Origin of the sequence: Cyclobacterium xiamenense (assembly GCF_900109255.1) — a bacterium.
In the GTDB taxonomy this organism is placed as follows: domain Bacteria; phylum Bacteroidota; class Bacteroidia; order Cytophagales; family Cyclobacteriaceae; genus Cyclobacterium; species Cyclobacterium xiamenense.
Genome location: NZ_FNZH01000003.1, coordinates 115,343 through 346,028, shown reverse-complemented (window position 1 = coordinate 346,028; position 230,686 = coordinate 115,343). Strand labels below are relative to the sequence as shown.

The 230,686-nt window shown below is 48.1% G+C and carries 201 protein-coding genes and 2 tRNA genes (2 of these 203 cut by a window edge); 97 read left to right on the top strand and 106 right to left on the bottom strand.

What is annotated here, in order from left to right:
* The 5 genes from BMW71_RS11015 to BMW71_RS10995 all read right to left on the bottom strand — a co-directional run.
* Positions 1–590, bottom strand: the 5' portion of a protein-coding gene (locus BMW71_RS11015; RefSeq protein ID WP_092173619.1) for a nucleotide exchange factor GrpE. It extends 1 nt beyond the left edge of the window; the window shows 590 of its 591 coding nt (coding positions 1–590); it begins with the start codon at positions 588–590; the stop codon is cut by the window's left edge — 2 of its three bases fall inside, at positions 1–2.
* Between the two features lie 79 nt (positions 591–669).
* Complete coding sequence (obgE, locus tag BMW71_RS11010) at positions 670–1,659, bottom strand: GTPase ObgE (RefSeq protein ID WP_092173617.1); 990 nt, start codon at positions 1,657–1,659, stop codon at positions 670–672.
* Between the two features lie 121 nt (positions 1,660–1,780).
* Positions 1,781–2,353, bottom strand: a complete 573-nt coding sequence (locus tag BMW71_RS11005) for an adenylate kinase (protein WP_092173615.1) — start codon at positions 2,351–2,353, stop codon at positions 1,781–1,783.
* 3 nt (positions 2,354–2,356) lie between these two features.
* Positions 2,357–2,914, bottom strand: a complete 558-nt coding sequence (gene hpt / locus BMW71_RS11000) for a hypoxanthine phosphoribosyltransferase (protein ID WP_092174820.1) — start codon at positions 2,912–2,914, stop codon at positions 2,357–2,359.
* 74 nt (positions 2,915–2,988) lie between these two features.
* Positions 2,989–3,900: an aminopeptidase gene (locus BMW71_RS10995; protein ID WP_317041139.1), complete on the bottom strand. Its 912-nt coding sequence runs from the start codon at positions 3,898–3,900 to the stop codon at positions 2,989–2,991.
* 180 nt (positions 3,901–4,080) lie between these two features.
* Between BMW71_RS10995 and BMW71_RS10990 the strand changes: the two genes are divergently transcribed.
* The 4 genes from BMW71_RS10990 to BMW71_RS10975 all read left to right on the top strand — a co-directional run bounded on the left by BMW71_RS10990 (position 4,081) and on the right by BMW71_RS10975 (position 7,474).
* A complete protein-coding gene (locus BMW71_RS10990) occupies positions 4,081–5,355 on the top strand; it encodes an OmpA family protein (protein WP_092173610.1) in 1,275 nt (424 codons plus the stop codon).
* A 72-nt stretch (positions 5,356–5,427) separates the two neighbouring features.
* Positions 5,428–6,078, top strand: a complete 651-nt coding sequence (gene upp, locus BMW71_RS10985; protein ID WP_092173606.1) for a uracil phosphoribosyltransferase — start codon at positions 5,428–5,430, stop codon at positions 6,076–6,078.
* A gap of 14 nt (positions 6,079–6,092) precedes the next feature.
* A complete protein-coding gene (locus tag BMW71_RS10980; protein ID WP_092173603.1) occupies positions 6,093–7,019 on the top strand; it encodes a calcium/sodium antiporter in 927 nt (308 codons plus the stop codon).
* Entirely contained in the window at positions 7,016–7,474 is a 459-nt protein-coding gene (locus tag BMW71_RS10975) for a hypothetical protein (RefSeq protein WP_092173601.1), read from the top strand. The genes BMW71_RS10980 and BMW71_RS10975 overlap by 4 nt, the downstream gene beginning before the upstream one ends.
* Before the next feature lie 135 nt (positions 7,475–7,609).
* On the opposite strand, the gene BMW71_RS10970 is transcribed toward BMW71_RS10975, so the two are convergent.
* The 3 genes from BMW71_RS10970 to BMW71_RS10960 are packed head-to-tail and all read right to left on the bottom strand — an operon-like array spanning position 7,610 to position 10,456.
* Positions 7,610–8,569, bottom strand: a complete 960-nt coding sequence (locus BMW71_RS10970; protein WP_092173598.1) for an FKBP-type peptidyl-prolyl cis-trans isomerase — start codon at positions 8,567–8,569, stop codon at positions 7,610–7,612.
* A gap of 29 nt (positions 8,570–8,598) precedes the next feature.
* The gene (locus BMW71_RS10965; RefSeq protein ID WP_092173595.1) at positions 8,599–9,927 is read right to left on the bottom strand and encodes an outer membrane beta-barrel protein; all 1,329 of its coding nucleotides are present in this window, start codon (positions 9,925–9,927) and stop codon (positions 8,599–8,601) included.
* Entirely contained in the window at positions 9,908–10,456 is a 549-nt protein-coding gene (locus BMW71_RS10960; RefSeq protein ID WP_092174818.1) for an RNA polymerase sigma factor, read from the bottom strand. Before BMW71_RS10960 ends, BMW71_RS10965 begins: the two co-directional genes overlap by 20 nt.
* A 307-nt stretch (positions 10,457–10,763) precedes the next feature.
* On the opposite strand from BMW71_RS10960, the gene BMW71_RS10955 reads away from it, so the two are divergent.
* The 6 genes from BMW71_RS10955 to BMW71_RS10930 all read left to right on the top strand — a co-directional run bounded on the left by BMW71_RS10955 (position 10,764) and on the right by BMW71_RS10930 (position 17,228).
* Complete coding sequence (locus BMW71_RS10955; protein ID WP_241684824.1) at positions 10,764–11,486, top strand: hypothetical protein; 723 nt, start codon at positions 10,764–10,766, stop codon at positions 11,484–11,486.
* 64 nt (positions 11,487–11,550) lie between these two features.
* Entirely contained in the window at positions 11,551–12,429 is an 879-nt protein-coding gene (gene lipA, locus BMW71_RS10950) for a lipoyl synthase (RefSeq protein WP_092173590.1), read from the top strand.
* Positions 12,430–12,559: 130 nt separating this feature from the next.
* A complete protein-coding gene (locus BMW71_RS10945; protein ID WP_092173588.1) occupies positions 12,560–13,153 on the top strand; it encodes an SPOR domain-containing protein in 594 nt (197 codons plus the stop codon).
* Between the two features lie 107 nt (positions 13,154–13,260).
* A complete protein-coding gene (gene recJ, locus BMW71_RS10940) occupies positions 13,261–14,961 on the top strand; it encodes a single-stranded-DNA-specific exonuclease RecJ (RefSeq protein WP_092174815.1) in 1,701 nt (566 codons plus the stop codon).
* Positions 14,962–14,963: 2 nt separating this feature from the next.
* Positions 14,964–15,695, top strand: coding sequence for an LPS export ABC transporter ATP-binding protein (lptB, locus tag BMW71_RS10935; protein WP_092173585.1), 732 nt, complete (start codon positions 14,964–14,966; stop codon positions 15,693–15,695).
* Positions 15,696–15,710: 15 nt separating this feature from the next.
* A complete protein-coding gene (locus BMW71_RS10930; RefSeq protein ID WP_092173582.1) occupies positions 15,711–17,228 on the top strand; it encodes a GH3 auxin-responsive promoter family protein in 1,518 nt (505 codons plus the stop codon).
* A gap of 349 nt (positions 17,229–17,577) precedes the next feature.
* Here BMW71_RS10930 and mazG read toward each other — a convergent pair whose 3' ends face one another.
* On the bottom strand, positions 17,578–18,366 hold the full coding sequence (mazG, locus tag BMW71_RS10920; protein WP_092173577.1) for a nucleoside triphosphate pyrophosphohydrolase: 789 nt from the start codon (positions 18,364–18,366) through the stop codon (positions 17,578–17,580).
* 81 nt (positions 18,367–18,447) lie between these two features.
* Here mazG and BMW71_RS10915 point away from each other — a divergent pair, with 81 nt between their 5' ends.
* From BMW71_RS10915 to BMW71_RS10905, 3 genes are all read left to right on the top strand, one after another.
* Entirely contained in the window at positions 18,448–18,678 is a 231-nt protein-coding gene (locus BMW71_RS10915) for a hypothetical protein (protein ID WP_092173574.1), read from the top strand.
* A gap of 64 nt (positions 18,679–18,742) precedes the next feature.
* On the top strand, positions 18,743–20,134 hold the full coding sequence (gene glmM / locus BMW71_RS10910; RefSeq protein ID WP_092173572.1) for a phosphoglucosamine mutase: 1,392 nt from the start codon (positions 18,743–18,745) through the stop codon (positions 20,132–20,134).
* Positions 20,135–20,160: 26 nt separating this feature from the next.
* Positions 20,161–21,303, top strand: a complete 1,143-nt coding sequence (locus tag BMW71_RS10905; RefSeq protein ID WP_092174812.1) for a cysteine desulfurase family protein — start codon at positions 20,161–20,163, stop codon at positions 21,301–21,303.
* A gap of 21 nt (positions 21,304–21,324) precedes the next feature.
* Here BMW71_RS10905 and BMW71_RS10900 read toward each other — a convergent pair whose 3' ends face one another.
* Positions 21,325–22,281, bottom strand: a complete 957-nt coding sequence (locus BMW71_RS10900; RefSeq protein WP_092173569.1) for a pyridoxal-phosphate dependent enzyme — start codon at positions 22,279–22,281, stop codon at positions 21,325–21,327.
* 142 nt (positions 22,282–22,423) lie between these two features.
* Between BMW71_RS10900 and BMW71_RS10895 the strand changes: the two genes are divergently transcribed.
* The 4 genes from BMW71_RS10895 (at position 22,424) to BMW71_RS10880 (ending at position 25,901) form a co-directional block, all read left to right on the top strand.
* Positions 22,424–23,095: a peptidoglycan DD-metalloendopeptidase family protein gene (locus tag BMW71_RS10895; RefSeq protein ID WP_092173566.1), complete on the top strand. Its 672-nt coding sequence runs from the start codon at positions 22,424–22,426 to the stop codon at positions 23,093–23,095.
* Between the two features lie 27 nt (positions 23,096–23,122).
* Positions 23,123–24,256, top strand: a complete 1,134-nt coding sequence (locus BMW71_RS10890; RefSeq protein ID WP_092173564.1) for an amidohydrolase — start codon at positions 23,123–23,125, stop codon at positions 24,254–24,256.
* Positions 24,257–24,260: 4 nt separating this feature from the next.
* Positions 24,261–25,415 (top strand): alanine racemase, encoded by a 1,155-nt coding sequence (gene alr, locus BMW71_RS10885; RefSeq protein WP_092173562.1) that lies wholly within the window; start codon positions 24,261–24,263, stop codon positions 25,413–25,415.
* An 81-nt stretch (positions 25,416–25,496) separates the two neighbouring features.
* Positions 25,497–25,901, top strand: coding sequence for an META domain-containing protein (locus BMW71_RS10880; protein ID WP_092173559.1), 405 nt, complete (start codon positions 25,497–25,499; stop codon positions 25,899–25,901).
* A gap of 42 nt (positions 25,902–25,943) precedes the next feature.
* On the opposite strand, the gene purU is transcribed toward BMW71_RS10880, so the two are convergent.
* The 4 genes from purU to rbfA all read right to left on the bottom strand — a co-directional run bounded on the left by purU (position 25,944) and on the right by rbfA (position 31,507).
* Positions 25,944–26,798 (bottom strand): formyltetrahydrofolate deformylase, encoded by an 855-nt coding sequence (gene purU, locus BMW71_RS10875; RefSeq protein WP_092173557.1) that lies wholly within the window; start codon positions 26,796–26,798, stop codon positions 25,944–25,946.
* A gap of 44 nt (positions 26,799–26,842) precedes the next feature.
* Complete coding sequence (locus BMW71_RS10870) at positions 26,843–29,779, bottom strand: DEAD/DEAH box helicase (RefSeq protein ID WP_092173554.1); 2,937 nt, start codon at positions 29,777–29,779, stop codon at positions 26,843–26,845.
* A 109-nt stretch (positions 29,780–29,888) separates the two neighbouring features.
* Positions 29,889–31,112, bottom strand: a complete 1,224-nt coding sequence (locus BMW71_RS10865; RefSeq protein WP_092173552.1) for an FtsX-like permease family protein — start codon at positions 31,110–31,112, stop codon at positions 29,889–29,891.
* Between the two features lie 11 nt (positions 31,113–31,123).
* The gene (gene rbfA, locus BMW71_RS10860; protein WP_092173549.1) at positions 31,124–31,507 is read right to left on the bottom strand and encodes a 30S ribosome-binding factor RbfA; all 384 of its coding nucleotides are present in this window, start codon (positions 31,505–31,507) and stop codon (positions 31,124–31,126) included.
* A gap of 121 nt (positions 31,508–31,628) precedes the next feature.
* Here rbfA and BMW71_RS10855 point away from each other — a divergent pair, with 121 nt between their 5' ends.
* Complete coding sequence (locus BMW71_RS10855) at positions 31,629–32,990, top strand: hypothetical protein (protein WP_092173547.1); 1,362 nt, start codon at positions 31,629–31,631, stop codon at positions 32,988–32,990.
* 47 nt (positions 32,991–33,037) lie between these two features.
* Here BMW71_RS10855 and rpiB read toward each other — a convergent pair whose 3' ends face one another.
* The 5 genes from rpiB to BMW71_RS10830 form a co-directional block, all read right to left on the bottom strand.
* Positions 33,038–33,472 carry a ribose 5-phosphate isomerase B gene (gene rpiB, locus BMW71_RS10850; RefSeq protein WP_092173544.1) on the bottom strand — a complete coding sequence of 145 codons (435 nt, stop codon included), beginning with the start codon at positions 33,470–33,472 and terminating at the stop codon, positions 33,038–33,040.
* Between the two features lie 10 nt (positions 33,473–33,482).
* Positions 33,483–34,328 (bottom strand): twin-arginine translocase subunit TatC, encoded by an 846-nt coding sequence (tatC, locus tag BMW71_RS10845; RefSeq protein WP_092173541.1) that lies wholly within the window; start codon positions 34,326–34,328, stop codon positions 33,483–33,485.
* A 15-nt stretch (positions 34,329–34,343) separates the two neighbouring features.
* Positions 34,344–35,612, bottom strand: a complete 1,269-nt coding sequence (locus tag BMW71_RS10840) for a serine hydroxymethyltransferase (protein WP_092173539.1) — start codon at positions 35,610–35,612, stop codon at positions 34,344–34,346.
* A gap of 212 nt (positions 35,613–35,824) precedes the next feature.
* Entirely contained in the window at positions 35,825–38,092 is a 2,268-nt protein-coding gene (locus tag BMW71_RS10835; protein WP_092173536.1) for a TonB-dependent receptor, read from the bottom strand.
* Between the two features lie 89 nt (positions 38,093–38,181).
* Positions 38,182–38,541 (bottom strand): hypothetical protein, encoded by a 360-nt coding sequence (locus BMW71_RS10830; RefSeq protein ID WP_092173534.1) that lies wholly within the window; start codon positions 38,539–38,541, stop codon positions 38,182–38,184.
* 164 nt (positions 38,542–38,705) lie between these two features.
* On the opposite strand from BMW71_RS10830, the gene BMW71_RS10825 reads away from it, so the two are divergent.
* Positions 38,706–39,077: a UDP-glucuronosyltransferase gene (locus BMW71_RS10825; RefSeq protein WP_092173531.1), complete on the top strand. Its 372-nt coding sequence runs from the start codon at positions 38,706–38,708 to the stop codon at positions 39,075–39,077.
* Between the two features lie 61 nt (positions 39,078–39,138).
* Positions 39,139–40,062, top strand: a complete 924-nt coding sequence (locus tag BMW71_RS10820; protein WP_092173528.1) for an AEC family transporter — start codon at positions 39,139–39,141, stop codon at positions 40,060–40,062.
* Between the two features lie 2 nt (positions 40,063–40,064).
* On the opposite strand, the gene BMW71_RS10815 is transcribed toward BMW71_RS10820, so the two are convergent.
* From BMW71_RS10815 to BMW71_RS10755, 13 genes are all read right to left on the bottom strand, one after another.
* Positions 40,065–43,067: an AsmA family protein gene (locus tag BMW71_RS10815; protein ID WP_092173526.1), complete on the bottom strand. Its 3,003-nt coding sequence runs from the start codon at positions 43,065–43,067 to the stop codon at positions 40,065–40,067.
* Positions 43,068–43,224: 157 nt separating this feature from the next.
* On the bottom strand, positions 43,225–43,833 hold the full coding sequence (locus BMW71_RS10810) for an NADPH-dependent F420 reductase (RefSeq protein ID WP_092173523.1): 609 nt from the start codon (positions 43,831–43,833) through the stop codon (positions 43,225–43,227).
* Positions 43,834–44,062: 229 nt separating this feature from the next.
* The gene (locus BMW71_RS10805; protein ID WP_092173521.1) at positions 44,063–44,866 is read right to left on the bottom strand and encodes an inositol monophosphatase family protein; all 804 of its coding nucleotides are present in this window, start codon (positions 44,864–44,866) and stop codon (positions 44,063–44,065) included.
* Positions 44,866–45,549 carry a 16S rRNA (cytidine(1402)-2'-O)-methyltransferase gene (rsmI, locus tag BMW71_RS10800; RefSeq protein ID WP_092173518.1) on the bottom strand — a complete coding sequence of 228 codons (684 nt, stop codon included), beginning with the start codon at positions 45,547–45,549 and terminating at the stop codon, positions 44,866–44,868. The genes BMW71_RS10805 and rsmI overlap by 1 nt, the downstream gene beginning before the upstream one ends.
* Entirely contained in the window at positions 45,549–45,779 is a 231-nt protein-coding gene (locus BMW71_RS10795) for a 4a-hydroxytetrahydrobiopterin dehydratase (protein WP_092173515.1), read from the bottom strand. Before BMW71_RS10795 ends, rsmI begins: the two co-directional genes overlap by 1 nt.
* An 11-nt stretch (positions 45,780–45,790) precedes the next feature.
* Positions 45,791–46,057, bottom strand: a complete 267-nt coding sequence (locus BMW71_RS10790; protein WP_092173513.1) for a DUF493 family protein — start codon at positions 46,055–46,057, stop codon at positions 45,791–45,793.
* 99 nt (positions 46,058–46,156) lie between these two features.
* Entirely contained in the window at positions 46,157–48,271 is a 2,115-nt protein-coding gene (locus tag BMW71_RS10785) for a peptidylprolyl isomerase (protein WP_092173510.1), read from the bottom strand.
* 94 nt (positions 48,272–48,365) lie between these two features.
* Positions 48,366–49,628: a hemolysin family protein gene (locus BMW71_RS10780; RefSeq protein ID WP_092173508.1), complete on the bottom strand. Its 1,263-nt coding sequence runs from the start codon at positions 49,626–49,628 to the stop codon at positions 48,366–48,368.
* The gene (locus tag BMW71_RS10775) at positions 49,621–49,842 is read right to left on the bottom strand and encodes a hypothetical protein (protein WP_092173505.1); all 222 of its coding nucleotides are present in this window, start codon (positions 49,840–49,842) and stop codon (positions 49,621–49,623) included. The genes BMW71_RS10780 and BMW71_RS10775 overlap by 8 nt, the downstream gene beginning before the upstream one ends.
* Positions 49,843–49,851: 9 nt before the next feature.
* Complete coding sequence (gene lptC, locus BMW71_RS10770) at positions 49,852–50,397, bottom strand: LPS export ABC transporter periplasmic protein LptC (RefSeq protein ID WP_241684825.1); 546 nt, start codon at positions 50,395–50,397, stop codon at positions 49,852–49,854.
* A 267-nt stretch (positions 50,398–50,664) separates the two neighbouring features.
* Positions 50,665–51,969 (bottom strand): hypothetical protein, encoded by a 1,305-nt coding sequence (locus BMW71_RS10765; RefSeq protein WP_177179642.1) that lies wholly within the window; start codon positions 51,967–51,969, stop codon positions 50,665–50,667.
* An 11-nt stretch (positions 51,970–51,980) separates the two neighbouring features.
* Positions 51,981–53,270, bottom strand: a complete 1,290-nt coding sequence (locus BMW71_RS10760; protein WP_092173498.1) for a BamG family beta-barrel-assembly machinery protein — start codon at positions 53,268–53,270, stop codon at positions 51,981–51,983.
* A complete protein-coding gene (locus tag BMW71_RS10755) occupies positions 53,257–53,985 on the bottom strand; it encodes a type III pantothenate kinase (protein ID WP_092173495.1) in 729 nt (242 codons plus the stop codon). The genes BMW71_RS10760 and BMW71_RS10755 overlap by 14 nt, the downstream gene beginning before the upstream one ends.
* Positions 53,986–54,091: 106 nt before the next feature.
* On the opposite strand from BMW71_RS10755, the gene BMW71_RS10750 reads away from it, so the two are divergent.
* The 3 genes from BMW71_RS10750 to BMW71_RS10740 all read left to right on the top strand — a co-directional run bounded on the left by BMW71_RS10750 (position 54,092) and on the right by BMW71_RS10740 (position 58,132).
* Complete coding sequence (locus BMW71_RS10750) at positions 54,092–55,183, top strand: anhydro-N-acetylmuramic acid kinase (protein ID WP_092173493.1); 1,092 nt, start codon at positions 54,092–54,094, stop codon at positions 55,181–55,183.
* Between the two features lie 20 nt (positions 55,184–55,203).
* Positions 55,204–56,430, top strand: coding sequence for a Glu/Leu/Phe/Val dehydrogenase dimerization domain-containing protein (locus tag BMW71_RS10745; protein ID WP_092173490.1), 1,227 nt, complete (start codon positions 55,204–55,206; stop codon positions 56,428–56,430).
* A 178-nt stretch (positions 56,431–56,608) separates the two neighbouring features.
* Positions 56,609–58,132, top strand: coding sequence for a sodium:proton antiporter (locus BMW71_RS10740; RefSeq protein ID WP_092173487.1), 1,524 nt, complete (start codon positions 56,609–56,611; stop codon positions 58,130–58,132).
* A 180-nt stretch (positions 58,133–58,312) separates the two neighbouring features.
* On the opposite strand, the gene BMW71_RS10735 is transcribed toward BMW71_RS10740, so the two are convergent.
* Positions 58,313–58,885, bottom strand: coding sequence for a hypothetical protein (locus tag BMW71_RS10735; protein ID WP_092173485.1), 573 nt, complete (start codon positions 58,883–58,885; stop codon positions 58,313–58,315).
* On the bottom strand, positions 58,882–60,414 hold the full coding sequence (gene gpmI, locus BMW71_RS10730) for a 2,3-bisphosphoglycerate-independent phosphoglycerate mutase (protein WP_092173482.1): 1,533 nt from the start codon (positions 60,412–60,414) through the stop codon (positions 58,882–58,884). Before gpmI ends, BMW71_RS10735 begins: the two co-directional genes overlap by 4 nt.
* A gap of 247 nt (positions 60,415–60,661) precedes the next feature.
* Here gpmI and BMW71_RS10725 point away from each other — a divergent pair, with 247 nt between their 5' ends.
* Both BMW71_RS10725 and nadC read left to right on the top strand, forming a co-directional pair.
* Entirely contained in the window at positions 60,662–61,063 is a 402-nt protein-coding gene (locus tag BMW71_RS10725) for a DUF4783 domain-containing protein (protein ID WP_092173480.1), read from the top strand.
* Between the two features lie 44 nt (positions 61,064–61,107).
* Positions 61,108–61,986 carry a carboxylating nicotinate-nucleotide diphosphorylase gene (gene nadC, locus BMW71_RS10720; RefSeq protein ID WP_092173478.1) on the top strand — a complete coding sequence of 293 codons (879 nt, stop codon included), beginning with the start codon at positions 61,108–61,110 and terminating at the stop codon, positions 61,984–61,986.
* On the opposite strand, the gene BMW71_RS10715 is transcribed toward nadC, so the two are convergent.
* From BMW71_RS10715 to BMW71_RS10690, 6 genes are all read right to left on the bottom strand, one after another.
* On the bottom strand, positions 61,943–63,754 hold the full coding sequence (locus BMW71_RS10715; protein WP_092173476.1) for an ABC transporter ATP-binding protein: 1,812 nt from the start codon (positions 63,752–63,754) through the stop codon (positions 61,943–61,945). The two genes, nadC and BMW71_RS10715, sit on opposite strands and share 44 nt — an antisense overlap.
* 30 nt (positions 63,755–63,784) lie before the next feature.
* Positions 63,785–64,126 (bottom strand): DUF6787 family protein, encoded by a 342-nt coding sequence (locus tag BMW71_RS10710; protein ID WP_092173473.1) that lies wholly within the window; start codon positions 64,124–64,126, stop codon positions 63,785–63,787.
* Positions 64,127–65,452 carry an aspartate kinase gene (locus BMW71_RS10705; protein ID WP_092173471.1) on the bottom strand — a complete coding sequence of 442 codons (1,326 nt, stop codon included), beginning with the start codon at positions 65,450–65,452 and terminating at the stop codon, positions 64,127–64,129.
* A 43-nt stretch (positions 65,453–65,495) separates the two neighbouring features.
* A complete protein-coding gene (ribH, locus tag BMW71_RS10700) occupies positions 65,496–65,972 on the bottom strand; it encodes a 6,7-dimethyl-8-ribityllumazine synthase (RefSeq protein ID WP_092173467.1) in 477 nt (158 codons plus the stop codon).
* Between the two features lie 75 nt (positions 65,973–66,047).
* Positions 66,048–66,767 (bottom strand): tetratricopeptide repeat protein, encoded by a 720-nt coding sequence (locus tag BMW71_RS10695; protein WP_092174810.1) that lies wholly within the window; start codon positions 66,765–66,767, stop codon positions 66,048–66,050.
* A gap of 232 nt (positions 66,768–66,999) precedes the next feature.
* A complete protein-coding gene (locus tag BMW71_RS10690; protein WP_092173465.1) occupies positions 67,000–68,409 on the bottom strand; it encodes an alkaline phosphatase PhoX in 1,410 nt (469 codons plus the stop codon).
* A gap of 530 nt (positions 68,410–68,939) precedes the next feature.
* On the opposite strand from BMW71_RS10690, the gene BMW71_RS10685 reads away from it, so the two are divergent.
* Positions 68,940–69,221, top strand: a complete 282-nt coding sequence (locus tag BMW71_RS10685) for a hypothetical protein (protein WP_092173462.1) — start codon at positions 68,940–68,942, stop codon at positions 69,219–69,221.
* Positions 69,222–69,292: 71 nt separating this feature from the next.
* Positions 69,293–69,559 (top strand): hypothetical protein, encoded by a 267-nt coding sequence (locus BMW71_RS10680; RefSeq protein WP_092173459.1) that lies wholly within the window; start codon positions 69,293–69,295, stop codon positions 69,557–69,559.
* 350 nt (positions 69,560–69,909) lie between these two features.
* On the opposite strand, the gene BMW71_RS10670 is transcribed toward BMW71_RS10680, so the two are convergent.
* Both BMW71_RS10670 and BMW71_RS10665 read right to left on the bottom strand, forming a co-directional pair.
* Complete coding sequence (locus BMW71_RS10670) at positions 69,910–70,752, bottom strand: endonuclease/exonuclease/phosphatase family protein (protein ID WP_092173454.1); 843 nt, start codon at positions 70,750–70,752, stop codon at positions 69,910–69,912.
* A 377-nt stretch (positions 70,753–71,129) separates the two neighbouring features.
* Positions 71,130–71,558, bottom strand: coding sequence for a tyrosinase family protein (locus tag BMW71_RS10665; RefSeq protein ID WP_218145580.1), 429 nt, complete (start codon positions 71,556–71,558; stop codon positions 71,130–71,132).
* Positions 71,559–71,923: 365 nt separating this feature from the next.
* On the opposite strand from BMW71_RS10665, the gene BMW71_RS10660 reads away from it, so the two are divergent.
* Both BMW71_RS10660 and BMW71_RS10655 read left to right on the top strand, forming a co-directional pair.
* Positions 71,924–73,027 (top strand): hypothetical protein, encoded by a 1,104-nt coding sequence (locus tag BMW71_RS10660; protein ID WP_092173449.1) that lies wholly within the window; start codon positions 71,924–71,926, stop codon positions 73,025–73,027.
* A 72-nt stretch (positions 73,028–73,099) separates the two neighbouring features.
* The gene (locus tag BMW71_RS10655; RefSeq protein WP_092173446.1) at positions 73,100–74,026 is read left to right on the top strand and encodes an SGNH/GDSL hydrolase family protein; all 927 of its coding nucleotides are present in this window, start codon (positions 73,100–73,102) and stop codon (positions 74,024–74,026) included.
* On the opposite strand, the gene selD is transcribed toward BMW71_RS10655, so the two are convergent.
* The 11 genes from selD to BMW71_RS10595 form a co-directional block, all read right to left on the bottom strand.
* A complete protein-coding gene (selD, locus tag BMW71_RS10650; RefSeq protein WP_092173442.1) occupies positions 74,023–75,063 on the bottom strand; it encodes a selenide, water dikinase SelD in 1,041 nt (346 codons plus the stop codon). The genes BMW71_RS10655 and selD overlap by 4 nt on opposite strands.
* The gene (mnmH, locus tag BMW71_RS10645) at positions 75,044–76,066 is read right to left on the bottom strand and encodes a tRNA 2-selenouridine(34) synthase MnmH (RefSeq protein ID WP_092173438.1); all 1,023 of its coding nucleotides are present in this window, start codon (positions 76,064–76,066) and stop codon (positions 75,044–75,046) included. The genes selD and mnmH overlap by 20 nt, the downstream gene beginning before the upstream one ends.
* 198 nt (positions 76,067–76,264) lie before the next feature.
* On the bottom strand, positions 76,265–77,137 hold the full coding sequence (gene atpG / locus BMW71_RS10640) for an ATP synthase F1 subunit gamma (protein WP_092173435.1): 873 nt from the start codon (positions 77,135–77,137) through the stop codon (positions 76,265–76,267).
* 39 nt (positions 77,138–77,176) lie between these two features.
* Positions 77,177–78,757 carry a F0F1 ATP synthase subunit alpha gene (gene atpA / locus BMW71_RS10635; protein ID WP_092173432.1) on the bottom strand — a complete coding sequence of 527 codons (1,581 nt, stop codon included), beginning with the start codon at positions 78,755–78,757 and terminating at the stop codon, positions 77,177–77,179.
* A gap of 34 nt (positions 78,758–78,791) precedes the next feature.
* A complete protein-coding gene (atpH, locus tag BMW71_RS10630; RefSeq protein WP_092173429.1) occupies positions 78,792–79,352 on the bottom strand; it encodes an ATP synthase F1 subunit delta in 561 nt (186 codons plus the stop codon).
* Positions 79,353–79,362: 10 nt separating this feature from the next.
* Positions 79,363–79,857 carry a F0F1 ATP synthase subunit B gene (gene atpF / locus BMW71_RS10625; RefSeq protein WP_092173426.1) on the bottom strand — a complete coding sequence of 165 codons (495 nt, stop codon included), beginning with the start codon at positions 79,855–79,857 and terminating at the stop codon, positions 79,363–79,365.
* An 80-nt stretch (positions 79,858–79,937) separates the two neighbouring features.
* The gene (gene atpE / locus BMW71_RS10620) at positions 79,938–80,195 is read right to left on the bottom strand and encodes an ATP synthase F0 subunit C (protein WP_010854327.1); all 258 of its coding nucleotides are present in this window, start codon (positions 80,193–80,195) and stop codon (positions 79,938–79,940) included.
* Between the two features lie 43 nt (positions 80,196–80,238).
* Positions 80,239–81,261 carry a F0F1 ATP synthase subunit A gene (gene atpB, locus BMW71_RS10615; protein ID WP_092173423.1) on the bottom strand — a complete coding sequence of 341 codons (1,023 nt, stop codon included), beginning with the start codon at positions 81,259–81,261 and terminating at the stop codon, positions 80,239–80,241.
* A gap of 444 nt (positions 81,262–81,705) precedes the next feature.
* Entirely contained in the window at positions 81,706–81,936 is a 231-nt protein-coding gene (locus tag BMW71_RS10605; protein ID WP_092173417.1) for an AtpZ/AtpI family protein, read from the bottom strand.
* Complete coding sequence (locus tag BMW71_RS10600) at positions 81,902–82,321, bottom strand: bactofilin family protein (protein ID WP_092173414.1); 420 nt, start codon at positions 82,319–82,321, stop codon at positions 81,902–81,904. Before BMW71_RS10600 ends, BMW71_RS10605 begins: the two co-directional genes overlap by 35 nt.
* A gap of 2 nt (positions 82,322–82,323) precedes the next feature.
* Positions 82,324–83,199 (bottom strand): M23 family metallopeptidase, encoded by an 876-nt coding sequence (locus BMW71_RS10595; RefSeq protein WP_092173411.1) that lies wholly within the window; start codon positions 83,197–83,199, stop codon positions 82,324–82,326.
* A gap of 83 nt (positions 83,200–83,282) precedes the next feature.
* Between BMW71_RS10595 and porW the strand changes: the two genes are divergently transcribed.
* Genes porW through uvrC form a run of 3 tightly spaced genes read left to right on the top strand, consistent with a single transcriptional unit; the run spans position 83,283 to position 90,109 of the window.
* Positions 83,283–85,949: a type IX secretion system periplasmic lipoprotein PorW/SprE gene (porW, locus tag BMW71_RS10590; protein ID WP_244891149.1), complete on the top strand. Its 2,667-nt coding sequence runs from the start codon at positions 83,283–83,285 to the stop codon at positions 85,947–85,949.
* 8 nt (positions 85,950–85,957) lie between these two features.
* A complete protein-coding gene (locus BMW71_RS10585; protein ID WP_177179615.1) occupies positions 85,958–88,270 on the top strand; it encodes a penicillin-binding protein 1A in 2,313 nt (770 codons plus the stop codon).
* Between the two features lie 45 nt (positions 88,271–88,315).
* A complete protein-coding gene (gene uvrC / locus BMW71_RS10580) occupies positions 88,316–90,109 on the top strand; it encodes an excinuclease ABC subunit UvrC (protein WP_092174805.1) in 1,794 nt (597 codons plus the stop codon).
* Between the two features lie 60 nt (positions 90,110–90,169).
* Here the strand turns inward: uvrC and porN are convergent, their stop codons facing one another.
* The 9 genes from porN to BMW71_RS10535 form a co-directional block, all read right to left on the bottom strand.
* On the bottom strand, positions 90,170–90,994 hold the full coding sequence (gene porN / locus BMW71_RS10575; RefSeq protein WP_092173406.1) for a type IX secretion system ring subunit PorN/GldN: 825 nt from the start codon (positions 90,992–90,994) through the stop codon (positions 90,170–90,172).
* Between the two features lie 45 nt (positions 90,995–91,039).
* Entirely contained in the window at positions 91,040–92,641 is a 1,602-nt protein-coding gene (gene porM, locus BMW71_RS10570; protein WP_092173403.1) for a type IX secretion system motor protein PorM/GldM, read from the bottom strand.
* 56 nt (positions 92,642–92,697) lie between these two features.
* Positions 92,698–93,501: a type IX secretion system motor protein PorL/GldL gene (gene porL / locus BMW71_RS10565; protein WP_174238227.1), complete on the bottom strand. Its 804-nt coding sequence runs from the start codon at positions 93,499–93,501 to the stop codon at positions 92,698–92,700.
* A gap of 57 nt (positions 93,502–93,558) precedes the next feature.
* A complete protein-coding gene (porK, locus tag BMW71_RS10560) occupies positions 93,559–94,653 on the bottom strand; it encodes a T9SS ring complex lipoprotein PorK/GldK (RefSeq protein ID WP_092173400.1) in 1,095 nt (364 codons plus the stop codon).
* 111 nt (positions 94,654–94,764) lie between these two features.
* Positions 94,765–95,742, bottom strand: a complete 978-nt coding sequence (locus BMW71_RS10555; RefSeq protein ID WP_092173397.1) for a PorP/SprF family type IX secretion system membrane protein — start codon at positions 95,740–95,742, stop codon at positions 94,765–94,767.
* A gap of 77 nt (positions 95,743–95,819) precedes the next feature.
* On the bottom strand, positions 95,820–96,593 hold the full coding sequence (locus BMW71_RS10550) for a uroporphyrinogen-III synthase (RefSeq protein WP_092173395.1): 774 nt from the start codon (positions 96,591–96,593) through the stop codon (positions 95,820–95,822).
* A 16-nt stretch (positions 96,594–96,609) separates the two neighbouring features.
* Positions 96,610–97,719: a DUF4271 domain-containing protein gene (locus tag BMW71_RS10545; protein WP_092173393.1), complete on the bottom strand. Its 1,110-nt coding sequence runs from the start codon at positions 97,717–97,719 to the stop codon at positions 96,610–96,612.
* Positions 97,719–99,458 carry a BamA/TamA family outer membrane protein gene (locus BMW71_RS10540; protein WP_244891148.1) on the bottom strand — a complete coding sequence of 580 codons (1,740 nt, stop codon included), beginning with the start codon at positions 99,456–99,458 and terminating at the stop codon, positions 97,719–97,721. Before BMW71_RS10540 ends, BMW71_RS10545 begins: the two co-directional genes overlap by 1 nt.
* Positions 99,452–100,372 (bottom strand): SMP-30/gluconolactonase/LRE family protein, encoded by a 921-nt coding sequence (locus tag BMW71_RS10535; protein ID WP_092173387.1) that lies wholly within the window; start codon positions 100,370–100,372, stop codon positions 99,452–99,454. Before BMW71_RS10535 ends, BMW71_RS10540 begins: the two co-directional genes overlap by 7 nt.
* A gap of 193 nt (positions 100,373–100,565) precedes the next feature.
* Between BMW71_RS10535 and hemW the strand changes: the two genes are divergently transcribed.
* Complete coding sequence (gene hemW / locus BMW71_RS10530; protein ID WP_092174799.1) at positions 100,566–101,690, top strand: radical SAM family heme chaperone HemW; 1,125 nt, start codon at positions 100,566–100,568, stop codon at positions 101,688–101,690.
* Between the two features lie 23 nt (positions 101,691–101,713).
* A complete protein-coding gene (locus BMW71_RS10525) occupies positions 101,714–102,028 on the top strand; it encodes a DciA family protein (RefSeq protein WP_092173384.1) in 315 nt (104 codons plus the stop codon).
* A gap of 113 nt (positions 102,029–102,141) precedes the next feature.
* On the opposite strand, the gene BMW71_RS10520 is transcribed toward BMW71_RS10525, so the two are convergent.
* Positions 102,142–103,587 carry an aldehyde dehydrogenase (NADP(+)) gene (locus tag BMW71_RS10520; protein ID WP_092173381.1) on the bottom strand — a complete coding sequence of 482 codons (1,446 nt, stop codon included), beginning with the start codon at positions 103,585–103,587 and terminating at the stop codon, positions 102,142–102,144.
* Positions 103,588–103,843: 256 nt separating this feature from the next.
* On the opposite strand from BMW71_RS10520, the gene BMW71_RS10510 reads away from it, so the two are divergent.
* From BMW71_RS10510 to BMW71_RS10485, 6 genes are all read left to right on the top strand, one after another.
* The gene (locus tag BMW71_RS10510; protein ID WP_143057605.1) at positions 103,844–104,362 is read left to right on the top strand and encodes a GNAT family N-acetyltransferase; all 519 of its coding nucleotides are present in this window, start codon (positions 103,844–103,846) and stop codon (positions 104,360–104,362) included.
* A gap of 622 nt (positions 104,363–104,984) precedes the next feature.
* Positions 104,985–108,227 carry a SusC/RagA family TonB-linked outer membrane protein gene (locus BMW71_RS10505; protein WP_092173372.1) on the top strand — a complete coding sequence of 1,081 codons (3,243 nt, stop codon included), beginning with the start codon at positions 104,985–104,987 and terminating at the stop codon, positions 108,225–108,227.
* A gap of 45 nt (positions 108,228–108,272) precedes the next feature.
* Positions 108,273–110,294 carry a RagB/SusD family nutrient uptake outer membrane protein gene (locus BMW71_RS10500; RefSeq protein WP_092173369.1) on the top strand — a complete coding sequence of 674 codons (2,022 nt, stop codon included), beginning with the start codon at positions 108,273–108,275 and terminating at the stop codon, positions 110,292–110,294.
* A gap of 98 nt (positions 110,295–110,392) precedes the next feature.
* Positions 110,393–111,736, top strand: coding sequence for a Gfo/Idh/MocA family protein (locus BMW71_RS10495; protein WP_092173366.1), 1,344 nt, complete (start codon positions 110,393–110,395; stop codon positions 111,734–111,736).
* Positions 111,737–111,933: 197 nt separating this feature from the next.
* The gene (locus BMW71_RS10490) at positions 111,934–113,019 is read left to right on the top strand and encodes a DUF6807 domain-containing protein (protein ID WP_244891147.1); all 1,086 of its coding nucleotides are present in this window, start codon (positions 111,934–111,936) and stop codon (positions 113,017–113,019) included.
* A gap of 33 nt (positions 113,020–113,052) precedes the next feature.
* Positions 113,053–113,934: a sugar phosphate isomerase/epimerase family protein gene (locus BMW71_RS10485; RefSeq protein WP_092173360.1), complete on the top strand. Its 882-nt coding sequence runs from the start codon at positions 113,053–113,055 to the stop codon at positions 113,932–113,934.
* 100 nt (positions 113,935–114,034) lie between these two features.
* On the opposite strand, the gene BMW71_RS10480 is transcribed toward BMW71_RS10485, so the two are convergent.
* A complete protein-coding gene (locus tag BMW71_RS10480; RefSeq protein ID WP_092173357.1) occupies positions 114,035–115,291 on the bottom strand; it encodes a dipeptidase in 1,257 nt (418 codons plus the stop codon).
* 167 nt (positions 115,292–115,458) lie between these two features.
* Here BMW71_RS10480 and BMW71_RS10475 point away from each other — a divergent pair, with 167 nt between their 5' ends.
* The gene (locus BMW71_RS10475; protein ID WP_092173354.1) at positions 115,459–116,355 is read left to right on the top strand and encodes an ATP-binding protein; all 897 of its coding nucleotides are present in this window, start codon (positions 115,459–115,461) and stop codon (positions 116,353–116,355) included.
* A gap of 188 nt (positions 116,356–116,543) precedes the next feature.
* A complete protein-coding gene (locus BMW71_RS10470; protein ID WP_092173351.1) occupies positions 116,544–117,545 on the top strand; it encodes an acyl-ACP desaturase in 1,002 nt (333 codons plus the stop codon).
* A gap of 450 nt (positions 117,546–117,995) precedes the next feature.
* Here BMW71_RS10470 and recQ read toward each other — a convergent pair whose 3' ends face one another.
* From recQ to rho, 4 genes are all read right to left on the bottom strand, one after another.
* A complete protein-coding gene (gene recQ, locus BMW71_RS10465) occupies positions 117,996–120,131 on the bottom strand; it encodes a DNA helicase RecQ (protein WP_092173348.1) in 2,136 nt (711 codons plus the stop codon).
* 96 nt (positions 120,132–120,227) lie between these two features.
* Positions 120,228–121,694 carry a T9SS type A sorting domain-containing protein gene (locus BMW71_RS10460; RefSeq protein ID WP_092173345.1) on the bottom strand — a complete coding sequence of 489 codons (1,467 nt, stop codon included), beginning with the start codon at positions 121,692–121,694 and terminating at the stop codon, positions 120,228–120,230.
* Between the two features lie 282 nt (positions 121,695–121,976).
* A complete protein-coding gene (locus BMW71_RS10455) occupies positions 121,977–123,680 on the bottom strand; it encodes a fibronectin type III domain-containing protein (protein ID WP_092173342.1) in 1,704 nt (567 codons plus the stop codon).
* Between the two features lie 589 nt (positions 123,681–124,269).
* Positions 124,270–126,033, bottom strand: coding sequence for a transcription termination factor Rho (rho, locus tag BMW71_RS10445; protein ID WP_092173337.1), 1,764 nt, complete (start codon positions 126,031–126,033; stop codon positions 124,270–124,272).
* A gap of 276 nt (positions 126,034–126,309) precedes the next feature.
* Here rho and BMW71_RS10440 point away from each other — a divergent pair, with 276 nt between their 5' ends.
* Positions 126,310–127,404: an AI-2E family transporter gene (locus BMW71_RS10440; RefSeq protein ID WP_092173334.1), complete on the top strand. Its 1,095-nt coding sequence runs from the start codon at positions 126,310–126,312 to the stop codon at positions 127,402–127,404.
* 4 nt (positions 127,405–127,408) lie between these two features.
* Here BMW71_RS10440 and BMW71_RS10435 read toward each other — a convergent pair.
* Together BMW71_RS10435 and BMW71_RS10430 are read right to left on the bottom strand one after the other, a co-directional pair.
* A tRNA-Leu gene (locus BMW71_RS10435) sits at positions 127,409–127,490 on the bottom strand.
* Between the two features lie 278 nt (positions 127,491–127,768).
* Positions 127,769–128,731, bottom strand: a complete 963-nt coding sequence (locus tag BMW71_RS10430; protein WP_092173332.1) for a glycoside hydrolase family 43 protein — start codon at positions 128,729–128,731, stop codon at positions 127,769–127,771.
* A gap of 318 nt (positions 128,732–129,049) precedes the next feature.
* Here BMW71_RS10430 and BMW71_RS10420 point away from each other — a divergent pair, with 318 nt between their 5' ends.
* The 9 genes from BMW71_RS10420 (at position 129,050) to BMW71_RS10380 (ending at position 140,942) form a co-directional block, all read left to right on the top strand.
* Positions 129,050–132,151, top strand: a complete 3,102-nt coding sequence (locus tag BMW71_RS10420; protein ID WP_092173326.1) for a SusC/RagA family TonB-linked outer membrane protein — start codon at positions 129,050–129,052, stop codon at positions 132,149–132,151.
* A gap of 27 nt (positions 132,152–132,178) precedes the next feature.
* A complete protein-coding gene (locus tag BMW71_RS10415; RefSeq protein ID WP_092174797.1) occupies positions 132,179–133,684 on the top strand; it encodes a RagB/SusD family nutrient uptake outer membrane protein in 1,506 nt (501 codons plus the stop codon).
* Positions 133,685–133,843: 159 nt separating this feature from the next.
* Positions 133,844–134,884: a ThuA domain-containing protein gene (locus tag BMW71_RS10410; protein ID WP_092173323.1), complete on the top strand. Its 1,041-nt coding sequence runs from the start codon at positions 133,844–133,846 to the stop codon at positions 134,882–134,884.
* 47 nt (positions 134,885–134,931) lie between these two features.
* Positions 134,932–135,783: a sugar phosphate isomerase/epimerase family protein gene (locus BMW71_RS10405; protein WP_092173320.1), complete on the top strand. Its 852-nt coding sequence runs from the start codon at positions 134,932–134,934 to the stop codon at positions 135,781–135,783.
* A gap of 55 nt (positions 135,784–135,838) precedes the next feature.
* Positions 135,839–136,663, top strand: a complete 825-nt coding sequence (locus BMW71_RS10400; protein ID WP_092173317.1) for a sugar phosphate isomerase/epimerase family protein — start codon at positions 135,839–135,841, stop codon at positions 136,661–136,663.
* Between the two features lie 3 nt (positions 136,664–136,666).
* On the top strand, positions 136,667–137,470 hold the full coding sequence (locus BMW71_RS10395; RefSeq protein ID WP_092173315.1) for an alpha/beta fold hydrolase: 804 nt from the start codon (positions 136,667–136,669) through the stop codon (positions 137,468–137,470).
* Between the two features lie 49 nt (positions 137,471–137,519).
* On the top strand, positions 137,520–138,098 hold the full coding sequence (locus BMW71_RS10390) for a hypothetical protein (RefSeq protein WP_092173312.1): 579 nt from the start codon (positions 137,520–137,522) through the stop codon (positions 138,096–138,098).
* Between the two features lie 3 nt (positions 138,099–138,101).
* On the top strand, positions 138,102–139,232 hold the full coding sequence (locus BMW71_RS10385) for an FG-GAP repeat domain-containing protein (RefSeq protein WP_092173310.1): 1,131 nt from the start codon (positions 138,102–138,104) through the stop codon (positions 139,230–139,232).
* A gap of 132 nt (positions 139,233–139,364) precedes the next feature.
* Positions 139,365–140,942, top strand: coding sequence for a calcineurin-like phosphoesterase C-terminal domain-containing protein (locus BMW71_RS10380; protein ID WP_092173308.1), 1,578 nt, complete (start codon positions 139,365–139,367; stop codon positions 140,940–140,942).
* Between the two features lie 165 nt (positions 140,943–141,107).
* Here BMW71_RS10380 and BMW71_RS10375 read toward each other — a convergent pair whose 3' ends face one another.
* From BMW71_RS10375 to BMW71_RS10365, 3 genes are all read right to left on the bottom strand, one after another.
* Positions 141,108–142,238: a DUF922 domain-containing protein gene (locus BMW71_RS10375; protein ID WP_092173305.1), complete on the bottom strand. Its 1,131-nt coding sequence runs from the start codon at positions 142,236–142,238 to the stop codon at positions 141,108–141,110.
* 50 nt (positions 142,239–142,288) lie between these two features.
* Positions 142,289–143,377 carry an Ldh family oxidoreductase gene (locus BMW71_RS10370; RefSeq protein ID WP_092173303.1) on the bottom strand — a complete coding sequence of 363 codons (1,089 nt, stop codon included), beginning with the start codon at positions 143,375–143,377 and terminating at the stop codon, positions 142,289–142,291.
* A gap of 83 nt (positions 143,378–143,460) precedes the next feature.
* Positions 143,461–144,093: a 3-keto-disaccharide hydrolase gene (locus BMW71_RS10365; protein WP_092174794.1), complete on the bottom strand. Its 633-nt coding sequence runs from the start codon at positions 144,091–144,093 to the stop codon at positions 143,461–143,463.
* A 293-nt stretch (positions 144,094–144,386) separates the two neighbouring features.
* Between BMW71_RS10365 and BMW71_RS10360 the strand changes: the two genes are divergently transcribed.
* The 6 genes from BMW71_RS10360 to BMW71_RS10335 all read left to right on the top strand — a co-directional run bounded on the left by BMW71_RS10360 (position 144,387) and on the right by BMW71_RS10335 (position 148,534).
* Positions 144,387–144,770 (top strand): TraR/DksA family transcriptional regulator, encoded by a 384-nt coding sequence (locus BMW71_RS10360; RefSeq protein WP_092173300.1) that lies wholly within the window; start codon positions 144,387–144,389, stop codon positions 144,768–144,770.
* A 2-nt stretch (positions 144,771–144,772) separates the two neighbouring features.
* On the top strand, positions 144,773–145,333 hold the full coding sequence (scpB, locus tag BMW71_RS10355; RefSeq protein WP_092173297.1) for an SMC-Scp complex subunit ScpB: 561 nt from the start codon (positions 144,773–144,775) through the stop codon (positions 145,331–145,333).
* Positions 145,334–145,467: 134 nt separating this feature from the next.
* A complete protein-coding gene (locus tag BMW71_RS10350) occupies positions 145,468–146,529 on the top strand; it encodes a pseudouridine synthase (RefSeq protein ID WP_092173294.1) in 1,062 nt (353 codons plus the stop codon).
* Between the two features lie 60 nt (positions 146,530–146,589).
* Positions 146,590–146,871, top strand: coding sequence for a DUF427 domain-containing protein (locus BMW71_RS10345; RefSeq protein ID WP_092173291.1), 282 nt, complete (start codon positions 146,590–146,592; stop codon positions 146,869–146,871).
* 6 nt (positions 146,872–146,877) lie between these two features.
* Positions 146,878–148,272 carry a mercuric reductase gene (locus BMW71_RS10340; protein ID WP_092173288.1) on the top strand — a complete coding sequence of 465 codons (1,395 nt, stop codon included), beginning with the start codon at positions 146,878–146,880 and terminating at the stop codon, positions 148,270–148,272.
* A gap of 64 nt (positions 148,273–148,336) precedes the next feature.
* The gene (locus BMW71_RS10335) at positions 148,337–148,534 is read left to right on the top strand and encodes a YciI family protein (protein ID WP_143057603.1); all 198 of its coding nucleotides are present in this window, start codon (positions 148,337–148,339) and stop codon (positions 148,532–148,534) included.
* A 548-nt stretch (positions 148,535–149,082) separates the two neighbouring features.
* Here BMW71_RS10335 and BMW71_RS10330 read toward each other — a convergent pair.
* A complete protein-coding gene (locus BMW71_RS10330) occupies positions 149,083–150,234 on the bottom strand; it encodes a DUF4221 family protein (protein WP_092173282.1) in 1,152 nt (383 codons plus the stop codon).
* A gap of 201 nt (positions 150,235–150,435) precedes the next feature.
* Between BMW71_RS10330 and BMW71_RS10325 the strand changes: the two genes are divergently transcribed.
* Both BMW71_RS10325 and BMW71_RS10320 read left to right on the top strand, forming a co-directional pair.
* A complete protein-coding gene (locus tag BMW71_RS10325) occupies positions 150,436–150,645 on the top strand; it encodes a hypothetical protein (RefSeq protein WP_092173280.1) in 210 nt (69 codons plus the stop codon).
* Entirely contained in the window at positions 150,617–151,096 is a 480-nt protein-coding gene (locus tag BMW71_RS10320) for a hypothetical protein (RefSeq protein WP_092173277.1), read from the top strand. Before BMW71_RS10325 ends, BMW71_RS10320 begins: the two co-directional genes overlap by 29 nt.
* A 1-nt stretch (position 151,097) precedes the next feature.
* Here BMW71_RS10320 and BMW71_RS10315 read toward each other — a convergent pair whose 3' ends face one another.
* Positions 151,098–152,297, bottom strand: a complete 1,200-nt coding sequence (locus tag BMW71_RS10315) for a DUF4221 family protein (RefSeq protein ID WP_092173274.1) — start codon at positions 152,295–152,297, stop codon at positions 151,098–151,100.
* A gap of 166 nt (positions 152,298–152,463) precedes the next feature.
* Here BMW71_RS10315 and BMW71_RS10310 point away from each other — a divergent pair, with 166 nt between their 5' ends.
* Positions 152,464–154,908 carry a carboxylesterase family protein gene (locus tag BMW71_RS10310; protein ID WP_092173271.1) on the top strand — a complete coding sequence of 815 codons (2,445 nt, stop codon included), beginning with the start codon at positions 152,464–152,466 and terminating at the stop codon, positions 154,906–154,908.
* A gap of 226 nt (positions 154,909–155,134) precedes the next feature.
* On the opposite strand, the gene BMW71_RS10305 is transcribed toward BMW71_RS10310, so the two are convergent.
* From BMW71_RS10305 to BMW71_RS10250, 11 genes are all read right to left on the bottom strand, one after another.
* Positions 155,135–156,262 (bottom strand): ATP-binding protein, encoded by a 1,128-nt coding sequence (locus BMW71_RS10305; protein ID WP_092174792.1) that lies wholly within the window; start codon positions 156,260–156,262, stop codon positions 155,135–155,137.
* A gap of 795 nt (positions 156,263–157,057) precedes the next feature.
* Positions 157,058–157,660 carry a DUF6134 family protein gene (locus tag BMW71_RS10300; protein WP_143057602.1) on the bottom strand — a complete coding sequence of 201 codons (603 nt, stop codon included), beginning with the start codon at positions 157,658–157,660 and terminating at the stop codon, positions 157,058–157,060.
* Positions 157,661–157,903: 243 nt separating this feature from the next.
* The gene (vapC, locus tag BMW71_RS10295; RefSeq protein ID WP_177179614.1) at positions 157,904–158,290 is read right to left on the bottom strand and encodes a type II toxin-antitoxin system VapC family toxin; all 387 of its coding nucleotides are present in this window, start codon (positions 158,288–158,290) and stop codon (positions 157,904–157,906) included.
* A gap of 12 nt (positions 158,291–158,302) precedes the next feature.
* Positions 158,303–158,494 carry a type II toxin-antitoxin system VapB family antitoxin gene (locus BMW71_RS10290; protein ID WP_092173263.1) on the bottom strand — a complete coding sequence of 64 codons (192 nt, stop codon included), beginning with the start codon at positions 158,492–158,494 and terminating at the stop codon, positions 158,303–158,305.
* Between the two features lie 61 nt (positions 158,495–158,555).
* On the bottom strand, positions 158,556–159,692 hold the full coding sequence (locus BMW71_RS10285; protein ID WP_092173260.1) for a DUF4221 family protein: 1,137 nt from the start codon (positions 159,690–159,692) through the stop codon (positions 158,556–158,558).
* A 448-nt stretch (positions 159,693–160,140) separates the two neighbouring features.
* The gene (locus BMW71_RS10275; RefSeq protein ID WP_092173254.1) at positions 160,141–161,295 is read right to left on the bottom strand and encodes a DUF4221 family protein; all 1,155 of its coding nucleotides are present in this window, start codon (positions 161,293–161,295) and stop codon (positions 160,141–160,143) included.
* 562 nt (positions 161,296–161,857) lie between these two features.
* Entirely contained in the window at positions 161,858–162,346 is a 489-nt protein-coding gene (locus BMW71_RS10270; RefSeq protein WP_092173251.1) for a DUF4252 domain-containing protein, read from the bottom strand.
* 45 nt (positions 162,347–162,391) lie between these two features.
* Entirely contained in the window at positions 162,392–162,928 is a 537-nt protein-coding gene (locus tag BMW71_RS10265) for a DUF4252 domain-containing protein (RefSeq protein ID WP_092173248.1), read from the bottom strand.
* Entirely contained in the window at positions 162,921–163,385 is a 465-nt protein-coding gene (locus BMW71_RS10260; RefSeq protein ID WP_092173245.1) for a hypothetical protein, read from the bottom strand. The genes BMW71_RS10265 and BMW71_RS10260 overlap by 8 nt, the downstream gene beginning before the upstream one ends.
* Positions 163,375–163,818, bottom strand: a complete 444-nt coding sequence (locus BMW71_RS10255) for an RNA polymerase sigma factor (RefSeq protein ID WP_394333683.1) — start codon at positions 163,816–163,818, stop codon at positions 163,375–163,377. The genes BMW71_RS10260 and BMW71_RS10255 overlap by 11 nt, the downstream gene beginning before the upstream one ends.
* Positions 163,819–164,140: 322 nt before the next feature.
* A tRNA-Phe gene (locus tag BMW71_RS10250) sits at positions 164,141–164,213 on the bottom strand.
* 88 nt (positions 164,214–164,301) lie between these two features.
* On the opposite strand from BMW71_RS10250, the gene BMW71_RS10245 reads away from it, so the two are divergent.
* The 6 genes from BMW71_RS10245 to BMW71_RS10220 all read left to right on the top strand — a co-directional run bounded on the left by BMW71_RS10245 (position 164,302) and on the right by BMW71_RS10220 (position 171,659).
* Complete coding sequence (locus BMW71_RS10245; RefSeq protein ID WP_092173239.1) at positions 164,302–165,651, top strand: 4Fe-4S dicluster domain-containing protein; 1,350 nt, start codon at positions 164,302–164,304, stop codon at positions 165,649–165,651.
* Entirely contained in the window at positions 165,644–166,444 is an 801-nt protein-coding gene (locus tag BMW71_RS10240) for a (Fe-S)-binding protein (protein ID WP_174238244.1), read from the top strand. Before BMW71_RS10245 ends, BMW71_RS10240 begins: the two co-directional genes overlap by 8 nt.
* Before the next feature lie 179 nt (positions 166,445–166,623).
* Complete coding sequence (locus tag BMW71_RS10235) at positions 166,624–167,112, top strand: hypothetical protein (protein WP_092173236.1); 489 nt, start codon at positions 166,624–166,626, stop codon at positions 167,110–167,112.
* A gap of 23 nt (positions 167,113–167,135) precedes the next feature.
* Positions 167,136–169,085 carry a CHU_0125 family OmpA-like outer membrane integrity protein gene (locus tag BMW71_RS10230; RefSeq protein WP_092173233.1) on the top strand — a complete coding sequence of 650 codons (1,950 nt, stop codon included), beginning with the start codon at positions 167,136–167,138 and terminating at the stop codon, positions 169,083–169,085.
* 45 nt (positions 169,086–169,130) lie between these two features.
* Positions 169,131–170,300 (top strand): AIR synthase related protein, encoded by a 1,170-nt coding sequence (locus BMW71_RS10225; RefSeq protein ID WP_092173230.1) that lies wholly within the window; start codon positions 169,131–169,133, stop codon positions 170,298–170,300.
* Positions 170,301–170,345: 45 nt separating this feature from the next.
* Positions 170,346–171,659, top strand: coding sequence for an alkaline ceramidase (locus tag BMW71_RS10220; protein WP_244891146.1), 1,314 nt, complete (start codon positions 170,346–170,348; stop codon positions 171,657–171,659).
* Here BMW71_RS10220 and BMW71_RS10215 read toward each other — a convergent pair.
* Positions 171,608–172,279 (bottom strand): class I SAM-dependent methyltransferase, encoded by a 672-nt coding sequence (locus BMW71_RS10215; protein WP_177179613.1) that lies wholly within the window; start codon positions 172,277–172,279, stop codon positions 171,608–171,610. The two genes, BMW71_RS10220 and BMW71_RS10215, sit on opposite strands and share 52 nt — an antisense overlap.
* Before the next feature lie 5 nt (positions 172,280–172,284).
* The gene (locus BMW71_RS10210; RefSeq protein WP_092173222.1) at positions 172,285–173,127 is read right to left on the bottom strand and encodes a UbiA prenyltransferase family protein; all 843 of its coding nucleotides are present in this window, start codon (positions 173,125–173,127) and stop codon (positions 172,285–172,287) included.
* A 98-nt stretch (positions 173,128–173,225) separates the two neighbouring features.
* On the opposite strand from BMW71_RS10210, the gene BMW71_RS10205 reads away from it, so the two are divergent.
* From BMW71_RS10205 to BMW71_RS10185, 5 genes are all read left to right on the top strand, one after another.
* The gene (locus BMW71_RS10205) at positions 173,226–173,858 is read left to right on the top strand and encodes a GDSL-type esterase/lipase family protein (protein WP_092173219.1); all 633 of its coding nucleotides are present in this window, start codon (positions 173,226–173,228) and stop codon (positions 173,856–173,858) included.
* Between the two features lie 88 nt (positions 173,859–173,946).
* Complete coding sequence (locus tag BMW71_RS10200; RefSeq protein WP_092173216.1) at positions 173,947–175,836, top strand: CBS domain-containing protein; 1,890 nt, start codon at positions 173,947–173,949, stop codon at positions 175,834–175,836.
* Complete coding sequence (locus tag BMW71_RS10195) at positions 175,817–176,986, top strand: succinylglutamate desuccinylase/aspartoacylase domain-containing protein (protein ID WP_218145579.1); 1,170 nt, start codon at positions 175,817–175,819, stop codon at positions 176,984–176,986. The genes BMW71_RS10200 and BMW71_RS10195 overlap by 20 nt, the downstream gene beginning before the upstream one ends.
* 79 nt (positions 176,987–177,065) lie before the next feature.
* Positions 177,066–177,839: an alpha/beta fold hydrolase gene (locus BMW71_RS10190; RefSeq protein ID WP_092173210.1), complete on the top strand. Its 774-nt coding sequence runs from the start codon at positions 177,066–177,068 to the stop codon at positions 177,837–177,839.
* 1,409 nt (positions 177,840–179,248) lie between these two features.
* Positions 179,249–180,826 carry a calcineurin-like phosphoesterase family protein gene (locus BMW71_RS10185; protein ID WP_092173207.1) on the top strand — a complete coding sequence of 526 codons (1,578 nt, stop codon included), beginning with the start codon at positions 179,249–179,251 and terminating at the stop codon, positions 180,824–180,826.
* Between the two features lie 6 nt (positions 180,827–180,832).
* Here the strand turns inward: BMW71_RS10185 and BMW71_RS10180 are convergent, their stop codons facing one another.
* Both BMW71_RS10180 and BMW71_RS10175 read right to left on the bottom strand, forming a co-directional pair.
* The gene (locus BMW71_RS10180) at positions 180,833–181,567 is read right to left on the bottom strand and encodes a ZIP family metal transporter (protein WP_092173204.1); all 735 of its coding nucleotides are present in this window, start codon (positions 181,565–181,567) and stop codon (positions 180,833–180,835) included.
* Positions 181,568–181,581: 14 nt separating this feature from the next.
* The gene (locus tag BMW71_RS10175) at positions 181,582–182,649 is read right to left on the bottom strand and encodes an FAD:protein FMN transferase (protein WP_092173202.1); all 1,068 of its coding nucleotides are present in this window, start codon (positions 182,647–182,649) and stop codon (positions 181,582–181,584) included.
* A gap of 157 nt (positions 182,650–182,806) precedes the next feature.
* Here BMW71_RS10175 and ruvB point away from each other — a divergent pair, with 157 nt between their 5' ends.
* From ruvB to BMW71_RS10155, 4 genes are all read left to right on the top strand, one after another.
* A complete protein-coding gene (ruvB, locus tag BMW71_RS10170) occupies positions 182,807–183,844 on the top strand; it encodes a Holliday junction branch migration DNA helicase RuvB (RefSeq protein ID WP_092173199.1) in 1,038 nt (345 codons plus the stop codon).
* Positions 183,845–183,867: 23 nt separating this feature from the next.
* Entirely contained in the window at positions 183,868–184,800 is a 933-nt protein-coding gene (gene queG / locus BMW71_RS10165; RefSeq protein ID WP_092173196.1) for a tRNA epoxyqueuosine(34) reductase QueG, read from the top strand.
* A 314-nt stretch (positions 184,801–185,114) separates the two neighbouring features.
* Entirely contained in the window at positions 185,115–188,087 is a 2,973-nt protein-coding gene (locus BMW71_RS10160) for a SusC/RagA family TonB-linked outer membrane protein (protein ID WP_092173193.1), read from the top strand.
* A 19-nt stretch (positions 188,088–188,106) separates the two neighbouring features.
* Complete coding sequence (locus BMW71_RS10155) at positions 188,107–189,486, top strand: RagB/SusD family nutrient uptake outer membrane protein (protein ID WP_092173191.1); 1,380 nt, start codon at positions 188,107–188,109, stop codon at positions 189,484–189,486.
* Positions 189,487–189,687: 201 nt separating this feature from the next.
* Here the strand turns inward: BMW71_RS10155 and BMW71_RS10150 are convergent, their stop codons facing one another.
* The 3 genes from BMW71_RS10150 to gltX are packed head-to-tail and all read right to left on the bottom strand — an operon-like array spanning position 189,688 to position 192,138.
* On the bottom strand, positions 189,688–190,326 hold the full coding sequence (locus BMW71_RS10150; RefSeq protein ID WP_092173188.1) for an outer membrane beta-barrel protein: 639 nt from the start codon (positions 190,324–190,326) through the stop codon (positions 189,688–189,690).
* Between the two features lie 25 nt (positions 190,327–190,351).
* Positions 190,352–190,555: a hypothetical protein gene (locus BMW71_RS10145; protein WP_092173185.1), complete on the bottom strand. Its 204-nt coding sequence runs from the start codon at positions 190,553–190,555 to the stop codon at positions 190,352–190,354.
* Positions 190,556–190,602: 47 nt separating this feature from the next.
* On the bottom strand, positions 190,603–192,138 hold the full coding sequence (gene gltX / locus BMW71_RS10140) for a glutamate--tRNA ligase (RefSeq protein ID WP_092173182.1): 1,536 nt from the start codon (positions 192,136–192,138) through the stop codon (positions 190,603–190,605).
* 132 nt (positions 192,139–192,270) lie between these two features.
* Here gltX and BMW71_RS10135 point away from each other — a divergent pair, with 132 nt between their 5' ends.
* From BMW71_RS10135 to BMW71_RS10125, 3 genes are all read left to right on the top strand, one after another.
* Complete coding sequence (locus tag BMW71_RS10135) at positions 192,271–192,879, top strand: hypothetical protein (protein ID WP_092173179.1); 609 nt, start codon at positions 192,271–192,273, stop codon at positions 192,877–192,879.
* Positions 192,880–193,022: 143 nt separating this feature from the next.
* A complete protein-coding gene (locus BMW71_RS10130; RefSeq protein ID WP_143057601.1) occupies positions 193,023–193,478 on the top strand; it encodes a hypothetical protein in 456 nt (151 codons plus the stop codon).
* A gap of 56 nt (positions 193,479–193,534) precedes the next feature.
* Positions 193,535–193,984: a hypothetical protein gene (locus BMW71_RS10125; RefSeq protein ID WP_092173174.1), complete on the top strand. Its 450-nt coding sequence runs from the start codon at positions 193,535–193,537 to the stop codon at positions 193,982–193,984.
* A gap of 239 nt (positions 193,985–194,223) precedes the next feature.
* Here BMW71_RS10125 and BMW71_RS10120 read toward each other — a convergent pair whose 3' ends face one another.
* Complete coding sequence (locus BMW71_RS10120; RefSeq protein WP_092173171.1) at positions 194,224–194,532, bottom strand: hypothetical protein; 309 nt, start codon at positions 194,530–194,532, stop codon at positions 194,224–194,226.
* 445 nt (positions 194,533–194,977) lie between these two features.
* Here BMW71_RS10120 and polA point away from each other — a divergent pair, with 445 nt between their 5' ends.
* Both polA and radA read left to right on the top strand, forming a co-directional pair.
* Positions 194,978–197,785, top strand: a complete 2,808-nt coding sequence (gene polA, locus BMW71_RS10110; RefSeq protein ID WP_092174789.1) for a DNA polymerase I — start codon at positions 194,978–194,980, stop codon at positions 197,783–197,785.
* A 40-nt stretch (positions 197,786–197,825) separates the two neighbouring features.
* The gene (gene radA / locus BMW71_RS10105; RefSeq protein ID WP_092173165.1) at positions 197,826–199,202 is read left to right on the top strand and encodes a DNA repair protein RadA; all 1,377 of its coding nucleotides are present in this window, start codon (positions 197,826–197,828) and stop codon (positions 199,200–199,202) included.
* 5 nt (positions 199,203–199,207) lie between these two features.
* On the opposite strand, the gene BMW71_RS10100 is transcribed toward radA, so the two are convergent.
* The gene (locus tag BMW71_RS10100) at positions 199,208–199,939 is read right to left on the bottom strand and encodes a class I SAM-dependent methyltransferase (RefSeq protein ID WP_092173162.1); all 732 of its coding nucleotides are present in this window, start codon (positions 199,937–199,939) and stop codon (positions 199,208–199,210) included.
* A 132-nt stretch (positions 199,940–200,071) separates the two neighbouring features.
* On the bottom strand, positions 200,072–201,550 hold the full coding sequence (locus BMW71_RS10095; RefSeq protein ID WP_092173159.1) for a M14 family metallopeptidase: 1,479 nt from the start codon (positions 201,548–201,550) through the stop codon (positions 200,072–200,074).
* A 117-nt stretch (positions 201,551–201,667) separates the two neighbouring features.
* Here BMW71_RS10095 and BMW71_RS10090 point away from each other — a divergent pair, with 117 nt between their 5' ends.
* From BMW71_RS10090 to BMW71_RS10080, 3 genes are all read left to right on the top strand, one after another.
* Complete coding sequence (locus BMW71_RS10090) at positions 201,668–202,684, top strand: dipeptide epimerase (RefSeq protein WP_092173156.1); 1,017 nt, start codon at positions 201,668–201,670, stop codon at positions 202,682–202,684.
* Between the two features lie 14 nt (positions 202,685–202,698).
* A complete protein-coding gene (locus tag BMW71_RS10085; RefSeq protein WP_092173154.1) occupies positions 202,699–203,763 on the top strand; it encodes an aminotransferase class I/II-fold pyridoxal phosphate-dependent enzyme in 1,065 nt (354 codons plus the stop codon).
* Positions 203,764–203,962: 199 nt separating this feature from the next.
* Positions 203,963–204,709, top strand: a complete 747-nt coding sequence (locus BMW71_RS10080; protein ID WP_244891145.1) for a hypothetical protein — start codon at positions 203,963–203,965, stop codon at positions 204,707–204,709.
* Between the two features lie 15 nt (positions 204,710–204,724).
* Here BMW71_RS10080 and BMW71_RS10075 read toward each other — a convergent pair whose 3' ends face one another.
* Positions 204,725–206,518 (bottom strand): ABC transporter ATP-binding protein, encoded by a 1,794-nt coding sequence (locus BMW71_RS10075; RefSeq protein WP_092173148.1) that lies wholly within the window; start codon positions 206,516–206,518, stop codon positions 204,725–204,727.
* Positions 206,519–207,103: 585 nt separating this feature from the next.
* Here BMW71_RS10075 and nusB point away from each other — a divergent pair.
* The 6 genes from nusB to coaE are packed head-to-tail and all read left to right on the top strand — an operon-like array spanning position 207,104 to position 211,081.
* On the top strand, positions 207,104–208,288 hold the full coding sequence (gene nusB, locus BMW71_RS10070) for a transcription antitermination factor NusB (protein WP_092173145.1): 1,185 nt from the start codon (positions 207,104–207,106) through the stop codon (positions 208,286–208,288).
* A gap of 8 nt (positions 208,289–208,296) precedes the next feature.
* Positions 208,297–208,605 (top strand): YtxH domain-containing protein, encoded by a 309-nt coding sequence (locus tag BMW71_RS10065; RefSeq protein WP_092173142.1) that lies wholly within the window; start codon positions 208,297–208,299, stop codon positions 208,603–208,605.
* Positions 208,606–208,618: 13 nt separating this feature from the next.
* Entirely contained in the window at positions 208,619–209,167 is a 549-nt protein-coding gene (locus BMW71_RS10060) for a DUF1573 domain-containing protein (RefSeq protein ID WP_092173139.1), read from the top strand.
* 2 nt (positions 209,168–209,169) lie between these two features.
* Positions 209,170–209,490 carry a preprotein translocase subunit YajC gene (gene yajC / locus BMW71_RS10055; protein WP_092173136.1) on the top strand — a complete coding sequence of 107 codons (321 nt, stop codon included), beginning with the start codon at positions 209,170–209,172 and terminating at the stop codon, positions 209,488–209,490.
* Positions 209,491–209,502: 12 nt separating this feature from the next.
* Positions 209,503–210,468: a YbbR-like domain-containing protein gene (locus BMW71_RS10050; protein ID WP_092173133.1), complete on the top strand. Its 966-nt coding sequence runs from the start codon at positions 209,503–209,505 to the stop codon at positions 210,466–210,468.
* On the top strand, positions 210,461–211,081 hold the full coding sequence (gene coaE, locus BMW71_RS10045) for a dephospho-CoA kinase (RefSeq protein WP_092173130.1): 621 nt from the start codon (positions 210,461–210,463) through the stop codon (positions 211,079–211,081). The genes BMW71_RS10050 and coaE overlap by 8 nt, the downstream gene beginning before the upstream one ends.
* 1 nt (position 211,082) lies before the next feature.
* Here coaE and BMW71_RS10040 read toward each other — a convergent pair whose 3' ends face one another.
* Positions 211,083–211,328, bottom strand: a complete 246-nt coding sequence (locus BMW71_RS10040; RefSeq protein WP_092173127.1) for a hypothetical protein — start codon at positions 211,326–211,328, stop codon at positions 211,083–211,085.
* A 214-nt stretch (positions 211,329–211,542) separates the two neighbouring features.
* On the opposite strand from BMW71_RS10040, the gene BMW71_RS10035 reads away from it, so the two are divergent.
* From BMW71_RS10035 to atpC, 3 genes are all read left to right on the top strand, one after another.
* Complete coding sequence (locus BMW71_RS10035) at positions 211,543–212,025, top strand: C40 family peptidase (protein WP_092173124.1); 483 nt, start codon at positions 211,543–211,545, stop codon at positions 212,023–212,025.
* 183 nt (positions 212,026–212,208) lie between these two features.
* Entirely contained in the window at positions 212,209–213,711 is a 1,503-nt protein-coding gene (atpD, locus tag BMW71_RS10030; RefSeq protein WP_092173121.1) for a F0F1 ATP synthase subunit beta, read from the top strand.
* A gap of 54 nt (positions 213,712–213,765) precedes the next feature.
* A complete protein-coding gene (gene atpC / locus BMW71_RS10025) occupies positions 213,766–214,011 on the top strand; it encodes an ATP synthase F1 subunit epsilon (protein ID WP_092173118.1) in 246 nt (81 codons plus the stop codon).
* Between the two features lie 56 nt (positions 214,012–214,067).
* Here atpC and BMW71_RS10020 read toward each other — a convergent pair whose 3' ends face one another.
* From BMW71_RS10020 to BMW71_RS09995, 6 genes are all read right to left on the bottom strand, one after another.
* Positions 214,068–214,877 (bottom strand): N-acetylmuramic acid 6-phosphate etherase, encoded by an 810-nt coding sequence (locus BMW71_RS10020; protein ID WP_092173116.1) that lies wholly within the window; start codon positions 214,875–214,877, stop codon positions 214,068–214,070.
* Between the two features lie 129 nt (positions 214,878–215,006).
* Positions 215,007–217,232: a hypothetical protein gene (locus BMW71_RS10015; RefSeq protein WP_244891144.1), complete on the bottom strand. Its 2,226-nt coding sequence runs from the start codon at positions 217,230–217,232 to the stop codon at positions 215,007–215,009.
* Between the two features lie 697 nt (positions 217,233–217,929).
* The gene (locus BMW71_RS10010) at positions 217,930–219,117 is read right to left on the bottom strand and encodes a sialidase family protein (RefSeq protein WP_092173113.1); all 1,188 of its coding nucleotides are present in this window, start codon (positions 219,115–219,117) and stop codon (positions 217,930–217,932) included.
* Positions 219,114–220,166, bottom strand: coding sequence for a polysaccharide deacetylase family protein (locus tag BMW71_RS10005; RefSeq protein WP_394333682.1), 1,053 nt, complete (start codon positions 220,164–220,166; stop codon positions 219,114–219,116). Before BMW71_RS10005 ends, BMW71_RS10010 begins: the two co-directional genes overlap by 4 nt.
* Before the next feature lie 7 nt (positions 220,167–220,173).
* The gene (locus tag BMW71_RS10000) at positions 220,174–221,277 is read right to left on the bottom strand and encodes a sialidase family protein (protein WP_092173110.1); all 1,104 of its coding nucleotides are present in this window, start codon (positions 221,275–221,277) and stop codon (positions 220,174–220,176) included.
* A gap of 200 nt (positions 221,278–221,477) precedes the next feature.
* On the bottom strand, positions 221,478–222,848 hold the full coding sequence (locus BMW71_RS09995) for an alkaline phosphatase (RefSeq protein ID WP_244891143.1): 1,371 nt from the start codon (positions 222,846–222,848) through the stop codon (positions 221,478–221,480).
* 461 nt (positions 222,849–223,309) lie between these two features.
* On the opposite strand from BMW71_RS09995, the gene BMW71_RS09990 reads away from it, so the two are divergent.
* From BMW71_RS09990 to BMW71_RS09975, 4 genes are all read left to right on the top strand, one after another.
* Positions 223,310–224,167 (top strand): ROK family protein, encoded by an 858-nt coding sequence (locus tag BMW71_RS09990; protein WP_092173105.1) that lies wholly within the window; start codon positions 223,310–223,312, stop codon positions 224,165–224,167.
* A gap of 138 nt (positions 224,168–224,305) precedes the next feature.
* On the top strand, positions 224,306–225,553 hold the full coding sequence (locus BMW71_RS09985; RefSeq protein WP_092173102.1) for an MFS transporter: 1,248 nt from the start codon (positions 224,306–224,308) through the stop codon (positions 225,551–225,553).
* A gap of 3 nt (positions 225,554–225,556) precedes the next feature.
* Positions 225,557–226,720, top strand: coding sequence for a DNA-binding transcriptional regulator (locus BMW71_RS09980; protein WP_092173099.1), 1,164 nt, complete (start codon positions 225,557–225,559; stop codon positions 226,718–226,720).
* Positions 226,721–226,993: 273 nt separating this feature from the next.
* Positions 226,994–228,289, top strand: coding sequence for a hypothetical protein (locus BMW71_RS09975; protein WP_092173096.1), 1,296 nt, complete (start codon positions 226,994–226,996; stop codon positions 228,287–228,289).
* A 458-nt stretch (positions 228,290–228,747) separates the two neighbouring features.
* Here the strand turns inward: BMW71_RS09975 and BMW71_RS09970 are convergent, their stop codons facing one another.
* Positions 228,748–230,436, bottom strand: coding sequence for a SusD/RagB family nutrient-binding outer membrane lipoprotein (locus tag BMW71_RS09970; RefSeq protein WP_092173093.1), 1,689 nt, complete (start codon positions 230,434–230,436; stop codon positions 228,748–228,750).
* A 21-nt stretch (positions 230,437–230,457) separates the two neighbouring features.
* Positions 230,458–230,686, bottom strand: partial view of a SusC/RagA family TonB-linked outer membrane protein gene (locus BMW71_RS09965; RefSeq protein ID WP_244891142.1) — the final stretch only. Its footprint extends 3,146 nt past the window's final position; 229 of the gene's 3,375 nt are visible here — the last part of the coding sequence; its start codon lies off the right edge, out of view; it ends in the stop codon at positions 230,458–230,460.

Genomic DNA, 230,686 nt, shown 5'->3' with positions numbered 1-230,686 from the left:
TAGTTTCCAATGACCACTTTTGCAAACCGAACGACCTTGCCGGCCATGGTGTATCCTTTTTCGACCACATCGACGATTTTGCCTTTTAACTCCTCGGAAGGAGCAGGTATTTGGGTAATTGCCTCGTGATATTCCGCGTCAAAGTCCTTCCCAACCAGATCCTCCATCGGCTGCAAGCCCTTGGCGGTAAGTACCCGCAGTAATTTATTGTAGATTAACTTGCTTCCGGCCTGTTTTTGTTCCTCCTCCGGATCGGAGGCATTTTCGGCCTTAAAGGAACGTTCAAAATCATCCAGAATGGGTAGCACCTCCTGCATCAAGTCTTTGGAAGCCGTATTTACCAACTCCAAACGTTCCTTTGCAGTCCTTCTTCGGAAGTTTTCGAATTCTGAATACAGCCTGACATACTTGTCCTTCAGCTCCTGATTTTCCCTTGCCAATTTGTCCGACTCCGCACCTTCCGCTTGATCGGTTTCATTTGAAACGTTCGAAGCGGACTCTTTGTTTTCATCTCCTTCGTTTACAGGGTTTTCGACGGTTTCTGTCTGTTCAAGGCCTTGATCCTTATCTTCTTTTGCTCTATCTGTCATTTTTATATCTGTTTTTCAAAAATCCAATATAAGGAAACAATTAACTTGCCATCTTTCCCGAATATGCCATTCTGACACGCTAGTGCAAGGACTTCCAAATCAAGTCCTTTAGTTCGGAGAGATGGTATCCAGTCACCGCAGATATAAATACATGCGGTACCTCTATCGGTAGTTCGGATTCCAGGGCGTTCATGAGTTCGGCATCCAATAGATCCGCCTTGGAGATCGCCAGGATGCGCTTCTTGTCGAGTAGCTCCGGATTGTATTGGTTCAGTTCCGAAACCAAGATCCGGTACTGTTCTCCCAGGTGAGCCGCATCCGCCGGAATAACAAAAAGCAGGATGGAGTTCCGCTCAATGTGTCGCAGAAAACGCAAGCCCAGCCCCTTTCCTTCGGCAGCACCCTCGATTATCCCCGGAATGTCCGCCATCACAAAGGACCTGCCTTCCCGGTAATCGACCACACCCAGGTTCGGAACCAGGGTGGTAAACGCATAGTCTGCTATTTCGGGTTTGGCAGCCGATAGACAGGAAAGGAGTGTAGATTTTCCCGCATTCGGAAAACCGACCAGGCCCACATCCGCTAGTAGCTTTAATTCAAGGACCATCCATTCTTCCACGCCCTCTCCTCCCGGTTGGGCATAGTGGGGCGCCTGATTGGTGGCTGTTTTAAAATGATCGTTTCCCAAGCCCCCTCTGCCGCCCGGGGTGAGGATAAACTCCTGCCCGTCCTCGGTAATTTCGCACCGGACCTCGCCGGTTTCGGCTTCTTTGGCCACGGTACCGACGGGTACTTCCAGGACTACATCCTGCCCGTCAGATCCCTTTCGCCGGCCCCCTTCTCCATTGCTGCCCCGTTCGGCGATAACGTGTTTTTTGTACTTGAGGTGCAGCAAGGTCCATAGTTGGGCATTGCCTCTTAGGATCACGTGTCCACCACGGCCGCCATCGCCTCCATCGGGACCGCCCTTGGGCACGTGTTTTTCCCGGCGAAAATGGACCGAACCGTTGCCCCCGGCTCCCGAACGGGAGCAAAATTTTACGTAATCAATAAAATTGGAACTTGCCACGCTTGTATGAATCCTAGTTGGTTGCTCTTTAGTTTTTCCGGCAGGATGTCCTTCAACCTGCCGAAAAAGAAAATGGCCAAGCCCAGATGCTTAGCCAATCACCGAAACGCAAAGGTACGGATTAATACGCATCTATAACAGCGCATATCTTCTGGAAAATCTCATCAATGGCTCCTACGCCATGAATTTTTGCCAGTTTGCCTTGTTCCTCGTAGTAATTTGCCACCGGAAGGGTTTCTTCGTTGTAGACCTTGATGCGGTTATTGATTTTGTCCTCATCCTGATCGTCTGCCCTTCCCGAGGTTTTTCCTCGTTCCTTGATACGCTTTTTCAATTCCTCCTCGGGCACCTCCAGGGAGATCATGCCCGAAATACGCGTTCCTTTTTTCGTCAGCAACTCATCCAGCGCTTTAGCCTGCGCCACCGTGCGGGGAAAGCCGTCGAAAATGAACCCGGTCAGATCGGCGGTGGCATTGATCTTCTCATCCACCATACCAATGACGACCTCGTCAGGAACCAGGTTGCCCTCATCCATGTATTTTTGGGCCAGTTTTCCCAGTTCCGTACCTTCCCCCAGGTGTTTCCGGAAAAGATCTCCGGTGGAAATGTGGTCGATTTTATATTTTTCGATCAATTTTTCACTTTGGGTACCCTTTCCCGCACCGGGAGGGCCAAACAAAACAATATTCAACATAGGTTAATTTTTTTTATGATTAAATGATTGGATTTCTGTCTTCTGATAGAGCGCCCGGAGATTCCTACCCTGCCCCGAATAGTCCAGTCCATAGCCGACCACAAACAAATCCGGGATCTCGAAACCAAGGTACCGAATCCGTAGGTTTTCCTGAAGGGCCGTCGGTTTCAGCAACAAACTGGCAATTTCCACACTACGCGGATTTTCTCGCTCTAACAAGTCCAACAAGTAGGCCATGCTTTTTCCCGTATCTACAATATCTTCGATAATGATCACGTCTTTTCCGCTTAGGTCGCACTCCAATCCTAGCAAACTTCGGACCTTCCCGGTGCTTTGTGTCCCGGAATAGGAAGCGATTTTAACAAACGTGATGCCGATCGGCAGATCAATTGCCTTGCAAATATCCGACATAAACATGAAACTACCGTTCAATACGGCGACTAATACGGGAGATTTCCCGCGGTAGTCTTCGTTTATTTCGGCCCCCAATTCGTTTACCCGGCTTAAAAGTTGCGCTTCCGTAATAAATGGTGCAAAAAAGAGGTCTTTGATCTTGATCATCTTCGTTCCAGTTCCTGGGTTGGGCAGCCCTTCTACCAAAATGTATCACCGAATAAAAGACTTTTTCGAATCCATTACAAATTTTGCATCAAATATTGATACAATTTAATCATGCAATCCAAATCGAAAAAAGAGGCTTTTTCCGAAGGCGTATGGGGATTTTCCTCCCCGATTCCGATAAAACACCAATCGATCGGATAGGGACTCATTTGGATTTCCCGCCCATCGCTCCCGCCGGCTGCTTCCACTTCCAGCTGATAGGGAACTTCGCTCTCCTCCGCCAGGCGAATTATTTCGTTCAGAAACGTTTTCCGGGGAATAAAACTGTCCCGAAGGGATATCACTGCTCCCTGATGCAGGTGTACGCCGTCCGTAATCCAGGTAACATCCGCTATCAGTGCCTGTTTGATTGCCCAATTTTCGTAGATAAACCGGATTAGAAAGGGCATGGAACCACCTCCATGTTCTTCGTAGGTAGTAAATGCAACGATACCGTTCTCGAGGGTTTCACAGAGTTTGAGCAGGGCATACAGGCCTAACCGATTGTCCAGGTAGGCCGCCTCAATGGTTCCCGCTGCCATCCGAATGTCTTGCTCAAAAGACAAAAGCGTCCCGCGCTGAATAGCGCGCGGAAAGTCGTGGTATACATTCCCTTGCTGCTCCTGAATCCGGCAACGAATGGCACCTACGGCATCTTCTCCCTGAAGCCAGGTACCAGGAATCACTTCCGGTCCACCTACCGGCACCAGTTGGTTTTCGTACCTGCTCGTAAAGCCTACCGTATCCATGTGTGCAAATGCAGCCGTTTGGGGATTTCCAAAAACCAACAAAATATTTTCATGAAATTCATTTCCAAAAAAAATTTTTGGTGAAACATTCCATGAACTTCTTCGTTTCACAATGTGGTTGATTAAACAATCGGATATTCTGGATTCGTCGCCCGATACGCTATTTATTAGCAGAATTTCTTTCAATAAATCGTCCATTGGCATAGTTTATGTTAAAATATTTTATAAATTTCGGGTTCAGAATCCTTTTTATGGAAACAATTGAGATAGATGTTTAAAGTTCCCGTAAATTAATATACATTTGTAACACATACCGAGTAAAAACTAGTAGCAATCAAAATCAATTAAAACACTGAATGTTGTAAAAAATTTTTTATCATGAAAAAAATAATACTATCAACACTAATGGTTGGTGCTTTAGCGATAGGTGCTAATGCTCAAGACGACTTCAACAAATGGTCCATAGAAGTTAATGGAGGGTTCAATAAACCAATGGCGCCAATCACGCCGGGATATTTTTCTCCGACATTAAATCTAGGCCATGTAGATCTGGGAGCCAGATACATGTTTAACGAGAAATTTGGAACCAAACTTGATTTTGGTTTTGGTAGCTTCAACAATGCAAGCGATACACCGGATTTCTCTTCAAACTACTACCGGGTAAACCTTCAGGGTGTAGCCAATCTTGGACGTATCATGAATTGGGAAACCTTTTCTCAGACGTTCAATCTATTGGGACACTTCGGAGGTGGAATCGGAAGGTTGACACCCCAGGAGAATCAGTGGGCTGATTTTCAGGACAACCAATACAATATTATCACGGGAATGACTCTACAGGTCAGACTTAGTGACCGTATCGCCTTAAATGGAGATATCACCAATATTGTAGCCGGTCGTCAGGACGTAGCCTTCGATGGCGCTTCGTCCATCAACCCCGCTACTGATAACGGATACTATGGCGCGAACGCTGTGTGGTGGACCGGAACAGTTGGATTGACTTTCTATCTGGGCAGCAATGCGACACACGCAGACTGGTACCTGAGAGAAAGCAAGTATGCTACCAAAGAAGAATTGGCAACGCAAATCGGTGAAATCAAGGACATGCTGAAAGACTCCGATGGAGACGGTGTTCCGGATTACCTGGACAAAGAGCCAAACACTCCTGCCGGCGCCCGTGTAGATTCCCACGGTGTAACCATGGATTCCGACGGTGACGGTATTCCTGACCACGTGGATAAGTGTCCCTTCGTTCCTGGCCCTGCTTCCCTTGACGGATGTGCGCCTGACGATACCGAAGAGATCGATTACCTGGCGAAGGCTATAAATGACGGGTACGTGAACGTGTACTTTGCTTTTGACAGCGCAAAGCCACTTGGTTACTCTGCATCTGCAGCTCACTACGTTTCTAACTTCATGAAGCGCAATCTAGGTGTTCAAGTAGAGCTGAAAGGCTATGCTGACGAATTAGGTCCTGAGGACTACAACATCAAGCTCTCTGAGAGACGAGCTAAGTCTGTGTACGATCTCTTGATCGCCTCCGGAGTTTCCGAATCCAGACTTTCGTACAAAGGCTACGGTGAAGATACCAGCGTTGATAAGTCATCTGCTGATGCCCGTCAAATGGCCAGAAGGGTGAGCTTCGAGATCAAATAAAACGAGAAAAACATTGAAATAGTAAAACCCGATCTGTCTGGATCGGGTTTTTTTGTTTTACTTTGTTTTGTCATGTTCATACTAACACAAAAAAACTCCATAGCCAATCAATTTCTGGCAGAACTCCGGGACGTTTCGGTTCAGGGGGACCGCATGCGTTTTCGGAAAAATCTGGAACGCTTGGGAGAGATCATGGCCTATGAGATTTCAAAATCGCTTCCCTACACCCCCTCAGAACTATCTGGACCCTTTGGTAACGTACAAACCGAGATACCCGCAGAACAGCCCGTGATTGTCTCGGTACTTCGGGCAGCGGTCCCTTTTTACCAGGGGGTGCTCAATTTTTTTGATCGGGCCGACAGTGGATTTATTGGTGCATACCGCGTAGAAAACCACCCCAATGAAACGGAAATTTCAATCCGTCTGAATTACCTGGCTGCCCCTTCGTTGGAAAACAAAACGGTGCTTTTGGTCGATCCCATGTTAGCCACTGGAAAGTCCTTTGTGAAGAGCACTCAACACTTGATAAGCCACGGAAAACCGAAAAAGATTGAAATTGTAAGCGTAATAGCTGCACCGGAAGGAGTCGATTACATACAAAAAAACCTGAACATTCCTCACCGTTTTTGGACGGTGGCACTCGATGAAAAATTAAATGCACAATCCTACATCATTCCAGGGCTCGGGGATGCCGGTGATCTCGCTTTTGGGCCTAAACTTTAATTGATTCGTACTACATGAGTTACTTGTTGTTAGCAGTAGGACTGCTGGTATTGCTGTTTGGCGGAAAATTTCTGGTGGATGGAGCATCTTCCATCGCTTCCCGTCTTGGGTTAAGTCCTGGACTTATTGGTCTCACCATTGTGGCCTTTGGTACCTCTGCTCCGGAACTATTGGTGAGCGTGACGGCTGCCTTGAAAGGATCGAGCGATATTGCCATTGGAAACGTAGTAGGAAGTAACATATCGAACATTACGCTTGTTCTGGGCATCAGTGTGCTTATTTTTCCCATCTACATTGAAAAATCTACCCTTCGATTGGACTATCCGTTTACCCTGATCAGTTCCCTGCTTTTTTTCGTTTTCGCCTTCAATGGCCTCATTTCGTTCGTAGAAGGGATGGTTCTCTTGTTTTGTTTTGTCGCACTCAATTGGTACTTCTTCAAAACGATTGAGCGGGTAGAGTTTTCGGAAGCAGATGCCGAAGCCATGAAAAAACAACCAGTCTGGCTGGCAATCCTACAGCTGGCAGGAGGCGCAGCCGGTTTGTATTTCGGATCGGACCTGGTGGTGGAAAACGGGACCCAAATCGCACAGGCCCTGGGCATCAGCGAGCGAATCATTGGAGTGACCATTATTGCAATTGGCACCAGCCTCCCGGAACTGGTGACGTCGGTTCTTGCTGCCATAAAAAAAGAAACGGCATTGGCACTGGGAAACATCCTGGGAAGCAACATCATGAATGTTTTCTCCATCATCGGCTTTACGGCGGTGATCAAACCCATACCCGTTACTCCGGACTTTATTTATTCGGATTTTATCTGGATGCTTGGATTTACATTACTGCTATTTCCCTTTATGCGAATCAATTACGTGATCTCCCGTGTCAATGGGGCGGTATTGCTAGTAGGATATGGTATTTATTTATACCTATTGATCGCATGAGCGAGTACCTGGTTACTTTTTTGGGCATCTATTTCCTATGCCTGTTTAAATTCATCGCAGGCCCGCTCCTGGGCTCTGCAGCTGGTTTCGGACTAGGTGAAATTGTAGTCGTTACGGTGTCAGGTATGATGACTTCGGTTGTGTTGTTTTCTTTTTTGGGCGAGTGGTTTAGAAAAAACTGGGGTTTGATCCGACGAAAAAAACCCAAACGCTTTTCAAAAAAGACGCGCAATATCATCCATGTCTGGCACAGGTTTGGTATTTGGGGCATCGCATTTTTGACGCCGGTAGTGCTTACGCCAATCGGAGGTACGGTAGTACTCACCTCCTTTGGAATCGCCAAACGAAAAATCCTGTTCAGCATGCTGGTGAGTTCGCTTTTTTGGGCCATTACTTTTGGCCTCAGCATAGAGCGGCTGTTAGAAATCCCCTTCTTGAAAAATCTCTGGCTATAAATGGAGATTTATACCAGCAGCGGCATCGCTCAGGTTTTTGCCTTGCTACTCCTGACACCCCACACCGCTCCAACAAAAAAAGGCTGCCTTTATACGTTTAGACAGCCCCTTTTGTGAATCAGCTCCAGTGTCAATTTATTGCACCGCCAATATTTCTGCTTTGAACCAAACGGGAGTAAAGGGCCTCACCAGATCGATCTGCTCCCCCCTCTCTACCAAGTCCGCTCGGATCGCTTCGGGAAGAATTTGAATGGAATTTACGTAGGAGGCAAAAGAGGTGGCCAGCACTTCGATCTTTTCATCTGGCAAAACGCCCTTCAGGCCTTCGTTCAAAAAGGTCAATCCCGAACTGCCTATGGAAATGGTCGTGGGTTGATTGGAGGTGTAGGACTCGAAAGCAGGCGCTGCCGCTCCCAATTCGAACAACTCAAAATCAAACGAGACATTGCTCCCCAGTTTCGATTCGGTTTTGGTTTCGTCTCCTACTTCCACGCTCCGGAAATAAACCCCGTCGGCAACTTCTTCAAACCCCTCCAGTTCGTTTTCCTCGATGAAGTCTTGAATCAGTTGTTCCTCCCGTTGCTGAAGCTCTTCTTCTGTATATTTCTTGACAAATTTCAGCTGGATTACCAGGTTTGAAGCAGGTAGGATCAATTGCTCATACCCATAATTCCCAAAAGCCAGGTAGGATGGGGTATAAAGCATCATTTCTTCCCCTTCCCTTGCAAGACCTGCGGCGTAGGTGATGGCGATAGGCCACAAGCCATCCTGGCTATAGTTAAAATATTTCGGTTCCTTGGATTCATCCAGGTAGGAATCGATCAACTGACCGTCTATAGTTTTGATTTCATAGTAAATACCGATGTAGTCTGCATTGACAAACTGAGCGGCGTCCGGCTTTTCCTCCGTTTTTTCGTAATAAAACCCTGCTTGCGCCTTGGTTGCATTGATATTATTGGAGGAAATGTACTCCTCCATTATCAAATTGTCCCGGGTGATGGACTGATCCAGATCGGTTTCGGTTTCTTCTATGCAGGAGGTGAATAACATGGTGGAAAGCCCTAAAAGCCAGCCAAATCTGTTGGATAAAATCATGGTAAAATAGCTAATTTAATGGATATGGTTTATTTATTCTTTAGGTTGAAATTCATGCGAAGGTTTACTCCACCGATGGAAAACTGTTGGTTGGCAAAGGTAAGGTTGCTTAGCGGTAGTTTGTAAAACGGCTCCAGGGAAAAATAAAATTCGTTGTTTAGCTTGTATTCGTACCCAAAGGAAATGTTCAACAAACCCGCCAGGTCGGCGTTACTTTGGTCGGAAGCAGGTGTATTGATGGTACTGAATTGTTGCACATTTGGCGCGTATTCCAACGTACCACTCATGCTATTGGCGGTGAACAAGGACTGGGTTTGCACGGTTTCCACGGTGTTTTGCTCCAAATAAACCATGCTGGAAAGTCCGGTAATGAGGTAGATACCCGTCTGTTTTTTGTCGAATACCTTGTATTTCAGGTTAACGGGAATATCCAGTGATGCAAAATTCAATTGATAGTCGGTATCAATGATGTTGCTATTCGTGCGCGCATCAAAACTAGGGGATGCATGCTGCCGGAGCGGTTGGAAATTTTGCGGCGAAACACGTTGGCTTGCATAGGCCAGACCTACATCCAGTTTTAGTCTCTTGGTCAGCGATATTTCAGACATCAACCCTGCTCCCAGATTCATGCCTGATACCGGGTTGGAGTTGGCCTGAGGGCTTACCATCAGGCCAACTTTCACTGCACGAGATTCGGTGGGTACCTCGTTGGCCTCCGGTACTTCCTCGGCTGTTTTCCACCGGTCTACCATTTGTTGGGCCTCGGACTCGGAAATGCCTTCCTTCTGTTCGGTTTGCGGAATGGATTCAAAAAGAAAATCGGAAGCGACTTTTTCCGTCACTACCGCCTGAAAATCCGCCCATGCGTCTCCAAAGGCCATGGACCAAAAACCCGGATCTCCTGCATCAGTTTCGGGCACTGCTTCCACTTTTCGCTTGTCGTTCGATTCCGGGCTACCTTTTCGCGCTGGAATGGCTGTTGGAGCCAAGGCAAGGGCAGGGCCTTGTTGACCGTTTTCAGCTGGCTTCTCACTGGAGGAGGTGGGCGCGGTTGAATCAATGACAGCCTGACTATTTTCCTCAGAAAACAGCGGATCCTCTATCGAAATGGAGTCTGTCAAGGCCCGCACCTTCTCTTCAATAATTGCTTGTTCGGGGTAATACAGGAAGAAAAAGAGCAGACTGGCGGCAATTCCTGCCCCCAGAAAGGGCCATAAAACAAGCCAACGCCCGCTTTTTTTGGGCTTGAAATAGGCCTTCGAAAACTTTTCCCAAGCCTGTGGATCAAAGGGCTCTTCATGGCTACTGAAGGAGGCTTTGATCTTCTCCACAAGTTTCTTATCGAACTGCTCCTTCATTTTTTATTTGATTGATTGCAATAATTTTTTCGCGTAATTTTTCTTTGGCTCTTGCCAGGTACGTTCGGCAAGTACTAGCGGGCATTCCCAGTTTTTCTCCAATTTCATTGTGCTTGTACCCCTCAATTTCATACATGTTGAAGACCAGGCGCAAGGTTTCGGGAAGCTCTCCTAACGAGCGAAGGATGTCTTCTTTTGACAACGCATCTATGATGTCCGGATCGTAGGTCACGGCATTGGCCTTTTCGATATCCATCGCCGCGTAATGTTTTAAGTTTTTTCGGTAATAATCCACCGACGTATTGATAATGATCCGTCGAAACCAGGCCTTAAACGAATTGTCGATTGAAAACTGATCCAATTTATCGAACGCTTTCATAAAGCTGTCGTTGACGATTTCACAGGCCTCCTCCCTACTTCCGGAATACCGAAGCGCGACACTCATGGCATAGCCATAAAAGTGCCGGTAAAGCCTTTCCAACGAACTCCGGTCCCGTTTTTGCGCTTTTTGTATGAGGTCTTTCTCCAAAAGCCTTTCGTTAATACTAAGTAGGTTCATTATCCTGACGCAATCCCTGAAAGAAACGCTACAGGCAGACAAAAATTTTTCTCTCAGGTTCCATAAATCGGCGAAGCGGCTATTCATTTGGGGCGAAAAGCCTGGCTGAAGATGCTTACCTGCCAAACCGATAAATCAAGCCCATAATAACCGGATGCGTATTGTCCGCTCCAGTTGGCCTTTGTTTGTTAGCATAATCTGATTATTTTTAGACCTGCAACGGTAACAATGCGTACAAATTTAGCGTTTATTTTCCTGATCATCTATGAAGGTTAAAATGAAATACTTACTTATTCTGGCTCTGGCGTTGCTGGCCACGCATCCATTGCTGGCACAACGCGGTGAGGCGGGTGACTACGACTACGATCAGGAGGTACTGTTTGGAATCAATAAAAATACCAATGGAGGATTAATCGGCGGTGTCAGCTTCAAATTGGGCTCCCGTATCGGTGATAATTTGTTTCAATTTTTCAATCTGGAATTGGCAAACGTAAAAAACCCGAAAGAGGTCCGATACAATACCGTTTTGGGAAACAGCTACATCTTTGGTAAATCCAATTACCTGTATGCCATTCGCCCCCAATACGGTAGAGAGGTGCTTATTTTTAAGAAAGCCCCCCATCAAGGCGTCCAAATTTCCCTGTTGGGTGCCATTGGTCCATCCATCGGCCTGATTGCTCCGTATTTTATCGAATATTCGCTCAACCGCACCGAGACGGTACGCGAGCAATACGATCCTGCCGTGCACCAAAGTCGATTCAACGTGTTGGGCCCAGGCAGGCTTTTTGAGGGAATCGGGGATTCCGAGATTGCCTTTGGTGGAAATGCCAAGGCAGCCATGACCTTTGAATTCGGGTTTTTTAAATCGAACGTAACCGGGGTGGAACTGGGTTACCAATTAGAGGGTTTTACCAAAGAGATTCCTTTGATGCCCACTACGGAAAATCGGCAGGTTTTCCAATCCGTCTACTTTACCCTCTTTTACGGGTTTCGGCGGTAGCAAATCGGGTTCCTTTGGGATTCCTGCCTATTTCATTAATTTTGGACCGAATAAAACATTCGATATGATAGAACTGCCGGTAATAGCTGAAGCACAAACAAAAAAGAAAAAACCAGACTGGCTCCGGGTAAAGTTACCCATAGGCAAAGAATACGCAAAGGTGCGCAAACTGGTGGACGAACACAAACTGCACACCATTTGTGAAAGTGGAAACTGTCCCAACATGGGCGAATGCTGGGGCGCCGGAACGGCGACCTTTATGATACTTGGAAACGTTTGTACCCGCTCATGCTCCTTCTGCGCCGTGGCCACCGGAAGGCCTCCGGAATACGATGAGGACGAGCCGCGCCGGGTAGCCGAAGCCATCAAGCTCATGCAGGTAAAACATGCCGTCATCACCTCGGTAAACCGGGATGAGCTAAAAGACCGGGGAGCGGAAATTTGGTACCAAACCGTCACCGAAACCAAGAGACTTTCGCCAGAGACGACCATTGAAACCTTGATACCCGATGTAAAAAGCAACTGGGATGCCTTGTACCGCATGATTAGTGCAGGCCAGGAAGTAGTTTCCCACAACATGGAAACCGTCGAACGCCTGTACCGAAGGGTACGCCCCCAAGCCAAGTACGCGCGTTCCCTGGAGCAAATAAAGCTAACCAAAGAATACGGCAAACGAACCAAGACAGGTATCATGCTAGGATTGGGGGAAACCAAAGAGGAAGTGCATCAGGCCATGGATCATTTGGTCGCGCATGGATGCGATATCTTAACACTCGGTCAGTACCTGCAGCCTACCAGCCGCCACATTGAAGTGGCGGAATTCATCCACCCGGAACAGTTCGAAGCCTACCGGGAAGCCGGACTGGAAAGAGGACTCAAGTACGTAGAATCCGGACCATTGGTTCGATCCTCCTACCACGCAGAGAGACACGTCAATGTCTAGAAAAAAGCGGTTCTTTTTCACAGGAACCGCTTTTTTTTGGGATTTTGTCGGCTAAAAAGCAGATAATGGTTTATTTTTTGTAATTTAAGGATGTCCTTATTGACATACACGGTTTTAATTTGGCATCACAATGAATTTCAACAAACTATATACGTTGCTATTTCTGGGGTTATTGCTGATTTCCTGTTCACCTAAGACCATCGGGGGATTAAGCAAGGAGGAATACGCTTCCTGGAAACAGCAGAAAAAAGAGCTGACGCCGGAAGGGTACAAAAACCTGGTGGAAACTAACGAACAGCTCGCTGAGGAAAATCGCAGTTTCTCGGAAAAAGAGGCGAACCTGAATCAGGTCATTGAAGATAAGAACAATGAAATCAGCCGCTTAACGCAACAACTTTCCAGAATGGGAACGCAAGCGTCGGGAGACCGCCCGGTAGCGGACACAGAAACCAATCCCTGGGATCGTGGAGTGGTATTCAAGGTCCAACTGGCCGCATTTGATGACTATGACCTGCGAGAGCTTACCGAAAATGGCAGCGACCTCAAAATTATCGACCAGGACGGCTACATCAAATACGTGCTGGGCCAGTTTCGGGACTACGAGATGGCCGATGCATTCAAGAAAAAACTACGCAAAATCGGCGTAAAAGAAGCCTGGATCGTGCCGTACAAGGACGGTGAACGCGTCCCACTTAAGGAGGTACTTACCGAGGTGATTGAGTAATTTTAAGCGGCTAGCCTCCTGATGTTTGGGCATTGCTTTCGTTTTTTAGCGAAGATATGGGAATTTTTTGCCCTGTCCGGCCTGTTTGTTTTGTAATTTACCCCAGTATGGATTTTAGATGGAAACGTAAACACAAGGCGCTAGAAGAGACCGTCGAACGCCTGAGCAGCGATATCAACGTAAACCCTACCCTTGCGAACATGCTGGTAAATCGGGGTATAGCGGATTTTCAGCAAGCCAAAGATTTTTTTCGTCCGGACCTCGACAAACTACACGATCCCATGCGCATGAAGGACATGGATCTGGCTGTAAACCGACTCGTCAGGGCCATTGAAAACAACGAGCCCATTTTGGTATATGGCGATTACGACGTGGACGGGACCACCTCTGTCGCCATGTTTTACAGTTTTCTTACCTCGTTTTACCCACACGTGGCCTTTTATATCCCCGATCGGTACAAAGAAGGGTACGGTATTTCGGAAAAAGGCGTTCGGTATGCCGCAGAAAACAAGTTCAAGCTTCTGGTGTCCCTGGACTGTGGCATTAAAGCCCTGGACAAAATCGATTTGGCTAATGAATTGGGGGTGGATTGTATCATCTGTGATCACCACACCCCCGGCGAGCAGCTTCCCAAAGCCATCGCCGTTTTGGATCCCAAACGCGAGGATTGCTCCTATCCGTACAAAGAACTGAGTGGCTGTGGGGTGGGCTTTAAATTGGTTCAGGCCTTCTCGGAATTCACCGGGCGAAGTCAGGCAAACCTGTACTCCTACCTGGACCTGGTCGCCATCAGTATCGCTTCGGATATCGTCCCCATCACCGGGGAGAACCGTATTCTCGCCTACTACGGACTGGACCGGATCAACAATAACCCAAGGCCCGGAATCAAAGCGTTGATCCTTAAGGGCAAAGTCGAAAAGGACATCGACATCACCGACATTGTATTCAAAATCGGTCCGAGGATCAACGCCTCCGGTCGCCTGGAACATGCCAAAGCTTCTGTGGAATTACTCATTGCTTCCAGCCTTGACGAAGGCGTCCGAAGGGCCGAGCTGGTTGAAGATGTCAATGCTGCCCGAAAAAATTTCGATGAAAACATCACCCGGGAAGCGTTGGAAATGATCGATACCCAGGAACAAAATGGCAGCTCCAAAAGTACCGTGCTGTTTAAAGAAGATTGGCACAAGGGGGTTATCGGCATCGTGGCTTCCCGCTGCATCGAAAAATATTACCGGCCTACGATCATCCTCACCGAATCCAATAACAAGGCCACCGGCAGCGCACGCTCCGTTTTCGACTTTGATATTTACGAAGCCATCGCTGCTTGCAGCGATTTACTGGAGCAATTTGGCGGACATAAATACGCTGCCGGACTTACCTTATCCGTCGAAAACGTCCCCGCCTTTCAAAAGAAATTTGAATCCATTGTCAGCGAACGAGTCAGTGAGATTCACTTAAAACCCATTCTTGAGATCGACGAGGAACTGATTTTGGATCAAATTAACTACCGGTTTTACAACATTTTAAAGCAAATGGCTCCCTTTGGTCCGGGCAATCCGGAGCCTGTTTTTTGCGCAAATCAGGTACATGCCGAAAACGTGCGGGTTTTAAAAGACAAACACCTCCGGTTTGAAATCATTCAAGACGGACAAAATACCCGTCCCGTCTGTATTGGCTTCGGATTTGCTAAGTACTACGAGTTGCTAAACAGTAAAATGCGTTTTAATATCGCATTCGAAATTCGAGAAAATACCTTTCGCAACACCAGCAGCCTCCAATTGTACGTAAAGGATATCAAATTTGACTAACAATGATATTAAGGGCAGAACACCTGATCAAGATATACAAGAAAAAAAAGGTGGTGAATGACATCTCCGTCTCCGTAGAACAGGGAGAAATTGTCGGGCTATTGGGGCCCAACGGAGCCGGTAAGACTACGTCGTTCTACATGATCGTGGGCCTAATCAAGCCTAACGGCGGAAGGGTCTTCCTGGACGGAGATGACATCACCTCCCTCCCCATGTATAGGCGGGCAAAACTGGGAATCGGCTACCTGGCTCAGGAAGCTTCAGTTTTCCGGAAACTCACGGTAGAAGAGAATATCCTGGCGGTATTGGAAATGACCAGCTTACCTAAAAAGGAGCAAAAGGAAAAAGTGGATCAGCTTCTGGAGGAATTCAGCCTTACCCATGTACGGAAAAACCTCGGCATGGTGCTCTCCGGGGGAGAACGGCGACGAACCGAAATCGCCCGGGCACTATCGGTGGACCCCAAGTTTGTGCTTCTGGACGAACCCTTTGCCGGAGTAGACCCCATTGCGGTAGAAGAAATCCAATACATCGTTGCCAAACTTAAAGACAAAAACATCGGGATCCTGATCACCGACCACAATGTAAACGAGACACTTTCCATCACCGACCGTGCTTATTTAATGTTTGAAGGTCGGCTACTCAAAGCCGGTACTGCCGAGGAACTCGCTGCAGACGAGCAGGTCCGAAAGGTTTATCTGGGCAAAAACTTTGAGCTAAAAAGAAAAATTTAAACGGAAATCCCCCACATGGAAGTCATCAATACCTTTATGACCTGGATCTTTAAGAACCGGATTGGTCAGATTGAAAAATTCAAAAACAACCCCCTCGAAATCCAGCACGAGATTCTGTTTAAATTGATCTACACCGCCAGAGACACCGAGTTTGGTAAAAAGCATCATTTCAGGCAAATTTCCTCGTACAAAGATTTTAATCAGTGGGTGCCTATGCACGACTACGAAAGCATCATGCCTTATATCGAACAGACGATGAAAGGCCAGCAGAACGTGATATGGCCCACCCCCATCCATTGGTTTTCCAAGTCCTCCGGTACTACCTCCTCCCGCAGTAAATTCATACCGGTATCGCCGGAGAGTTTGGAAGAATGCCACTTCAAAGGAGGAAAAGACATGCTTTCCCTCTACGTAACCAACTATCCCAATACCAAACTTTTTACCGGAAAAAGCCTGTCTATTGGCGGCAGCCTGCAAACCAACCCGCTGGATTACAACAAAAGTAGTTCCTATGGCGACATCTCAGCGGTCATTATGCGCAACCTACCCAAATGGGCACAATTGGCCCGAACGCCCAGCCTGGAGGTCGCCCTCATGAGTGAGTGGGAGGAAAAAATCGAAAAAATGGCCGAGGAAACGATTGGCGAAAACGTAACCAGCCTAACTGGCGTGCCTACCTGGACGCTCGTTTTGATCGATAAAGTTCTCGAAAAGACCGGAAGCAGCAACATTCTGGATGTCTGGCCCAACCTGGAAGTGTTTTTTCATGGTGCAGTGGCCTTTGGTCCCTACCGAAACCTTTTTCAGAAACTCATCCCTTCGGAAGGAATGCATTACATGGAAACATACAATGCCTCCGAAGGTTTTTTTGGTATTCAAGACCAAATCGACAGTGACGAACTGCTGTTAATGCTCGATTATGGAATTTTTTACGAATTCATCCCTATGGAAGAACTGGAGCAGGAGCAGCCTACAGTCATTCCCCTGGATGAGGTAGAAGTGGGGAAAAACTATGCCTTGCTGATTACGACGAATGCCGGACTCTGGCGCTATAAAATTGGGGACACCGTGAAGTTTACCTCCATCCGGCCCTATCGTTTCAAAATTTCCGGACGTACCAAGCACTTTATCAACGCATTTGGCGAAGAACTCATCGTAGAAAACGCTGAAAAAGCCATCGAAAATACGTGCAAAATCACCGGAGCCAGCATTAGCAACTTTACCGCAGCACCCGTGTATTTTGGCGATAATCAGGAACAGGGTACACACGAGTGGATCATCGAGTTTGTGCATTTCCCAGAGGACCGCGAGACCTTTGTTCGAATCCTGGACGAAGAGCTGCGTGCAGCCAATTCAGATTACGATGCCAAACGCTACCGCGACATGGTACTCAAATTACCGATCGTCCACCTGGTCGAAGAGGGATTGTTTGAGAAATGGCTCAAATCCAAAGGGAAACTCGGAGGACAAAACAAAGTACCGCGGCTTTCAAATAACCGGGATTACCTGGATGAAATTGTCCGGCTATTGTAAGCCCGGTTACCGGGCAGCGAACAAAATTAAATTCTATTCCCGGCAATTAAATAAGGGAGCTGCGGGAGGCGTAACCAAAGAAACGGCGACAAAACCAACCGGCAAAAACCAGCTAATTACGCGGCATTCAGCGAATGAAAAAAGCAAGCTTTTTTTATCCACATTTTCTTCCAGTTATTCACATCGAGTGAATACCCTTATTTATTCTACTGTTTTTCAGGCATTTATATAGTTAAAAAAATCGTTACTTTGTGGATAAACTTGAAAAATTATAATTTTTTTGCATGATGGGTCAAACGAAAAGGTGGATAATCAGGCTTCCGAAATTTTATTTTCTTGCGCCATTTTTTCACTCCCGTTTTTTTGCTTCCTCCCAAAATACGTCCATTTCAGCCAGACTCATATCCGCAAGTGATTTTCCGGAATTTCTGGCTGCTTTTTCCAAAAATTGAAACCGGTGGATGAATTTTCGGTTGGTACGTTCCAGTGCCTCCTCCGGATTGATATCCAGGAATCGGGCATAATTGATCAGAGAAAAGAGCACATCTCCAAATTCGGCCGCCACTGCATCTCTGTCCCGCTCCCGCTGATCCATGGCCTCTTTGAATTCCTGTAGTTCTTCCTGTACTTTCTCCCAGACCTGCTCGTCGGCTTCCCAATCAAATCCTACCCCACGTGCTTTCTCTTGAATCCGCATGGCTTTGATCAAAGCAGGAAGCGACTTGGGTACGCCTCCCAGGACACTTTGGTTTCCCTTTTCCTTAAGCTTGATTTTCTCCCAGTTCTGTTTGACGGCCTCTTCGTCCTTCGCTTCCGTCTCCGCATAGATATGCGGATGCCGTCTGATCAGCTTCTCGTTTAGCTGCCGAATCACCGCCCCAATATCAAAAGCCCGCTGCTCATCACCCAGTCGCGCGTAAAAAACAATGTGAAGCAACAAATCCCCCAACTCCTTCTTAACTTCTTCCAGATCGCTATCGAGGATGGCATCCGATAACTCAAAGGTCTCTTCGATCGTCAGGTACCGGAGCGTCTCCATGGTCTGCTTTTTATCCCAGGGACATTGCTCCCGCAGTTCATCCATAATGGTCAACAATTGATCAAAAGCTGTCAGTTGGGATTTCCTCTTTTCGGACATAGGTATAAAATTGCTAGGAAACTTATACGTCGGTAGGAACGTTTTGAAAGTAATACGTAAATTTGCAGAAATAAATTTGATATGACAACTGTATATTTAACATTGGCATTCCTGGCGATTTTTTTCATTTTGATGTCTGTAAGGCTTATTTTCCTTAAAAACGGACAGTTCAAAGGAACCTGCGCCTCTCAAAACCCCTACCTAAACAAAGATGGGGGAACCTGCGGCTATTGCGGAAAAAAAGTGGATTCCGACGCTTCTTGCGGCAACCCCGACAACGAGGTGGACAAGGTAATGGCCCGGTTTAAATAAGAAGGATGCCCTGGCAGATGCAAATGGACCTACTTTTACACATTCTTTTATAAATTTCTTTTACGTGGCATTAATCAAATCAATCTCAGGTATACGGGGCACCATCGGTGGGAAACCCGGAGAAGGCCTGACTCCGCTGGATATTGTAAAATTTTCCGCCGCTTACGGCGCCTGGGTCCTGGAAAATTCCGATCAGAAAAAAATTGTTATCGGCAGGGATGCGCGCTTGTCCGGAGAAATGGTTGCGCAACTGGTAACCCAAACCCTGCTGGGGATGGGACTGGATGTGGTCGACCTGGGCCTAAGCACTACCCCAACCGTAGAATTGGCCGTTCCCAGAGAAAATGCCGGAGGGGGAATCATCGTGACCGCCAGTCACAATCCCATTCAATGGAATGCTTTAAAGCTTCTAAATAAGCAGGGCGAGTTCATTTCTGACAGCGAGGGTCAGGAAGTCTTGCGAAAAGCAGCAACGGATGACTTCCTATTTGCAGAAGTTCGCAAGCTGGGAACCTATAGCAAAAACGACGACTACCTCGACTACCACATCCAGCACGTACTTGACCTCGACCTGGTGGACCGGGAAGCAATCGCCGAGCGAAAATTTAAAATCATTGTTGACTGTGTGAATTCTACTGGAGGTTTAGCTGTGCCAAGGCTGCTAAAAGCCCTCGGCGTGGAACTGGTGGAAGAGCTGTTTTGTGAACCCAACGGGGAGTTTCCTCACAATCCTGAGCCCCTTCCCGAGCACCTGCGGGATATTTCACTAAAGCTGGAAAATGGAAATTATGACCTGGGCATCGTGGTCGACCCGGATGTGGATCGCCTTGCCTTTCTAAACGAAGACGGGAGCTTCTTCGGCGAAGAATATACGCTCGTGGCTGTGGCGGACTACGTACTCTCGCAAAAAACGGGCAACACCGTTTCCAACCTGAGCTCCACACGGGCCCTTCGGGACGTCACCGACAAGAGGGGCGGGCAGTACCAGGCCGCGGCTGTGGGCGAGGTGAATGTCGTTAATCAAATGAAAGCTACGGATGCCATCATTGGCGGTGAAGGAAATGGAGGGATCATTTATCCGGAATCTCATTATGGCCGAGACGCCTTGGTGGGCATTGGCTTATTCCTGACCCATCTGGCTAAGTTTGGAAAAACAACCAGTCGACTTAGGGCCAGCTACCCCAATTATTTCATCTCAAAAAACAAGATTGAACTCACGCCTACCATCAATGTGGACGGTATCCTTGATCGAATCAAATTGAAGTACCAGAAGTATCCGATCAACACCCTCGACGGTGTAAAGATCGAATTCGACAAGGAATGGGTGCACCTGAGAAAGTCCAATACCGAACCCATCATTCGTATCTACTCCGAATCGGAAACCTCCGCAACTGCCGACCACCTCGCCAACAAAATCATGTTGGATATCAAAGAAATCATTGCCGAGAAAAGCTAATTTCCGCCCCCCTACGCATGGCCAGTATGCCCTCGATCTATTTAGACAATGCCGCTACAACGCCCCTGGACGAACGGGTATTGGAGGCCATGATGCCGTTTTTTACGGGTAACTACGGAAACCCTTCCTCGGTACATGCCCACGGCAGAAATGCACGGGTGGAACTGGAAAAAGCCCGAAAAAAAATCGCTTCCCTGCTGTGCGTTAGTCCCGGGGAAATCGTTTTTACCTCCGGCGGTACGGAAGCCGATAACACGGCCCTCCTGGGAGCGATTTCTGCCTATGGAATTCAGCAAATTATTAGTTCCCCGTTGGAACACCACGCGGTTTTGCACGTGGTCGAGCAGGCCAGCAGGAGGCTTGGCATTACCCTATCTTTGCTAGACGTCGACGCAAACGGCTCGGTGAATCTGGAACAACTGGAGCAACTTCTCCAAAAAAATCCCCGCTCCCTGGTATCCCTCATGCACGGCAACAACGAAATTGGCAACCTCGCCGACCTGGCTGCCGTGTCGCAATACTGTCGGGAACACGGAGCCTATTTTCATTCGGACACGGTTCAAACCGTCGGCCACTACCCGCTTAATTTACAAGAGCTGTCCGTCGATGCCATTGTTGGATCGGCCCATAAATTTCACGGACCAAAAGGAGTGGGATTTCTATACATCAATAAAGCTAAAAAAATCCCTCCCCTAATCGAAGGGGGCTCTCAGGAACGGAATCGTAGAGGGGGTACCGAAAACATTGCCGCAATCGCCGGCATGGCCAAAGCCATGGAAATCGCCCAGGAAAACCAAGAACAACACCGGCAGCAGGTTTCCGCCCTGAAAGATTATTTCATACGGCAGCTTCAGCAAGCCATACCAGGAGTCACCTTTAATGGCTTGTCCGGGGATCCATCCCGGAGTCTGTACACCGTCCTTAACGTCGGTTTTCCTCCCAATGAAGCTACCCGTGGCATGCTCTTGTTTCACCTGGATCTCGCGGGCATTTCCGCATCCGGAGGATCGGCTTGCAGCAGTGGTGCCCGATTGGGTTCCCATGTCCTGCAAGCGCTGGGTGCGGATCCGGAAAGAGAAAACGTACGGTTTTCCTTCAGCCGCTTCACTACGCATGAGGAAGTGGATTACACCGTCACTCAGCTAAAAGGACTTTACCCGGGCCAATAGGTTAGGAAAAAAAGAACGGCCTCACCGAAAAGGCAGCCGAGCCAGGTCCACATTGCCTCCCGATAAGATAATTCCCACCTGCTGCCCCTGAAAACGGGATTTATTTCGCAATACCACGGCAAGAGGCACCGCGCAACTGGGCTCTACCACCAACTTCATTCGTTCATAGATCAATTTCATGGCAGCAATGATTTCATCATCACTGACCGTAAGGATGTCCGTGACGTAGCGGGATATGATAGCGAAATTTATTTCTCCCAATGAAGTCAACAATCCATCCGCGATGGAATTTGCCTGTTGCAATGGAATCCGTTTTCCGGCCAGGAAGGACTTTTGAGCATCGTCTGCACCTTCAGGTTCTGCGCCGATCACCTTCGTTTCGGGCGAAAAAAAATGGGTCGCAAGTGCCGTCCCGGAAAGTAGTCCTCCACCTCCAACCGGCGTCATCAATACATCGAGGGACAAGCCGGATTCAACGATTTCGTAAGCGCAGGTAGCTTGACCTTCTATTACATCCCAATGGTCATAGGGAGGGATAAAAACCGCTCCATAGGTGGACACAACGGACCGAAGACCTTCCTCCCGGGCCTGCAGGTTAGGCTCACATTCGAAAATCAGTCCTCCGTATTCTCTCACGGCCCGTTTTTTTATTTCCGGAGCAGTAGCGGGCATCACGATATAGGCCGGGATTCCAGCTGCGGAGGCAGCCCGTGCCAGGGCCGCAGCATGGTTACCGGAGGAGTGTGTAGCTACTCCTTTCTCCCGTTGGGAAGGCTGCAGCTTTAGTACCGCGTTTGCCGCTCCCCTGGCTTTGAAAGCGCCCACTTTCTGAAAATTCTCACACTTAAAAATCAACTCACATCCTGCAAGCTTGTTGATAGCGGATGAACGCATCAGCGGCGTCCAATGCACGAAGGCATCGATTCGCTCACGCGCTTCAACGATGCTGTGTGAATCAATTTCCAGCTTCTTTTTCATAGGCTAAAAATGCATAAAAATCCAAAAGCGGCAAAGACTTTGGTTGAATCTTTGCATCCAGAAATCCGTGGGATTCCCTTTTACCCGCTAACAAAATCCTTATATTGAGTCTGTTTTTAGAAATTGTTTTTGCATACCGCATATGGCCACACAAACAACCGATTTCTTCCCGCTAATGGGGGAAGCGCTCAACAGGGACAATACCCTCGGCCTGGACATGAGCGCCGCGAACAGGTCCTTATGCCAGATTGACTTGCAGGATACCCTGGCGTTTTCGGCCTTTATCTCAGGTCTGCTGGCAGACGGGCAAAAGAAATACGGTGTGGGCGGATATGCTGAAAAACGAGCAATTTACCAGCGAAGCCAGGTATTTGCACACCAACTGTGTACCTTCCGAAACATCCACCTGGGCGTGGATATCTGGGCTCCTTCCGGAACAGCTGTATTTTGCCCGCTGCCGGGAAAGGTGCACAGTTTTCAGGATAACGCCGGTTTTGGAAATTATGGGCCCACGATCATCCTGGAACATCACTGGCAGAAAGAAACAATCTTTAGCCTGTATGGCCACCTGAGTCGTAAAGACCTGAATCAGTTAAAACCCGGACAAACTTTTCTTAGCGGAGAAAAAATCGGACATTTGGGTCCGGCCGGAGAGAATGGAAACTGGCCTCCACACGTGCATTTTCAGATCATTCGTGATTTGGGCAATTGGTCGGGAGACTATCCAGGAGTTTGTACAGAGATGGAAACCGATCACTATTTATCCAATTGCCCGGACCCCTGTTCCTGGCTGGGTCTCCAGGCCTTTTGGTAGTAAACACAACAATTGACTTGCATTACAATGAATTCCCAAACAGTAAAAAAAATACGTGCTTTCAGAAAGGAGTTGCATCAGGAACCGGAAGTTTCCGGAAAAGAACAGCAAACCTCTTCAAAGATAAAAGCTTTTTTCGAGGCGCTACAGCCGGATGAAATCGTGGAAGACCTGGGGCCCTATGGGCTAGGGGTGGTTTTTAAAGGAAAAGAAAAAGGCCCAACCACGCTGATTCGGGCGGAGCTGGACGCACTACCAATTCCAGAAGTGGGGAATCACCGCCATAAAAGCAAAAATCAGGGTGTCTCCCACACCTGTGGCCATGACGGTCACATGGCCATCGTTTGCGGTGTAGGACTGGAACTGGCAGCGCAACGACCCGAGAAAGGAAAGGTGGTCTTGATCTTCCAGCCCTCTGAGGAAACCGGACTGGGGGCTACCCAGGTGATTGAATCAACAAATTTCGCGCAGATACAGCCAGATTTTGCTTTTGCCCTGCACAACCTGCCCGGTTACACCAAAAATGAAATTGTTCTAAAAAAAGGTGCATTTACCGCTGCTTCTAAAGGAATGACCATTTCCTTACATGGGAAAACAAGCCATGCCGCACATCCGGAAGACGGCTTGAGCCCGGCAGAAGCCATGTGCAAATTGATAATCGCTTTGGAAAAATTACCCGAAAGCATCCCGGACTTCTCGTTGGTAACCGTCATCCATGCCCAACTGGGAGAGATTGCCTTTGGGACCTCTCCCGGTGAAGCACAAGTGATGGCTACCCTACGTACCTTCGACAACAAGACCATGCAGGCCCTGACCAACCATGCAGAAAAACTAGCTGGCTTGATTGCCAGGGAGCAGGGCCTGGACTATAACATCAGCTATTGCGAGGAATTTGAGGCCGTTATCAACGACGTGGTACCCTGGGAACTGGTAAATGACGCCGCCAAAGAACTCGCCTTAAAGCGAAAACATATTCGGACTCCGTTTCGCTGGTCAGAGGATTTTGGCAAATTTGCCTCCCTGACCAACAGCTTTCTATTCGGCTTGGGCGCGGGCAAGCAACAACCCCAACTTCACGAGGGGCATTACGATTTTCCGGACGAAATCCTGGAGACGGGTGTCGCGCTTTTTACAGCCATCATCAAAAAACTAAACTATTAATTTTATGGTTCACACCTCCTACATCGAACTGAGCAAGAGCGCTTACAAAAATAACCTCAAATTTATTCGAAGTCAGGTAGGGTCGCACGTCACCATCTCTTCGGTCGTCAAAGGAAATGCCTACGGCCACGGGATAGAAAACACCGTGAAAATAGCAGAAAGCGCTGGAATTCGGCACTTCAGCACGTTCAGCACCGATGAGGCCATCCGGGTGGAAGCTTCCTCCACAAAAAACAGTGAAATCATGATCATGGGAATGGTGGACAACGAGAGTATCCCCTACCTGATCCAGCACGAAATCAGCTTCTATGTATTTGAGCTAGACCGATTGAGATGCGCCATCGAAACCAGCAAAACTCTCGGGAAAAAGGCAAAAATCCATGTAGAAGTCGAAACCGGGTTTCATCGGACGGGTTTTGAATGGGAGGAACGAACCGCCCTGGCGGAAGTACTGCTTTCAAACCGGGAAAACCTACAGTTGTGCGGTCTTTGCACCCATTACGCCGGAGCGGAAAGTGTCGGCAATTACGTTCGTATTCAAAATCAGATTAAAACCTACCTGGAATTCAAACAATGGTTTCAGGAAAAGGGCTTGTATTTTGATAAATACCACACTGCCTGCTCGGCCGCTTCCCTGAGCTACCCCGAGACCATCATGGATATGGTACGCATCGGAATCGCTCAGTACGGCTTCTGGCCCAGTCAGGAAACCTACATGTTTAAATTTAAACAGCTGGCTCCGAACATGAAAAATCCTTTGAAACGATTGATCAGTTGGAAAAGCCAGGTGATGAGTGTCAAAAAGGTGAAAATTGGTGATTTTGTGGGCTATGGCAACAGCTACATGGCGTCCCGCAACATGACCATTGCGCTGGTACCCATCGGGTACTGCCATGGATTCAGCCGGAACCTGAGCAATTTGGGAAAAGTGCTGATTCATGGGAAAATCCTTCCGGTAGTAGGGACCGTCACGATGAATGCCATATCCATCGATATCACCGATCTCCAAAAGGCCCGTAAGGGGGATGAGGTGGTGATCATCGGCCGCCAAAAAAGAAATGAGATCACGGTTGCCTCCTTTGGGGAATCCACCCAACAGGTCAATTACGAGCTATTGACCCGGTTGCCCCACGATATTCCCAGAAAAATTATCTCCTAATCGGTTTTTAGAATGGTATTTGCTTGACTTACTTACCAGGCACATCCTGGTATCCGATATTTCAAACGTAAAAACGATTCTATGAAATTCTTATTCACAACAGTTCTTACAGGTTTCCTGGCCATCGGTTTGGTTGCCTGCAATCCCGAACCCGTGGAGCTATCGGATCACGATTGGTTCGTAACGGATTTGGCGGGATCTTCGGCCGCAAAGGAGAAATTAGCCGATCTTTCGCTCGAATTTAAGGAGGAACAGGCAATTGGCGGATTTGCCGGGTGCAACGACTACCGGGGGGCTGCCACCTATAACCGGGAGCAAATTAAGTTTTCGACGCTGTATGCGGACACCGATTCCTGCGACGACATCAACCTGGAAAAACGGTTCCTTTCCAATCTGGAATCCAGTACCAGCTATACCTACCGTGCCGGAACATTGGTACTTTACGACGATGGCGGAAACATCCTGGTAGAAATGGAAAAAAATTAGGTCGAATGAAGAGACCGGACTTTCGTCAAAAAAGCATCCGGCTCAGCTAAAAATAATGGTGCGGTTGCCCACTACCTTAATTTTTTGGGCCAGGTGGTATTTGATGGCCCTGGAAAGCACTACTTTTTCGACGTCCTGCCCGATTTGCACCAGCTCATCGACGGTATTGTGGTGCCTTACGCGCGCCACATCCTGCTCGATGATGGGCCCTGCGTCCAGTTCTTCCGTCACGTAATGGGCTGTTGCACCAATTATTTTCACCCCTCTTTTGTAGGCAGCGTGGTAGGGTTTTGCGCCGACAAAGGCCGGTAAAAACGAATGGTGGATATTGATGATGCTGTTTGGAAAATGGGAGATAAAAACAGGGGACAAAATCTGCATGTACCGGGCTAGCACTACAAAATCGACACCATGCGCCTGAAGCAAGCGAATCTGTTCTGCTTCCTGGCTCGCTTTGTTTGCCTTCGTTACCGGCAGGTGATAGAAAGGAATCCCAAAGGCCTTGACCACCGGCTCAAGGTCCGGGTGATTGGAAATAACCAGGGGGATATCCACCTGAAACTGCCCGGAATAATACCGGCTGAGTATGTCAAACAAACAGTGTGACAATTTTGAAACGAACAGCGCCATTTTTGGCTTTGGGAAATTAAATGACAAGGTATAGTTCATGTCAAAAACCGCCGCTACCTGACTGCCAAATTGTTCGTGAATTTGGTCTTTGGCAATTCCAAAGGTATCAAGTTCCCACTCTGCTCGCATGAAAAAATCCCCGATCTCCTCGTCTATGTATTGATCAATGGCCAAAATATTTCCATTATTTTCGAACAAAAACCGGGAAACGGCGGCGACAATGCCTTTGTTGTCTTTGCATTGGATGATGAGTATGGCAGTATGCATGGGATAGGTTATTGAGTTATCGGCAGATGCTGTAGGGAAAAAGGTTAAGCAAGCAATGCGGAAATATCTTCCTGGCTAAGGCTTTTGATAAAACTCTCCTCGGTACTGATCAATTCGCCCGCAAGCGCCATTTTTCGTTCCTGAAGCGCCATGATCTTTTCCTCAACCGTATTTCGGGTAATGAACTTATAAATGATTACTTTATTTTGTTGACCGATGCGATGAGCTCGGTCAATGGCCTGCGACTCTACGGCAGGATTCCACCAGGGGTCCAACAAAAACACGTATTCCGCTTTGGTCAGATTTAGGCCCACTCCACCAGCTTTGAGCGAAATCAGGAATACCTGTATGTTGGGATCTTCCTGGAAGCGGGTTACTTGTGCCTGCCGGTCTTTCGTTGCGCCATCCAAATAGGCAAAGGGGATTTGTTCCTGGCATAAGAATTCTTTGACAATCGCCAGATGCCTGACAAATTGACTAAAAATCAATACTTTATGCCCTTCACTTACCGTGGATTTTACCATATAGGTCACGTCTTCCAGTTTACCTGAGTCGCCGGTGTATCCCTCGTCCACCATTTTTGGATGATTTGCCAGTTGGCGGAGCTGAGTCAACCCTCTCAGTAAGGTGAGCGATTTCTTGGAAACTCCGGGAATAGATAACTCATCAATGATCTTGTCCCGGTAATAGGCCTTGACATCCTCGTAGGCGCTTTCCTGTTCCGAGGTCATGGTAGAGTATTGTACATTGACCACTTTTTCCGGAAGGTCGGTGGCCACTTGAGATTTTAGCCTCCTAAGGATAAAAGGCTTGATCATCGCGTTGAGCTTTCCAATTTTGTCGGTGTCGTTCTTTTTTTCGATGGGCATCAAAAACTGTTTCTTAAACGCTGTTTGCCCACCCAACAGGCCCCGATTGATAAAGTTCATCTGCGACCACAGGTCCATGGTACCGTTTTCAACCGGAGTACCTGTCAAAATCAGTTTATGATTGCTCTTTAGTTGGATCACTGCTTTGGAAATGATGCTATCGGGGTTTTTGATCGCCTGAGATTCGTCCAGAATGATATAGTTAAAATAAAACTCCTTTAAAATTTCGATATCCAATCGGGCGATGCCGTACGAGGTCAGCACCAGATCGTACCGCCCAAACTGGCTGCAGTCCTTGATGCGCTGTGTCCCAGTATAAATTAGTATTCGCAGTTTAGGAGTGAATTTTTTGGCCTCCAGCTCCCAGTTGTATATCAGGGAGGTGGGCATGACGAGCAGCGAAGTAGTTCCCTCCGAACGTTCCTTTTCCATGGCCAGCAATGCCAGGGTTTGCACGGTTTTTCCCAGGCCCATATCGTCAGCCAGGCATCCACCAAAATTGTACTCGTTGAGAAACCGCATCCAATTATAACCCGCCTTCTGATACGGACGAAGTGTACCTTTGAAGTAATGGGACAAGGCGTAATCGTCAATGGAAGAAAAATCTTTCAATTTTTTCAGCCGCTCACTCAAAGACAGTTTGATTAGATTCCCTTTCTCGAGTTCTTGCGCCAATGCAATGTGATGCTTCTTTAATTTGAAGTTGCCCTGTTCGGCCTCCTTCTCTTCCATAAACGAAAAAATCTCTCCATAATTCACAAACCAGGATTTTGGAATAATGGCCACCTCGTCATTTGGAAGTTGGATTTCCGTTTTACCTTTCATGAGTAATTTCCTGAATTTCAGGAAGGATATTTCGTACTCTCCAAACGTAACGGTAGCTTCTACATCGAACCAATCGATTTTTTCGTGGATTTTCACATTGATCTTGGCCGAACCAATGAAATACTTCTTGCCTTTATCCTGAGAAGTCTGGTGAATTTTTATGCCCAACTCGTCCAAACCCGGTCGATGGTTAATGATCCAGTCGTAGGCTTCCCGCTTGGACATGGAAAACCGGCCATTCCTTACCGGCAACCCTTTCGACTTTAGGAAATCTCCATAGTAGGTTTCTCGGTCCAGATCCCGCACTACCTTATGAAAGGTATAATCATCTCCGTTTTTTTCCAATTCCACATTGGTAGGTTTGGCCTGATCTGCTCTAAAGGTATAGTCTCCGTACGTAAATCGAAGATCAAATACCATTTTCTCTTCTTCTTCGATACCGGTGTTTTTTCCAAACATATCCACGGTAGGGTTACCCGGCAAATCGCCTAAAAACAAGATCGGTTGGGGATCGGATCGCTCTACTTTGATTTCGAAGCCTTTCGCAAACACATCAAAGGAAGCCAGCAACTGGGTCACAAACTTTTGGTAATAGGATTCCTCAACTTTTTTGGGAATAACGATAAACTTTTTATTCAAAAAAGGAAGCAGCTTTTTCCCATCCACATCCTTTTCGAAGCTAAAAAGTCGAGAATCGACCACCAGCCAGGCCGGTTGGTGGCAAATAAGATAGCTTCCTTTGTACTGCCATTCCAGTTTTTCGCTTTTATACTTGATGGTTGGGAAATAATGCGTGTTTTCTTCGTTTCTCCGGAAATGAAAAAGCACAGATGCTTTCTCGGGCATGATTTCGATTTCCTTCCATACCGGATTTCCATCGTTTCCCATTTCAAACAAGCGCTTGTGTTTGATTTTTTCCAAAATTTTTGCCCGGGTAATTTCCAGCCTATCCTCGATTAGCTTTTGTATTTCCTTATTGGCCTGCGTTTGCTGCCCTTCCTCGAATACCTTCCGTAAAAATTCTTTGGGCTTGTTATTTTTTACATTAAACTTTTTTATGATCGCTTCCTGCTGCATGCTGTCCATCAGGCGTATCAGCTCCAGGTCGGTGTCATCGATGCCTCCCTCAAATTCACGCGCATTCTTGTAGGAAATATTCTGATACGCAAAAGACAACCTCCCTTTTTCGTCCAGCTGTACCGCAAAAGACTCAAAAAGAATACCAAGAAACTCATGACTAAAAAGAGAATATACGATTTCAAACGGCTTTTCGGAAGCTACTTTCATTGCAGGTGTTTTTGAACAAAAAGGAACGTATTGCTGTGTTTTTTAGATTTGGCAGTTTGCAAATTACAGAAATATTTAAAAAATTTAAAGAGATCATCCCTTTTATCGGCTATAAATGTCGGGTGGTAGAAACCTTCGAGGCAATCAAGGCCGGCCGGTAAGATGCCAACAGGGTAATGATGATCACACTCAGACTGGTATACAAAAAGTCCGTCCATTGCATCTTTACCGGGTAGGCATCCACAATGGAGGAGGTAACACCCAGTGAAACCAAACCGAACCTATCCTGAATCCAGCAAATCAAGAAACCAAGCAACAAACCTGCAACTGCCCCCGAAAAGGCGATAATGGCCCCTTCCTTCAAAAAAATGGCTCGGATAAACCGACGCGTTCCCCCCATGGATAGCAAAACCGCGATGTCTTTCTTTTTTTCTATGGCGAGCATGCTCAGTGAAAAAAATATATTGAACGACGCTACTGCTAAAATAAAGGTTAGGGTAAGGAAAACGAATAGTTTTTCCAGCCGGATGGTCATCAGTAAGCTTGCATGTTGCTCGTCACTGTCTTTTACCGAAAAATCTTCGCCCAGTAATTGCCGTAAATTGTCCTTCACCGCCTGAATGGAATAACCTTCCGCTACCTTGATTTCCAACGCGGTTCGCCGTTCGCCGTACTCCAATAAGCGGGCGGCAAAATCCAAGGGGACAATGAGGTATTCGTCGTCATATTGTTTTTCGATACTAAATATCCCTGCGGGACGGATCACTTCGCGATTGTACATACTAGAGGGATCAATGCTACCCGCCCGGGGCTCTTTGGGATAAAAAACCTGCATCAATTCAAATTCATCGTCCAGATCAAACAGAAGAAAATACGACAAGCCCCTACCGAGAATGGCCTCGGGCCTACCCTCCTCCCCCAAGCTCATTTCTCCCGTAAGGCGCCCTTTTTCAAAGCGGTTTTGTCCCAGAAAATTATCCGAAACACCTTTTAACGTAGCCACTACCTGATGATCCCCGTAGCGAACCAGGGCATTGTCCTCAATCACCTCTGTTAGAATGGCCACTCCCTCGCTATTTTCTATGGAAGCGAGAAAGTCCCCGTCCACTTCAAACGACTTCCCCATAACCGGCATCACCTTCAAATCCGCATCAAAGGACGCATATAGCCCCTTTATCAGATCTTCCAATCCATTAAATACGGACAATACGACCACCAGAGCCATGGTTCCGACGGCCACACCGATCATCGAAATCCTCGACAGGACCGTGATGAAATTTTTTTTGGCTTTACTCTTAAAGTACCTTGCCGCTATGAAATAGGAGAGGTTCAAGTGTGCATTGGTTAGTTTTCTTCTTCGTCTTCCGTTTCATCCGACGGGTCCGGAATCTCCAGTTTGGAAATCACCTCGTCCATGTGTTGGGCGTAAGCAGCGGACTCATCCAGGTAAAAGACCAATTCGGGAATCACCCGTACCGACTTCCCGATGCGGTTGCCCAGGAATTTCCGTAGCTGACCCTTATTTTCATTTATCCGCTTAAATAACGCCTGGTTATCGGCCAGTAAAAAACTCAAATTTACCTTCGCCACACCCAAGTCCGGACTCATCAGTACCCGAACTACGGTCACCATGGCTTTGCCTACCAACGGCTTCCCCTCCCGCTGAAAAATTTCTCCCAGCTCCTTTTGGATTAATTTCGAATATTTTTGTTGTCGCTTCGTTTCCATGCTGCCGTTTTTATTCGTAACAAATTTAGTGAAATATACGGGTAACCTTTAATTTCGTAAATTGAGTTTTAAACAAATATAAGCCTTGCTTGAATTTTTCAAAATTAACGACCCATTGCGAATGGTTGGAATCATTTTCCTACTGTTGCTTTTCCGGATTCCGTATTCGTTTATCGACATTCCCCTTACCCAACCGGAATTGCTTTGGCAAATGCTGGGCGAGCGAACGGCGGCAGGAAACCTGCCCTACGTTGATACGCTGGACGGTACGGGGCCGTTTTCAGTGGTAATTTATTGGTTCAATGAACTGCTGACAGGCAATTCCCTGCTTTCGTTTCGGATTATTGCTTTTGTTCTACTAATCTCCCAAATCTATTTTACCAACGAACTTTTTATCAAAATCAACGCCTACGAGGAGAATAACTACCTGCCCGCCTTGATCATGGCCATCACCTTTCAACTATCCTTCGATTTCATGACGCTTTCTCCGGCATTGATGGGCAGCCTTTTCCTAATGCTGGCAATGGGACATTTACTGAGCCAAACGACCATCAATGCCAATCCGGTACCTTCCGTTCTGTTGATGGGGTTTTGGGGCGGCGTGGCGTTTTGTTTTCATTTCCCTTACCTGGTCTTTCTCCCTTTCCTACTACTAACAGGCTTGTTTATCATTGGGATTTCCTTTCAGCAGTTGTGCCTGCTGCTTACCGCCTACTTGCTTCCAATGAGCCTTTGTATGGTCTACTATTTTCTACGGGATGGCCTAAGCGAATTCATTGAATTGTACCTGCTGCTGGGATTTAAGGTGCCCCCTGTTTACCACGTCAACACCAACTGGCTCTTGGTGATTTTTTCCCTACCCTTGTTTCTCGCCCTTATCGGTTATATCAATAATAGCCTGCAGCACCGCATGAATGTGACCCAACAAAAGCAAAATCAGTTGATGTTGGTATTTTTATTGGTAAACCTGGGGTCGTTTTTTCTTCTCGATCGGGTAAGTCCGTTCCAATTTGTCATGCTTATCCCCCCGCTGGTCTATTTTATCTCCCACTTGCTCAGCCTCGGTAAGAAAAGAAGCACCCAGCAAGGCATGACCTACGGGTACCTCTTACTAATACCGCTGATCGGCTATGGTTGGGTATTCTACCAAAGCCATACCCCCGCGTTTGACAGTTATGCGGCTAGGTCAATGGAAACTACCCAAACAGATGGGGATATAAAAGTCATGGTACTGGGAGAAAATCTGGACCGCTACTCCAGAACCGGACTGGGCAATCCTTATCTGAATTTCCGGCTAACCAGACAGTATTTTGAAGAAATGGATCCAATGGACAGGAAAATGAAGTTTTATAACGACCTACGGAAAGCCTCCCCCGACCTTATCATCGATGTGGACACAACCTATGCTTCGTGGGCAAGCGGTATTCCTGCTTTGGATCAGCTTTACCGCAGAAATGGACAGCTGCTCCAAAGAACCGAATAAAACGAAAGCGTTTGATTGCGAAAGCCAGGCCTTTACTCAATCACCGATTAGCAGGGTATCTTATTGACGCGTCTGGCATGCCTTCCTCCTTCAAATTCGGTAGTAAGAAACCGCAACACCATTTTTTCGGTAAGCTCGAAAGAAACAAACCGGGAAGGGATAGAGATTAGGTTGGCGTCGTTGTGCTGCCGAGCCAACTCCGCCAGCTCCTCATTCCAGCAAATAGCAGCCCGAATGGCTTGGTGCTTATTAGCCGTGATCGCCACTCCGTTTCCGCTTCCGCAGAGGATTACCCCCAGGCGAAATTCACCCGATTCCACCGCTTCGCACAAAGGGTGCACGTAATCCGGATAATCTACCGATGCATCGGTATAGGGACCAAAGTCCTTGACTTCGTAGCCTTTTTTTTCTAGCCGGTCGATCAGCTGCTGCTTGTAGGCAAAACCGGCATGATCGCCGCCGATGGCAATTTTCTCAGACATGTCTAATGGTTTAAAACCCGTTTTCCAATTCATCTTCCCTCCGCTTTTTCTCCAGCCGCTTGGCGATGATGATTCCGGCCTCATACAATACCAAAATAGGCATTGCTATCAGAATTTGGCTGATTACATCCGGAGGAGTAATCAGCGCAGACAAGACCAGGATCACCACGATAGCATGCCTTCGGTACGTCTTTAGCATCAAGGAAGATACCAAACCCGCCTGGGTTAGAAAATAAATCACGATGGGCAATTGAAACATCACCGCCGATGCAAGCACCAACATGGACAAGGTAGAAACATACGAAGTTATGTCAAATTCGTTGGCAATGGAGGGGTCTAACTGATAGTTAGACAGGAAGTTGATCGACAAAGGAGAAAGGATAAAATACCCAAAACTAGCCCCCATAAAAAACAGCAAACTCACGAAAAACACGGCTCCACGGGCTGCATTCTTTTCCTTGTCGTACAATCCGGGGCTGATAAATCGCCATACCTCCCAAAATACGTAGGGGAAGGAAGCGATCAAACCAACGACCAAACTAGAGGTAATGTGCATGGAAAACTGCCCGGTCATCTGTCTGCTCTGAATGATAAACGGGAGCTGCTCGATGCACAGCGCCGGCAATGAGAAAAAATCCGACAACTGGCACAGTACGCGGTACGTGATGAAGTCAATTTTGGACGGGCCTAATATCACCTGCCCGAAAACAAAGCTCTTCGAAAGAAAGGCCAGAACCATAAAAACCAAAATGGCAGATATTGATCGCAGCAAATGCCATCGCAGTTGCTCCAAATGGTCCAGAAAGGACATGCCGTTCTCTTCTTCCTCTTCTTCGTTGTATTGATCCAGTGCCACGTACGTTTCTATTTTTTAGTATAAGGGAAATTGAACCATCCACTCGTTTACTTCTACCTTGATCGATTCCAATTGACTTTCGTCTCCGTGGTGTATCAGGGAACGGTCGATCAAGTCCACAATTCGAACCATATCTGCTTCCTTCAGTCCCCGGGTCGTAACCGCTGCCGTGCCGATACGCATGCCGGAAGTTACGAAGGGCGACTTGGTATCAAAAGGAACCATGTTTTTATTGATGGTGATGTCTACTTTCCCCAGGGTTTCCTCCGCAATCTTACCAGTCAGCTCTTTATTTCGTAAATCGATCAGCATGAGGTGGTTGTCGGTACCACCGGATATCAATTGGTATCCCTTTTTGACGAAGGCATCGGCCATTACCGCCGCATTTTTCTTCACCTGCACCACGTAGTCCATGTATTCATCGGAAAGTGCTTCCTGAAAAGCGATGGCCTTCGCTGCGATAATGTGTTCCAGTGGTCCGCCCTGTGTACCTGGAAATACACCTGAATCAAGCAGGGCAGACATCTTGCGCAATTCACCTTTCGGATTTTTTATCCCAAAGGGGTTATCAAAATCCTCCCGCATCAAGATCAGCCCTCCTCGGGGGCCTCTCAATGTCTTGTGGGTGGTGGTCGTCACTACGTGACAAAACTCAAGCGGATCGTTTAGCAAACCACGTGCGATCAATCCCGAGGGATGGGAAATGTCCGCCAGCAAAATCGCCCCCACCTGATCGGCGATGTTGCGTAGCCGTTCGTAATCCCAGTCCCTGCTGTAAGCAGAAGCGCCGCAAATGAGCAACTTGGGTTTTACAGCGAGGGCTTTTTCTTCTACCTTGTCGTAATCAATGACTCCGGTAGCTTCCTCCACCCCGTAAAAATGGGGGTCGTATAACTTGCCGGAAAAGTTGACAGGAGAGCCATGGGTCAAATGTCCACCATGGGATAAATCAAACCCAAGGATAGCGTCACCGGCATTCAGACAAGCCAGAAAAACAGCGGCGTTGGCCTGTGCCCCGGAATGGGGTTGTACATTGGCCCAGGAAGCACCAAATAACTCTTTGGCCCGGTCTATGGCAATTTGCTCAATGTCGTCTACGATTTCACATCCACCATAATACCTTTTCTTTGGCAATCCTTCGGCGTATTTATTCGTAAGTACGCTACCAGCAGCCTCCATGACTTGTTTGCTGGTAAAGTTTTCTGAAGCAATCAGTTCTATTCCTCTTTTTTGCCGGTCCTCTTCCCTGCCAATCAGGTCAAATATCAATTGATCTCGTTTCATGTAGTAAGCCTGTCATTTTTGCCTTGCTTCCCTTATCCATCGAAGGAAAACGGGGAAGTTGCAATCCGTTTGATTTCAAATTCGAATGCCAAAATTACTCCTAAACTGCGTATAATCCAATTGTCTGTTCAAATTGATTGGGCAATCGTATAAGAAATATTATTCCTGGTTCGGGACCCTGCTGGCTACCTTATTGAACCAATCCTGGATGCTCAAAACCTGAATTGCAGGTTTAGGGAGATGTTTCTACCTGTTTGCGCCACACCGAATGGACGGTATAGGGACATGTGGTCCAGAAAGTAGGTATCGAGGATATTGTTTGCTGCCAGGGATACATCCAATTCCTGTTGCCAGAGGTTCAAACTAATCCCGGCATGCAGACCCAAAATATAATACCCGGGCGTGGATTCCTCCAGGGGAGCCGGTCGGTTTTGATCCAATACCAGACTCCCTGTCACGTTTACATAGGGCTGCTTGAAACTCCCGTAGTCACCGAACGTAAATCCAAGGTCTTGATTCCATCGAAAGGCCGGAATGTACGGCAAATAGGTTTGGTCCGATCTGCGCTTCCCAATCACCAGGCTATACGAGGTAGTCCCGGAAAGCCCTGGTAGGGCCGACGGATGAATAGCAAGCATTACCTCTCCTCCGTAGAGTCCCGCATTGTCCTGCTCAAATTTCCAGACAGTCAGGTCGCCTCTTCGTTCGTCTGAGGGGGCAAAATAAATGTAGTTGTTTACCCGGTTGTAAAAGACCTCCGCGGAAACGGAAAAATCGGCAACCTGGTACCGTATCCCGAAATCCGACTGAATGTTTTGCTCGCGGACGAAATCAGCGCTTCCTTGCTCAAACCGGGCCGTGCCCGGATGCGGACCGTTGGAATACAATTCGGCCAAATCCGGCGCCCTGAAACCAGAGGCCACATTCAAGCGGAAACGCCAGGACTCCGTGGGGCGAAACGTAGCTCCCGCACTGCCGGTGATTCCATCAAACGACCTGCTAAGTTTCCGATCGGCCGGCGAACCGGGAAGTTCAAAACCGTAGTTTAGAAAATTTGGTGCACTGGCGTCGGCTGTCACCTTGCGGTAATCGTACCGGAGCCCCCCCTGCACGACCCAGTGCGGATCGGAATAATTCAGCAAGGCGTACAGCGATCGGTCGTCTTTCACGGCATCCGGAATTAATATCTCCGCCGCATCTACGTAATTCACCGTACGCAGCAAAAAACCCTGAACCCCTACGATCGCTTCGATCTTCGGGCCAAGGGATTTGTAGTACTTGATGTCGTACATGAAATTGCGTTGCCGTAAGCCCAGGTCTACCCGGGCAAAATCATCCTCTGTTTCCTCCCGAAAATTCCAATGGTAGCCAAACGTGGCTTTTAGTTTGTCTTCTCCCAGAAAAACATTGGTCTCTGAGTTTAAAAAATGGTCCGAAACGTCTTGAAATGGCAACTGAAGGGCTCGGTCATTTCGCGTGGTTACCAGTGCCTCCTGATTATTCTCATCCAAAATCCCCAGCTTTTGCTTCAGGTAGGTATACCGGATTCGGGTGTCCCCCCAGTTTTTTCTAAGGCCCACCCCCGCTTTGATGCCTTGCGTTTGGAAGCGGGTGTTTCCAATGGTGGCACCCGATCCGTCCTGGTAGTCCGCATGGGATTCGGAGGCTCCCCTCAGGGACCAGAGAAAACCATCCTCCGACGCTCCTTTGATCCCGGCCTCCATTCGCCGGCCGAGGGAGTTGCTGTACACGCGGGCCTGCACGTCGCCGGTCACTTCTCCGGCGGCTGCATCGGGCGCTTCGATCAAATTTACCACCCCTGCCATGGCTCCAGAGCCGTAAATAATGGACGCAGGGCCCTTAATGATTTCAACACCCGAAAGGCCCGTTTCGGTAAGGCCAAGCCCGTGATCTGCCCCCCATTGTTGGTTTTCAAACCGCGCCCCCTGGTAAACGGACAAAACCCTGCTGAACGATAGGCCCCGAATCACGGGCTTGCTGATACCCGGCCCCAGGGAAACCTCGCTCACCCCGGGTGTTTTTGCTAACCCGGTCATCAAACTGGGGTAGGGATTTCGGAGAAGGGATTGCTTGTTAATTTTTTCGATAGAAATGGGGGAACGTTCCCTACTCATAATGTAGCCGGCAGAAACCACGACCTCGTCCACAGAGGCAGTCGCCGATTCGAGCTGAACGTCCAGCGTGGATTGGTTGGCAGCATTGACTTTTTTCAGGGCAGTGGCATATCCCACATAGGAAAACTGGATGGTAAGGTTTCGGGATGGCAGCCCATCGATCCGGTAAAGACCCGCTGCATTAGAGATGGCGCCTCTCCCAAGCTCTGGCACAAAAACCGTGACGCCAATGAGCGCCTCGGAAGTATCCCCGTCGCGCAAGGTTCCTGACAGTGCATGGGTTTGTGCCCAGGCAGCCGGGACTAAGGGCAGGAGGAAAATTCCCAGGGTAATTAGGTAATTCATAGCGATTGGATTAAATGAAAAAAGCCACGACCAGTGCCGGTAGGCCAAAGAAAAACTCCCCTGTTTCCACAAACGTTTGGAAAAAGAGGTCAGTGGTAGCGAATGGCCGGGGGCCCCCTCAAGGACAGGGTTTCCCGGAACTGAACACCGGGATGCTCCAAGGGCAAAAGCGGCCGGGGGACATCGTACACGTGAGTAGCTTCATAGACAAAACCCAATCGGTCAGGCAAAAAAAACTGCACATGCGTCAGCATGTCCAACAGTAAGATCTCATTTTCGGAATGCTCCCGGTTTTGCTCGTCCTCTTCGGAAAGAAAGGGATGGGCGTGACGGATTATTTCCCCCGACTCCAGCACGTGCTCGTGGTAAAAGATCACGTTATTGACCTGCATCATACCGAGTACAAGCAGCAATCCATACGTAACATTCGGCACTATTTTTCGAATCAATCTCAAAATTCAGCAGTCAATGAACAACAAACTTACGCATTAATTGGCAAGGCAGCAATGGAAACAAAAGATAAGTCTTATTTTTATTTTAGTCTTGTCTAACAATAAGCACCTAAGGAGTTCGGATTTCTATTTGGAAGTTTAATCGCTTATATTTGTGTGAGATGGATTTCGATTACAGACCCGCGACCTATTTCAATGGAACAGGAGCGAGCGCGCTGCTCGTAAAGCTCACCTATCCCGAAAGCCAATGGGGAGAGGAAATATGTATTTTCGCTACCGCTTTGGATGGCGAATTATTTTTTGAAATCGTGGACTTTTATGGCAACGAATACCAATCCAAGCCGGAAGTTTCCAAAAGACCCCTGAACCTTCAGGAGTTGATCTTATTGATCGAGTCGCTGGAAGTAGATCCGGAAGCAGAAATCGGAAACATCAACCAAACGCTGGCTGGTATTCCAATCGCCGAAAGCGAACTTTATCCGCAACTAAAAGACTATTTTGCCCAAAAACGGGTTCACTTCGGATACAGGTAATCGATCGCTTTTTACCTGCTATTTCTGAGAAATTACGTAGTTTTGCCCGCAAGTCTATCCCATGTCAAACATACTGCTTGTCCTTAGTTCCATACTGGTTGGCGTATTCCTCCAGAGAATTAAGGAATTTCCGACCGACGCTCCAAAAGCACTGAACGCCTACCTCATCTACGTAGTGTTACCGGCTGTTTCCTTGCTGTATATTTCCAAGTTGGAACTAAGCCCTTCCCTGCTATTGCCGATTTCTGTGGCGTGGATCATCTTTTCGCTCAGCTGGGTGCTGTTCGGCTATCTGGGAAAAAAACTCGGCTGGAAAAGAAATACCATTGGCTGTCTGATTATTTGCGGCGGACTCTCCAATACCGGTTTCGTCGGCTATCCGATCATCGAAGCAATCTACGGTGCCGAAGGCCTAAAAATCGCCGTATTGGTAGATCAGCCCGGTTCGTTTTTAGTAGTCAGTAGCCTGGCGATTATAGTTGCTTCCCTGTACGGTGTCGAAAAAATGCGGAAACGAGACATCTCTAAACGAATGCTGGTCTTTCCCCCGTTTCTATTTTTTCTGATGGCCTTGTTGTTGAACGTTTTTCAAGTAGAGATACGCGGGGTGGTGCAGGAAATTCTCGAAAGTTTTGCTGCCACGCTAACGCCCATTGCACTGATCGCGGTGGGTTTGCAAATCAAGATAAAACTCAACGATATCAAGGATAATTTCCTCTGGTACGGGCTGATTCACAAACTGCTGCTGGTACCGACCGTAATTTTCTTGGTGTATTTTTGGCTATTGCGACCGGAGGGAGAACAAAACCTGATATTCAAGGTAAGCGTAATGGAAGCCGCAATGGCTCCCATGATCACCTCTTCCATCATCGCTACCAATTACAACCTTCGACCGAAACTGGCTTCCCTGTTGGTGGGCATTGGCATCCCCCTGTCGTTCCTGACTTTAACGGGCTGGTATTACCTATTGGAGTACTTCCGGTAGTGTTATTCCGGGTCTGGATTTTCCTCTCCGGTAGTTTTTTTTCGGTTTGTAAATCCTCGTAAGAGATTTTTGACCTCGTTTGCCGCCTTTTCTTTGGTTTCTTCGACCAGCCTGGAGGCTTCCTGCTCCACGCTATCCCGCGCGACCGCTGCCTTTTCTTTTACCTCCTGCCGCAAACTGTCCTCCCGTGCTTTGAATTCAGCGGCGATGTTTTCTTCGGCAGTTGCCTTACCTCCTGATAGCTGCTGTTTTATTGCGTTCGAAACGTAGCTTTCCAGACTTTCCGAGGATGCCAAGGAAATTTCCGGCCGTCCATAGGTTCCCCCCAGGGTAATTGCCAGTGGAATGGTGGTTCCAGAAAGGTCGGTTCCCACTAACCCACCGACCAGACCGGTTACCTGTGGACCAAAGGTATCGGCCGGTATTGCTACCGTCACCAGGTAATTGATCCGGCCATCAAATCCGGTACTACCCTGAACGTTGGCCGCATAATTCCATAGCTGCAGCTCAAAGCGCGCTACATGTAGCATGCCATCGTTGATGTCAACGCGGATATCCAAGGGCTTCAACCGAAGCGCTGCTGCATCTTTCAATGGGGTGAGGTTTGCGATTCCTTTTATCAGCGGACTCTCGTTGACTGCGGTTTCGCTGACTGCGATTTGTCCATTCCCGTCCAGGCTAGACAAAACAGGCAGCATATCCTGTCCCAGAAGTCCGGAAAACGCAAATTTGGTTGCAAAGGTCCCAGCCACATGCTGCGCAATCGGCGCAAAGGTTTTTATGGTAGTAAATGACTGAAAGGCTTCCTGAATACCCATCCCGCCGATATCCAGTTCCATGGCAAACGAGGGATGGATCAGGTCCCGTGGGTCGTACGTGCCATCGAATGCAAGGGAGCCGCCCAGGGCACGGGTGGTAAATCCATCCAGGCGCAATACGCCGTCTGCCAACCGCAACGCTCCGCTGGCATCGGTAAGGGAAAGGTTATCGTACCGAATCCGATCTGCCTTCACGCGCATGGTGAAGTCTACATCTGTTGGCAACGGAACCACTTGTAGGCTACTGCTATCTTCTTCGGTATTTTCAGAAGCGGTCATCCATTCATTGACGTTGAAGCTACTGGAATAGAGATCCAGGTTGCCTTTGAGGGCCTGTCCCGCTGCACCAAACAGATAGCCCATGTAGTTCGCAAGGGCCCCCGTTGCCTCCAGGGGGCTTTCCCCGAAACGGGCGTCAAATTTGGTCAGACGGATACTTTCCGGGCTGAAATCACCAAGTGCTTCATTTATTCGTATCCCTTGGGGATACGTTTCATCCGCATAGTAAAAATCAAGCACCTGCAGCTCTCCGCTAGTCTCAAGTGCTGCAAAACGGTTGGCTTCTATTGCTTCGTAACTGCCCTTCGCATCAATCGCTGCCCGCACCTTTCCTTCCAGCAGGGTGTTTTCCAATGGAAAAACGGATGCCAATTTTGCCAGGTCCGCTGCCCCACGCAGGGAAAAATCGTACCTCATGGCTTCCAGGTCTTCCAGCATTAACCTTCCGCTTACGCTTTCGCCTTCCAATTCGAAACCGAACGTCGACACATTTACCAGCAGGTCCCGCATCCTCCCAGACGTGTTTTCTGCGTTTGCCCGAAAGTGGATACCTTCGATGGGAGCTGGGTAATTGTCACTCTTTACGTACCCTTCCTCAAAGGTGAAGTCGGCAGCTAGCTGTGGGATTTCCCCGGCAATGCTGTCGTACCTCCCCGCTGCTTTCACATCCAGAAAGAGTTTTCCTTTGAGCTCAAGCCCCTCCATCGGGAAGATGGAGGTCAACTCCGCCAAGTCCAGGTTCCCTTTGAGCCCGGCGTCCATTTCGTAACGAAGGAGGTCTTTTAACTGAAAGTGTCCCACGACTGGCTGGTTGCCAAACTCCAGGGAGAATCGGGAAAGGTCCACCGAGGTACGGTCCAGATCTCCGGTAGCATTGGCTACCTTCAAATCCAGGTTCACGTGTTGAACCGGCCGGGGAAGATCCGGATATTGAAACATCCCATCATTTACGGTCAACGCAAAATCAAATCCCGGAAAACTTGTTTCACTGTACACCCCGCGAACGGCTCCTTTAAAATCCATGGACCCAGAGGAGGTCAAATCGGAAAAGGAGTCGGAATAAATTCCAGGTACGAGCGACAAAATGCTCTTAAAATCGTTGTTTTGACCAGAAAAAACCATATCCATCTCGATCGACTCCTCGGGCATCGCCAGGAATCCATCGATCCCGAATCCAAATTCGTTTAGTTTTAACAAGGCATTTTCTGCGGAAAAGCGCATGTTTTCCAGATCCACGTTAATTTTTGAGTCGAGTGTGAGAAATTTGTCCGAAAGGTATTCCACTCCTTCATAGGTTACATTCACTACATCCATCGTACCCTTCAGCTGCAAATCGTAAACGTCCAGCGTCAGGTCTCCGCTACCCTGCAGATCAATGCCTGACAAGGCCATCAGGTAGTCCAGCGAACGGTCGTCGTAAATCAAATCTACATTCTTCACGTCTATCAGGTCTATTCCCATTTGAAAGGACGACGCTGCTGGAGCCGATTGCTCCACCGCATCCTCTTCCATGGCGATTAAATAATTTGCCTGCCCGTCCTCAAGAACCCTGATCGTAAGTTGCCCATCTTCCAGGTGCACACCTTTGAGTCGGGGGTTCTCCTCAAATAACACAGACCAAACGTCCACGTCTACGTGGAGAGAGCCTACCTGGATCAGGGTGTCGTTCTGAAACGGTGGGTTGCCTTTCACCCCAAAGTCTCCCATGCTTGCTATCAAATAGGGAAAGTTTTGAAACACAGTCAATCCGACTTCATTCCGGTCGTAGTACACCTGTGCGTTGACAGAAGCGGCCAATTCCCGATCCAGCATATCGAAAATCTTATCTTTAAAGAAAAAAGGAACAACGGCCAGTACCAGGAGTAAAATGGCGCCGACTGTCAGAAATGCGAAAATGAGTTTTTTCATGGTAGTTTCTGTCTAAAAATTTACACGTGCTATCCATTAGTTTATTACGTGATTTTGGGCACGAAGTATACAAATGAATATGCAAAAACAGTACCGTTACCTAACGGCAACAAAAATAATCTGAGGTAGGTCTAAAAATGGGGAGGGGCCACAAGGCCTATACGGACATCAACCGAAAATGGCAATCGCCTGATTTTGAATGAGAAATTTCCTTGCTTAGGTGGTACACTGCTTCTAGCAAACAGGCATTTTTAATCATTCCCGCGTCAATCGCCTTAAATCCGATAAGCTCGATAAGTTTTTTTAGCAAGATCCGATCGTCCCTGCTATCCCCACAAAAGTAGGTTTCCTTTATTAGCTCGAGCGGATCGGACTTGGGATAATCCAACCCCAGGTTATTGAATGCTTTAAACAAGCGTTCGTGACCAGTTTCCTTTCGGATATACGTGGTATTACAGTTTAGATTTTCGTCGTGTAGGCCATTGGTGCAGTCGATGTATAATTTTTCATCAGTCCCGTATTCCTTCAGGTAATTACAAACAACGGGTAAAAATTCATTCTCACAGCAAATCAGAACAATATCCGATGCAGTGATCGCGTCCGCATAATTCAGTACATAATGATTCTGCATTCTAAGAATTTTCCACTCCACCTTTCGGGTACTGAATCCCTCTCGGACCCCAAATACCACATCCATCCCTCTCGCGATAAACTTATTCCCCAAGTTGGTCGCAAGGTCGGTACCTCCTATAATTCCTATATTCATTTTATTTATGTTATGATGCATGTAAACTCCACTAATAAACCGTTTGTTTGAAAACCGCGGTAGGTACAAGCCTTGGGTGATTTGGTCACTACTTGGTGTTTCGTATTAAATGTTTGAAAGCTAATCAATTATAGCGAAAATACAAATTTATTTTTCAAACGCTTAAATATTTTTTTTGAAATATGTTTTTTGCAGTTAGTCACAAATTCCAAAGACCAATTATTTCTTACTAAAGTTCAAAATAAGTGGTGATTGCATCCAGTAGGTCTTGGTGGACCTTTCCATTGCTGGCCAGAATTTGTCCTCCAAACAAGTAATTTTCACCGCCACGAAAGTCAGTAACCTGACCCCCGGCTTGTTTTACGATCAACGTACCCGCAGCCACGTCGTAGGACTGCAGGTTATACTCCAGGTAACCCTCTACCCTTCCGCAGGCCACGTAACACAAATCTACCGCGGCAGAACCGAGCCGTCGGAGCCCGTGGGTGTTTTTTAGAAAATGGGCAAGCAAGTCAAGGTACTGGTCTGTTTTTCCTCCGGCATCGTACGGAAAGCCGGTCGCAACCAGGCTATTCCCCAGGTCCGCTGCAGTACTCACCCGAATGGGTTGGTCATTGCAGGTCGCTTCCGATCCCAGACTGGCCGCAAAACACTCGTCCAAATTGATTTCGTATACCACCCCGGAAAGGACTTCGTTTCCTCGGGCCAGGGCGATTGATACGGCATAGGTTGGAATTCCGTGAACAAAATTGGTGGTCCCATCGAGGGGATCGACAATCCAGGTGAGTTCCTGTTTGTCATCGGAACGGGTCCCCTCCTCCGTGATAAACCCCGCCTGCGGAAGCAATTCGGCCAATCCCTCGACGATGATCTTTTCCGCTCCTTTGTCCACGTACGAAACCAGGTCATTAAAGCCCTTTTGCTCCACTTTTTCGCGATTGAAGCTCTTCCCTTCCTCCCGAATGAATGCGCCGGCATGCCGGGCCAGCACGGCTACTTCCCGGGTGACCCTTTCCAATTCAAGTTTGTCCATTATTTTCCCGAAACCGTGATAACGATTTCTCCTTTATGTGTATGTTCATTATAGTAATCTAGAATTTCCATCAGGCTGCCGCGGATATTTTCCTCATGCATCTTGGTCATTTCCCGACTCACGCAGGCCTGCCTTTCCGGTCCAAAGGTCTCGGATAACTGTTGCAGGGTCTTTAGCAGCCGGTGTGGAGATTCGTAGAAAACCATGGTCCGTGTTTCGTCCTTCAGGGATTGTAGGCGGGTATTTCTTCCTTTTTTATGCGGCAAGAAGCCTTCAAATACGAATCGGTCGTTGGGCAGCCCGGAATTGACAAGAGCGGGTATGATGGCGGTGGCGCCAGGGAGGCTGCAAACCTCAAATCCTGCGCCAATGGCCTCCCGGACCAACAAAAAGCCAGGATCTGAAATCCCGGGGGTGCCGGCATCCGTTATCAAGGCGAAAACCATCCCTTCACCCATTCTTTTTAAAATCCGGGAAATACTTTGGTGTTCGTTATGAATGTGATAGCTTTCCAACGGCCGTCGAATGGCATGGTGTTTTAGCAACTTACCGGACGTTCGCGTATCTTCTGCTAAAATCACATCCACTTCCTGGAGCGTTTCCAGGGCCCTAAGTGTGATGTCCTTCAGGTTGCCTATTGGCGTGGGTACCAAAAATAGGCTCGTGGAAGCACTTTCCGCCATTAGAGTATCGCCGCTATGGCTTCTGCCAATTTTCTATCTTTTTCTGTAATGGTATTGCCCTGATCGTGGGTTGTCAGTTCTATCTGTACCTTGTTGTAGACATTGCTCCAGTTGGGATGATGCTCGTGAGCCTCGGCGAGAAAGGCTACACGCGTCATAAAGGCAAAAGCCTCCTGAAAGTCCTTAAACTCGAATGTTTGTGTCAACTTATTATCTTCTTCTTTCCACATATCTTGGTTGGTTATAGTGATACTACTCCTTCAATTTTTGCAGCCGCTTTGTACACCTCGATGATCGATTGGCTGTCTGGCATCATTGCCTTGATGGTGGCACTGGTATATTTTCCCTTCGATGAAACGCGTAATTTCATCTCATGGCCAGGCAATAAGGCAGCTACTTCTCCTTCTTTGCCGGTGGGCACAATAAACTTAAACATGTACAACGCAGGAAAACTGGTTTGATTTTCCAGTTTTTCCTTAAATGAATCGGTATCGAATTTACTGCTCATATACGTGTGCAACGATTTTTACAGCAAATTAAATCCCTAAAAACCAAAAAATCCCATCCTTCGAAAAGGATGGGATAAAATTTTTGCTTAATTCTGGTATTAAAAGAACTTATACCGATAATCCTTTACTTCTGCCAGCTCTTCCATAGCCATCATGATCATGTAGCCCGTTCGCTGGGAAGCATTTGCCGTCAATTCGTTTTGATAGCGGGTGTAGTCGGCTATTTCGGATGCGGGGATAATGTCGTTCAATTGGGCAACGATGACACCAATATCCTCTTGGATCGGATCGGTCATTTCCCCGGACTCGCGTAATCCAAAAATGGCGCCAACTGCCTTCGGCGCAAATCCTACACCAGGCAATACGCTGGCGTTCATACGTAAATCAGGTGTTGACCCGATGGATGCATCGGGGAAGACCTCTTTAATCGCCTCCAATGTTTCCAAACCGGATATTTTCTCCTTAATGTACGCTGCTTTCTTCTCGTTTTTCAGTTGGTTGGTCGCCTGAGCTTTTATCTCGGGATTGGCAATCGTTCCGTCACCCTCCTCTGTCTTGCCGGAAAGCAACGCCACCACGTAGGCATCATCGAGTTCGAAAACGTCAGAAACTGTACCCACTGAAGCGTCATTGAATGCCCATCGAACGATCTCCCGGGCACCGGTCATGTTATTTAACGAGCGAGCTGTGGGCCCCACACCAATGGCTGACACTACCTGGTAATCCTCCTTCTCGGCGTTTGCTTCGAAGGTGGTGGCATTGGTAGAATTTGCCGCAAAGTAATCGGCATTTCGGAATATGTCGTTTCGGGTATTGTCACTGGCAATCAACTCCAATTCCAAAACAGCCAATTTTTTGGTTTCTGTCTGCGGCATCTCTGTCACCTTGATGATGTGAAATCCGTATTCAGTTTCCACCAGTCGGTTGATTACCCCTTCGCTTCTTGCACTGAAAACGGCATCGGCAAACTCCGTGACAAAATCATCCCGGAAAAACCATCCCAGATCCCCGCCTCGCTGCGAGGTAGCGTCTTCGCCATACTGTGCGGCTGCAACCTCAAAGTTTCCGGTTTCATTGACTTCCTCCAACACTTCCTGGGCCCGGGCCCGAACTTGTTCTTTGGCTTCGCCTTCCAATCCTTCGGCATTCAACAATATGTGACTGGCCCTCATTCGCGGCGCGCCATCGTACCTATCGGAAATCTTATAGGCTACATAACTGGAATTATTGCTCAGAAAAGGACCATACACCACTCCTGTCTCGGGTTCTTCTACATTGTTGCTAAAGTTCACCGGAAGCGGATCTCCCGGGTTGATGGTTTGGAAAGGATTCTGCGCTTCAGAGTTCCGCACCACAAACGCAGAATCATTGGATGCCTCCCTCAGTTCGGCGACAAGGCCATTGATTTGTTCCAGCGTGGCAGCGGAATCTTCCGGGCTAGGATGAAGGGGAAACCGTACGTAACGCAGTCCCCTGCTTTCCGTAACTTTAAACTTTTCTTGGTTTTTGCTGATATACGATCGGACTTCGGAATCGGATACCTGTACCAGTGAATCGGAGACGGCATAATACGGAATCTGTATGTGCCGTACGTCGGCAATGGTATTCGCCATTTTATGCTGAAGCTGCCCCTCCGTCGTCGTGGCGTACTCTGAGGTGGCCAGAATATTATCGTATTTGATCCGTAAACGGGAATCGGCAAATAACTTTTCCTGTTGCGCCCAAAACATTTGCTGCTGAGGATCCGCCGTTTGAAGAGATTGAAGAAAGGTCACCAATTGATCCCGGTCGAATTCTCCGGTTTGGGGGTTGGTGAGCTGCCGGCGCAATTCGCCAATGATGTTTTTTCCCTGCACCATGTCGACCAGTTCCTCGTCCGAAACGACCAAGCCTAGTTCCTGGTATTGTTGGGAAAAGATCTTTTCCACGATCAACGCCTGCCAGGCCTGCTCCCGAATACTAGACAACTCGTTTTCATTGGGGTTTCTACCCGTATTTTGCTGAAAACTCATTTTGGTCTGTTCGATTTTCTGAACGTATTCGTCATAGGAGATGTCTTCTCCGGCTATTTCTCCGACTGTGGTCCGACTGGACCCCAGAATAGTGGAATTTGGGCCCAAAATGTCCCCGCCTACCAAAAAGAAAATCAGTCCCACCGCAATCACACCGATCGCAAGTCCCGTCCTTTGTCTAATTTGTTTTATTAATGCCATTATCCTGTTTTTTGCAGTGTCGCAAAATAATTACATCTGAAGGTAAATTCAAAATATTACCTCATCTATAAATCAGTTATTTCTGCGACACGAGTTATTCCTCTAATTTAATTTTTATGGTATCGATCCGGTGGTCCTGTTTGGAAACAACCGTAAAGGTAAATGGACCGTAAGTTACCGACTCTCCCTTTTGCGGAATGCTCTCCGTTAGCGACAGAATAAATCCAGCCAACGTCTCAAATTCCCCTTCGGGAAGGTTCCATTCGTATTTTTCATTGATGTAGTCAATCTCGTGCCGGGCACTTAATAGGTACTCCTGCTCGGAAATTTTTTGCTCGATCAGGTCATCGCTGTCGTACTCGTCCTCAATCTCCCCAAAAATCTCTTCGATGATATCTTCCATACTGACGATCCCGCTCGTTCCACCGAATTCATCCACTACCAGGGCAAGGCTTTTTCTCTCCTTAATAAACTGTACCAATAATTCGTTGGCCAGGGCGGACTCGGGTACAATGATGATTGGGGTCAATATGTCCTCAATGGACTTCGGTTTTTTAAACAATTCCAGGTGGTGACAGTACCCGATAACATCGTCGATCGTTTCCTTATAAATGATGATTTTGGAGTGCCCGCTTTCTACAAAAACACTTTTTAAATCGGCAATGGGATCTTCTACTTCCACAGCCACGATATCCGTCCGGGGCACCATGCACTCCCTGACTTTCACTTTCTTGAAATCGACCGCATTATCAAAGATCTTGGCATCGATGTCCACGTCCTCACCTTTGGTATCCAGGTAGTTTTGGATGAAGCTGTTTAAATCGGTAATGGTAAACGCCGGCCGGTCTTCGTTGTAATCCAGTTTCAGCACTTTAGTAATCGTAAATTTGGAGAGCCCCACCACTATCCAAACTACGGGGTACAAGAAGTAATAGATGAGTACAAAAGGGAAGGAAAAAACCGTCAACATACTGTTGGGGTTCAGAATAAAAATGCTTTTAGGGATGAATTCCGCCGTAATCAGTACCACAATGGTAGAAACGACGGTTTGAACTACCATCACTCCCGCCTGGGTATTGATCGCTTCGGGCAAAAGGTACCCCAAGGGTGGCCCCAACAAATACGCCATAAAAATACCATATAAGACCAGACTGATCGTGTTTCCCATCAGGGTGGTCCCGATAAACTGGCCGGGGTTTTGAATGAAATTGGACAAAATCCTGCCGGAAATTTTCCCTTGCTTGCTTTGAAGCTCAATGTGCAGGCGGTTTGCCGACACAAATGCAATCTCCATTCCCGAAAAAAGCGCGGAAAACAATAAACTTACCACGACCAGGAGAAAATACTGCTCATCCATTGGACTTACGTTTTTTTGATTTGTTGCCTTTTTGCTCCTTTTTTTTCTCTGCCTGTTCGTCCTTATTTCTGCGGTACATGTGCCAAAACAGCAACATCACCGCAAACATAAAAAACGGATACGATGCCACGATGCCTGTCTTCATGGTGAGGTGGGCGCCAATAACCACCATGGCAGCGGCTAAAGATAGTAAAATGGTACTCGTCAATTTCATTCGTACGACTTAAAGTGCATTTTCGATTTCCCCGCTCACATTTGTAAATGTATACTCGTTAAACCCCTCATCAGCCTCCATCCCGGTTCCTTTGATAATCTGATCCGGCTCTTCTACAGTAACGAACTTTTCCGTGTAAATTTTTTTCTTGCCCGGATCCCAAAATAACTCCTCGGAAGATAATTTTTGTTCCTTCTTTAAATTCTCTACCTGTACGTCCCCTTCGCCGCGGTACAAATTATTTTTACGGTCATAATATCCCCGATCGGCGCGAATCGTCGTGCTCAAGGTCCCATCTCTGTCAAAGAAGTGGATCACGATGCCTTCCGGAAACTCGGTATCCCGATTCAAATATTCAAGTTGTTTCGCTGCCATCAATTTGGTTCGTACCAACGCCGAATCGCTGTGTAAGAGCTCAATTTCGTGGCTGATGCGGTAGGGGCCCTCGTAATTCTCCAATTGGCTTTTATCCACGTCTTCCCGACAAGAAAACAACGCGCCGAAAAGGAGGATGCCCCACATCCATGCCTTCGGAAATACAACATGCCAATTCATTTCTGACAAGCCGCCAATCCCACAGCGATTTATTTTGAAACTCTTATGGTTCATATACCGGTGCAAAGATACGTACAATTTTCAGAGGAATATTCAATAGCGAGGAGTATTCCTATCCAGCTTGACGAAGCAATCCGGCATAGGGTTTTATTTTTTCCTCCCATAGAAATCAGTGAGCGTAAATGCAAAAAGGCGGTAGTGCTACCGCCTTTTTTTTGTTTATTGGCTAACTCGGACTACACAGAGAGAAAGGTAGTCCCGGACACATCAATCTCTGGTTGCGAGGGTAACCGTCTGGCCTACCCAACAGCCGGTACTAATCGTATCGCCTACCTGGAATCCTTCGGTAAAGAGTTCTTCCTTAGATGGGAACCTTGATTTTGCATTTGCCATTCCCTGGCTATCGCCCGCCCGTGCATAGGCGTTGTAGGCTGCAATGTATATGGAATAATCTTTCACCCGGCTCTGACCTCCTTTGCAATCGTTAGACGAGGACATGATCAAGCCTCCGATAAAGGAATGCGCGTCGGATTCTCTCTCTTCATTCAACTCCGCTGCTTTCAAGGCAGAGGAGCGGGCCTGACTTTTTCTTCCCAGGTTGGCATGAACTTTTGCCATATCCCAGTGAATTTCCGCTTTTTGCTCGTCGGTTTCGGCAAGCGTCAGTGCTTTTTCGAACAGCTCACCCGCTTTTGCGTATTCTGAATTTTGCATGTAACGCATGCCCCGCACCTGAGAGGTACTGAACGTAGGGCTGTCGTTATCGATGGTCTCAAGTGCCTTCAGGAAAATATCGCTGCTGGTACACTTCTCTTTGATCGAGTACTGAAATATCTGTTTCGCTAGCTTCAGGTTCGTGGGGTCCGCTGTCAACTTGGGGCCCATGTTGTTTTCGATAAACTCACAGTTGATAATATCCATCGCCGCCAACAGCTGCTCGAGCGTTCCCTTGGAGGTGGCTACGTTTTGACCGGCAGCTTCGTCTTCGTCAAGTTTGGTCATGATGAATTCGTACTTGCCGATCACTTCATCTGGGGTGTACGCCTTGTTAAAAGCGAAGTTTCGGTAGACCGCATCGAAATACGCAGCGTTCAATGACGATGGCTCCAGTTTCCCGTGGATTTCGATGGTTCGTTCAAACAGTTTCGTCGCAATGTCTACTTTGTCTTTGTTGCCTTTGTAAAACTTGTACGCGTAATATGCCTTGTTTGCGATCCATTGTGGTTCGTTGTCATATAACTCGTTTCGCAGGTCATATATCGTCAACACCGAATCCTGGAAGGAAGCGATCTCTGCTTCGTCCGTTGCCAGTTCAGCGGCACCTTCGTAGACTTTTACGCCGTTGATGTAAAGCGCCTCATTCAAATCCGGCGCGTTTGTCAATAACCAGTGCAGGGGACCTTTGGCTTTTAGGAACTCCTCTGCTTTCATGTAGTCATTGTAAGCCGCATTGTATTCCCGGGCCTTTGCTTCCATTGCCTGATCGGATGGCCAATTCCAGTTGTCTTGCGCCTGAACCAGTCCAACCATGAGGAAGGACAAACATCCCATAATTGCCGATTTAATTTTCATGTTTGTCAACATCATTCAAATACTTTTTTGTAAAACCAACTGTTGTCATTTATTGAAATTCCTAACGAAACTTTAAAATAATTTTCTCTTACCAACCCATCACTGACCGTTCCTCTGGTGCCTACCTTAACCGCCACATTTAATAAGGATAGGCTGTACACCGGTATGCTGGTACCAAAATTAATGCCAATATCATCAATTTGGTTCTGGTTCAGCAGGTAGGGAAGTCGCTCGTATTCCAGGCCAGCCCGGAACGTAGACCTGCTCAACATGCTCTCCATTGAAAAGGCATTCGGTATGTATTGCCCCCCCAGTGCCAGTTTAAACGCATTTTGCAGATTCCCCTCACTGGCATTAAAATCCCTAAAATCGGTAAAATCCTGAAACTGCGCTTCTACTCCTATAGCAAATTTATTAATTTTTTCATAAGTTACACCATAACCTATCTTATTAGGCAGGAAAATACTTCCCGAAATATTATCTGCCAGCACATCTCCGGGTGAATTGGGAATGCTAGCTTGGCCCGATTCTGCCATTTTTGCAAACTCTTTTCCATTAATATCTCCATACATGTGATAGATGGCGCCCAGATTCAGGTATTTTTCATCTCCCAGCGGCTGCGCATAAAAAATACTCGCCTTGAAGGTGACGTCGCTGAACGTCAGTCGTTCGTAATATTCCGAAGAAATACCGATTCCATTCATGGCCGTATCCAATAGATCCAATTGGTTGGTACGGATTGTCGATCCAAAGGTGTAAGCACCTTCCAAGCCCAGGCTTAGGCTCTTGTACACCTGAAAGCCGCCCTGCAGGTAGACCTGACTCAACCCTCCCCTGCCTTCGATAATGTTCTGCGCCACCAAATCCGTATTGGTAACTGGAGAATTGACTGTAATGTTATAATCAACCCCGGTTAACTGGTTCAATCCCAGACCCATGGTAAACTTTCGGGGGATCACGGGAAAAGACATGGCCACATAACTGAGGCCCCCGCCGTCCAATTGTTCGGAGCTAGATTCGGTGGCCGCAGACATTTGGTTGTAGTTCAATGCGGCCTGAAAACTATAGGCCGTGTTTTTTACCGAAATCGCGGGATTGACATGATTGACGCTGTAACTATTGCCAAAGCTAATTCCCATGCCCCCCATTCCCTGGTTTTGGGTCAGTCCGGAATTATTAAAAACCCCTACTCCCAGTGAACTGTAGGTAGAGGAGGAAAATTGTGCAAAACTGGTATGGTGAATGACCGCAAATCCCAGGAAAAATCCCAGGCTGGTCACAAGTAGTTTAGTTCTCGACATTGTATGTTAAAATTCTGTCCAATCCGTATAGAACCAAATTGGGGATTACAAATATGTGGTCTTTTGTTAAGCTTTCAAAGATTTCAGCATCTCCACCACAAATAAAGACCTTTACTTTGCCATAGCTCGCAGTAAACAGGCGAATGTACTCGTGTATTTCTCCCAGTACGCCGTGATAAATTCCGGACTTCATGCAAGTGCGTGTGTCCCTTCCTAAAAAGAAAGGAACCTCCTGTATCGGTTCCACCAGTGGAAGTCTCGCCGTAAATGCATGCATGGCCCTGGCCCGCAGTCCCATGCCGGGTGAAATCGCTCCCCCCTGGAAATTGTCGGAACCATCCATAAAGTCGTAGGTGATGCAGGTGCCAAGGTCTATGCACAAGACCGCTCCGTCTGCTACGAATGCCCGTGCACCAATCACCGCTGCCAGCCGATCCAGCCCCAAGGTGTTGGGCGAGCGGTAGTGGTTTTGTATAGGCAAGGGGGTCTCTTTGTCAAAAAACAAAAACGGAAAGTCAATTTTTTCCCTCAGGTCTTCCTCTGTCCAGTTTACGGACGCTATGAGTACCCTGTCACCTGCCGCAGGTTGCAACATGTCTGCCAGTGCTTCGTATCCGGTAACCGTAGCCGAATCTAGCAGTTGCCCCTGCATGAAGATCCCAGCTTTAATTCTGGTATTCCCGATATCTATCACCCAATTTCGTCTGTCTGGCATTGTCGCTTTCCAAAAACCCGTTCAAAATTAGTCATTTTACTTTGGAGGGGGATCGGCTACCTATTATTTTTATCTTTGGTAAGCGGTTTTTAACAAACTTTAACCCATGATCAACAACGACAGGTACAAGCTAATCGGGCTCATGTCCGGCACGTCGGGTGACGGGCTGGACCTGGCATTCTGCTCCTACGAAAAAAACAAGCAATGGGAGTTTGAGATCATACAAGCGGCCACCATCCCCTTTCCGGAGAAGCTGGGGCAATCGCTCCAATCCGCCCATTTGCTGGATGCAGAATCCCTGGAATTCCTTGATATCGCCTTTGGAACCTGGATGGGACAGGTAGTCAGGGATTTTTGCACGAGGAATGCCTTTCAACCTGATGCCATTGCCTCCCATGGCCATACGGTATTTCACCGGCCCGAGGGGGGCATGACGCGCCAAATCGGTAATGGACAGGCCCTATGCGAAGCCTCCGGGCTTCCCGTAATCAATGACTTTCGCATACTGGACGTGGTATTGGGTGGGCAGGGCGCTCCCCTCGTTCCTATTGGCGATGCCTTGCTTTTTCCGGACTTCGACTTTGCCTTAAACCTGGGAGGAATCGCCAATATATCGATGTATACGGGAGGCCAGCGGATTGCTTTTGATACCTGTCCCTTTAATTTGCTATTGAATCATTTTTCAAGGAAAGTAGGCAACACGTTTGACGCCGGTGGAAACCTGGCTCGTGAGGGAATGGTCATTCCAGAATTGCTCGCCGACCTGGGCCAACTTCCCTATTATTCTCTTTCGGGAGCGAAATCACTTGGGAGGGAGCATATTGAAGCAGATTTTATTCCCTTACTCGAAAAAGGTACCCATGCGATCCCGGATGTACTGGCTACGCTAATCGAACATTTCGCCGATAACATCGCCGGTGTCATCCAGCATCAGGAAAACCCGGGAACAAACAAAAAACAGCTACTGATCACGGGAGGAGGTGCGTATAACGTATTTTTTATCGAAAAACTTTCCGAAAAAATCGGGACATATGCAAACCTGACGCTTCCCGAAAACGAAATCATCGATTTTAAAGAGGCCTTGGTGTTCGGGTTTTTAGGCGTCTTACGGCTACGCGGCGAAACCAACTGCCTGGCATCCGTGACCGGTGCTTCCCGGGATTCCTGCGGTGGCACCGTTTTTGGGCTTTTCCCCTAAATTGAAATCAAACCAAAATAATGAGAGAACTACTAAAAAAATTTGAAAACCGTCAACCGGAAATAGTTTTTGAATGGAGCGACAGCGAAACGGAAGCAGAAGGGTGGCTGGTCATTGATTCGCTGAGAGGCGGAGCAGCCGGTGGGGATACCCGAATGAAAAAGGGGCTGGAAAAAAAAGATGTGATCCAGCTGGCCAAAAATACCGCTATCAAATATACCATCTCCGGACCTCCGATTGGGGGGGCGAAAGCAGGTATTAATTTTGATCCGGAGGACCCCCGAAAAGAAGGTGTACTCAAAAGGTGGTTTCACGTGGTCTCCCCCATTCTCAAAAGCTACTTTGGTACCGGGGCCGGTATCCACATCAGCGAAAGCAAGGAACTGATTCCCCTGACCGAAAATCACGGCCTTTGGCATCCACAAGAAGGGATTGTCACAGGCCATTTTACACCCGAAGGGCCAAAGAAAATCCGGAAAATCGGACAGCTTAGGCAGGGCTTGTCCAAAATCATCGAAAACCCGGACTATTTCCCCCCGGGTTCGGCCAAGTACCGGGTGAGCGATATGATCACCGGATTCGGACTGGCGGCTGCTGTCCTGCACTACTACCAGCTGTGGGGAGGATCCGCCACCGGAAAAAAAGCAATGATACAGGGCTGGGGCAATGTGGGGGCAGCGGCCGCCTATTTTCTAGCCAAAGAAGGCGTACAGGTGGTCGGTATTTTATCCCTGGAGGGTGCCATCATTGACCCGGATGGGTTGGATGAAGCAGCCATAACGAAATTGTTTTTGTCAAAAGAAAAAAACAAACTGGTGAGCACCAAACGAATCCCTTTCGAGGAAGGGAACGAAAAATTCTGGAATCTCTCCGCTGACATTTTCATTCCTGCCGCTAAATCCCGTCTGGTAGACAAAGCCAAATTAGAAAAATTGATGGCTGGAGGCCTGACCTTGATCGCTAGCGGGGCAAATTTTCCTTTTGCCGAAAACGACATTTTTATGGGACCTATCAGTACCCTCGCTGACGAAAAAATATCCCTCATCCCGGACTTTATCTCAAACGTGGGCATTTCCCGATTGGCGGCTTACCTCATGTCTGACCGCGTCCTACTTACCGATGAAGCCTTGTTTGGCGACGTCAGCAAAACCATTCACAAAGCCTTAAAACAATGCCATCAGGCACAGGCCAGTCCAAATAAAATCGCACAAACGGCTTTGGAAATAGCCCTTCAACAGCTTGGTTAAGGGTTTACCGGGATTTATGCGGTCAAAAATATCCACTATTTTTGACCGCTCCCATTAATTTATTTGGTTCCTACACCACAAAATAACTAGTTTAGGGGAATTTATTGCAACCGACCGATTTTCCAAGAGCCTTGGAAATGCTTTACTTAATCATTCTTTGACCAATAATTTGACGTGAATGAAGAACTATTTCGCTTCATGGTTCCTGCTATTTGGATTTCTTTTCCTGATTTCAAACCAAGTACAAGCCCGTTCTATTTCCCCATCTGAATCGATTGCATTGGCCGACCAACAAACCGAGGCGCTGCAATCTCCCATTACCGATTCGGTACATCCGGCCGAACCGGAACACGAAGCAGCGCATGGACATGCCCCGGCATGGTTGGTAATTCCCTTCGTAGCCCTGCTTCTCATGATTGCAACCGGACCCTTGTTTTACGAACATTTCTGGCACCATAATTATCCAAAAATTGCTGTCAGTCTGGCAGCCACCGTCGTCCTTTATTACCTCTTTGTCTTACACAACGTTCACAACCCGGTGCACGCCCTTGCTGAGTACGTGCAATTCATTGCATTGCTCGCTTCCTTGTTTATTGCCTCCGGAGGCATCCTCATCGAAGTTGATAAGAAATCAACGGCTTTGGCAAATGTCACCTTGCTGGTTGTTGGTGCAGTTATTTCCAACCTGATCGGTACCACTGGAGCCTCCATGTTGCTGATTCGTCCGTTCATACGCCTGAATAAAGACAACATCCAACCGTACCACATCATATTCTTTATATTTATGGTGAGTAATATTGGCGGGTCGCTCACACCAATCGGAGATCCACCGCTCTTCCTAGGTTTCCTGAAAGGGGTGCCTTTTTTCTGGACCCTGACCCATAATTGGCCCGCATGGGTACTCGCCCTTACCATTCTGGCAATTCTATTTTACCTGATTGACCGACGATTTGGTGGAACGAAAGGGACGGCTGAGCTCGATGAGGAAGTAAGTTATTCCAACAAAATATCGCTTTCAGGAACCAAAAATTTTCTGTGGCTATTGGTCATCATCATTTCGGTCTTCCTGGATCCAAACGTCTTGGATTGGGTGCCTGCGATTCATTACGACGGGCAAAAATTCAGTTTTATCAGGGAATCCATCATGTTTGCAGTGGCCTATTTTTCCTTTAGATTTGCGGACAAAAAAGCCTTGACCGGGAATGAGTTTAATTTTGAGCCCATACGGGAAGTGGCGTTTATCTTCATCGGTATCTTCGGGACGATGATGCCGGCGCTGGAACTGGTGGGTACCTTCGCGCAATCTGAGGAAGGAGCCGCCATGATTACCTACAATAGCCTGTATTGGGGCACCGGGCTGCTTTCCGGATTCCTGGATAATGCACCCACCTACCTGAATTTTCTTGCCGCGGCCATGGCCTCCCAGGGAGCCGATATCAACGTGATACAACAGGTAAAGGACTTTGCTTTAAATAACTACCTGGATTCGTCTTTTGAATTGATGGCCATCTCCATCGCATCGGTTTTCTTCGGCGCCATGACGTACATAGGCAATGGTCCCAATTTCATGGTCAAATCCATCGCTGAACAAAGCGGAATAAAAATGCCCTCCTTTTTTGGGTATATTTTGCGATTTTCCATTCCCATCTTGCTACCGATCTTATTTATCACCTGGCTGGTCTTTTTCGCCTTTGCCGGGTAACCTACGCGCCGAACACCAAGCAACGTAAAGACCTGTAAAACCTATGGGATACTTTTTCCCAATTGAATGGATCAGAGAGCTACCGAGCCCTATACGCTGCGATCTCCTCCATAAAACAAAACGGTGCGACCCCTACGTGAGGAGCTGCACCGTTTGTTCGCTGACAGTTCCGGGCGTTGCTTACTTGCTCACAGACGCACGTACTTCCAGACGGGTGGGTCCCATGAACCAGACCTTTTGGTTTCCCTTGAGCTGGTATTCGACCAGGTCTTCGTTATCATCCAAAAATAAGACGCCATTCACTTCCGATTGGTAAAATAGATTACTCGTCACTGTCTCTATGCGAATCGCTTCGATCCGCTCCCCGTGCTTTTGTACAAGGATTTGCTGTACGGTTCCTTTTTCTCCGGGCTTGAGGGCATGAATCAATCGTCCGTCTTCCTCGGTAGTTTCGTAAGACGTGGCCAGTGCCGCCTTGTTGATATCGGCCTGAAAAAAAAAGTCCAGTTCCTTTCGCCAGGCTTCCTCGTCCGGTTCAAACCGAGCTTCCTCGACTTCCTCGTTGAAGCGAATGGTCTTAGACACGGCGGCTCCCGCGCGTTGGGCGATCTTCTCTTCCAGGAAATCGGACACCGGAAAATACCGATCAATTTGCGTCGGATTGGCGAATGGTGCATCCGCATCCTCCTTGCACGAAAACAAGACCGGTGCCGCGAGTGCCAGTATCAAAAACCTGCGGAATAGGGGGTTCATGAATGGTCCTTCAGGAGAATGGTTCCGGTCATTTCCTGTGGCGGCTCCAACCCGATCAACTTCAAAATCGTGGGCGCCAGGTCTCCCAACTTACCATCTATTACTTCCAGACGGTCGTTTTTGTCTACCATGATGCAGGGAACCAAATTGGTGGTATGTGCCGTGTTTGGGGTTCCATCCGGGTTCACCATGCAATCGCTGTTGCCGTGATCGGCGATGACAATCACCGTGTAATCATTTTCCAGCGCCGTTTCAACGACCGAAGCGGCACATTCATCCACCGCCTCACAGGCTTTTACCGCCGCATCAAAAACACCGGTGTGCCCCACCATATCCGCGTTTGCAAAATTCAGGCAAATAAAATCCGCTTCCCTCTTTGGTAACTCTTGATTTATTTTCTTTGCAATTTCGTAGGCAGACATCTCTGGCTGCAAATCGTAGGTGGCTACTTTGGGTGAGTTGCAAAGAATCCTGCTTTCTCCTTCAAACGCCTTCTCTCTGCCTCCAGAAAAGAAAAAAGTCACATGGGGGTATTTTTCCGTTTCAGCGATGCGTATTTGTTTTTTGTGGTGCTGTTCCAATACCGCCCCCAAGGTATTACTCAAGTTGTCTTTTTCAAAAACCACCGGAATACCCTCAAAATTTTCATCATACAGGGTGAAGGTGATGTAATTCAACGCTAACTTTTTCATGTTGTAATCCGGGAAATCCTTCTGTGTAAGCACCTCGGTAATTTCCCTTCCCCGATCTGTTCGAAAATTAAAACAAATGACCGTATCTCCTTCCTCAATCGTCGCCAATGGCTTACCAGTTTCGTCTACCTGAATAATTGGGCGAATGAATTCGTCCGTGACACCATTGGCGTAGGATTTCCGGATGGCAGAAAGCATGTCTTTTGATTTTTCTCCCTCACCGTGCACCATGGCATCGTAGGCTAGTTTCACGCGCTCCCAACGTTTGTCCCGATCCATTGCATAATACCTCCCGACGATGGAAGCGATTTTACCCACCGATCCTTCGCAATGGATTTTGAGATCCTCCAAAAAACGAAGTCCACTCTTCGGGTCGGTATCCCGTCCATCGGTGAATGCATGGATAAAAACATCCTCCATGCCATTGTCCCGGGCCGCGTCACACAAGCCCTTCAAATGGAAAATGTGTGCGTGAACCCCTCCGTCTGACACCAGTCCAACCAAATGCACCTTTTTACCGTTGACTTTTGCATCGTCAAAAGCAGCCTTAAGCACGGGGTCCCTGGATAATGCCCCTTCCTGAACCGCTTTATTTATTTTTACCAGATCCTGGTACACGACCCTTCCGGCACCTATATTCATGTGACCCACTTCCGAGTTGCCCATTTGTCCCTCCGGTAGCCCTACGGCCAGGCCGGACGCATCTAGCCGCGAATGGGGATACTTCTCATACAAACTATCGATAAACGGGGTCTTGGCTTTATCAATCGCAGAAACTTCTGGGTTGGGAGCAATTCCCCACCCATCCAGGATCATTAATAAAACTTTCTTATTCATGTTTTTTTTTATTGGTTATACGCAAACAAAAATTCCGGAGGCTCCCAGAGCCCGTGACCCGGCTGTTCCTCCTGAAGGGATACATCTTGAGGCATCATTCACTGCCTCGCAAATATAAGATAATTAAAGATAGGGCTCAGCAAATTATCCAATAATCTCCCCTGCGTATCCCCAGGTCCTTGTAACTACCTTACCTGCTTCCGCCGCTACCCTAGATTTTGGCCTGGATTTTGTAGCGGGAAAAATCATGTTTTGTTTGATCCCCAAATTCATTGCGATTGGCTTTTTCGTTTGTTGGTTACCAATGCTTACCCTCGCTCAGGAGCAGGAAAATGACCTTGCATTTGCCATGCAACGGGGCTCCATCCAGGAAATCTCGAAATACCTGGACGATCGGGTGGAAATTAGCTTTGATAACAACAAACGCGACTTCTCCAGAAATCAGGCAGAGATTGTACTGAGAGACTTTTTTAAAAACCAACCCTCGGAGGGATTTGAGTTGCAGCAAAAAGGGCAAACCAGCACAAGCCTTTCTTACCTGATCGGCACGTATCGTTCCAGTAGGGGTGATTTTCGCGTGCTGATCCGCCACAAGAAAAGGGACGAGCATTCCTTCCTTATTTACAGCATGGATTTTATCCGGCACTAATTTAGCCCTGCCTGTTTCAAAATATTTCTTACTTTTGACGTACCATGCAGGAATACCTAACGAAAGAGCGATTAACCAGTTTCATACAGGCAGCATTTCAGGAGGATGTGGGCGAGGGAGATCACTCCACGCTAGCCGCAGTCCCGGCCGATCAGCCTGGCAAAGCCCAGTTACTTATCAAAGAACCGGGGGTCATCGCAGGTCTTGAACTGGCGAAAATGATCTTTCATTTTCACGATCCCGAATTACAGGTCGAAACCCAGGTAGCGGACGGACAAACAGTTGGGCCCGGACAAATCGGGTTTTGGGTAACTGGAAAGGCTGCTTCCATCCTCACCACCGAACGATTGGTTTTGAATTGCATGCAACGCATGAGTGGAATTGCAACCAAAACCAAAGCAATGCATGCCCTGATTCAGCATACCAACGCGCGGCTACTGGATACCCGGAAAACCACACCCAATTTTCGCATGTTGGAAAAATGGGCCGTTTCAATAGGAGGAGGAAAAAATCACCGATTTGCCCTGTACGACATGATCATGCTAAAGGATAACCACATCGACTTTGCGGGTGGCATATCCCGGGCGATAACTGCTGCGAAAACCTACCTGCAACGCGAGGAACTGGACCTAAAAATTGAAATCGAAACCCGCAGTCTCGACGAGGTCAGGGAAGTCATGCGCGTAGGAGGGGTGGACATCATCATGCTTGACAACATGGACGTCCCAACCATGAAAGAGGCGGTACGCATGATTGGTGGTCGCTACGAGACGGAAGCCTCGGGCGGTATCGATGAGCAACGTATCGTACCCATTGCCGAATCCGGCGTTGATTATATTTCGGTTGGAGCACTCACCCACCACGTGAAAAGCCTGGATATTAGTTTGAAGGCCGTACGGTCTCCGCAGCAAACTGCAGACTGACCAAATTGGCATAGTGCCCGCCTTCCCTGGCAGCGAGCTGTTCGTGGTTACCTTCTTCGATAATTTTTCCGTCTTTTAACACGTAAATCCGATCCACTTTGCGAATGGTGGCCAGTCGGTGGGCAATGATGATGGTGGTACGCCCCTGCATCAACTGGTCCAGCGCCTCCTGCACCAATGCCTCCGAAGCTGCATCCAACGAGGAAGTGGCTTCGTCCAAAATCAGAATGGCCGGGTCTTTCAGGATGGCCCTGGCAATAGCGATACGCTGGCGTTGGCCGCCGGATAACTTTATGCCGCGCTCACCCACCAAGGTATCCAACCCATCCGGAAAACTTTCAATGAACTCCCAGGCATTTGCCTGCCGGGCGGCCTGGACGAGTTCCTGCTCGCTTGCATCGGGTTTGGCGTACAGGATGTTTTCGCGAATGGTCCCTCCAAACAACAATACTTCCTGAGGTACAATCCCAATATTCTTTCGCAGCTGTTGCGGATCCCAATCCCGGATGGATTCACCATCCAGCAAAATATCCCCCGTCCCTACCGAGTAAAATTTGAGCAATAATTGGATTACGGTTGATTTGCCTGCCCCGCTATGCCCTGCCAGGGCCACTTTTTCCCCCGGAGCGATCTCCATGCTAAAGCCATCCAACACCCGGTATTCCGGGCGCGTTGGGTAATGAAAAACTACTTCCTCAAAGGAAATGGAACCCGAGAGAACGGTATCTTTTCTTACCGGGATCGCTACTTCCGCTGCCTCTTCGAGAATCTCCAGCACCCGCTCAGATGAGCCGATGGCCTTCTGAACCTGCCCGTAAATATCCCCCAAACCAGCGATGGAGCCCCCAATGAAGGTTGTGTACAAAACAAAGGAAACCAGGTCGCCAATACTCATTTCACCAGCGCTCACCAGTGTGGCCCCGTACCAGATGACGGCCACAATCCCGCCGAAAAGCGCAAAAATGATAAAGGAGATAAATGCGCCCCGAAACCCAGCCGCCTTTAGCGCGACGCCAACTACCCGATCCAGCCGGCTTCGGTAGCGGTTGGATTCGTAGACCTCTCCGGTAAAGGATTTTACGGTAACGATGGATTGCAACGTCTCTTCGACCACCACATTGGCTCCTGCCAATTCGTCCTGCGTCTTTTTCGAAAGCCTTCGAATGAACCTACCGAATACCATCGCAATGATCACCAGCACCGGAATAGTGGCCAGCATAAATAGGGTAAGCCTGGGAGTGGTATAGATTAGAAAGCCAATACCCACCAGTAAGGTGATCACCTGACGAAGCAATTCCGCCAGGGTGATGGAAAAGGTATCCTGTAGCATGCTTACATCGGCAGTGATCCGGCTAATCAACTCCCCGGTGCGGCGTTTGTCAAAAAAGGTCATGGGCAATCGAACCAGGCGGTCGTATAGTGCTACCCGTATGTCTCGCATGGATCGTTCACTTACTTGTGCAAACAACCAAACCCTGAAAAATGAGAAAATACTCTGCACCAACAAAATACCAAGCAATATGTAGGCAATACCATCGATATCGTTTACAATCCATTCCTTCCCCGAGGCAGCATCAATCAATTTACCCGCAACAAAGGGAAAGGTGAGAAGCATGAGACTGGAGAACAAAAGAAACAGCATCCCCAGCAAAAAAGGACCTTTGTACGGAAGAGCAAACCGGAAAATACCGGAGAGCTTTTCAAGGTTCTTCTTATTCAGTTTTCTTTTTTCGCTTTTATCTAATGGTAAACCTCGTTGCTTGGCCATTTATTCCGATTAATTCAAAATCCTTGCAAGTTAATTTTTTTTCCCTGTAAACAGTTTTCCTAACCTGCGGAGAAACTGCTTTTCTTTTTCCCAAAAGAAAGAAAATTGCCCAAAGATGAATCCATAAAAAAGCAAAAAAACCTGATACAACGGGAGTACCAGCAATAGATATAGCAGGGTTTTGTAGAAACCCCCACTGCTGGTATCCACACCAAGAAAAGAAAAAATGGGTTTTTTGACAAATAATATAGTAAATCCCGTACAGGCAAAAACAACCAATACCAAGACAACCTGCCACAAACTGGCGAGTTTCCATTTGGATTTAAGCCTTTCCAGGAAATTGGGCGATTTTCTGTGGGACCTTTCGCTCATCTAATCAAAATCAAAAAGCCCCTCGTTTAGACGTTTCAGGGCTTGTTCCTTGTGTTTTCCGTCTATGAGAATGGACACATTGTGCTTGCTTCCCCCGTAGGAAACCATGCGCAATGGAAACTGTTCCAAACTATCCATGATTTTTTGCAGCACACCGGTTTCTTCCATAATGGCATTGCCCACGATACAAATGATGGATAGGTGATGATCCACCTCCACTTTCCCCAGCTTTTGCAGCTCGGCGGTAATTTCCTTGAGATGGGATACATCATCCAAGGTCAGGGATATTGCCACTTCCGAGGTGGTAATCATGTCGATGGAGGTTCGGTATTTTTCGAAGATCTCAAACACTTTTCGAAGGAAACCATACGCAAGCAACATCCGACTGGATTTGATCTTTACAGCGGTAATGCCGTCTTTGGCAGCGATGGCTTTTACGCCCACGGTTCCTTCTCCCGTTCCCGTGATGCGTGTACCGGCAGCCTCGGGAGCCATGGTATTTAGCAGTTTTACCGGCACGTTGTGGAGCTGTGCCGGCCAAATAGAGGCAGGATGCAAGATTTTCGCCCCAAAATAAGCCAGCTCTGCCGCTTCGTCAAAGGAAAGGTGTGCGATCGGTCTGGTCTGCTCCACGATCCTGGGATCGTTGTTGTGCATACCATCGATATCCGTCCAAATCTCCACCGCCGTAGCGTCTACCGCCGCCCCGATCAAAGACGCCGAATAATCGCTGCCCCCTCGTTTCAGGTTATCCACTTCGTTTCGGTGGTTCTTGCAAATATACCCCTGCGTTACAAAAATACTGTCTTCCGGATACCTGGCCAAAATAGATGCCAGGCGTTCCCTAATCCGGGGCAATTCCGGCTCGTCGTTTTCATCGATACTCATAAATTCCAGCGCAGGTAAAAACACCGCCGGAATCTCCAGCTCCTGTAGCAAGGTATAAAACAATTTGGTGGACAATAGTTCGCCCTGGGCCAAAATGTCTTTGTTGATGGCCTCGTTGAAAGAAATTTTCAAGATGATCGTCAAAAATTCAAAATGTTCCTTAATGATCTGAACCGCCTTTGAACGCCCAGCCTTGGAGGTCAGCAGCTCCAAATAAAAATTCGTGTAATGCTCTTGAAGTTCGTCGATTTTTTGTTTTGCTTTGTCCTTTTTTCCGTCTGCCAACGCTTCACCTATACTAACCAGAGCATTGGTGGTACCGGACAAGGCCGACAAGACCACGATCTTTCTTTCCTCGTCCGAAGTAATCAAGTCTTTTACCTGGTGCATTCGTTCCGGCCTCCCCACAGAAGTACCGCCAAATTTCATGATTTTCATGCGTATTGCAGTTTATTAAATGAATGAATTGCCAGAAATGCCGCTAAAATCCGAGCATTTTTATAGCCGTTATGGCGGCTTCATCTCCCTTGTTACCGTGCTTGCCACCCGCCCGGTCCAGGGCCTGCTGCTGGGTATCCGGGGTCAATACCCCAAAAATCACCGGCTTATTAAAGGTCAAGCCCACCTGCGTTATGCCCTGTGCAACAGCATTGCAAATAAACTCAAAATGTCTGGTTTCTCCCTGAATCACACATCCCAGGCATATCACTGCGTCAATGTCTTCCTGTTTGGCCATCCACTGGGCTCCCAGGGGCAATTCGAATGATCCGGGGACGTTTTTTCGAACGATGTGCTCCCGCCTGGCGCCATGGCGAAGCAGTGTCTCCAAAGCCCCGCTATACAGGGATTCGGTTATTTCATCATTCCATTCGGAGACCAGTAGGGCAAATTTTTTATCCCGAATATCCCCGATATTTCCTTCAGAATGCTGACTGAGATTTTTTAACGATGTAGCCATGATTTCCAGTGTTTATATAAAAAAAGAGTAAAACCTTCCTGGCCTTACTCTCCCTGATGCTAGATAGATCGCCTATCAGTTAGAAGCCAGGCCCTCTAGCCTCGCTTTGTGTTTACGGGCCTCTGTATACTCGTATGCGTCACTATAGTTGTTTTCTATTTCGCCATAGGTTTCTATCGCCGCCTGAAGGTTCCCGTCTTCCTCGTAGGCAATAGCCAGTTTGGACAGGTACTTTGGCGTGAAAAATTTATTCTCCTTGTAGTTAGCGGCATTTTTATAATACCGTATCGCTTCCGAAATAGTGCCCAATTCCATGTAGGCATCGCCGATCAAGGAATAGGCATGGGCCTGTACCAGAAAATCATCCGAAGAGAATTTTTCCAAATGGTCGGCAGCCGACTCGTATTCACCCTGAGAAAGGTAGATGGATCCTACGTAAAAATGCGCCAGGTTAGAGGCTGCAGTTCCTCCGTATTCATCGATTATCTCCAAAAACCCGGGCTGCACCCCATCGCCGTTCAATGCGAAATCCACACTATCCTGCTCGAAATAATAGACAGCCTGGAACATTTCTCCCTGGGCTTTTTCGTTTTGATTGGCTTTATGAATCTGAAAACCAACAATACCAGCAATGATAAGAATCATCAGGCCGATAACGCCACCTACCAAACGGGTGTTTTGTTTTAAAAACGCTTCGCCTCTTCCAAGACGGGTAGCAATCGCTTCCGGGTTTTCCAGAAGCTCGTTGGATGTATCAGGTGCTGCCTTTCCCTTTTTGGTCTTTTGCTTCGCCATCATTTTAAATTTTGAGTGGCAAATATAGATGATGTTTTAATGAATAACAAAAGTATTCTGTTTTGTGCCCCAAAAAAGGATTTCCCTGTCACAACCAAACAGATAGTCAGTCTCTTGCTCTCCAAATTGCTTTTCCATAGCAATTATCCACCCAAAGGAAAGTGCGCAGAAGTAGCGCCCTTCTGGGTACCTCCGAACCCGCCCTGTTCGGGAGGTCCGGAGATACGGTGGTTCAGCTTTTCCAGGGACCGGTAATGGCCACGGTAATTCCAGGCCCTTGTATGTTGACAAAATAGGTCTTGCCCGAGGGAGAAAATACGCCGCCGGCGAGTTCGGATGCATACCCCACATTTTCTGCCAGGTGGTACAACGCTCCCTCCGGCGTGATCCCGACCAGAAAGGGATGCTTGTGGTCCTCACAAAGAATCACATCCCCCCAGGGGGCGACGGCCAGGTTGTCGCAGTTTTTCAGAATCTCCCGGTCGTTTGGCTCCGCAAACAGGCTGAGTTCGCCGGGGGCATTTTGCTCTTCCGGCCTACCTTCAAACTCGCTGGGGGTATACCGAAACACCTGTCCAGCACCAATTTTTCCCCCGTTGGTACAGGCAAAATATACTTCTTTATCGCCCCACCAGATGCCTTCGCCCCTGGCAAAAACGGCCGCTCCTTTTTCAAAACCCTGAAAACGCAGATCGTCATCCGGAGATGTAACATTCTCCAGGTCTATCCAACGCACTTTATGGCCCTTCATCATTGGAAATACCGGGCCTTCGCTGTCTTCCCAATTGCGGGTATCCCGGCTTTTCTCTCCCAGGATTGCCAGCGCCTGCAGCTTTCCGCCCTTGTGCAGATTCCCAGGGCTATTCGGAACGTAGCGGTAAAAAATCCCGTCACCACGATCTTCCGTCAGGTACACCACCCCCGAAGCCGGATCTACGGCCACCGCCTCGTGGTTAAACCTTCCCATGGCGGTAATGGGTTTCGGTACTGCTCGGTGAATGGTCTCCTGCGCTGGCACCTCGAAGACGTACCCGTGGTCTTTCTCCAGCTTGCCGTCGTATTCTCCTTTTCTAAGCGTACTCTCCTCACAGGTCAGCCAGGATCCCCAGGGAGTGATTCCGCCGGCACAATTTCGAATCGTCCCGGCAAGGCTCAGGTATTGGTGCTCCAATTCTCCACTATTTTCGTTGTAAACGAAGGTAGTGGTCCCACCCAATGAGGGCAGGATGCCTTTGCCAAAATCGTAAAATTCGGCCGCCGGCAGGGTTCCTATCAATTCGTTATTGGCACCAAAACCGGAATGCTCAAGGGAGTCCGGACTGATTTCGTGATTCCGAACCACGATGGTTCTGCCATTCTTTCCCTGAAAAGCACCCATGCCATCGGCAAGACCTGGCAAATAAAGCCCGTCTGCCATTTTGTCTCCTTTATTACTGATGATTTTGTAGGTAAAGCCCTCCGGCAAATTTAGAATCCCTGCAGGATCTTTTTTTAGGGGACCATAGCCCATCGCGGGCTTTAAACCCGGTTTCGCATGCGATAGTCCCGGATTCATAAACTGGTAGAGTCCCATAAAACCGAGGGTGGCCATTCCGGAGTTCCTGATAAATTTTCTTCTTGAATCGTTGATTGATGGTGTCATAAAAAAAGATTGTTTTTGCATGAAGGAAGTTTCATAGCCTCATTCCATTGAATACGGAAGGAATGTAACCGGCGTATAGGTGCAGTTTATCCAAATTCAAAGATAATTCCTAACTAAATATGCTGAGCGGCGATTACGAAATTGTGAAGCTTTTTAGTGGTGGCCCGGTAGCTAATCCGGCGGGTACCAGAACAGCTGCATTTTTCAAACGCATTGAGCCTTACCGGTATGAGGGAAGTAGGCAGGTGCAAAAATTTTTCAATTTTTTTTTAAAAAAAAATCGGCCAGAAACGGCCAAAAAAAGGTAAATTCGCCATTTTCACTTTTTAGACCCGTAAAAATGTATTTTAAATTATCAAAATTGTTTTTTGTTTTAAAAATTTTCTCTACCTTAGCATCATCAAACAGCAACAAAGTCACAAAGCGAGGGGACAAACGGACAGCAACTTATTTTCCTCCAGTTTTGAAAACCAGGTAACAGCGGGTAGGCTTTGGTAAAATAATATTCTTTAAAATAAAAAAACAGCGTCATGTTAAAGTACACATTCGAAACAGCAGAGCGGGAATTGAAAACATGGGTAGATCCTGAGAATGGTTCCCTTAACATCCAAATTGGAGACGAAACCGTCAACATTCCCCATCAAATCGGAGCGGAAATGATTGGGGTACTCCGCCAAAAACAAACCATCTTTCAGGAAGTCGAACGGAAGAAAAACAGTTCCTGGAGCAAGTTTATGGAGTCCTTGTCTGGCCAGAAAAGCGATCAGGGTAGGTACCATGCATTAAAAGACCAGAAGTACAAGGCCGCGTAACAGCCGCAGCCGGTACACCTTGGGTTACTAATTTCTTTTTTCAAACAATTTTTACTTAAAAAAACAGCGTCATGTTAAAGTACACCTTTGAAACCAATACCCAGGAGTTAAAAACATGGGTAGATCCGAACAACGGCAATCTCAACATTCAAATCGGCGATGAAGTCGTCAACATCCCCCACGAAACGGGAATGGAACTAATTGCCGTGATTCGTCAGAAGCAAGTGATGTTCCGGGAAGTAGACCGCAAACGCCTCAGCTCGTGGAGCAAGTTTATGGAAATGCTATCTGGAGACGATAAAAACAATATCTGGAGTTCTTCTTTGTCGGATAACTAATCCGGTTACAACAATATCTCTTCCCTGCGATTGATGAGGCGAAGGCATGGGGCGAAGCGTGAAGTGGGTACCTGGGTGCAGGAAGGAAGTTTTTTTACCTCGATTTTTGTGAGGATGTGGGAACGAAGCGATTCAATTTTTTGGTCAGGTAGGATATATTTTTTTAAAAAGGTCCAGGTCGGATCGGGCATACTTGCCTGATCCGGCCCGGGAAAAGTTTTTCAGGTAGCTTTTCTGACCACTCGTATTTTTTAAGGCTAATAAAAGCAAAACAGGCAGTGTCCGGTTGGATACTGCCTGTTTTGCTTTCCCATAGCCGAAATTTCCTTACCGCCTGGATATTTTATTCGTTACCAAGAGATTACTGCCATTACTGGAAAATGATCCGATGGATACCTGCCATGATAGGTATCAGTCAGTATTCCGTATTTTTTCACCGTGATGGTTTCGCTCACAAAGATATGATCGATGATTCGTTCGGTACTGGTACTGGTATCAAATCCATTGGTCGTTCCGTTGTTGGCATAAACCATGCCCGCGGCATCAAAGGTATCTTTCATTCCCGGTGCAGATTTCAGGAGTTGGTAGGCATCTGTCTCCTGACCCACGTTGAAATCCCCTGTTAGTAGTACGGGTATACCGTCCGGGTTAATTGCCTTGATTTTATCCAAAATCAATTGGGCGGATTGGTTTCTTGCCTCCACGCCCCTGTGATCAAAATGCGTATTGAATACGTAAAAGGTCTTTCCCGCCGCTTTATCTTCCATTTTTGCCCAGGTACAGATGCGGGGTAAGGCCGCATCCCACCCTTTATTTGGGTAACTGGTTTCGGGTGCCAGCCAGAAGGTTTCGCTCTGCAGTACACTAAATCGCTCCTTATCGTAAAAAATCGCCGAATATTCTCCCGCCTCTTTGCCATCATCTCTTCCCACACCTACAAAGTCATGGTTGGGCAAGAGACCGGTTAAGTCCATTACCTGACGATGGAGTCCTTCTTGTATTCCTACGATATCAAATTCGTGAAAGCGAATCAGGTTCGCCACCACGGCCCTTCGGTTTTCCCAAGTGTCAGGCGCATCTCCCGGATTGGCATACCGGATATTAAAGGTAGCAACGGTCGCGGGTTCCGCCTGGCCCCAGGAGCAGTTGCTCCAGAGAAGTGCCGCCATGCAGCACAAAACGATTCTTTTCATGTGGATAGGGATTATTTTGTCTTTTATTAGTTAAGCTGATTGAACGCCAAGTTAGGAAATAAACGAAAAAAGCCCCGGTTTTTTCCGGGGCGATTTGTTAGCACGAGCAAACGGGTATTAGCCGTTTTTCTTTTTTTCTGCCTGCTTTTGCTTTTTATCTGCCCTTTTCTCCATCATGTTCTTGGCGGGCTTTTTCTTATCCGTTTTTTTTTCTCCTTTGTCCTTGCTCATGGCTATTGAAAGTTTACGAAAATGTAGTCAGATTTATCGAGAATACCTATACCTATCGGTGAAATAATTTGTGGCCCCGACTTGCCTTACCAACCAGTATTTTCTACGCAACTCGCGGCGAAGTCTTTTCCTGCCTGGATTCTTCTCTAGCTGTCAGGCCACGAAAGCCTCGCATTGTTCCAGATGGGATGAAGACCCGCCGTGTCATTTTCGCCCATGTCGCCAATGGCTCCGGGGACCGGCGAGCGGTTGTAATTGGGAATATCGCAGCCTCCCACCGCACGGTGAATGCTATGGTGGGGAGATTCCAACGCCACCATCGGCTTCTCTCCTTGGTCAAGGTTTTCGTTCCATTCCTGTGCGGACGTGGTATTCGGAAACACCGTATAATTTGGCGTTTGCTGGCAATCTTTGTATTTCTGCACAACGTTAGTCGGTATAACTTGTCCATTTACCGTACTGGAGCTGTTCAGCCAATTCTTGATATTCTCGTTGAGGAGGCGGACGTTTTGTGATGTAGCTGGAAATTGTGCAGGGTGCTTTTCTGTGGCTGCCCGGTCCTCTGCCGCGTCCACCCGGCCGGATAGCGGGTACCGGACCGTTTCGTATCCCGCCCAGCAAAGAAACGCAATGGGGGTTCTCAGGGGACAATCATTTAATTCCTTTCCAGGCTCGTATCAATGCTTCCAGCGGAGCCTTGTTACCTTATTCGTATTTTTTTTTCCGGTTCCCGGAGCAAATGACGGATTTTTACTATTTTTTTCCTACCCGTAAAATTTTTTATTTTAATCCAGTATTCAAGTACCAATAGTATTCTTTGTGCAAAATTTTTATTTCTTTATGCATGGTTACCTACATCTATTTTGTTTAGCCACCGGGGAGGGAGGCCGGTTTTGGTCCCTTGCTGCAAGGGCGTATCTTTGCCTGTCAATAGGTAGTTATGAACCAACAGCAAAAAGACAGGAAAGCTTCGCTACTTGCAGCCATCGACCGCTGTGAAAATCCGTACGTTCTCGCCCAGGTAGCGACCCTTCTAAAGCGGGAGGGGATGCTCCAGCCAATTGGAGAACTAGCCACTGCTTTTCCCATGCTGCTACAGCTGGAATCGACTCGGGACTTATCCTTGCAGACCCGACTAAAAAGCGAAAACGTAACCCGCCTTTCCCGCTATCAGAATCTTACTGCTGCACCCTTGTTTCTGATCAGTTTGCTGATGCTGCTGATCACGGCCGCTATCCTGAATAATTTCTCTGTTGACGAAGCGGGTGTCCACCTGAACCCTTTCCTAAGCAAGTTGGCACAGGTATATGGGGTTATTTGGCTGCTGTATCTGGTCGACCTGCTGCTGGTTCTCTACCTTTCCTTCCGATTTAAAACCAAAATTGCAGGGGCGGCCTTTATTCCCAAACTGCTGAGTCTGGTGTTTCCCCCCTTGGGGATGAGCCTGCGGCACTATACAAAACCCGACAAGACCTGGTTGCCGGTGTATCATTGGTCCCTATGCAACGAGGGACTGTTGCAACACCTGAAAGAAAAGTTTTCCGTACCGATGATTGTCGTTGCCTTGTTGATCCTACCTGTGCTAATTATAGAGTGGCAATTTTACGAAGAGGTAGAAGCTTTTCTGAAAACCGACCTTTCCTTTGTTCTGGATATGGTGCAAGGCTTTATCTGGCTGGCATTCGCGCTAGAGTTTATGCTGCTCGTTTCCATTACCAATGATAAGTTTGGCTACGTTAAAAAAAATTGGATCGATTTGCTCATCATTGTGTTGCCGTTCATCTCTTTCGTGCGGACCTTGCGGATTTTTAAAGTAGCCCGGCTAACCCATCTGGCCAGGGGATACAAGCTACGAGCACTGGTAATGAAAGCAAGACAGGGGCTAATTGTCACCAGTTTCTTCTTTCGATTGCTGACTATTAAGCCGGATTTTCAACTGAAAAAACTAAAGAAAAAACTGGACCAAAACCAAGCAGAAAGGGAACGTATCGAAGAGGAACTGGTTCGGTTTGCGCGATGGATCAAGCAAAAAAATCAGCGGTAAGCATTTCTTTCCTAAAAAAACGATCCATTTTGGGTAACTTTGGTTGATTCGCGCCAAAACCACACGTTTCTCATGATCTCCAAAGCCATTCTTAGCATTGCCTGCTATTTCCTGTTGCTTCCACTAGGAGCACAGACGCCCTATTCCATTCCCTCATCGGCAAAAAAAATCCTATTTCTAGGCAATAGCATTACCTACGCTGGCCAATACCTAACCTATGCCGAAACCTACCTCCGATTGATGCATCCGGACAGAGACTGGGAGTTTTTCAACTTGGGTTTGCCCAGTGAAACGGTCGCTGGTTTGTCGGAAGAAGGGCATGCCGGTGGTGCGTTTCCCAGGCCGGATTTGCACCACCGCCTGGATGCCGTGCTGGAGGCGGTTGCACCGGACCTGATTTTCTCCTGTTACGGCATGAACGACGGCATATACCTGCCCTTTGACGAATCCCGTTTTGCAGCCTACAAAGCCGGCCAACAAAAGCTACAAGAAAAAGCCGAGGCGCTGGGAATTTCCATTATCCATCTGACACCCCCCGTCTTCGATCCCTCCAAGGATCCGGCCTATGCGGTGGTCCTGGACATCTATGCTTCCTGGATGGTAAGCCAGCGATACACGGCGGGCTGGAGCGTGATTGATTTGCATTGGCCGATGCGTAAATTTCTAGAAGACCGCAGAGAAGCCGACCCCGACTTTGCCCTGGCCAGGGATGCGATTCATCCCGCTGAACAGGGGCATTGGCTCATGGCCAAAAGCCTGTTGGAAGGAATCGGCGAATCCAGGTACCTGGAAGCGGAGCTGCCCGACAGCGCGTTTGCCGCAATTGCCCATGGCCAGGACTTGCTCCCACTGGTCCGTAAAAAGCAGGAGTTAGCCCGAGATGCATGGCTCACCCACACGGGGCATAAGCGACCCGGCTTACCTGAGGGTCTGCCTCTGGAACAAGCCCTGTCGGAAAGCGAAGCCTTATTGCAGACCATTTCCGACCTATTGGATTAGGTAAGATCGATGGTGAACGTTGTCTTTGGGAGGATTTCACCGAACGGGAACACCTCATAGCCCTCTTTCTTCATTTTTTCTTCGAAGGATTTTTTTGCCAGTGGATCCACCGCCATCAGCAAGCCGCCGCTGGTCTGCGGGTCGGCCACCAAGAGCTGATCTTCGTGCCGTTTAACCTGTATACCCTGTCCGTAGCTGTCCCAGTTTCGGTGCGTACCTCCGGGAATACAGCCAAGTTTGAGGTATTTGTCCACAAAAGGAAAGCGCGGCACCTGCTCCATTACCAACCTTGCGGAGAGGCCCGAGCCTTGACACATTTCGGTGAGGTGCCCGCCCAACCCAAATCCGGTCACGTCTGTCATGGCGTGAACTTCGGACCAGGAAGCCACCGTAGCCCCGATGGTGTTGAGCTGCAACATGGCATTTTTGGCCAGTACCAGGTCCGCCGCTTCCGCCAACCCTTTTTTCTCGGCAGTGGTCACCATGCCCACCCCCAGAGGCTTGGTCAGGTACAGGAGGTCCCCTACGTTGGCCCCGTTGTTACGTTTTACCTGGGAACTCGGAATTTTTCCGGTCACTGCCAATCCAAAAATCGGCTCCGGAGCGTCTATACTGTGCCCACCGGCAAGCGGAATCCCGGCGCGATGGCAAACAGCGCGTCCCCCCTCAAGCACCCGGCTTGCCACAGCAGCCGCCAACTTGTCGATGGGCCATCCCAAAATGGCAATGGCCATCAAGGGTTGGGCGCCCATGGCATAAATATCGCTTAGTGCATTGGTAGCAGCGATGGCACCAAAATCAAACGGGTCATCAACGATGGGCATGAAAAAATCGGTGGTACTTACGATGGCCGTTTGGCCATCCAAATCAAATACCGCCGCATCGTCGCTTTCTTCGTTGCCTACCAAGAGCCCGGGAAACTGAACACCGGATGGCTGTTCCTGGTGCAACATTTCGGCCAATACCGCCGGAGAGATCTTGCAACCGCATCCTGCTCCGTGACTGTATTGCGTTAATTTAATGGGCTCGTTTTCCATAGTTGATTAGTATTTGTGCGGTTTCTTCCAAATTTTCGCCGGTCAGGTAAAATTTTCCAACGACTTTATCCGATTTTTGTTGGATTCCTTTCCGATAGGCCCGGTCGTAATAGTTCAATACGATCGCCGCTGCTCTTCCTAGCTCGCCCGCCTCCACGCGTGCGATCGCCTCGCCGGTATTCGTAACTCCCAGCTTCCTGGCGATGCCCTGTATGGCCGTAATTAGCTTGTCTTCCGAAAGCTGACCGTAATCACGAAGCAGCACATCAATCCGTTTTTCGAGGGGAAGCTCCAAGTGGTAATGCGGCGCTAGCTGCATGTTGCGGTACAGCGGCTCTATCAAATGTACCCTCCCGATGGAAAACGACTCGTCTTCGATCCACACAGGCTTTTTGGGATCCAAGGCCAGAAAAGCCTCAAACAGGTCGTTTTGAAATTGCTCGGTGGTAGGTTGTCCCGTACTGAGTTGGTTTCCAAAACTGGATCCCTGATGATTCGCCAGGGCCTCCAAATCCACTACCTGCTCACCCGTCAGGCGAAGTTGCTTGAGCATGGCGGTTTTCATGGAGCCAGTAGCGCCTGTAAGTACCCGTAAGGGAGGTGGGTCTTCAAAATAGCTCAGCAAGGAGTTCCGGTACGCTTTGTATCCCCCTTTCATGATCCACACGGAAAATCCATACAATTCCAACAGCCAGGCAATGCTTTGGGAACGCATACCTCCCCGCCAACAATGCAGCAGAAAATGCTGCGCGTCAAAAGCTACAGCCCGTTCGATAAAATCCGCCATTTTCGGCCCGGTAATCCGTAATCCTTCGCTGATGGCCGCCTGTTTTCCCTTTTCCTTATACAGTTTTCCGATGGTTTCCCGCTCCGTGTTTTCAAAAAGTGGAAAACTGACTGCCCCAGGTACATGCCCCTGCTCGTACTCCGCCGGCGAACGGGTATCCAACACGGGAAATGCGTGCTTGTGCGCTAAAAATTCACGGGCTTCAATTTCTTTCATGGATTCGTAACTACCTCCTCGATGATTTGCTTGTGTGACTGCCGGCAGCAGTCAGTAAATCCATTCCGTGCGATATGCGGGTGTTTCCGCCCCAATCGCTACCCAATATAGGCATTATCAATCGGGCATTGGGATCGCTGGCGCAAAAAAAAACCGACTGAAGGATTCCAATCGGTTTTCATAGGCAGCCGGAATGGGTTAATTTCCCTCTAGCGCATTCGCGCCTGCCACAATTTCAAGAATTTCATTCGTAATGGCAGCCTGCCGGGTTCGGTTATACACCAGCTTCAACTCTTTGAGCAGTTCTGCAGCATTGTCTGTTGCCTTGCTCATGGCCGTCATTCTGGCTCCGTGCTCGGAGGCGTTGCTGTCCAAAATGGCTTTGTAAAACTGAATTTTTAGCGAATTGGGAACCAATTCCTCAATGATATACTCCCGCGAGGGTTCCACGATGTATTCCTGACTGGGCCGGGAATCTCCTTCTTGCCGCTCCAGTTTGCTTATGGGCAAAAACTGCTCCTTTACTACTGACTGAGTCGCTACGTTTTTAAACTCGTTGTACACAAGCAGCACCTTGTCAAATTTGCCCGCAACAAATGACTTCATCACGTATTCGGCCGCTTCCTTTACCGGATCAAAGGAGACATCTTCGAACAACTTTGCGTAATCGGCATTCATGGGGAACGACCTCTTTTTAAAATAATCCAAGGCCTTTTTGCCTACCGGCATCAGGGTGATCTCCTTGTCCTTATGCTCCTCTATAAGAGCCATGGAAGCTTTTAGGATATTGGAATTGAAGGCACCGCACAGGCCTTTATCAGAGGTTATAGCTACGATCAGAAGTTTTGAAACTTCCCGCTCTTCTGCGTACACAATGTCGGTACTCCCTTCGGTACCCGAGGAGATGTTATTCAGAATAGAGGTCAGTTTTTGGGAATAAGGCCTCATTTGAACAATTTTATCCTGAGCCCTCCTCAATTTGGCCGCCGCTACCATTTTCATCGCTTTGGTGATTTGCTGCGTAGAGCTTACCGAATTGATTCGTTCCTTTACTTCTTTGAGATTGGCCATAATTGCTTGCTATCCTTCTTTGTTACAGAATTCCGAAAATTACTTGGCTGCGTATTTTGGTGCCAACTCGTCAACCGCCTTTTTAAGCAATGTGCCCATGGTGTCCATATCGCCCTTGCTGATAGCCGTGAGTGCTTCTGGATATTGCGCCGTGATGAGGTTGTAGAAATCCTTTTCAAACGCTTTTACCTGATCGACCGGTACGGAATCGAGTAAGCCTTTGGTAGAAGCGAAAATAATGGCCACCTGCAACTCCACCTTTACCGGTGAATACTGACCTTGTTTCAAGATTTCCTGATTCCTTCGTCCCCGCTCAATGGTTCGCTTTGTGGTGGGATCCAGATCCGAACCGAATTTGGAAAATGCTTCCAACTCCCGGAATTGGGCCTGATCCAGTTTTAGCGTACCCGCTACCTTTTTCATCGATTTGATTTGAGCATTACCACCCACACGCGATACCGATATACCCACGTTGATCGCAGGTCGAATACCCGAGTTAAAAAGATTGGTCTCCAAAAATATCTGCCCATCGGTAATGGAAATCACGTTGGTAGGAATGTAGGCAGAAACGTCCCCCGCCTGTGTTTCGATGATAGGAAGGGCCGTCAACGATCCCCCTCCCTTGACGAGCGGTACCAGAGACGGCGGCAAGTCGTTCATTTGACTGGCAATTTTATCGGAGGCGTTGATTTTAGCCGCGCGTTCGAGCAATCTGGAGTGAAGGTAAAAAACGTCCCCAGGATAGGCTTCACGTCCCGGAGGCCGTCGCAACAACAAGGATACTTCCCGGTATGCCACTGCCTGCTTGGAAAGGTCATCGTATACCACCAGGGCAGGTCTGCCCGTATCCCGGAAAAACTCCCCAATAGCCGCCCCGGTGAAGGGTGCGAAAAACTGCATCGGAGCAGGGTCTGCAGCAGAGGCACTTACAACAACCGTGTAAGGCAAAGCGCCGCCTTTCTCGAGGGCCGCTACCACGTTTGCCACGGTAGAAGCTTTCTGTCCGATTGCCACGTAAATACAAAAAACAGGCTCCCCTTTTTCGTAGAATTCTTTTTGGTTCAGTATCGTGTCGATGGCGACGGCTGTTTTACCCGTCTGTCGGTCGCCAATGATCAACTCCCGCTGTCCCCTACCAATAGGAATCATGGCATCGATGGATTTGATACCGGTTTGAAGCGGTTCGTTTACGGGTTGCCGGTAGATTACCCCCGGGGCTTTACGCTCCAGCGGCATTTCGTACAACTCGCCTTCCAGGGGGCCTTTTCCGTCAATCGGCGTGCCCAAGGTATCGACCACGCGACCCAACATGCCTTCTCCTGCTTTGATGGATGCAATTCTTCTGGTTCGCTTGACGGTATCGCCCTCTCTGACAGACTTGGCGTCACCAAATAGTACCGCCCCCACATTGTCCTCTTCCAGGTTAAGCACCATGGCTTTCAAACCATTCTCAAATTCGATCAATTCCCCTGCTTGCGCTTTGGAAAGTCCGTAAATTCGGGCTACCCCGTCACCTACTTGGAGCACGGTCCCAACTTCTTCCAATTCCGCTTGGGTTTTGGCACCAGAAAGTTGTTCTTTCAAAATTGCCGAAACTTCATCAGGTCTTACATCTGCCATTATTGTATAGGATTAGTATTGATTACAGCTTTTATTAATATTTCTTCTCGTACAGGTTTTGGGTAAAACCCAATCGCAGTTGTTGCAGCTTGCTCTTTATCGATTCGTCAAGCTGCCTGTCTTCGATGTTTAAAACAAATCCACCGATCAGATTGGGATCGATTTTTTCTATCAACTCCACCCGGTCCTTACCGGAGTACTCTTTTACAATCGCAATAAAGGAATCCCGCAACGCCTGGTCCAACTGAATGGTAGCAACTACCTCGGCCGTTTGAATACCCATGTGCTGATTGTACAGGCGGTGAAATCCCCGGGCCATTTCGGGAAGCAGGCTTTCCCTGCCCTTCTTGCTCACTAACTCAAAAAATTTCAGTGTAAGGGGGGCGACGTTTTTACCAAAAAGCGCACGGATCACGGTCATTTTCTGATCGGAAGTGATGACTGGACTTTTTATAAGGTCAACCAGCTCCGGGCTTTGCCCGGTCGTATTGAGAACACCCTTCATGTCCTCGTGCACGCTTTCCAATACATTGGTCTCCACTGCCAGTTCCAACAATGATTTTGCGTATCGCGAAGCTACTCTGTATGCTGACATTCCGGAGGGTTTAATTTAATTTTATATCTTTTACAAATTCCTCGACCAACTTCTTCTGCGAAGGCTCGCTGGAAAGATTTTGCCTCATCAGCTTTTCGGCGATGAGGAGCGACATCTCCGCCACCTGAATCTTCACATCTGTCAACGCAGCTTGTTTTTCTGTCTCGATCACCGCCTTGGCCTCTTCGATCATTTTAGCGCCCGCACTGGCCGCTTCACCTTTCGCGTCCTCCATTAATTTTGCTGCATATTCGTTGGCTGATCGAAGAATTTCATCCCGCTCGATACGTGCCTCCTGAAGCAACTTCTCGTTTTCGGCTACCAAATTGGCCATTTCCATTTTGGCCTTTTGCGCCTCGTTGAGGGAGGCTTCTATGGCCCCGTCTCGTTCTTCCAAAGCGGAAAGTATGGGTTTCCAGGCAAACTTTGCCAACAGCAGAAACAGGATGGCAAAACCAATCGTTTGCCAGATAATCAATCCTAAATCGGGGCTAATCAGATCCATGGTAATTCGTGTTATGCGTGATATTGGGGTTGTTCAATTTTAAGTAAAGGACCGGCCTAATGCCGGTCCTTGTGCCTTTACTAGAAAGTTAGGTTACCATTAAGTGCAATCAGCAGACAAACTACTACCGCAAACAAGGAAACCACTTCAATAAGTGCAGCGATGATCAGCATTGCTGTCTGGATTTTTCCAGCTGCCTCTGGCTGTCGTGCAATGCCTTCCATGGCTTGTCCACCGATTCTACCAATACCCAGACCTGCGCCTATCGCAACAATTCCGGCACCGATACCAGCACCCATGAGTGCAAAACCGGCAGTCAATAATAATGAAGTCAACATACTCGTTTTTTATTTAAATTAAATTGAACAAAGAAATTTCGAATTAATGATCGTGTCCGTGGTCTGCAACGGCTGCTCCGATATACATGGCCGAGAACAAGGTAAATACATATGCCTGAATGGTTGCCACCAACAGCTCGATTACATTGATAAAGACCACCATCAAGGTAGAGGCAACGCCCACTGCATAGGATTCAAAGACAAATATCAATCCAATAAAACTCAATATCACGATGTGCCCCGCCGTAATGGCTACAAACAATCGGACAGTAAGTGCAAAGGGTTTGGTAAATAAACCGATAATTTCTACCGGTACGATGATGAGCAATAACGGAAGCGGAACGCCAGGCGTGGCCACTACGTGCTTCCAATAGGCCCGGTTTCCGTTTAAATTGGTGACGAAAAACGTAATCATCGCCAGGGTAACCGTGACGGCGATATTACCGGTGAGGTTTGCCGCTCCGGGAAGCAATCCCAGAAGGTTTCCTATCCAAATAAAGAAAAACAGTGATAGCAGGTAAGGCGTAAACTTTTTGTACCTGGGCCCGATGTTTGGTAGGGCGATTTCGTCCCGTACGAAAATCACAATGGGCTCCACAAAGGAGGCAACCCCTCTCGGAGGGCTGTTTGGGTGTTTTTTGTAATGACTGGATGCCCCGAGCATCAGGTACAGCGTAACCCCTATCACCAAAAATAGCATGGCTACGTTTTTAGTGATGCTCAGGTCGATGAAACTTCTGCTTTCATCAACTGCCTGCAACTTGTCGTGATCGTCGATGTAATAACCGGCGTGTTCGACACCAAAATGATGCGTGTCCGGGTCCACAAAGGAGGTGGAGGAAAAGAATTCGAAGCCCCTGTCGGCCGAGTAAACGATCACCGGCAACGGCAGGGTGACATGGGTATGACCGATGGTAGCAAAATGCCACTCATGGGAATCCTTGATGTGGTGCATGATGAAACCAGTCTTGTCTTCATCTTCACCGGAGGCCGCCACCGAGGAGCCAGAAAAAGCCAGTAAAACCACTGACACTAAGAAACTTAACCTGATAAATTTGCGGAACATCAAAATATTTTTTATCGCCTATTTCGAATGAAGGCGCAAATTAGTTATTAAGCCGTACATATCAAACAATAAGTACAACAAATAAATTATAAAGAAATCAATTACAAACCAAAGTATATTTTCATCCCCGGGCAATAAAATCAAAAAAACAAAGCCAATACTAAGGAGCAATCGAAGCACCGTGGTGCCCAGAATGACCGAGACTGAATGGAACATTTCGAGCCGCATCAACCGAAGCGCCAGCACCCCCGTAACGCCAGTTAACAGAGCAAAGAAGAGTAAAACGGTCCAGAAATGTCGGTGAAACCAAGGGCCTGGAAAAAAAGCCTGCCCGAGTCCACCAAGTAACCCGAGTAAAAGGGTGAAAACAGTAATTTTGAGGATCCATTGTATCGGGGCAATATGCATGGCTAGACGATCGGAGTGTGGGTTGACGAAGGGCCCTTAGGTATCATCGGATTTGAGGGATTTAAAAAGCTGGTAAAAGGCGATCGCAAGGGAAAGGAAACAACCAATAAGCAGGTACAGCGGAAAAACCATGTCCGTCTTGAGGTCTACCCTATACCCGAGGTAGGTGCCCAGTGCGATGATCGTTCCCATCTGAAAAGCGAGCCCTATGTATTTCAAAAAGCCTCGCGACTCAATTTGAGGAGGCTTGTTTTTTGGGGTTGACATGTTCCCGGTCAATTTTTAACTGATTATTGGTCCCCATGTTGCATTTCCCATTAAACTCAGCCCCGTTTTCAATGATGAGTTTCTTTGTATAGATGTCGCCGATTATCAATGCGGTCTTTTTTAAAAATAAGGATTCTTCGCAATGAATATCCCCATTGACCTGACCTGAAATTTCCACATCGGCCGCCTTAACGTCTCCGTTAACTTTTGCCGATTCGCCGATAATGATCTTTTGCTGGGAATCCAGGGATCCTTCTACGGTCCCCTCCACGCGGATATTTCCCTGTGAACCAATATTTCCGACGATCACCGTTCCGACGGCTACCAAATTGCTGGACGTCACCAGCTCGTTGGTATTTCTTCTATCATCCGTATTTTTTGCCATAATTAGTCAAATGTTATGAATTCCCTGGGATCCAGGGGATTACCCCTGTACCACAATTCCAGATGCAGGTGTTGTCCCGTGCTCTGCTCGCCGGTATTTCCAATGATGGATACGATCTCTCCTCCGCGGATCGGATCGCCTACGGCTTTCAATATTACAGAATTATGTTTGTAAATCGAAATCAATTCATTCGAATGCTGTATCCCAACTACATATCCGGTTTCAAGCGTCCATGTAGCGAGAATGACGGTCCCGTCTGCGATGGCCTTTACCGGCTCGTCTTCTCCAGCCACTACGTCTATTCCAAAATGGTTTCCCGAGGGAGAAAAGCCGTTGGTCACCACGCCTTTTACGGGGGGAAAGAAATAATTATCGGTAAATGTACTATTGTCTAACCTTCCAAAACCTCCCTCTTCTAGCGGAAGTGATTCAAACTCACGGATGATATCCCGGGTAGCCTCGCTACTTTTGTACAGGTCGATCCCGGATCTATCGGGCTGCTGTTCGCCTTGATTTTCCTCCGGGCTGACTTCTTCGGAAACAGGCTCCGTTTCTCCGGAAAGCACCATTTGGATGTTTCGCACGTACTGGTCCTTGGCCTCCACCTCCACGATCAACGAATCGATGGTCTCGGACAAGGTGTAAATTCTCACCATATTTTCTGTTTCCACGTACATGGGATCAAACCAACGGGCCAGTAGCGTCTTGGACAAAAACAAGGACAACACAAAACAGGTGAGAAATAACAAGGTGAACAATAATCCAACCCGTATCTTCGTAATAGTAAAGGAAGTAATGACCGAAAAGTCCTCCTCCTTCCTGATGACAATCAGAAACTTGGTTTCAATCCAGTCGTTTATTTTCTGTTTTACGCTCAATGGTATCCCTGTTTAATGCATTATCTTTTACAAAAATAGAATTTAATTCCTTTCGTTTAAATTTTTCTTTCAAAAGAACTAATTTGGACCATCAACCAACACGCGACAACTTGTACAACGCATTTATTTCCATACTGACTGCTTTCCTCCTACTTTCAGGTTTGCTGGCCTGTTCTTCTCAAAAGGATACCTTCACCAACCGCCTGTACCATAACACAACGGCCAGGTTCAATGCCTATTATTACGCCAAAGAAAAAATTAAGGAATTGGAGAATAAACTAGCGCAGGAATACCAGGAAGATTTTTCGCAGGTGTTGCCCGTATTTTATCCGATCGATAGCAGCATCATTGAAGCAAATGAGGAGTTGTTGGTCGAGGCCAGAGAAATGGCGTCCAAAGCGGTGGACTGGCATAAAATCAGCAAGTGGGTGGATCCTTCCTATTTATTGATCGGACGAGTAGATTATTACCAGGCAAAGTTTGACGAGGCACAAAATACCTTCAAGTACCTGAATGTAAACAGCGCGCAGGACGAGGTACGCCACGAATCGCTGATTCGCTTACTGAAATCGTTCATTGATCTCCGGCAGTTTGAAGACGCGAATTTTGTGGTAGACTACCTTTCCAAAGAACCTTCCATCAGCCGGGAGAACAAAAAGTTGTTGTACACCACGCTGGCCTACTACTACGAAGCCAGGGGCGAGACGGACATGATTGTGCCTTCACTATTTAAGGCCCTGGAGTTTACCGATGACAAAGCAGAGGCTTCCCGGATCAATTTCATTTTGGGGCAGATGTACCAACTTGCCGGCCTGGATGCCTTCGCCTACGAATACTACCAAAAATCGCTGTCCGGGAGTCCAACCTACGAACGAACCTTTTTTGCCCAATTGTATTCTCAGCAGGTGGCCGAGTTGGAAAAAAGCAAAGACCTGAAGCGTGTAGGGGATTATTACGATAACTTGTATGCAGACAACAAAAACGTCGAATTTCGGGACGTGATCTTATTCGAAAAGGGTCGCTTTGAAAAAAAACAGGGAAACCTGGACGAAGCCATACGCTTGTATTCAAAAGCGGCAAAACAACCTGGAGAAAATGACCGACAAAAGGGATACATCTATGAGGAATTGTCGGAGGTGTTTCTGAGGGAAAAAGAAGATTTTCTTAAAACCAAGTACTACCTGGACAGTGCCCTTGCAAAATTCAAAGAAACCGATCGAAATTACGCTTCCCTTGCATCACGGAAGGTGGTCTTCGATCAATATGCCGAAAACTACGAGCTGCTGACGAGAAATGACAGCCTTTTACGGCTAAGCCAACTTAGTGCAGCAGAGCAGGAGGCTTACGTGGATACGTACCTGGCCCAAGAAGAAGAACGCCTCATCCGGGAGGCCGAGGAGGCCAGCGAAAAGAAAACCACGGGAATTTTCGACAACCTGCTGGCATTTGGCGGAAGCGGCGGAGGAAGCACCTCAAGCTTTTACTGGGATAACCCGGCTGCGATCCAACGAGGCTCGCTTGAATTCAGCAGAACCTGGGGCAATCGACCGCTCTCGGATAATTGGCGGAGTAGTAACCGGGGCTTTCAGGACAATACCGATGAAACGAGCCCTTCCACCGCAGTAGAAGCCGAGGATCTTACGGAAACCTCTTCCGAGGCCTCGTTTGCCACACAACTTCCGGACAAAAGCAGCCTGCTTAGCCAAATCCCCAACGAACCGGAGACCCGGCAAAAAATGCTCGAAGAGACCGAAAATGCCTATTTTAATCTGGGTAAGCTGCTTTACTTCGACCTGAAGCGCCCTGAAACGGCCATCGCCAATCTCGAAAAATTGATCGACGAATTTCCCGAAACGCCAAAAAAGCCAGAAGCCTACTACACCTTGTACCTTGCCTCACGCGATTTGAACCGCAACCCGGAACGATACGCGCAGTTACTAAATACCGAATTTCCCAATTCCCAGTTTACGAAATCCGTTAACAATCCAGAAGAGGTATCCGGCTCCCAGGCAAATTTTGAATCGGCCCAAAACTACAAAAAAGCCTACGCGCATTATGGTGAGGGAGAATATGCCGCCGCCCGGGGCATCATTCGGGAAACACTAAACCGATACCCCCTGAGCAAACATACGGACCGATTATTGCTGCTGGATATTCTCGTTGCCGGAAAGCTGGAGTCGGTAGATCAATACAAGGAACGATTGGAAGGATTTCTGCAAAATGCCCAGGACGAAAAACTACTGGAATTTGCCGGGAATCTGCTGCAGGCAGTCAGTGAAGGAGACGCGTCCGATGTACCGGAAGAGCAAACTGCCCAAATGGGGGCTGAAGATGGGTCAGGCGAAGAGGCCGAGACAGCCCCCTCCACCCCTGGCGACCTGTCTCCGTACAGCGAAAACCCCAGTCAAACCCATATCTTCATTTTACCAATGGGCGAGGAGTTGGCGGAAAACGTTGGCAACCTAACCGCCGAATTGGAAAATTTCCATACGGCAAATTTCACCAATGAGCGCTTACGAACCGGAACCATTGCGCTCAACCGAGAGACCAAAATTTTAATCATCAGCCCCTTTCCAAATGCTGAAAAATCCCTGGAATACCTGGATACGTTTTTAAACAGTTTTAACAATGATTCCTTACCTGAGGAGATAAAAAATAGTAGTTTTGTGATTTCCATAGAAAATTTTCAGCAACTCAACAAACGAAAAGATCTGGAAGAATACCGGACCTTCTATGAGCAAGCTTACTGATAACCTATATGAATACGAATAAGAAAAGTAACCGCATGCCCCTGTACACGAAAATCATCCGGTACATGTGGCTGGTTTTTATTGTGGGTTTGGTAGGGATCGTTCTCTTCATCGCTGCAGTGAATGTCAACTTTCTGGGGCTTTTTGGAGACTTACCGGACTTTGAATCCCTGGAAAACCCAGAAAGCGAACTGGCATCGGAGCTCTATTCGGCAGACGGCGTTTTGCTGGGAAAATACTTCCGGGAAAACCGGACACCAGTCAGCTATAACGAACTCTCCCCCAACCTGATAAACGCCCTCATCGCCACGGAGGATGTTCGCTTTGAAGACCATTCCGGAATTGATCCCAGAGGTCTGTCACGGGTGTTGGTCAAAACCTTGCTACTCGGTCAACGGGGTGCCGGGGGAGGAAGTACGCTGAGTCAACAGACGGCAAAAAACTTGTTTAAAACCCGGACCAGGGAATCCCAGGGCCTTCTCAGCAATGTTCCCATTTTGCGCATGGTCATTATCAAAACCAAGGAATGGATCGTGGCTGCAAAACTGGAACGGGCCTATACCAAAGAAGAATTGCTTACCATGTACCTGAATACTTCCGACTTTGGTAGCAATGCCTTTGGGATCAAAACTGCCGCCGGCACGTTTTTTAACAAGGAGCCAAGGGATCTGAATATCCAGGAATCCGCCACCCTGGTCGGACTTTTCAAAGCGCCCTCCTATTACAGCCCCGTGTATAATCCCGAGAATTCCAACCGGAGACGAAATACGGTACTTTCTCAGATGAATAAGTACGGGTTCATCACGCAATCCCAATTCGATAGCCTGTCCAAGCTACCCATTGAGCTGGAATACCTGGTGGAAGGACACAATGAAGGCTTGGCTACCTACTTTCGGGAAGTAGTAAAGGCTGATCTGATCCAGTGGACAAAAGAAAACCTCAAGCCCGACGGAAGCAATTACGATCTCTTTGGTGATGGATTGCGCGTGTATACCACCATTGACAGCCGGCTTCAGAAATATGCCGAAGAGGCGGTAGCCGAACACATGCCAGAACTTCAGGCGAAATTTAGAGAAGAAATGGGTAACCGCGATCCCTGGATAGACAGCCAGGGCAGGGTAATTCCGGATTTTATTGAAAATGCAGTAAAACGAACACAGGCCTACCGAAACCTGAAATCCCGCTACGGAGATAACGAGGATAGCATTTCCGTCAAACTCAACGAAAAGAAAAAAATGACCGTATTCTCGTACGAAAAGGGCGAAATCGATACCCTCATGAGTACCATGGATTCTCTTCGGTATTACAAAAAATTTCTGCAAACCGGATTCGTTTCGATGGATCCACACAGTGGGCACATCAAAGCCTGGGTGGGAGGTACCAACCACAAGTATTTCAAGTACGACCATGTCAAGCAAGGCAAACGGCAGCCTGGGTCTACCTTCAAGCCCTTTGTGTATGCAGCGGCAATTGAAAATGGGTACGGCCCCTGCTATACGGTCATCGATCAGCCGGTTGAAATTAACCAACCCGACCAACCCACCTGGCGACCGAGCAATGCCAATAGGGAATTCACCTTCGAACGCATGACCATCCGTGCTGCCATGTCCCAGTCGGTAAATTCGGTCACCGCTTATATGATGAAAAAATTGAGTCCAGGCGTGGTGGTGGAGACGGCCCATCGAATTGGGATTACCAGTGAACTGGAAGAAGTACCTGCATTGGCCTTGGGCACCGTAGACGTCTCCATTATGGAAATGGTCGGATCATTTAGCACGTTCGTCAACAAGGGAGAACACATTACACCCATATACATCGACCGGATTGAAGACAAAAATGGCAACGTATTGCATCAGTTCATTCCGAGAAAACGCCCGGCCATGAGTGAGGAACATGCCTACATTATGGTCTACATGTTGCGGGGAGGTACAGAAGAAGAGGGTGGTACCAGTCAGGGATTGCCTCGTAACCTGCGGGACGAAGGGAACGAAATTGGCGGCAAAACAGGGACCACACAAAATGCCTCAGATGGCTGGTACATGGGCATCACCAAAGACCTGGTCAGTGGCGTTTGGGTGGGTGGAGACGACCGTGCCATCCACTTTCGCAGTTGGCTCAACGGGCAGGGTTCCCGCACCGCCCGACCTATCTGGGCAAACTTCATGACCAAAGTGTATGAAGACCCCAGCTTGGGTATAACCAAAGGCCCTTTCCCCAAACCGGAAAGACCCCTTAGCATCGAAATTGATTGCTCCAAATACGATCTGAATCAGGATGTCTACCAGGAGTTCGATTACGATGCAACCAGCACGGATTTTTAATCTGCGGAACAATCTGTTGGATTTTACGATTCTGTCTTTATGGACATGCTTTCCCCTTCTTATCTGCCTGCCGAACACCATCAACTTCCCGATCTTCCGGGGGTGTACCGGTATTACAACAAAGAAGGCAAACTCATCTATGTAGGAAAGGCAAAGAATCTCAAAAAACGGGTCGGTAGCTATTTCAATAAAAATTCGGGAATCAACCAAAAAACCCGCAGAATGGTGCGGGAAATACAGACGATTGAGATCACCATTGTCAATTCCGAATTTGATGCCTTGTTATTGGAAAACAACCTCATCAAAAAAGCCCAGCCCAGGTACAACGTCTTATTGAAGGACGATAAAACGTATCCCTACCTGGTGCTTACGAATGAGCATTTCCCCAGAATCTATCCTACCAGGCGCGTCATTCCCTCCAGAGGTACCTATTTTGGTCCCTTTGCCAGCGTCAAGGCTATGAACAATGTGCTGGACCTCATCCTCTCACTATTTACCATCCGAACCTGCAAGCTAGACCTCTCGCCAGAAAAGATTGCTGCCGATAAATTCAAGGTTTGCCTCGAATACCATCTGGGAAACTGCAAAGGTCCCTGTGAAGGGCACCAGGATGAAAAAAGCTACCGGTACGACATTGAGCAGGCAAAAAACATTCTCAAAGGAAACCTCGGCGTGGCCAAATCTTACTTTAAGGAAAACATGCAGGCTGCGGCAGCATCGTTAGACTACGAGCAGGCTCATCTCTTCAAAGAGAAACTGGATCTACTGGAAAAATACCAGGCCAAATCGCTGGTAATCAACCCCAATACCGATAGTCTCGATGTATTCGCCATTGTGAGCGACGAAAAATTTGCTTTCGTCAATTACCTCCGAATAAAAAATGGAGCCATCACACTGAGCAAAACCGTGGAACTCAAAAAACGTCTGGACGAATCCGATCAGGATTTGTTACTTACTGCAGTCGTTCACCTTCGCGACCAATTTCAGAGCGACGCAAAAGAAGTGCTAGTAAATAAGGACTGCGAGGATCTGCCAGAGGGGATGGTTTTCACCGTTCCAAAAATCGGAGACAAACGAAAACTGGTAGAACTGAGTCTAAAAAACGCCCTGTATTACAAAAAAGAAAAAGCACTCCTGGCCGGTGAGAATAAAAACAAAAAAAACCGGGTCTTGCTTCAATTGCAACAGGATCTCTCGCTCAGGGAACTACCGAAACATATCGAGTGCTTTGACAATTCAAACATTCAGGGGAGCCATCCTGTGGCGAGTATGGTCTGCTTTATGGACGGTAAGCCCGCTAAGAAAGAATACCGCCACTACCACATCAAAACGGTGACAGGACCGAATGACTTTGCCAGCATGGAAGAGGTAGTGCAACGACGGTACAAGCGAATCCTTGAGGAAGGTACTTCGCTTCCAAACCTGATCGTCATTGATGGGGGTAAAGGGCAATTGTCGTCTGCAGTAGCTGCCTTGCGTGATCTGGACTTGTATGGAAAAATCCCCATTATTGGAATCGCTAAGCGGCTGGAAGAAATCTATTTCCCAGGGGATCAATACCCCGTATTTATCGACAAAAAGTCTGAATCCCTTCGGCTAATTCAACGAATCCGCGATGAAGCCCACCGATTTGCCATAACCTTTCACCGAAACCTCCGAAGCAAAGGCGCGCTGGGTTCCCAATTAACCCACATCGAGGGAATCGGCGAGAGTACCGCTCAAAAGCTTCTGAAGCATTTCAAATCCTTCAAAAATATCGAAAGCGCAAGTAGGGAGTCGCTCGTAGAATTGGTAGGAAAAGACAAGGCGGAAAAAATTTTTTCGGCCATTCACCCATAAAAAAGGCGACTTCTTGAAGTCGCCTTTTTTATGCAAAAAACGGTTCAAATTCCGTTTTTTCTACCACTCCCACAAGTTGTTTTCCCATTCGAGCAAATCGTATTCAAATTCCAGGGAGTTCAGAAAAGCCTGCAACTGCGCATTGGGATTATTTGGATCAATCATGTCGACGATAAGTGCGTTATCCGGGTTGGTGTATTTCCGTACCACCGATCGGAACAACCGCAGATCAAAGGCCTGGCTGTATGGAAGGTGTTTGGATGTATTTTGGAAATTTAGCCACTGCCCCTTCTCCATATCATCAAAATACTCGTAAAAATCCTTGAATCGAATAAAAGCGATGGACTTTTGACCAGCTCCAGAATTGGTTTCGGAGGGCATGACCAACTCCAGGTATTTAATATCAAATTTTACCTCCGACCGGTGCTTGTCAAATACAAAGTCCTCACGAAAATCCAGGTAATAGATGTCCTTTACAAAGGTGCTATCTCCGTTTTCAGCCGTGAGAAAATTCGTTTGGAACTCACTAATAGAAAGCGGCTGTGTAAACTCTTCGTCCCCAAAAATTTCGAATGCATTTTCGTTTACGATGGCATTGTAGATGTTCATCATGATGCCATCCGATTTAAGTCCACCGGTTCCATAAAGGGGTAGGTTGAACTTTTCCCGGAGGTCAATCCTTCTCCATACTCCCACTTGATACATTTTATCGTCCTCTCGAATAGGAAGTACAGAAAAGACCGTGTCCATCTCAAACTCGGTATCGCCCAGATCCATATTCGGATTTTGGGTATTCGTGTTTTGAGAAAATGCCGGCAGAGCCAACAAGCTTAGCGCCAGGCAAAACAGCCAATTCGTCAGGGATGATTTTATCGATACAATCATGGTTTCTCTCTCATTTAATTCTACAACGCTCCAAACGAGGACTTATTACCTGATCGGAATGGAAAAGACTTCGTTAACGGTACTTGTAATTTTATTTCCTCTAAAGTTGGTTCGGGTTACTTCCCTGGCAATTATCACCAGTCGATCTCCACCCTGCGCCTGTGCCAGCAAATTCCTGACCGCTACATTTTGTCCAGTAATGTTTACGCTTTCTCTGGGCACATCGTTTCTAACCAATCGAACCTCCCCTGCAGTCACCTCAAAATTAGCATCTCTGGACATGGTCCGACCAAATGTTGGCTCCGGTATCGCTCGTATTTGCAAGTTGGTCAAGCCATTGGCAGGAGTGGGATTTTGTAAATCAATTTGGGTGTCCCCGTTAAACGGGCGGATCGTGGGTGCCGGTACCGGCTTGATATCGTACTCTACGGTACCGATGCGGTTGCCTCCACTGGAAACCGTAATGTTTACCGTCCCTGAAGCAGCCGGAATCACCGTCACGTCGGAAGGCCGGGAACCCTTGATGGCCTGACCGCCGGCGACCGAGAACTCCGGGGCATAGGAATTCCCAAGTGCAGGCACTTCGATCACCAAATCGTTGGCGCATTCTGCATACAGCTGGTTTACAACCTCCGAGCTAACTTTGATGACCGGCTGGGCCACAAAATAGTCGTAATCGATGGTAAACACACTGTCCTGCCCGCCAATGGGCACGACGATTTCCCCTCTAAGCGTCCGGGGTGCAAGACCCCGGTCATCGTAATTCGACGCAGGAGCTACTGGGAATGCAATTTTACCAAACCCGGCCTCTACGGGTATCTCACGGCCATCAGCCGTCATCTTTAATTCCGTAGAGGATGAAGAAGAAGCCAAAAACATTTCTGCTTCGAACGTGGTCCCTGCGGCCACCACATTGGAATTTGCGGCGACGCGCGCCTTTAAATTGTCAGCTTCAAAGATAAACGAGCCCAAAGAATTGGTGATTGCATTGAGCGCTTCGCTTTCTATATTGAGGACTTCGTTCTGATGCTGGCTAATAATGGCCAGGACCGCTCCTATGGGAGATTTTACGTAATTCAGATTTACATAGTCTTTGTAGTTAACGTCGACATCGTTTTTAAACAGGTCGATCTCATTGGCGTCCTTGGCGATCTTCTCAAAAGAAACCGGGATGTTCAGATCTGCCAGCATCTGAGTTAGATCCTCCGGGTATTCGTTGAGCTTTTCCTGCATTTCGTACCCCAGGCGGTTGTTATTAAAAATATTGCCTGGAATGTCTACGTTCTTCAGCGCCGAGGTCTTGAAATTCCCCTCATCGTCAATTGCGTTTGATTGCTCAATTAACGTTGCTTTGGCATCCTCCAGATATTGGTACAATTCCGAGCTCTTTTCCCGGATTTGCCGTGCTGCTTCCACTTTTGGGACATCCACCGGGTTGTTGCCCTGCTGTTCCACCGTAGAGGAGATAATATTTACAGAAAACTGATTTTTCTTGATGAAATTCGTCGATGTTCGCTCCAAACCATCATTGATCAGAATAAACTTCTGAAGGATTTGGTTACTTACCTGTAGTGCCAATAAAGCAGTAAGAACCAGGTACATCATCCCGATCATTTTCTGCCTTGGTGTTTCTTTACCACCCGCCATAAGCTATAGTATGTTTTCTAAGATTAAAATAAGTAAGAACTGCTCATTCAACGAAACTATCCTTTCATTGCTGAAAGCATACCGCCATACACCTTGTTTAGGGAGTTGACATTTTGGTTCAGTTTCGCCAGTTCGGTTTTAAAAGTTTCTGTTTCTTTGCCGGCCTCGGCAATGCCTTCCATGGCAGCAGTGACGTTTGAATAAAACTTGCTGATGGTCTTGGCATGCATGTTGGAATCTTTCAATTCCTCTTCGTACACGTTATTCAATGCCGAAAGACTGCGGGTTACGTTGAGAATTTGATCCCGGTAAGCTTTGGCATCTTCTGACGCAGAGGACATTTCTGCCAGTGCAGTAGCCGTCTTGCTGTAGGAGCTGTTGATATCAACCAACGACTTCGAGGCTTTTTTCACGTTTTCAGCGTATTCGTTGGTAGCCACCGTTGCGTCCGTAAGCGTGCCCAATTTTTCCGTTGTACTGGCCAGGTTTTGCATGCCCTTACCCAAGCTTTCGAGTAATTCCGGACCAATCTTCGCTTTTTCAAGCAGTTGATCCATTTTCTGAGCAGTTTGGTCGGAACTGACACGTGCAACCTTCGCAGCAGCTCCGCCAGTATCTTTACCGGCTAGTTCCGGATAAACTTTGGTCCAGTCCAATTCTTCGCTCTTTGGCTCGAAAGCAGATAAAAAGAAAATCAATGCTTCGGTAGTCAGGCCGACTCCAATCATGAGGGAGGCGAATGGCCAATCCAAGATCTTAAACATGGCTCCCAAAATTACTACTGCAGCGCCAATACCATAAATCTTAGGCATGATCGAACCGTAAAACTTATAAGCGAAGGTGTTATTTTCTGTTGACATAATTTTTAAAAAACGTTAAGTAAGGAATTTTTTCAGGTATTCGGTAAATGAGCTAATTTATCGTCTGCTACGTTTGTTGGATTTCACGTCCATGGTACCGGAGCGCCCAATATACGTCATGGCCGTACGGAACCCAATGTGCGCAGTCTGCACGTATTGGTATTCGTAGTTCCTGGCGCTGGTTTCCAAAAAGTGCGCCACGTCCTTCCAGGAACCTCCGCGAACTACCTTTCTGGTTTCTGTAGAATCCTTAAAGGTAGGGTTCATATCCCAGATCAGCGCGTTGGCAGCCGGATTGTAGGCGTCTTCTACCCATTCCGATACGTTCCCTGCCATGTTGTACAATCCAAAACCATTCGGAGCAAAGGCGTCTACCGGTGCGGTGTAAGCAAAACCATCGTCGATGTAATTTCCCCTTCCGGGTTTGAAATTTGCCATCAGGCAACCCCGTCTGTTTTTCAGGTACGGCCCGCCCCAAGGGTATTTGGCAATCTCTTTTCCTCCTTTGGCTGCGTATTCCCATTCCGCCTCAAATGGCAATCGGAATTTGGGCATATCAAATTCGGATTCATCGTTCGCATTCATGTGGTAGGATTTCCACTCACAGTATTGCTTGGCCTGATCCCAACTAATTCCGACCACTGGGTAGTCATCAAAAGCGGGGTGATCAAAGTAATACTCCATCAGGGGATCCCCGTAATGATGCGTAAAGCTAGTGGACCATACCGTTGTGTCAGGAAGCAATTCCTCCAGCACAAACTCAGGCGGATCTGCCTGTGTGGTAGGGGTTCCGAGTGCCAGGTCTCCCATACGCACCGCATCCAAAAACTGGCGGTACTTATTATTGGACACCTCGTACTTATCCATAAAAAACTCGGATATGGTAACTTGCTTATTCATGGAGGACCGACTCAGTGCGATGTCTTCGTCCGATTGCCCCATCCAAAAAGTCCCGGCCTTTACCGGTGCCATTTCAAAAGGCAAAGCCTGTTGCCAACCGGAACGCTTCGGAACGCCGGTAACCTCACCTCTTCGATTGAGTTTTTCACTTGCCGTCCCTTTGTTTCCAAAAAGTCCACAACCCTGAAGTAATGTCATTATTACCAGGCCCGAAATCAGGGTGAAAAAGCGCTGATTCATTTTTTTAAGCATAAATGACATTAAATTAACTACATTCATTTTCAACCATTTAAACAAATAACCAATTCGAAATTTAACAGATTTTATCAGAAAAACACAAGGATTTTTTCAATTATGTTTTAACTAATCGAACCGAAATCTTGGTGTCCGCTGAATTACCCTGTCTAATTGTTTCGAAACCTGAGGTAAATTATAGGTCAACATAAACTCGTGAGAGGTGGGGGATTTTGCTTCCAATCCACCAACTACCAAGTCGAATGCGTAACCCAACCTGAGGGAATTATCTCTTAACAGACTGTATCCCAGCAACACGGAAGCAGACTCCTCACCTCTGTAAGCCAATCCCAAACTTATTTTTTTGTTATACGTGCCTATAACGCTGACATCATACGAAAAATTATTCAGCGATACGGATTTTAACAATACACTAGGTTCAACTGAAAATTGGGCAAAAGTGTTTATACGGTATCCGGCAAGGATGTAATGGTGGTTTTCCAGTCGATTTGCCAGATTTCCGTCCCCAAAATCAAAACCCGGCTCGTTCAGATTTCTGCTGCTAACGGCAAAATAATAACTTCCCCGATCATACATCAGCCCAACGGTCACATTGGGGTTGCCCTGATTTTCATCACCGGCAGAAGGTACAGTGGGGTCCGGATTTACCGGAAAAAACTCATCGTAGCGAATGGTACTTGAAAAAAATCCACCCGAAGCCCCCATGCTCAATACTCCCCGGCCCAGCGTCAGGTGATACGCCAGAGACAGGTTGACTTCCTGATTCGTAAATGGGCCGATGGCGTCGTTTATCGCAATCAGGCCAAACCCGATAGGGATTTTTTTGAAGCGTCCCGAAGCGGACAGTAGCTGGGTAGTAGGTGCTCCACCTGCACCGGTACTGGTGCTGTAATCAAGCCATTGGGTACGATGCAGGGCAGAAATCCGGTATCCAGCCTCTTTGCCGGCAAACGCGGGATTGTAAAACATACCATTATACATGTACTGCGTAAACTGCGCGTCCTGCTGCGCAACGGCATTGGGCCGAAGGCTAAGGATTGCAGCTAAAAAAAACACACAGCATGTCAGGTAGTTTTTTGTGGTCATGTGTAAAAGACATTTTGCAATTGGAAACCTATTCTACACATTTAAACTGACTTTACCTGAAAAAAGATTAAAAGAAATCAGATTTTATTCGCTTTTTTTATATACAGTTCCAGTGCCCCGGTCATGCTTGGGGCATTTGGGAGCGGCGCCTCAATGTCCAGAATCAGGTCCATCTCCTTTACCGCCTGCGCCGTAGTGGGGCCGAAAGCAGCAATACGTGTCTTACCCTGCTCAAAATCCGGAAAATTCTGGAACAGCGATTTGATACCCGAAGGACTGTAAAATGCCAAAATATCGTATTTTATATCCTTCAAATCCGATAAATCAGCAGCTACCGTATGATAAATGATGGCTTCGGTGAAATCTATGCCGTTCTTGCTTAAAAAATCGGGAATGTCTTCTTTTCGAATATCTGAACAAGGGAACAGGTATTTTTCTGATTTGTGCTTTTTGAAAAAGTCAAACAGGTCAGCAGCGGTGCGGTTTCCGACAAACAACTTGCGCTTTCGTATGACTATGTATTTCTGGAGGTAGTGGGCCGTTTGTTCCGAGATGCAAAAATACTTCATGTCTGCCGGCATCTCGATCTTCAACTCCTGACAAATGCCAAAAAAATGATCAATCGCATTCCTACTGGTGAAAATTACAGCCGTGTGTTTTAAAATCTCAATTTTTTGCTTTCTGAAGTCCTTGATGGTTACCGGCTCCACCTGAATGAACGGCCTGAAATCAATTTTGATCTTGTATTTTTCAGCCAACTGAAAATAGGGCGAACGTTCGTCCGAGGGTTTTGGCTGCGAAACCAAAATACTTCTTACCCGGTTTAATCTGTCTTTTGTTGATTGCGTCATTTTCGTATTTTTTCCTTTACCCTAGGAGCAATTTACAAATCACCAAAAAGGGGATCAATTCAGAGGTGCAAAGGTAAGAAAATAAATGATAATTATTAAAACCATTTTTTTTGTAAAGCCAGATAGTCAAGCCGATAATTCCTAAGGTATAAAGCCCAAAGAACGAATAATATAAGGCCTCCAAATAAATCCCATCCGGGATCAACTCATTGGCATACAAAACAACCGTCACTGCCAAAACAACCAACAATCCAAAACCGCTAACCTTTAGCAAATAAAAAAAATGAGGTAGTGCTACCCGCTCCAAATCAAAAATAAACGTATTTATCGCCAACCACATAAACTTAAAAAAGGTCAGCAATGTAGCCACCAAACTAATAACCAACCAGAGCAATACCATCGTTTCCACGTCTTGGTCAAAGGCGAGCACCGTCAGTTCAACCCCAAATAGATGCATCCCAAAAAGTGCCATCAACCCTACACCCAGATTGACAACGATCAAGTAAAACAAAAGCTCGGCGGAATAAACCTTCGAAAAACCAACCGACTCCCACAAATCCTCGAAGGAGAAAATGCCCGCCGGATTCCAGAAAACGCCAAAGATGGTAGGAAATAATAGGCGAAAAAGTGCAATAAAAAACAGTAGCACCAACACGGCTAAAAAAAAGAAATCCTTTACCCTGTCTGTTTGTCGTGTACTTATCGCTCCGGCTTGCGTGACCGCTTCTGAAAGATCCGAAACGAAAAATCCTTTTTTTACCGAAAAATCATCTTGCTCTATACCCTTTTTCCGCGCGGTGAGTTTCACCTTCCCCTCCGCACCTGCCTGGGATAACAGCGTCTCGTTGCTCAAAAATACCAGGGTATCTTTTTCCGGAAGTATCCATAAATTGTCTCCAATAAAAAGGCCCGCACCTCTGGGAACGACGATGCGCCAGGAGGCGGCAGCAAACTGCTTCGTGTCTACCCATACATGCATCGATTCGGTACCCGCCAGCCAGCCCCCCTCCTGCTCCTGAATTTCGGGATCGTAATTAATCAACACCTGCGCACGACCAGTCTCCGCAAAAAATATCCCGAAAAAAAGGGCAAGCGCTCCCAAAAATAATCGATAGTTTCTCTTCATTAAAAACGACTGGTAAACCCAAAATGAACCCGCGAATAGGCCACTGTCATCGGCTGATTGGCAGCCTGACCCAACGCATAAACGAAAGTAAAGATCCCCCCGCTGGTTTCCAAACTTAATCCGCCACCGAGGGCTATTGGCCATTCCCTCGCCTGGCCTGATACGCGGTTTTCCAGCATGCCAATGTCCGAAAACAACAGAAAATAAGATTCGTTGCCTATGTAATACCTAGGTTCCACCGTTAGGTACGCATACCTGCTTGCGTAAAAGAAATTTTCATTAAACCCACGAATGCTTTTCAGCCCACCCAGCCGAAATAAATCGTTTAGGAACAAATTGCTATTGTAAATGTCTCCTGCATCGAGGGACAATTTGGTGCTGAGCGATTGATTCCATCGAAAATACCGTTGTAGATTGCCCCGCACGTAGTATTGAAGGGTATTTTGCCGTGCCTCCTCGTACAGTTCCTGTGGGAGGCCGGTATTTTCTACCAGGCGCTTATTTCCTATGCCCAAACGAAGCAAACCCCTCCACCCACTTCTCGGCATGAGTATATCGTCCAGATCGCTAAAATCTACAGTAGCACCGTAATTGGTATACCGGTAATCAGCGATTTCAGGCAGCTCACTGGCATCGCTGTACCTGCTTACATCCAACAAATCCCCAGCCTGCCGTTTACCAAAGAATGTGAGGTACGTTTTGGCCGCCAGTTGATACCCAACGTGCAGCTCAAACTCGCGGTTTAAAAACGTGGTATCCTCTTTCAGAAAGGCAAAGGATATGCCCAAGTCGAGTTGAGAACCGAATAGAAAAGGCTCCCGACCTGCCACCCGTAGGTTTTGGGAATATTGGCTAAGGCGCTGCCAATTCAGGGAATAATCCCTGCCTTTTCCAGAAACATTCGCCAGGTGAACATCAAACTGTCCGGTTACCAACCATTTGTTGGCTTCGATCTCGTTTGGAAGGAAGCCAATTATCCCGTCCAGCCGATTGATCTTCCGGTCGTTCACCGGCAAATAAACGGTCGCTTCCTCATTTTGAAAGGACAATTCCGGAGCTCCGTCCAGACGGAGATAGGGAGTGTTTCGGACTGCGTCCAAAGCTTGGTCTACCCGTTTTTGAGAGAAGGGCTCTCCAGGGGCCATTCGCAGCTTTCGAGACAGAAACAGTGGTTGGGTCCGGGAATCTCCCGTAATCCGCAGCGTATCAAACGAGATCCATGGTCCTTTGTCTACCTGTAATCCGGCTGCTACCTGATCCTGACTAAGCCGAACACTGTCTAGTGATACGGCTATAAAAGGATATCCTGTATTTTGACCGCGATTAAGTATTTCGTCTATAATGGACCGCAACTCACGAAACCGAAACGGCTTGCCCTGAGTTGGAAACCCCATACGGGAAGACGAAGGTAGCATCCAGGGCTCCAGATTGCCCCTGCCCAGATACAACCATGTGTACTGCGGTCCCGCATTCAGAAAAAGGCTTGCTTTCTTTTCCCCAAAAAACTGCAGGGAATCCTCCACGTCTAAAAAACCTTCCCACTGAAGAGAATCAATTAGTTTTCTTGAAAAACGATACACTGCCATGCTATCGGGCAGCTCGTATGTTTCCCGAATGGTGTCCGATCCCTCCGCTGCAATGGCTACGCTTAGCTGGTAAGCGGTCGTTTGCGCCTTGCCAAAAACGGCAAGTCCCACTAGAGCCCAGCTAAAAATGAGTAGCCGAAAGCTTCTTACCAAACACCTCTTACCTTCATCGGAAAGGTATAAACCGCATCCATCGCCGTTATAAATAACGTTTTTCTGTCGCCCGCACCAAAACATACATTTGCCGTCCAATTTGCCTCGATCGGAATGTGCCCGATCTGATCGCCCTTACTATTAAAAATGGTTACGCCTTTTCCTGTTAGGTAGACATTGCCACGGTGGTCAAGGGTCATACCATCCGAGCCCATTTCCACAAACAATTTCCGGTTGGTGAGGTATCCATCCTCCTCAATATCGTACACATAGGTTTTATTATCCCCGATATCCGCGACGTAAAGTTTTTTTCCGTCCGGTGTACCCACTAGCCCGTTGGGCTTTACCAGATTTTCATCCACCCGAAAAAACTGCAACCCATCGGCACTCAGGTAATACAAATGCTGCCCGTCTTGCTGCATTTCCGGATCCCTGTCCCAATACTTCCTGGCATATAGTGGATCCGTCAGGTAGATTCCTCCCCGGGGATTGATCCACAGGTCATTCGGGCCATTTAGTTTTCTTCCTTTAAAATTCTCAAGAAGCACTTCGTGATTGCCCTCCTTATCAAACGACCACAGCTCGTTTTCCTCGTCCGCGCAAGCGATCAGGTCCCCCTGCCGGTTAAAGTAAAGGCCATTTGACCTTCCCGAGTTTTCCGAAAAAACCGAGATCTCCCCGGTCGAAAATTTCCATTTGTATATCTTGTTGTTCGGCTGATCGGTAAAAAACACGTTGCCTTCACGATCCACCGCGGGTCCCTCCGTAAAGGCATAGCCTTCTCCCACCTTAGTTACCTGGGCATCTTTGGGGACCAAACTTTTTTTTATGTCTACCTGGGCCAGCGATTGCAAAGCAGCTAGCAGCAGGAAAATCGTCGAATACAGGGCTATTTTTGAGGGGGTCGTCGTCATCGTAATTGGGATTGAATGATAAATTTTATCCAAAAATAAGCCATTTATCAACAAAAACTAAAACCTGATCGCAAGAATCTTTAGCTTTGCAGACCGGTCTCGGAACGAAAGGATCTACTTAGTCAGGATCCCAGGCTCCGCCTTGGGAGGAGCCCGGACGAATGCCAATACCCTGTACAAACCCCTTGAGCCAATGGCTGGTATTTACGTTCACATTCCCTTTTGCCTGCAAGCCTGCCATTATTGTGACTTCCACTTCAGTACCAACCTGAAAAATACGTCTGACATGGTGGATGCAATCTGCCGGGAACTGGTCCTCAGAAAATCGTATCTACCCGCAGGCAGTCTCATTGAAACGCTCTATTTCGGAGGGGGAACGCCCTCTATTTTGCCCACCGAAGCCATCCAGAAAATCTGGAAAACGGTGCAGGAAAATTTCGACTGCCAACTTCAGGAAGTAACGCTGGAAGCCAATCCGGATGATCTGGAAGAAGAGAAACTTGACGCCTACCTGAAGATGGGTATCGATCGCCTTAGTATTGGGATACAAAGTTTCAACGAAGAGGTGTTGCGCTTCTACAATCGCTCGCACAGCGCTGCCGAATCCCTTACCGCATTGCAAAAAGCCAGAAAGGCCGGATTCAAAAGCCTTTCCGTGGACTTGATTTATGGCTTCCCCCAACCCAATCATGCGATCTGGAAGCAGGACCTGGCCCAAGCCCTGCACGAAGCGCCGAATCATATCAGCGCCTATTGCCTGACGGTAGAGCCAAAGACTGCGCTTGGGGTTTGGGAAAAAAAAGGAAAATTCAATGCAGCCTCGGAGAATTTTCAGGCAGAACAGTTTGAAATCCTCCAGCAGACGCTTTCTGCGAAAGGCTATGTGGCCTATGAAATTTCCAACTTTGCCAAAGAAGGTGCTTTTTCCCTGCATAATAGCAACTATTGGAAAGGGGTACCCTACCTGGGCCTGGGACCCGCTGCCCACTCGTTTGACGGCAGGAACAGGGGATACAACATTGCCAGCAATCCCCGCTACCAGCGGCATTTGCAAGCGGGCCAACTCGCCTTTTCGGAGACGAAGCTATCACGAGAGGACCGCATCAACGAGTACCTGCTGACCGCACTGCGGACCATGTGGGGGGTGCAGCCAGACTATCTGAAAAAAAAATACGATTGGGACCTGCTCACCGAGCGAAAAGTGATCCTGGAAGACTTACGATCCCGGGGAATGATCCACCTACAAAGCGACCGGGTCACACTGACCGAGTCTGGAAAATTACTAGCAGATTACCTGGCAGCAAAGTTATTTTTGTAAGGGTTTCCCCGTATCTTTATCCCATGAAAAAGTATCCTTCAGGAAACCAACGAAACAACCATACCGCTCCACTAAAAGAGGTGTTCGAAGAATTGTTGGAGGCCTACCGCCTCAAGGATACTTTTTCGGAAAAAACCGTGATTCAGGAATGGGAACAGCTCATGGGCAAAACCGTAGCTTCCCGAACCCAGCATCTTTCCATCCGCCAAAAAGTACTGTATGCCAAAATCAGCTCCGGGCCGCTAAAAAAAGAGATGATGCTCAACAAATCAAAAATCCTGCAGCTGATCGAGAGCAAATACGGCAAAGGTGTAGTCAATGACGTGGCATTTCTGTAAGCAGGTAAGGTTAAATTCCCCCGTGGAATGCCGAACGGAAAAGGATTTCCGGTAAAACTATCCCCAAAACCTGGAAATTTTACCGGAATTTTACCAATACGATGACTTTATCCCTACATCCATTCTCCATCCACTTTTCGGCGAATACCGAGCGGATTGGCTTCCTGCAATGCTTTGGGCAAAAGCGCTTGCGGCATGTCCTGATAGGCGACCGGTCTGACAAAGCGCTTGATAGCATGCACCCCCACCGAGGTACTCCGGCTATCCGTGGTGGATGGGAAGGGTCCTCCATGCTGCATGGCATGCCCGACTTCTACGCCCGTCGGAACTCCCTTAAACAATAATCGACCACATTTTTCCTCCAGCAGATTCAAAAAAGCACCGCTTCTTTCCAATTCATTCGGCATGCCCCAAACAGTACAGGTGAGCTGCCCTTTGAGCTGCTGCGCGAGGGCGATCAGGTCTGCCTCGGACTCGTAGACCACCATGATTCCAAACGGACCAAAGACTTCCTCCTGGAAGGCATCCTCCTGCAACCAATCCGAAGCCGATACTTTGGCCAGCGCTGCATTTCCGGTCAATAACTCACCCGGTTCCGATGCCAATAGCCATTCGATTTCCCGGGCATGAGACAAGGTCTCCAAGGCCTGGTAGTAATTGTGGCAGATGCCTTCGTGAAGCATGGGCGCAGCAGCCGACTGCTTCAGCTGGCTTACTACTGCCTTGGAAAAGGCCTGCTCGGTTGATTTGGGAATAAAAATAAGGCCTGGGTTGGTACAAAATTGCCCCACACCCAGCGTAAGGGAGCCGGCATAGGCAGCTGCTGTCGCTTCAACCTGCTCGGAAAGGTAACTTTCAAACACAAAAATCGGATTCACACTTCCCATTTCTGCAAAAACAGGAATGGGCTGCTCGCGGGCATTGCAGGCATCAAACAGCGCTTTCCCACCACGAAAGGATCCAGTAAAAGCTACCGCCTTTGCCAGGGGATGGGTAACCAGCAGTTGTCCCGTTTCTATTCCCCCCTCGATATGTTGGAAGGTGCCTTTGGGTAGGCCACTTGTGCGCACCGCATTCTTTATAGCCTCGGCCACCATGCGGGAGGTTTCTGGATGGGCCGGATGCGCCTTGTATAGGACCGGGCAACCTGCCGCTAAAGCAGAGACCGTATCTCCTCCCGCCGTGGAGAAAGCCAGCGGGAAATTACTGGCACCAAATACCACGACAGGACCCAAGGGCCGCAACATACGGCGAATGTCCGGTTTGGGTGCCGGCTTTCGCTCCGGGTCTGCTTTATCGATGGTGGCCTCTACCCAACTTCCCTCTGCCACTACCTGCGAAAAAAGCCGGATTTGACCCAGGGTACGGCCCAGCTCGCCTGTGATTCTTCCCTCTGGCAAATGGGATTCCCGGGCAGCTGTCGGTATCAGTTCCTCGCGAATCCCATCAATTTGACCGGCCATCTCTTCCAGAAAACCAGCTATCTTATCCTTATCCATTGATTTTAGTAGCAAAAATGCCTGCTGGGCATCCTGAAAATTAACGGTTACTTGATCCATTTTTGTTGTACGGGTTTATGTGGTTTAAAAAAAAGTCGCTGCTGCCCGGCCTGGGGTCGGGTGCATTGATCAGGTCAAGTTACAGGTTATTCGTGGCAGAAACAAAAAAACCCGGAGAATACCCCTCTCCCCGACCAGCGAGCCCGCTTCCCTTTTCGTTGAATTGCCATTTCCTTGAAAATACGGGTGGGTATTGATAAATTTGCTGGTAAAACCGTATAACCCAAACCACAAGCCTCCTAACCACTCCCGCTCCATGAATTCCCAGCTTTCCCTACCGAATAACTCCCTTCGCCTGATCAACCATTTTGAACCAGGCGATGTTGGAGGCATTATCGCACTGCATGGCAAGCACTATTACGAGGAGTTTGGTTTTGGATTGGGCTTCGAAAAATACGTTGCCCGGACCTTTGCCGAATTTGTTAGCCAATTTCAAGAAGGCAAGGACCAGGTCTGGATAGCGAAAGCCGGAGAAGATATCAAAGGATGCATCGCGTTGGTTCACCGGGATGCCCAAACGGCCCAACTTCGGTATTTTATCACCCGTCCGGACTACCGGGGAAGAGGCTTGGGAAAGCAACTCTTTCAGTTATGCATGGACCATATCTGCATGCGCGGCTACTCACGGGCGTATTTATGGACCAGTGCCAACCTTACCACGGCTGCCGGCTTGTACCGAAAGGCGGGATTCCAAAAGACCGAGGAAAGGCATTCCAGTAGTTTTGGTGTCGCCATGGTGGAACAAAAATACATCTGGGAGGCAACCCGACGGTAACTCAGCCTGCGGTAATGGAAAAGCTTTTCTAGCTGTTGGCGGATACCAAACGAGAGCGACGCATGCTGCGTGACCGCCCTGCTTGGACAACTGATTCCGAAGCAGTAGCTACGTACGCCCCGCACACAGACCGAACAGAATTTCCAGCATTTTGCGGGCACCCAGAATCCAGCAGCTACATCCTAAAACCACCTAATTTTTATTTTTTCAATGTAACCACGTGAGCCATAGAAAATTCGGTTTTTTAAAGCAATAACTAAAACAAATTTTTAGTCTTCAAAAAAAGCACCGAAAGGCTCAACTTTTCTTGAAATAATTTTCACCCTCAATCTTTTTTATCTATAATTAGGTGCTTAAGATGTAACAACGGAAAAAAAATTGTTTGAATGGTAATTCTTCCAAGGGTATCTACAAGCGTTGTGCAATCGATTCCATAACGCAAACGAATGGGCGGTTGAAAGGGGTTAGAATTCTCTTTTGCAACCTCAATTTGTTTTCAGCCAAAAGTACCGATATCGATAATTACCACACAAAAAAACGATAGTCTGCCTATGAAACACCTAATAAGTCCGTAATTAACTTTGATAATTACAGATCCAATTAATTAAACTCAAAATTTATTATGAAAAAAAATCTACCAAATTGCCGTGGGCTGGTATCCAAATCCTCCCTTGCGGCAATCCTGTTTGCCCTGTTTAATGGGGGGCTGATCGCCGCCCCAAACGGACCTGACAGGAATCTAAAAAACACCGAAAAGATGCCGCTATTGGCATCTAATGAAAATCTGGAGGGTTTCCGATCGAACGCTCCCTTTGATGTGACCGTCACCGGGACCGTCACCGATTCAAACGGAGAACCCATCCCAGGGGCCACCGTATCCGTTCCGGGTACCTCCATCGGTACCGCTACCGATATCGACGGACAGTATAGCATTACCGTACCCGAGGGGTCCTCTCTTGTGTTTTCCTTTATTGGGTTTGAAAGCCAAACCATCGAAGTAAACAATCAATCCACCATCGACGTCACCCTTTCCGAAAGCGCTCAGGCACTAGACGAAGTGGTCGTAATTGGTTACGGTACGCAACAAAAGAAAGACCTCACCGGTGCCGTGGTAAACGTGCAGGCGGAAGAGGTGATGAAGTACAAGCCCACCAGTGTGTCGGAGATTTTGCGAACCACCGTCCCCGGTCTGAGTGTGGGGTATGCCACCAACGCCCGAAACGTACCGGATTTTGAAGTTCGGGGTGACAATTCGATGAAGGCTAATTCCAATGACGAACGAGCTGCCAACCGACCGTTGATCGTATTGGACGGGGTCATTTTCCAGGGAGACCTGGCAGAAATCAATCCAAATACCATTGAAAGCGTGGACGTATTGAAGGATGCCAGTGCGGCAGCCGTATACGGATCACAGGCCACAAATGGTGTGGTGATTTTCACCACCAAAAAAGGTCAATACGGCAAGCCACAAATAACGTTTAGCTCCCGCGTTGGATTGGTCACCGGAGCCAGAAGGCAGCAAACCTATCAGGGCGAGGAAGTATTGGATTGGCTGACGGATATGAACGAAACCATCACCAACTCCATCACCGAACCCTGGACACGATTCCGCGATTTCAACGACATCGATCCGCAGTACCAGGATGATTGGTTGGCGGCCAACGGGATCCCCGGTGAAACCGATCCGGAAGTGATCCGTATGACGCGAATCAATAACTTTGGTTTTTGGGACAACGAAGTAGAGAATTACAGAAATGGAGTTACCTACGATTGGCAGGATTTCTTGTTCCACACTGGTGTGCGACAGGACTACGACCTGGGTGTTTCGGGTAGAACCGACCGGGTTGCTTACTATTTTTCGCTAGGTTACAGCGACCGGGAATCCGTACGACTGGGTGAATCCTTTCAGGCAATTACTTCTCGTCTGAATCTGGATGTCAACCTGGGCGAACGTTTGAGCGTGGGTACCAACACACAATTCACCTTTATCGATGAAGGACAGGAATTCATCGGTAACGGAGGATACCGGGTGTATTCCGTCTACGATCAGCCTTGGGCGAATGGAGCTCCCCGAACACGGGAAAACCTAAACGATCAGGCCGCAGGATCGAATATCTCCAACCCTTATCAGGGTCCCTCCTGGAATACGCGCCTTCATAATCAAATTATGATCAACCCCACGCTCTATGCACAGCTGGAGCTCCCCTTTGGATTTAGTTTACGGCAGGATTACACGCCCCGTTTTTCCATACGTAAGCGCTTCGATCTGGACGAGCGGGGCAACCCCCAACGCGCGGTAGATGCGGCCGAAAGAAGGTACAACGAGGCCTTCAACTGGCAATCCAATACCATCCTGAACTGGAACAAGGAATTTGGCGAGCACCGGCTGGGCTTCACCGGCTTGTACAACACCGAAAGAAACCAACGGTGGGAAACGCGTGCCATGACCAACAACTTCTCGCCTACGGCAAGCCTTGGCTTCCATGCGATGCAATTGGGCCTGAACCCCACCATGTCCTCCTACGATGAGGTAAACTCCCGAACCGGCCTGATGGGTCGTGTGACGTATGCATACGGAGATAGGTATAATTTCTCCGCATCTATCAGACGGGATGGCTTTTCCCGATTCGGGGTAAATAACCTCTTGGGTAATTTCCCTTCGCTATCTGCTGCTTGGACGCTCTCCAACGAGGATTTTATGCAAAACACGGGTGTTCTTAGCTACCTTAAAGTGCGAGCGAGCTACGGTGTAAACGGAAACAGTAGTGGCCTCGAAGATTACAATGCCTACGCGCGATTGAATAGTAACCTCTATCTAAATTACGACGGAGGCTATTTCGCAGCACCGCGCACGGAGATTACGCGAATTGCCAATCCGTTTTTGTCCTGGGAACGAAATGCTTCCTTTAACCTAGGTATCGACTACGGTTTCTTCAATGACCGGGTTAGCGGCTCATTGGATATTTACCAGTCCGAAACCAGGGATTTGTTACTGGATCAAAAGTTACCTGAGTTAACCGGTTTCGGTTCGGTGAAAACCAATGTAGGAAATCTGCAAAACAGGGGATTTGATCTGGGAATACGTTCCATCAACGTGACCCGAACCAATTTCACCTGGACCAGTAACTTTAACGTCACCTATGCGATCAACAAGATTACCACCCTCGGTAATGCACCGATACCCATGACCGATGCACAGGGAAACACGGTTATGCGTGAGCCGGATGATCTGCAAAACGGCTGGTTTATTGGAGAAAACAAGGACATTATCTGGGATTGGGATTTGGACGGTGTCTACCAAATGGACGAAGCGGATGAAGCCGCCGAGTACGGCTTGTTTCCCGGTGACTTCCGTTTTGTCGATCAGGACAGCGATGGCGACATCGATATCGATGACCGGGTCTTTCTCGGGCTGACCGATAATCCTTGGTACATCACCTTCCGAAATGATTTTGAATGGAAAAATTTCGACCTGGGGCTGGTATTTCTCGGTAAATTTGGCTGGAAAGGCGGTACGCGAGAGCCGTTTAACAATTCCCAACAATACATCAAAAACAAGAACTGGTACACCATTCCTTATTGGACGCCGCTTAACGGGGAAAACAATTTTGCCCGAATCAACTCCATCAACCTGGGGGGCGGTCAAGTATGGTTAAACCGAGACTACGTACGTTTGCAAAATGTATCGGTAGGATATAGTGTTCCACCCAGTATATTGGAAAAAATCAATGGAACGCGGCTACGACTGGCGCTAAACATCGAAAATGCGGCCGTCTTCACCCCCTGGCACCGAAGCCTGGGTGACCCCGAATCAGCCCGGGAAATGCCTCGTACGTACTCCTTTAGTTTGGATTTCACGTTCTAAGCACGACGTGGAGGAAATTAACTATAAACCAGAAACGATTTAACAATGAAGAATTTAAAAATATTCAAAGGAATAGGCCTTTCGCTACTCCTCCTCGGCTCCGTATCCTGTCAGGAGGATTTTCTAGAAGAGAAGCCCTTGTCTTTCCTTAGTCCCGAAAACACCTTCGTGGATGCGGCCGGACTGCAAACAGCACTGGATGCGGCACTACATGGAGTAATGACCCAATGGAACGGGGATACCCGTGAACTGATGTTCAACAGCAACATGAGCGACGCCTCGGTGGTATCGGCAACGGATAAGCCCGACGCCTTTGTGGACCTGCGTACCTACGCCACTCCCACCAATTCCCGAAACAACGATGCGGGTAGGACACGTTCTTTTTATGCGGACAATTACAACCACATCAAAAAAGCAAACACAGTTATTGATTACATTGATATCCCGGAATGGCCCGATGGGGTAAACGATGCGGAAAGAAATCACTTGCTGGGATCGGCCTATTTTCTACGTGCCTTCTTTTACATGCAACTGACCATGGACTTTGGAAACGTTGCCTTTCCATTGGGAGTAGTATCTGAAGCCCGCAGGGATTTTAAGGTATTCCACATGCAAGGAATCTGGGATCAGATGATCACCGACCTGGAATATGCGGTTCAGCATGTCAAACCAAAAAGCCAACTACCGATTGGACAGGCTCCCAAGGATGCCGTCCGCATCTTGCTGGCAAAATACTACATGCTAAACGAGCGCTTTGCCGATGCCGAGCGCCTGATGGACGACGTGATCAACGGGGGAGAATCCCAATTGTTCACCGACGACATGATCCCTTCTGGCGTGACCGAAATAGAGGTTGCCAATACCAACAACCCAAATACTGGGAATCCGCTACCTGGAAGATCCGGCTATGCACCAGTGGATGCGGTCAATTACCTGCACATGGATCGTGGAGCGCAAAAAACGAGCAATCCGGAAGGCATCTGGTTGGTTGTAAACGAGCCTTTCGTTCTGGGAACACAAGGACGGTCGGCACGAATTCGTGCCTGGGGCCCCAACTTTGTAAGTACCAACCTGGGCGTTTGGGAACCAGGCACCACTCGTATCGGTACCGACGTGCAGCAATCTACCTCGGATGCACGCGGACGTATGATGAAAAAATGGGGCCGCGGTCAGGGTTTTGCCCGTCCAACCAATTATTCCCAGTACGAAATCTGGAACTTCAAAGGAACAGTTGACGAACAAGACTACCGCCACAAGGACCTGAACTGGTTTGAAATGGAAGATGTATTGTACGACAACCCTTCCCTTCGGGATGAAGGAAGTCCGTTTTACATGCAACCGCTACGTTTGTACGACGATAACGGTAACCTGACCTGCCAGGATACCATTCGCTGCTGGTACGGCTACCCCCGTTACAAATTTTACTCGGTCAATCAGGAACAGCGTCCTGACCGACAGGACGGTGGAAAGATGGATATGTACATCATGCGCATCGCCGAGGCGTATTTGGTACGTGCAGAAGCTCGGTTCTGGCAGGACAATCTGGCAGGTGCAGCGGAAGACATCAATACCATTCGACAGCGCGCCAATGCCATCCACATGTATACCATCGCCGACATGCAAACCGAAGGAATCGGTGCTATATTGGATGAGCGAAACCGGGAACTGTTTGGCGAAGAGTACCGCCACGACGAACTGGTACGGATCTCCATCATCTTTGCAAAAACGGGAAAGATGGCGTACAATGGCAAGACCTATTCCATTAGCGGAAACGATATCGAGAAATCCATATCCGCCAATAGCTTCTATTACGACCGCATGATGGAGAAAAACAATTTCTTTCGGGATGAGGTGCCCTGGGCCACCTACAATACCACGAAGTACACCATGGATCCACACCACGTATTCTGGCCCGTCTACCAGCCTTACCTCGTAGGCAACGTGGAGGCCACCCTGAATCAAACAACCGGATACAACGGAGCCGAAAATAACATCGAACCATTGACTCACGTGGTTCAGCCGGCCGGCGCGCCGAACGAAGACCCTATGCGGGCCATCGGAGAGTAATGCCGATCATATAAAAAATTCACCCGAAGGCAGTAGCAGTCGGGTGAATTTTTTAATTTAGGGAAGTAAAAAGGTTATAAACTCAAACACCATATATTATGACAAACGATTCGTCCAGAAGGACTTTTCTAAAAAAATCAGCAATTGCAAGTTCAGCGGCTATTGTTGCTCCTACCATACTTTCCTCCAACGTGTTTGGAGCCAACGACCGCATCAATGCGGCGGTACTAGGGGTAAATGGAAGGGGAAAGAACCACATCCAAAGCCTGATGAATCAGGAAAACGTCCAGGTTACTACCCTCTGCGACCCGGACATGAACCTATTAAAAGAGCGACAAAAGCAATTTAAAGATACGTATAAAAAAGACGTAGCCCTGGAACAGGATCTTCGCCGGGTAATAGACGATCCGGACATCGATGTGATCAGCATCGCATCGCCCAATCATTGGCATGCGCTGACGACAATCTGGGCCTGCCAGGCGGGAAAAGATGTGTATGTGGAAAAACCTGGCTCTCACAATATCTGGGAGGGAAGGAAGATGGTGGAAGCAGCCCACAAGTACGATCGAATCGTGCAGCACGGCGTGCAGCTGAGAAGCTCTCCGGCCGTTCGCGAAGCCATCCAATTGATTCGGGACGGGTACATTGGCAATGTCTACATGGCCCGCGGCATCGTTTTCCGCTGGAGACCTAGCATTGGAGACAAAGGATTCTCCCCCGTTCCCGAGGGAATCGACTACGACCTTTGGACCGGCCCCGCTCCCAAGCGTCCCTTTACCCGCAACCTGGTGCACTACAACTGGCACTGGCATTGGGATTATGGAAACGGGGATGTAGGAAACCAGGGAATTCACGAAACCGACCTTTGTATGTGGGGATTGGACGTGGGACTTCCCACGAAAATCACCTCTATGGGAGGGAAATTCCTGTGGGACGATGCAAAAGAAGTTCCCGAGGTACTCACTTCGGTGTACAATTATCCGGAGGAAAACAAGATCATCCAATTTGAAGTACGTCCCTGGTGCACCAACGAAGAAGGTGGTGCCACGGTCGGTAACATCTTCTATGGAGACAAAGGCTACATCGTGGTCGATGGTTACGACAAGTACCAGTCATTCCTGGGCAAAGACCGCACGCCTGGTAAATCAGGAGCCGATGGAGGACCGTCTGCCTCCGGGATGGACCGGGGAGCCGGAGGTACCGATGGACACTTTGCCAACTTCATTGAGGCTGTCCGCAAGCACGACGCTTCCATCCTGAATGGCCCGGTAGAAACGGCGCATCTGTCCTCCGGATTGGCCCACCTGGGCAACATCGCTTATAAGCTAGAGCGGGTACTTACGTTTAACCCGAAATCTGAGACCTTTGTGAATGATCCCGAGGCAGACGAGATGTTGAAACGAAACTATCGCAAGGGTTTCGAAGTACCGGCGATTGTCTAAGCTTCTCCAAGGTAATTTCACCCATCGAAACCGAAAAACCAGAAAAAAACCGGGCAGGCCGTTTGGCACTCCCGGGTTTTTTCTTCGTAACTTACTCGGTAAAACTAAATTTAAAGGCAAAATACATGAAGTCCCGCATGCACCAGGCGACATCCCCAGGGACGCCATGGTAGCCCCAAAAACGACCGGGGCGAGACATGCGAGACGCCATGTGGCCACTTAAAAACAATGATATGCACATGAAATCCCAGGCGCTAGTATTTATCGCAATTATAAGTAGCAGCACGATGCTTTTTGGTCAGAGTAACAAAAAAGAAGCCGTAACCGTACAGGTAAACGAATCAGAAAAAAAAGTAGATATCGTGGTGGGAGGTGAGTTATTCACCACCTATATGTACCCGGACAATATCATGAAGCCTGTATTGTGGCCCGTTATGTCTCCGGAAGGAAACATGTTGACCAGGAGCTATCCGTTAATCAACAAAGAAGGCGACCGAACCGATCATCCCCACCATGTGGGTGTTTGGCTCAATTACGGCGATGTGAATGGTCTTGATTTTTGGAACAATTCAGAGGCCATATCTCCGGAAAGAAAAGGAGGCTATGGAACCATCTATCACCAATCGGTAGAGAAAGCCAAGGGAGGCAAAGGAAAGGCCGTATTGGAAACGAAATCCCTTTGGAAATCTCCGGACAACACCACCTTACTGGAGGAAGAAACCGAATTTGCATTTCAAGCCACCGAAGGGATGCGAATAATTGATCGCACCACTTCGCTTACTGCCGCTGTGGATGAAGTGAAATTTACGGACAACAAGGAAGGCATGTTTGCCATTCGTGTAAGCAGGGAACTGGAACTTCCCACCGATAAGCCTACCGAGTTGATGGATTCCCATGGAGTCAAAACCCGGGTCGAAAAAATGGACAATACCTTGGTAAAAGGAAACTACAGAAGTTCGGAGGGCATCGAAGGCGGTGCCGTATGGAGCACCCGGGGCCGTTGGATGAAGCTCTCCAGTGAAATAAACGGAGAGGAAGTTTCCCTCGTTATCATCGATCACCCCTCCAACGTGGGGTATCCTACCTACTGGCATGCCCGCGACTACGGGTTGTTTGCTGCCAATACACTGGGACAAAAGGTTTTTTCCGAAGGAAAAAATGAACTGAATTTCAGCCTGAATAATGGGGAAACGGCAACGTTTAAATACCGGCTGGTGGTGGCTTCCGAAGACCTTTCAGACGAGCAAATCAATGCATTGGCTGATGCTTATGCTAAAAAATAATCATACCGTTTTTCACCAAACAACCTTCGAAACATGACAGACCACCATTTATCCCGGCGACATTTTCTTCAAAAAAGTGTGGCCGCCGGACTTGGCTTATCCGTACTGGGCCAACATGCATTGCCCGTCTTTGCCAAAGAATCCGGTATGAAACTGGGCCTGGTCACCTATCAATGGGGCAAAGACTGGGACCTTCCCACCCTCATCGCCAATTGTGAAAAAACGGGCCTGTTGGGAGTAGAATTACGCACGGAACACGCGCACGGTGTGGAAACCTCCCTCTCTTCGCGCCAACGACGAGAGGTAAAAAAACGCTTTGCCGATAGCCCGGTTACCTGCCTGGGCTACGGATCCAACTTTGCCTACCATTACACGGATCAGGCGGAAGTTCGCCAAAACATCGAAGGCACCAAGGAATACCTAAAACTCTGCAAAGACATAGGCGCTACGGGCATCAAAGTGAAGCCAAATGGGTTACCCGAATCGGTCTCTAAAGAAAAGACCATCGCTCAGATCGCCGCTTCGTTCAATGAGGTGGGCGCCTTTGCCAAAGACCTGGGGCAGTTGGTCCGGGTGGAAGTACATGGAAAACTCACCCAACAGCTGCCTAATATGAAGGCCATTTTTGATCAGGTAGATCAGGATAGCGTCAAGGTATGCTGGAATTGCAACGACGAAGACTTATTGCCTCCCGGCCTGGAAGCAAATTTCCATTCGGTGAAAAAGTGGTTTGGCGACACCGTTCACATTCGCGAACTAAATGTCGGGAATTATCCCTACCAACAACTCATGAACCTGTTTGGGGAAATCAATTACGAGGGCTGGATTCTACTGGAGGCGCGTACCACCCCTGCTGACCGCATTGCCGCCATGAAAGAGCAATTGGAAATCTTTAACAAGATGACGAACGCATAATTTTGCCAGGGAATACCCATTTCTGCACCGACGCAGGAAGGCAGACCAAGAGTTAGTAAAAAAGGCCACCCAACGATGTTGAGGTGGCCTTTTTGTTTTCTCAGGCGTTATCCGCCGCAAATTGTTCCACGGCTTCCCATACCCGAAACAAGTTTTTGTAACAAACTTTCTCGATATCCTCCTTGCTGTAACCACGTTTCAGCAGTTCTGCGATCAAATTTGGGTACATGGACACGTCCTTCAGCCCCGTAGGTAAGGTATCCCCTACCCCATCGAAATCGGATCCAAAGCCCAAATGGTCAATGCCTACCAGACTAACAATATGGTCAAAGTGATCGGCTACCTTCTGTACCGATGGAAAGGGATTATTGGCGGCCACGTACTCGGAAATGTACTCTTGAGCCTCGGGGTCGGTGCGGCTAAGTTCATTTTCTGCCAGCCAGTTCACCAGATGTTCGCGAACGGCATCATTTCCCTCTCTGAAATCCTGGTCCACAAAACTACCCCCAAAATTAATCATGATGACTCCTCCGTTTTCAGCTAGTTTCTGAATCATATCATCCCCCATGTTCCGCTCAAATCCCGGCGTAAAATGCCTGGCAGAAGAATGGGAAGCGATCACGGGTACCTGGGTCACTTCGAGTACATCGTAAAACGTATCGTCTGATACGTGAGAGATATCGACCATAATGCCCAGTCGGTTCATTTCTTTGACGACCTCCACGCCGAATTCGCTGAGCCCCCCGTGCATGTAGGTGGTGTCGTAGGAAGAGTCACCGATCAGGTTGTCTTTGCTGTGTGTCAGCGTAATGTACCGGATGCCACGTTCGTGGAAATAGGCCAGGTTTTCCAGCTTATCCTCAATGGGGGCTCCATTTTCCATACCCATGGGTAGGGAAATTCGACCTGCCTCAAAATTGGCACGAATATCCGCCGGACTATAAGCCATTCCGAATTTATCAGGCCAGGTCGTTGTCAGGCGTTCCGTCATCAAAATCAGGGAATCAGCCAATGCCTTGGCGCCGCCCATTTCCTGGTAGCGCGCAGGGATATAAATTGACATAAATGGGGCATCGAGCCCCCCCTCTTTGGATCGGGGAAAATCAAAATTCCCCCCCTCCGTGCGCGTCGATACATCTAGAATCTCCCGCTGAAGGGTAAAGCCGCCGACTTTCATTCGATAAGGCAGATCGACATGGCCATCCACCATGATTGTTTGCTGCGCCAAATCCGTAGCGATCCGCATGCGATCCTCCTCGGAAAGCGCCGCATAATCGACGGTTTCACTTTTCTCGGAGGCGCAGGAAAACCCGAGAATGACTGAAAGCAGTGCTAAAACATAGGTACTTTTTTTCATTTTTTGTAATTTTTGTTGATAGTGGTTGTTTCTCGTGCAAGGTAGAATCCAAATATACAGATCTTTCAGCTTTTACCCTCTTCCCGGGAAAAATTCATTTTTTGGGGAATCGTGCGGATTCACCGAAAAATTGACGAAATTAGGGTTTGAACCAAACAAATAAGCCAATGAAGTTTTCAGCAAAATCCTACACACCGCTTGTATTTTCCATCGGTGCAGTCGTTGGTCTGGCCATGGCCTGCGGAACGGCCACCACAAATCAGGAAAGCGAGGGTACCGTCGCCGCTGAGGAACCCGTGGAACCGGGTCTGGAACTGCTTTGGGAAACCCCTGCCGAACTTACCACCAACGAGTCGGTTCATTTTGAAGAAAGCGGGGACATCCTGTACGTGGCCAATATTGAAGGCGGTCCCGATGAAAAAGACGGTGTTGGATCCATCTCTAAAGTGAGTACATCCGGAGAAATTCTGGAACGGGATTGGGTTACCGGCCTACACGCCCCCAAAGGCATGACCGTAATGAACGATCACTTGTACGTCACCGATATCGACCATCTGGTGGAGATTGACCTGGCTACCGGAGAGATTACCGAAACGTACGAGGTGGAAGGAGCTGTCTTTCTAAATGATGCGACAAGCGACGGAAAAAAGGTCTTCTTTTCCGACATGCGCACCAATACCATCCACTATCTGGAGGATGGAGGCATCCACACCTTTGCCACCGAACAAAAGAGCATCAATGGACTGCGAATCGGTAATGGAGGCATTCTGTATGGACTAGATGCCGAAGGTTTGAAACAATACAACAGTGACGGTAGTTTTGAACTCATCAATACGGAAGTGACCGGTGGTGATGGACTAATTGTCCTTGACGAACAGACGTTTATTGCCAGCCGTTGGGCAGGAGAGATCTACCTGGTTCAAGAAGGAAAGGCAACGAAAATTCTGGATACAACCGAGGAGGAGTCAAATACTGCCGATATTGGATTTATCCCCGATGAAAATATTGTTCTGGTCCCCACTTTTTTCAAAAATAAAGTGGTGGCCTATCAATTAACCTATTGAACGACACAGGGAATGGGAATACAAATTGAATGATTATTCCATTGCTTTCGTTACATAGGTAGAGAACAAAAAGTTGCTGAAAAAAATCTAGCCTTTAATTTTTGACAGCATTGTTGTTAATTTGTGAAAAGGTAGCAATGTTTTGGCGTAAAAAAACAAATTGACCTCCAAAAGCGAACGCATAGTTTATGAATAAGTCAGAAAATATTAATTTCGAACTAGAAAAGAATGCCGAAGTTATCAGTCAATTGGATGACTTTGTCACCGAAACCGTAAAAACCACACTCATGGATCCGGACGATTGCTGGCAACCCACTGATTTCCTTCCGGACATGACCCAACCCGATGCCCTCGATCAGGTGAAGTTATTGAGGGAACGCGCCGCAGAGATTCCGGATACGATCATCACATCCCTTGTTGGAAACATGATTACGGAAGAGGCATTACCAAGCTACCAAACTTACTTCAATATGCTGGCCGGCATCAACGAGGAAGGCTCGCTGACAAGCGAAAGAGGTTGGGTGCAATGGACCAAGGCCTGGACAGCAGAAGAAAACCGCCATGGAGATCTTTTAAATAAATACTTGTACCTTTCCGGCCGGGCCGATATGCGGAAGGTGGAACAAACCATCCACCGGCTAATCTACAACGGATTTGACCCACGCTCCGAAAAAGATCCCTACCAGGCGATTATTTACACCTCCTTCCAGGAGCGAGCCACAAAAATATCCCACGTCAACACCGGTAAATTGGCCGACAAGGCAGGGGATTTGGTACTTGGCAAAATATGCAAGCAAATCGCCGGAGATGAGGCAAGGCACGAAAAAGCCTACAAAAGCTTTATGACGGAAATCTTCGAAATCGATCCGAGCGGCGCCATGCTTGCCTTTGAAAAAATGATGCGCAAGCAAATCGTCATGCCGGCAGTGCTGATGGGCGAGGGAGGGAATAACCCGTCCATCTTTGATCAGTTTTCTGCCATTACCCAGAAAGTAGGGATCTACACCGGATGGGATTATGCGCGTATCATCGATCATTTGGTCAAACTCTGGAAAGTGGAAACGGTGACAGGGTTGACTGACGTGGCAGCCAAGGCGCAAGAATACCTCGCCGGCCTATCCGCACGGTACATGCGACTGGCGGATCGAATGAAAACTCCTGATGAAATCAGTCTGGCTTGGATAAAGTAAAAAAAGGGCCAAAAAATAGCTGTAAAATTGCCCTTTAGAACGTTGCAAAATGTAAGTTTAAAAAGCTGCTTAATCACCCGTATCAAAGGTAGGCAAACAGGCTTCAACAAAAAATACCCCGATCGGGGTATTTTTTTTGCATTTTTGTCCGCACACATTGATTAGCAATACATTAAAAAATATATTTTCATACCCCCCTAACTCAAAGAGTACCGGTAGTTCCAGGCTTGGATGAGCGCCCCGCGTGCAACTAAAAGGGGGGCAATGAGAATTAGTGAGCGTTAAGATTTAAAAACAATACTTTGATTTCCCGCGTTGCAAGGCTTGGGTACCAGCGAACGGCGATGAGAGGTCCGGTCTGAACGGTCCAACTGTTTTTTTACTTTAAAAAATTCGCAAAAACACCAAAAATGCGTTTCCATATAGCCGCGTCCGCATGCAGGGGAAGTACTAGTGTTCCTCGCGGGCCTTGCTCGCCAGTAGCCCCACTCGTAACTCAAAATAACTGTATTTTTCTCCAAAATGCGCTTTTAAGGGATTCAAAAGATTGGTTTGAAGTTGGGCGGCGGCAGACGCGATTTCCTGAAGTTGCGCATCTGCAAGCCATTTCTCGGGACTACTGTCTCCGGAAGCGAGAAGCTTCAACACGTGCCCCTCAATGGTGCTGCGGGCCAGCCCCCTTTTTTCCACAATTTCCTCCAGCGAATTTCCTTGATTAAGCAAGGCTAGCGTCTCGTTTATGGAAGAAGTAATGGTTTGTTTTACTGTTCGTTTGGGTTTCGGACTCCCCCCTGCCCCGGATACTGTAGGGTTATCATTCAGGTAGCCCCGTATTTCATTCAAAAAGCTATCCCCGTATTTTTCCAATTTCTGGTTTCCGACTCCGTGAATCTGAAGAAGTGCCTGCTTACTTGTGGGGTAGTATCGGGCCATTTCCACAAGTGTTGCATCCGAAAAAATGATGTAGGGAGGGACGTCCTGTTTTCGTGCAAGCTCAAAGCGTACGGTTTTTAGTTTGGCAAGCAGCCGCTCGTCCTTTTCGTTTTCCCTAACTCCTTGCAGCAACTCATCTTTTTCCATGTTGAGAAAAATCTTTTCTTTTTGCTTCAATTTTTCCCAGGCCAGTTGGGTGAGTTTAACAATCGGGCGAAGGGGATCTTCCTGACTCAAATACCCTTCCGCGATCAGTTGTTGTCCCAGGGTTTTCCAAAATTCCTCAGACCGGTCCTTGCCAATACCAAAAACCGATAACGCTTTCTGCCAGGATGCGATTTTAGCCGCCTGAGAGCCTCTCAAAACCAAGATGACATGCCCCAAACCAAACTTTTGGTCCAACCGAACAACGGCAGAAAGCAGCATTTGGGAATAAATGGTCATGTCTTCTTTCTCATTTTTCTGTAGGCAGGTGTCGCAATTTCCGCATTCTCCGGGGTAATCTTCCCCAAAATACCGAAGGAGAAACGTTCTCCTGCATTCCCTGCTTTGGCAATACCGCACCATCTCGTTCAACTTGGATTTCATGTGCCGCACATACGTGGGATCCTCGGCATTTTCCAGCATACGCGACAGGGTGATGCTATCCCCAAAACTGTAAAACAAGAGTGCCTCGCCAGGCAATCCATCCCGGCCGGCGCGCCCGGTTTCCTGGTAGTAGCTTTCGATATTCTGCGGCATGTTGGTATGCACCACAAAACGGACATTCGACTTGTCTATGCCCATTCCAAAAGCCACTGTGGCCACGATAATCCGAACCTCGTCCCGAATGAACTTTTCCTGATTGGCTTGCCTGACTTCCCTGGCTAGGCCGGCATGGTAGGGAAGCGCAGCATGGCCGTTGGCATTGAGCTTCCAGGCCGTTTCCTCTACCGACTTTCGAGACAGGCAGTACACGATCCCGGAATCGGTTGGGCGTACGGATAAAAAATCCAGCAGCTTCCCAAATGCATCGGAGCGGAGCGTTACCCGGTAGGTAATGTTCGGGCGGTCGAAAGAAGAAATAAACCATTGAGGGTTTGTTAGCTTGAGCCCTAAAGCAATGTCTTTTCTGGTTTGTTGGTCTGCGGTGGCTGTAAGGGCTAAAAATGGCGTATCGGCGAAAATCCCCCGGAGGTCCCCCAACTTCAGGTACTCCGGTCTAAAATCGTGCCCCCATTGGGACACACAATGGGCTTCATCCACTGCCACCAGCGATAGTTCTACCTTTTTCAGCAAGTCTACCAATGGATACGCACCACCAAAAAGGCGTTCCGGCGCCACATACAACAGTTTAACCCTACCCGTAAAAACCCCATCGGAAATATGGCGTTGCTCGCTGATATCCTGGGTGGAATTCAAAAATGCGGCGGGAATACCCAGTTCATTCATCGCATCCACCTGATCTTTCATCAAGGCTATTAGCGGAGACACCACCAGGGTCAACCCTGGTAGAATCATGGCTGGAACCTGGTAACAGACCGATTTCCCCGCACCCGTTGGCATCAAGGCTATGCAATCCTTTTTTTCCAATACCTGTTGGATAATGGCTTCTTGTTTGCCTCTAAACGACGCGTATCCATAAAATTGCTTTAATACTTCCAGTGGTTGCATGGCTGGCTTTGGTAGGGATAAAAATCCAATAAATTTAAAGGTACTACAATTTAAAAAAAATTCTACTAACGGCCTCCGTTCGCCAGGGATCAGCGCTCATCGTTTGATAATCTTTAACCGCTGATGTTCGTTTCCCCAATACAGGTGAATCACATACACCCCCGTAGGTAGTGTTGGAATCGTTGTGCACAATTCCTGGTTCAACCCCTCCAAGTCTTTGTTTTCAAGACGAACCACCTGTCCAACCGAACCATAGACCGACACATGCAACGGCTCACCGTTGTATCTATTTTGATCCAGCAGAGAGAGCCTCACGCCGACACCTGCCACCGGGTTGGGATACATTCTCCATACCAGCGGCTCGGAGGAAATTCCAGGAATAGGTATTCCCAGAACATCCCCCAAAATTTGTTGCCTGCTACTTTGATCCACTTGAACCAACCGGTAATAGAGACGAGTTTCATACAGCGGCAGTGCGGAATCCGAAAGCGAATAGGCTCCCTGTTCCGCTGTGCTGAGGGGGTGGTTTACTTCCGCTAAGGGAAAAAAATTGGCGGCGCTACCAATGGCTCTTTCCACAATAAAGTACTGGTGGTTTTCCTCTACACCCGTGGTCCAGGATACCCTCACGCTCCTGGACTCGGGATAAAATCGGACTTGCTGCGCTACCAATTCCACGGGGAGTATATTGCAGGGATAAAACTTCCCTTGGTCAAGCTCTTGCGTCCGCCCTCCAACAGAAGGCGTGGGATAACTCCCGCACACAAATATCTTCGATTGCTCGTCGGCGATAATGGTGGCACTTCCATCCACGAGTACATCCCCACCTACGGACACTTCGCTTGTTCCTCCAATGGTAATCCCGGTATCCCCTCGAATGTCTATGTCCTGGTCGATGATTACCTGCGAATCCCCAAAGGTATTGAATTGATGCTGTCTACCTCCCGTGACCAACAAACCTACCGTTCGAAAAAACCCGGTAACATTGATGACGGAAGAGTTTCCGGAATATTCCGTTAGCCCTGCACTGGTAATGGCTCCACCTGCTTGCACATGCAAAATTGCCCTATTTTGTACCTCTACCGATCCCACGTCCATTGTACCCGAACCGTCTCCTCCCAAATAGAGCTCGGTAGGATCGGAACTTCCTCCCTGGGAAATGATGAGCTCTCCGGATACCGCAACGCGCGCGTTTTCCTCGATGGATACGAGTATGTCCCTATTTCCTTCAATGGCAAGGTTACCGGTAATGGTGAGTTCGGCACCATTACCTACCGTAAGGGAAGTGAAGGTCCCTCCCAATAGTACATCGCCGGTTAGTTGGACATCCTGGTTAACAATTACTTCCACCAGGCATGCGGTAGAAACGAATGGAGGCCAGGAACCGTTCGCGGTACAGCCTATCGGGTCATTTAGCGGACTTACCGACCAGCAAGCCCCGTCCTGCCAGGTATTGGAGCAGCCCGGTGCTGCCGGAGTGTATTCGTATACTTGTGCGTGTAAACGGGTCGTGGCACTTGCAAGCGTGATACAAACGAGGGCTGTTAGATAATACCTTGGCATGAAAAGAGTAAAGAAAATAGGTTTGGTATACGTTTTTATGTATTACGTAAACACCAATGTAATTCCTATTCCCAACTTTTACAAACCAACGGAAAAATAATATGCATTTTATTTTATATGAATTACATATTTTTAGTTTTGTAAGTCATATTTTAGGCGTATTCGATGCGTTGGTCTCGAAACCAGCTCTTCTAAGGATGACAAAACCACTACGAAATAAAAAACGAGGAGACCATTTCCTATTGCCGAATTTTTTTGGGGCGGAAACTGTCGGACAAGAACTCATATCTTCATGATTTTAACACGGTGCACCTCTCCGCCACACACGAGTTCCAGCACACACACACCTTTGCTTGCCTCTTGAATGACCTCTTGCAGCCATTGGTCCAGGGACATTCCGATCTCGCCCTCAAAGGATACCGAAAATGCTCCGTGAGAAAAACGCACATGTACCGGCCCGGATACAAATCCCTCGCTTACTTTAAGCTGCAAGTTCGAGCCATCGCTGGGGTTTGGGAAAGCGGTCAAGCGGATTTCCTCCGGCTCGCTGCTTTCCACGCTCGTCGAAATCACTTCGCTATAAGCACTTTCTCCGGTAAAGTCAACCTGCTTGAGTCGGTAATACACCATCCCCTCAATGCCTCCAAGCCGGGTGTCCTGAAACGTATATCGGGTCTCCGCACTGGTCCAGCCAGCAGCCACAACTTCGCCCAATTTTTCAAAGTTATCTACCCCCCCGACAGAACGTTCGATTTCATAATGGCTGGATGCAGTTTCTTTAGCGGTCTTCCAAACCAATTGATTTCCTTGTACTGCAAGTGGAGTTACAGAAAACGACTTCCAAACCACTGGCAAAGCCAGGCAACCCGGACCGTAAAAGGCGTCGTTCTTCATGGTGACATGATACGTTTCTTTCTGGGTGGAATTGGGGTAGTCGCAAATGAAAAAACCGGAGGTATTCTTTCCATTTATGGAACCGCCATTGGAAGCGGTGAGCTTTCCTCCAACAAATATTTCTGAGGTATCGTGTAAATGGAAGGAACCATTGGTCATGGTAACGTCCTTCTTGATCAACCCCATCGCTGTATTCCTGGTTGTAATGGTCGCTCCTCCGCTGGTATGCAGGTTTTCCTCAAAGGTAAACGAGGCATTGTTTTCTGCTTGTAGCGAGCCACCGTGACTCATGGTGACATTACCGGTAAACAATCCGTTTGCATCGTCTTTCAGCCGGATTGATCCGCTCTGTCCGGTAGAGGTCGTTCCAGTTACGAGAATGTTTCCGCTTCCATGTAGGTTTAAGTTACCGTTTGTAATATCCAGGTCGCCCGTTACCCGGGCTGTCCCGTTTTGTGACCCGATGGTTACGGTTCCGCCGGAGGTATAATTCAAATCCACTGTCTCAAAAAGCCCGTATACGTTTAAGTTGGCATTACTTCTCATGACGGTTCTCTCCAGCACTTCCAGTATTCCTCCCTCTTCTACCGTGATGGTGGGCTGATTGTTGCCAATGACAAATTCTTTTATCGTCATTTTTGCATTTTTGGGAACAACAATCGTCACTTTTCGATCTATTACAAACTGTCCGTTTACAACCAATTCGGCTCCTTCTGCCAAAACGATTTGCGGAACGGATCCGCCACCGTTAATGGTGAGGTTTCCGTTAAAAATCAACTTAGCATTCGCACCTAACCAAACTCCGGAGAAGGTGCCACTGCCAAAACCCTGCGCATTTCCGTCGTACTCCACCTCGTGATTGATCCCTACGGTTATTGCACAGCCCCAGTTTTTCGCAATCGGGGGAAAACCACTACTAAGGTTCTGATTCGAATTGCATGAGGTCGAGCTGCTCCAGGTGGAGTTTTGCTTCCATTTGCCGTCCGCGACACTTGAGAAATCCTGTCCAATAGCCTGTCCAACTGAAACATAGATCAATACACCGGCAAACAAACGTGCAAAATTCTGAATGGTTAGGAAAAAGGTTTTCATGGCTGTCCGTATTAGATTGTAGCCTAAAACTACCAGCCATTTACTGCCTACCGGAAATTATTCGTTCAAGCTGTGGGAATCGCGGTCAAAACTGGAAAAATAGACGGTCAAAAACTTTACAAATACTTTTTTTTGTATTTTGAATTGCCTTTTTTCCCGGACATTCAGCAGCATTTCCGGCGTTCAGGACGGCTATAAAGCAGCTCTGTGACACGAATGCAGCGTTCCATTGATACTGGATGCTACGGATTGTCAGTTATTTGCGTCTAAAAAAACGTAACCTACTAAAACCGATCCCTTTTTCGAGTCTTGGTGAGGATGAGACTGGGCAGCTTTGAAAGCGATTGGTGCCACCAAAAAAATTCCTCCTCCTCCTACAAGCAATCCCCGGCGAGTAAGGCGGCGTTTCCGGAAGAAGCCTATTCGAAAAAAGGCAATCGAAGGTTTGGAAAGCAAATGCAGACAAAAAATGGGATTCGTCCTGATTACTATTCGTTTGGCAATTTACCGGGGGTCTTGCGGTCCCAAAAAAAAAGCGGCAATCCCTCAAAAGGAAAAGCCGCTGCTCCAGTGGTTTATTGGGCAGGAATTACCCGTTCATACTGATCAGAAATTCCGCATTGTCTCTGGTGCCTTTCATACGCTGCAACAGAAACTCCATGGCTTCTTGAGAGGTCATATCGGACATAATTTTTCTCAAAATCCAAACCCGTTGCATTTCTTCCTTGTCCATCAACAAGTCTTCCCTTCTTGTGCCCGAGCCTGGTACATCGATGGCTGGGTAAATGCGTCGGTTGGACAGTTTTCTATCGAGTGACAGCTCCATGTTACCGGTTCCCTTGAATTCCTCAAAGATAACCTCGTCCATTTTGGATCCGGTTTCTACCAACGCGGTGGCGATAATGGTGAGCGACCCCCCGTTTTCTACGTTTCGGGCGGCGCCGAAAAAGCGCTTGGGTTTGTGAAGCGCGTTGGCATCCACACCGCCAGACAAGATCTTTCCTGAAGAAGGTACCACGGTATTGTGTGCACGCGCAAGTCGTGTGATGGAATCAAGCAAAATCACCACATCGTGACCGCATTCGACCATGCGCTTTGCTTTTTCCAATACAAGTGCTGCTACTTTTACGTGCCTTTCGGCCTGTTCGTCAAAGGTAGACGAGATTACTTCTGCTTTTACCGACCGCGCCATGTCCGTGACTTCTTCGGGACGTTCGTCGATCAATAAAATCATCAGGTGAACTTCCGGGTGGTTTTCGGCGATGGCATTGGCAATTTTTTGCAACAATACCGTTTTTCCCGTTTTTGGTTGGGCCACGATCATTCCCCGCTGTCCTTTTCCGATGGGTGCGAAAAGATCCACGATTCGGGTTGAGTAATTGTCGTGCTTGGTGGTCAGTCGCAAGCGCTCCTCTGGAAAGAGAGGGGTAAGGTATTCAAACGGGATTCGATCCCTGATTTCATCGGAGGTTTTGCCGTTAACGGTCCCTACTTTAAGTAAGGCAAAATACTTTTCGCCTTCTTTGGGAGGGCGTATTTGCCCCTGAATGTTATCTCCCGTTTTTAGTCCAAAAAGTTTGATTTGGGAGGGAGAAACGTAAATGTCATCCGGTGAGGCCAGGTAATTGTAATCAAGTGAACGTAAAAATCCATAGCCATCAGACATGATCTCCAACACACCTGAATTTTCAATGATCCCGTCAAAATCCTTGATGGTAACCGAAGTCTTTCTTTTGGGGATAAAGGTAGAGTCCGGTTGTGGTGGCTCCTCCACTTCTTTGGGGCTTCTCTTCTTTGAAAAATCTTGCTCGGTTGCAGGGGTTGGATTTACGTCGTTTCCCGACTTCAATTCCTCTACGTCCACTACAGCCCTGCGTCTGGGGCGAAAACTGCGGCCTTTGGAGTCGTCTCCTTTTGCGGCACTTTTGCTCAGGTTCTCTTCCGGTTTTTTATTTTCCGCTTTGTCTACGGATTTTTTATCGGGAACGTCGGCTTTGGGCTTGAAGGAATCCTCCGTCTTAGGTTTTTTGGGCTTGTCCTCTCTGGCGACACTTTCGTTTGCGCTTTTATCCTCCTTGGGAATCTCGGTTACATTCTGTCGTCTGAATTTGGGCTTTTCCTCGGCGTTGGATTTGGTTTCCTCTGCGGTCTTTTCTTCCACAACAACTTCTGTCTCTACCTTGGAAGGCTTTTTCTTTGGAAGTGATTTCTCCGGAGTAATCGCCTGCTGGTCCAAAATGGCATACACCAAATCCTCTTTCTTTAATGACTTGAAATTCTTAACCCCCAACTCCTCTGCTATTTCTTTTAATTCAGACAATAGCCTGATTCTTAATTCTTCTATGTTATACATAAAAAACGTGTGAATGTAATTCTAGACTGTGTAAATGATGAAATGGTATGTATCTTGATTGGTATAAAAAGGTATACAGACAATACTCAAACCCCCAGGATGGCGATCTTCTGCTTTTCTTGACGGTACAATATTACATCAATCGGTGCTAATACGCAAATTTTTGCTTAATTGTTATTTCACTCGGAAGAATTCCCCTCACATATATTCCTTCGGCTAATTTTGGTTTCCTGTATGACATCGTATTAATTTTAGGTTGTGAAATAATTTCTCCCCATGACGCCTCGTAACGATCATCCCGTACAACTGACCGCCTATTCCTTACTCTCCGTCGCTTTGCTACTTTGGTTGATGCACGTGGGATCTTTTATATTGGTGCCCCTGATTTGGGGGATATTTTTCGCCTTTGCCTTGCACCCCATGAGTAACTGGCTGGAAAACAACCGCTTTCCGCGATCCCTGGCAATTGGACTGACCCTCGTCTTTATCAGCATTTTTGGGGCTACCGTCATTTATGTATTGCTCAACCAAATGATATTACTTATCGCGGACATACCGGAAATCGGTAGCATTCTTCAGGAAAAAATAAACGCATACCTGATTGAAATAGAAAACCGCCTTGGGATTGCCGGCATAGAAGGACTGGAAGGCTGGGAATCCCTCAACTGGGTACCTCTGGAAAACCTAAATGAGACGGTTTTCAATACCGGAAAATCCCTAACGTTAATTGGAATTATTCCGCTGTACATTTTCCTATTGCTCTATTACAAGGATTTCTTTGTCGCTTTTCTACTAAAAGCATCATCAAAAAGTAACGAAGCCATTTTGGCCTGGGTGACGGATTCTGGAAAAGTCATTCATGCCTATTTGGTAGGCATGCTGAAGGTAACCTTCTTGGTGGCTGTCATGGCTGGCATCTACTTCTACCTTATTGGCATCAAGTACTTTTTTCTTTTTGCCTTGTTTATTGCCGTCATGAACCTTATTCCCTATATAGGTGTGGTCATAAGTTCCATCCTCGTTATTTTATATGTATTCCTAACGACGGACACCTTCCTGCTTCCAATGGTCACGCTATTGGTCCTGTGGGGTATCCAATTATTGGAAAACAACCTGATCACGCCGTTGGTAGTGGGATCTAAAGTAAAAGTAAACGTTTTGGTAGTCGTGCTGGCAATTTTGATCGGCGGAGGTATCTGGGGTATTTCCGGAATGGTCTTATTCATTCCACTCGTCGGAATCGTAAAAATTGCGTTTGACCGCATACCCTCCTTGCAACCTTACGGTTACCTGCTAGGTGACGATTTTCCCGTACTGGAAAAAAACGAAAACTTCGTACGAATGCTCCGAAAAAAATGGGCCAAGAAATAAAATGTGCGCACGAAAGGATTCGAACCTTCACACCCGAAGGCGCTGCCGCCTGAAGACAGTGCGTCTACCAATTTCGCCACGTGCGCATGTAAATTGTGACTGCAAAAATGAAAAATAAATTGTTTTTCAACAAAGAAAACCCCATTTATTCCTGTCCAAAGGGCCGAATTATTTTTCATCGGCAGTTGCCCCGAAATCAATACACTCATTACCAAGCCTGTAATCGGGTCGTATCCAGAGAGCAACCCTTCTTCTGATTGGGGTAGGCTTGTGTTTCAAGTCCAATAGCAGCTGCAAAAACTCCTTCATCAACGCCTTTCGAGAAAAGCCCGCTTATCCCAGGCGATGCTCCAAGCACCCAAACCTACCGCTTAAAGGGCAGCTGGTCGAAAAAACGCTTGTCTACCTGAAAGACCGTTCCGTGCCGGCTGCCGACGGGAAAATTTATCCGGGAGGAGATATCGATCCAATTTTCCAGGTCAGAAGACATCACCGCCCCCATTCGTTTTTCAACGTATTTATCAAAATAAACCAGGTAGTAATCTCCGACCTTGGCCACGGTAGGGCCTTCCGCCCAGTAATCTCCCGTGATGGGCTCACCGGCGGGGCCGTAAGGTCCTTCGGGTTGTTCACTCCTGGCTATCCGGATGTTTTTTTTCGGAGGCTCCCGGGTTTCATCTTTGACAAAGAGCAGGTACTCTCCGTCTACTTCCCGAATGGTGCCATCAATTACATTGAACCCAGGTTCGTAAAAAAGTCGGGTTTCAGAAAAGGAGATAAAATCCTTTGTGGTTACATAGTATTGCCGGTGATTGTAGGCGTTTTCTTCTTCAGATTGGGTCTCCGGAAAGCGACCGGTTACTGTACTGGACCAATAAATCAGGTAGGTATCCTTTTCTTCGTCGTAAAATATCTCGGGTGCCCAGGTGTTTCTGGCATTTGGTTCGTGTTCCATCACCGGGATAAACTGTTGCTCCGACCAGTTTACCAAGTCGTCCGTATAGGCATAGCCCAGTCCTTTTTCGTTCCAGCTTACGGTCCATACCATGTGGAACCTTCCATCCCTTCCCTGCACAATGCAGGGATCGCGCATGAGTTTATCCCCACCTGCTGTAGGTGTCAGCAAGGACGCACCTTCTTCCAGCGGCTTGAATTGGTACCCGTCCAGGGAATACGCCAGATGCAACCCGTCTTCACCGTTACCGGTAAAGTAGGAAAAAAGGTACACCTTCTTTTTTGCCTGGTAAGCAGTAGAAGAGCAGGCAAGCAGGAAGGTAAAACTCCCCGCAATCAAAAACCTGATACATATTCGTCTTATTGAATCCATTGCGTTTGTTCCGATTTCAAAATCTGGCAGGAACAAAGATAACAAATAATCAAGGTTCGGTGATTTCTGGTAGAATTTTGATGATAAAAATCATGCTCCACCCATCTCACAAACCAGCCGTTTAATCCGGATATATTTCCATCCATAAAATCGTATTGGGAAAAAACAAGCAATACCAACTTATAATAGCACCGAACAGGACAGTACATGATAGAATATTTTTTGTTTTTATTTAAATTTAGCGAAATTAGTAAAGTAAATGCTTTTATATTAAAGTATTTATTTTTTAAATCAATTAATCAATAAACCTAAACTAGTATGAAAAAATTTTTCTTTGAAAAATTTAACTATGGCTTTGCCATGGTCGCCTTTTCGCTGCTTTTGCTCGGTGAACAGGCGATGGCCCAGGGACAGCGCACCGTCTCCGGGGTTGTAAAATCGCAGGAAGACCAGGAATTGATCCCGGGGGTTTCGGTGCTGGTAAAAGGCACGACCCGGGGAACCGTCTCAGACATTGACGGCGAGTTTAGCCTGGAAGTCGCCAATGGAGAAGTACTTGTTGCCAGTTTTATCGGCTACGAAACCCAGGAGATCACCATCCAATCTGGAATGGATCAGGTAGACATCATGCTCCGTTCGTCCTTTTCGGACCTATCGGAAGTAGTGGTAGTCGGCTACGGTACACAGAAAAAATCGGATTTGACCGGAGCGGTCGGTTCGGTAAACGCCGAAGAGCTGCAAGAGCGCCCTTCCGCCTCCCTCAACCAAGCCCTTTCTGGACGGATACAGGGAGTGAATGTATCCGTTAACTCGGGACGCCCGGGCGGAAGAGCCAATATCCGTATTAGGGGAAATACCTCGGTAAGCATCGCCAACGACCCGCTTTACGTGATTGATGGAGTCATCATTCATGCCGCCGGCCTGGCCAATGGCAGCACACCGATCGACTACATCAACCCAAATGATATCGCTTCGGTCGAGGTATTGAAAGATGCTTCTGCCACAGCTATCTATGGAGCTAGGGGAGCCAATGGCGTCATTCTGGTGACTACCAAACGCGGCAGCAGTACCGGCGGTGTGATCACCTTCGACACCGATGTGAGTGTGGGTGTACTTCCGAAAAAAATCCCGCTACTCAATTCCGAAGAATTTTTGCGGGTAGAGGACATTGCCTACCAAAATGCCCAAAAGTACGATCCCTCGGGATGGGCGAACGGCATTTACCGGGACCCACAACTCAAGCGAACGAACCCACGACTGTTTGATGCCAATGGCAATCCCCTGCACGATACGGACTGGCAGGACGAGTCCTTCCGCCAGGCAGTTACCCAAAATTACCAGTTGGGACTCACCGGAGGCAACGAAAAAGACTCCTATGGTATATACGTCAATCACCGGAACGAAGAAGGCCTGATGCGTGGCTCCTACCTGAAGCGGTATGCTGGCCGGTTTGTCTTTGACAGCCAAATAAAGGATTGGCTGAAAGTGGGTGGTAGCCTCAGCTACACCGATCAGAAAGAAAGCCAGGTAGATCCGCTCGGCGCGGGTGGAATTATTGCCATGCGGCAGGTCCTCGAAGCACTCCCCATCATACCGGTCAAATATGCCGACGGATCCTGGGCCGGAAACGAAGACTATCCCGGCATGGAAGGTGGCAATAACCCACTCCACGTGGTAGAGGACCGGGTATACATCCTAAATACCCAAACCATGTTGGGCAACCTGTACGCCAACTTCAACCTCGCCGAAGGCTTGGAGTTTCGGTCGGTATTGGCCACCAACATCATCAACCAGCGCGTGGACTATTACGGCGGTCGCATGCTTAACTACATCGCCAGAAACCAACGAGGAGATGCCTATGTGATGAACGACCGGCTGAATTCCTGGCAATTTGAAAACTACCTGACCTATACCAAGGAAATCGACGAAAACCAATCCATCAACGCCTTGCTCGGGATCTCCTGGCAGCACGTGGACCGCTTCAACAGTATGGCCCGCTCACGGGATTTTCAAGACGACTATTTCAAATTCAATAACCTCGGCGCCGGTGCCAACGTTTTCCAAACCACTTCCGGTACTTCCGCATACGGATTGAATTCCTATTTTGGACGGTTTAATTACAACCTCAAGGAAAAATACCTGCTTACCTTTACCGGCCGTATCGACGGCTCTTCCAAATTTGGCGAAGCCAACCGCTATGCGGTTTTCCCGTCTGCTGCATTGGCCTGGAGGGTTTCCGAGGAGGACTTCCTAAAGGATAGCCGAACCATCTCCAATTTAAAACTTAGAAGTAGCTACGGGGTTACCGGAAACTCCGAAATTCCCGCCTACCAGGCCCTGGCCGGTATGGGGAACTATACAGTAATTTTCAACAACTCCCGCTCCATCGGATTGGGTATAAATCGTTTGGCAAATCCCGATCTGCGCTGGGAAAAAACCTTCCAGACCGATGTGGGACTGGAATTGGGCTTGTTTAACAACCGCCTCACCTTTGAGGTAGACCTGTATCGAAAGCTTACCGAAGACATGTTGCTCAATGCACCCGTGCCCTCCAGTAGCGGCTATACCCAAGTGACCCAAAACATTGGCAGCATGGAGAACAAAGGCGTCGAATTTGCGCTAAACTCCGTAAACGTAGTCAACAATGACTTCAAGTGGGACACCCATTTCAATATTTCGGTCAACAAAAACACCGTACTGGAGCTGACCGGTGGAGCCGATATCTTTTCGGGATCCACTATCATTCGTGAGGGAGAGCCCGTAAGTTCGTTCTTTGGATTTGTCCACCAGGGCACCTGGGATACCGACGAAGCCGACCTGGCCGCCCAGTACTTCAAGCTCCCGGGAGATATCAAGTACGAAGATGTCAACGGCGATGGCGCCATCAACGACAACGACCGGGTGATCATCGGCCAGGGTATTCCCAAAGGATTTGGTACGCTGATGAACACCTTTCAATACAAGAATTTTGAATTGATGGTGGACCTTCAATTTATGTATGGCAACCAGGTTTTGTGGAGAAGCAAGCACTCCGCCGAGGACCGGCAAGGTATTGCGAATAGTTTTCGCACGGTACTGAATGCCTGGACCCCTGACAACCAAAACACGAATATTGCCGAATTGCGGCCGCTTACTGCCGGGTACAACACCTTCAACGATTCGGACCGGGCACAGGATGGTTCCTTCCTGCGTGGGAGAAACCTGTTGTTTGCGTATACCTTCGAACCGGAACTGATCCAGCGCCTCAACCTTAACCGGCTACGTGCCTTTGTATCGGTTCAAAACTTCTTCCTGAACACCAAATTTCAGGGATACGACCCCGAGGTCTCTACCTCTGGTTCTCCCTTTGACCAGGGGGTAGATTTGTATGCCTACCCCAAACCAAGGGTATTTATGTTGGGGGTAAACATTGCTCTGTAAACAAAAACGCTTGAAAAAATGAACATTATGAAAAAATACATCATACAATTCAGCCGGTTTTGCCTCATCGGATTAGTGATGAGCACGGTCTGGGGTTGCAACGAATTTCTGGAAGAAACCGATAAGTCGAATTTCACCCTGGAAAATTACTTCACCCGGCCAGAGCACGCCACCAGCGTGGTGAATTCCATCTACGAGAGTCTTTACCCGGTCATGCAAAGTGGATTTGGCGGGGGACCCTGGATGATGCTGGAGTTTGCTACAGGTCTTGCCAATACGGAATTGGGCCAGGCACAAAACAGTCTTTTTGTCCGAAACCTGATCAACAATTCGGACAATGGGTACGGTCAAACCTACTGGACCAGTTCGTACCGGGGTATCGCCAATGCCAACCTGGCCATTGAAAAAATCCCGGAAATAGAAATGGACAATGCCCAGCAAAACCGACTGCTCGGAGAAGCACGGTTTTTACGGGCCTACTACTATTTCAACCTGATCCGGATCTTTGGAAACATTCCGCTGATTACCACCTCCATCGACCTGACCAGCCCGGAATTGTACCCCGACCCGGCAAGTACCGAGGCGGTGTATAATCAGATCGTGGCCGACCTGGAGGTAGCGGAAGACTCCGGTTTGCCCTGGCGGGATGCCAGTGGGAGGGTGTCTATGGGAGCTGTCAAATCGCTCTTCTCTAGCGTGTACCTGACCATGGCCGGCTACCCCCTTCAGGCGGGAGACCAGTACTACCAACTTGCCGCGGAAAAAGCCGATGATGTCATCCAGTCCGGCGTATTTGAACTGTTCGATGAATACAGCAGCCTGCATTCCGTGGAAGACAAAAACCAGGGAGAACACATATTCATGAAGCAATACGCGGCTTTTACCGTACCTTCCTCCTGGCAGGTTTCCATCATTCCTTACAACCGGGGAATCTCGGCCTACAGCGCCGAAACCGGCGGCATATTCGCCAACCAGGAATTCGTAGAATCCTTTGAATCCGGAGACAAACGGGCAGAAGAAAAGGAATTCTTCTACACCGAATACAGTCTGGAGTCGGATAGAACCACGGTCATGGAATTGGGGGATTACTACATTTGGAAGCATTTCGACGAAGAAGCCCAGTTATCGACCACCAGCAGTGGTATGAACTGGCCCGTATACCGCTACGCCGAAATTCTTCTGATCTATGCAGAGGCCATCAATGAAGCAAGTGGTCCTACCACGGCAGCCTACGAGGCGATTAACAGTATTCGCCGTAGAGCGAATCTTCCCGAGCTGGAAAACCTCAGCAAGGAAGAATTCCGGGAGGCTGTCTGGAGAGAAAAGTGGGTAGAATTGTGTTTCGAAAACAAAACCTGGTACGACATGGTACGCCTACGAAAGGCATTCAATGTAAACACCAGGGAGTTTGAAGACTACGTAGGCCATGAGTTTTCGTACGGACCTACGCTCCGGGAGCGGGAATTGCTCTTTCCCATTCCCACAGCAGAGATCCGAAACAACGATAAGCTGACACAGAATGCTGGGTATTAAGTAACCATTCAGAAAAAAATGTATTTAAAAAGGGGCGAAACGGATGATCACCATCCGGTTTGCCCCTTTTATCCTATTTTCGTACAATAGATCGACTATCTGTAGGAATTGTTCCAAACAATTTGCTTACTTTAAATTCCAAAACAACTTCTTTTCTCCATGAAAGCACCCTTTCTAAACACCAAGAGCTGCTCCCTTTACTTCCTGGCTGTCCTCGTTTTCGTTGCCTTGACCGGAAGCCTGTGTATGGCCCAACAGGAAAAGCTGATGCTCCATTTCGACGGTGGCGATGGCCCCGGCAACGGAAAAAAAATCGTACTAATAGCAGGAGATGACGAATACCGCTCAGAGGAAGGCCTTCCTATGCTGGCAAAAATTCTTTCCACCCACCATGGTTTTTCCACAACGGTACTGTTTCCCATCAATCCGGAAAAAAACGAGGTAGTCCCCAACTATAAAAGTAACATCCCAGGCATGGAAGCCCTCGAGGATGCCGACCTGGCCATTATTCTGCTGCGTTTTCGGGAGCTACCCGACGAACAGATGCGCTATTTCGATGCGTTCCTGAAGGCAGGGAAGCCACTGATCGCACTGCGTACATCTACCCATGCCTTCAATTACAGCGCGGAAAGCAAGAGTCCCTACGCCAAGTACCATTGGCAAAGCAAATCTCCAGGCTGGGAAAAAGGTTTTGGAAAAAAGATTCTGGGAGAAACCTGGGTAGCCCACCACGGACAACATGCCGTGGAAGGTACGCGGGCCTTACTGGATGGCATACAAGCCGCTGCCAAAAACCCTATTTTAAATGGAGTTAAGGACATTTGGGCCGCATCGGATGTGTATACGGTGACCGACATCGGAGACGATGCCACCGTTTTGATTCACGGGGCGTCTACCTCCGGGATGACTCCCGATGCCCCAATCAATTGGGAAAAATCCCTGATGCCGGTAGCATGGACCAAATCCTACGCACTGGAGGGCGGGAAAAAAGGAAGGGTCTTCGCCAGTACCATGGGTGCTTCCGTAGACTTGCTCAGCGAGGATTTACGGAGACTTATCGTCAACGCTACCTACTGGGGCCTGGACATGGAACCAATGATTCCGGAAAAAGCCGAGGTATCCATCGTTGGTTCCTACAAACCGACCATGTTTGGATTTGATAATTTCAGAACAGGAATGAAGGTATCGGATTTCGAATAATCCCCATAGAAAACACCGTTTTTTTACCCATCATTAACGTACATATCATGAATAAAATTGGATTTAACGTGCTGGCATGGTCTGCCGTTGTTTCGGATGAACTAAAACCCATCATTGAGCGGCTAAAAGCGATTGGTTACGACGGCGTTGAGTTTTTTGTAGGATCGCCCGATGAAAAAGCCTACCGGGAAATCGGCTCCTTCGCTAGCCAGGCAGGGCTTGAAACCACCACCGTTTTTGTGTTGGGTCCGGATGAAAACCCTATAGACCCCAGCGCTGCTGTGCGGGCAAAGGCTCTGGACAAAATAAAATGGACCATCGACCGCTCCAACGATCTGGGTGCAAAAGTGATTTGTGGCCCCTTTCACTCTGCATTTTCTACCTTTGCCCAGCGGTCTCCCACCGAGGAGGAATACGACCGAAGCGCAGAGGTATTGCACCAAGCGGGTGACCATGCCGCGCAGTCCGGAATTACCCTTACCCCGGAAGCGCTGAACCGCTTTGAATGCTACCTCTGCAACACGATGGACCAACTGATCCATTTGGTTAAAAAAGTCGACCACCCCCATGTGAAGGCCATGTTTGACACCCATCATGCCAATATAGAAGAGAAAAAACTCGGAGATGCCCTACGAAAGGTAGCTCCCTACCTGGGTCATGTACACATCAGCGAAAACGATCGCGGCACCCCTGGTTCCGGCCATGTGCCCTGGGACGATACCTTTGCTACCCTGGCAGCGATCAAGTTCGGAGGCTGGCTCACCATCGAGGGGTTTACCAGAAATGACCCCGACTTTGCCAACTCCATCGGCGTATGGCGGGAGTTTTCCCAACCTTGGGAAATGGCCGAAAATGGATACCGCTTTATTCGGGAAATGGGTGCCAAACACGGACTTTAATCAAACGCACCCTTTGCATCCCTCACGTTAACTAACCCTAAAACAAAAACAAGCAATGAATACCTTACCTTTTCGATTTGGAGCAGAAGTCTATACCTGGTTCATGAGCAATAACGGCGAGACCTACAAGGGCCAGCTCGGCCACATGATTGAAGTAATCGCCAAGGCCGGATTTACCGGTATCCAGCCAATTTTTACCTGGATGGGGCCCCTGGCTGATGCCAATCTGCTCGAAAAGAAACTCAAAGAGGAAAATATCGAACTGGCAGCGGTGGCCCTTGCCCTGGATTGGAACGGGACCCAAGAAACCGATGAGGAAAAAAAGATTGCCGACGAGGCCATCAAACTACTCGCCAAATTCCCGGGGTCGGTTCTTTGTACGGTACAGATACCCACCGGGCGGCACGATCTGGTGTCGCGAAGAAAAAATCTGGTCGAGATCGTAAACACCGTATCTTCCCGGGCAACGGATCAGGGGGTGGTCAGTAGCTTTCACCCGAATTCTCCGCACACTTCCATTACCCGAACGGAGGAAGATTACCAGGTAATTCTGGAAAGCTTGAATCCAAAAGTGACGGGCTGGTGCCCGGATGTGGGCCATATCATCAACGGGGGCATGGACCCCCTGGCAAAAATGAAGGAATACCGCTCGCTGATCAATCACGTCCATTACAAGGACTGGGACGGAAATCCGGAATTCACCCTGATGGGAAAAGGAAAAGTAGACTTCACCGGCATCACCCAATGGTTGAAAGACGAACAGTTTAACGGTTGGATCATCTGTGAAGACGAGGGCCAGGAAGCGCTGGAAGATCCCGATTTTGTCACCCTACACGATGGTAAGTGGGTTCATGAATCGCTCATTCCAAACCTGAAATAGCCGATGCCTACCGTACAAAGTAATGGAATCAACCTCTACTACGAGGAAAGAGGATCTGGCGATCCACTGTTATTGATCATGGGAATCACCGCCCCGGGTGCCGTTTGGGAAAAACACGTAGCACATTGGGAAAAAAGCTTTCGTTGTATACTGGTAGATAACCGCGGTGTAGGCTTATCCGACAAGCCTCCCGGCCCGTACAGTTCGGCACAGATGGCCGATGACTGTGCGGGATTGTTGCAACACCTGGAACTTTCCGATGTACGCGTGGTGGGGGTCTCCATGGGCAGTATCATTGCCCAGCAACTGGCCATTCGCCATCCCGAATTGCTGCGATCCCTGGTACTCATGTGCCCCTGGGCGCGGTGTGACCGGATGGCCGAAACGATCTTCCGACACATGGTGGACTGCAAAGCCCGGCTACGCCCGGAAGAATTTAGCGTGTACGTGCAGCTGCTGATTTTCTCCAAAGCCACCTTTGATGACAAAAAAGCATATCAAGGTCTGGTAGAGGATCGGAAAAACGCAGCTTTGGAGCCAAATCCCCAACCACTGGTTGGACTGGAGGGACAGGCTGAGGCCTGCATACACCACCAGGTAGTGGAACAGCTACCCTCCATCGCTCTCCCTACCTTTGTTCTGGGCGGAGAAGTAGACGCATTCACACCACTATGGATGACCCGGGAAGTAGCCGAAGCCATTCCCAATTCCCTGTTGCACATCTACCCGGGCAGCGGGCATGCCTTCCACTGGGAAAACCTGGAGGATTTTAACCAGCGGGTCCATCAGTGGTTGCTGGAAAATTAACAAAACTTCGGAGGTACTAGCGGTTTTTTCCACCGTTGCAAAAAGCTGCGTGGCCGGTACCAGTACCAGGCCATGCAGCTTTTTTATTCATTTTTTATTTTTTGTAAACAAATTATCCCTTGGATGGCTGGGATTGGCACTGGTTTTTGTGTTTTTACCGCTGGACGAAGCCACCCAAATCCACGAATTTTTTATCGGGTATTTCAGAAATGATTTTGGCCTTTCCGGCTATTTTTATTCTGCCTGGATTATTCCCTATGGTGTGGCACTGGTCGTACTGGCCCTGGTGTATATTCCCTTTTTTAACCGCTTAGACCGAAGCATGTTTCTTTCAATGGCAGTATCCGGGGCTGTCTTTCTTTCTGGCGCCATAGGTATGGAGATGTTTGGGGGATATACCATGGACAATGAAGGCTTTGGCTTGGGATACATGCTCTTTTATACCATGGAGGAAACCCTGGAAAAACGCGGTGTATCGCTTTTTTATATGGAGCCTTCTCCGTTTTCTTTCCCGGAGAAAAAAGAAAGTATCGCTGAAATTAGCACCAATCGCCGGCTGAATGGCTGCATATACCCTGGTGAACAGGATAGTGCAGGATACTTTATACGTCAAATAGGTTACCTTTAAACCATGATTGGATACACATGCATTGCCCTAACGTTGGCATTTCTCAACGATGACCCCAAGCCGGTAACCTTCGAAAAACAACTGATCGCCATGGAAAGCGCGGAATCGGTGGGCGTTTTTGATGTAGACGGAGATGGAAATCCGGATCTGATTTCCGGCAGTTATTGGTACAAAGGCCCGGAATTCACCTCCAGACAGCTCATCGGTCAGGTAAAGCGAGTGAGTGAGTATTTCGATGATTTTTCTACCATCCCGCTCGACGTAAATGGAGACGGAAAGATGGACTACGTCACCGGAGGTTGGTTTGGAAAGACATTGTTCTGGGTAGAAAATCCAGGAAATAACGGGGAATGGACGGTACACGAAATCGCAAATACCGGAAATGTGGAAACGTCTCGTGCCTGGGATGTAGACGGTGACGGCTTCCTGGACATTGTCCCCAATACCCCCAACCAACCGCTGGCTTACTACAGCCTCAGTCGAGATGCCGATGGCAAAGGAACGGGCAGTTTTGAAAAGCATCCGGTCACCGAAAAACACGGGCACGGTCTGGGATTTGGCGACATCAACGGAGATGGACGAGGAGATTTTATCATTCCCGAAGGTTGGTTGGAAGCGCCTGACGACTTGGAAAACGGCAGCTGGAAACTGCATCGCTCCTTCTCCCTCGGTGGTGCCAGTGTGCCAATTATTGTCACCGACGTCAACGCCGATGGATTGAACGACTTCATTGTGGGGCAGGGCCACGATTACGGCTTGCACTGGTACGAGCAGATGCGAGAAGGCGGGGAGATTTCCTTTATCCAACATCCCATTGATCCTTTTCAATCCCAATACCATACCATGGAATGGGCCGATATTGACAACGACGGACAGATGGAATTGATCACCGGAAAACGCTACCGGGCCCACAATGGAAGAGACCCTGGGGCAAACGATCATTTGGGCTTGTACTATTTCAAGTGGAACGGAGAATCCTTCACCAAAAACATCATAAGCTACGGCCCATTTGGGGAAGGAAAGGGTGCCGGACTTTATTTCTCGGTAGAAGACCTGAATGGAAACGGCCTGCTGGACATAGTGGTGGCCGGAAAAGACGGTCTCGTGGTGTTTCACAACCGGGGTCCGCGATAGGTCTTCAATTCCCGTCAAAAAATACAAGGCAGGAGAAAGCCCTCCGGAAGCAGCACGGAAAGATAACGTTAAGTTAACGCGAGTCTATCCGCGATTAGCTAACTTGCTTGAAAAGAAATACAACCAACCGCTATGAAAAAAATCGCGTTTTTATGCTGGTGCGTTTGCATCAGCCTTTCCGTTATTGCCCAGGATCAGGTTTCGGGCTACGTGTTTGAAGACAGCAACCAAAATGGCAAGAAAGAACGCAGGGAAAAAGGCATCCCCGCGGTAGCCGTTACCAACGGCGTACAGGTCGTACTCACCGATGAGGACGGCAAGTACCAACTTCCCATAGCCGAGGACGAGATTATTTTTGTAATCAAGCCATCCGGCTACGCCGTTCCTACCGGAGCAAATGGATTGCCTGCATTCTACTACAACCACAAGCCGGAAGGTTCCCCCGATCTGAAATACGGCGGGGTTGCCCCTACAGGAAAATTACCCAAATCAATAGATTTTGCCCTTTACCCGTCCGAGGAACCGGAAGAATTTACCGCCATGGTCTTCGGGGATCCGCAACCCTACACGCAGAAAGAGCTGGAGGCCTTCGCAAGGGGAGTGGTTAGTGAAGCAAAAAATGAATCCGGTATTCGTTTTGGGATTAGCCTCGGAGATCTATCCGGTGATGACCTGGACCTTCATCCGGGTTACGTGGAAATTCTAAAACAAACCGCCTGGCCCTGGTACAACGTCATGGGAAACCACGACATGAACTACGATGCAACAATTGATGCCCATGCGGATGAATCCTTTGAGAAGACATTTGGGCCCTCCTCCTATGCGTTTAATTACGGAGATGCGCATTTTATCGTATTGGAAGACATTCTCTATCCCGATCCCAGAGATGGGCAAGGGTATTGGGGAGGCTTTCGGCAAGACCAGTTGGATTTTGTCGAAAACAACCTGAAACACGTGGACAAAGACCGGCTGGTGGTGCTTTCTTTTCACATTCCCTTGCTCCACCAAAACGAAAATGCCTTCCGCGACAGCGACCGAAAGCGATTGTTTGACTTGCTGAAAGACTACCCCAACCGCCTTGCCATGTCGGCCCATACTCACCTGCAACGACACAATTTCTATACGGCCGAAGATGGATGGGAAGGCAAAGGACGTTTTCACGAATACAATGCCGGTACTACCTCAGGAGATTGGTACTCCGGTAAACTCAACGAGCAGGGAATCCCCATCTCCACCATGCGGGATGGCACCCCAAAAGGGTATGCCCTTTTGCACGTGTCGGGCAATAGCTATACCATCGACTACAAGGTAGTAGGAGAGCCCAGGGATTATCAGATACGGATTTTCAATCCCAAGGTCGTTGCCAATAACCGCGGCAGCTCTTCCGGTATATTTGCCAACTTCTTTATTGGAGATAAAGACGATCTGGTGGAATACAAAATCGATAATGGCGATTGGCGCCCCATGACCTGGATCGAAGCACCAGACCCTTCCTTTTTGGTCGATGTCATGGAATGGGATCTGATGGAATCCCTGGAGGCAGGCCGAAGGCCCTCCAACCCCGTCAATTCTACCCACCTTTGGCGAGGCGCCGTCCCTACAAACCTTCCGGTCGGTACGCACACAATCACAGTACGGGCGCGGGATATGTTTGGAAGAACCCATACCGCAAGTAGCATATACCGGATTGCCGAACCGGTAACCTTTTAAAAACCACCTACCAACGTTCCGTACGAAAGTGGCCGTCTATCCGACGGCCACTTTTTTTATTCTCATTTTCCTGTAAAAACCGACAGGGCGCGTCTTTTCCGGCGCAATTCGGACCTTGCCTGCACTCCCACAGCTACAGCCCTGCTTTCCGAAATTGCCCGAAATTCACTTCAATCCAAAGTGACGTAACTCTTCGTCGATCTTCTCGTTCCAACGCTCCTGCGCCGGACCGTTTAATCCGTGGGCCGTTTCCCGATCGTATTGCTCCTGCAGCCGATTCATTTCCCGATAGGCCTCCAGGTAATGGAAAGAAACCTTTCGATCAAAATTATGGGGCTGTAGGTCCAATTGTTGTACCCGTTCCTTCAGGCGTTCCATCACAATTTTTGCGATATCGAAATGCCGTTGCTCGTGATTCAGCCCGTAGCTGTTATTCGTCCCCCGCACCCAGGAAGAGCTTTTTAGCATGTACGTTTTAAACACCAGGTCTACGATTACTTCTCCATCCTCGATCCAGCTATTGCCTTCGTAACTGATGCTGGAAAAGATGGAAGCAGCATAGTTGTTGAACCGGGGCCTTCCTTTGAAATCATCCCAGGTCAAGGGCCGGATGGGATTGTAAAACACCGTATCGTCTCCGAAGTCTTCCCGATAATCCCGGATACGAACCTGCACATCGCTAAGCAACTTGATTTCATTTTTGGATTCCTTTTCGATCCAGTCATTGAAATAGGTAAGCGAATTGTTGATGGATCTTCTGAGTACCGGTTCAATCAGGTAAAATTGCCGAACACCCCGCTTGTAACTGATTCCTCCCTGAAAATCCAACAAATGAACCAACTCGTCTCCTCTATCCAATTCAAAGGAAAAATCCAAAAAAACCTCCCCCTCCACCAGAACCCTCCCCTCGCCTTTCAGCACTTCCATGATTTTCAGGTCCTTGATTCGGACCACGATTGGTTTTAGGTTCGGATTTCTGGGAAGTACACCGGAAAAGTACCTTTCCAGCGCATTCATGGCGCCCCCTTCGAGATCCACGGTTTCTAACTGCCTGCCGCTGTCGGCATTTGGTACCAGGAATGCCACGGGAGACTGGTCCGTCCGGTCATCGATCACTGCTTTGATGTAGTAGTCAGCAGGGATGAATAACTGAGAGGCCACCTTTAATACGATGGGATCGATGGGCTGCGAGGCCTTTACCGATTGCCCCGACGACACCAAAAGCAATCCAAAAAACCCGAGGGTCCAAAAAGCAATACCTGGGCCCGTGGACCTATATAGCTGCGAAATACTCATGGGAAATCCTCCTTTCTATCAGCCATAACACGAAATCAACTCGCCGGGTTCTATGGGGCCGGAATACCCAAAACAGCCGCAATCCGTTCCAAATCCCGGACCACTGCCACTTGCAAGGGAATGCCTTCCTTCATCCGAATCCGATAGGCGGCCCATTCCGGGTCTCCCGGAATCTGTACTTCCGGACCACCGGGCAGATGACGGGTGGTACGCATGGTCTGTATCCAGGCGTCCAAATCCGACTTAAATGCCGCAAGATCGCGAAATCCCTCAACATCCCATGCACCAAAAAAATGACCAATACCCTTTCCAACCTGCTTTTCGGACTGCGGGGAATCTATGGCAAAAGGAATCGCAAAGGGCCCCCAATTCGCCCCACTTAGTACCGCCGTCATGATGTCCACAATCCCCCCAATGCAATATCCTTTGTGTCCAGACCCTCCTTTGGTGCTACCCAGGGGAAGCAAGGCTCCGCCCTGCATCATCCGCTCCGGCTCGGTGGTCGGACGGCCGTGTTCATCCAAACACCAGCCGAGGGGTACGTTTTCCCCTGCCCTCCAGGCAATCTCCACCTTCCCGTAGGCTACCGTACTGCTGGCAAAATCCATCAACACGGTAGGCTCATCACCCGTCGGAAACCCCATGGCAAGGGGGTTGGTACCGAGCATTTTTTCAATGCCATTGAAAGGAGCCACTCCTTTAGACGTATTGGTCATGGACATACCGATGAGATCCTGACGTACGGCCATCAAGGGATAATACCCGGCTGCCCCGTAATGGTTGGTGTGACACACGGAAACCGAGCCTTGCCCGTGAAGGCGGGCTTTTTCGATGGCCATTTCCATGCATTTCGGTCCAACGACCAATCCCAACCCATTGTCGCCATCCACGGTGGCAACGGCATGCTTTTCGCGGACGATCTTGAGCTTTGGTCTGGGATTGATCCTGCCCGCTTCTAACAAATCCACGTAGGTTTTTAATCGGGCCACTCCATGGGAATCAATCCCGTGTTCGTCGCTGTAGGCAAGAACATCGGCCGCCAGGGAGGCATCCTGCTCCGGAATACCGAAATGAGAAAACGCACGGCTGGTAAAGGACCGTAGCTCTTCCGGATCAAAACGTATGCGTTCGCCACTCATCAGTTGGAAATAAAACGAAACAACGCGACCTGTCTTTAGAAAATCAAGTACTACTTACGACAGCCAAACAAAACCTTCCGCCACTAGGGTAGCGGTTTGATTTGGATGTCCTTGTAGTAGATCACACTTTTGGGATCGTGTGCCTGCAGCGCGATGGTTCCGCTGCTCAGTTTTTTTCTGCTCTCACCGATATCACCTCTGTCTTGCGCTTCGGTAAATTCGTTGATTACCTTCCCGTTTACCTTCACCGTCACCTGATCGCCCTGCACGACGATGTGCTTGGTGTACCATTCGCCGTCTGTCACGTAGGTTTCCTTCACATCCTTGAAACTGTAAACGCTTCCGGTTTTTCTCCAATCCCCATGCGTTTGGTTTACCTGAATTTCGTAGCCCTTTTCCGGCCAGCCACCTTCCTGGAATTCGGTGTGAATAAATATACCTGAGTTGGCATTGGGCATGGTTTTGATTTGCATTTTCAACTCGAAGTTTTCGAAGTCGTGATCCGCTACTTTACCGGTATAGAATAAATGGGCTCGTGGACCATCAATTTTGATCACACCATCTTCTATCGAAAAAGAATCCGGGTTTTCACTAATACTCCAACCCTTAAAGGATTTGCCGTTAAAAAGTTTGATCCATCCTTCTTTATCCGCTTTTTGGGCGTGAAGGGAAAGGGATACAAAAGCGAATAAAGCGATACATGCAATTTTTTTCATCGAAAGTAACATTGGTTTATTGTTGAATAGATGACGAAAATACGACAATAACGGGGATTATTCAAGAAAGGCAGTCGAATCCGAATTTAAAAATTTCTACGTTCGCCCATTTCAAAACATTCTACTACCGTAGTCACTCAAATACAAATTTATACACCTACTTACCAGTGTTTTATAGCCGATTTAGAATTAAATGAAGCAGGTGGCTACCCTTCGCGATCAAATAAAAAATATTAGATTTTTGATTTTAGAATAGTCACTGTATTTTAGGGAAATTTTTAAAAAACGGATACATGAGCCAGGAAGAAAAAACCACTTACTCCAGGGAGGAACTTCAGGAATTTGAAGTACTAATCAATGAAAAGCTTGCCGTAGCAAGGGAAGAGCCTGGGCAACTGAAACGATCCCTTAGCAAACAAAACGACAGCGGCACGGACAATACTGCCTCCACTTCTAAAATTCTGGAAGACGGTGCCGATACGTTGGAAAGGGAAAGCCTTAGTCAACTGGCAGCCCGGCAACAAAAGTTCATCATCAACCTTGAAAATGCGCTCAGACGAATTAAAAACGGGACATACGGGGTTTGTGTGGATACGGGCAAACTCATTAGCAAAGAACGGCTGCGGGCCGTGCCGCATACCATGCACAGCATTGAAGCCAAATTAGCCAAAAAATAATTTTGGATTTTTTACACCGACACATAGAAGCCCTGGTATTTTGCTCCTCCGATCCCCTGGGATTGGAGGAGATTCAAAAATGCCTGTCCGAGATGTTTGAATCCGATATTCCTGTCGAACACCTTGAGGAAGCCCTGCAGGCCCTGCAGGAACAGTACCAAAGCGATACCCACGCATTTAGCCTCGAAAAAATTGCCGGAGGCTATCAGTTTTTGACCAAACCGGCCTATCAGACCAGCATCGCCATTCTCCAAAAGCACCAATCGCAAAAACGGCTGTCTACCGCCCAATTGGAAACACTGTCCATCATTGCCTACAAACAGCCGGTAACCAAATCTGAAATCGAACAAATACGCGGTGTGAACTGCGACTACTCTGTTCAGAAACTCCTGGAAAAATCCCTGGTCGCTATTAAAGGAAAGTCCGAGGGAATTGGCCGCCCCTTGCTTTACGGCACCAGTCCAAAATTTATGGAGTATTTTGGCATCAATGACCTCAGCGACCTACCCCAGCCAAAGGATTTTAAACCCGAAGAAAACGAAATTGGCGATCAAAAGGAATGATTTTCCTCGATTTTTAAAATTATCCCGTAAATAAATCCTAAATTTGCAGCCGCTTTGAGCGAGGACAAGCCCATTCAAGTAGGGCTTGTGCATTACATATACCGTTTAACTACAGCAGCGATGCTGCAATCACTATGAAAAAGTCCAATACACCCTCGGGTGATTCTGCGGGAAAATCCAGTGGGAACAAGCGTACTTCCGAAAAAACGTTCCGCTCCGGAAAAGGCAAAATACAAAAGCCTGAAAATACCCCTGCTGCGACAAAAAGCGAATACAAGGGACGAGGAAAGAATCAAAAACCCATTTACGGAGAAGCCGAAGCGCGTGAACCAAAAAAGAAGCGCTTTCAAAAACCGTATTCACCGATAAAAAAATCTGGAAAACCCGGTAAAAAAATAAAAACCGAAACCCAGCCGGAATACGATCTTTCCGCCATACAAAAGCAAGCTCCGAAAGAAACGGAAGCAATCCGACTCAACAAATACATCGCCAATGCGGGCGTTTGTTCCCGAAGAGAAGCAGATACCCTGATTGAAAAGGGGGAAATCACGGTGAATGGTCAGGTAGTCACGGAATTGGGCTTTAAGGTGTCCCGGAAGGATAAGGTGACCTGCCGCGGAAAGTCCATCCGGCCCGAAAAACCGGTCTACCTCTTGCTTAACAAACCCAAAGATTTCATCACTACGACAGACGATCCTTTGGAACGAAAGACGGTCATGCACCTGGTAGAGGGGGCTTGCGAAGAACGCCTGTTTCCGGTCGGAAGACTGGATCGCAACACCACCGGTTTGCTACTCTTTACCAATGACGGTGAACTCTCCGCCAGACTGACCCATCCGGCCTACGAGATAAAAAAAATCTATCAGGTGACCCTGGACAAACCCATCGCCAAAAACGATGTGGATGCTATTCGGGAGGGTGTGACCCTGGAAGATGGCCCAACACAGGTGGATGACCTGCAGGTACTTTCCCTGGATAAAACCATTTTAGGGCTGGAAATCCACTCGGGCAAAAACCGGATCGTTCGTAGAATCTTTGCCCATTTCGGGTATGAAGTGATAGCACTGGACCGGGTTACCTTTGCCGGACTGAGTAAAAAGGACATTCCCCGAGGGAAGTACCGTTTCCTGAATGAACGGGAAGTGATCAACCTGAAATTCATGAATAAAGGAAAAAACAAAAAACGGCTTAAATAAGCCGTTTTTTGTTTTTGGGGCAGGATTTGGTTACCTTATTGTAAAATTAGACCAGAAACCATGAAAGCCATTTGGAACGATAAAATCCTCGCCCAGTCGAACGACACGATTTTTTTAGAGAATAACCACTATTTCCCTCCGGAATCCCTAAACCGGGAATTTTTTAAGTCGTCTAACCACACCACCGACTGCCCCTGGAAAGGCCGGGCCAACTATTACACCATCCAAATCGGGGAGGATAGCAACCGGGATGCAGCTTGGTTTTATCCCGAACCGAAAGAAGCCGCAAAAGAAATAAAAAATTACGTGGCTTTTTGGAAGGGCGTAAAGGTAGAAGAATAAGCCTTTATGAAGGAATTTGACGCCATTATCATCGGAGCTGGCCAATCAGGCATGCCCCTGGCCAAAAAAATCAGCGCCAAAGGCCTTTCGGTCGCGCTGATTGAAAAACGAGCCATCGGCGGTACCTGCATCAACGACGGTTGCTCTCCCACCAAAACCATGGCCGCTTCGGCCCGCGTAGCCCATCTCGTCAGCAGGGCAGGCGATTTTGGGGTGGACGTTGGAGCTTATACCGTCAATCAGAAAAACGTTAAAAAGCGAAAGCACTATATTGTCGACCTGTTTCGGGGCGGTGCCGCCAAAGGTCTGGAAAAATCCGAACAGGTCACTATCGTTATGGGAACGGCTATTCTTCAATCCGATCGACGGGTACATGTGGAGCGCGAAGGGCAATCAGACCTGGTACTGTCCGCAAAGAAAATTTTTATCAACACGGGATCGGCTCCCCGAACTCCGGAAATTGAGGGGCTGGCAGACTGCCCCTTTCTGGACAGCACGAGCATCATGGAGCTGGAAGAGACACCGGAACACCTGATTGTGTTGGGAGGAGGCTATATCGGGTTGGAGTTTGGTCAGATGTTTCGTCGGTTTGGGAGTCAAGTCACCATTATGGACATGGCATCACGCCTAGTTCCTAAGGAAGATACAGACGTTTGTGAAGAGATATCCTGTATTTTCAAAGAAGAACAGATCGCTACCAAAGTAAGTATTGAAGCTAAAAAAGTCAGCTTTACGAATGGGAAGATTACAGTAGCCTACGAAGATGCAGAGGGGAATGGAAGCGTCACTGGTTCCCACCTGCTGGTAGCAACCGGCCGAACTCCAAGCAGTGGGGCGCTAGGGCTGGAAGCCGTCGGCGTGACCCTTACGGATAGCGGCCATATCGCAGTGGATGAAAACTTTGAAACTTCCGTACCGGGAATTTATGCCTTGGGGGACGTGGCAGGAAGTCCCCCTTTTACGCATATGGCCTACCACGATGCCTACCTGGCCTTTAACAGAATCTACGAAGGGAACACCAGCCTGTCTAAAAAAGATCGCCTCGTGCCCTACTGCGTCTTTATCGACCCCCAGCTAGCGCGAATCGGACTAAATGAGGAGCAGGCAAAAGCAAAAGGAATCCCTTACCATACAGGCAAGTTTTGGATGAAACATGCCGGGAGGGCCCTGGAAACGGATGAAACAAAAGGCTTTTTTAAGGTACTGGTAGACCCTGAAAGCCGGCAAATTCTCGGGGCCACCATTCTGAGTATGGATGGCGGTGAGATCATGGCTGTAATTCAAATGGCCATGGTTGGCAAGGTTCCCTACGACCAGATCCAACACTTGCCGATTGCCCACCCTACCCTGGCCGAAAGCCTGAACAATTTGATGGGACAAGTCAAAAGTACCAATGGATAGCATTTTTTGGTCAGATGACATTCCTGATTTTCCTTTAAATACTTGCCGGAACAGATTTTTCTCTGTGGCACAGGAAGCCAATCCCCTGTTGGCGGTCAGCGAGGTGTTTTTAGGCCATATGGCCAACGTTCGCCGCCTGGTAGCAGAGGGGAAATTATTGATCGCCGGTCCGCTGGGAGAAAATGTGAATCGGTATAGGGGGATCTTTATCTTTGATGTAGCATCGGAGCCGAGGAACTGGGTGGGCAGTGAACCTGCTTAGCACCTATCCTATAGATATACAGCCTCCCCTGCTCTTCTCGGGTCTAAGGGAAGGCGTCAGCTCGAGAACAGTTGGTCTTGTGAAGACCTCCAAATCAGGTTCAACCCCTGCCGGGGTTGGTGATAATCGCTAGTCCGGTAGCCTTGGGCTGCACCCTCGGTTATTGGTGTTCAGGCCCTTCAAGCCTAGGATAAATTAGACAATCAGTCGGAATTGTTTTGGAAGCGGAAACAATTTTACATGGTTCCAGTCAAATCAGTTTACTGGATATTTCAAGGTATATCCGAACAAGCAACTAGCGAATCGAATCATCGATCTTCTTCCCTCTCCATCAAACTCTTCCCCGACTCCGAAGCCTGAAGGGCTTCAACAACAATAACCCCGGGCGAAACCCAGGGACTGCCAGAATCCATCCTTCACCCAACCCCGGCGGGGGTTGAACATCGTACTGCCAACCTACTGGCCTACCCGGTTGTTCAATCAATCAATTCTAATCCAAGAGGTTAAGCCCTCCGCATGCTAAAAATAAATGCGTTCAGATTGCAAAATCAAAAATCTATACTGAGCCGAACAAATCCCAGCTCATCTTCCATATTCTCAAAAATCCAGATGGCACCGTCCTTGACAAAGTAGGTTTGTGGAATAGTGGTCAACTGGGGCACGATGGCCTCCGTTATCATCTCCAGGTTTTTGTCAAACACTGTCAGGTAAACCCGAACGTTTGTAGCAGACAGGTAAAACCAACCATCCTTCTCAACCGTTTCGACGTCTGCCTGATAGGAAAACCGGTAATATCGGGTAGTGACTTTGTCCCAAAGTAACCGCTCAAAATTAATCTCGGCCGTTCCGGTTGCCCTTATTCGCTCCATCGCCTCATCACTTTCTACCTGCTTGGGATAGTAAGGCGTTTTTTGGTTGGGCGTCAATCGACTTTCATAGGTTTTCACTAGCAAACTATCTTTCTCAGGAAGGTATACGTACAATTCATTGAATACATTATTGCTGATTACGATACTTTCTCCTTCCGTTTGAAGCATAATCTGAGATACTAAAAAACCACTAACCTGCCCCCCGCTGAATTGTGTCACATGGTATTCTTCCAGCTTATCAAACGCCGGAAGTGCCAACTCGGTAACTGTACGATCGGGCACATCCACTTTTATCAATTGCCTGGACTTGGCCGTCCAGTCTGTTACAAAGCCGAAATACCGGTTTTCAGAACCGGAAATTACCGAGTTAATGCGAAAACGATTCCCTCCATCCAAAATACCTGACTGGTCCAGTACCTCCTGAATTTTCACTTCCTCTAATTTCTCTCCTTTGAAATTAAAAATCGCCGCATGCTTCAGGGACCCCGCCACTAAAATGCTATCTACCCCCAACAGGAAAAAAGGATTAAAAGAGCCGGTACCCTGAGGTCCTTCCCTTTCAAAGGGAATTTTTTCAACGAACTTTAATTCATCCAGGTCAATTTTTTCCAAGGCATGGTCTGTCGGGTTGTAATTATATAGAAATAGTCCATCGGCTGACAATTCAGCGTTCCCCAGATTTGCCCTGAGGTAAAGAATTTCGTCTCCCGGATCCACCAAAACGGTATCCAAAGAAAAAGACAGTTGCCGTTGTTGCCCGAGATTTCTTTTTTCAGGACTTCCGCAGCCTACGATTAAAAGTAGAATGATAAAAAACCCGAATTTACTCATAGTTAGGAGTTAACTAGGCAATATAAAAAAATAAAAACAAGATTGCTCCTTAAAAGAGATTTTTAGTTTCCTTCTTTTCCATAGTATTCTTTTTTATTGGCTTCACAAAATTCCCGCAGGGAATAATTCAATAGATCCACCTTGAAATTTCTTCAATTTATCAATTAAACCTTATATTTAAGATATAAATAAGCTTCCAACATGGAAATCAAGTTTCAAACCAAAGAAGAAAGCAACCGGGAGCAACGGGAAGCATTTTTTCGATTGGAACCGAAAGACCGATTTTATCACTTTTTGGACCTTTGCGAAAATCTGAAGAAACTTCCCATCAAAACACCCGGAAAAACTCCTTCGGACAATTTTATAATTGAAATCAAAACCCATGACAAAAATCTGGAAGGAGAACATTGATGCCTTTTTACGAGAACCATTAAAGGAAGGGGTTAAAATGCTTTTGGTTAGGGGTGGTGCAGTCAATTTTCATGGCTATCAACGGCACTCTGCAGATGTGGATTTTTGGATAGATACGTCTGAAGAAAATTTCTCCAAGCTACTCCAGGTTTTTCAACGAATGGGATATGAGATCGACAGCTTTCCCGATAAAGTTAAAACCAAGCAACAAAATATATCCGTAAAATTCTCTCCTGCTGATCTAAACCTGGAATTGATTACCAATTTTCAGATTGGAAAAAGCTTTGATGAGGCCTTTGCAGAAAGCGAAAAAGTAGAAATCAGGGATCATGGAGTATTTAAATGGAATGTCCTTAATTTAAATGACCTGCTTGAAAGCAAAAGAAGAGCCGCCAGACCCAAAGATTTGTTAGATATCTTAGAGCTGAAATCAATTCATGGCATGAAATGATTTAGTTTTCATTGAGCGATACCCCGTCTGAAGGAACTGTTCGTCTCCCCAGGTCCATCGACAATCTGGCAAAACCCACTTCGTCGTCCACATTAACAAACATCCAGATCTTTCCGTCCTTGACAAAATGCTTCTGGGGCGGCATGTCGATGTCTGGTACCCTGGTCTCTGCCAGCATGTCCAGATTTTCGTCGAACAGGGTCAGGAAGACCTCAGCAGAAGTGGCTGACGGCCACTGAAAGCTTTCCGTGTTCGGTTCTTCCAATACTTCTTTGTAAGAAAACCGGTAGTACACCTTATTCTGTTCGTCCCAAACAGGAGCGGAAAAACTGATTTCTCCCCTCACTTGCCGGATGGCCTCCAAAAAACCTTCCTGGGTATCAAATTCCCTGGCCCCGGGAACCGTCTTTTCGTTTTCGGTAAGCTGACTATGGTAGGTGAATACCCGCAGGCTATCCGTCTCAGGCAAGTATTGGTAAATTTCATTCCTCAGGTTACTTCCCACTAGTATCTTGCCTCCTTCCCGGATCAGATAGCTCTGAGGGCCGGAAATCATCGAACTTTTGCCATCTGTAAATTGCAACTCAAAGTTCTTAAGATTCTCAAATTGCGGAATGGACATTGTTTTGGTACTGCCTTCGTTTAAATCAACCCGCATGAGTTCTGTCGATTTTGCTTCAAAGCTTCTAAGAAAGCCCAGGTACCGATCTTCCTGATTGGGAAAATTCATCGCAACCAGAAAAGCTTGTCTATTATCGGTTTTACCGCCATCGGTGATTAATTCCTGAAATTTCAGTTCCTTCAGCTTCTTACCATTCAGGTCGAAAATTAGCGGATTCGGAAAGGTGACGATCAGCACATGATCATTGTCCATGAGAAAAAAAGACCTGAAAAAATCCCCCGTTCCATTTGGGCCCTCCTTTTCAAAAGGCAGTTTCCGGACAAGCTTTTTTTCATCCAAATCAATCTGTTCGAAGCTATGATCGTGCTGATTGAAATTGTATAAATACTTGCCGTCCGGAGACAAATCGGAAAAATGGAGTCGCCCTGCCACAAATAACAACTCCTCTCCCGGATCAATGAGTACCGTGTCCAGGGAATAATCCAGGGAGGTACTGCCACTCAGGTTATCCATTTGCTCGCTAGCGGAACAGGACCAGAAAACGATCGGGATTATTAGTAAGGAAAAACACGTTCTCATGATTGAATTATTTTGAACTATAAAATTAAAATTTTATTTATAAAAACCTATTGGAAAGTTATTTTTATATTCACCCATTAATTTATCCCGGCTAAATTGATAGTCAGATCAACCGGATTATTTTTGAGCGATTCATTTAATTTATCCACCAATTCCTGCATAATTTATGAAAATCTTTTGTCCGCTTTTCCTGAAGGTATTTTTTTCGCTTGGTTTGCTTTTTCTGGCACTTTCCGCCGCCTATTCACAAGACAGCTACAATTTTACGAATGCCCTTTACCTGGAAAATGCGCATCGCTACGGCAGAGAGGTGTTATTTGAGGATCCGGTGGCTTTTCAGTTGGCGGATGGAACCTTTCAAAAACCCGAAGAAGGCAAGGGAATAGCAGGCTCGGTGGATGCAGTTTGGAAGACCATACAGGCCGAAGAGGATGGTAAATTTAAAGGGAGGATAAGAAGCGGGTACTTGTACCTAACCTATCAATCGGAGAAAAAGCAACATGCGCTATTGAAGGTAAGTGGAAGCAGCATGCTTTATGTCAATGGCATTCCAAGAGCCGGGGATATCTATGGGGATGGTTGGCTTTACCTTCCCATTGCGCTGGGGAGCGGGGAAAATGAGATTCTGGCCCGATTTAACGGACTTTGGTCCGGAATAGCCGCCGAGTTGCTACTCGATCAAAAGCCCGTTCTTATGAAAGTAGCGGATGCCACCCTTCCGGATATTGTCCTGGGCCAGGATAATGAAACCCTGTTGGGAGCCGTGGTAGTCATAAACAATACCTCCAAACCCATCAGCAATGCAAACATGGAAGCCAGGCTAAACGGAAAATTGGTAAGGACTCCACTTCCCACCATTCCGCCCATGACCATTCGGAAAGTTGGCTTTAAAATAAATGCCGGCGAGCTATCAGAAACGGGTGAATATGCCTGCTCCCTTGATCTTTTGCTGGGAAACAAAGTAGTCGATAATCAAGAAGTAAGCCTGGATGCAAGAGAAAGCACGGAACATTACAAGCAGACATTTGTCAGTGAAATAGATGGCAGCATTCAATATTATGGGGTGGCCCCACAGACGGATGGTGGAAGTCCTGGTTCGGCCTTATTTTTATCCGTGCACGGTGCAGGGGTAGAAGCCATAGGCCAGGCAAGGGCGTATCAACAAAAAGACTGGGGAACATTGGTCGCCCCTACCAATCGCCGTCCCAGGGGATTCAACTGGGAAGACTGGGGCAGGATAGATGCTATGGAAGTCCTAGACCTGGCCATGGAAAAATTCCAACCCGATCCCTCCCGGATCTACCTGACCGGTCATTCCATGGGTGGACATGGCACCTGGTATTTGGGGGCCACCTTTGCCGGAAAGTGGGCGGCAATTGCTCCCTGTGCCGGATATCCTACTTTGATGGGCTACGGTTCTGCTGACGGAAAAATTCCGGAAAACCCCGAAAGCGAACTGGAAAAAACTTTATTACAGGCCAGCAACCCCAGTAACACCATAGAACTGGCAAAAAACTATTCGTCGGCAGGGGTCTACATTCACCACGGCGATAACGACCGGGTAGTCTCTGTCAATTATGCCCGGCAAATGCGGGGCATTCTGGCTGCATTTCATCCGGACTTCAGCTATTACGAATATCCGGGAGGCAGCCATTGGTTTGGCAGTGAAAGTGTCGATTGGGCTCCCTTATTTGATTATTTCAAATGGCATAGCCGTACGCCAGACAGCCTGACCCATTCCATCGATTTTGCCACCGCGAATACAGCTGTTTCCTCCAATAACAAATGGCTGCATATCCTGCAACAGGAACAATCCCTGGCCTACAGCCGGGCCCACCTGGAACGCGATAGGGAAGGGTTGAAAATCAGCGGAACAACTGAGAATATTGCCGTCCTGGGCATCGATACCCGGGATTTTAACAGTGGTGCCAGGATCTCATTGGAAATCGATGGACAAGAGTTGGTTTGGGAAAATCAAAATGCCTCCACGCTCTACCTACACAAAAACAACAATAGCTGGATTCCCGGACCAAAGCCTGATTCTTCCGCCAAGGGCGTCCTTCGCAATGGTACGTTCAAAGAACCCTTTAACCACCGGATGATTTTCGTGTACGGCACGGCCGGCAACAAAGCTGAAAATGAATGGGCCTACAATAAGGCACGTTTTGATGCAGAAAGCTGGTATTACCGGGGCAATGGTGCCGTTGATATCGTTTCGGATAGGGAGTTTGATTTGGACAAATACGCTGACCGTGGCATCATCATCTACGGCAACGGCGACACCAACCGGGCTTGGAAGCCTCTCCTCGACCAAAGTCCCATACAAGTTACCCGCAATGCCGTCACAATGGGAAGCGAAGTGCTGAGTCAGGATGATTTGGGAACCTATTTTATGGTTCCCCGTAAGGACAACAACAAGCTCGGTGTCGCGGTGGTCAGTGGTACAGGATTGAAAGGTCTGCATACTGCCAATGCCAACCAATACTTTACCGGTGGAAGCGGGTTCCCGGATTTCGTTATATTTTCCTCCGAGCTGCCGGTAAAGGGCATTGATGCCATCAAGGCTGCAGGGTTTTACAGGAACGACTGGACTTTACATAGCAGGGAATAAAGAAATAGGAATAATATAAGTTCAATTCTCATGGCTAAGGGATTATAAAACCAAATTCCACTTTTCCAAAGGAAAAAATGTCTAGGATCACATTTTTTCAAAGGAATAATTGAGATAATTTACATAGTATTGAACCAAAAAATAATCGCGCTGACTGGTGCATGCATTACCTATCGGCTAATGGAGCTGTCAAAAGGAACAAAATCAGGCATTCAGGCTTAACTTGCTATTGTTCGACTGGTCCCACAAAATCCCTGAAATTCTCCTTTGAAATAACCTCAACACTGGTATTGTATGTGTTTACAAATATTGCCGGAATATTCACTCTGGCTTTTGGATTCCATTTGAATTCAAAAGCCGTAATCTTTCCATCTGACTCCTCCACGTAGTCAATTTCCTGTTGGTACCTGGTCCGCCAAAAATAAGTATTACAGTACCTTTTGTAATAATGGTTTCGCTTAAGCCTCTCTGACATTAGGAAATTTTCCCATAGAATGCCTGTATCATTTCGCAATCCAACCGGGTTAAAATTTTGAATGATTGCATTTCGGACGCCATTGTCGTAGAAATAAATCTTCCGGTTGGTTTTGATCTCGTTGCGAAGGTTACGGCTAAATGAAGTTATCGGAAAAACAATGTAGGACAATTCCAGTAAATGAATATACCTTGAAACCGTGTTCTTATCCACCCCAGTTAGCTGAGCCACTTCATTGTAGCTCACTTCACTACCGACCTGAAAGGCCAGCGCCTGCAGAATTTTTTCCAGTGCTTCTGGCTTTTTGATATCGCCCAAAGAGAGAATATCTTTAAACAAATAACTTTGGGTAATCTCATTAAGGATTTCCCTTTCCTCCCCTCTATTATTAAGAACATCAGGATAATATCCGTATATCAAGCGATTCTCCAGGTCTCTCAGGGCATCCAAATATCCTAGCGATTTCTCATATTCTTCGTAGGAGATTGGATACAGGAAAAATTCGAATTTTCGTCCTGTCAGCGGTTCATTGGTGTAATTTCGTAGCTCAAAAGCCGATGAACCGCTCACAATCAACTGAACGTTCTTGAATTGGTCGTGAATAATTTTCGCAGTAATCCCAATATGCTCTATCCGTTGTGCCTCATCTATAAAAATGATCCTTGAATTTCCTATTATGGTTTCAATCTCTTTGGTGTTTGGATTGGTCAGCCTCTGCCTTACCAATGGGTCATCTCCATCCAGAAAAAGAAACTCTCTTCCCTGTAAAACGGATCGGATAAGTGTCGTTTTGCCAACCTGTCTCGCACCGATCAGAATAATGGTTTTCCCCTTGAATAGCTTTTGGGATATCTGACTTTGCAGGCTTCTTTCAATCATGGTAATTTTTTTTGTATTCACCAAAATTACCGATTTTTGGTGAATTTATTCACTAAAAATACCGATTTTTGGTGATTTAAAGAATTAATAGGCAGGCGAATTTTTTGACTTCTTTCCGTATTAGCAAACTCCTTCCCCATGCCGAAGCCTGAAGGGTTGAAATCGCAATAACCCCGGGAGAAACCCGAAGGGGGACTGCGGGTACCCTGCCTTCACTCAACCCCGGCAGGGGTTGAACATGATCCTGCCTACCGCCTGTCCTGGGGGTGTACAGCCGCTCCTGCTCTTCTCCGGTCTAAGGGAAGCCGTCAGCTCAAGGACAATTGGTCTTGTGAAAGTGTCTACATTAGGTTCAACCCCTACAGGGTTGGTGATAATCGGTAGTCCATCAGCCGTGGGCCGCACCCACAGTTATTGTTGTTCAGGCCCCTCAGGCCTGCCTTTACCGAGAGAATAATCGGCATTCCATAGAAATTTTTCCCTTTAGCCCAATTAAAATAATAATGAGTCCCCCAAATAACCTCTTCAGAAACAAGCTCTTATTAAACTCCGAAGCCTGAAGGGCTTCATCAATAATAACCCCGGGCGAAACCCGGGGTCTACCGAAATCCAGTCTTCACCCAACCCCGGCTGGGGTTGAACAGGGTCCTACCTACAAACTATCCTATCCGGAAATAAGGGCTCCTCGCCAAACTCGGTGGGGTATATAGTGCATTAACCATCACCCGCTTTCGGTATTTGAAATAGCGAATTCAATTAAACTGCATTTCCATCATCGTGTAAAATCAGCAACCATCATTCCTTCCGCTGTATCACGTAATTCTTGATGGGACTGTGCATGCTGACCTCCTGCAATTTGCCATTCTCGTATTGGTAGTTGTTTTCGTTGCCTTCCACATAGGTATCGTAGGCCCCGTTTCCTTTGGCCGTAATGCTGGCAAACCGACCGTGGTTTTCAGTAATCATTCTTTTTTTACCTTTGGGTTCCTCAAAAAACAAGCGGACCGCACTGTAGTCGATTTTTTCACTGACCTGATCATTGAATTCATATTTATAGGAATTGGCCCGGATCTCATAGACCCCATCTTCCAGCCAAATCCTAGACAGAAAATCTCCCCGGTTGGTCTTTTTTTCTACGGAAGATTCGATAAACTGACCCTGATGGTATTTTACTTTGGTGGTATAATCCAGGTTGATCCGGCCAAAAAACCAGAAACTCACCTCACTTCTCAACAAAAAATGCGTGGTATCGGCGTTGGTTTCTTTGGTGGCTACCATGTCACCAATGTGGATGCCCAGAATGGAAATCTCGTATTCATGCCTTTCCTGAGCTTGGAGCAGCATGGGTGAACAGAGTAAAACCAAAACAACAGCACTTGTAAGCGTGTTTTTTAACATTAATTTATCAATTTGAAGGCTAATCGTACTAATAGCAAACTTCAGTCCGATTTAAGACAGAAGAGACATAAATATAAACGTACCAAAAAAACCTCAAAGGTTGATGATTGCGAATTTAGATTTGGAAGGTAGCGCACGTACATGTAAGATTGATCCACCAACCTGGTCCACAAAACACAAATTAGACATAGACTTTTACCCTTTCGAAATAATGGTAAGATTACCGTAATACCGGTAGTAATTCTACGTAAAAAGTTTGATTGGAAAATACCTTGAGATATGGTCAAAGTCTCTATCTGCATGATAGAAAGCAACATCAAATGCCAATGCGTAGGATGCAATTAGGCAGTCCATACTTTTGCGGACGGTGACACCCTTTTTTCTTAAGTTAAAGTATAATTTAGCAGCATTTATGGCCATTGTTTTAGGGTCAGCTTCTAAAAATCGGATGCTCATCAATTGTTCTGAGAGCATTTCAAATGTTTCATGATCCTTTACTCCCTGTAGAATTTCCTGAAGTATCGGAGGGCAAATACAAACCTCATTGCTGAGAATATGTTTCCGGACTATCCGAACCAGTTTTTCATCCTCTCCCCTGAAAAATTCTATCCAGATGCTGGTATCAATCAAAAGAACCATTTTTTAATCCGTTCTCATGCGTTCCAAATCTTCCACCCAATGAATTTTACCGGCCATACCTGCCAGTTCCTCCCGTTTCAATTTTTGAAGAAAATCTTTAAGTGCTGCATGAACGATTTCTCTTTTGGTTTTCAAGGAGGTTTTGTTCAGGATTTCATCCATCAACTTATCATCGATCTCTATATTGGTTCTCATCCTATTTTAATTATACACCAATATAATAAGTTTTTTACACATTCCTATCCTTTTCCTGAAATCATAAATCAATCGACATGCGCACAAAGCCCAACTCATCCTCCAGATTGACAAAGATCCAGATTTTATCGTCTTTGGCGAAAGAAAAGTAAGGTACATGGTCAAGCTGAGGCAGGGAGGTTTCATGAAGTAAGTTAAGTTCATTATCCAATACCATCAGGTAGACGACGGTAGAAACAGGTCTTGGAAATCCACCCGGAGGAAGCTCATCCGGATAGGAGTACTCATAATAAAAACGAAAATAACGTTCATTTTCAACATCCCATATTAAAGGACCGAATGATACCTCCTCATACAATGCCACGTATGCCCGTTGAAAAGCAGCCTTATCCTCGGTTGCTAGCCTGTAAACCCCTTTTTTCTCACTGGCTGTCAACGATAGGTTACATTCCTTCTTCGCAAATTGTTGGGTTTCGGGATCGAAAATAAACACAGTACTAGAAACCGTACTGCCCACTACCAGCATATTTTCACCATAGGCCTGCATGACGAAGCCCGGCGCATACCTCCGCCGGGAATTACCTTCCCTGTGCTCCAGGTTAAAGTCTCCATGCCTGAAATCCTTTGCCAAGGGGATATATGAAAATTCATCCCTGCTGAGGCCATAATACCCCAGCTCACCGGTATTGGCCGCATTGTCAACGATCAGTCCATAAATCTGGTCTCCTACTACCTTTACCGGCTGAAAAGTCTTCCTGTCTACATGCATTAATGAGGCTCCCTCAAGCAAAGGGTCAAATTCCCTGAGTTTATTCCCCTCCCAATCAAAAATGCCTGCCTGATTACTGGTCTGTATGAGCAATTTTCCGGAGTCCAACAGTACCAGGTAATCCACATATTCCCCGGTGCCGTTAGGCCCTTCCTTTTCAAGGGGATACTTACCGGCTAACTTAAGTTTTTCCAAGTCAATTTTTTCAACCGTATGGTCGAAATCATTGAAATTAAACAGAAAGCGCTTATTATCTGTAAAAAAACTCCTTGAAGCAGCTAAATAAGGGAAAACTAGCTGTTCTCCTCCGTCAACAATAACCGTATCCAGGCTAAAATCCAGTCGTACCTCACCGGTTTTTTCCCGATGATCACCACTCCCACAGCCAATAAGAAAACTAGCGAAGAAAAGAAAAACGAAAAGCCTCATGTGGTTAAGATTTGATTGAGACTAAAAAAATAGGAATTTTTCGGGCAAGTAAAAACAAATCGGAGCGAAAAAAGAGTAAATAAACCACACATATAATTTTTGCCTCTTAATATCACATATTTTGTAACAGGTTACCCTGTATACATTACATTTTTTGTATTTATTTACCCTGTAAATATGACATTTTATCTAATGAACCTACCCTATTTCCTGGGTGGTAAACTGCCGGAACACCTAGACTGGTTTGTGGCTAACTATCCCACAAAAAAAACGTTACACCAAATTGGTCAGCGATTTAGGATTAAAAATAAAACACGGCAAGGAATAATTTTACCATTAGAAAATATATCTCAAATACGCCCAGAATTACAATAAAAATCACTTATATGTTCTTCTATGCCTTATATGGTTACTCCTTTTTTTCAAAAAACCTACAAACCATCCAAAATCACAAATCAAAACTCAACCTTACAAAACCCATTTCATCTTCTATATTCTCAAATATCCAGATTTTTCCGTCTTTGGCAAAGTGGTAGGCCGGTGGCTGGTCCAATTCAGGGACGGCAGTCTCTCTCAGCAAATTAAAATCGGCGTCATAGATCGATAGGTACACGCTGGCACCCGTTGGTCTGGGAAAAAGACCATCCGAAGGACCGGTGTTTGCAACGCCGAATTCCTGCTTGTAGGAAAACCGGAAATAGACCTCCCGACTTTCATCCCAAATGGGCTTATTATAGGAAATTTCCTCGGTAGCTTTCTTGTACAATTCTTGAAATAAGGCCCTATCGTTTATTTTTTCCGGAAAGGTGGTCTCCTTTTCCCGGGGAATCCAACCGTTTTCGAAGGTCTTTTTATAAAATTCCTCTTGTCCCGGTTCACGTATATAAAGGTCTGAACTTCCGTTTAGGCCCAAAAAAACCCTATCATTTACCACTTCCAGGTATTCCCCACCGCTTATAAACATAGCCGTGGTCCCATCGTCGAAGTCCGTTTGGTACTGTATGGATTTCTCCAGCAGGGGGTTCCTTACTTTCCGATACGTTTGTTCTTCCGTATCCCAGAACATTAGCTGCGGTTCCCGTTCTCCGGGAATGATATATACCCCAGCATAAGCAGACCGGGTCTCCGGCAATCGCACCGGAAACAGCACGTTCCCTACTTCCGTTTCCGAGGCAAAGGAAGGGATTGTTTCCGGGCCTACATCGGCCAGTTTTTTGCCGTTGCTGTCAAACAGGGCATGATTGCCGTAACCGGATAGCAAAAACCGATCCCCGTCTACCAGCCTTATTCCCATGGAATATCCCCCAATGCCATCCGGCCCTTCTTTTTCAAACGGTAGCAAGGTCTCCAGTGCCAAGGTAGTTAAATCGATTTTTTCGATGGTATAGGCCTGGCGATTCAGGTTATACAGGTAGTGCTTGTCATCGGTAAGGACCGCAGAACGCAAGCCGGTATTCAGGAAAAGGATTTCTCCCCGGGCATCAATCTGAACCGTATCCAATGTAACATTCAAATCCGGCGCTCGACCGTTCTCACCAGAGGAATCGTCGGATCCGCAAGCTGCCAAAAACAGAAAAACCAAGGAGAACAACAATTGCTTCATGAGCGGTAAGAGGATTGAAATAGGAAAATACGAAAAAATGGCGAGCTTAAAAATTCCTCGTCGACAATAAATATCCTGTCACATGGCGTCATTGCCAGAGATCTTACGAAATGAATCCGTCGAGGTTATAGACATTGACCCTTGGGGTTTCCCCAACCCCGAGGGTCTTTCCGCAGAACGTAAACGAATAAAACCGTCGAGGTCTGGAAAGAACGCAGACCTTTGGGGTTTTCCCAACCCCGAAGATCTTTTCGAAGAACGTACACGAATAATAAAACCCTCGAGGTCTCGAAGACCTCAAGGGTTATAAAAGAATCCTGACCTTTGGGGTTTTCCCAACCCCGAAGGTCTTTTCGAAGAACGTACACGAATAATAAAACCCTCGAGGTCCCAAAGACCTCAACGGTTATAAAAGAATCCTGACATTTGGGGTTTTCCTAACCCCGAAGGTCTTTTCGAAGAACGTACATGAATAATAAAACCCTCGAGGTCTCGAAGACCTCAAGGGTTTTAGACGATTGGGGTTTGCCCACCCCGCCTTTCCAAGAGTGGGCAGAAAGTATCAAATCCCCTTTCCTACCTTGGCCAGGGCCTTTTGATCAAACTGTCCTTCCAGCTCTATCACCAGGTATTCGGCATCCTCGTTGGAACGGATCAGCAGCACCAGGCCCTTCATGCTGCGCTGACCCAGCGCATAAATGGATACGCCACTGTCTTTTTCTTCCGCCTCCATCATCAGTTCGTAGTTTTCCCGCTCAAGTCCTTGCGCCAACTTTCTAAAATCAGATCGCGCTTGATTTCCACTCACTGGCAGCTTGAAAAGCTTGACCCGTTCGATGCTCTCCGTGATGGCCGACAGGTTTGCTTCTTCGATATCAATGTCCCAGCCCTTCGCAAAATCCAGGAAATTACCCGCCAAATCCAGGTGGAAAAAAGATTCTTCGCCTTTGTATTGATTGTAAAGCCGGTCCACGCTTTTGCTCTGTCCAAAGAGGCTTAGCGGTAGGCAAAAGAACAGGGAAAGGAAAACAAGGTTTAGTGCATTTTTCATAATTTTGTCGTTAAATGAATAGTCAATACGTAAATTTTTCAAAACTTATTCTTTATTGCCCTGCCCGTATTCCTTCATGCCCGGCAGGTTGGTTTTTTCAGCTAGCATGTTCAGGTCTTTGTAGGTAAAATCCCCTAGCATGCTCATAAGGGTAAATTCTTCCTTTGTCCCCGAAACCATCAGCAACTCTTTTATCCGGCCAGCTTCTTCCCGTACCATAAATTTCAGGGAACTGCCCTTGTCTTTGATGTCCATCAGCTCTTCGTATTGGTTGCGGTTAAGAAGACCGATGGCCTCTTCAAACATGTTTAGACCATTGACCTGCTCGCCGGACAAAATCCGAATTCCCTTTACTTTGGAGATTAGGGTTAGCATGTCGTCTGCATCTTCATCTCCTTCCACGCTGTTGGAATTCAGAAAACCGCCGGCCATCTGCATCATTTTGGGACTGATAAAGACGCGGGAAAAACGCTCGTCCTCCACGTATTTGGAATAAAATTTTTCAATGGCACTTTCCTGGGCCTGTAGACCGCCAAGTACCAACATCAGCGGACCCAGTAAAGCAATGAATTTCTTAGTCATTTTTCCGTTCGTTTAGGTTGAATAGTTGATGGGGTGCATGCAGGTATTTGAGATCATCCATGACCTCCATTTCCTTTTCTCCCTTATGCAGATTTTGCTGGATCAGGCTAAAGGCCTCCATGACCTCAAAATAAGCCTGGGCCTGCGCTTCTTTTTCTTGCCAAACCTGATATTGCTGGATCAGGAAGCCAAAACCGGCAAGTAATATCACCGTCGCAGCAATTTTCATCCACCCTCTGACAAATCCACGTTTTTCCGGAACTGGAATCTCCCTGAAATCAGAATTAGAAGACAGGGTGGATTTCATGTTTTTAATCTCCGCTACTCCCAGGAAAAAGGATTTTTCAAGCTCGTATCCCGACACCTTCTCCAATAGGACTTTCATCTCCCCTTCTTCCGCAGGTGAACTCGCTCCCTGCCAGTACTTTTCCAGTAATTGATCTAATCTATCGTTCATCTTCCTTGCATTTCAGTAAAAATTCCTTGAGTCTCTTTCTGGCCCGGTGCAGGTTTACCTTCACCTGCTCGACCGAAATTTCCAGGTACCCGGCAATTTCTTCGTAAGTCAGTCCTTCCACTTCCCGCAGTTCAAACACCTCCCGCTGCTTTTGGGGCAGGTCGTCCAAAAAGCAAAACACCCGTTTCACCGATTGACTCGCTGCCTGGTATTCGGCCGGCTCTTCCTGTATTGCTTCGCCCTGGTTTTCTAAGGGTTCCATCCTGCTTGCGGTGCGAAACTGTTGCAGCACTTGATTTTTGAGGGTCTTCACCATCCATCCTTCCGGATTTTCCATCTGCTCCAGGCTTTCCCGGTGTACCCATGCGTTGGAAAAGGCCTCCTGAACCGCATCGTTGGCCGCATCCCGGTCTTTTATCCGGAGGTACGCCATGCGGTACAGTCTATTTTTTAGTGGCCAAATTCTTGCTTCAAAAAAAGTGCTCATGCAGGTATAGGATGAAGTTGTCGCGCGAATGTTACACTTTTTATCAAATTTTTTTGACGGCAATGCATTCCCTTTGCATTTTCGCGGAGGGAAAGACCCGAATTTTGGAACAACTGGGCCTTCCAGGGGTTGTTTAATGCGGTAATGATAGCATGCATCCGTACTATTTAGTAATTTGCCGGGGAAATGATACAAAGCAACAGCATCAACAATCGCTTCGGATATAAAAAAAAGGCAAAAAAAAAGCCCTGGTCGAAACCAGGGCCAGTGGTGATGAGTGGGCTCGAACCACCGACTCACGGATTTTCAGTCCGATGCTCTACCAACTGAGCTACATCACCGCTGAAAGTGTTGCAAAGGTAGGTATTTGTTACTTTTGTACAAACGATTTGATTAAAAAAATAGAGGCCTAAGAGTAATACATTCACTATGAGCAGCTTACCGCAAATCCTATTTTTATTGGTTCTGGGTGCGTCAGGATATATTTTATACAAGCGAATTAGCTATTTACGACAGACCATTCTGTTGGGAAAACCACTGGCCCGAAACGACCGCCCCGGGGAACGGTGGAAAACGATGGCATTGGTTGCGTTTGGCCAAAAGAAAATGTTCAAACGCGTGGGACCCGCCCTGCTACACCTGATCATTTACGTTTCTTTTGTGGTCATCAACCTGGAAGTGCTGGAGTTTATCATCGATGGCCTGGCCGGAACCCACCGGATTTTCGCCCCGTTTCTCGCCGGTTTCTACACCCTGGCCATGAACGTGTTTGAAGTTCTCGCATTGGGCGTATTGATTTCCTGTGTTGCATTTTTGGTTCGCCGCAACGGCATGAAGGTCCCACGGCTTTCCTCAGCCGAGCTAAAAGGCTGGCCCAAGCTGGATGCCAACCTCATTTTATGGATTGAAATCGTGCTGATGCTTGCCATCCTGACCATGAATGCTACCGATCAATTATTGGCCTATCGAGGTGTGGAAGGGTACATTCCCCTGGGTGGGCTCTGGATTAGCAGCAGCCTGCAGGGACTTTTTGACGGGTTGAGCAGCAGCACCCTGCTGCTTCTGGAACGCGGTGCCTGGTGGTTTCACATCCTGGGCATCCTGGGCTTTGCCATCTACGTGACCTATTCGAAGCACCTGCACATATTTCTGGCCTTTCCCAACACCTGGTACGCCAACCTGGAGCCTCAGGGAAAAATACCCAACATGGAAGTAGTGACGCAGGAAGTGAAATCCATGCTGGGTCTGCAAGCGGCTCCCGAGCCAACGGATCAGGCTGATATCGGCCGGTTTGGTGCAAAAGATGTCCCGGACCTTTCCTGGGTTCAGGTCATGAATGCCTTTTCCTGTACCGAGTGCGGTCGCTGCACGGCCGAATGCCCGGCCAACCTCACCGGAAAAAAATTATCGCCACGTAAAATCATGATGGATACCCGGGACCGGGCCGAAGAAATCAGCCGTGCCAATGCGGCCGGGAAAGACGGAGTGAACGATGGCAAATCCCTGCTGGGCGATTACATCAGCCAGGAAGAAATCAACGCCTGTACCAGTTGCAATGCCTGCGTGGAAGCCTGTCCGGTTAATATTGACCCCTTATCCATCATCTTAGAGCTACGGCGATACACCGCGATGGAGGAAAGCGGCAGTCCGGCCCAGTGGAACGCCATGTTTCAAAACATCGAAACCAGCTTTGCCCCCTGGAAATTTCCCCCGACCGATCGGTTTAACTGGGCAGCCAAAGTAAATCAGGAAGATACGAAACCAACTACAAATGAGTAATACCTATCAAGTCCCCACCATGGCCCAAAAGGCAGCTGCAGGAGAGACACCCGAAGTGCTTTTTTGGGTGGGCTGCGCGGGCTCCTTTGACGAACGCTACCAGGCCGTCACACTGGCCTTTACAAAAATACTGACCAAAGTCGGGATCAATTTTGCGGTACTGGGCGAGGAAGAAACCTGTACCGGAGACCCTGCCCGTAGAGCAGGAAACGAGTTTTTATTTCAAATGCAGGCCATCAGCAACATACAGGTGCTGGACGGGTATGGGATCAAAAAGATTGTCACGGCTTGTCCTCACTGCTTCAATACGCTGAAAAACGAATACCCGGCCCTGGGAGGCAATTACGAGGTAATGCACCACTCCCAGTTTCTACAGGGACTGATCCAGGAAGGAAAAATCGTCATGAAAGGGGGAGGCGAATACAAAGGAAAACGAATTACCTTTCACGACAGCTGCTACCTGGGAAGAGCCAACAACGTCTATGAAGCTCCACGAGAGATCATCAAAGCCCTGGATATGGAATTGGTGGAAATGAAAAGGTGCCGCAGCAAGGGACTTTGCTGCGGAGCCGGAGGCGCGCAAATGTTCAAAGAACCCGAAAAAGGCAACAAAGACATCAACGTAGAACGAACCGAAGAAGCCCTGCAGACGGGAGCAAAAACCATCGCCGTTGGGTGTCCGTTTTGCCTCACCATGATGTCCGACGGAGTAAAAAACAAAGAACAGGAAAAACAGGTGCAGGTCCTGGACCTGGCCGAACTCATCGCCCGGGACCAGGGCTTGTCCGGCTGAGTAGGCCTACCGTCTTCGGGATTAAGGCAACATTCTTTTGGTTTATTGCGTTTTTTAGTGGATCTTAATCCCTATTTTGCATCATAATAAACTCAATTTACGTTTACTAGTATACGTGTAATCGCTCGGGCGATGAACAGACAGCAAACGTAAACTACCATACTAAACCAGAATCAGGCATGTACGTACCATTTGAACAAATGTCCGAAGAGGCCAGAATATGGGTCTACCAGGCTGATAGACCGTTTAAAGAGGAAGAGAAGACCTGGATCATTTCCAAATTGGTAAGTTTCTGCAATCAGTGGAACACCCACGGAACGCAGCTTCCCACTTCGTTTGACATCAAATACGATCAATTTATTGTACTCGCCGTGGACGAAGGACCCCTTGGGGCCAGCGGTTGTTCGATCGATAGTTCGGTCCGGGCATTGCGGGAAATCGAAACCCAGCTTTCCATCAATCTGTTGGATAGCGGAAAAGTCTCCTACCTGGATGAAGAAGGAGTGAACGTGGCTTTTTTACCGGAAATAAAAATGCACGTTCAGGAAGGTTATTTGCAGCCGAAAAGCAAAGTCTTCAATCCGGGTGTCAATAAAATCGCCGATTTAAAAAACCAATGGCTAATACCTGCTGAATCGAGTTGGTTGAAAAAATATTTTGCCCACTAAATTCGAAAGGGAATCTATTTCGTATGAAAAAAGCAACGCATTCCGTCCGTTTCGCTGCCCTTTGGCTCCCCCTCCTTGTGCTCTTGCTTCAGGCTTCCTGTACCAGTCTCCAACAGAAAGCGCAGAACCAATTTAGCTCTGGAGAGTACCAGATGGCGATTAGTTCTTACTCCAGATTGCTGGAGAAAGACCCGGATAACAGCGAGGCCAACCTGTTCATTGCCGAAAGCTTTCGCCTTTCCAATCGCATTGAAAATGCCGCAAGCTATTACGAAAAGGTCTCCGAGTCGGACGCCACGTTTGAAAGCGCCTACTACAAAGGCAAAAGCCTGAAAGGAAAAGGTGAATACGATTCGGCAAAAGTAGCTTTCGAAACCGCCCAAACCCTGACCATGGACGACCAAAAAATCGCCCTGGCAGAAAAGGAAATACAAAATATCGAAGCGCTTTCCGAAGTCGAACCCATTTGGCCGAACCACGAACTGGAAAATTACGAGTTGTTGAATACCACCGGCATCGACTATGCGCCGGTCCTGAGTGAAAATTACCTGTATTTTACGAGTTCCAGGGGTGCAGGAGGGTTGTATCCGGCTACCGGACAAGGCTACACCCGCCTGTTTCGAGCCAGAGCGGAAGGTATCAACGTAGACGTACAAAACGTGCAGACTCTTCCGGAGTTTCAAAACGAAACTGGCTTGAACCAGGGTGCCATTGCCATCAGCCCCGACGGAAATACGATTATATACGCCCGTGGAAATGCCAACGCCAAAAACGACCTTCCGGAGGTGAGCCTTTTTGCCTCGTATTTCCGTGGTGGAGGATTTACCGAACCGATCTTCATGCCCGTAAACGGCGAACCGGAATACTGGAATTCCACGCCAGCCTTTAGTGCAGATGGGGATACGCTGTACTTTGCTTCCAATCGGCCCGGAGGTCTCGGTGGGATTGATTTGTACCGCTCCACCCGGCTTGCCAATGGTGATTTCGGTAACGTGGTAAACATGGGACCCCCCATCAATACACCCGGAAACGAATTGTTCCCCAGACCACTACCAAATGGGGATTTTTACTTTTCTTCCGACGGACATCCCGGATACGGTAAGTTGGACCTCTTCCTGGCCCAAAAAGAAAACGGCGGGGTCCGTGTAAAAAACCTCGGCGCCAATATCAACTCCATTGGTGATGATTTCGGAATATTCTTTACCGATTATCCGAAGGAGGGCTACCTTACCTCCAACCGACCTGGAGGCAAAGGGGACGACGATATTTATTATTTCAAAGACATGACCCCTCCGCCTAAGGTTGTCAATGTATTGCTGAACGTGGTCACCAAAGAACGGTTGGAAAACGGAGAGGAACAGGTACTTCCGCAAACCCGGGTGGTTCTCTACGACGCCAACAACCAAACCATCGACGGCAATTTTTCCAGCCAAAGCGGCAGGTTGCGTTTTCCGCTAGAACCTGACAAGGCCTACACCATGATCGCTTCGAAAACCGGATATTTTTCCCAAAGTGTGCCGTATAGTACCATCGGAAAAACACCGGCTCCCGAGGAACTGATCCAGGACGTAACCAATGTGACCCTGGATACCACGATCGTATTGGAGCAATTGGTATTGGAGCGGGCGATCATACTGGAAAACATCTATTATGACCTGGACAAAGCCGAAATTCGACCCGATGCGGCTCAGGAGTTGGACAAACTGGTCAAGATTCTCAAGGACAACCCCGGTATCCGTATCGAACTTAGCAGCCATACCGATGCCCGAGCTAGCGATACCTACAACCAGGACCTGTCGCAGCGAAGGGCGGAATCTGCAGTCGAATACATCGTTTCGCAAGGAATCGACGCTTCCCGCCTGGAAGCCCGCGGCTATGGAGAACAGCAACTGCTAATCGAAAATGCCCAAACGGAAGAAGAACACCAGGTCAACCGGCGAACCGAGTTTAAGGTAATAGAAATCACCGAGTAAAATCCGTATATTTGCCGCCTGTTTGTTTTTTTCAAAGCCAAGGTTATGAACGAAAGGTATATGCAACGCGGGGTATCGGCCTCCAAGGAAGACGTACACGAAGCCATCTCCAAATTGGATAAGGGACTCTACCCCAGGGCTTTTTGTAAAATCGTACCCGATATCCTGGGAAATGATCCCGCCTATTGCAATATCATGCATGCCGACGGCGCCGGTACCAAATCCTCCCTGGCCTATCTGTATTGGAAAGTCACCGGTGATCTCTCTGTCTGGAAAGGTATCGCACAGGACGCCATTATCATGAACATCGACGACCTGCTCTGTGTGGGTGCGGTCGATAATATTCTGGTCTCCTCCACCATCGGACGAAATAAAAACCTGATTCCCGGCGAAGTCATATCCGCTATCATCAACGGCACCGAAGAAGTCCTCCAATTGCTGCGCGACCACGGGGTTTACGCCCTGCTTACCGGAGGGGAGACCGCCGATGTAGGCGACCTCGTGCGCACTATTATTGTAGACAGCACGGTCACCTGCCGGATGAAACGGGAAGATGTCATTTCCAACGACCGCATTGCCGCCGGCGACCTGATCGTCGGATTGGCCTCATTTGGACAAGCCCGGTACGAGACTGCCTACAATGGCGGCATGGGCAGCAATGGGCTGACCTCCGCCCGGCACGACGTTTTTAACCACAGCCTCTCCGAGTCCTTTCCCGAGAGTTTTGATCCCCTCCTGCCTAAAGAATTGGTTTATTCGGGCAGTTTTGGCCTGACGGATCCCGCTCCCGGTACTCCCCTGGACATGGGTAAACTGGTCCTTTCCCCTACCCGTACCTATGCGCCGGTCATCGCCTCCCTCTTGAAGTCCTTCCGTTCTGAAATCCACGGCCTGGTTCATTGCAGTGGCGGGGCGCAGACCAAGGTCCTGCATTTCATCGAAAACCTACACGTCATCAAAGACACCCTCTTCGATACCCCTCCGCTGTTTGCCTTCATTCAGCAAGAAAGCGGGACGGATTGGAAAGAAATGTACAAGGTTTTCAACATGGGACACCGGATGGAGGTGTATCTGGATGAAAAACGAGCGGAAGAGGTCATACAACTGGCCTCGGAGTTCGGAGTAGCGGCCCAAATTGTCGGGCGTGTCACCGATCACCCAGGTAAAAAGGTGACTGTAAGCGGGCAACACGGAACATTTACCTACGAAGGCTAGCCCATGCCGCTGTTCCGACTTCCGATAAACCGATGGCTTGCTTATTTGCTTTACCTGGCAGGGTTTCTACTTCTCGTGGTTTTAGCAACCCTGACCACCGTAGACTGGACCCCGTATCGCGAAAAAAGCTACTACAAAAAAACCATGGCAGCCCTGGACAGCCTTTCCGTACAGGGCGCTGACCAGGGATTTTTGCTGGGTGGTTGGGCAAGCGCCAACATGACACCCGAAGAACCCGTCCCGCTAGTCGCCTACCGCCCCAGAGGCAACTATGAATTTGTACAGGACAGCAGTTTCGTCAAGGCAATGGTAGTAGGCAATGGTGATTTTACCCTTGCTTTTTTAAATTACGAACTGCTCCTTGTTCATCCCAAACTGGCAACGGCCCTGCAAAAAGAAATCGAAGCGCAGGAAATCCCGGTGGATCGGGTATATTTCACGGCTACCCATACCCATAGCGGTATGGGTGGAACCATTCCCGGACCGATAGGGAGCCTGGCCCTGGGGGGGTGGAATCAGCCGCTGGTGGATCGCATTGCTGCCGGCACGGTGCAGGCCCTGCGGGGGGCGATTACGCGTATGGATACCGTCCGGCTGAGCTATAAAAAAAGCAATGCCGGAAATTTTGTTAGCAACCGACTGGTTGCCGGAGATCCGGTAGACCCCTTTATCCGTCAATTTAGTCTGGAAAACACCGCAGGAAAGCGCGCCAGCCTGGTCACCTTTAGCGCGCATGCCACCTGTTTGAGTAGCCGGTTTATGGGGCTCTCGGGCGATTATCCCTTCTATTTTTCGAAAGGCCTCGAGGCCAAGCAGGAGTTGGTGCTGTTCGCAGCCGGAGCCGTCGGCAGCCACCGTCCCACAATCCCGGGAAACGATATCGAAAATGTGAGGAAGTATGCCGCAGAGCTGGGTACCATCGTGACGGAAACTCCGGAAGGGAGCAGCGGCGAACAAACCGAAACAACACTGATCGCAGCAAAGCTTCCCCTGTACCTGCGCGAGCCCCATTACCGCATCAGCAACGACTGGCGGATCCGTCCCTGGCTATTCGATTGGGCCATTGGCGACTACCCCGCCCATTTTGATCTGGTAAAGATCGGCAATACCCTCTTTATTTCCTCCTCTGGAGAGGTATCAGGGGTGTTTTATGAATCCTGGGAAAAGAAAGCGGCGGCCTTGGGGATGAACCTGATGATCACCACATTTAACGGGGGATACATCGGCTACATCACGCCGGACGAATACTATAAGGAAAGCTACTACGAGGTACGAGACATGAATTTTTATGGTCCCTACAACGGGGCCTATTTTAACGAGGTAATCGGTAAATTGATCGATTTGGGGGCGGGCTTGTAGCAAATCGCCTGAAAAAAGCCTCCTTGAAAAGTCGCGCTATCCACCTGTTTCCATGCCCACTTTTGAAAATAGGAGTGGTACTCCGGAAGGTCCTTCCGGGGGTGCCGGGTGAGCAACCGAAACAGGTAAATCATGGCGAAAAGCAACCATTCCCGGTCCGCTTTTGGAAAAAAATCAGCGAAAATCCAGCGGGTTTCCGAATGAATCCGGGGCTGTATTTCCCGAAATAGGCGATCGATATCTCTGTCGGACAACACGTCCAGCAGGTAGTGGGAGATGATCGCGTCCACCTTCAACGCCGGCAAATCGCTTACCTGTGAGGAATGGATCCATTCAACCTGCGCTGTGGCAGATGGTTCCAATTGCTGCCGGCTACGGCGAAGCATTTCCCTGGAGGTCTCCATGTAAAGAATGCGACCACTGGTTCCGCACCGGTTGACCAATTGGGGAAGAATGGACCCGGTACCCCCACCCAGCACCAATACCGTATTGCCCGGTTGAATTCGCTCCAAAAAAGCGGTTTTGCTTCGCTGAAAATCCCTTCCAAACACCAGGTGTGAGAAAAACTCATAGACTGGAGCGATCAGGCAATAGGGGTCCGCCGCTATCCTTTTACGCAAACCAATCATACCAGCAATAAAAGTAGGGGAAGGGAAAAGCTTGCTTCAAGACGCCTGCGGACGACCGCGATATTCTCCGGCCTTTCCACGAAGCTGATTACATGAATGAGTAGCATGAGCGCCCATACCAGAGTAAAGCGGTGGTAGTAGGAGGACAAGTAGAAAAACAAAAAAACTGTGTAGCCCAGGCCTAGTAGACCCATTACCCAAAGTAGCTTTCGCGTTTTATTTTTACCCAGAACAGTCGCGATGGAATGATGTCCTTCTGCCCGATCCAGTGCCCCGTCCAGGTAGGACAAATACACCAAATTATACCAGGCTAGGAGAAAATAGGCCAGCACATAGAAGAGCCAGGGATTGGGGGCAAAGTCAAAGTCATGGCGCAAAGCGGGAGCCAGTACAATCCCGAGCACATAAAACCCAGCGATTGCGAATTCCTTGGCAACGGCCGTTTTTTCACCACCCCAGTGCAAGGTCAGCATGATGAGGATAATCAATGCGAATACGAGCAAACCGGCTTCCAGTAGTGGGGAAGATCGCAGGTAGCTAAAAGCGAGCAGCAGCCCCGCGATCCCCACGGCGCCCAGTGCGCCTGCCAGGCGACCGAAGTGCCGCTGATGAAAGCGGTGTCTTTTGGTAAGCGCACGGCGGTAGACCTTGCGGGCGTCCAACAGGTGGTCGAAGGTATAAATGGCCCAAACCGCCATTCCCAGCAGCAGGTAGTAATACCAGAAAAGCGAAATGCGCATCATGTCGGAAAAAAAATACATACCCGCACAGGCTCCAGACACCACATCCAGCGAGAGCACGTTAAATTTTTCGAAGAATTTCCTGATTTTTTGGTTCAATAAGCCCACGAGTATGCGATTCGGTGCAAATTAATAAATAGAAGTCCCGATTTCACGGAAATAGTATGTAATTTCCCATTTGTTTGATCTTCGTCGTAATGAAAAAAATTATTTGCGCGCTCTTGTTGCTTTGGAGCCAGGAAGGCAGTGCCCAGCAGCCTGCGGTTAAAATCGCCTGCGTTGGAAACAGCATCACGGAAGGGCCCGGCAGAAACCATCCGGATAGTTATCCCCTGCAGCTACAAAAGATACTCGGGAAGGCCTATCAGGTAAAAAACTTCGGCGTAAGTGCCCGTACGCTTCTAAAGAAAGGAGATTTCCCCTACTGGAACGAACCCCAGTTTGAGCAGGTACAAGCATATGCACCCAATATCCTGATTCTGCTGTTGGGAACCAATGATTCCAAGCCGCAGAATTGGGCCTACAAAGACTCCTTTCTCGAGGATTATGTGGAAATGATTTCCGCAATCAAACGCCACATGCCCGAACGGGGGAAGATTTTCCTCTGCCTTCCAGTGCCCGTGTTTGAAGATAACTGGGGCATTACAGAAAAGGTAATTGTCGAGGAAATGACCCCGCTTATTCGGGAAGCAGCCAAAAGAACGGGGGCGGTGGTGATTGACCTGCACCTTCCCCTCGAACCGGACGGCAGGCATTTTCCGGACGGGGTACACCCAAACAAGGCTGGCGCGAAAATCATGGCCCAAAGCCTGGCGAAGGCCATCCGGTAGCCCTTACCTACCTGCATCCGGAAAAAGGCATTGGTTTCTTTGCTTCGGGTTTTCAATTTCGTTTTTCCCTTTGTAAATTGTTGGAAGCATGGGAGAACATCGCGTAAATAAAGGGATCAAATTACCCGAGAGGAAAAAGTTTCTCAAAAACCTGATCCGGGATATCGAAGCATTGGATCAAATGATCCGGGAGGGGCTCATCGAAAAGGATGTGCAACGCATCGGTGCGGAGCAGGAGTTTGCGCTCATCAACCGGCATAACAAGCCTTCCAAAAATGGCCCCTTGATTTTGAGCAAACTGGCCGATGCCCATTTTACTTCCGAGCTGGCCATGTACAACCTGGAGCTAAACCTGGATCCCCTGGAATTAAAGGCGGGAGCCTTTCCCCTGATGGAAAAACAGCTCCGGAAATACCTGCGAAAAGCCGAGCAAGTGGCCGCCACCTTTGGTGACGAGATCGTACTAACGGGCATTTTGCCCTCCATTGATCTGCGCTCGGGACAAATGGACTACATGACCCCGAATCCCCGGTACCAGGCCCTGGACGAGATCATCAAACAGCTAAGGGGACAGGATTTTGAACTAAATATTTCCGGGGTGGACGAGTTGATTTTAGCCCATACCAATATTCTATTTGAGGCCTGCAATACGAGCTTTCAGTGCCACCTGCAGGTAACCGCCGAGGAGTTTGTGGACCAATACAATTGGGCCCAGCTGATTTCGGGCCCCGTTCTCGCGGTCTGCACCAACTCCCCCTTGCTATTTGGCCGGGAGCTATGGTCCGAAACCCGTATTCCGCTTTTTCAGCAAAGCATTGATATTCGTAGCAAGGGCTACCACCTGAAGGAAAAAGAACAGCGTGTATCCTTTGGCAACCATTGGGCCCGGGATACCACCGAGATTTATAAAGAAAACATCGCTCGATTTCCCTTAATCCTCACCCACAAGTCCACAGCCGACTCCTTGCAAGACTTGCAAAAAGGAAAAATCCCAGATCTACAGGCCTTAAAATTACACAATGGTACCATCTGGCGCTGGAACAGGCCCTGTTTCGGTACGGGAGGTGGAATTCCCCACCTGCGAATCGAAAACCGGTATCTGCCATCCGGACCTACTGTTATCGATGAAATGGCAAACTTTGTACTTTGGGTAGGCTTGATGAAAGCCATGCCCGAATCGTACCAAAAATCCTGGCACCGAAGGTCGTTTGAGGATACAAAGGGAAATTTTTACCGGGCGGCAACCTCCGGTATCTACAGCAACATGGCCTGGGAAAACCGCATGGTTCCGGCACAAAAACTGCTGTTGGATGAATTAATTCCCATGGCAGAAAAAGGATTGCTGTCCGTGGGTATTTCCAGCGAAGAGGCGAACGGATACCTGGGAATTATCCGCAAGCGGGTCAAAACCGGCCAAACCGGCAGCAGCTGGATGATTAAAAGCTACCGGGCGATAAAAAAGCACATGAGCAGGGACGAGGCCATGGTGACCCTAACCGAAGCAATACAAACACGAAGAAAATCCGAATTGCCCATCAGCGAATGGAAAGCTGCCAGCTCCTCGGAGCTCAAATCCATACCCATCCAATACGATTGGATTGGAAACATCATGACCACCGATTTGATCACCGTACAGGAAGACGACCTGGTCGCGTTGGTGAAGAAAATCATGCTTTGGAAAAACATCCACCACATCCCCGTAGAAAACAAAGCTGGAAAACTAACGGGATTGATTACCCGATCCACCCTGGAAAAACTCGGAGAAACCGAAAACGAGCTTGAAATTGCCAAAAATATCATGGTATCCGATCTGGTCACAGTGGGCCCACAAACTGACATCAAATATGCCATGCTGCTGATGGTAAATAAAAAAATCAGCTGCCTGCCGGTAGTAGACGGGGATCAGTTGATAGGCCTGGTCACGGATACGGATGCACAAGGAATCTGGGACAAGTTGTATGCGAAGAATAATGTCTGATCCGCTTCTCACCACAGACAATCCCCGTATTCTGTTTGCCCACCATGGGGACCCCCAACTTCCAACCCTGGTGATTATTGCCGGAATCCACGGTAACGAGCCGGCTTCGGTGATGGCCATGGAATCCCTATTTGGGAGCCCGCCGGGCGGCGACTTCACGCTTCAGGGCAATGTATTGGTTCTCAAAGGAAACAACCAGGCACTCAAACGCAAGCTAAGGTATATCGAAAAGGATCTGAACCGAATCTGGACGGCTGATAACCTACATTTGGTACGCATGAAAAAATCCGAACAGGAAAGCTTCAGCTACCCCGAATTGGAGGAATTAGCCGCTTTGGACCGGCTCATCACGACCATCATTGCCCGGTACGGGCGGGGCAGGATCTTGTTTGCAGATCTGCACACCACTTCCTCCGAAAGTTGCGCCTTCCTTCCCTTTAATGACACGCTGGTCAATCGTGCCGTGGCAAAACAGTTCCCCGTGCCCCTCATACTGGGCATAGAAGAATACCTGGAAGGCCCACTGATGAGCCACATTAATGATCTGGGATTGCCAGCGTTGGGCTTCGAAGCGGGAAGGCATGAGGATCCGGGAAGTATCCGAAGGCATCAGGCTTTTGTCAAACTGTGTATGAATTACCTGGGAATTATCCGCTTGTCCCCCACGGATATTGCCTCAGAGGAGGGCCATTTGAAAAGCAAACAAGACATCCGTCCGGGCTTTTATGAAATCCTTTGCCGCTATCCGCTTCGGCCCGAACAACAGTTTGAGATGAAACCTGGCTTTTTCAATTTCAACCCCATCCAAAAAGGGCTCGTGTTGGCTAGCAGTGACGGGAAGCCTGTCATTAGTCCCTACAAGGGCATGGTTTTCCTTCCCCTGTACCAGCAGATGGGGCAGGAAGGATTTTTTATCGTGCGGCCGGTTTCCCGAATTTGGCTCTGGCTATCCGAGGTCCTTAGAAAAACGTTTTTACCAGAAATACTCCCACTTCTTCCAGGCATTTCCAGAAAAGCCCCCCAAGCAAACCGCTACGTGGTTAATCCTAGAATCGCCCGGTTTCTAAATAAAGAAATCTTTCACGTCCTGGGCTTCCAGATCGTTCGGAAAGATCCGGCTACCCATTGGGAATTGGTAAAAAGGGATTGATTCCGTCTATGTTAACGGAATTTTACGTATTTTTCACCGGCGGTAAACCTTACTGACCACTTCGCTGTTTATAACGCTGATGCTTCACTACACCACGTATACACGGAACACCGAGGCCCCTTGGGTTACTTTTGTCCACGGGGCGGGGGGCAGCAGTGCCATCTGGTTTCGCCAGATCCGGGATTTTAAAAAATCCTTCAATGTATTGTTGGTGGATTTACGGGGGCATGGGAAATCAAAAAGTCAGGTTTACGAAAAAATAAAGCACTATTCTTTCGATATCATCGGTGACGAGGTAATCGAGGTGCTGGACCATTTGAACATCCGGAAATCTCATTTTGTGGGAATTTCCCTGGGGACCATTGTCATTCGGGAAATCACCGAAAGGCATCCGGACCGGGTCAGCAGCATGATTCTCGCCGGAGCGATCATGAAGCTAAACGTCCGGGGTCAAGTACTGATGCGTTTGGGTATCTTGTTAAAGTCGGTAATTCCTTACCTGCTGCTATACAAGCTGTTTGCTTTTATCATCATGCCCAGAAAAAACCACAAGGCTTCCAGGTACCTCTTTGTGCAGGAAGCAAAAAAATTATACCAAAAAGAATTTATCCGCTGGTTCTCGCTGGCTGCCAAAGTAAATCCCCTTTTGGCTTTCTTCCGAATCAAAGAAACGCCCATTCCAACATTGTATGTCATGGGGGAAGAAGACTACATGTTTTTGCCCTCCATTACCAAACTGGTTGAAAATCACCGTTCTGCCAAATTGGTAGTCGTCCCCGCCTGCGGGCACGTGGTGAACGTAGAAAAGCCGGAAGATTTTAACCGAATCGCCTTGGACTTTCTGGCCAGGTAGATTTTACTGCATCATCCGGGAGCAAGGTGTCTTGGTATGGAATCCAAAAGCCCAGGCATACCGCCCTTTCTTTACCTACATTCCTCTATGCACCCCCTCCTACCCGAACCGAAAAAGGCTCGCTCAGGTAGCAAATACGAACGGTCAGCTAATCCAGCAAAATGCTTCGCAAACACCCCTGGAACCGCACGGATAACGGTGGGTTGAAAAAATACCCTTGTGCAGACGATGCGGCTATGCTTTCGTACAAAAAACGTCCTATTCGGCGTTAAAAGGAAATAAGAGCCGGGCCAGGAAAACAGTTTACCCATTGCCGCTAGCTCAGCGGCTGTCGATAGGCAATCGACCGCAAAAAAGAGTAGCAAATCCGCTGATCTTTCGGCCCCCGGAGCCGGGCGGCAGCCACTGTTTGTGAGACCGGGAAAAAAGGGGGCATGAGGAAAAAATTACCTTTTTTCAAGAAAATTTGCATAATTTTTATGCATTTAGCTGATAAGCAATCCGTTGCGATTGGTAAACGGGTTTTTTCTTTACATAAAGGACATATTTATCAGTATCAAAATTATAAACACCTTATTTAATGTATTTCAAAATAAATAAAATATTTTGTGCATTTTTTCAGTAATTTATTTTATAAAAAATTCGGATTATTCCGATTTCTATGCTAAGTTTCGGATGTTAAAGAAATGAAAAAAGGCCTGGGAAGCCAAAAGGGATTAAAGGAAATTGTTAGTTGGTTATTTTTTAATGTAGGGTTTGCCCGGGGTCTTATGGAAACATAAGGCTCCGGCATTTTTTTTTGTCGCCACGGCAACCTTTCTACTACACCGTCGACCCCTACCTGTATAAACCACTGCGATGGGCAGCGGCCCTTCACACGAACCGAACGCTGCTCTAAACCCTGCTACCTCATTCACATTCAGGCGTTTCCATGTCCACAGGTATCCCGCAGGCGGCCAATATACAAATAGGCTTTTTACCGGTATTTACTAGATTTTTTTAAGGTATTTGCCGACAATAATCCGTAAGAATTGCCACAAACGTGTTTTTTTTCTAGACAAAAGACATAAATATCCCTATTACCATTTCCCATACGCAATTTTATGTATTTCAAAATATTTAAAACATTTTGTACATTTTTTCAATTAATTATTTCATTTTTTATTCAGATTTATTCTTTTCATATGGTAAGTTTCGGGTGTTAAAGAGATGGGATACGGATAGGAGAGACAGAGGAAGTTGGAAATCCGTAGTGATCGTTGGTTATTTTTTTAATGTAGGGTTTGTCCGGGGTCTTATGGGAACATAAGGCTCCGGCATTTTTTTTTAGCAAATTCGCCGCAGAAGGTAGTAAGTACAGCCCTTCGCTCCGTTATACGTGCAGACGAATGTTCCTAACCTTTTTCAACATGAAATCCTATACCACCTGCTTGCTATTGATCGGGCTAAATTCCTGGTTTTTTCCGAACGATACGGAGGCTCAGGAAACGGCCCATGGTCGGATATACCTGGACCAAAATAAAAACGGTCGATTCGATGCGGAAGAACCGGGGATTCCTTCTGTGCTGGTCTCCAATGGAGAGGAGGTAGTGGCAAGTAGATCCGATGGCAGCTGGCAGTTGCCGGTCCGGGCCGGTCAGCCACTATTTGTCATCAAACCAAGTGGCTACCAATCGCCCCTTACGGAAAATCAACTTCCCTACTACTACTATTGGCACCAGCCCCAGGGCTCGCCCGACACCGAGATACCGGGTCTTGCGCCGACCGGACCCTTGCCAGGCCGCATCAATTTTCCCTTACATTGGCATGAAGAGCCAGAGCGATTTGAGGTATTGCTATTTGCCGACCCACAGGCGAGGGGAATGAAGGAGGTAAACTATGTCAGTCACGATGTACTTGAAGAATGTATGGGTACCGATGCAGCTTTTGGCATTACCCTTGGCGATATTGTGGCAGACGATCCCGCTCTTTTTAAAGAAATCAGCGAAAGTACCGCCACCATCGGCATTCCCTGGTACTACGTATTTGGTAATCATGACCACAACCGGGATGTATCGGAGGACGAATTCCGGGACGAAACCTTTAATCGGTTCTTTGGTCCCAGCACCTATGCCTTTGAGTACGGAAAAGTGGTCTTCCTCGTGTTGCGGGATATTCACTATTCCGAAAATGGACGCTATACCTCGCGGTATACCGAAAGCCAACTGCGGTTCGCGAAAAACTACCTGGAAAAGGTCCCCCTGGAAAAGCGGGTGGTGATTTTACAACATGCGCCAATCGTACGTACAGAAGGTCGTGAGGAACTGTTTCGGCTTTTGGAGGGACGGCCACATACACTTTCGTTCGCCGGCCACACCCATACCATGCGGCACGTCTTCCTCGGCCCGGAGCATGGTTGGCAAGGAGACAGCCCGCACCATCATTTTATCAACGCGACGGTAAGTGGTAGCTGGTGGGTCGGATTAAAAGACGAAACCGGCATCCCTCATGCGACAATGAATGACGGAGCGCCCAATGGCTACAGCCTGGTAACCTTTGATGGCACCGACTACCGAATCCGGTTCAAGGCGGCCCGCAGGCCTTCTTCCTACCAGATGAACATTCATTTGCCGGACGATATTCCTGCAAGGCAGCTCAAAAACACCTTGGTGATCGCAAACGTATTTGCGGGATCGGAAAAATCCAGTGTAAGCATGCGCATTGGTACTGCAGGTTCCTGGATACCCATGACGTTTGATCCGCGGGAGGACCCACTGAATACCTGGATGCACAGTCTGGATGCGTATCTGGAACAGACCTTACCAGACGGCACCCGGGTGGACGAAGGCCTGGGCTGGAAGATGGACCCTCCCCAGGTGTCTGGACATACCTGGTCTGCGCTGCTGCCTGCCAATCTTGCCATCGGGACCCATCGCCTCGAGGTGCATACGCGCGACCAGTTTGGGCAGGAATACCGTTCCTACCGGATATTTCGCGTTCGCGAATAGGCCTCTTCAAATGATAAACTCGGTCAAAATAGCCAGCCCGGAGGCAAATAGAATAATCAGAAGTTTGTGCAATTGAAACCGGTGCTGGGGAGAGCTTTCAAAAAAGATTATGGTGGAGATGTGCAAGAAGCCACCCGCCACCAGTCCAAATAAGATGTTGAGGGTACCCCTGCCAATAAGTTGTTGGTCAAAAAGCAAATCGGTAGAAACCATACCCAGGGGTGATGCCAGCGAAAACAGGGCCAGTAACAATAAAATTCCAGGTTTTTTCATACGAGTCATCAACACGGCCACCAATGCAAATGCCTCCGGCATCTTGTGCAAAATAATCCCTATTAATAGCGTCTCACTACCGTGCTGATGTCCGGCCAGCATGGGTTGTTTGGAAAGCAGGGTGCCTTCGAGAAAGGCGTGTAAAAACAGCCCAATCATCAGGGTCCATACGCTGTTTCCCCTGCCATGCATGCCGTGATCGTGAATGTGTCCGTGTTCGATACCGGATGACATAAAATCCAATACCTGCTGCAATAAGAACCCCAACAGGATATACAAGCCCATGTAGTAGGCAGAACCCTGATCCGCAAAAAGCTCCGGCAATATGTGCAAAATGGTGATGGCGAAAAGATAGGCCCCCGCAAAAATCAATCCCAATTTAAAGCTCTTTTCCTTCCAACCGGGAACCAGCAGGGCTAGCAAACCCGCACCAAAGGCGGACAAAAAAAGTAAAAGAAATGGTAGCATGATCCTATTTTGGGTTAGTTGACTTCCTTTTCATCCACCGTGGTAAGCAGGGGGGCCAGGCCCTCACTGACGTGGAATTGCATCTGCCCCCGCTCATTCGTAAAGATAAGAAAGATCTCCAGGCCTTCTGTAGCGGCTTGTATTTCAAGAGATTTTTCGACTCCCAGCACCATAAAGGCTGTAGCGAATGCATCGGCAGTCATGCAATCTGCGGCCACCACGGTGGCACTCAACAGGCGGTGCGCTACCGGATAGCCTGTAAACGGGCTGATGGTGTGCGAATATTTTACAGAATCCTTCACGTAAAAATTACGGTAGTTTCCAGACGTGGCCATGCCCTTGTTATCCAAAGCGATAATCGAATACAAATCGTTGGCCAGGCCTTCTTCGCTGGGTCGCGTGACGCCCACTTTCCAGAGTTCTCCCTTTTCGTTTCGTCCACGGGCCACCAGTTCTCCACCGATCTCCACCAAAAAATGTTGAATGCCCCTACCTTCTAAAAAGGTGCCCACCAGATCCACTCCGTAGCCTTTGGCGATTGCACTCAAGTCGAGGTACGTATCTGAATTTGTCTTCTTCAGAACCGATTCATCAAAATACAGCTGCTCAAAGCCGACCTGCTCCAACAGCTGCCGTATGGCCACACTGTCTTTTAGTGATGCCCCTTCCGGACCAAATCCCCACGCATTTACGAGTGGCCCCACAGTGGGATCAAATGCTCCGGAGGTTGCCCGATACACCTCACCGCTTGCTTTCAGTACCGGATACAAATACGGCGAATCAAACACGATCGAATCGGTTTGATTAAACCTGCTGATCTCAGAATCCGGCATATAGGTAGACAAGGACCGGTTGATATCCAGGAGTAGCGAATCGATTTCTTCCTGAAAGTCCCTCCTCCCCGGATCTAAGTAAACGATTCGGTAGCTGGTGCCCATGGTAGGTCCGGTAAGGACAATTTTGGGATCATCCGGCGCATGAGTAGCTGGGGTGTTCTTATTTTGCCGGTACAGATACACCATAAATACCACCAACAACAACAAAATGCTGTAAATGATATTTTTTTTGGCTGATTTTCGCATAAAACGATGCCTGTTTTATTTTTCCGAAAGTTAATTCTTATTTTCCAATTGCGCCTACTATTTCCCCAATATCCCCCGGTCGGGGCAGGAGGTATCCGCAGCCGGCAGCTAAAAACCGCATCATTTTATTTATATTTGTACCTATTAGCGAGCGACTATGAGAGAAGACTATCTGCGTGGTGACCAAAACAGCCTCAGCCCCGGGGACAAAGAGATTGAAAAAGCCCTGCGGCCCTTGAGTTTCGAAGACTTTACCGGTCAGCACAAAACCGTGGAAAATATCAAAATCTTTGTTTTGGCCGCAAAGAAACGAGGAGAGTCCCTGGATCACGTCTTGCTTCATGGCCCTCCTGGCTTGGGAAAAACCACCTTAAGCCACATCATTGCCAATGAACTGGAATCCAGCCTGAAGATCACCTCCGGACCCGTACTGGACAAACCCTCGGACCTGGCCGGCCTGTTGACCAATCTCGAAGATGGAGATGTCCTTTTCATTGATGAAATTCATCGGCTCAATCCCATCGTGGAAGAATACCTGTATTCGGCGATGGAGGATTTCCGAATTGACATCATGCTGGATTCGGGTCCCAACGCCCGATCGGTGCAGATCAACCTGAATCCCTTTACGCTGGTGGGAGCGACTACCCGGTCCGGGCTGCTTACTTCTCCATTGAGAGCCCGATTTGGGATCAACGCCCGACTGGAGTACTACGACGCAGCGCTTCTCTGCACCATCGTCAAACGGTCAGCGTCCATTTTGGGCACGCCTCTCGATGAGGAGGCAGCCTTCGAAATCGCGCGAAGGAGCCGGGGCACCCCACGTATTGCCAATACCTTGCTACGTAGAACGCGGGACTTTGCAGAAATAAAAGGAGACGGAAGGATCAGCATGGAGATCGCAAAAATTGCCCTCAACGCATTGGACGTGGATGAAAATGGTCTGGACGAAATGGATAACCGCATCCTGACCACCATCATAAAGAAATTCAGCGGAGGCCCGGTAGGCCTCTCCACCATTGCTACTGCCTGCGGAGAGGAAGCAGAAACCATTGAGGAGGTATACGAGCCCTTTCTGATTCAGGAAGGGTACCTCAAACGAACCAGCCGGGGAAGAACCGCCACCGAACTGGCCTACCAACATTTGAAGCTAAAACCGGATTTTGGTGGGCAGTCCGGAAGCCTTTTTGATGTATAGCCTCCTCTTGAGATGTTGACGCCATGCAAAACAGGGAAAAGAACAGCCAGCTAATCAAAGACGCTGCCCGGAAATTGGGATTTGATTTTTGCGGCATCGCAAAGGCGGAATTTCTCGAGGCAGAAGCACCAAAGCTAGAATCCTGGCTAAACAATAATTACCACGGAAAAATGGCCTACATGGCCAACCATTTTGACAAACGCCTGGATCCCCGCAAGCTTGTGGACGATGCCCAGTCGGTGATCAGCCTGATCTACAATTATTACCCTCCAAACCGCCTCCCGGAAGGCAGGGAGGACTTAAAAATCGCCAAATACGCCTACGGAAAGGATTACCATTTTGTCATCAAAGACAAATTGAAGGATCTCCTTTCCCTCCTACGCGAAGAAATCGGGGAAATCAACGGCCGGGTATTTGTAGACAGCGCACCGGTAATGGAACGACAATGGGCCCAAAAGGCCGGTTTGGGCTGGACGGGCAAAAACAGTTTACTACTGAATCAACACAAGGGGAGTTTCTTTTTTTTGGCAGAATTGATCATTGATTTACCCCTGCACTACGACACGCCCGTTACCAAAGATTATTGCGGGACCTGTACCCGATGCATTGATGCCTGTCCTACGGATGCGATTCTTCAGCCCAACCTGCTGGATGCCTCCAAATGCATTTCTTACCTGACGATCGAGCTAAAAGAAGAAATCCCATCCGAATTTAAGGGAAAGATGGAAAACTGGGCCTTTGGCTGTGATATCTGCCAGGATGTATGTCCCTGGAATCGTTTCTCCAAACCTCATCAGGAACCGGAATTTTTACCCCATCCGGAGCTGAAATCCCTTGACTGGGAGGAAATGACCAAAGAAACCTTCGACCGGGTTTTTAAAAAGTCGGCGTTGAAACGCAGCAAGTGGGAAGGGCTGCAACGAACGATAAAATTCATCCGAAGCAGCCTTTCGTAAAGATCCGCTTTCTTTTTTTCCTTTGCCTGCCATTTTTTTCAGAAAAAAACGAAACTCCGCCATTATTTTGAACGTTCTTTCACCTTTAACTGAATAGGCCAAACCGAATCTACAGTAATTTTCACCACCGATGGAAACAATTTCATATTCTTTTGGCTTTAGTTAGTTAAAACATGTTGGGCCTCCTACCACAATAATTCAAAACAAAATGAATAGTTTTGTCGAAATTCCAAGAACAACTAACTAATTATTACTTGTAAAAGAAAAAACCCGGATTGCCTAAAGCGTATTAACCTTAATCTAAACTTAATTCTATGCGTAACATTTACCGATTTTCATTGGTCATGTTCCTATCCCTACTCAGTATGGGCTGGACACATGCACAGTACAGCGTGTCGGGCGTAGTCACCGATGAGCGGACGGGAGACCCCATGATTGGGGCCAGTATCCTGGTCCAAAACACCACAAAAGGTACCGTCACCGACCTGGATGGCAGGTTTAACCTGAACTTTGATGACAATTCACCGGCCACGCTGATCATTTCTTCGCTCGGCTATCTCAGTCAGAATGTTGACGTAAGTCCAGGGAACAATACCTCGCTAGAAGTATCCCTAAAAGAAGACGCAACCAACCTGGAAGAGGTAGTTGTGACGGGCCTTGCTTCCACGGTCAAGCGTTCCAACCTCGCCAACGCCGTGTCCTCCGTCTCCTCCAGAGAACTAACGGGAACAACGACGATCCAAACCACAGATGGTGCGTTATATGGTAAAATAGCAGGTGCCAATATCCGCTCCAACGGCGGTGCCCCAGGAGGGGGCCTTTCCATTCAGTTGCGGGGAATTTCCAGCTTGATCGGCGCTTCACAGCCACTGATCATTCTGGACGGGGTGTACATCAATAACTCCTTTCAACGTACCGGACGTGCGACGGTGACCGGTGCAGGGGGGGCCAATCAGGACGACGGCGCCAACCGACTTGCCGACCTGAACCCTGCGGATATCGAATCCATTGAAGTGCTGAAAGGTCCTTCCGCTGCAGCCATCTACGGAACCCGGGCTAACGCCGGTGTAATCATCATCACCACCAAAAGAGGATCCGAGGGTAGGACAAAGGTATCGCTGGCTCAGGACATTGGCTTTGCGCAACCTTTGCGTTTGCTCGGGGTGGATGGTTGGAGTGAAGAAAAAATCAACACCTTTTTCCCGGAAAACCGGCGACCTACCGAACTTCAACGGTTCAGGGAATCGACCGGCACCATCGATTACGAAGACTATTTTTACAACAATACCGCCGTCTTGAGCAATACCCGCCTTACCGTATCTGGTGGTGACGAGAAGACGAAGTTTTTCGTGTCCGGAAACATCAATTCAGAGGACGGAACCGTAAAAAATACCGGTTTCGATCGCTTTTCTTTGCGAGCCAACCTGGACCACAATATCACGGATAACATTAAATTGGGGGTGTCTTCCAATTACATAAAATCGAATACACAGCGGGGCTTCACCGGTAACCAAAACAACACAGGAGCAAGTATTGGCTACAACATTGCGTATGTACCGAACTATTTCGACCTGCGGCCCGATGAAAATGGAAACTACCCGGTCAACCCGTATTTCGGCGAAAACCCAATAGCGGTAACTGATCATGCCGTCAACGACTCCGATGTGCAGCGATTTGTGCAGGCTTTCAACCTGGATGTGGACCTACTCCGAACCAACAATAGCTTCTTGCGGGCCAACGTGGCCGGAGGGTTTGATTTTTACCAAAACTCCACCTTGGTTTACCTGCCCGAATTTTTGCAGTTTCAGCGAGGTCAGGCAAACCCTGGCGATGCCTTCTGGGGAAAGCAGGAAAGCTTCAACACCAACTTCCAGGCGGCCTTGGTTTACAATTTCAACTGGGGTAAAGTCAACATGAACTCCCAGGCGGGTATGGTTCGTTTGGATTTTACCAACAGTTCCCTATTTAACCGAGGCAGAGGCCTGGTACCCGGACAAACCAACTTGCGGCAAGCTTCGATCCAAGAGATCGTAGATCAATTCAACAGCGAGGTACAGGAAGCGGGTGTATTTGTCCAGCAAGAGGCTAATTTTGAAGACAAGATCATCGGTACCGTCGGGGTGCGTTGGGACAAATCTACCCTAAACGGCGATCCCAACCAGTACTATGCCTTTCCGCGCGCCTCGGTAGCATTTAACGTAGCCAATTTCGATTTCTGGAATTCCTCCGTACTTACTCAGTTGAAACCTAGAATTGCCTATGGAGAGACTGCCGGACCGGTGGAATTTGGAAACACCTTTACCCGGCTAGAAGGCGCCAATATTGGCGGGCTGTTAGGTTCTGTAGTAGGCACGCAAATCGGAAACACCGAGATCCGGCCCGAAACAGCCACCGAATTGGAATTCGGTGTGGATCTTGGCTTGCTAAACAACCGATTCTCGCTGGAAGCCACTTATTACATAAAGAACACGCAAAATAACATTCAGAACCTCAACCTGGCGCCGTCTACCGGAGTAAATACCACTCCAAGTAACGAGGCAGAATTACAAAACAAGGGTTTGGAATTAAGTCTGTCTGGCACGGTAGTGGATCGCGGGAATTTCAACTGGTTTTCCCGAATCATGTATTGGCAAAACCGGGTAAACATGACCCGTCTGGGCATCCCTCAGTATACCTTGGGTGGTTTTGGCCCCGCTCTGGGCACATTCTACTACGCGGAAGGCTTTGCCCCAACTACCATCGTCGGTACACCAGCCGATCCGAATCACCCAAGTGGATTTACGGTTTGGGGAAATGCCCAGCCTAAGTTCAATGCCTCCGCATACAATGTCCTACGGATTTACAACAACCTGGAGTTGTCCTTCCTGGTGGAATGGAGACAAGGGGGCGAAAACATCAACCTTACCTCCTTCCTCTCAGATGCCGGAGGAACGACCAATGGATGGTTTGGGGATGATAACGGAGACGGAATCCCCAACGGAAGGCAACGGCCGCCAGAGCCGTATAATAACGCGGGCCGATGGGTACAGGATGCTTCTTTCGTCAAAGTAAGGGAAATCGGCTTGTACTACACCCTACCAAAGGCTGCCTTGACGAATACGTTTGGAAATGCGCTGGAAGGGGTACGTTTCGGAATGTCTGTGAACAATGCTTTCCTATTTACGGATTACCAGGGATACGATCCGGAGACCTCCACCTTTGGTGCACAGTCGGTGGCCAATAACGTCGACATCGCTCCCTATCCAACGCCAAGAAGGATTTTCTTTCACGTAAATCTTGATTTTTAATCCTAAACTGATGAAAACAATGCATACCATTCAAAAATATATAGGATTGAGCGTTGTGGCCGGATTACTCCTTTTCAGCTGCAACCCTTTGGAACTGGATCAAATCGATGATCCCAACAACCCCTCTGTGGGGAGTGTGAGTGAAAACGCCAGCCGGTCCCAGATTCAGTTTTTGGTGACCGGGTTGGAATCCCGACACCGGGGCTATGTGGAAAACGTTTCTCGGGCCTGGAATACCTTCGGCCGGGAAATTTGGTACCTAAACGGATCCGATCCCCGCTTCCAAACCGACTGGCTCGGGCAGGCCGGTCGCGTGCCGGACCGAATCTACTTTGGCTTCGGTACCACGGGTGGAGGCTCTTGGGCAAACCCCTATCAGGCCATCCGGCAGGCGGAAACCCTGGTTTCGGCCACGTTGAACACGACCGTGTTGAGCACAGAAGAGCAGGCTGCTATCGTGGGATTTGCCCGAATGATCCAGGGCTACCAATTTATGATTCCCGCAAATTTTGTGTACGAAAATGGAATCCGGATCGATGTGGAAGACCCGCTCAATCCAGGCCCCTACGTTCCTTACGAGGATGCGATACGTCACGCGCAGTCCCTACTGCTAGAGGCAGACCAGTTGTTGGCATCTGCGGGATCGGGTGATTTTCCACTCACCCTTACTTCAGGCTTTGCCGACTTTACCTCGCTGGATCGTATCCGCGAAATAAACAACGCGATCCTGGCCAGGACCGATATTTACCTGGAAGACTGGCAGGGAGTGCTTGATGCACTGGATAACTCCTTCATGGATATGGACGGGGATTTGCAAGCCGGACCGGCACATCCTTATACCGGTGCTCCCGATTTGTTTAATCCGCTGTTTTATGTCCGGGATGCTGCTATCAATACCATCGTTGTGGTCCATCCTTCGGTATTGGCAGACGCTACGCCGGGTGACGCACGGGTAGCGGCCAAGTTTTTCGAACGGGAGGAGCCGGTCATCGTTACCACAGATGCCACACCACTGGTGGGAACCCATCAGGACAACCGCTGGCCAACCAATACCACGCCCATTCCTTTTATCCGGAATGAAGAGCTGATTTTGTTGAAAGCCGAAGCGCATGCACAGCTGGGTCAGACCGATCTTGCCGTTGAGGCCATTAATGTAATCCGCAACGCCGCTGAAATTGGCGACTATACCGGAGCCACCGACCTGGAAAGCCTTATTGACGAGATCCTCTACCAACGACGGTATTCGCTTTGGGCAGAACCCTGGGGTCACCGATGGATCGATGCACGACGGTACGACCGATTGGACGAGATCAACACCTCATTTGATCAGGGAACCGTATTTCGTCAGTTTCCGCATCCACAGTCGGAAGTAAACTGGGATATCTACGCGGAGGACTAATCCACGAAAACTTTCAAAAAGAAACGCCATGCCCAAAACTGGGCGTGGCTTTTTTTGTTTCTGCTAGCTTGGGAAACCCATCGCTGAAACCTCTCCTATTCGGGAAATGGTGGTAGCGCAAATAGACCGCTGTTCTGACCTTATTACGTATGCTAATGTATTTCCTCGGGAGACGTTTTTTGGCAGACCAATACGATGGCCTTATTCAAGTACCCGGAAAAGATAAGCCAGGGAGAATTCCAATTGGGTAAAATTGATGTCAAAAATCCGTTCTTGCGATTCGGGCCGGCCAAATTCATACGAGTAGCGTACCTCACCCTGCAGGGTATGCTTTCCAAACAATTTTGAGAGGCCCACACCGGCCGTCAGGCCATACATAACTTTCCGGGGTCGGTCATCCGGCTGCCCGTAGGTCGGGATAACCAACTCCCCCTCCACCACTCGGCTAACATCCCTGGCATCCAGCAGGTAGCCGATATGGGGGCCAAGTTTGATGTGAAACCTTCCGGAATTGCCCAGGTAAAAGTTGGAAAGAATCGGGATCTTTAGGTAATCAAATTGCGTTTCATTTCCCGTATTGATGGTATCGGTGGCGGCGTAGCCCGTCGTCAGGAGTTGAAATTCTACCTGTGCGCCGGCGTTCTTCTCAAAAAACTGCTCGATGACCAGCGAATAGGTTGGTGCAGCTACCCCGGTAACGGTCCTGGGAAAACTGCCCAACGTGACCCTGTAGCTAGCGCTGGATTCGGTGTATCCCGCCCGGAAACCCACACTGGTTTGGGCCAGGAGACTGCCGGAGAGTAGAATAAAAAGGAACAGTACCGGCCAGAGGATTTTCATAGGAAAATTGGTTGAAACTCCTTCGTTAGTGATCTCCTTTGCTGGGATCCTTTTTGGAATCCTCCCGGTCTCTCAACTTTTTATCGTCGACATTTTTATTGAGAAACTCGTTGATTTTATCGATCGAAAAGGAACTGGAAATTTCACCAAACGAATTGATGTTCATGGTGAAGCCTTCCAGCTCTTCGTTTACCTTCGGTGTCTCCTTCTTTTTGCTTTTTTTAGCCATGGCTGTTTATCGTTTACTCCGATATCATTTCTTGGACGCGACAAAGATTAAGCCGCGTCTATCTTATTCAACGCAAATTCGATTCTTTTGATCAACTCCTCTTTACCTAATATCTCAAAAATTTGCATCAAGTCCGGCCCTGCGCCTACACCAGTGACGGCAAGGCGCACCGCTTGCATCACTTTGCCTAATTTGATGCCTTCGGCTTCGGCCGAAGATTCAAGGAGTGCCTTGGCCGATTCCGCTGTAAGTGGCGCTTCTGCTTCCTGCAGGTTTTTGCTGTAGGCGGATAGCACGGTGATTGCCTCCTGATTCCATTTTTTGGCGACTACCTGCCCGTCGAATTCTTCCGGTGCGAGCAGCATAAATCGTCCTTCGCTCCACAAATCGCTGGGAAACGTAGCTCGTTCCTTCATTACGGCAGCGATTTTTTCCGCTTTCTCCGCCGATACGGAAAGGTTCTCTTTTTGTAGGTCTTCCAACAAATACGCCGCAAGTTCCTTATCGGATTTTTTTCGCAGGTACTGCTCGTTATACCATTTGGCTTTATTGATATCAAATTTGGTGCCTGACTTGCCGATACGATCGATGGAAAAGGCGTCTACCAACGCTTCCACGGAGAACAGTTCCCGTTGATCCCCTGGGTTCCAACCCAAAAAGGCCAGAAAATTCAGAAATGCATCCGGTAGGTAGCCAGCTTCCTTAAACCCTGCCACCCATTCTCCGGAATTGGGGTCCTTCCAGCTAAGCGGGAAGATGGGAAAGCCGTGTTTTTCGGCATCCCTTTTGGAAAGTTTGCCGTTTCCGTCCGGTTTCAATAGCAGGGGCAAATGGGCAAATTCAGGCATGCTGTCCTCCCATCCCAGGTACCTGTAGAGCAATACGTGCAAGGGTGCCGATGGCAGCCATTCTTCGCCCCGGATAACGTGCGTGATGCCCATTAAGTGATCGTCTACGATATTGGCCAGGTGATAGGTAGGCATTCCGTCCGACTTCATGAGTACCTTGTCATCCAGGGAATTGGAATGCACCATGACCCAGCCCCGTACCATGTCGTTTAATCTGACTTCCTCTTTTCGGGGTATTTTGATACGGATGACATAGGGCTCACCGGACTCCAACCGGGATTTCACCTCATCGGCCGGCAGCGTCAGTGAATTTTTCATCTGCGTTCGGGTAATCGAATTGTATTGGGGCGAAACCACACGCGCAGCTGTCAGCCGCTGCCGCATGGCTTCCAACTCTTCGGAAGTGTCAAACGCGTAATAGGCATGTCCCTTTTCAAGCAAGTACTCCGCGTACTCCCGGTACATGGACTTACGTTCCGATTGCCGGTAGGGTCCACAATCCCCCGGATTCCAGGGGCTCTCGTCGGGATTGATCCCGATCCAGTCCAGAGAATCCTTTATGTAATCCTCGGCTCCGGGAACGTATCGGTTTTGATCGGTATCTTCTATCCGTAACAAGAACTTGCCGCCGTGTTTCCGGGCAAAAAGGTAATTGTACAAGGCGGTTCTTACGCCACCTATATGCAATGCTCCTGTAGGAGAAGGAGCAAATCTTACGCGTACTTCGTTACTCATAAACAGCCGTCGATTTCGTTTAAGAGGGCAAAGATAGTCAATTAATAAGGAATTTGGCTCCAAAACTCTGGAAGACTTATTCGTTTTTCAGCTAAACCATCTTCGGCAAAATACTGTTACCAATAGCAAATCATGAAAAAAAGCGCAGCCAATACCGACCAAATGACCCAGGAAATGTACCGCCTCCTGAAGATCTTTGGCTCAATCTCCATCGGGCTGGTTTTGCTGCTATCGTTTTTCAACGAGTACAGGGCCGACAATTCCGGGGAAGAAGCTGAATTTACCGTCTCCGACGCAGGGCTGATCTACTTTAAAAACATTCGCAAAATAGACTACCGTACGGCTCATTTGCCAGAGGCAATGATCGAACGCTATACCCACGAGGATTTTGATCCGGACAGCACCAAATCGGGTATTCAACTGGATCTGATCGTCCAAAAAAACAACAGGACAGCGGTCCCCTTCGTTCTGTCAAAAGGAAAGCTGGCAACCAACGCTCCCGTATTGCTACGGGCACACCAAGGCCTGAAAACCATCGCGGATTCGCTACGGATCCACTCAGGAGATCGGCAGACCCACCTGAAAGCTGCTAAAAAGCTCTACCAATGGCTACTGGCGGATATGGCCTCCATCGAAGCCAAAACGGAAAAAGGCTGGATCCCCGTATTTGAGGACCCGAAAGCACGCAAAGCCTTTATTCAAACTTTCAAGGACTATGAAAAAATAACCTCCTCCAAATAAAGATCCTTCCCGTAAATGCCGATTCACCCGATAAAGACACGGTAGGGACGTCTATTGAAAAAACAAAAATAAATCCTAAATTGGAAGGTGCCGTAGCTATACTACCCAACGCTTCGGCAACTCACACCCAAAATAACGCTGTTATGGAGCTCAAGAGAATTGATAATCTCTGGCACTTTTTCGCCACCCAAAATCAATTGTTCTTAAAAAAAGAAGTTGGACGGGAGGTATGCTACACCCTCGTAAAAAATAAAATCCGACTCACTCATTCGTTCAACCCCCGTTTTACCGGCCAATCGGTGGTAACGATCGGTCCCGAGTCCTTCGAATTGGCAGTGGAAAGTCAGGCTGCTGGTAAAAAAAAGTTTGGACTGCCCGGTCCTGCAATCAAGGTGCATCAGCGGCTTTTTTTTCCCCGGGATTTGCTGCGGCTTACCGCCCATTTTTCCATAACCGTAGAGAAGGATCGCTTCCGGAATATTCGGGTGTCTCTGGAACCATTTGTGCCTCAAACGATAAAAAAAACGTACCAGCCGGTCAACTTCATCAGCGAAATCCTTTGGGGATTTCGGTATTTTTCGGAAACCATAAAAAATTAATTCCCTCCCGAACCGGAGACCATCGGTAAACGTTACACAGCTGTCAACGACGAACTATGAAAAACCCTTCCAATCCCACAGAATTCCCCCGGTTCACCATGCCGCACCGAGGTTTGCTTTTGCTTGCGGGTATTTATACCATCCTATGGGGCGCCTTTTTCCGCTGGTTTGGCCCCACCGTTCTGAATTGGCTGGCCATGGACGCGGGTTTGGAGGGCTGGTCCGGAACCCTTTTTTACGGAAGCCTGGGAATGATCGCCGGACTGTTAGTGTTTCTATCTGCTTTTTACCCCATCAGCTGGGTTTACCTGATGGGATTGGGAATTGTTATGAAAGTTGCTTCTCTGGTTAGTTTTCTGATCCTATACATGGGCGATATGGCGTGGAACAAACGCTTGGGTTTCCATTTGATTTTTAACGAAACGCTTTGGCTGATCCCCCTGACAATTATTTTGTGGAAAGCTTTGCAAGTAAAAAAGTATTTGAAAAGCCTGTCCGACCAATAGCGAACGGGAGTCTCAACGTTCGGATCGCGCGGATCAACAAACTTTCTGGACTGCCCCTTCCGCAGGTAAAGATGCTGGGGATTTATAAAAAACCAACGGAAGTTTGTCTGAACGCCGAAAGGTAGGCGCGCCGATTCCCCCCGGGTTTAAAAAAAGCCTTAAAGCGATGTGCGGAAATACCGAAAAGAAATGCAAGCAACCACCCCCGACCCTTTTGGGGAAGTCGGGGGTGCCTGCAATTAGGTCAAAATAATGAGCAATAGCAGGATGACAATCAATGCACCTGCTGAAATGTAAACACCTCCGCCCAATTCTTTGGCCTCCTTGTTGATGTCCCTCAGTTCATTGCGGATTTCTTTTTTTTCTTCCTTATCCATCGATCGGAAATCCATGGCTTTTATTTCTTTTACCCGCTCATCCAATTGCTCCAAACGGGCCTGCTCTTCCGGGCTAGGCTCCTTTTCTGCCGGTTCGTTTTTTGCCATGGCTGCAGGCGCTATAGCGGTCAACCACATCAGGATGGATAAAAAGTATGCGATCTTTTTCATGTGAATAGGTATTTAAGGTGAAACATAGTAATACATTTTTTCAAGCTGAAATCAGAATCGAACGGATACGCGTCCGAAATATACCAATAATCCTACCAAAAAAACGGGGATCGGAACGAATGCGCAGCAAAAGCAGCAAAATCAACCAAAAACTATCGATCCAGGAATGTACCTTTTTGGCAAAGTTCGGGCTGCTTCGCTGCAAAGCCGATGCTACAAGAGCCATAAACACGATGCCCCACCAGATAGGGCCTGGCAATCTTTCCTCTTTACGAAGGTACCATTTGCTCAAATTCAGGAGTCAAAGGATAGGCGACTGGTCGATGGTGGGATCTAATTTTTTTCAGACCGCAGCATTGCCCAAAATTCACTAACTTGTGCTGGATTTGGAGGAACTATGCTCCAGCAATCCCAAACGATATTTAAAAAAAAACCGGATCAACAAATGGCTAAAGGCAGCAAAAAGCTTTTCCTACTGGATGCAATGGCATTGATATACCGGGCCCATTTTGCGTTCAGCAAAAACCCCCGGATCAATAGCAAAGGACTCAATACAGGCGTGATGTTGGGGTTTACCAATACTTTACTAGAGGTATTGGAAAAGGAAAAACCCACACACATCGCCGTGGTTTTTGATACCCATGCACCCACGTTTCGCCACGAGCAATTTGAGGCCTACAAAGCCAACCGTCAGGAACAACCCGAGGACATCGCCGTAGCCATTCCCTGGGTCAAAGAAATCGTGCAGGCGTTTAACATTCCCACGCTGGAGTTGGATGGATTCGAAGCGGACGATATTATCGGAACCCTGGCGAAGAAAGCCGAACGAACCAGCTTTACCGTGTACATGATGACTCCGGATAAGGACTACGGGCAATTGGTAGAAGACCATATCTACCTCTATAAACCGGCCTTTATGGGGAATGCCGTAGACATCATGGGGCCGAAAGAAATCTGCGACAAGTGGGATATTGAAAAGGTGGACCAGGTGCGGGACATACTGGGATTGATGGGCGACGCTGTCGATAACATACCCGGTATTCCAGGAATCGGGGCCAAAACTGCGGTCAAACTATTGAAACAATTTGGCTCGGTAGAGGAGTTGATCAAAAACACGGATCAATTGAAAGGAAAGCAAAAGGAAAACGTCGAAAAATTTGCTCAACAAGGGATATTATCCAAAGAATTGGCCACCATTATTCAGGATGTTCCCGTTGAATTTGACGAGAAAGCCCTTACCTACGAGCCCCCGAATGAGGAAAAACTCAAGGCTCTTTTCGCCGAACTGGAGTTCCGTACCCTGACCCGGCGGGTATTTGGAGAAGCCATCAAAAAACCAAGCATAAAAGTAGACGAACAGTTGGGGCTGTTTACGGGCAATGAGCCTGCAGTCGCCGCCGAGGAGAACCAAGAGCCGCCCATAGCCGTCCCCGATAGCCTGGATAGTATATTTACCCGAAACCACGATTACCACCTGGTAGCAGGAGCGGAGGCCATTCGGGAGCTCGTTCATTACTTACTGCTGCAGCAGGAAATTTGCTTCGATACAGAAACCACCTCCATCAATCCCAATCAGGCAGAACTGGTGGGCATTTCCTTTGCCTACCTGCCAGGAGAAGCGTATTACATCCCCTTTCCCGCAGAAAGAAAAGGGGCCGAGAAGATCCTGGCGCTTTTGGCTCCGGTCTTTTCTTCCCCCGAAATTCTAAAAATCGGGCAAAATATCAAATACGATATCCTGGTATTGATGAATTACGGCATTGTGGTAAAAGGAAAACTTTACGATACCATGTTGGCACATTACCTGATCGAACCGGAAGGGAAGCACTCCATGGACTGGATGGCCGAGCAATACCTGCGCTACAAGCCGGTTTCGATCGAAAGCCTCATCGGAAAAAAGGGAAAAAACCAGGGCAACATGCGGGATGTGGCCCCGGAGGAGGTAGCGCCCTATGCAGCCGAAGATGCCGACATCACGCTGTTATTGAAAAAAGAATTGGACCCAATCGTCCGGGAAAATAAGCTGGAAAAGCTCCTGCACGAGGTAGAAAGTCCCCTGATCGAAGTTTTGGCCGCCATGGAATTTGAGGGGGTACGCATTGATACCGAAAGCCTGAAAGAAATGTCCGGCGAGCTGGAAACGGAAAGCCGGGTCATCGAAAAAAAGGTATACGAATTGGCCGGCGAGCAATTTAACCTGAGCTCTCCCAAGCAATTGGGCGAAATACTGTTTGTCAAACTGCAATTGGACCCCAAAGCAAAAAAGACCAAAACCGGTCAATATGCTACCGGGGAGGAGGTGCTCAGCAAACTTGCGGTGGAGCACGAAATTGCCCAGGCCATTCTGGATTTCCGGCAACTGGTCAAGCTAAAATCCACCTATGTGGACGCCCTCCCGGGATTGATCAATCCAAAAACCGGCCGCATCCACACCACCTACAACCAGTTTGTGGCAGCTACCGGCAGGCTCTCCTCCATTAACCCTAATCTGCAAAACATTCCTATCCGAACCGAACGAGGCCGGGAAATCCGAAAAGCCTTTGTCCCCAGGGATGCCGACCACCTGATCCTGGCAGCGGACTACAGCCAAATCGAACTGCGCATCATGGCTGCTTTTTCGGAAGACCAATCCATGATCGAGGCCTTCGAACAGGGACGCGACATCCATGCCACAACAGCCGCGAAAATATTTCAGGTGCCCCTGGAGGAGGTAAGCGGAGACATGCGAAGGAAAGCCAAAACGGCCAATTTTGGAATCATCTACGGCATCTCAGCCTTTGGACTGTCCCAACGATTGAAAATCCCCCGCTCGGAAGCAAAAGAGATCATAGACGCCTATTTCAAGGAATTCCCGGCCGTAAAATCCTACATGGATCAAAGCATTGAAAAAGCCCGAAAGAACGAATTTGTCGAAACCATTCTGGGGCGCAGACGGTACCTGAGGGACATCAATAGCCGAAACGCTACCATGCGTGGTTTTGCGGAACGCAACGCCATCAATGCCCCCATACAGGGTTCTGCCGCAGACATGATCAAAGTGGCCATGATCCAGGTACACGAATGGATGGTTCGCGAGAAACTTCGTTCCAAAATGATCCTTCAGGTCCACGATGAATTGGTATTTGATGCACACAAAGACGAAGTGGATCTGCTGAAGGAGAAAATTCCTGCACTCATGTCCGGGGCGATCCGTTTTGCGGTACCCCTGGAAGCAGAAGTAGGGGTTGGCAATAATTGGCTGGAGGCTCACTAGCAATGCTTCAAATTCACCACCCAACTTCCCATTATCATCCATGGCCAAAATAAAAACTGCGTTTTTTTGTCAAAATTGTGGCGTAGAAAGCCCCAAGTGGGTCGGAAAATGTCCCTCCTGCGGGGAATGGAATACCTATGTGGAGGAAGTCATCCAAAAAGAGGTTAATCAGAAGGGCAGCTGGAAATCGGGTACCCTGGCCCCGAAAAAGAACAGTCAACCCAAACGGCTCAGGGAAATCGATTACGAGGCCCAAAGCCGCCTGATCACCGGGGATGTAGAACTGGATCGGGTACTGGGAGGCGGCATCGTACCGGGATCGTTGGTATTGATCGGCGGGGAACCGGGTATCGGCAAATCCACCCTGATGCTGCAAATTGCGCTCATGTTGGCCTCCACAAAGATCCTGTATGTCTCCGGGGAAGAAAGTGAAAACCAAATCAAAATGCGCAGCGAACGGATGGCCTACCAATCCGATAATTGCTACGTGCTCTCGGAAACGAATACGCAACAAATTTTCCAGCAGGTGGATTTGTTGAAACCCGAATTACTGATCATCGACTCCATCCAAACCCTGCATTCCCAATACGTGGAATCGGCTGCAGGATCGGTGAGTCAGGTACGGGAATGTACCGCCGAGCTGATGAAATTTGCCAAAGAAACCGGAACCCCCGTCTTTCTGATCGGCCATATCACCAAAGACGGAGCCATTGCCGGACCTAAAATCCTGGAGCACATGGTGGATACCGTCTTGCAATTTGAAGGCGACCGCCACCTGAGCTACCGGATCCTGCGTACCTCTAAAAACCGCTTCGGCTCCACCAATGAATTGGGGATTTACGAAATGCACGCTACGGGATTGAAGCCCGTGACCAATCCTTCCGAAATACTGATGACCCAGCGTGAGGAACAGCTAAATGGTGTGGCCATCGGTGCCATGCTGGAAGGAAACCGGCCGTTGCTCATTGAGATACAGTCGCTGGTCAGTCCCGCAACCTACGGCACACCGCAGCGAAGCAGTACCGGCCACGATGCCAAACGTCTCAACATGCTCCTGGCGGTACTCGAAAAAAGAGGCGGAATGCGCCTGGGACAACAGGATGTATTCCTAAATATCGCCGGTGGATTGCGAGTGGATGATCCGGGGCTGGACCTGGCGGTATGCGCCTCCCTGATATCCTCCTACGAAGATAGCCCCGTAGACCCCCGGATTTGTTTTGCCGGAGAAATCGGTCTGGGTGGAGAAATCCGGGCTGTCAATCGCATCGAAAGCCGAATCGCCGAAGCCGCAAAAATGGGATTTAAAAAAATCATGCTTTCCCGCTATGGGCTCAAATCCCTAAATACCGAGCAGTTTTCCCTGGAAATTGTACCCGTCACCAAACTGGAAGAAGTATACCGGCACCTCTTTTTATGAGCTGCTCAGTCGGCAACAGGCTTTTTGGCTTTCTTTCCGCCAAAAGCAGCAAAACAACAATTTTTATGCAATACCTCCAGCTGGGTAAAGCCTACTTGTGTCATCAATTCCAACTGAAAAGGCAAGGACCGGGGACTGTCTTCTTTTTCAATATAGGCGAATACTTTTCTGCGGTAGTCCAGCCCTCCGATAGACTCGAGGTAGCGACCGTACCTGTTCCACATCATTTCCTGGATCTTCGGATCGTCATGAGCCACCAAATCCGATACCCAGAAGCTACCTCCCGGGGCCAGGAGCGAGTATATTTTCCCAAATACATTTTCCCAATCGGCGGTATCGCGTAAGTGATGCAGCACCGCCGCAGCCACGATGATATCGTAGGAATTATCGGCGAGTTGTGCCTCTCGTATGTCCGCCTGGATCGTCTGTACGTTACCGGTGGTGGCCCAGCTGACCCGGTCATGGGCCCTGTCCAACATGGGTCTACTCAAGTCCAATAAGTCACAATCCATCTGGGGCAGGTATTGCAAGATTTTTAACGAAAGATTGCCCGCACCCGAGCCAATGTCCAACATGGCCCTTGCTTGGGGGTTGGATACCACCGCTGCATTGGCGATCAACTCCATCGATAAGGGAGCATCCATGGTCGCTTCCTGTCCCGATTCCAAATTAGAAAACCGCTCCACATCCCGATCAAATCGGGCTCGAATCTCTTCCGTAGTAGATTTATCTCGCATTTTAGCTCGTGCGTTTAGACAAAAACAAATTTAATTTTACGAATTTTCCCATACAATTACAAAATGGAGTAGTTTATACCCGATTTTTTCACGAAAACTAGCAAGCGGCCAGTGGCTTGCAAGGTACTTTTTCTAGTTGATCATTTGCCAAAACGGATCTACCTCCGAATTTTGCAGGTCAATTAAGTAGCCGTTTACGATCGCATACCGGTATTTTTGATCCTTGACGAGAAAAAAATTCGGGGCATTCTCCAGCGAAGGCTCCAAATTCGGGGGCGCATCTCCGCTAAAAACCAGCAGGGGTAGCTGGTGCAATTTCCCCGTATTTTCCGTCGAGGTCTTCACACCCAGATAACCGTCCCGAAGCAGGCCGATCGCTTCTTCTCTACTGAGTTCCTCCAGAGGCTTCTCTTCTTCCCAGACCTTTCCCGGAATCGCCGTCAAGCCGGTAGCGTCCAGTTCTTCGTAGCCGTGGTATATCGAGAGGTCGCCCCAATCCGAAACCGTTCCCCGGTAATACCGGCGCTCCGCGGTATAACGAGCCGCCCTACGCAGGCCAATGTCGGTGGAATAGGAATGTCCGGCAGTAGTAACGGAAACATTTCGGATGAGTAGGTCCATCAAGCGGGAGGAATTATCCGGAATATTCAGGTAGTCGTCCATGGCAAATGCATCGTACGTTCCCGTCGCAATTTCGTACAGGGCATTCAGAACAATCATGAAATTCAGCTTTCGCACGTACTGCTTTTCGGGATCGTTGGGAAAGGCTCCCGATTCGATCAGGATGGTACTCGTTCCCCATTTTTGAAAATTATCCCCAAAAGCTCTGGGCTCAAAGGTATCGTTGTATTTGCCCAGGTGATCTGGTACTTCCTCCTGCAGCACCCGACGCATGCCTGCGATCACTTTCATGGCTTTCTCCCTTCCTGGATTCACCTCCCTGGCCTCGTTATAGGCCGGTGCGAGCACCGAAATGGTCGCCGGATTGGTTGTTCCGGACACGTTGTAGTAGCTGTTTTGATCGTGTAAGTTAAAGCCAAACTCGGGTTCAAATTCATCCCGGGCCGTTTTCAAAATAATGGCCTCCGGACTACTTTGCCGGATGGCGTCCCGGTTTAGGTCTATGTGCAGGGCATTTCTTCGCTGAAATCGTTCCGCCCCATCGGGATTGACCATGGGAATGAACCGAATGCGCAATTCATTGCGGATCGCCTGCCGGATATCGGTAAAACCATCCGTTTCACTACCTTCCAAAAAATTGAACAGGTCAAACAGCGCCATGGTGGCTGTACTTTCGTCTCCGTGCATTTGCGACCAAAGCAGGACAGGCCTCGTGCCCGCTCCATAGGTTAGCGCGTGGATGGGCCTTCCCTCCACTGATTTTCCCAGGATCTGGTTTTCAAACAAGGAAGACCGCGATTCAATCAACGGCGCAATGGTTGCGTACCCAAATCGGCGCTCGGTAAGTCCGGGCTCCCGGAACTGTTCGTATGCCTCAGCCAGCCGCGAAGTCTCCAGCACTTCCGCTTTCCGGGTGCAGGACTGCATGCATAGCAAACAAGTAAGGAAAAAAAGAAGGGGAATTCGAAGGTGGTTGCGGTTGGTATCCATGGTGTATCGTGGTTTTGGTGTAAATATGGGCAAATTTAATGAAATAGTGAGGGCAGAGTTTATACGAAATCCGGCGAAAGCGTACCTTTAGGTCCTGAAAACACCGGACCTGACGATATGAAGCTCGAACTACTCCCCTTTCAACTACCACTCAAACATACCTTTACCATTGCCCATCAGAGCCGGGACATTCAGGATACCCTGATTGTCAAGCTGCTGGGACCGGATGGGCTTTATGGCCTGGGAGAATCCACCACCAACCCCTATTACGGCATAACGCTTGAAAACATGCAGGCATGCTTGACCAACGTGGCGGATGAGGTATTAGCGGGATTAGCACCCATGCATCCGGAAAAGCTATGGTCCATCACCCAACCCTATTTTAAAGACAATCCCTTTGCCCAATGTGCCTTGGATATCGCTGCCTGGGACCTGTATGCGAAAATGCAGGACAAAAAATTATACGAGCTGCTGGATTTAAACCCGGCAATCCTTCCGGTCACCAACTTCACCATTGGCATCGCCCCCATCCCCAAGATGATCGAAAAAATGAAAGAAGTGGACTGGCCGATTTACAAGATAAAATTGGGTACGGATCATGACCTGGACATCATCAAAACCCTGCGCAAACACACCGATGCGGTCTTCCGGATTGATGCCAATTGTGCCTGGACCGCTGATCAGGCCATTGCTTATTCCGGGGAACTGGCCAAACTTAATGTAGAATTCATGGAACAACCCCTGGCAAGGGAGGACGATGAAGGCATGAAAAAAGTCTTTCAATTCAGCGAACTACCAGTCATCGCCGATGAAAGTTGTATTTCGGAGCAAGACGCAGAAAGGTGCCACGACCTTTTCCATGGGATTAATGTGAAGCTCGTCAAGGCAGGGGGCCTCACCCCGGGTCTGAGAATGCTCCATCAAGCCAAGTCCCTGGGCATGAAGACCATGGTAGGCTGCATGACCGAATCTTCCGTGGGAATCGCTGCCATCGCTCACATCGCTCCCTTGCTGGACTACGTGGACATGGACGGTGCCATGCTCCTTTCCCGGGATATCGCCGAAGGCGTGAAAATAACCCCGGATAAGGTTCATTTCCCAGACCGGCCAGGAACCGGTGCGATCCTACTGTAAAGCCCGTTATCAAAATGAGTCATACTTATCCTACTTCTCAACTTGGAAGAACCATTACCTATCAGGGCAAAGACTACCTGCATTTTAGTGGTACCTCCTATTTGGGAATGGGTACCCTACCTGAGTTTAAGGAGCTTTTGATCCGGGGGATCCTTAGATATGGCCCCAATCATGGTTCCAGCCGGAATAGCAATGTGCAATTGTCCCTATATGAGGCATTTGAAGCCCAATTTGCGGCAGGCGCCGAAGCTGCTGAGGCGGTGCTCCTGAGTAGCGGATACATGGCAGGGCAACTTGCCGTTAACACGCTTAGACCACTTGCAGATCTGACCTGGACGGCTCCCGATACCCATCCTGCCATCACCTTAGAAAGTCAGCAGCCTATTGGCCTTACTCACAACCAATGGCAAGAAAAATGCATTGCCAAGTCTCAGGAACTAATGGGACAAAAAATCCTATTGCTATCCAATGCCGTAAATCCCCTTATTCCTGAGATTCATGATTTCGAATGGACCAAAAAGCTATCTCCTGCCAATAAATACTACCTGCTCATTGATGACAGCCATGCGTTTGGTCTGTTGGGGAAAGGTATTTTTGGTACCTATGCGCATTGGAAGCACCTTCCGGTCGAAGTAATGGTCTCGGGTTCGCTAGGCAAGGCACTGGCACTTCCGGCAGGCATCATCCTTGGAAACACCTCGCTGACTCGTCTGGTCCGGGAAAACCCCATTTACCGCACCTCCTCTCCTCCTGCACCGGCATTTTTAAGTGCATTTTTGGACGGGCAGGGCTATTACCTCAAGCAGCAGCTGAAGCTAAAGGATAATTTGCAGTTTATGGCATCCGCACTGGAGGGACTGGAACGGTTTAAATTTCTGCCTACCTATCCGGTTATTTCCTTTGAAAATGAGTCCTGGGTGGAGCAATTGCATCAAAAAGGGTTTATTCTATCTTCTTTTCCTTACCCGCTGCCGGATAGCCCGGCAGTAAACCGAATTGTACTGTCTGCCTGGCACGAGCGGAAAGACCTGGCGGAATTGATTCAGACGTTGAAAAGTTTTTTTGACAGCCAAAGCTGAATAAGTAGCTCCCAGCCTACTTAGCGGGATTTTTCTACCGTTTTGGTTACGCTTCCTCCATAACGGGATTGTTTTTCCAGGTGTTGGCTGGGCCTTGGGATAGCGTGAAATTCAGCCTGGTAAAAAAGTACCCCGATCTTGGATAGGCACAATACTTGTTCCTACGTCACAAAGTACAATCCTAAAAACACATAAATTAATGGTTCGATTATTCGTTTTACCCTTGACCATGTGTCTATTTTTAGTGGGCAGCCATTCCTGGGCTCAGGTCACAATAGATGTCGAGTCCGGACTGGCCTTCCCGGGATACAACGATGTACGTATTCCCAATAAAATGGGGACTTTATTTAGTTTTCAGGAAGATTTCGAAACGGAAGGACCCGTCATCCCATTAAGAATACGGTTGGGCTATCGCTTCAATGGCAAGAACCATCTGTTTGCCCTTTATGCCCCTCTTGGGATCAATTATCTTGGAAATGCCGCCACTGATATCAACTTCCAATCCAGTGTTTTTAGTAAGGGAGAGGCTTTGGATGGCTATTATCAATTCAATAGCTACAGATTGACGTACCGGCGAGACATTATTAGTTCAGGAAATTGGCTTGTTGGTGTTGGTTTTACCGCCAAAATCCGGGATGCGCGTGTCCGTCTCGCCAATGATCAGGGATTACGTGACAAAAAAGACGACCTCGGCTTTGTACCCCTATTGCATCTGTATACCTCCTATAATTTTGGGGGAGAAACGTTACTTTACTTCGAAGGAGACGGACTGGCAGGAGGCCCGGGAAGAGCATTTGACCTGTTTCTAGGGACCCGATTGCCTGTTACGGATCGTATGGACATTAAAGCCGGTTATCGTTTTCTGGAAGGAGGGGCGAATGTGGATGAAGTGTATAACTTTACGTTGGTTCAATTTGCTGTAGCTGGTATTTATATTCAACTATAGCCATGGTAAAGGCACTCACTCCACCTCTCCCGCCTGCTGGGTTTGCTTCTCATACAACTCGGCATAGGAACCTTTGGCCAGCATCAGGTCCTCATGAGTTCCGTTTTCTACCATCATTCCGTCGTTCAGCACGATGATCTGGTCGGCCAGCTTTGCAGAGGAAACCCGGTGGGAGATGATAATAGAGGTCCTGCCTTTCATTATTTTTTCAAGCGCATTCAGGATGGCATTTTCCGTTTTGGTGTCCACCGCGGACAAGCAATCATCCAGCAATAAAATTCTGGGTGACTTGGCAATGGCTCTGGCAATAGAGACCCGTTGTTTTTGCCCCCCGGAAAGGGTGATTCCTCTTTCTCCCAGCCGGGTATCAAAGCCTTTTGGAAAGTCCACGATATTCTGGTAAACATCCGCATCTTTAGCAGCCTGCTCGATCCGAATGACATCCAATTCTTTTCCGAGGCCAAAGCCTATATTGTTCGTAATGCTATCGCTAAAAAGGAAAACGTCTTGGGGAACGTATCCGATTTGTTCGCGAAGGTGGGCAATGTCGTACGCTCGGATATCGGTATCGTCAATTAAAATCCTCCCGGAGGTAGCGTCATACATGCGCATCAGCAAGTTAGCGATGGTAGACTTGCCCGATCCGGTGGTGCCTATAATCGCCAGGGACTGACCGGCAGCAATGTCAAAACTTACGTCATCTAGTGCCCGTATTCCCGAATCCGGATAGACAAAGGAAAGGTTTTCCACCTTGATGCTTCCTTCGATGTCCCGAACGATATTTTCGGTACTGAGTATGTCGTTTTTCTGGTCCAAAAATTCGTTGATCCGCGTTTGGGAAGCTGCGGCGCGCTGCACGATGCTGGTCACCCAGCCCAGGGAAGTCACCGGCCATGTGAGCATGTTGACATACAGGATAAACTCGGCAATTACGCCGTAGCCGATGGCTCCTTCGATTACCTGTATCCCTCCCACATAGACGGTGATAATGGTACTCAGACCAATCAGCGCCAAAATCAGGGGAAAAAACAGGGATTGCACGCGGGTGAGAGAAATGGATTTTTCCTTGTAGTCTTCACTGGCTTTTTTAAACTGCCGGGCACTGTCCGATTCCCTTACGAAAGATTTGATAACGCGGATACCCGAAAAAGCCTCCTGAACGAAGGTACTCAGCCCCGACATGCTCCGTTGAATTTTTTCGGAACGTTCGTTGATCATGTTGTTGACCAGGTAAATGCTGAGCGACAATACCGGCAGGGGCATCAGCGAGTACAAAGTCAGGGGTACGTTTACGGTAAACATGTACCCGATAACCATTGGAAACAAAATCAATAAATTGATCCCATACATGAGGGCCGGCCCAAGGTACATCCGGACTTTAGACACGTCTTCGGTGATTCGGGCCATGAGGTCCCCGGTGCTATTTTGCCGGAAAAAAGCCAGCGGAAGGCTTTGATAATGCCGGTATATTTCGTTTTTCAAGTCGTATTCAATAAGCCGGGACATGGCAATGATGGTTTGCCGAATCAAAAACAAAAACAAGCCCCGCAGCAAAGCCATCGCAAGAATTAGCAGCCCGAAAACAAGTATGTACTTCAAAAAAACCGACCGTGCCAGATCCCGAACCACGCTTCCTTCTTCGTACAGTTGGTAATAGGAAAAGCTTTCCACCACATAATCAATGGCAATTCGAACCAGTTGAGCCGGGATAATGACAAAGATGTTGGAAATGAATGTAAACAGTATTCCCCAAAAAAGGTACCACTTGTAGTTGTATAAGTACTTATTTAATCTCCAAAGGGCCTTCACAAAATAAAAATGAATTTAAGTGGTGTATTCTTCCATGTTATTTCAGGTATTTCATATTTGACTGTTCCAAAATTGGATTAATTTTGTCTTTCCACAAAAATGCAAACCTGCGTTCAAAGATAACATTTTCCGAACGCCAAAGTTCAATGGTCGGAGGCAAAAGAATAGAAAACGGCTTCCTTTCCGGGTTTCCCTGAAAAGCGAAATTCTGGGTCGTGATCAGGTGATTTGGTATCCGATGAATCCGCGACGCGGAAACCGTGCTGCGTCTTTATGCAAACCAACGCCTGAATAAGGTTTGGGCCTATTAAAATATACTGCCTGTTTGCCATTTGGGAATGGTGGGCGTTACGAAAAAGCTTACTTCCCGAAGCAGCACAGAATTGGGTCGTTGATTGCCTGCGCTTTCCGGCACCACTAAACTATGTACGCCCGTCCGAAAATTTATTTCCATACCGAATGAACCGATAAATTTGCCCGTTGCGGGGACATTTACTAATTTGCAGAAATTTTCATTTTAACAGGCATGCCTGCACCGGAGCATCATTTCAGGGGTCAACCCATCACGTTCTTTAATTTCGCTTAATGGTAAACAGAAGAATCCTAAGAGTCAAAGCATTTCAGACCTTGTATGCGTATCAACAGTGCAAGTACAGCAACGCAAACCTGGCTCAAGACTACATCCGGGAGGCCTTTTTGCCGGACCTCAACACAATGGAGGTTCAGGACAAGGGACAGTTAAAACGAGATGCGGAGCGGTGTGTGCAGCTTTTTTTGGCAAACCTGCAACAAGGTACCTGGCAAACGGGAGAAGAAAGCAGCGAGAAGATCAAGCACACGGCCATCAAGGCAATGGATCTTTTTCACAAGTACAACAAAAAAGACAAGGATTTTTTGAAGCAAAACATGCTTACTTCCGTGGAAAACATCCCTGGTCTGTACATATACGCCATCCATATGTTGGTTGATTTCGGCGCCCACGTTCGAAACGAGAAAGGCAAGAAAAGAAAATACGAGGCGCAGCCGCTGGTACAACCGGAGTCCGTACACAACCTTGGCGCAAACAAAGCCCTCCAAATCATCGGTGAAAACCACGGTTTTCGGCGGGAATGCAACCGGTTTCAGGTAAATGGGCAAGATCTGGAGCTCGAGATTAAGGAGTGGTTTCGGGAGTTGGTAAAGCCAAACGAGGACTACCAGCGATACATTGGTATCGAAAACCCTTCGTTTGAGGAGGACAAAGAAATTCTTCAATCTTTGTTAAAAAAGGTATTGTTCAAAAGCGAAGCGGTAATCAGTTTTTTTCAAGACAAGGACTTGAATTGGTCGGAAAATAAGTCCATTGTCAGAAGTTTGGCATCAAAAGTGATAAAAAATCTGACAGGAGACGAAGAGAATACGGACGAGATCCTACCGGAGTTGGCATTAAACTGGGAGGAGGATAAGGAATTCTTCCAAAATATATATAACTTGACCATAGCTTCCGAGGATGAATTCAGTTCCTTAATTGCCCAGAAAACCAAAAACTGGGATGTGGAAAGGATCGCATTGACGGATCGGGTAATACTGATCATGGCTTTAACGGAAATGGTTAATTTCCCCAGTATTCCGACGAAGGTTTCGATAAATGAATACATCGATATTTCCAAAACCTACAGTACGCCCAAAAGCAAGCAGTTTGTAAACGGGCTGCTCGATACCTTATCAAAAGAATTAACCGAAAAGGGAAAAATCCGTAAAAGTGGAAGAGGACTTATTGACAATAAATAACAGAGATAATGGGTAAAAAAAGTAATTCACTATTCGTTTTTGCTTTAGGGGCAGGATTGGGAGCAGTTATGGGCGTGCTTTTCGCACCTGATTCGGGCAATAATACCAGAGACAAGCTTTCCTATCGATTGGGAAAGTACCGCAACGAACTGGAGGATCTAGTTGAAGATTTGATGGAGGGGAAGAACTTGCCGGATAATTTGGCAAAGTCTGAAGGAGACAAAGTCATCACCGAGGCGAAATCCAAGGCGGAAAATCTTCTCAATGACGTCAACAAGCTAATTGACCAAATCAATAAAGAAAACAACAATAACTAAATCAGTTAATCTTATGAATTATTCTAAAACCACGGTTTGGATACTGGGCATATCGCTATTACTTACCGGAGCCTGCAGCCAGGGAGGCGGGGATAAAGACGATCGAATCAAGGCGCTGGAACAGAAAATCTCCCAATTGGAGCAGAATCAGGTAGTCACACCTGCCAATGCGCAAAACATACAAGCGTCGGACCCATCGTCCATGGGAGCGTTTGCATTTGAGGAGGAAGTATTTGATTTTGGCACCATTCAGGAGGGAGAAGTCGTAGAAAAACTCTTTACCTTTGAAAATTCGGGACAGGCACCCCTGGTGATTTCCAACATACAGGCCTCCTGTGGTTGCACCAGCCCTGAGTGGACCAAGACGCCCATTAAGCCCGGAGAAGAAGGATTTGTGAAAGTCGTCTTTAATTCTACTGGAAAGTCAGGCGTTCAAAGCCCAACCGTCACCATACAGGCCAATACCTCTCCGAACGTGACCCGTTTGCGTTTAAAAGGTAATGTCACTAGAAAAACAGCTTCTGCATCATCCGGGCCTTCTGCAGGTCCTGTTAAACGATAAAAATGTACCATTCATTATTGCTTCAAATAGACGGTGCTGCCGGTAGCGGCATCATGGGTCAGGTATTTCTATTCGGAAGTATCATTTTGATCATGTATTTCTTCATGATCCGCCCCCAACAGAAAAAACAGAAAGAAACGACCAAGTTTATCTCCGAAATTAAGAAAGGAGATCAGGTAGTTACCGTCGGCGGAATCCATGGCAAAATTTACGCTGTGGAAGGGGATCAGGTACTCGTTGAACTGGACAAGGGGATGAAACTCAAAGTAGAAAAAACCGCTCTCTCGCTCGATTATACCAAAAAATTAACCAATGCCAATTAATTATCCGTACAGTTGAGTACTCTTGGTAATTACTTTAGGAAACTTAAACCTGAAAAATCATCCAATCTGAAGGTGGTAGTCCTCTGTGTGGTTACGGCTACCACCTTTTGGCTTTTAAACGCCCTGAACAAAGACAATTACACAACCACGGTAAAGCAACCCATACAGATACGGTACGACGAAGCGGATTACATGGCTGTTGAAGAAATCCCCCAGGAAGTGGGGATTCAAATCAATGGAAACGGATGGGATCTGCTCAAACGGCACTTCAAAATCAGTGTCACGCCTCTGGAAGTCTTTGTTGAAGACCCCTTCCAAAGACCCTACCTGCTTGCATCCGAACTGGAGCAGCAGATGGACGAATACCTTGCCTCCTCCAGTCTGGTAAACATCCTTCCCGACACACTTTTCTTTAAGATCGATAAAATCGTATCAAAAAAAATCCAATTGGTTCCGGATACCACTGCCAACACCGTTGCAGAAAACCATGCCTATGCCTCACCGATCACCATTGATCCAGAAACCGTAACGGTAACCGGCCCCATTTCTATCATTGAGCAAATGGAGGGCAAATTGCCGCTTGGCTTCGGTGAAGACAAAATCCGGGAAAACTTCTCCCGGCTTTTACCAATCAACCTAAGTAGGGAGCAGCGAGAATTTCTACGGTTAGATGAAGAAACGGCTCAAGTATCTTTCGAAGTAATTGCCTTCGTAGAAAGTCAGCTAACCCTTCAAATACAGCAACGCTACTTTCCCGAAAACGTGACGATTGATGCAGCGATCACGGATATGGAAGTCCGTTTTTTGATTCAGGAGGACAAGCAAGAGATGCTAAACGAACTGGAACTAAGCGCTGTCTTGAACTACAACAACCGAAATCGGGAGGACAGCACGATCTCCGCTTCTCTAAACGAAATCCCTGACTACATCCGGGATATCACCTTCGATCCGGAAACGTTCAAGCTGATCTATGAGTAGGAAAAAAACCCTGTTGGTAGGCATAACCGGGGGCATCGGTGCCGGAAAATCCCTTATTTCCAGGATTTTTTCCCTGCTTGGGGTTCCCATTTACAATGCCGACAATCGTGCCAAATGGCTCATGGCCCATGACGCCACTTTGAAAAAACGTATCAACGCGCAGTTTGGTGAATCGGCATACACAGCCACCGGCGAACTAAACAGCAGCTACCTGGCCGAAAAAGTGTTCGCCGATCCAACCCAAACAGAAAAAGTAAACCAACTGGTTCATCCGGCAGTAGGCCAGGACTTTACCGACTGGGCAAACAGGCAAGTAGCTGACTACGTCCTGAAGGAGGCCGCCTTGTTGTTTGAAACCGGCACCTATCGGGAACTGGATGTTACCGTTCACGTGACAGCACCTCAAGAGATGCGGATCGATCGGGTTATGAAGCGAGATCGGCAGAGAAGCCGACAACAAATCCTTCAGATTATGGAAAAACAATGGGGGGACGCAAAAAAAAACAGCCTCGCAACGTACATCCTTCCCAACGACGAAAAAGAACTCGTCATCCCGAGAGTTCTGGAAATTCATGAGGAAATTAGCCGACGGGCAGCAAACTTCTCCGAATGAATCATATCTCGGTAAGGCTGATCTGATCGAGGTAAAACTTCATTCGGGAATGCCGCTGGTTTAAAAATTCAATTTTATCGATTCGGTCGTGTTTATGGTTGTAAAATACTTCCACGTATTCCCGGCCCAGCAAATATAGATTTACCTTATACGTGTAATACCGGATGGCTACCACGAATGTCCCTTCGGTGTATAATTTCTGTATCTTCTTTTGAAGGGTGAGCCTTCTAAAATCATCTTTACTCATGCTCCGTCAACGGGATTTGATTTCTTATTTGAACAGCAATACCTGCAAGGCTATTTCGGGTAATCGGCATTACTTGAAGGAATAAAAGTAACCAATTCCGTCAAAAATTACACGGAGGATCCGAAGTAATTTAGCGGGGCCTTGCATCTTACCTGAACGGAACGTTGCTAGTTCGGTTCTGTTTTTCTATCATTGAAGAAATGTTACATCCGCTATGCAAAACGGCATAAACAGAAACGTGTACCTGATTTTCGGCGTTGGATTGGCCGTGCTGCTCCTCAGCGCCTGCGGCACTACCCGGAAAATCCGGCAACAACACGTCGAAAAAGTTGTGGAAACGGCAAAAACGTTCCAGGGAACCCCGTACCGGTACGGAGGAACCACCCGGGCCGGCATGGACTGTTCCGCCCTGGTCTATCTTTCCTTCCGAAGTGTGGGCGTCAACTTGCCGCGGGTTTCCGAAGAGCAGAGTCGCGTTGGCAAGCGCGTGTCAAAGCGAAAGCTAAAAAAAGGGGATGTGGTCTTTTTTGCGACTGGGAAACGGCGAAGGAAAGTGACCCATGCCGGCATTATTACCGAAAAGCGAAGCGGTACCGTTTATTTCATTCACGCCTCCACTTCCCTGGGAGTGACCGAGGACAATATCCAATCCCGCTATTGGTCCAGGCGTTGGGTGCGGGCACGAAGGATGTTTTAGCGAGACCCAAAAATCCACGAACGCTCAAAATGAAGAAATTTTTTGTATTAAAAATCTAGTCTTATAAAAATTTGAGGCAAAGTGCATTAATTTTTAAAACATCCTTTGGTATTCAGCAATATTAACTAATTTTGCACTCGAATTAAAAAAAGTATTGTTCCTATTCATCTTATAAATCAAACAATGGCGAATACTGGTAAGATAACTCAGGTAATTGGTCCTGTAGTGGATGTTTCCTTTGAGGGAAGTAAACTGCCAAATATCCTTGACGCACTAGAAATCACAAAAGAAAACGGCCAGACTGTAATTCTAGAGGTACAACAGCACCTTGGAGAAGATCGGGTACGAACCATCGCAATGGATTCTTCGGAAGGCATGGTACGGGGAATGGAAGTTTTGGACCTGGGAGCGCCCATTTCTGTACCTACCGGTGACAGCATCAAAGGAAGGTTGTTTAACGTGGTCGGGGAAGCCATCGACGGATTGCCTCAACCCATTAACACGAACCGCTTACCCATTCACCGGTCTGCGCCCAAATTTGAAGATCTTTCGACCTCTACCGAGGTATTGTATACAGGAATTAAAGTAATTGACTTGATCGAACCCTACGCCAAAGGCGGTAAAATCGGTCTCTTCGGTGGTGCCGGTGTAGGTAAAACTGTATTGATCCAGGAACTGATCAACAACATCGCTAAAGCCTATTCCGGTCTTTCCGTATTTGCCGGTGTGGGAGAACGTACCCGGGAAGGAAATGACTTGTTGCGGGAAATGATCGAATCGGGCATCGTGACATACGGCGACGATTTTGTAACGTCACTGGAAGAAGAAGGCGGCTGGGATCTTTCCAAGGTAGACCTGGAAAAATTGCAGGAATCCAAAGCAACGTTTGTGTTCGGTCAGATGAACGAACCTCCGGGAGCCCGTGCACGTGTAGCCCTAACAGGCCTGACCCTGGCAGAATACTACCGGGATGGCGAAGGAGACGGTGCCGGTAAAGACATCCTGTTTTTTATCGATAATATTTTCCGTTTCACCCAGGCAGGATCGGAAGTGTCGGCACTTTTGGGAAGGATGCCTTCAGCTGTAGGCTACCAGCCTACCCTTGCCACCGAGATGGGGGCTATGCAAGAGCGGATTACCTCCACCAAAAATGGATCCATTACCTCCGTACAAGCCGTTTACGTACCTGCGGATGACTTGACCGATCCGGCTCCAGCCACTACCTTTGCCCACCTTGATGCAACGACCGTACTTTCCCGAAAAATTGCCGAATTAGGTATTTACCCTGCGGTGGATCCCCTGGATTCCACTTCCCGAATCCTCGAACCAGGTATCCTGGGAGACGAGCATTACGATTGTGCCACGCGGGTAAAAGAAATCCTGCAACGCTATAAGGAACTGCAGGATATTATTGCTATCCTGGGCATGGAAGAGCTTTCGGAAGAAGACAAGCTCGTCGTGCACCGCGCCAGAAGGGTACAGCGATTCCTATCGCAGCCTTTCCATGTGGCCGAACAGTTTACCGGACTGAAAGGTGTGCTGGTTGACATCAAAGACACCATCAAAGGATTCAACCGAATTATGGATGGAGAATTGGACCATTTGCCGGAAGCCGCGTTTAACCTGGTAGGGAGCATCGAAGATGCCATCGCCAAGGGAGAAAAAATGTTGGCCGAAGTCAAGTAATCTAGTTATTTCCCGAAGCAAAAATCAAATCGTTGCGTCATTTTATTCGTAGGTATGCATTTAGAAATCATCACACCCGATAAAAAAATATTTGAAGGAGAAGTTTCGGAAGCCACTTTTCCGGGAGCCGATGGTTCCTTTCAACTGTTAAAAAATCACGCGGCACTGGTTTCCGCCCTGGAAAAGGGGGCACTTTCCTACACCACTTCCGAGGGTAAAAAATCGCTGGTAGTGGACGGGGGCGTGGTGGAAGTAAGTGATAATAAAATTATCGTACTGGCCGAAAAGGTCATCGGCTGAGTACGTTTTGGGAACGAATAAAAAAAGGGAGGCAATCGTTATTGTCTCCCTTTTTTTTATTTACCAAGCGCATCCAATGCTTTCTTGACCGATCCGTTTTTGGTCAGAATCGCTTTTGCTTTGTCGTAATCCGTAAGGCCAGCCCGCTCCATCAACATCTTTACCGCCCGATCAATGATCTTGTCATTGATAAGCTGCACGTTGACCATTTTGTTGTCCTCTACCCGTCCCATCCGAATCATGCACGTGGTGGATATCATATCAAAAACCATTTTCTGGGCAGTTCCACATTTCATACGGGTACTTCCGGAAACGAATTCGGGGCCGGTGATAATTTCTACCGGAAAATCCGCCGCCTCGGCGATAGGGGATTCCGGATTGCTTACGATGCAACCGGTGCGAATCCCGTTTTCCCGGCAAGCCTGCAAAGCTGCCAATACAAATGGGGTGGTTCCGCTGGCAGAAATACCCAATACAAAATCCGCTGCGGAAACATGCTGATCCTGTAGGGCCTTCCAGCCTGCCTCCCTGTCGTCTTCCTCCTCTTCGCGCGCTTCGATCAGGTGCTGTACACCACCGGCCAAAATCACGTTTACCAAGCCCTTGGGTATGCCGTAGGTGGTCGGTAATTCGATGGCATCCAATACGGATAACCTGCCGCCGCTTCCGGCTCCAAGGTAAAACAGCCTGCCGCCTTGCTCAAGCTTGGATAGAATTCCCTCTATCAAGCGATTGATCAGAGGGAGCGCTGCTTCGATAGCGAGGGCGACTTTCTTATCCTCCTTATTGATGTTTGCCGTAAGTTCCGCAACGGACATCTTCTCCAGATGCCGGTAAAGGGAAGGTTGTTCGGTAATCTTTGTCATGATGCTGAAGTTACACAAATCGTATAAAATAATTGTTGCATGGCCACTTGGTTTCACTGCCTGTTTTACCAGCAAGGCGGCCCCTCGGCAACCCGGCCCGGCAGTATGCGGAGTGGCAGAAATCGATGTTTACCGAATTACCTGCAAATAACGGCCCATCCAATACGGCAGCAACCATATATCCCCGGCACTGCTTTCCTGGTTTCCGTCCCGCCCACCATCCAGGTCAAAGCGGTTGGCATTGTGCCGGCGTATGGGCAATTCGTCGGGCGGCAACACCTCCGCAGTGGACTGGCGGCGAAAATTCTCCTCCAGCAGGACGATATCCTTTCGGTGACTGTTCTTCATGGTCCAATGAATCAGATCCAGCGGGTATTCCTGTAAATACCAGATTGCCTCCTCCAAATCAAAGTTGTCCGGTGAGACCATGGCCGTGAAGATGTTCCAAAGGCCGTCTTTTTCGGGTCGCTCGGCTTCCCAATGATCTACGATAGCGAGCTTGTACTTGTCTCTCAATTCATCGGTAAACGCGTAACGGTATAGCCCCCAGTAACCCAGAAAATACATTTCGTCGTCGGAGTGGTTCCAGGATTCGGAAAGCATGGCAGCCCACTCATCGCTACCTTCCTCGGCTCTGCCAATTTCTTCCATGGGGCGCATGAGGTTTTCTAGATACCCGTGGTTTTCCATGAGGTAATTTGCCTTTTCCTTGTAGATCTCCTTTCCGGTAAAATAATAGGCCGTTTGCAACATGGCCACAATGTTGGAAGAATTTAATTTCCTGTCCCCAACCATCGTAGCAAAACCATTCACGTACTCCGGATTCCACCGGCCCCAGGTGGTGGGCTCACCGTCGTAATCAATCAGGTACCAGTCGTTGTCTACAATGTGTTGCATCAATTCATCCAGCAAACGAATCGCTTTGCCGCGAATTGCTTCGTCCGGTATCAATTCGGCAATGACGCCAAAAACAAATACGTGACCGATGGCCTCATCGCTACTCGTGGTGGCCTTCCAATCCCATTCCGGATCCGAGGCATGCTGCCATCGCTCCGGGTCGGACAATACGTCAATGTACCCGCTTCGTTCGAACGAACGCGACGGAAAACCTGGTACCGGATTAATGGTGTACAAACGCTCCATGGCATCCAGAGATTCCCTCACATGCTGAAGGGCCTCGTCGGAACCCGTTACGGAATACCGAAATACTTCTCCGGCCAGGTACATAGAGGTCCATAACCCATCATTATCCGAATCGGCGAGATAGCCTGTCGACAGGTTGCCATCGCTCATGCCACTAAGTGTAGCATTGAAGCCATTTCTTAGGTGACGGAGGCGGACCTGCTTCTCGAAATAGTCCGCTTTCTCTGCCAGCGTCATCTCCGTAAAAACAATTTGCCCTAACCCCTTTTCTGTCAATACCAGCACGGAACCCTCCGGTCCCGCGGCTATATCCACCACCCGGTTGTCCGGAAGCCAACGTTTACCGTAATAGTAATGGTATCCCCCGTCACGACGAAGGGAAAATGCCCCTTCGGGCGTTCCAAACCAAATCTGTCCATTTACCTCCGCAACCGTTCGAATCTCCGTGACGGGTAGTTTTCTATGAATCTCACCCCCTGCTTTGTTGCTAAGATTGTTGAACTCAATGTATCCATTGGAGGTGCCAATGATGGTCCTGGTGCCGGAGGCCACCACATCAAAAGCCGTGAAATCCGCCCCTTCAAAAACGAGCTTCAACTCCTCCGTTTCGGGGGAAAAGGTATGGAGCGAAACCGGGGTGAGTATCCAAAAGCGGTTGGTACCCGGTGCATACTTCAAATCCAATACCGGTCCGGAAATTTTGCTCCGCCAAAGCCTATTGGAATCCTTTAGGTAACTTAATTCTCCCTCACCCGCCAGGAGAAAGTCGAAATCTTCCCCTCCGGCAAACATCCGGGCGCCAGACATTTGGTGCCTGGAAAACAATTCGCCAGCCCAGGCATTGCTAAGTACCGCTTCGTCGTCCAGGTACACCAACTGCTCCCGGTATACCTGAAGGTCCACAATCGCCTTTTCCGCAAGGAATCGATAGGTACCATCAACGGCCAAGTCCCCGGGATACAGGAAGGCACCGGCGTGGGGATGCAGCAAGCCTGCCGAGGACAGTACCTGTATTTTCCCATTTCGGTCGGTTACTACCTTTTTCAACGGTCTTTGTACATCTTCGTAGCTGTACTTGATACTAAAATCCTGAATAAAGTGGTCGTCCTTCCAATGGCTTTCTCCCTGCCGGGCGGATGCGGTAGAAAAGGAGACCTGCCCGGCTAAAGTCACCAGCAAAGCCAATCCGTAAAATCGCACTATTCTTTTCATAATCAAGATTAAATTATTCGTCTTTTTCGTTTTTTGTTCCAGTAGTTTGCGGCGCCAGAAATCCGCACCTTAATGCAACGGCGCGATCCTGCTCATTCGATATAGGAGCAGCTACCCATCGGCTGCGCTTTGTCCGGATGTACCGTTTTGTCAGGTCTCGTCCAGGATACAAAAGTTTTCATTCGTTCGACGGGCGGCAAAACCGTTTCGGTCCTTTGAGCTCTTGGATTCTCTTCGAGACACCGGCCCTTTTTCCGGTGATTAGTCGCTACATGCTACCGGATAAAATCCAAGGGATGCTGTGTCAGTACTCAACCTGCCTCCCATGTATCGGTTTGCTTGCCGGGCTCCCACCAACCAAGCCAATATCCCTACCCACACCCGTCTCGTGTACAGTTGTTCATGGGTGTCAGAGGTTCTTTTTTGTGCGTATCACCCAGATCCGAGCAGTAAAAGAAAGAACCGTGTCGGAATGGGAATACTATCTACAGAGAATATCTGGCCATATTACCAGTTTGTAAACGCTGAGTTGCTTAAAAACCGGCACCTGTAAAATAAATTTGTCCGCCCTGCCCAGCGGACAGGAACGGACAAAACTTACCTAACCTAACTACTAAAGTCAAATCAATTCTACCAGTAACGGTTACCGATTTGCTCAATGGTAATACAGCAGACCGGTAAAATAGGGCTACCTTTACTAGAATTTATTTGGATCGATTTTTAAATATTTTATGGATTTCCCTCCTTCCTGCAGGTGATAAGAATACGTGACATGGATTTGACCTTCGGTATCCTGGATCAGGGCAGGATAGGAAAATCCCCCAAATCCCTTTTTCTCGTCTTCCAGGTACATTTTACTTCGCCAGGTCCGGCCCTCATCGTCGGAAAAATACATGGCTAATTGATACCTGCCATCATCTACGTCGTTTCCCAAAAAAATCCAGCGTCCATCGTCCAGTACCAGCAATTCTACGCTGGCGGTATTGGGGATCGTCGACTTTTCACTGGCAGTCCAGGTCATCCCTTCATCGGAAGAGTAACTCCGCTGTAGGCGGTTCGGCGCGTCACCACTGTCCCGCATAAAGGCCACAATTTCGCCATCCTTCCGTTGCGCGAGGGCAGGCTGTATGGGACCCCTCCCGACGATGGGCTTACTTTCCGTCCAGGTTTCCCCGTCATCGTCCGAAATAGCCAATATGGAAAAATTAAATCCATCGGAATAAAGTGGCAACAACAATCGCCCCGAGGGTAAGGTCAGGGGCTTGATGCGAGTCATCCAACCAATACTGGTCTTTTTAGCATCCGTACTTGCCTCAATGATCATCTCGTCATACAGGGGCGCATATTCTGACCAACCGGCCCCGGTCGCTGGCAGTTCCTTAAATTTCTTAACTACTTCCTGGTGGAAGGAATCCCCCGGTTTCAACAAGATATTGTCCTGCCAGTCCCACATGGGCGCACCGGCATTATCGTAAGCGGTACTGGTTCGCAACCGGAGTATGGACTGCTCCCAGCGGTTTGCCTGCACGGCGATCCAGACCAGAAACAGCTTTCCTTCTTGATTTAAGAATAGTACCGGATTGCAATCCGGAAGACCGGGCGTATCTGCCATTAGAAATGGTGCGCCCCACTGGGTATCGCGTTTCCTCAGCCGGGCACCCATGATGCGGACATCATCCGCGGTTCGCTCCCCGGACCCTTCAAACCAGGCTGCTAGCATATCTCCATTTGGTAAGGCGACGATACTGCTTCCGTGCACGTGCTTTTCCTGAAGGGGAAAAATCAACTGCTCTTGCACCACCACCTTTTCTTTTGGAATGTATTGTGCTTGCAGGGAAAACCCCGCCAACATCAACCAAAGCACTATCCACCGCGTCTTTTTCATCGGGCCTTTTTCCTTCTATCCATGACTTCTTGCCAGGTAGTCAAAATAATTCCTTCTGCTTCAATGTACCGCTGCAGTTCCGGGTCGGTCATCGCAAGCATGTCTGCATACCGCGACCCTCCCGAGGAACTGATCCGATCAAAGACCTTTCGGTCACCGTTGCTGTGAACGATGATCATGGCCAACCCGGGGTCCATTTGAGACAGCACCTCTTTGAATTGCGCAACCTTGTACTTGCCCCATTCGGTATCTTCCACCGCTCCGTCTGGCTTCCAGTTACCACTTACCGTATGCAAATCGTCCAAAACCGGCAGGCCAGCCGACCAAATTTGGGCCCCCACTTCCGGGGCCTGTTCCAACAGTGGGTTTCCCGGGAGTTCCATTCCCTCCCGGTAGCTTCCTTCCTTTTTTAGTTGCTTGACGAGGTTGTCGTTCATGGAAAGCCTGAGCAGTTTGTTATTGCCCCCGGGAAACATCACCGGAATGCCGTAATCCACCCCTACCTTTATGTACCGCTCCAAAAACGGCGGATGGTAAAAGAGTGTGCCCATGTGGCTGTCCATATGCGTGGGACGGAGTCCCATCTCTAGAGCCCGATCTACCTGAGCCCGTAGCTCTCGTTCCACCTCATCCGCACTTGCATTCCGCACCACTTCCGCTACAGACGGCCAAAAGGCCCCTTCCTGATCTACCAGACCCGGCACTGCATCTTTTCCCGAAAGTGGATGCCAGCGGTAATCTTTCCACTCGGATGTAAGCGTCAGGTGAATACCCGCATCCATGGATTCCTGTAGCGCTACCTTTACAAAACTCGCTGCCCAAGGACAAGGCATCATGATACTGCACGAAGTAGCCACTCCGGATTGAATGGATTGAATGGTTCCTTCATTGGACTCGTAAGACATGCCCGCATCGTCCACATGAAAAATCACTACTTTTGCACCCGATGGATATCCCAGTTTCTCGGCATACGTCGTTTCTTGTTGTCCTAGTACCAGCTGGCCGGCCAGTAGCATCAGGCAGCCGGAAATCACATACTTTTTCATCATTCGTTTATCAAATTCCTTCCAATTTTCCTTTCCAAAATGCTACCCGCTGCCTGTTCCAGGTGTAGCAGGCCACCAAATGGCCGTCCTCGTAAAACATGGCTGGATAGGAAAGCTCATCCTCCTCTCCTACCCCTTTTTCAATATCAAATGTCTGACTCCAACTGTGCCCGTTGTCCAGCGATACCGCGACCGAAATGGGGTACCGCGCACCCCAGTTTTCGGACACCGGATTATAGATGACTGCAATCTTCTCGCCTCCCAAATGCGCCACGTCAATGCCGCTATTGTTGTTGGGTAAACTGGTTTCGGTAATTTTCGACCAGGTTTTTCCATAATCTTCGGAATCTGCCCGGCAAATATTTCCTGAACTGCTGCGCATCAACATGTGTACGTGCCCGGGTTTGGATTCCCAAAGGGCAGGCTGGATGACTCCCTCCCCGGTAATTACCGACCGGTCCATGTCCAGCTTATCGCTAGCCTCCCAAGTCTTGCCTCCATCTTCCGAACGGTCTACAAAGACCGTCCATACCTTGTTTTTTTCGTCCGATGACGGTGCCAGCCAGGTACCATCGGAAAGTACCAACATGTGGTTTCTGACCGGCCCCCTGCCCCCTTTATCTCCAGGCACCAATTCTCTGGCCTCCGACCAGGTCTCCCCGCCATCTTCGGAAACCTGCACCCAGGTTTCCCAAAAGTCGATTTCTTTCCCCACTTTAAAATACAAATAGACCTTGCCGTCGGGCGCATTGAATAGCACGGGGTTCCAGTGAGGGTCGTTGCGAACCTTCACCAATAACTTTGGTTCGGACCAATTCCCCGGTTTTCCTTTGGCCGTCCAAATGCCTACGTCGTCGTGCTTTTCGTGGGACCCCGCAAACCAGGCGACCAAATATTTTTCCTCACCCAGCGGAATCATTGTCGAAGCATGGCACTGTGCAAAAGGCCGGTCGTCGGTAAAAATATGTTCGTACGCAATGCTGCTTACCCCTACTTCCTTCATGGTCTCCTTTCCTTCGTACTCCCGCTCGGAAGCGTCTGACTCCGGGCCGCCGCAGGACAAGGAACCCAACAGGACTGACAGAACGCCAATGCCTCTTATAGAATGTTTCATAATTACGTATTTTTGGTATGTCGCTTGTTTGAATATTTTTGGTAAAAAGGGCTTCTTTCGCCGGCATATGTTGAAAGGCTACAAAACATTAACTCGACGAAAGGTGACGGATTTTCCGGACCTTTGGCCCGCTTTGTTTGCTTCTCCGGCGCCCGGACCCCGGCCACCAAAGACTCCCTTCTGCCAGTGAAGGGATATCTCTAGCCGGCGTAAGTCAACGCAGGCACATGCGCCGCATCCAACATAAAATTGTGCAATTTATAGTTTTCGATGTAGGCGGGTAGGTTTTCACTCCCAGGCCCATACATGGCTAGTTCCACATGATCGGCAGAATGCCCGGTCCCTGCCCAACCTATTCCGGTATGCGCGTACTGTAGCTGCGCATACAGGTGATTCGGCACCTTGGTAGAACCGTACAGGCCGTCCGTACTGGTTCCCCGGTAACTTTTCATCAACGCGTCAATTTCTTCTTTCTTCAATTGAAGCCCCTGATAGGTTTCGATAAAATCCGCTACCTGTCCGGCCGTATTATCGGGTGATAACTGGCTCAACACCCATTCGTTAGAATGGGAGGTGGTATACAGCCTGGAGAATTTATCCGCTGCAAAAAGCCCCGGATTGGCATTCCCATGATCGGTTGTCATGATTACCAGAGTCTCTCCGTCCTTTGCAGCAAAATCCAAGGCTATACCCACGGCTTCATCAAAATCCAATTGGTCGTAAAGCAAGGCAGGTGCATCGTTGGCATGCGCAGCCCAATCCACCTTCCCTCCTTCGATTTGCATGGCAAAACCCTTCGGATTCTGAGAAAGAATTTCAATTGCTTTTCGGGACATTTCTGCCAAAGAAGGTACCTTCTTTTTTAACTCCGGGTCGTTCTCCCGGTCAATGGCGTAAGGCATGCCCCCCTCACTGTAAACACCCAATACCGGCTTGTCTCCATTCAAGTCCATCATTTGGTCCCGATCCCTGACTACCGAAAAGCCAGCTTTTTGGAACGCTCCAAATAAGTCACGCTTGTCTTTCCGCATAGAAGCGTCAAAGACCTCCGCTCCTCCACCCATCATCAGGTCAAATTCGAGTTCAAGGTATTTCGCCGCGATTTCGGGCATGGCACTCCTGCTTTTCTCGTTTACGCAGAAGGATGCGGGAGTAGCATGGGTGATTTGGACCGAAGTCACGCAACCGACCGATTTTCCTGCATGCTTAAATTTTTGCAGAATCGGAACAGGAAGCTCCCCCTTGGGCCCTACATTCAGCGAACCGTTTGGTACCCGCATGCCTCCACCCCAGGAACTCCCGGCAGCAGCCGAATCCGTCACAAGAGAATTGGAAGAAGCCGTATCCATAAGTGCCCTTTTGGCAAATCCTCCCAGGTAGTAACTCATCCACCGGCTCTTTTTTCCTTCTTTCTGCCGCAACAGCAGGTCTGCCATCGTAAGTGTTCCGGTACTCATGCCGTCGCTTACGAGAAAAATAATGTTCTTTGCCTGTTTCCGAAAGGTCCGAACTGGGGGCTTACTTAACCCCAACGTTGGATTCACGACACCAAATCCTATTGATGCCAACATACTTTTTGAAAAAAATTCCCGTCGTTTCATAGGTGTATCATTTGTTTTTTCGCGGCCATAGTAAATCTCCGCTTGTTTGATAATCGTTCCTTAGAGTCTCACCTGCCTCAGGCAGGCTCAATTTGATGATTGATTTGTGGCCAACTGCTAGTTAATTGTTGCAAGACTTTTTTTTAGGGAAACCACATTCTCTCCCATCTTATTCCGGCTACACTGGTAACAATACCCATTTTTTGTCAATTGTACTAGTAAAAAAAACATCGTTCCAAAAATAGTACATACCCATAAATCCAAGTATAACTGCTAAATGGAATGGTGAACTTGCTAGTATTACTAACTGAAAACCAATTAGATGGAGTCGTGCACCGGACACACCCGAAGTCAGGTAGTGATTTGTAAAATAGGTAAATTAAAATATATTTGTTGTTTCTTTTTTATAAAAACTCACCCTAAGTAGCGAAATGAACATAGGAATAGATTTAGGAGGAACAAAAATCCAGGTAGGTATTGAGAAAGAGGGAAAGATTATCCACAAAACCAAGGCCTTACTGAAAGAAAAAGACGACCTCGAGTCAACCTTAAATCAGGTGAAGCAGTTCATTGAGCCACTGACCCAACATAAGGTAGACGGGATTGGCATTGGTGTCCCCTCGGTGGTGGATGTAGCAAAGGGTATCGTCTACAATGTCACCAATATTCCGTCCTGGAAGAAAGTGAGCCTAAAGGATATCCTGGAGGATGAATTCAAACTTCCCGTTTTTGTAAACAATGACGTCAATTGTTTTACGATCGGTGAGCACAAGTTTGGCCTGGGCAGAGATTATTCCTGCATGGTGGGCATGTCCATAGGTACGGGCCTGGGTTCAGGCATTATCATCGGAAACAAGCTATATGCCGGGACCAATTGCGGCGCTGGTGAAATTGGTTTACTTCCCTACAAAGATAAGAATATCGAATACTACGCAAGTGGGAATTTTTTCAGTGCGTTTCATCAAACCACCGCACTGGATGCGTTTAACCAGGCGGAGCGCGGCGATGAAAAGGCCTTGGAGCTTTGGGAAGCGTTTGGCTACCATTTTGGCGCTGCCGTACAAGTGGTCATGTATACCTATGACCCCGAAGCCATTGTGATTGGGGGCTCGGTCGCAAACGCCTTTCCCTATTTTGAGGCGAGTATGAAAGCGAGTTTTAGCGATTTTATTTATCCAGAGTCCATAAAAAAGTTGAAAATTCACCTGACAAAGAATGAGGACATCGCCCTGTTGGGAGCCGCAGCCCTGGTCGACTTATCCCTGGAGCATGCAAACGGACTGGTTTAGGTGACCGGTTTCGTGGTTGGCCTCAAGAACTCAGGACCGGTACCAATGCGTGCGAAACCAGGCCGATACAACCCTCCCCGATCAAACCTATCATTCCCGAATTTAATGGCTACCTTCATCCTTTGAAATACCAACGCTATGAAAAAAAACAACCTGATCGTTGCGCTCATCCTACTTATATTTTTTGTGATCTCATTCCTCACCAACATCCTTGGACCGATCATTCCGGATATCATCGACAGCTTCACCCTTAGCATCGGATTGGCAGGATTTTTACCTTTTTCCTTTTTTGTTGCCTATGCGGTCATGTCCATTCCCTCGGGAATCCTGGTAGAAAAATACAAGGAAAAGAAAATGCTCGTGGTAGCCTTTGCATTGGCTTTTGCGGGGGCGCTGGTCTTCGCCTTGATTCCCAGTTTTAGTATTGCACTAACATCCCTGTTTATCATCGGCATTGGAATGGCCATTCTACAGGTAGTAATCAACCCGTTGCTTCGGACCGCCGGGGGAGAAGCACACTTCGCATTTAACTCGGTTTTGGGTCAATTGGCTTTTGGTGCCGCGTCATTTCTAAGCCCCATGCTTTACAGTTACCTGGTTACGCATATCCATACCGGCGATCCCGGGGCCTTATTTTCATTTTTAGACGGGATGGTGCCTGAAAACCTCAAATGGGTTTCCCTCTATTGGGTGTTTGCAGCCATTTCTTTTGTAATGGTTATCGTGGTGTACCTGGCTCGCTTTCCCAAGGTGGAGTTAAAGGAAGACGAAAAAATCGATATTGGCGTGGCATTTAAGGAACTACTATCCAATAAATACGTCATTCTATATTTTCTGGGCATTTTCTCTTACGTGGGAACGGAGCAGGGAATCGCGAATTGGATATCCAAGTTTTTGCAAACCTATCATGGCGTAGATCCTGCCACCACGGGGGCTTCGGTAATTTCCTATTTTTGGGGATTGCTCACCATTGGCTGTTTGTTGGGGCTATTGCTGCTCAAATTTATGGATAGCCGCACCGTTTTGGTAGGATTTACCTCTGGGGCCATCATTGCCTTATTGGCGGCGTTATTCGGGCCGGTTTCCTGGGCGCTGATTGCCTTCCCCTTAACCGGGTTCTTTGCATCGGTGATGTGGTCCGTCATTTTTTCCCTGGCTCTCAATTCTGTTTCACAGCATCACGGCACTTTTTCTGGCATTCTTTGCACCGGCATCGCCGGAGGAGCGGTGGTCCCATTAATTGTCGGGGGATTGGCAGAGCTGGTCGGACTTAAATTGGCCATGCTGTTTCTTTTGGTTACCTTAGGCTACATATTAAGCATAGGCCTATGGGCCAAACCACTGGTAAGCAATGCTACCAAAAGTATCAAAGACATCTTTAAGTAAAGCATGTACAAAATCATCCTTTTGCTGGACTTTGCCGAAGAATACAGTAAAAGCTTACTGAAAGGTATTTCCAAGTACTCCGCCGAACATGGCCCCTGGACCTACTGCCGGATGCCTTTGTATTACCGGGAGACGATTGGGATCAAAGGGATACTCGACTGGGCAAAAGAATGGGGAGCGCATGGCATCATCGGTCAGCTTTACAATGAGATGGACCTGAAACTGATCATTGATTCGAAAATTCCAGTGATTGCCCAGGATTTTAAGGAGCGGTTTAGCGAACTTCCCAATATTACCGGGGCCTACCACGAAGCGGGACAGATGGGTGCGGAATACTTCCTTAAAAAGGGCTTTAAAAACTTCGCCTTTTATGGATTCAACGATATCGTCTGGTCCCGGGAAAGGGCCGAAGGTTTTGAAAAGAAAATCAACTCGGTCGGTTTCAAGGTGAATTACTTCGAACACCGCAAATCCCGCTCCACCGATCTTTGGTACTACAAAAGTAACTCCCTGAGCAAATGGCTCATCTCCCTGCCCAAGCCCATCGCACTCATGACCTGCGACGACAATCAGGGGCTGCACATTACCGAGGCCTGCAAGCAAAATAAAATCCGGATACCGGAAGAAGTGGCGGTACTGGGCGTGGACAACGACGAAATGCTATGCGATTTGTCCGACCCTCCCCTCTCGAGCATCGGCCTGGACATTGAAAAAGGAGGCTACGATACGGCTAAACTCATGGAAACCATGATCCAAAACGGGGCGGATCACTACTACGACATCCACGTAAAGCCCACCCAGATCATTACCCGGCAATCCACCGACATCTATGCCACGAATGACGATTACATCGCCTCCACGCTTAAGTACATCCATAAAAATATCGAAAAGAACCTACAAGTCGACGAGGTGGTCCGGCAGGTGCCGCTTTCGAGAAGAAGCCTGGAAAAGCGGTTTCACCAAATTACCGGGTACCCGATTTACAAGTACATTTTTAACCTGCGCATTGAAAAATTTACACAAAAACTGCTGGAAACGGATCAGACCGTTTTTGAAATTGCACTGGATTTGGGCTTGAACGACAGCAAAAATATCGCCAGGCAATTCAAGCAAGTCAAGGGCTGCAACCCCATCGAATACCGGAAAAGGTACCTCGCTGGCAAGTGAATTGCTGATCAAGCCCTCCAAGCTGCGGTTTTATGAAGAAAACCGGCTACGGGAATGGTACAATTACCTGCAAAGGGGTATTACATCAAAATAATCGATTCCGTATACCATGCGGCTGGTAAATTTCCATCGGCAGGTAAACCGACTGGCGAACAAACGACCTATTTTGGTCGCCGTGCCGGCCATTGCGTCAGGTAATCCCTAGCGGTAGGAACCTGTGCTTCTACCTTGTGTAGATTCTCAGGTACAAGCAATTTTCGAAACATCACCACTATGAAACAGATGAACAAAAACACGGTCGTTTCCCTGCTGCTGGCAGGCATGGCACTCGGTACGGCATGGGCCATCCGGGGACAGTTTGGTCACGAGCAGGGTGCGGCCTGGGCTGGAGGTATCGGGAGCCTTTGCATCATTCTGCTGGCCAAAAACAAGTCCTGGTACAACAAAGCAATGAAAGCCGCTTTTGCGGGCGCCGTGGGTTGGGGATTGGGAGGCATGATGAGCTACGGGGCCGTGGTGGGTTATGGACGGGGGGTAGATTTCGTCAACGTCTACTATGGCTTAACAATGCTTTTTGTCATCGGGGGTCTCTATGGGCTAATAGGTGGGGGACTTTTCGGCTTGGTATTAGCCGATACACCCAAAAAGAAGGTCAAATGGCATCAGGTGATCATGGAAATGACCGTGGGTGGCATCATCTTTTACTATTTTATTATCGAGCAGCTGGGCATTGCCATGACGCCGCCCCGATCTGAAGCATGGGGCGTGTGTGCGGGCATGGGTCTTGCCTTGATGTATTACCTGGCACGCACGAAACAATACAGCGTCATCCGAGTGGCCATGTATGGCGGCTTGGGCGCGGGTTTTGGATTTGGTTTTGGGAATTTCCTTCAAGTCATGGGAAATGTCGCCGAAGTGCCCTTCAATATGTGGAACGTGATGGAATATTCCCTGGGATTTTTTGGTGGATTAGGCGTGGCTTACGGTACATTCACCGGCACCTGGCCGAAGGAAGAAGCTGCTCCCCACTATTCCTACAAGAACTTAACACTGCCCATGTTGGGATTCCTGTTATTTATCCCTTTTTTCGTTTGGCAGCAATCGTTTATCGAGCGGGATTTAGCACCCACCCTGGGCAAGCTGATTGAGGATCCGGAGATCTGGGTGAGTATGGTACGATGGGTCGCACTGGTTGCCTTTTTGGTACCTGCCGTCTATTGGATTACCCTTTTTTCAGAAAAGAAGGGGAAGCGTGGACAGGATTTTAATGAAAAAGAAGTGCTGGGAGTCTTTGTGACGTATTTTTCGGTCTACATTATCTTTACCATTTTGATCACGGGTTCTTTTCTGAGCTTCTACCGTATCGAACAATTTCTGTACATCCTCAACTTTCTGGTAATTCTATTTTTGCTTCAAAAGTTTAAACCGGAAATCGCCACCAACATGCCAAAACCCGCAAAATGGGGGTACAAATTAGTGGCTATTTTGTTGTTCCTGGCTCTGCTTAGCCTGATTGCTATCAGCATACATGGAGAAATGCCAGGCATGAACAAACGGTTCGGCGCATAAAAAAAGCTGCAACAAGTGGACCCGGGCAGGAGGGAAAGGAGACGCCAACGGTTCCATTCCCCCTACCCGGGAAAACCTGATTCGCCGGGAGGGATTCTGTTCACTTTTTTATGGTCCCCATTGGGGACTGCCCGGCCCCGTTCCCCAGCTACTACCCAACCACCCCTAAATTCCGCGCTGCCATAGGAACTATTCAGTAGGGGAAACAAGGGGACATATCCTCCTGAGAAAAAATCGCCTAGGTGTCGCTGTTACTCATTTTCCTGCCTTCCTAATTGGCTTCTTGGGATACCTTTCCCTGCCCGAGCAGCTGTTTGCGGGTTTCGGGGATTATAACAGCGGGTACAGCCACCCGCCTTTTTGAGATTGCTGCGGTTAGCCCTATGCAAAAAAAAACGTGCTTCCCCTTTTTACCAGAGAGAAGCACGTTGCAAAAAACTCTATAAATCTTAATAAGCTTAGAACGGTACGTTCGTTCCCTGATACAGCCATGGCTTCGACCACTGGCTATCCGCACCAAAGTTTCCGGAAAACGGCGTTATTTCCAGTCGGTCCAGCGCACTGTTGATATTCGTGGAATTGTTGTTGTACTCGTCGCTACCGTACTGGAAACGCAAGGCTACCTCAGGCTGCGGAGAAAGCGGTCCTGCTTCCAAAGCCGGGAATCCGGTCCTTCGGTAATCGGCAAACGATTCCGCTGCGGCGGTCCAGCTAGCCACCCATTTTTGCGTGAGGATTTGTTCCAGGGAGTTGTTGAAAGCGATGTCCGGCTGACTAATAAAATCAGCATAGGTACCGCCTCTTCCCCAGGTATCCAGCGACTGCTCGATGCCTTTGTTGTAGTGCGTTTCTGCGTCTCCTACGTTCCATCCTTTCAGGGCGGCTTCCGCAAAAATAAAGCTTACCTCGGCAGCCGAGATGATTCGCGCCTTCAGGATATCTCCGGGAGCACCTGCGGTGCTGTAAATAGGCGCCAACTGGGAAACGTGCTGATTTTGCGTACCCTGACCTGGAGATGGATTTCCATTGTAGGATTCGGGTACGGTGATCGCCGGCGGCAATCCTACGTACAGGTCTGTATTATAATCCGCCATGTTTGGATTAAACCTTCTGGTGAATTTAACGTCCGAATACAACTCCACAAAATCATCGTAGGGATAGGTAACCACTGCCAGCGGCTCTCCGTTTGCCCGGATGAAATCTTCCGTGGCGGTGGTCAGTGTTTCATCCGGTACCCATTGCACGCGAACCGAATCAAACCATACGGTAAGGCGGGGATCCATGGTGCCGGTCAATTGGTCAATAAACGTTTGGCAGGCTTGGTACCGCTGAAAGCCATCCGGATCTAACCGAACGTGTCGGGATAGCCACTCATCGCTCGCACCACCGGTATAATCCAGCGTCGCATCCTGAGAAGGATCCTGAATGTAAATTCCGCTGCTATAAATTGCCTCCACGCCGGCCCGCGCCACATCCGGCTTCTTTTCGGAAAGGCGCATGTAGTACCTTAGCAGCAGGGAATTGGCAAATCGCCTCCAGTTGCCTACGTCTCCATTGTAATACAGGTCGTTCCCGGCGTTCACTCCATTGGGAGAGGCGGATCCCAGCAACTGTACCGCTTGCTGAAGGTCGGAAATAATGCCGTCGTAAATCACTTCCTGGCTGTCAAACTTTGGATACTGGAATTCTTCGCCTCCCTGGTCCCCTTTTAGGGCATCGGTATACGGAGCATCTCCCCAAAGATCGGTGATATTGCCAAAAACAAAGGACTTCATCGTAAGGCCCATGCCCTGGAAGAAATTATTTTCCAGGTCTTCGCCTCTTCTAATCATCAATTCATTGGTCCGCAAAATGTCGTACCATCCTGCCCAGCTTCGGCTACTCCAGTCGTAAAAATTATGACCGGAATACCAGCCGTTTTTCTGGGTGTGTTGCACGGCGCCGGCCAGATCGTTGTAGCCGAGGTTTACGTAACTTTGAGCCGCTGAGGCCAGGACCGTAGGCATTAGCAAATTGGGATTTGCATCAGATGGCTCTATTCCGAAGGGATTGATGTTTATTTCATCCAGCTTTTCGTCGCAACCGGTGAACAAGACCAACCCAAACACGAACAGGGCTATTTTACGAAAATCAAATATATGTTTCATGATTTGTATGGTATTAGCGATTTACAAATTGAAATTGAGTTTGAACCCTACAGGGGCACTCCAGGGCAGTACGTTCTGTCGCTCGATTCCCTGACGAAACTGCTGAGAAGTATTACCTTGGGTACCACCACTGGCCCAGAACGCTCTTTCGGGATCGACTCCAATATCCGCCTTGGTCCACAACATGATGTTTCTCGTGTAAATGGCAAACGTAGCATTTCGGAAAGCTCCAAAGTTAGGTATTCTATAG

Bases quoted from the DNA above. Each gene is read 5' to 3' on its own strand.
- BMW71_RS10750 (WP_092173493.1), top strand. From the start codon at position 54,092: ATGATCAACAACGACAGGTACAAGCTAATCGGGCTCATGTCCGGCACG.
- BMW71_RS10225 (WP_092173230.1), top strand. From the start codon at position 169,131: ATGAACGAAAGGTATATGCAACGCGGGGTATCGGCCTCCAAGGAAGAC.
- BMW71_RS10965 (WP_092173595.1), bottom strand. From the start codon at position 9,927: ATGAAGGAGCAGTTCGATAAGAAACTTGTGGAGAAGATCAAAGCCTCC.
- BMW71_RS10550 (WP_092173395.1), bottom strand. From the start codon at position 96,593: ATGACGCAATCAACAAAAGACAGATTAAACCGGGTAAGAAGTATTTTG.
- yajC (WP_092173136.1), top strand. From the start codon at position 209,170: ATGTACCATTCATTATTGCTTCAAATAGACGGTGCTGCCGGTAGCGGC.
- BMW71_RS10600 (WP_092173414.1), bottom strand. From the start codon at position 82,321: ATGGCAAAAAATACGGATGATAGAAGAAATACCAACGAGCTGGTGACG.
- BMW71_RS10945 (WP_092173588.1), top strand. From the start codon at position 12,560: ATGAATTTCAACAAACTATATACGTTGCTATTTCTGGGGTTATTGCTG.
- BMW71_RS10890 (WP_092173564.1), top strand. From the start codon at position 23,123: ATGAATTCCCAAACAGTAAAAAAAATACGTGCTTTCAGAAAGGAGTTG.
- rpiB (WP_092173544.1), bottom strand. From the start codon at position 33,472: ATGTCTGAGAAAATTGCCATCGGCGGCGATCATGCCGGTTTTGCCTAC.
- BMW71_RS10240 (WP_174238244.1), top strand. From the start codon at position 165,644: ATGAGTAATACCTATCAAGTCCCCACCATGGCCCAAAAGGCAGCTGCA.
- BMW71_RS10470 (WP_092173351.1), top strand. From the start codon at position 116,544: ATGAATAAGTCAGAAAATATTAATTTCGAACTAGAAAAGAATGCCGAA.
- BMW71_RS10805 (WP_092173521.1), bottom strand. From the start codon at position 44,866: ATGGACAAACTTGAATTGGAAAGGGTCACCCGGGAAGTAGCCGTGCTG.
- BMW71_RS10345 (WP_092173291.1), top strand. From the start codon at position 146,590: ATGAAAGCCATTTGGAACGATAAAATCCTCGCCCAGTCGAACGACACG.
- BMW71_RS10725 (WP_092173480.1), top strand. From the start codon at position 60,662: ATGTTTTGTTTGATCCCCAAATTCATTGCGATTGGCTTTTTCGTTTGT.
- BMW71_RS10780 (WP_092173508.1), bottom strand. From the start codon at position 49,628: ATGGATGAGCAGTATTTTCTCCTGGTCGTGGTAAGTTTATTGTTTTCC.
- BMW71_RS10895 (WP_092173566.1), top strand. From the start codon at position 22,424: ATGGCCACACAAACAACCGATTTCTTCCCGCTAATGGGGGAAGCGCTC.
- BMW71_RS10900 (WP_092173569.1), bottom strand. From the start codon at position 22,281: ATGAAAAAGAAGCTGGAAATTGATTCACACAGCATCGTTGAAGCGCGT.
- atpC (WP_092173118.1), top strand. From the start codon at position 213,766: ATGCATTTAGAAATCATCACACCCGATAAAAAAATATTTGAAGGAGAA.
- BMW71_RS10715 (WP_092173476.1), bottom strand. From the start codon at position 63,754: ATGGCCAAGCAACGAGGTTTACCATTAGATAAAAGCGAAAAAAGAAAA.
- lipA (WP_092173590.1), top strand. From the start codon at position 11,551: ATGATAGAACTGCCGGTAATAGCTGAAGCACAAACAAAAAAGAAAAAA.
- porL (WP_174238227.1), bottom strand. From the start codon at position 93,501: ATGTCAACAGAAAATAACACCTTCGCTTATAAGTTTTACGGTTCGATC.
- coaE (WP_092173130.1), top strand. From the start codon at position 210,461: ATGAGTAGGAAAAAAACCCTGTTGGTAGGCATAACCGGGGGCATCGGT.
- atpB (WP_092173423.1), bottom strand. From the start codon at position 81,261: ATGTTCCGCAAATTTATCAGGTTAAGTTTCTTAGTGTCAGTGGTTTTA.
- BMW71_RS10955 (WP_241684824.1), top strand. From the start codon at position 10,764: ATGAAATACTTACTTATTCTGGCTCTGGCGTTGCTGGCCACGCATCCA.
- purU (WP_092173557.1), bottom strand. From the start codon at position 26,798: ATGCATACTGCCATACTCATCATCCAATGCAAAGACAACAAAGGCATT.
- BMW71_RS11005 (WP_092173615.1), bottom strand. From the start codon at position 2,353: ATGTTGAATATTGTTTTGTTTGGCCCTCCCGGTGCGGGAAAGGGTACC.
- BMW71_RS10655 (WP_092173446.1), top strand. From the start codon at position 73,100: ATGATCTCCAAAGCCATTCTTAGCATTGCCTGCTATTTCCTGTTGCTT.
- BMW71_RS10695 (WP_092174810.1), bottom strand. From the start codon at position 66,767: ATGGCGAAGCAAAAGACCAAAAAGGGAAAGGCAGCACCTGATACATCC.
- BMW71_RS10525 (WP_092173384.1), top strand. From the start codon at position 101,714: ATGAAAAAGTATCCTTCAGGAAACCAACGAAACAACCATACCGCTCCA.
- lptB (WP_092173585.1), top strand. From the start codon at position 14,964: ATGATATTAAGGGCAGAACACCTGATCAAGATATACAAGAAAAAAAAG.
- BMW71_RS10430 (WP_092173332.1), bottom strand. From the start codon at position 128,731: ATGGATTCAATAAGACGAATATGTATCAGGTTTTTGATTGCGGGGAGT.
- BMW71_RS10265 (WP_092173248.1), bottom strand. From the start codon at position 162,928: ATGACTAAGAAATTCATTGCTTTACTGGGTCCGCTGATGTTGGTACTT.
- gpmI (WP_092173482.1), bottom strand. From the start codon at position 60,414: ATGAATAAGAAAGTTTTATTAATGATCCTGGATGGGTGGGGAATTGCT.
- queG (WP_092173196.1), top strand. From the start codon at position 183,868: ATGCAAAACAGGGAAAAGAACAGCCAGCTAATCAAAGACGCTGCCCGG.
- BMW71_RS10145 (WP_092173185.1), bottom strand. From the start codon at position 190,555: ATGGCTAAAAAAAGCAAAAAGAAGGAGACACCGAAGGTAAACGAAGAG.
- BMW71_RS10420 (WP_092173326.1), top strand. From the start codon at position 129,050: ATGAAAAAATTTTTCTTTGAAAAATTTAACTATGGCTTTGCCATGGTC.
- BMW71_RS10285 (WP_092173260.1), bottom strand. From the start codon at position 159,692: ATGAGGCTTTTCGTTTTTCTTTTCTTCGCTAGTTTTCTTATTGGCTGT.
- BMW71_RS10005 (WP_394333682.1), bottom strand. From the start codon at position 220,166: ATGATGAAAAAGTATGTGATTTCCGGCTGCCTGATGCTACTGGCCGGC.
- BMW71_RS10500 (WP_092173369.1), top strand. From the start codon at position 108,273: ATGAAGAATTTAAAAATATTCAAAGGAATAGGCCTTTCGCTACTCCTC.
- BMW71_RS10685 (WP_092173462.1), top strand. From the start codon at position 68,940: ATGTTAAAGTACACATTCGAAACAGCAGAGCGGGAATTGAAAACATGG.
- BMW71_RS10970 (WP_092173598.1), bottom strand. From the start codon at position 8,569: ATGATTTTATCCAACAGATTTGGCTGGCTTTTAGGGCTTTCCACCATG.
- atpG (WP_092173435.1), bottom strand. From the start codon at position 77,137: ATGGCCAATCTCAAAGAAGTAAAGGAACGAATCAATTCGGTAAGCTCT.
- BMW71_RS10505 (WP_092173372.1), top strand. From the start codon at position 104,985: ATGAAAAAAAATCTACCAAATTGCCGTGGGCTGGTATCCAAATCCTCC.
- BMW71_RS10365 (WP_092174794.1), bottom strand. From the start codon at position 144,093: ATGAAAAAAATTGCATGTATCGCTTTATTCGCTTTTGTATCCCTTTCC.
- porN (WP_092173406.1), bottom strand. From the start codon at position 90,994: ATGATTGTATCGATAAAATCATCCCTGACGAATTGGCTGTTTTGCCTG.
- BMW71_RS10995 (WP_317041139.1), bottom strand. From the start codon at position 3,900: ATGGACGATTTATTGAAAGAAATTCTGCTAATAAATAGCGTATCGGGC.
- BMW71_RS10000 (WP_092173110.1), bottom strand. From the start codon at position 221,277: ATGAAACATTCTATAAGAGGCATTGGCGTTCTGTCAGTCCTGTTGGGT.
- BMW71_RS10755 (WP_092173495.1), bottom strand. From the start codon at position 53,985: ATGCCAGACAGACGAAATTGGGTGATAGATATCGGGAATACCAGAATT.
- atpH (WP_092173429.1), bottom strand. From the start codon at position 79,352: ATGTCAGCATACAGAGTAGCTTCGCGATACGCAAAATCATTGTTGGAA.
- BMW71_RS10275 (WP_092173254.1), bottom strand. From the start codon at position 161,295: ATGAAGCAATTGTTGTTCTCCTTGGTTTTTCTGTTTTTGGCAGCTTGC.
- BMW71_RS10205 (WP_092173219.1), top strand. From the start codon at position 173,226: ATGAAAAAAATTATTTGCGCGCTCTTGTTGCTTTGGAGCCAGGAAGGC.
- BMW71_RS10680 (WP_092173459.1), top strand. From the start codon at position 69,293: ATGTTAAAGTACACCTTTGAAACCAATACCCAGGAGTTAAAAACATGG.
- ribH (WP_092173467.1), bottom strand. From the start codon at position 65,972: ATGGCTACATCGTTAAAAAATCTCAGTCAGCATTCTGAAGGAAATATC.
- BMW71_RS10980 (WP_092173603.1), top strand. From the start codon at position 6,093: ATGAGTTACTTGTTGTTAGCAGTAGGACTGCTGGTATTGCTGTTTGGC.
- BMW71_RS10840 (WP_092173539.1), bottom strand. From the start codon at position 35,612: ATGAAACGAGATCAATTGATATTTGACCTGATTGGCAGGGAAGAGGAC.
- BMW71_RS10150 (WP_092173188.1), bottom strand. From the start codon at position 190,326: ATGAAAATCCTCTGGCCGGTACTGTTCCTTTTTATTCTACTCTCCGGC.
- BMW71_RS10905 (WP_092174812.1), top strand. From the start codon at position 20,161: ATGCCCTCGATCTATTTAGACAATGCCGCTACAACGCCCCTGGACGAA.
- BMW71_RS10825 (WP_092173531.1), top strand. From the start codon at position 38,706: ATGGATTTCGATTACAGACCCGCGACCTATTTCAATGGAACAGGAGCG.
- BMW71_RS10340 (WP_092173288.1), top strand. From the start codon at position 146,878: ATGAAGGAATTTGACGCCATTATCATCGGAGCTGGCCAATCAGGCATG.
- BMW71_RS10395 (WP_092173315.1), top strand. From the start codon at position 136,667: ATGCCTACCGTACAAAGTAATGGAATCAACCTCTACTACGAGGAAAGA.
- BMW71_RS10555 (WP_092173397.1), bottom strand. From the start codon at position 95,742: ATGACCACAAAAAACTACCTGACATGCTGTGTGTTTTTTTTAGCTGCA.
- BMW71_RS10130 (WP_143057601.1), top strand. From the start codon at position 193,023: ATGGAGCTCAAGAGAATTGATAATCTCTGGCACTTTTTCGCCACCCAA.
- BMW71_RS10670 (WP_092173454.1), bottom strand. From the start codon at position 70,752: ATGAAAAGAATCGTTTTGTGCTGCATGGCGGCACTTCTCTGGAGCAAC.
- BMW71_RS10880 (WP_092173559.1), top strand. From the start codon at position 25,497: ATGAAATTCTTATTCACAACAGTTCTTACAGGTTTCCTGGCCATCGGT.
- BMW71_RS10090 (WP_092173156.1), top strand. From the start codon at position 201,668: ATGAAGCTCGAACTACTCCCCTTTCAACTACCACTCAAACATACCTTT.
- BMW71_RS10180 (WP_092173204.1), bottom strand. From the start codon at position 181,567: ATGCTACCATTTCTTTTACTTTTTTTGTCCGCCTTTGGTGCGGGTTTG.
- alr (WP_092173562.1), top strand. From the start codon at position 24,261: ATGGTTCACACCTCCTACATCGAACTGAGCAAGAGCGCTTACAAAAAT.
- polA (WP_092174789.1), top strand. From the start codon at position 194,978: ATGGCTAAAGGCAGCAAAAAGCTTTTCCTACTGGATGCAATGGCATTG.
- BMW71_RS10330 (WP_092173282.1), bottom strand. From the start codon at position 150,234: ATGAGTAAATTCGGGTTTTTTATCATTCTACTTTTAATCGTAGGCTGC.
- BMW71_RS10035 (WP_092173124.1), top strand. From the start codon at position 211,543: ATGCAAAACGGCATAAACAGAAACGTGTACCTGATTTTCGGCGTTGGA.
- BMW71_RS10915 (WP_092173574.1), top strand. From the start codon at position 18,448: ATGACAACTGTATATTTAACATTGGCATTCCTGGCGATTTTTTTCATT.
- BMW71_RS10795 (WP_092173515.1), bottom strand. From the start codon at position 45,779: ATGTGGAAAGAAGAAGATAATAAGTTGACACAAACATTCGAGTTTAAG.
- BMW71_RS10270 (WP_092173251.1), bottom strand. From the start codon at position 162,346: ATGAAAAATGCACTAAACCTTGTTTTCCTTTCCCTGTTCTTTTGCCTA.
- radA (WP_092173165.1), top strand. From the start codon at position 197,826: ATGGCCAAAATAAAAACTGCGTTTTTTTGTCAAAATTGTGGCGTAGAA.
- BMW71_RS10190 (WP_092173210.1), top strand. From the start codon at position 177,066: ATGCTTCACTACACCACGTATACACGGAACACCGAGGCCCCTTGGGTT.
- BMW71_RS10230 (WP_092173233.1), top strand. From the start codon at position 167,136: ATGAAAAAAGCAACGCATTCCGTCCGTTTCGCTGCCCTTTGGCTCCCC.
- BMW71_RS10160 (WP_092173193.1), top strand. From the start codon at position 185,115: ATGCGTAACATTTACCGATTTTCATTGGTCATGTTCCTATCCCTACTC.
- atpE (WP_010854327.1), bottom strand. From the start codon at position 80,195: ATGTTGACTTCATTATTATTGACTGCCGGTTTTGCACTCATGGGTGCT.
- BMW71_RS10835 (WP_092173536.1), bottom strand. From the start codon at position 38,092: ATGAATTACCTAATTACCCTGGGAATTTTCCTCCTGCCCTTAGTCCCG.
- BMW71_RS10815 (WP_092173526.1), bottom strand. From the start codon at position 43,067: ATGAAAAAACTCATTTTCGCATTTCTGACAGTCGGCGCCATTTTACTC.
- BMW71_RS10380 (WP_092173308.1), top strand. From the start codon at position 139,365: ATGAAAAAAATCGCGTTTTTATGCTGGTGCGTTTGCATCAGCCTTTCC.
- BMW71_RS10710 (WP_092173473.1), bottom strand. From the start codon at position 64,126: ATGAGCGAAAGGTCCCACAGAAAATCGCCCAATTTCCTGGAAAGGCTT.
- BMW71_RS10495 (WP_092173366.1), top strand. From the start codon at position 110,393: ATGACAAACGATTCGTCCAGAAGGACTTTTCTAAAAAAATCAGCAATT.
- porM (WP_092173403.1), bottom strand. From the start codon at position 92,641: ATGGCGGGTGGTAAAGAAACACCAAGGCAGAAAATGATCGGGATGATG.
- BMW71_RS10705 (WP_092173471.1), bottom strand. From the start codon at position 65,452: ATGAAAATCATGAAATTTGGCGGTACTTCTGTGGGGAGGCCGGAACGA.
- BMW71_RS10485 (WP_092173360.1), top strand. From the start codon at position 113,053: ATGACAGACCACCATTTATCCCGGCGACATTTTCTTCAAAAAAGTGTG.
- BMW71_RS10660 (WP_092173449.1), top strand. From the start codon at position 71,924: ATGAACCAACAGCAAAAAGACAGGAAAGCTTCGCTACTTGCAGCCATC.
- gltX (WP_092173182.1), bottom strand. From the start codon at position 192,138: ATGAGTAACGAAGTACGCGTAAGATTTGCTCCTTCTCCTACAGGAGCA.
- nadC (WP_092173478.1), top strand. From the start codon at position 61,108: ATGCAGGAATACCTAACGAAAGAGCGATTAACCAGTTTCATACAGGCA.
- BMW71_RS10125 (WP_092173174.1), top strand. From the start codon at position 193,535: ATGAAAAACCCTTCCAATCCCACAGAATTCCCCCGGTTCACCATGCCG.
- BMW71_RS10315 (WP_092173274.1), bottom strand. From the start codon at position 152,297: ATGAGAACGTGTTTTTCCTTACTAATAATCCCGATCGTTTTCTGGTCC.
- BMW71_RS10990 (WP_092173610.1), top strand. From the start codon at position 4,081: ATGAAAAAAATAATACTATCAACACTAATGGTTGGTGCTTTAGCGATA.
- BMW71_RS10735 (WP_092173485.1), bottom strand. From the start codon at position 58,885: ATGAACCCCCTATTCCGCAGGTTTTTGATACTGGCACTCGCGGCACCG.
- BMW71_RS10020 (WP_092173116.1), bottom strand. From the start codon at position 214,877: ATGACAAAGATTACCGAACAACCTTCCCTTTACCGGCATCTGGAGAAG.
- BMW71_RS10100 (WP_092173162.1), bottom strand. From the start codon at position 199,939: ATGCGAGATAAATCTACTACGGAAGAGATTCGAGCCCGATTTGATCGG.
- BMW71_RS10325 (WP_092173280.1), top strand. From the start codon at position 150,436: ATGGAAATCAAGTTTCAAACCAAAGAAGAAAGCAACCGGGAGCAACGG.
- BMW71_RS10385 (WP_092173310.1), top strand. From the start codon at position 138,102: ATGATTGGATACACATGCATTGCCCTAACGTTGGCATTTCTCAACGAT.
- BMW71_RS10490 (WP_244891147.1), top strand. From the start codon at position 111,934: ATGCGAGACGCCATGTGGCCACTTAAAAACAATGATATGCACATGAAA.
- BMW71_RS10015 (WP_244891144.1), bottom strand. From the start codon at position 217,232: ATGAAAAGAATAGTGCGATTTTACGGATTGGCTTTGCTGGTGACTTTA.
- BMW71_RS10320 (WP_092173277.1), top strand. From the start codon at position 150,617: ATGACAAAAATCTGGAAGGAGAACATTGATGCCTTTTTACGAGAACCA.
- BMW71_RS10155 (WP_092173191.1), top strand. From the start codon at position 188,107: ATGCATACCATTCAAAAATATATAGGATTGAGCGTTGTGGCCGGATTA.
- hemW (WP_092174799.1), top strand. From the start codon at position 100,566: ATGGCTGGTATTTACGTTCACATTCCCTTTTGCCTGCAAGCCTGCCAT.
- BMW71_RS10690 (WP_092173465.1), bottom strand. From the start codon at position 68,409: ATGACACCATCAATCAACGATTCAAGAAGAAAATTTATCAGGAACTCC.
- BMW71_RS10255 (WP_394333683.1), bottom strand. From the start codon at position 163,818: ATGGCGTACCTCCGGATAAAAGACCGGGATGCGGCCAACGATGCGGTT.
- BMW71_RS10975 (WP_092173601.1), top strand. From the start codon at position 7,016: ATGAGCGAGTACCTGGTTACTTTTTTGGGCATCTATTTCCTATGCCTG.
- ruvB (WP_092173199.1), top strand. From the start codon at position 182,807: ATGAGAGAAGACTATCTGCGTGGTGACCAAAACAGCCTCAGCCCCGGG.
- rbfA (WP_092173549.1), bottom strand. From the start codon at position 31,507: ATGGAAACGAAGCGACAACAAAAATATTCGAAATTAATCCAAAAGGAG.
- BMW71_RS10175 (WP_092173202.1), bottom strand. From the start codon at position 182,649: ATGCGAAAATCAGCCAAAAAAAATATCATTTACAGCATTTTGTTGTTG.
- BMW71_RS10455 (WP_092173342.1), bottom strand. From the start codon at position 123,680: ATGAAAACCTTTTTCCTAACCATTCAGAATTTTGCACGTTTGTTTGCC.
- BMW71_RS10065 (WP_092173142.1), top strand. From the start codon at position 208,297: ATGGGTAAAAAAAGTAATTCACTATTCGTTTTTGCTTTAGGGGCAGGA.
- BMW71_RS10460 (WP_092173345.1), bottom strand. From the start codon at position 121,694: ATGCCAAGGTATTATCTAACAGCCCTCGTTTGTATCACGCTTGCAAGT.
- BMW71_RS10820 (WP_092173528.1), top strand. From the start codon at position 39,139: ATGTCAAACATACTGCTTGTCCTTAGTTCCATACTGGTTGGCGTATTC.
- BMW71_RS10870 (WP_092173554.1), bottom strand. From the start codon at position 29,779: ATGAAAGTAGCTTCCGAAAAGCCGTTTGAAATCGTATATTCTCTTTTT.
- BMW71_RS10290 (WP_092173263.1), bottom strand. From the start codon at position 158,494: ATGAGAACCAATATAGAGATCGATGATAAGTTGATGGATGAAATCCTG.
- BMW71_RS10475 (WP_092173354.1), top strand. From the start codon at position 115,459: ATGAAGTTTTCAGCAAAATCCTACACACCGCTTGTATTTTCCATCGGT.
- uvrC (WP_092174805.1), top strand. From the start codon at position 88,316: ATGCTTTCCCCTTCTTATCTGCCTGCCGAACACCATCAACTTCCCGAT.
- porK (WP_092173400.1), bottom strand. From the start codon at position 94,653: ATGCTTAAAAAAATGAATCAGCGCTTTTTCACCCTGATTTCGGGCCTG.
- BMW71_RS10305 (WP_092174792.1), bottom strand. From the start codon at position 156,262: ATGATTGAAAGAAGCCTGCAAAGTCAGATATCCCAAAAGCTATTCAAG.
- BMW71_RS10405 (WP_092173320.1), top strand. From the start codon at position 134,932: ATGAATAAAATTGGATTTAACGTGCTGGCATGGTCTGCCGTTGTTTCG.
- BMW71_RS09980 (WP_092173099.1), top strand. From the start codon at position 225,557: ATGTACAAAATCATCCTTTTGCTGGACTTTGCCGAAGAATACAGTAAA.
- BMW71_RS10520 (WP_092173381.1), bottom strand. From the start codon at position 103,587: ATGGATCAAGTAACCGTTAATTTTCAGGATGCCCAGCAGGCATTTTTG.
- BMW71_RS10760 (WP_092173498.1), bottom strand. From the start codon at position 53,270: ATGTCGAGAACTAAACTACTTGTGACCAGCCTGGGATTTTTCCTGGGA.
- BMW71_RS10200 (WP_092173216.1), top strand. From the start codon at position 173,947: ATGGGAGAACATCGCGTAAATAAAGGGATCAAATTACCCGAGAGGAAA.
- atpF (WP_092173426.1), bottom strand. From the start codon at position 79,857: ATGGATCTGATTAGCCCCGATTTAGGATTGATTATCTGGCAAACGATT.
- BMW71_RS10480 (WP_092173357.1), bottom strand. From the start codon at position 115,291: ATGAAAAAAAGTACCTATGTTTTAGCACTGCTTTCAGTCATTCTCGGG.
- BMW71_RS10745 (WP_092173490.1), top strand. From the start codon at position 55,204: ATGAGAGAACTACTAAAAAAATTTGAAAACCGTCAACCGGAAATAGTT.
- BMW71_RS10135 (WP_092173179.1), top strand. From the start codon at position 192,271: ATGAAAAAAAGCGCAGCCAATACCGACCAAATGACCCAGGAAATGTAC.
- selD (WP_092173442.1), bottom strand. From the start codon at position 75,063: ATGGAAAACGAGCCCATTAAATTAACGCAATACAGTCACGGAGCAGGA.
- BMW71_RS10585 (WP_177179615.1), top strand. From the start codon at position 85,958: ATGAATACGAATAAGAAAAGTAACCGCATGCCCCTGTACACGAAAATC.
- atpA (WP_092173432.1), bottom strand. From the start codon at position 78,757: ATGGCAGATGTAAGACCTGATGAAGTTTCGGCAATTTTGAAAGAACAA.
- BMW71_RS10040 (WP_092173127.1), bottom strand. From the start codon at position 211,328: ATGAGTAAAGATGATTTTAGAAGGCTCACCCTTCAAAAGAAGATACAG.
- BMW71_RS10545 (WP_092173393.1), bottom strand. From the start codon at position 97,719: ATGAAGAGAAACTATCGATTATTTTTGGGAGCGCTTGCCCTTTTTTTC.
- BMW71_RS10195 (WP_218145579.1), top strand. From the start codon at position 175,817: ATGCGAAGAATAATGTCTGATCCGCTTCTCACCACAGACAATCCCCGT.
- BMW71_RS10060 (WP_092173139.1), top strand. From the start codon at position 208,619: ATGAATTATTCTAAAACCACGGTTTGGATACTGGGCATATCGCTATTA.
- upp (WP_092173606.1), top strand. From the start codon at position 5,428: ATGTTCATACTAACACAAAAAAACTCCATAGCCAATCAATTTCTGGCA.
- BMW71_RS10410 (WP_092173323.1), top strand. From the start codon at position 133,844: ATGAAAGCACCCTTTCTAAACACCAAGAGCTGCTCCCTTTACTTCCTG.
- BMW71_RS10440 (WP_092173334.1), top strand. From the start codon at position 126,310: ATGACGCCTCGTAACGATCATCCCGTACAACTGACCGCCTATTCCTTA.
- BMW71_RS09975 (WP_092173096.1), top strand. From the start codon at position 226,994: ATGAAACAGATGAACAAAAACACGGTCGTTTCCCTGCTGCTGGCAGGC.
- mazG (WP_092173577.1), bottom strand. From the start codon at position 18,366: ATGTCCGAAAAGAGGAAATCCCAACTGACAGCTTTTGATCAATTGTTG.
- BMW71_RS10010 (WP_092173113.1), bottom strand. From the start codon at position 219,117: ATGAAAAAGACGCGGTGGATAGTGCTTTGGTTGATGTTGGCGGGGTTT.
- BMW71_RS10930 (WP_092173582.1), top strand. From the start codon at position 15,711: ATGGAAGTCATCAATACCTTTATGACCTGGATCTTTAAGAACCGGATT.
- BMW71_RS10185 (WP_092173207.1), top strand. From the start codon at position 179,249: ATGAAATCCTATACCACCTGCTTGCTATTGATCGGGCTAAATTCCTGG.
- BMW71_RS10375 (WP_092173305.1), bottom strand. From the start codon at position 142,238: ATGAGTATTTCGCAGCTATATAGGTCCACGGGCCCAGGTATTGCTTTT.
- BMW71_RS10785 (WP_092173510.1), bottom strand. From the start codon at position 48,271: ATGGCATTAATAAAACAAATTAGACAAAGGACGGGACTTGCGATCGGT.
- nusB (WP_092173145.1), top strand. From the start codon at position 207,104: ATGGTAAACAGAAGAATCCTAAGAGTCAAAGCATTTCAGACCTTGTAT.
- BMW71_RS10260 (WP_092173245.1), bottom strand. From the start codon at position 163,385: ATGAACGATAGATTAGATCAATTACTGGAAAAGTACTGGCAGGGAGCG.
- mnmH (WP_092173438.1), bottom strand. From the start codon at position 76,066: ATGAAAGAAATTGAAGCCCGTGAATTTTTAGCGCACAAGCACGCATTT.
- BMW71_RS10245 (WP_092173239.1), top strand. From the start codon at position 164,302: ATGAGCAGCTTACCGCAAATCCTATTTTTATTGGTTCTGGGTGCGTCA.
- BMW71_RS10740 (WP_092173487.1), top strand. From the start codon at position 56,609: ATGAAGAACTATTTCGCTTCATGGTTCCTGCTATTTGGATTTCTTTTC.
- BMW71_RS10080 (WP_244891145.1), top strand. From the start codon at position 203,963: ATGGTTCGATTATTCGTTTTACCCTTGACCATGTGTCTATTTTTAGTG.
- BMW71_RS10310 (WP_092173271.1), top strand. From the start codon at position 152,464: ATGAAAATCTTTTGTCCGCTTTTCCTGAAGGTATTTTTTTCGCTTGGT.
- BMW71_RS10790 (WP_092173513.1), bottom strand. From the start codon at position 46,057: ATGAGCAGTAAATTCGATACCGATTCATTTAAGGAAAAACTGGAAAAT.
- recQ (WP_092173348.1), bottom strand. From the start codon at position 120,131: ATGCAACCACTGGAAGTATTAAAGCAATTTTATGGATACGCGTCGTTT.
- BMW71_RS09985 (WP_092173102.1), top strand. From the start codon at position 224,306: ATGAAAAAAAACAACCTGATCGTTGCGCTCATCCTACTTATATTTTTT.
- BMW71_RS10775 (WP_092173505.1), bottom strand. From the start codon at position 49,842: ATGAAATTGACGAGTACCATTTTACTATCTTTAGCCGCTGCCATGGTG.
- lptC (WP_241684825.1), bottom strand. From the start codon at position 50,397: ATGAATTGGCATGTTGTATTTCCGAAGGCATGGATGTGGGGCATCCTC.
- hpt (WP_092174820.1), bottom strand. From the start codon at position 2,914: ATGATCAAGATCAAAGACCTCTTTTTTGCACCATTTATTACGGAAGCG.
- BMW71_RS10120 (WP_092173171.1), bottom strand. From the start codon at position 194,532: ATGAAAAAGATCGCATACTTTTTATCCATCCTGATGTGGTTGACCGCT.
- BMW71_RS10300 (WP_143057602.1), bottom strand. From the start codon at position 157,660: ATGTTAAAAAACACGCTTACAAGTGCTGTTGTTTTGGTTTTACTCTGT.
- BMW71_RS10810 (WP_092173523.1), bottom strand. From the start codon at position 43,833: ATGAATATAGGAATTATAGGAGGTACCGACCTTGCGACCAACTTGGGG.
- BMW71_RS10235 (WP_092173236.1), top strand. From the start codon at position 166,624: ATGTACGTACCATTTGAACAAATGTCCGAAGAGGCCAGAATATGGGTC.
- BMW71_RS10535 (WP_092173387.1), bottom strand. From the start codon at position 100,372: ATGACGACGACCCCCTCAAAAATAGCCCTGTATTCGACGATTTTCCTG.
- atpD (WP_092173121.1), top strand. From the start codon at position 212,209: ATGGCGAATACTGGTAAGATAACTCAGGTAATTGGTCCTGTAGTGGAT.
- BMW71_RS10095 (WP_092173159.1), bottom strand. From the start codon at position 201,550: ATGGATACCAACCGCAACCACCTTCGAATTCCCCTTCTTTTTTTCCTT.
- BMW71_RS10085 (WP_092173154.1), top strand. From the start codon at position 202,699: ATGAGTCATACTTATCCTACTTCTCAACTTGGAAGAACCATTACCTAT.
- BMW71_RS10415 (WP_092174797.1), top strand. From the start codon at position 132,179: ATGAAAAAATACATCATACAATTCAGCCGGTTTTGCCTCATCGGATTA.
- BMW71_RS10350 (WP_092173294.1), top strand. From the start codon at position 145,468: ATGAAAAAGTCCAATACACCCTCGGGTGATTCTGCGGGAAAATCCAGT.
- rsmI (WP_092173518.1), bottom strand. From the start codon at position 45,549: ATGGCGGAAAGTGCTTCCACGAGCCTATTTTTGGTACCCACGCCAATA.
- BMW71_RS09970 (WP_092173093.1), bottom strand. From the start codon at position 230,436: ATGAAACATATATTTGATTTTCGTAAAATAGCCCTGTTCGTGTTTGGG.
- BMW71_RS09995 (WP_244891143.1), bottom strand. From the start codon at position 222,848: ATGTTGGCATCAATAGGATTTGGTGTCGTGAATCCAACGTTGGGGTTA.
- BMW71_RS10360 (WP_092173300.1), top strand. From the start codon at position 144,387: ATGAGCCAGGAAGAAAAAACCACTTACTCCAGGGAGGAACTTCAGGAA.
- BMW71_RS10765 (WP_177179642.1), bottom strand. From the start codon at position 51,969: ATGAAAATTAAATCGGCAATTATGGGATGTTTGTCCTTCCTCATGGTT.
- BMW71_RS10370 (WP_092173303.1), bottom strand. From the start codon at position 143,377: ATGAGTGGCGAACGCATACGTTTTGATCCGGAAGAGCTACGGTCCTTT.
- BMW71_RS10605 (WP_092173417.1), bottom strand. From the start codon at position 81,936: ATGTCAACCCCAAAAAACAAGCCTCCTCAAATTGAGTCGCGAGGCTTT.
- rho (WP_092173337.1), bottom strand. From the start codon at position 126,033: ATGTATAACATAGAAGAATTAAGAATCAGGCTATTGTCTGAATTAAAA.
- BMW71_RS10400 (WP_092173317.1), top strand. From the start codon at position 135,839: ATGAATACCTTACCTTTTCGATTTGGAGCAGAAGTCTATACCTGGTTC.
- recJ (WP_092174815.1), top strand. From the start codon at position 13,261: ATGGATTTTAGATGGAAACGTAAACACAAGGCGCTAGAAGAGACCGTC.
- BMW71_RS10510 (WP_143057605.1), top strand. From the start codon at position 103,844: ATGAATTCCCAGCTTTCCCTACCGAATAACTCCCTTCGCCTGATCAAC.
- BMW71_RS09990 (WP_092173105.1), top strand. From the start codon at position 223,310: ATGAACATAGGAATAGATTTAGGAGGAACAAAAATCCAGGTAGGTATT.
- BMW71_RS10855 (WP_092173547.1), top strand. From the start codon at position 31,629: ATGGTTGGAATCATTTTCCTACTGTTGCTTTTCCGGATTCCGTATTCG.